134 protein-coding genes, 1 rRNA gene and 1 pseudogene (1 of these 136 cut by a window edge) are annotated in these 165,999 nt (G+C 64.6%); 65 read left to right on the top strand and 71 right to left on the bottom strand.

Annotation, left to right across the window (positions count from 1 at the left end):
* The 3 genes from rrf to AC1DMY_RS18305 form a co-directional block, all read left to right on the top strand.
* Window positions 1-100 (top strand): 5S ribosomal RNA (gene rrf / locus AC1DMY_RS18315); the annotation flags it as partial.
* Window positions 101-299: 199 nt separating this feature from the next.
* Window positions 300-983 (top strand): rhomboid family intramembrane serine protease, encoded by a 684-nt coding sequence (locus AC1DMY_RS18310; protein ID WP_477166299.1) that lies wholly within the window; start codon window positions 300-302, stop codon window positions 981-983.
* An 8-nt stretch (window positions 984-991) separates the two neighbouring features.
* Window positions 992-1,315 carry a DUF1820 family protein gene (locus AC1DMY_RS18305; protein WP_046970761.1) on the top strand — a complete coding sequence of 108 codons (324 nt, stop codon included), beginning with the start codon at window positions 992-994 and terminating at the stop codon, window positions 1,313-1,315.
* Window positions 1,316-1,323: 8 nt separating this feature from the next.
* Here AC1DMY_RS18305 and AC1DMY_RS18300 read toward each other — a convergent pair whose 3' ends face one another.
* The 3 genes from AC1DMY_RS18300 to tfpB form a co-directional block, all read right to left on the bottom strand.
* Window positions 1,324-2,445 carry a hypothetical protein gene (locus AC1DMY_RS18300; protein WP_477166298.1) on the bottom strand — a complete coding sequence of 374 codons (1,122 nt, stop codon included), beginning with the start codon at window positions 2,443-2,445 and terminating at the stop codon, window positions 1,324-1,326.
* Between the two features lie 79 nt (window positions 2,446-2,524).
* A complete protein-coding gene (locus AC1DMY_RS18295; RefSeq protein WP_477166297.1) occupies window positions 2,525-3,247 on the bottom strand; it encodes a glutamine amidotransferase in 723 nt (240 codons plus the stop codon).
* Window positions 3,248-3,285: 38 nt separating this feature from the next.
* Window positions 3,286-5,097 (bottom strand): type IV pilus assembly ATPase TfpB, encoded by a 1,812-nt coding sequence (gene tfpB, locus AC1DMY_RS18290; RefSeq protein ID WP_477166296.1) that lies wholly within the window; start codon window positions 5,095-5,097, stop codon window positions 3,286-3,288.
* Between the two features lie 95 nt (window positions 5,098-5,192).
* On the opposite strand from tfpB, the gene glyQ reads away from it, so the two are divergent.
* Window positions 5,193-6,104 carry a glycine--tRNA ligase subunit alpha gene (gene glyQ / locus AC1DMY_RS18285; protein ID WP_477166295.1) on the top strand — a complete coding sequence of 304 codons (912 nt, stop codon included), beginning with the start codon at window positions 5,193-5,195 and terminating at the stop codon, window positions 6,102-6,104.
* Window positions 6,101-8,251, top strand: coding sequence for a glycine--tRNA ligase subunit beta (glyS, locus tag AC1DMY_RS18280; protein ID WP_477166294.1), 2,151 nt, complete (start codon window positions 6,101-6,103; stop codon window positions 8,249-8,251). The genes glyQ and glyS overlap by 4 nt, the downstream gene beginning before the upstream one ends.
* A 75-nt stretch (window positions 8,252-8,326) precedes the next feature.
* On the opposite strand, the gene AC1DMY_RS18275 is transcribed toward glyS, so the two are convergent.
* On the bottom strand, window positions 8,327-8,896 hold the full coding sequence (locus AC1DMY_RS18275) for a helix-turn-helix domain-containing protein (protein ID WP_477166293.1): 570 nt from the start codon (window positions 8,894-8,896) through the stop codon (window positions 8,327-8,329).
* Between the two features lie 325 nt (window positions 8,897-9,221).
* Here AC1DMY_RS18275 and AC1DMY_RS18270 point away from each other — a divergent pair, with 325 nt between their 5' ends.
* Both AC1DMY_RS18270 and AC1DMY_RS18265 read left to right on the top strand, forming a co-directional pair.
* Window positions 9,222-12,131, top strand: coding sequence for a TonB-dependent receptor plug domain-containing protein (locus AC1DMY_RS18270; RefSeq protein ID WP_477166292.1), 2,910 nt, complete (start codon window positions 9,222-9,224; stop codon window positions 12,129-12,131).
* Window positions 12,132-12,359: 228 nt separating this feature from the next.
* Window positions 12,360-13,220: a DUF1481 domain-containing protein gene (locus tag AC1DMY_RS18265; protein WP_477166291.1), complete on the top strand. Its 861-nt coding sequence runs from the start codon at window positions 12,360-12,362 to the stop codon at window positions 13,218-13,220.
* Window positions 13,221-13,459: 239 nt separating this feature from the next.
* Here AC1DMY_RS18265 and AC1DMY_RS18260 read toward each other — a convergent pair whose 3' ends face one another.
* From AC1DMY_RS18260 to mnmG, 5 genes are all read right to left on the bottom strand, one after another.
* Window positions 13,460-15,484, bottom strand: coding sequence for an autotransporter outer membrane beta-barrel domain-containing protein (locus AC1DMY_RS18260; RefSeq protein WP_477166290.1), 2,025 nt, complete (start codon window positions 15,482-15,484; stop codon window positions 13,460-13,462).
* A 208-nt stretch (window positions 15,485-15,692) separates the two neighbouring features.
* A complete protein-coding gene (locus AC1DMY_RS18255) occupies window positions 15,693-18,044 on the bottom strand; it encodes a Tex family protein (protein WP_477166289.1) in 2,352 nt (783 codons plus the stop codon).
* An 88-nt stretch (window positions 18,045-18,132) separates the two neighbouring features.
* Window positions 18,133-18,897 (bottom strand): winged helix-turn-helix domain-containing protein, encoded by a 765-nt coding sequence (locus tag AC1DMY_RS18250; RefSeq protein ID WP_477166288.1) that lies wholly within the window; start codon window positions 18,895-18,897, stop codon window positions 18,133-18,135.
* A gap of 298 nt (window positions 18,898-19,195) precedes the next feature.
* Window positions 19,196-19,993 (bottom strand): RDD family protein, encoded by a 798-nt coding sequence (locus tag AC1DMY_RS18245; RefSeq protein ID WP_477166287.1) that lies wholly within the window; start codon window positions 19,991-19,993, stop codon window positions 19,196-19,198.
* Between the two features lie 77 nt (window positions 19,994-20,070).
* Window positions 20,071-21,948 (bottom strand): tRNA uridine-5-carboxymethylaminomethyl(34) synthesis enzyme MnmG, encoded by a 1,878-nt coding sequence (mnmG, locus tag AC1DMY_RS18240; RefSeq protein ID WP_477166286.1) that lies wholly within the window; start codon window positions 21,946-21,948, stop codon window positions 20,071-20,073.
* Window positions 21,949-22,517: 569 nt separating this feature from the next.
* On the opposite strand from mnmG, the gene AC1DMY_RS18235 reads away from it, so the two are divergent.
* A complete protein-coding gene (locus tag AC1DMY_RS18235; RefSeq protein ID WP_477166285.1) occupies window positions 22,518-22,703 on the top strand; it encodes a hypothetical protein in 186 nt (61 codons plus the stop codon).
* Between the two features lie 149 nt (window positions 22,704-22,852).
* Here AC1DMY_RS18235 and pepN read toward each other — a convergent pair whose 3' ends face one another.
* Complete coding sequence (gene pepN, locus AC1DMY_RS18230) at window positions 22,853-25,510, bottom strand: aminopeptidase N (protein ID WP_477166284.1); 2,658 nt, start codon at window positions 25,508-25,510, stop codon at window positions 22,853-22,855.
* 72 nt (window positions 25,511-25,582) lie between these two features.
* On the opposite strand from pepN, the gene AC1DMY_RS18225 reads away from it, so the two are divergent.
* Entirely contained in the window at window positions 25,583-26,587 is a 1,005-nt protein-coding gene (locus AC1DMY_RS18225) for an aldose epimerase family protein (RefSeq protein WP_477166283.1), read from the top strand.
* Window positions 26,584-27,549 carry a pyridoxal-phosphate dependent enzyme gene (locus AC1DMY_RS18220; RefSeq protein WP_477166282.1) on the top strand — a complete coding sequence of 322 codons (966 nt, stop codon included), beginning with the start codon at window positions 26,584-26,586 and terminating at the stop codon, window positions 27,547-27,549. Before AC1DMY_RS18225 ends, AC1DMY_RS18220 begins: the two co-directional genes overlap by 4 nt.
* A 694-nt stretch (window positions 27,550-28,243) precedes the next feature.
* Here the strand turns inward: AC1DMY_RS18220 and AC1DMY_RS18215 are convergent.
* Window positions 28,244-28,456, bottom strand: a complete 213-nt coding sequence (locus AC1DMY_RS18215; RefSeq protein WP_477166281.1) for an alkylphosphonate utilization protein — start codon at window positions 28,454-28,456, stop codon at window positions 28,244-28,246.
* Between the two features lie 33 nt (window positions 28,457-28,489).
* Window positions 28,490-29,386: a DMT family transporter gene (locus AC1DMY_RS18210; RefSeq protein ID WP_477166280.1), complete on the bottom strand. Its 897-nt coding sequence runs from the start codon at window positions 29,384-29,386 to the stop codon at window positions 28,490-28,492.
* Between the two features lie 100 nt (window positions 29,387-29,486).
* Here AC1DMY_RS18210 and AC1DMY_RS18205 point away from each other — a divergent pair, with 100 nt between their 5' ends.
* Together AC1DMY_RS18205 and AC1DMY_RS18200 are read left to right on the top strand one after the other, a co-directional pair.
* Complete coding sequence (locus tag AC1DMY_RS18205; protein WP_477166279.1) at window positions 29,487-29,843, top strand: hypothetical protein; 357 nt, start codon at window positions 29,487-29,489, stop codon at window positions 29,841-29,843.
* Window positions 29,844-29,846: 3 nt separating this feature from the next.
* The gene (locus tag AC1DMY_RS18200) at window positions 29,847-30,416 is read left to right on the top strand and encodes a DNA-3-methyladenine glycosylase I (protein ID WP_477166278.1); all 570 of its coding nucleotides are present in this window, start codon (window positions 29,847-29,849) and stop codon (window positions 30,414-30,416) included.
* A gap of 139 nt (window positions 30,417-30,555) precedes the next feature.
* Here AC1DMY_RS18200 and bioC read toward each other — a convergent pair whose 3' ends face one another.
* The 5 genes from bioC to bioB form a co-directional block, all read right to left on the bottom strand.
* Window positions 30,556-31,437 (bottom strand): malonyl-ACP O-methyltransferase BioC, encoded by an 882-nt coding sequence (gene bioC, locus AC1DMY_RS18195; protein ID WP_477166277.1) that lies wholly within the window; start codon window positions 31,435-31,437, stop codon window positions 30,556-30,558.
* Complete coding sequence (gene bioH / locus AC1DMY_RS18190; RefSeq protein ID WP_477166276.1) at window positions 31,434-32,204, bottom strand: pimeloyl-ACP methyl ester esterase BioH; 771 nt, start codon at window positions 32,202-32,204, stop codon at window positions 31,434-31,436. The genes bioC and bioH overlap by 4 nt, the downstream gene beginning before the upstream one ends.
* Window positions 32,201-32,959, bottom strand: a complete 759-nt coding sequence (locus AC1DMY_RS18185) for a sulfurtransferase (protein WP_477166275.1) — start codon at window positions 32,957-32,959, stop codon at window positions 32,201-32,203. Before AC1DMY_RS18185 ends, bioH begins: the two co-directional genes overlap by 4 nt.
* A gap of 29 nt (window positions 32,960-32,988) precedes the next feature.
* The gene (gene bioF, locus AC1DMY_RS18180; RefSeq protein ID WP_477166274.1) at window positions 32,989-34,167 is read right to left on the bottom strand and encodes an 8-amino-7-oxononanoate synthase; all 1,179 of its coding nucleotides are present in this window, start codon (window positions 34,165-34,167) and stop codon (window positions 32,989-32,991) included.
* A 143-nt stretch (window positions 34,168-34,310) separates the two neighbouring features.
* Complete coding sequence (gene bioB, locus AC1DMY_RS18175; RefSeq protein WP_477166273.1) at window positions 34,311-35,315, bottom strand: biotin synthase BioB; 1,005 nt, start codon at window positions 35,313-35,315, stop codon at window positions 34,311-34,313.
* 145 nt (window positions 35,316-35,460) lie between these two features.
* On the opposite strand from bioB, the gene AC1DMY_RS18170 reads away from it, so the two are divergent.
* Entirely contained in the window at window positions 35,461-35,667 is a 207-nt protein-coding gene (locus tag AC1DMY_RS18170) for a hypothetical protein (RefSeq protein ID WP_477166272.1), read from the top strand.
* Between the two features lie 13 nt (window positions 35,668-35,680).
* Window positions 35,681-36,403 carry a ComF family protein gene (locus AC1DMY_RS18165; RefSeq protein ID WP_477166271.1) on the top strand — a complete coding sequence of 241 codons (723 nt, stop codon included), beginning with the start codon at window positions 35,681-35,683 and terminating at the stop codon, window positions 36,401-36,403.
* Here the strand turns inward: AC1DMY_RS18165 and AC1DMY_RS18160 are convergent.
* Complete coding sequence (locus AC1DMY_RS18160) at window positions 36,400-36,912, bottom strand: DUF5615 family PIN-like protein (protein ID WP_477166270.1); 513 nt, start codon at window positions 36,910-36,912, stop codon at window positions 36,400-36,402. The two genes, AC1DMY_RS18165 and AC1DMY_RS18160, sit on opposite strands and share 4 nt — an antisense overlap.
* A 238-nt stretch (window positions 36,913-37,150) precedes the next feature.
* The gene (locus tag AC1DMY_RS18155) at window positions 37,151-37,768 is read right to left on the bottom strand and encodes a PAS domain-containing protein (RefSeq protein WP_477166269.1); all 618 of its coding nucleotides are present in this window, start codon (window positions 37,766-37,768) and stop codon (window positions 37,151-37,153) included.
* 217 nt (window positions 37,769-37,985) lie between these two features.
* Here AC1DMY_RS18155 and AC1DMY_RS18150 point away from each other — a divergent pair, with 217 nt between their 5' ends.
* On the top strand, window positions 37,986-38,330 hold the full coding sequence (locus tag AC1DMY_RS18150; RefSeq protein WP_477166268.1) for a carboxymuconolactone decarboxylase family protein: 345 nt from the start codon (window positions 37,986-37,988) through the stop codon (window positions 38,328-38,330).
* On the opposite strand, the gene AC1DMY_RS18145 is transcribed toward AC1DMY_RS18150, so the two are convergent.
* The gene (locus tag AC1DMY_RS18145; protein ID WP_477166267.1) at window positions 38,315-39,166 is read right to left on the bottom strand and encodes a DoxX family membrane protein; all 852 of its coding nucleotides are present in this window, start codon (window positions 39,164-39,166) and stop codon (window positions 38,315-38,317) included. The two genes, AC1DMY_RS18150 and AC1DMY_RS18145, sit on opposite strands and share 16 nt — an antisense overlap.
* 191 nt (window positions 39,167-39,357) lie before the next feature.
* Here AC1DMY_RS18145 and AC1DMY_RS18140 point away from each other — a divergent pair, with 191 nt between their 5' ends.
* Window positions 39,358-39,774 carry a hypothetical protein gene (locus AC1DMY_RS18140; RefSeq protein WP_477166266.1) on the top strand — a complete coding sequence of 139 codons (417 nt, stop codon included), beginning with the start codon at window positions 39,358-39,360 and terminating at the stop codon, window positions 39,772-39,774.
* 2 nt (window positions 39,775-39,776) lie between these two features.
* Window positions 39,777-39,914 (top strand): hypothetical protein, encoded by a 138-nt coding sequence (locus AC1DMY_RS18135; protein ID WP_477166265.1) that lies wholly within the window; start codon window positions 39,777-39,779, stop codon window positions 39,912-39,914.
* A gap of 6 nt (window positions 39,915-39,920) precedes the next feature.
* Here the strand turns inward: AC1DMY_RS18135 and AC1DMY_RS18130 are convergent, their stop codons facing one another.
* The 4 genes from AC1DMY_RS18130 to ubiA all read right to left on the bottom strand — a co-directional run bounded on the left by AC1DMY_RS18130 (window position 39,921) and on the right by ubiA (window position 43,339).
* Window positions 39,921-41,186, bottom strand: a complete 1,266-nt coding sequence (locus tag AC1DMY_RS18130) for an RNA polymerase sigma factor (protein WP_477166264.1) — start codon at window positions 41,184-41,186, stop codon at window positions 39,921-39,923.
* Between the two features lie 65 nt (window positions 41,187-41,251).
* Entirely contained in the window at window positions 41,252-41,674 is a 423-nt protein-coding gene (locus tag AC1DMY_RS18125) for a VOC family protein (RefSeq protein WP_477166263.1), read from the bottom strand.
* A 20-nt stretch (window positions 41,675-41,694) separates the two neighbouring features.
* On the bottom strand, window positions 41,695-42,123 hold the full coding sequence (locus tag AC1DMY_RS18120; protein ID WP_477166262.1) for a YciI family protein: 429 nt from the start codon (window positions 42,121-42,123) through the stop codon (window positions 41,695-41,697).
* 190 nt (window positions 42,124-42,313) lie between these two features.
* A complete protein-coding gene (ubiA, locus tag AC1DMY_RS18115; RefSeq protein ID WP_477166261.1) occupies window positions 42,314-43,339 on the bottom strand; it encodes a 4-hydroxybenzoate octaprenyltransferase in 1,026 nt (341 codons plus the stop codon).
* A 127-nt stretch (window positions 43,340-43,466) separates the two neighbouring features.
* On the opposite strand from ubiA, the gene AC1DMY_RS18110 reads away from it, so the two are divergent.
* Entirely contained in the window at window positions 43,467-43,823 is a 357-nt protein-coding gene (locus AC1DMY_RS18110) for a VOC family protein (RefSeq protein ID WP_477166260.1), read from the top strand.
* Window positions 43,824-43,917: 94 nt separating this feature from the next.
* On the opposite strand, the gene ilvA is transcribed toward AC1DMY_RS18110, so the two are convergent.
* From ilvA to AC1DMY_RS18055, 11 genes are all read right to left on the bottom strand, one after another.
* Window positions 43,918-45,480, bottom strand: a complete 1,563-nt coding sequence (ilvA, locus tag AC1DMY_RS18105) for a threonine ammonia-lyase, biosynthetic (protein ID WP_477166259.1) — start codon at window positions 45,478-45,480, stop codon at window positions 43,918-43,920.
* The gene (gene ilvN / locus AC1DMY_RS18100; RefSeq protein WP_477166258.1) at window positions 45,477-45,719 is read right to left on the bottom strand and encodes an acetolactate synthase small subunit; all 243 of its coding nucleotides are present in this window, start codon (window positions 45,717-45,719) and stop codon (window positions 45,477-45,479) included. Before ilvN ends, ilvA begins: the two co-directional genes overlap by 4 nt.
* A gap of 134 nt (window positions 45,720-45,853) precedes the next feature.
* Window positions 45,854-47,695, bottom strand: a complete 1,842-nt coding sequence (gene ilvB / locus AC1DMY_RS18095) for a biosynthetic-type acetolactate synthase large subunit (protein WP_477166257.1) — start codon at window positions 47,693-47,695, stop codon at window positions 45,854-45,856.
* Window positions 47,696-48,003: 308 nt separating this feature from the next.
* Window positions 48,004-49,017: a ketol-acid reductoisomerase gene (ilvC, locus tag AC1DMY_RS18090; protein WP_477166256.1), complete on the bottom strand. Its 1,014-nt coding sequence runs from the start codon at window positions 49,015-49,017 to the stop codon at window positions 48,004-48,006.
* Entirely contained in the window at window positions 49,014-50,732 is a 1,719-nt protein-coding gene (gene ilvD / locus AC1DMY_RS18085) for a dihydroxy-acid dehydratase (protein WP_477166255.1), read from the bottom strand. Before ilvD ends, ilvC begins: the two co-directional genes overlap by 4 nt.
* Window positions 50,733-50,897: 165 nt before the next feature.
* The gene (gene leuB / locus AC1DMY_RS18080) at window positions 50,898-51,995 is read right to left on the bottom strand and encodes a 3-isopropylmalate dehydrogenase (protein WP_477166254.1); all 1,098 of its coding nucleotides are present in this window, start codon (window positions 51,993-51,995) and stop codon (window positions 50,898-50,900) included.
* On the bottom strand, window positions 51,992-52,576 hold the full coding sequence (gene leuD / locus AC1DMY_RS18075) for a 3-isopropylmalate dehydratase small subunit (RefSeq protein WP_477166253.1): 585 nt from the start codon (window positions 52,574-52,576) through the stop codon (window positions 51,992-51,994). The genes leuB and leuD overlap by 4 nt, the downstream gene beginning before the upstream one ends.
* A gap of 184 nt (window positions 52,577-52,760) precedes the next feature.
* Window positions 52,761-54,170, bottom strand: a complete 1,410-nt coding sequence (gene leuC / locus AC1DMY_RS18070) for a 3-isopropylmalate dehydratase large subunit (protein WP_477166252.1) — start codon at window positions 54,168-54,170, stop codon at window positions 52,761-52,763.
* Entirely contained in the window at window positions 54,170-55,108 is a 939-nt protein-coding gene (locus tag AC1DMY_RS18065; RefSeq protein ID WP_477166251.1) for a branched-chain amino acid transaminase, read from the bottom strand. Before AC1DMY_RS18065 ends, leuC begins: the two co-directional genes overlap by 1 nt.
* A gap of 16 nt (window positions 55,109-55,124) precedes the next feature.
* The gene (locus AC1DMY_RS18060; RefSeq protein WP_477166250.1) at window positions 55,125-56,729 is read right to left on the bottom strand and encodes a 2-isopropylmalate synthase; all 1,605 of its coding nucleotides are present in this window, start codon (window positions 56,727-56,729) and stop codon (window positions 55,125-55,127) included.
* A 399-nt stretch (window positions 56,730-57,128) separates the two neighbouring features.
* Window positions 57,129-57,683 carry a TetR/AcrR family transcriptional regulator gene (locus AC1DMY_RS18055; RefSeq protein WP_477166249.1) on the bottom strand — a complete coding sequence of 185 codons (555 nt, stop codon included), beginning with the start codon at window positions 57,681-57,683 and terminating at the stop codon, window positions 57,129-57,131.
* A gap of 202 nt (window positions 57,684-57,885) precedes the next feature.
* Between AC1DMY_RS18055 and AC1DMY_RS18050 the strand changes: the two genes are divergently transcribed.
* From AC1DMY_RS18050 to AC1DMY_RS18015, 8 genes are all read left to right on the top strand, one after another.
* Complete coding sequence (locus AC1DMY_RS18050; RefSeq protein WP_477166248.1) at window positions 57,886-58,455, top strand: hydrolase; 570 nt, start codon at window positions 57,886-57,888, stop codon at window positions 58,453-58,455.
* 52 nt (window positions 58,456-58,507) lie between these two features.
* Window positions 58,508-59,299 carry a carboxylesterase family protein gene (locus tag AC1DMY_RS18045; protein ID WP_477166247.1) on the top strand — a complete coding sequence of 264 codons (792 nt, stop codon included), beginning with the start codon at window positions 58,508-58,510 and terminating at the stop codon, window positions 59,297-59,299.
* A 245-nt stretch (window positions 59,300-59,544) separates the two neighbouring features.
* On the top strand, window positions 59,545-60,591 hold the full coding sequence (locus AC1DMY_RS18040; protein WP_477166246.1) for a LacI family DNA-binding transcriptional regulator: 1,047 nt from the start codon (window positions 59,545-59,547) through the stop codon (window positions 60,589-60,591).
* Between the two features lie 32 nt (window positions 60,592-60,623).
* Entirely contained in the window at window positions 60,624-63,653 is a 3,030-nt protein-coding gene (locus tag AC1DMY_RS18035) for a TonB-dependent receptor (protein WP_477166245.1), read from the top strand.
* Window positions 63,654-63,733: 80 nt separating this feature from the next.
* Window positions 63,734-65,191: a glucoamylase family protein gene (locus AC1DMY_RS18030; RefSeq protein WP_477166244.1), complete on the top strand. Its 1,458-nt coding sequence runs from the start codon at window positions 63,734-63,736 to the stop codon at window positions 65,189-65,191.
* 3 nt (window positions 65,192-65,194) lie between these two features.
* Window positions 65,195-66,505, top strand: a complete 1,311-nt coding sequence (locus tag AC1DMY_RS18025) for a sugar ABC transporter substrate-binding protein (RefSeq protein ID WP_477166243.1) — start codon at window positions 65,195-65,197, stop codon at window positions 66,503-66,505.
* On the top strand, window positions 66,502-67,380 hold the full coding sequence (locus tag AC1DMY_RS18020) for a carbohydrate ABC transporter permease (RefSeq protein ID WP_477166242.1): 879 nt from the start codon (window positions 66,502-66,504) through the stop codon (window positions 67,378-67,380). The genes AC1DMY_RS18025 and AC1DMY_RS18020 overlap by 4 nt, the downstream gene beginning before the upstream one ends.
* An 8-nt stretch (window positions 67,381-67,388) precedes the next feature.
* Window positions 67,389-68,198 (top strand): carbohydrate ABC transporter permease, encoded by an 810-nt coding sequence (locus tag AC1DMY_RS18015; protein WP_477166301.1) that lies wholly within the window; start codon window positions 67,389-67,391, stop codon window positions 68,196-68,198.
* Between the two features lie 8 nt (window positions 68,199-68,206).
* Here the strand turns inward: AC1DMY_RS18015 and AC1DMY_RS18010 are convergent, their stop codons facing one another.
* On the bottom strand, window positions 68,207-69,298 hold the full coding sequence (locus AC1DMY_RS18010) for an ABC transporter ATP-binding protein (RefSeq protein ID WP_477166241.1): 1,092 nt from the start codon (window positions 69,296-69,298) through the stop codon (window positions 68,207-68,209).
* 149 nt (window positions 69,299-69,447) lie between these two features.
* Here AC1DMY_RS18010 and AC1DMY_RS18005 point away from each other — a divergent pair, with 149 nt between their 5' ends.
* The gene (locus AC1DMY_RS18005; RefSeq protein ID WP_477166240.1) at window positions 69,448-70,800 is read left to right on the top strand and encodes a GH1 family beta-glucosidase; all 1,353 of its coding nucleotides are present in this window, start codon (window positions 69,448-69,450) and stop codon (window positions 70,798-70,800) included.
* Window positions 70,801-71,033: 233 nt separating this feature from the next.
* On the opposite strand, the gene thrC is transcribed toward AC1DMY_RS18005, so the two are convergent.
* The 4 genes from thrC to AC1DMY_RS17985 form a co-directional block, all read right to left on the bottom strand.
* Window positions 71,034-72,365 carry a threonine synthase gene (thrC, locus tag AC1DMY_RS18000; protein WP_477166239.1) on the bottom strand — a complete coding sequence of 444 codons (1,332 nt, stop codon included), beginning with the start codon at window positions 72,363-72,365 and terminating at the stop codon, window positions 71,034-71,036.
* Window positions 72,362-73,339 carry a homoserine kinase gene (locus AC1DMY_RS17995; protein WP_477166238.1) on the bottom strand — a complete coding sequence of 326 codons (978 nt, stop codon included), beginning with the start codon at window positions 73,337-73,339 and terminating at the stop codon, window positions 72,362-72,364. The genes thrC and AC1DMY_RS17995 overlap by 4 nt, the downstream gene beginning before the upstream one ends.
* The gene (locus AC1DMY_RS17990) at window positions 73,339-74,433 is read right to left on the bottom strand and encodes a homoserine dehydrogenase family protein (RefSeq protein WP_477166300.1); all 1,095 of its coding nucleotides are present in this window, start codon (window positions 74,431-74,433) and stop codon (window positions 73,339-73,341) included. Before AC1DMY_RS17990 ends, AC1DMY_RS17995 begins: the two co-directional genes overlap by 1 nt.
* Before the next feature lie 636 nt (window positions 74,434-75,069).
* A complete protein-coding gene (locus AC1DMY_RS17985; RefSeq protein WP_477166237.1) occupies window positions 75,070-77,061 on the bottom strand; it encodes a bifunctional 2',3'-cyclic-nucleotide 2'-phosphodiesterase/3'-nucleotidase in 1,992 nt (663 codons plus the stop codon).
* Between the two features lie 273 nt (window positions 77,062-77,334).
* Between AC1DMY_RS17985 and AC1DMY_RS17980 the strand changes: the two genes are divergently transcribed.
* Window positions 77,335-78,978, top strand: a complete 1,644-nt coding sequence (locus AC1DMY_RS17980; protein WP_477166236.1) for an LTA synthase family protein — start codon at window positions 77,335-77,337, stop codon at window positions 78,976-78,978.
* Between the two features lie 225 nt (window positions 78,979-79,203).
* On the opposite strand, the gene nagA is transcribed toward AC1DMY_RS17980, so the two are convergent.
* The 4 genes from nagA to AC1DMY_RS17960 form a co-directional block, all read right to left on the bottom strand.
* Complete coding sequence (gene nagA / locus AC1DMY_RS17975; RefSeq protein ID WP_477166235.1) at window positions 79,204-80,358, bottom strand: N-acetylglucosamine-6-phosphate deacetylase; 1,155 nt, start codon at window positions 80,356-80,358, stop codon at window positions 79,204-79,206.
* Window positions 80,358-81,392: an SIS domain-containing protein gene (locus AC1DMY_RS17970; RefSeq protein ID WP_477166234.1), complete on the bottom strand. Its 1,035-nt coding sequence runs from the start codon at window positions 81,390-81,392 to the stop codon at window positions 80,358-80,360. The genes nagA and AC1DMY_RS17970 overlap by 1 nt, the downstream gene beginning before the upstream one ends.
* A gap of 62 nt (window positions 81,393-81,454) precedes the next feature.
* Complete coding sequence (locus AC1DMY_RS17965) at window positions 81,455-82,507, bottom strand: LacI family DNA-binding transcriptional regulator (protein WP_046970766.1); 1,053 nt, start codon at window positions 82,505-82,507, stop codon at window positions 81,455-81,457.
* Window positions 82,508-82,593: 86 nt separating this feature from the next.
* Window positions 82,594-83,880, bottom strand: coding sequence for a sugar MFS transporter (locus AC1DMY_RS17960; protein ID WP_477166233.1), 1,287 nt, complete (start codon window positions 83,878-83,880; stop codon window positions 82,594-82,596).
* Window positions 83,881-84,309: 429 nt separating this feature from the next.
* On the opposite strand from AC1DMY_RS17960, the gene glk (AC1DMY_RS17955) reads away from it, so the two are divergent.
* Together glk (AC1DMY_RS17955) and AC1DMY_RS17950 are read left to right on the top strand one after the other, a co-directional pair.
* Window positions 84,310-85,428 carry a glucokinase gene (glk, locus tag AC1DMY_RS17955; RefSeq protein ID WP_477166232.1) on the top strand — a complete coding sequence of 373 codons (1,119 nt, stop codon included), beginning with the start codon at window positions 84,310-84,312 and terminating at the stop codon, window positions 85,426-85,428.
* A 78-nt stretch (window positions 85,429-85,506) separates the two neighbouring features.
* Window positions 85,507-88,308 (top strand): TonB-dependent receptor, encoded by a 2,802-nt coding sequence (locus AC1DMY_RS17950; protein WP_477166231.1) that lies wholly within the window; start codon window positions 85,507-85,509, stop codon window positions 88,306-88,308.
* Window positions 88,309-88,381: 73 nt separating this feature from the next.
* Here AC1DMY_RS17950 and pcp read toward each other — a convergent pair whose 3' ends face one another.
* Genes pcp through pxpB form a run of 6 tightly spaced genes read right to left on the bottom strand, consistent with a single transcriptional unit; the run spans window position 88,382 to window position 93,189 of the window.
* Window positions 88,382-89,032 carry a pyroglutamyl-peptidase I gene (gene pcp / locus AC1DMY_RS17945; protein WP_477166230.1) on the bottom strand — a complete coding sequence of 217 codons (651 nt, stop codon included), beginning with the start codon at window positions 89,030-89,032 and terminating at the stop codon, window positions 88,382-88,384.
* A gap of 24 nt (window positions 89,033-89,056) precedes the next feature.
* Window positions 89,057-90,025, bottom strand: coding sequence for a 5-oxoproline transporter, DUF979 family subunit (locus tag AC1DMY_RS17940; RefSeq protein WP_477166229.1), 969 nt, complete (start codon window positions 90,023-90,025; stop codon window positions 89,057-89,059).
* A 2-nt stretch (window positions 90,026-90,027) separates the two neighbouring features.
* A complete protein-coding gene (locus AC1DMY_RS17935; RefSeq protein ID WP_477166228.1) occupies window positions 90,028-90,723 on the bottom strand; it encodes a DUF969 domain-containing protein in 696 nt (231 codons plus the stop codon).
* The gene (locus AC1DMY_RS17930) at window positions 90,720-91,511 is read right to left on the bottom strand and encodes a LamB/YcsF family protein (RefSeq protein WP_477166227.1); all 792 of its coding nucleotides are present in this window, start codon (window positions 91,509-91,511) and stop codon (window positions 90,720-90,722) included. Before AC1DMY_RS17930 ends, AC1DMY_RS17935 begins: the two co-directional genes overlap by 4 nt.
* Window positions 91,508-92,479, bottom strand: a complete 972-nt coding sequence (locus tag AC1DMY_RS17925; protein WP_477166226.1) for a 5-oxoprolinase subunit C family protein — start codon at window positions 92,477-92,479, stop codon at window positions 91,508-91,510. Before AC1DMY_RS17925 ends, AC1DMY_RS17930 begins: the two co-directional genes overlap by 4 nt.
* Window positions 92,476-93,189, bottom strand: coding sequence for a 5-oxoprolinase subunit PxpB (gene pxpB / locus AC1DMY_RS17920; RefSeq protein WP_477166225.1), 714 nt, complete (start codon window positions 93,187-93,189; stop codon window positions 92,476-92,478). The genes AC1DMY_RS17925 and pxpB overlap by 4 nt, the downstream gene beginning before the upstream one ends.
* Before the next feature lie 613 nt (window positions 93,190-93,802).
* Between pxpB and glk (AC1DMY_RS17915) the strand changes: the two genes are divergently transcribed.
* The 5 genes and pseudogenes from glk (AC1DMY_RS17915) to AC1DMY_RS17895 all read left to right on the top strand — a co-directional run bounded on the left by glk (AC1DMY_RS17915) (window position 93,803) and on the right by AC1DMY_RS17895 (window position 103,151).
* Window positions 93,803-94,876, top strand: a complete 1,074-nt coding sequence (gene glk / locus AC1DMY_RS17915) for a glucokinase (protein WP_477166224.1) — start codon at window positions 93,803-93,805, stop codon at window positions 94,874-94,876.
* 130 nt (window positions 94,877-95,006) lie between these two features.
* Window positions 95,007-97,826, top strand: coding sequence for a TonB-dependent receptor (locus tag AC1DMY_RS17910; RefSeq protein ID WP_477166223.1), 2,820 nt, complete (start codon window positions 95,007-95,009; stop codon window positions 97,824-97,826).
* A gap of 101 nt (window positions 97,827-97,927) precedes the next feature.
* On the top strand, window positions 97,928-99,760 hold the full coding sequence (locus tag AC1DMY_RS17905) for a glycoside hydrolase family 9 protein (RefSeq protein ID WP_477166222.1): 1,833 nt from the start codon (window positions 97,928-97,930) through the stop codon (window positions 99,758-99,760).
* 21 nt (window positions 99,761-99,781) lie between these two features.
* Window positions 99,782-102,082 (top strand): family 20 glycosylhydrolase, encoded by a 2,301-nt coding sequence (locus tag AC1DMY_RS17900; protein ID WP_477166221.1) that lies wholly within the window; start codon window positions 99,782-99,784, stop codon window positions 102,080-102,082.
* Window positions 102,079-103,151: pseudogene (locus AC1DMY_RS17895) on the top strand (acyltransferase family protein). The gene AC1DMY_RS17900 and the pseudogene AC1DMY_RS17895 overlap by 4 nt, the downstream one beginning before the upstream one ends.
* A gap of 104 nt (window positions 103,152-103,255) precedes the next feature.
* Here the strand turns inward: AC1DMY_RS17895 and AC1DMY_RS17890 are convergent.
* Together AC1DMY_RS17890 and AC1DMY_RS17885 are read right to left on the bottom strand one after the other, a co-directional pair.
* The gene (locus AC1DMY_RS17890) at window positions 103,256-104,644 is read right to left on the bottom strand and encodes a sensor domain-containing protein (RefSeq protein ID WP_477166220.1); all 1,389 of its coding nucleotides are present in this window, start codon (window positions 104,642-104,644) and stop codon (window positions 103,256-103,258) included.
* Window positions 104,645-104,766: 122 nt separating this feature from the next.
* A complete protein-coding gene (locus tag AC1DMY_RS17885; RefSeq protein ID WP_477166219.1) occupies window positions 104,767-105,276 on the bottom strand; it encodes an Lrp/AsnC family transcriptional regulator in 510 nt (169 codons plus the stop codon).
* A gap of 107 nt (window positions 105,277-105,383) precedes the next feature.
* On the opposite strand from AC1DMY_RS17885, the gene AC1DMY_RS17880 reads away from it, so the two are divergent.
* The 3 genes from AC1DMY_RS17880 to AC1DMY_RS17870 are packed head-to-tail and all read left to right on the top strand — an operon-like array spanning window position 105,384 to window position 107,310.
* Window positions 105,384-106,304, top strand: coding sequence for a DMT family transporter (locus tag AC1DMY_RS17880; protein ID WP_477166218.1), 921 nt, complete (start codon window positions 105,384-105,386; stop codon window positions 106,302-106,304).
* On the top strand, window positions 106,304-106,606 hold the full coding sequence (locus tag AC1DMY_RS17875) for a cupin domain-containing protein (RefSeq protein ID WP_477166217.1): 303 nt from the start codon (window positions 106,304-106,306) through the stop codon (window positions 106,604-106,606). Before AC1DMY_RS17880 ends, AC1DMY_RS17875 begins: the two co-directional genes overlap by 1 nt.
* Before the next feature lie 20 nt (window positions 106,607-106,626).
* Window positions 106,627-107,310: a glutathione S-transferase family protein gene (locus tag AC1DMY_RS17870; protein WP_477166216.1), complete on the top strand. Its 684-nt coding sequence runs from the start codon at window positions 106,627-106,629 to the stop codon at window positions 107,308-107,310.
* On the opposite strand, the gene AC1DMY_RS17865 is transcribed toward AC1DMY_RS17870, so the two are convergent.
* The 4 genes from AC1DMY_RS17865 to AC1DMY_RS17850 form a co-directional block, all read right to left on the bottom strand.
* The gene (locus tag AC1DMY_RS17865) at window positions 107,311-107,994 is read right to left on the bottom strand and encodes a Pr6Pr family membrane protein (RefSeq protein ID WP_477166215.1); all 684 of its coding nucleotides are present in this window, start codon (window positions 107,992-107,994) and stop codon (window positions 107,311-107,313) included.
* Window positions 107,995-108,005: 11 nt separating this feature from the next.
* On the bottom strand, window positions 108,006-108,521 hold the full coding sequence (locus AC1DMY_RS17860) for a hypothetical protein (RefSeq protein ID WP_477166214.1): 516 nt from the start codon (window positions 108,519-108,521) through the stop codon (window positions 108,006-108,008).
* Window positions 108,521-109,276: a bifunctional demethylmenaquinone methyltransferase/2-methoxy-6-polyprenyl-1,4-benzoquinol methylase UbiE gene (gene ubiE, locus AC1DMY_RS17855; RefSeq protein WP_477166213.1), complete on the bottom strand. Its 756-nt coding sequence runs from the start codon at window positions 109,274-109,276 to the stop codon at window positions 108,521-108,523. Before ubiE ends, AC1DMY_RS17860 begins: the two co-directional genes overlap by 1 nt.
* Window positions 109,277-110,104: 828 nt before the next feature.
* Window positions 110,105-110,626 (bottom strand): c-type cytochrome, encoded by a 522-nt coding sequence (locus AC1DMY_RS17850; RefSeq protein WP_477166212.1) that lies wholly within the window; start codon window positions 110,624-110,626, stop codon window positions 110,105-110,107.
* Between the two features lie 355 nt (window positions 110,627-110,981).
* Here AC1DMY_RS17850 and AC1DMY_RS17845 point away from each other — a divergent pair, with 355 nt between their 5' ends.
* The 5 genes from AC1DMY_RS17845 to AC1DMY_RS17825 all read left to right on the top strand — a co-directional run bounded on the left by AC1DMY_RS17845 (window position 110,982) and on the right by AC1DMY_RS17825 (window position 122,293).
* Window positions 110,982-112,256 (top strand): efflux RND transporter periplasmic adaptor subunit, encoded by a 1,275-nt coding sequence (locus AC1DMY_RS17845; protein WP_477166211.1) that lies wholly within the window; start codon window positions 110,982-110,984, stop codon window positions 112,254-112,256.
* Between the two features lie 173 nt (window positions 112,257-112,429).
* The gene (locus AC1DMY_RS17840; protein WP_477166210.1) at window positions 112,430-115,666 is read left to right on the top strand and encodes an efflux RND transporter permease subunit; all 3,237 of its coding nucleotides are present in this window, start codon (window positions 112,430-112,432) and stop codon (window positions 115,664-115,666) included.
* Between the two features lie 115 nt (window positions 115,667-115,781).
* Window positions 115,782-116,297, top strand: coding sequence for an SLOG cluster 4 domain-containing protein (locus tag AC1DMY_RS17835; RefSeq protein WP_477166209.1), 516 nt, complete (start codon window positions 115,782-115,784; stop codon window positions 116,295-116,297).
* 331 nt (window positions 116,298-116,628) lie between these two features.
* Window positions 116,629-119,757 (top strand): efflux RND transporter permease subunit, encoded by a 3,129-nt coding sequence (locus AC1DMY_RS17830; RefSeq protein WP_477166208.1) that lies wholly within the window; start codon window positions 116,629-116,631, stop codon window positions 119,755-119,757.
* A gap of 304 nt (window positions 119,758-120,061) precedes the next feature.
* Window positions 120,062-122,293, top strand: coding sequence for an NADP-dependent isocitrate dehydrogenase (locus AC1DMY_RS17825; RefSeq protein WP_477166207.1), 2,232 nt, complete (start codon window positions 120,062-120,064; stop codon window positions 122,291-122,293).
* Window positions 122,294-122,372: 79 nt separating this feature from the next.
* On the opposite strand, the gene AC1DMY_RS17820 is transcribed toward AC1DMY_RS17825, so the two are convergent.
* Window positions 122,373-124,439 carry a reprolysin-like metallopeptidase gene (locus AC1DMY_RS17820; protein ID WP_477166206.1) on the bottom strand — a complete coding sequence of 689 codons (2,067 nt, stop codon included), beginning with the start codon at window positions 124,437-124,439 and terminating at the stop codon, window positions 122,373-122,375.
* A gap of 97 nt (window positions 124,440-124,536) precedes the next feature.
* On the opposite strand from AC1DMY_RS17820, the gene AC1DMY_RS17815 reads away from it, so the two are divergent.
* Together AC1DMY_RS17815 and AC1DMY_RS17810 are read left to right on the top strand one after the other, a co-directional pair.
* The gene (locus AC1DMY_RS17815) at window positions 124,537-125,355 is read left to right on the top strand and encodes a nitroreductase family protein (protein ID WP_477166205.1); all 819 of its coding nucleotides are present in this window, start codon (window positions 124,537-124,539) and stop codon (window positions 125,353-125,355) included.
* Window positions 125,356-125,545: 190 nt separating this feature from the next.
* Window positions 125,546-126,616, top strand: a complete 1,071-nt coding sequence (locus AC1DMY_RS17810) for a TraB/GumN family protein (protein WP_477166204.1) — start codon at window positions 125,546-125,548, stop codon at window positions 126,614-126,616.
* A 57-nt stretch (window positions 126,617-126,673) separates the two neighbouring features.
* On the opposite strand, the gene AC1DMY_RS17805 is transcribed toward AC1DMY_RS17810, so the two are convergent.
* Complete coding sequence (locus tag AC1DMY_RS17805) at window positions 126,674-127,618, bottom strand: aldo/keto reductase (RefSeq protein WP_477166203.1); 945 nt, start codon at window positions 127,616-127,618, stop codon at window positions 126,674-126,676.
* 131 nt (window positions 127,619-127,749) lie between these two features.
* On the opposite strand from AC1DMY_RS17805, the gene AC1DMY_RS17800 reads away from it, so the two are divergent.
* Window positions 127,750-129,966 carry a beta-glucosidase gene (locus AC1DMY_RS17800; protein ID WP_477166202.1) on the top strand — a complete coding sequence of 739 codons (2,217 nt, stop codon included), beginning with the start codon at window positions 127,750-127,752 and terminating at the stop codon, window positions 129,964-129,966.
* Between the two features lie 40 nt (window positions 129,967-130,006).
* Here AC1DMY_RS17800 and AC1DMY_RS17795 read toward each other — a convergent pair whose 3' ends face one another.
* Window positions 130,007-130,198, bottom strand: a complete 192-nt coding sequence (locus tag AC1DMY_RS17795) for a hypothetical protein (RefSeq protein ID WP_477166201.1) — start codon at window positions 130,196-130,198, stop codon at window positions 130,007-130,009.
* Between the two features lie 98 nt (window positions 130,199-130,296).
* Here AC1DMY_RS17795 and AC1DMY_RS17790 point away from each other — a divergent pair, with 98 nt between their 5' ends.
* The 4 genes from AC1DMY_RS17790 to AC1DMY_RS17775 all read left to right on the top strand — a co-directional run bounded on the left by AC1DMY_RS17790 (window position 130,297) and on the right by AC1DMY_RS17775 (window position 134,252).
* Window positions 130,297-131,208, top strand: coding sequence for a LysR substrate-binding domain-containing protein (locus AC1DMY_RS17790; RefSeq protein WP_477166200.1), 912 nt, complete (start codon window positions 130,297-130,299; stop codon window positions 131,206-131,208).
* A 212-nt stretch (window positions 131,209-131,420) separates the two neighbouring features.
* Window positions 131,421-132,533 carry an S-(hydroxymethyl)glutathione dehydrogenase/class III alcohol dehydrogenase gene (locus AC1DMY_RS17785; protein ID WP_477166199.1) on the top strand — a complete coding sequence of 371 codons (1,113 nt, stop codon included), beginning with the start codon at window positions 131,421-131,423 and terminating at the stop codon, window positions 132,531-132,533.
* A gap of 248 nt (window positions 132,534-132,781) precedes the next feature.
* A complete protein-coding gene (locus AC1DMY_RS17780; RefSeq protein ID WP_477166198.1) occupies window positions 132,782-133,675 on the top strand; it encodes a class I SAM-dependent methyltransferase in 894 nt (297 codons plus the stop codon).
* A 43-nt stretch (window positions 133,676-133,718) separates the two neighbouring features.
* Window positions 133,719-134,252 carry a pseudouridine synthase gene (locus AC1DMY_RS17775; protein WP_477166197.1) on the top strand — a complete coding sequence of 178 codons (534 nt, stop codon included), beginning with the start codon at window positions 133,719-133,721 and terminating at the stop codon, window positions 134,250-134,252.
* 53 nt (window positions 134,253-134,305) lie between these two features.
* Here AC1DMY_RS17775 and AC1DMY_RS17770 read toward each other — a convergent pair whose 3' ends face one another.
* Window positions 134,306-135,100 (bottom strand): TatD family hydrolase, encoded by a 795-nt coding sequence (locus AC1DMY_RS17770; protein ID WP_477166196.1) that lies wholly within the window; start codon window positions 135,098-135,100, stop codon window positions 134,306-134,308.
* A 232-nt stretch (window positions 135,101-135,332) separates the two neighbouring features.
* Here AC1DMY_RS17770 and AC1DMY_RS17765 point away from each other — a divergent pair, with 232 nt between their 5' ends.
* The 12 genes from AC1DMY_RS17765 to gspD all read left to right on the top strand — a co-directional run bounded on the left by AC1DMY_RS17765 (window position 135,333) and on the right by gspD (window position 146,886).
* Window positions 135,333-135,548 carry a YadA-like family protein gene (locus tag AC1DMY_RS17765; protein WP_477166195.1) on the top strand — a complete coding sequence of 72 codons (216 nt, stop codon included), beginning with the start codon at window positions 135,333-135,335 and terminating at the stop codon, window positions 135,546-135,548.
* A 332-nt stretch (window positions 135,549-135,880) separates the two neighbouring features.
* A complete protein-coding gene (gene gspE, locus AC1DMY_RS17760; protein WP_477166194.1) occupies window positions 135,881-137,614 on the top strand; it encodes a type II secretion system ATPase GspE in 1,734 nt (577 codons plus the stop codon).
* Window positions 137,615-137,848: 234 nt separating this feature from the next.
* Window positions 137,849-139,066 (top strand): type II secretion system inner membrane protein GspF, encoded by a 1,218-nt coding sequence (gene gspF / locus AC1DMY_RS17755; RefSeq protein ID WP_477166193.1) that lies wholly within the window; start codon window positions 137,849-137,851, stop codon window positions 139,064-139,066.
* Window positions 139,067-139,107: 41 nt separating this feature from the next.
* The gene (gene gspG, locus AC1DMY_RS17750) at window positions 139,108-139,533 is read left to right on the top strand and encodes a type II secretion system major pseudopilin GspG (protein WP_477166192.1); all 426 of its coding nucleotides are present in this window, start codon (window positions 139,108-139,110) and stop codon (window positions 139,531-139,533) included.
* Between the two features lie 2 nt (window positions 139,534-139,535).
* Complete coding sequence (locus AC1DMY_RS17745) at window positions 139,536-140,027, top strand: GspH/FimT family pseudopilin (RefSeq protein WP_477166191.1); 492 nt, start codon at window positions 139,536-139,538, stop codon at window positions 140,025-140,027.
* Entirely contained in the window at window positions 140,024-140,419 is a 396-nt protein-coding gene (locus AC1DMY_RS17740; protein ID WP_477166190.1) for a type IV pilus modification PilV family protein, read from the top strand. Before AC1DMY_RS17745 ends, AC1DMY_RS17740 begins: the two co-directional genes overlap by 4 nt.
* Window positions 140,416-141,099 (top strand): prepilin-type N-terminal cleavage/methylation domain-containing protein, encoded by a 684-nt coding sequence (locus AC1DMY_RS17735; protein ID WP_477166189.1) that lies wholly within the window; start codon window positions 140,416-140,418, stop codon window positions 141,097-141,099. The genes AC1DMY_RS17740 and AC1DMY_RS17735 overlap by 4 nt, the downstream gene beginning before the upstream one ends.
* The gene (locus AC1DMY_RS17730; RefSeq protein ID WP_477166188.1) at window positions 141,096-141,956 is read left to right on the top strand and encodes a type II secretion system minor pseudopilin; all 861 of its coding nucleotides are present in this window, start codon (window positions 141,096-141,098) and stop codon (window positions 141,954-141,956) included. Before AC1DMY_RS17735 ends, AC1DMY_RS17730 begins: the two co-directional genes overlap by 4 nt.
* Window positions 141,953-143,113, top strand: a complete 1,161-nt coding sequence (locus tag AC1DMY_RS17725) for a PilN domain-containing protein (protein ID WP_477166187.1) — start codon at window positions 141,953-141,955, stop codon at window positions 143,111-143,113. Before AC1DMY_RS17730 ends, AC1DMY_RS17725 begins: the two co-directional genes overlap by 4 nt.
* A complete protein-coding gene (gene gspM / locus AC1DMY_RS17720; RefSeq protein WP_477166186.1) occupies window positions 143,110-143,742 on the top strand; it encodes a type II secretion system protein GspM in 633 nt (210 codons plus the stop codon). The genes AC1DMY_RS17725 and gspM overlap by 4 nt, the downstream gene beginning before the upstream one ends.
* Window positions 143,739-144,464: a hypothetical protein gene (locus tag AC1DMY_RS17715; protein ID WP_477166185.1), complete on the top strand. Its 726-nt coding sequence runs from the start codon at window positions 143,739-143,741 to the stop codon at window positions 144,462-144,464. The genes gspM and AC1DMY_RS17715 overlap by 4 nt, the downstream gene beginning before the upstream one ends.
* 4 nt (window positions 144,465-144,468) lie before the next feature.
* On the top strand, window positions 144,469-146,886 hold the full coding sequence (gspD, locus tag AC1DMY_RS17710; RefSeq protein WP_477166184.1) for a type II secretion system secretin GspD: 2,418 nt from the start codon (window positions 144,469-144,471) through the stop codon (window positions 146,884-146,886).
* A 351-nt stretch (window positions 146,887-147,237) separates the two neighbouring features.
* Here the strand turns inward: gspD and AC1DMY_RS17705 are convergent, their stop codons facing one another.
* The 4 genes from AC1DMY_RS17705 to AC1DMY_RS17690 form a co-directional block, all read right to left on the bottom strand.
* Window positions 147,238-147,552: an EF-hand domain-containing protein gene (locus AC1DMY_RS17705; RefSeq protein WP_477166183.1), complete on the bottom strand. Its 315-nt coding sequence runs from the start codon at window positions 147,550-147,552 to the stop codon at window positions 147,238-147,240.
* Between the two features lie 180 nt (window positions 147,553-147,732).
* Window positions 147,733-149,430, bottom strand: coding sequence for an acid phosphatase (gene acpA, locus AC1DMY_RS17700; RefSeq protein ID WP_477166182.1), 1,698 nt, complete (start codon window positions 149,428-149,430; stop codon window positions 147,733-147,735).
* Entirely contained in the window at window positions 149,427-150,992 is a 1,566-nt protein-coding gene (locus AC1DMY_RS17695) for a S10 family peptidase (RefSeq protein ID WP_477166181.1), read from the bottom strand. Before AC1DMY_RS17695 ends, acpA begins: the two co-directional genes overlap by 4 nt.
* Before the next feature lie 141 nt (window positions 150,993-151,133).
* Window positions 151,134-152,678: a S10 family peptidase gene (locus AC1DMY_RS17690; protein WP_477166180.1), complete on the bottom strand. Its 1,545-nt coding sequence runs from the start codon at window positions 152,676-152,678 to the stop codon at window positions 151,134-151,136.
* Between the two features lie 147 nt (window positions 152,679-152,825).
* Between AC1DMY_RS17690 and AC1DMY_RS17685 the strand changes: the two genes are divergently transcribed.
* Window positions 152,826-153,542 (top strand): DUF6624 domain-containing protein, encoded by a 717-nt coding sequence (locus tag AC1DMY_RS17685; protein ID WP_477166179.1) that lies wholly within the window; start codon window positions 152,826-152,828, stop codon window positions 153,540-153,542.
* Between the two features lie 140 nt (window positions 153,543-153,682).
* Here the strand turns inward: AC1DMY_RS17685 and AC1DMY_RS17680 are convergent, their stop codons facing one another.
* Complete coding sequence (locus AC1DMY_RS17680) at window positions 153,683-154,978, bottom strand: amidohydrolase (protein WP_477166178.1); 1,296 nt, start codon at window positions 154,976-154,978, stop codon at window positions 153,683-153,685.
* Window positions 154,979-155,185: 207 nt separating this feature from the next.
* Between AC1DMY_RS17680 and AC1DMY_RS17675 the strand changes: the two genes are divergently transcribed.
* Entirely contained in the window at window positions 155,186-156,865 is a 1,680-nt protein-coding gene (locus AC1DMY_RS17675; RefSeq protein ID WP_477166177.1) for an AMP-binding protein, read from the top strand.
* Between the two features lie 98 nt (window positions 156,866-156,963).
* On the opposite strand, the gene AC1DMY_RS17670 is transcribed toward AC1DMY_RS17675, so the two are convergent.
* The 4 genes from AC1DMY_RS17670 to AC1DMY_RS17655 form a co-directional block, all read right to left on the bottom strand.
* Complete coding sequence (locus tag AC1DMY_RS17670) at window positions 156,964-158,742, bottom strand: putative bifunctional diguanylate cyclase/phosphodiesterase (protein ID WP_477166176.1); 1,779 nt, start codon at window positions 158,740-158,742, stop codon at window positions 156,964-156,966.
* A gap of 200 nt (window positions 158,743-158,942) precedes the next feature.
* Window positions 158,943-159,320 (bottom strand): peptidase C13, encoded by a 378-nt coding sequence (locus AC1DMY_RS17665; RefSeq protein ID WP_477166175.1) that lies wholly within the window; start codon window positions 159,318-159,320, stop codon window positions 158,943-158,945.
* A gap of 140 nt (window positions 159,321-159,460) precedes the next feature.
* Window positions 159,461-160,582, bottom strand: coding sequence for a cell division protein ZapE (zapE, locus tag AC1DMY_RS17660; RefSeq protein WP_477166174.1), 1,122 nt, complete (start codon window positions 160,580-160,582; stop codon window positions 159,461-159,463).
* A gap of 69 nt (window positions 160,583-160,651) precedes the next feature.
* On the bottom strand, window positions 160,652-161,341 hold the full coding sequence (locus AC1DMY_RS17655; RefSeq protein WP_477166173.1) for an alpha/beta hydrolase: 690 nt from the start codon (window positions 161,339-161,341) through the stop codon (window positions 160,652-160,654).
* 48 nt (window positions 161,342-161,389) lie between these two features.
* Between AC1DMY_RS17655 and AC1DMY_RS17650 the strand changes: the two genes are divergently transcribed.
* Window positions 161,390-161,986 carry an acyl carrier protein phosphodiesterase gene (locus AC1DMY_RS17650; RefSeq protein ID WP_477166172.1) on the top strand — a complete coding sequence of 199 codons (597 nt, stop codon included), beginning with the start codon at window positions 161,390-161,392 and terminating at the stop codon, window positions 161,984-161,986.
* Window positions 161,987-162,380: 394 nt separating this feature from the next.
* On the opposite strand, the gene AC1DMY_RS17645 is transcribed toward AC1DMY_RS17650, so the two are convergent.
* A complete protein-coding gene (locus tag AC1DMY_RS17645) occupies window positions 162,381-163,739 on the bottom strand; it encodes a metal-dependent hydrolase family protein (protein ID WP_477166171.1) in 1,359 nt (452 codons plus the stop codon).
* A gap of 226 nt (window positions 163,740-163,965) precedes the next feature.
* A protein-coding gene (plsB, locus tag AC1DMY_RS17640; protein WP_477166170.1) for a glycerol-3-phosphate 1-O-acyltransferase PlsB crosses the window boundary here: on the bottom strand, window positions 163,966-165,999 show its 3' portion. It continues 612 nt past the right edge of the window; 2,034 of the gene's 2,646 nt are visible here — the last part of the coding sequence; its start codon lies off the right edge, out of view; the stop codon is at window positions 163,966-163,968.

Genomic DNA, 165,999 nt, shown 5'->3' with positions numbered 1-165,999 from the left:
GCGCTGTGGCCCCACCCGATCCCATCCCGAACTCGGAAGTGAAACGCAGCTGCGCCGATGGTAGTGTGAATTCTCATGCAAGAGTAGGTCACCGCCAGGGGCTTTATCCCTCAAACGCCTTCCCATCCGGGAAGGCGTTTGTCTTTGTGGTGTTTGGAAAATTTCGTTGCGTCGATGCATGGCGCAACGCCTCGGGCGTCGTCTGAAATCGCTGAAGTCTTGCGATGCGCGCTGTGCAGCAAAAACTTATCGCCTATGATGCAAAGCTCATCTGAGCTGCAGGCCGCGGAGCGTTTCCAGTGTTTGTCCATGTCGAAACCCGCCGTCGTCGGCATGTGCAATGGGCCACCGTGCTCGTGGTGGTCGTGTGCGTGATCAGTTTCGTCGGCCTGGCCCTGATGCCGGGGCCGCAGCGCATGTCGATGTGGCTGGAATGGGGCACCGTGCCGGCGAACATCTTCGACCCGAATGCACCGCTGCTGCCTCAATTGCACGACCCATCGCTGCTTCGACTGTTCACCGCACTCTTCATCCACCTGGCCTGGCTCCACCTGCTGGGTAATCTGCTGTTCCTCGTGATCTTCGGTTTGCCGGCGGAACGAGCGCTGGGTTCGCTGCGTTTCCTGCTGCTGTTTGTGCTGGGCGGCATGGTGGCGAACCTGGTGGGCGCGCTCTCGTTGACCGGCGTGCGTTCGCCGATCATCGGCTGCAGCGGCGCTGTGTCGGCGGTTCTTGGCACTTATATCGCACTGTTTCCGCGCGCCCGTTTGGGCTTGGTCCTGCCGCTGGGCCTGTATCTGGAATTCGTGCGTGTCCCCGCCTTCCTTCTGATCGGTATCTGGGTGCTGCTGCAGTTGCTCTTCAGCTATGCAGGTCCGAGCTATGGCGCCGTGGTGTGGTGGACGCACATCGCCGGCTTCCTGTTTGGGGTGGCGTTCGCGCTGTTTTCGCGGGATGCGATCGCACGGCGTTTGCGCGGATAATTAGCCCCATGCGCAACAAGAAACTCTACAAAGTCACCTTCCTGCACCTGGGCAAATGCTACGAGCTCTATGCCCGCCATGTGGCGTCCAGCAGCCTGTGGGGTTTCACCGAAGTCGGCGAACTGGTGTTCGAACCCGTGGGTGAAGGGCTGCTGGTAGATCCCACCGAAGAAAAGCTGCGTGACGAGTTCAAGGACACGCGCGTGCTGCACCTGCCGATGCAGTCGGTGGTGCGGGTCGAGGAAGTGGAGAGCAAGGGCGCGCTGGTGATCCGCGATGCCAGCGATGGCCAGAAGATCACGCCGTTTCCGATGCCGCCCCGCGGGCGCTGACTCATCGGCTAGACGTGGCGGATTACTGCAATCACGATCTCCACGGCAATCAGCACGATGATGGCGAGCTCCATCAGCTCGCCTCGTTTGCTCGATGCTTCTTCATATAACGCCGCGTAGCTGTCGCGGATGATGGCCAGCTTGCGATCGACTGCTTTGCTGACGTGCGGTACGCGAAACAGTTCGAGTGCTGCCGCATAGACGCGCGCGAGATAGACGTCCTCAGTGGCTTGCAGTGCGTTGTCCACCTTCTCGGTGATCTCGGTGACTTCCGCCACCAGCGTGTAGAGATGCCGTGCCAGATCCGCGTAGCGCCGAGCCGCGAAAGGGTTGGCGACGTTGTGCGTCGCTTCGACCAGGTCGTACATGCGTGGCAGCTCGGCATCGAGCAATTCATCGTAGTAGCGCAGCTCCAATAGCTGGGCGTTCGCCACTTCCAGAATATCGACCACGTCCGACTCGCCGCGCGGTTCGTAGATGAAGGCGCGGTCCCAGGTGACCACGGCCAGATCATCGGTGTAATACGAAAAGCGTTGCCGCAGCAGCTCCTGTCGCGCGGATTCGGAGAGCGCTCGCGATTCACCGGCAAGCATGGGCACGAGGTCCAGCTCATCGTGCAGCGTCGCCGTACTCACGACACCCTCGAGTGCATGCACCAGGCCGAGTAGATAATCCTCATGCAGGACGGCCACACTCGGCCGCACCAGCGCGGGCCCCACGATATCTGTAATTTGCTCGAGCAACCGGGTCCATGCGTCCGAATCCGAGGCCAGACCAAACGCGGCATCCACCGCGTTGACGCGCGCGCTGAATTCCACCCAGGATAGATCGTCGGCAGGCACACTGATGGACAACGCGGCGACGCCGAACTCATAGAGTCTCGCCAGCGCCGTGGCTTGAAGGACGCGGCCACCGACATCGACTTCGATGGAACCGAGCGTCAGCTCGACCGGTGGTACGCCGAACGTCAGTGCCTTCGTCGGCGCGGTTACCAAACGACTGCGGGCCGCGGCCGTACGAGCCCGCTGTGCCCAGAGCGACTCGGCTCTCGTCAGATCGATGGTGTCGGCGATGTCGACCAGCCGCATCGCGATGACCGATGCGCGGTGTACATGCGGTTGTCGACCCATGGTGTTCGTCCATGTGGCGGCGCCCGGTGGAAGCTTCGCGCCGATGGGTCGATTCTAGACCGTGTGCGTGACAGTCACGTCAGCCGGCGGCCAGGCCATGATGGCGCGAGAACTGCCGGAACAGGCGGCGCGCCAGCGGCGTCGGGGCAACCTGCTTGAACGTGTGGTGTGGATCGAAGCCTTCGCGCTTCATGTCGTGGTGCTTGCGATCGATATAGGCGCGCATCACATCCGCATTGAATTCAGGATGGAACTGCGCGCTCATCGCGTTCTTGCCGTACCGGACGAGATGATGCGGGTCACGCGAGGAGCTGGCCAGGACGGTCGTGTCTTTCGGCAGCTCAAGCACGCTTTGTTCATGCGTGGCATGCGCGCGAAATGCCGACGGGAAACTGCTTGCCAGCGGATCGTTCTTGGCAGCATCGAGCATGTTGAGTGTGACGGTACCGATCTCGCGACCGCCCGGCAGATAGTCGACGCGCCCGCCGAGGGCATGCGACATCAGCTGGTGGCCGTAGCACACGCCGAACATCGGCAGCTCCAGGTCCATGGCGTCGCGGATCCAGCCTGCCGTGCGTTCACTCCATGCAGCACGCTCAGTGACCATCGCGGCGGAACCAGTGATCAATGCCCCGGCCACTTCGTTGGGTGGTGGAAGCTGTTCGCCGGCTTCCACGTCGATTACGCGGATGCGCTCGGGCAAGAGCTGTGCGCCAAGGCGGAACCAGTGCGGGAAATCGCCGTGACGCGCGCGGATGGGAGCGGGGGCGCGACCGGTGCGGATAATCAGGACAGGCTTCATGCGATACGACGAATGCGTTGAGTGAGCAAGCGGCGTCGTCAGACGACGCCATGTTCAATGGGAGGAATCACGGTCAGCACCTCCTTGACCGTGGTGACGCCGCGCGCCACCTGCGCCGCTGCGGAAATACGCAAAGGACGCATGCCTTCGGCGAGCGCGGCATGTCCGAAGTGACCCAGATCCAGCTGCGATGAAATCAATCCACGCAGGCGCGAGGACAGCGGGAGCATCTCGTAGATGCCGGTGCGCCCCATGAAGCCTGTATTGCGGCATTCCAGGCAGCCCACCGGTTTATAGACCTTGTCGGGCAGCGGCACGTTCCAGCCGTGCGTGAGCGCCGTCCATTCGTGCGGCTCCTGCTCGGTGGCTTGCTTGCAGTGAGCGCACAGTGTTCGCACGAGACGCTGCGCTACCACACCGGTCAGAGTCGACTGGATCAGATAATGCGGCACGCCCAGATCAAGCAGACGGGTGATCGCGCTCGGCGCGTCGTTGGTATGTAGCGTGGACAGCACGAGGTGACCGGTGAGCGAGGCCTGCACGGCCATCTGCGCCGTTTCCAGGTCGCGGATTTCGCCGACCATGATGATGTCCGGATCCTGTCGCAGCAGCGTGCGCACGCCCGTGGCAAAGTCCAGGTCGATCGCCGGCTGCACCTGCATCTGGTTGAACTCGGGGCTCACCATTTCGATCGGGTCTTCGACCGTGCAGACGTTCAACTCCGGCGTCGCCAGATGCTTGAGCGTGGAATAGAGCGTGGTAGTCTTGCCCGAACCGGTAGGGCCGGTCACCAGCACGATGCCGTGCGGGCGTTCCACCATCGTTCGCCATGCCTCGCCCTCTTCGGGCGAAAAGCCCAGCTGCGAGAAATCCTTGGCCACGATGTCCGGATCGAAGATACGCATCACCACCTTTTCGCCAAACGCCGTCGGCATGGTGGAGATACGCAGTTCCACTTCGCGTCCTGAGGCGGAACGCGTCTTGATGCGACCGTCCTGCGGGCGGCGCTTTTCAGCCACGTCCATGCGCGAGAGGATTTTGATGCGCGCGGTGACCGCGGTCATCACCGGTGGTGGCAACTCGAACACCTTGTGCATCACGCCGTCGATGCGAAAACGCATCAGGCCGGCTTCGCGGCGCGGCTCGAGATGGATATCGGACGCGCGTTGTTCGAACGCGTATTGCAGCAGCCAGTCCACGATGTGCACGACGTGGCGGTCGTCCGCACCGACTTCGCCGCCCTTGCCCAGTTCCAGCAACTGCTCGAAGTTGAGGATGGCGGAGGAGTCGTAGCCGGTGGTCTTGGCGTCCTGCGCGAGCTGGATCGAGCGCTGTACGCCGTAGAACTCCAGCAGGTAGCGGTTGATGTCGATCGGATTGGACACTACGCGCTTCACATCACGCCGCAGCATCTGCGAAAGATCGGCCGCCCAGGCGTTGTCGAACGGTTCGCAGGTGGCAAAGGTCGCTTCACCCGGCGCTACGGCCACGGGCAGGATGCGATGGCGCTCGGCGTAGGCGCGGCTGACCACCTGGGTCACCGCGGCCACGTTGATCTTCATCGGATCGATTTTCAGGTACGGCAGCTGGGCGTGGCCGGCCAGCCACTCGGTCAGCGCCTCCAGGCTCAGCGGTCGACCGGGATCGCGCTGGTTGGGCAGCTTGGCGTTGGCCACCAGCACCAGCGGATGCAATTCCACCGTGGCGCGGCCGCTGCGCGTGCCCATGCGCACCTGCTTGGCGTCTTCGGCGAGCAGATACCCGTCGACCACCAGTGTGGCGAGCATTTCGTCCAGCGCCAGCCGACTGCGGCGGCCGAGCAGGGACACGGTTTGCGGCGAAGCGGCCATGCGGCGATCTCTCCGATAGGCTTTATGCGCTGGATTCCAGCGGAGAAAGCGGTCCCGGCTATACTAACCCGCTTTATTGAAGCCCACGGAAAGCCATGTCCGCGCGCACCTTCCAAGATGTGATCCAGAGCCTTAACCGCTATTGGGCGGCGCAGGGTTGTGTCCTGCTGCAGCCCCTCGACACCGAGGTCGGCGCGGGCACGTTCCACCCGGCCACCTTTTTGCGTTCGCTCGGTCCCGAGCCCTGGGCGGCGGCGTACGTGCAGCCCTCGCGCCGTCCCACCGACGGCCGCTACGGCGAAAACCCGAACCGCCTGCAGCATTACTACCAGTACCAGGTAGTGATGAAGCCGAACCCGGACAACATCCTGGACCTGTACATCGGTTCGCTGAAGGAGTTGGGCCTGGATCCGCTGGTGCACGACCTGCGCTTCGTCGAAGACAACTGGGAATCGCCGACGCTCGGCGCCTGGGGTCTGGGTTGGGAAGTCTGGCTCAACGGCATGGAAGTGACCCAGTTCACCTACTTCCAGCAGGCCGGCGGCCTGGAATGCCGTCCCGTGACCGGTGAGATCACCTACGGTCTGGAGCGCCTGGCCATGTACCTGCAGAACGTGGACAACGTCTACGACCTGGTCTGGACCGATGGCCCGCGCGGCACCGTCACCTATGGCGACGTGTTCCACCAGAACGAAGTGGAACAGAGCACCTACAACTTCGAACACGCGAACGTGCCCGAATTGCTGCGCTGGTTCGACGTGTGCGAAGGCGAGGCCAACAAGCTGATCGCCGCCAACCTGCCGTTGCCTGCCTACGAGCAGGTGATGAAGGCCAGCCACACCTTCAACCTGCTCGATGCACGCCGCGCCATCAGCGTCACCGAGCGCCAGCGTTACATCCTGCGCGTGCGCACGCTGGCTCGCGCGGTGGCGGAGACCTATGTCGCGCAACGTGAAAAGCTCGGTTTTCCGGGCCTGAAGAAGAACGAGAAGGAGCAGGCTGCATGAGCGCCGCCACCAAGCCGCTGTTGATCGAACTGGGCACGGAAGAACTGCCGCCCAAGGCGCTGGACGACCTCTCCGCTGCGTTCCTGCGCGGCATCTGCGATGGACTGGCCAAGCGCGGCGTGGACGCCGGCCTGGACGAAGCGAAGCTGTACGCCTCGCCGCGTCGTTTGGCCGTCTATATCCCCGGCGTGGCGATCAACCAGCCGGAACAGAACGTTGAACGTCGCGGCCCGGCCGTCAATGCGGCACTCGATGCCGAAGGCCAGCCGAGCAAGGCGTTGCAGGGCTTTGCCCAGTCCTGCGGAGTGACGGTCGAGCAGTTGGAAAAGCTCGAAACCGACAAGGGTGCGTGGTTCGTGTTCCGCGCGGTCAAGCCCGGCCAGCCGGTGGCGGCCTTGCTGCCCGAGATTGTCGACGAGGCGCTCAAAGGGCTGCCTATTCCCAAGCCGATGCGCTGGGGCGATCACGACTACACGTTCGTGCGTCCCGTGCACTGGCTGGTGATGTTGCACGGTGCGGACATCGTCGACGGCAGCGTGCTGGGCCTGACCAGCGGCCGCAAGTCGCGCGGCCACCGATTCATGCATGGTCAACCGGTGCACGTGTCCGATGCCGACATCTGGCTGGATTCGATGCGCGCGGCCAAAGTGTTGGCCGACCCGGCCGAGCGTCGCCAGAAAGTGCGCGACGAAGTCGCCCGCGCGGCCAAGGAAACCGGTGGCGTGCCGCAGCTTGACGAAGCGCTGCTCAGCGAAATCGCCAATCTCACCGAATGGCCCGTGGCGATTGCCTGCACCTTCGATCGCGAATTTCTTGCGGTGCCGCCCGAGGCGCTGGTCACCACCATGGAGACCAACCAGAAGTTCGTGCCAGTGTTCGATGCCAACGGCAAGCTCACCGAGCATTTCATCGGTGTCGCCAACATCGAGAGCAAGCAGCCGTCGGAGATCCGAAAGGGCTATGAGCGCGTGATCCGCCCGCGCTTCGCCGACGCCAAGTTCTTCTGGGATGAAGACCTCAAGATGCCGCTGTCCGGCTACCAGGACCAGCTCAAGCAGGTCACCTACCAGCAGGCGCTGGGCAGCCTGTGGGACAAGAGTGTGCGCGTGGCCGAGCTCGCCCGCATCATCGCCGCCCGCGTGGGCGTGGATGCCGGCGCCGCCACGCGCGCCGCCGCACTCAGCAAGTGCGACCTGCTGACCCGCATGGTCGGCGAGTTTCCCGAGCTGCAGGGCGTGATGGGTCGGTACTACGCGGCCCATCACGGTGAAGCAGCGGACGTGGCTGAGGCGCTGGACAGCTATTACCAGCCGCGCTTCGCTGGCGACGCCATTGCAGCGGGCAAGGTGGGCCAGGTGCTCGCCGTGGCCGATCGCTTCGATACGCTGGCCGGCATATTCGCCGTCGGCATGAAGCCCAGCGGCAACAAGGACCCATTCGCCTTGCGCCGTGCCGCGCTTGGCCTGGCGCGTACGTTGGTCGAGGGTGGTCTGGAGCTGGATCTGCGCGGCAGCTTCGTCGAAGCGCTGGAACTGTTGCCGGAAGCGGCGCTGGCCGCTGGTCTAAAGCCGGGCAAGGATGGCAAGGCGCCAACCCTCGACGCTGGCAAGCGCCGTGCCGCGCTGGCTGACGAACTGGTCGAGTTTGTGCTCGATCGCCTGCGCGGCTATTACGCCGAGCAGGGCTTTACGAGCGAGCAATTCGAGGCCGTGGCGGCGGTGTCGCCGTCCAGCCTGGTGGATTTCGACCGTCGCCTGCGTGCGGTCGGCGAATTCGGTCGCCGTCCGGAAGCCTTGAGTCTGGCCGCTGCGAACAAGCGCGTTGCCAACATCTTGCGCAAGCAGGCCGAGGAGGCAGGCGCCGCACCGGTGGGCACTACCGTCGACCCCGCGCATTTCGAGGCGGATGCCGAGCGCTCGCTGCATGCCGCGCTTGACGCCGCCCGCGCCGACACGCACGCGCCGCTGGAAGCGGGCGATTACGCCGCGGTGCTCACGCGCCTGGCGCAGTTGCAGGCTCCCGTGGACGCGTTCTTCGACAGCGTGCTGGTGAACGCGGAAAACCCGGCAGTGCGCGCCAATCGCCTGGCCCTGCTGGGTCAGCTGAAGGCGCAATTTGGCGCGATCGCCGACATCGCCCGCCTCTAAAGGCCGGCGTTCGCACCAAGCAAAAACGGCAGCCTTCGGGCTGCCGTTTTTTTATGCCGAGCGCAAACGGAGCACTTACGCGGCGACCTGACGGCCGCGCTTCACGCGCTCATGCAGTCGCTGGTTGAACGAGACCATCGCCGTGGCGTCCACTTCCGTGCCGCCCGGGCCGAGGATTTCGTAAAGGTCGGCCAGCATGTCGGCGTTGTCGGCCAGGGTCAGACGGCTCTCCGCCAGGTCGAGCTCCGACTGCAGGATGCGCAGCGCCGTGTTGAGGCGGTTCGGATCCATCGCCAGGCCGCTGGCATGCAGCGTGTCCGCCGCGGTGCGCAGCTTGGAACGATGGCGGTTGGCCATCGTTTCCGCATTGGTCTGGTCTTCGCCCGAGGACATCGCATCGGTCGTCTGGATCGTCCCTTCACCGGCCACCAGCCACACCAGGGAAATGCCCAGGGTCTTGGCCAGGGTCACGCAGCGTGCGCGCGACGGATCGGTATTGCCATCGCGCCAACTACGCACGACGCCTTCAGAAAAACCGCACATCCGCGCGATCTCGGTGACGCTGCCCACGCGCTGGATCAGCACTTTGATGCGATCGGCAAAGGTGGACGAAGACTCGTTGGTCGAAATTTTTTGCATGTTCATCGCATTTTCCTGGCGGATGGCGACTTGTAAGGGGAGCGTGGCCCGAAATTTAGAAACGTCAGCGTGAAGCAAGCGTTACGAAATCGTTGACACTCGTAAGAATCTTCCCATAAGGTCGTAAGTTCTTGGTAGTCGAAACCCCTGGGGAGCAACTTCTACCGAGACCAAGAACGCAACGGTTGCGAATTGGTAATCAAGAATGCGCCGGGTTGTTCAGCTGGCAGACAGCAAGTTTTGAGGGTGCAACGCCTTTGGAGCCTGCCACTTGCGAGCAAGTCGGCATTTTGGCGTCGGTTGGGGCCGGCGTCTTTACTGGGGAGTAAATATGCAGTTCCGCAAGAAAGTTGACAATAAACTTACGGTCGCCGTCCGCCTGGCACTTGCCGTAGGTACCTTCGCAGCCATGGCTCCGGCCCTGGCGCAGGACAACAACGGCCCCGCAGCAAGCGAGACCGAGGCCAAGAAGCTCGAAACCGTCACCGTCACCGGTACACGCATTCCGCGCGTGGACGTGGAAACCGCTCAGCCGGTGGTGACCATCGACCGCAAGCAGATCCAGAACCAGGGTTTCACCTCGGTTGCTGACATCCTGCAGAACCTCACCGAAGTCGGTTCGCCGCCGATCAGCCGCGCCAACGCGCTGTCGTCGGGCGAAGACGTGGGCGGCTACTACGTCGACCTGCGCAACCTCGGTCCCAACCGCACGCTGATCCTGATCAACGGCAAGCGCCTGGGTGCCAACACCTCCGGCCTGCAGGATCTTGGTCAGATCCCGGTGTCCGTGATCGACCGCATCGAAGTGCTGAAGGACGGTGGTTCGTCCATCTACGGTTCGGACGCGATCGCCGGCGTGGTCAACGTGATCACGCGCAGCAACTTCACCGGCGCCGAGGCCAATGCCTACGTCGGCCAGTACGACCAGAACGACGGCAAGGGCCAGAGCTACGACTTCACGCTCGGTACCGCCAACGAGCGCGGCTCCATCATGGCCAGCGCGCAGTACCAGAAGGATGATCCGGTCTGGGCGAAGGACCGCGAGTTCAGCGCCTATCCGGCAGGTCCCTTCCACCAGTTCCCGAACGCGAAGGACGGCGTCAACGGCTGGAGCGGCATCACGCAGTACGGCTCGTTCAGCGGCCCCTGCGGCCCGGGCGGCGCCAAGGCGACTTGTACGCTCACGCCGGGCACCGACCCGCGCAATATCGCCAACTACCAGCCGCTGACCACCTCGCGCTACGCCAACTCCAACCAGGAGATGTCGCTGGCTACCGGCCAGGAGCGCACCTCGCTGTTCGTGGCGGGCAAGTACAACCTGCTCGACAACCTCACGTTCAAGAGCGACTTCCTCTACAACAAGCGCGAGACCCTGCAGCAGATCGCGGGTTATCCGTACCAGTCGGCTGCATTCGGCACGCCGATGGCGGCCACCAGCTACTTCAACCCGCTGGGCACCACGCTCAACTTCGCCCGCCGCGGCTGGGAAATGCCCCGTACCACCAACAGCGCACTGGAAACCTATCGCTGGACGGCTGGCTTCGAGGGTTACTTCGAGCTGGGCGGCCGCACCTGGAACTGGGACGTTGGCGCGATGACCAATCGCAACAACATGCTCAAGACCGGTCACGGCGACTTCAACCTGATCAATACCGAGGCCGCTGTCGGTCCGTCCTTCATGGGCTCCGATGGCAAGGTGCATTGCGGTACCGCCGCCAAGCCGACCGCCGGCTGCGTGGCGTGGAACCCGCTGTTGCCGTATGGCCAGGCTGGTGCCGGTTCGTTGGCTGATCCGGAACTGCAGGCTTTCCTGTTCCCGGAATTCCACGACACCGGCAAGACCACCACGACGGATTACACCGCCAATATCGCTGGCACCTTCCAGGGTCTGCCGGCGGGTGACGTCGGTATAGCCGCCGGTCTCGAGCATCGCCAGGAAGACGGCCGCTTCGTGCCGGACGCCTTCAACCAGGCGGGCCTGAGCTCGGGTCTGGCTGCCACCACGACCGAAGGCAAGTACTCGGTCAACGAGGCTTACCTGGAATTCGACGTGCCGCTCTTGCGTGACGTCGTGATGGCGCGTGAATTGTCGATCGACGTGGCCAGCCGCTACTCCGACTACGACAACTTCGGCACCACCACCAACAGCAAGGCCAGCGTGAAGTGGAAGCCGATCGACGACCTGCTCGTCCGCGGCAGCTGGGCGCAGGGCTTCCGCGCGCCGACCATCTCCGACCTGTACGGCGGCATCGGTAGCAGCTTCGAGTCGTACACCGACCCGTGCGATACCAAGGCCGGTTCGGCCAAGGGCAACCCGGCCGTGGCCGCGCGTTGTACCGGTGGCTTCGGTGGTCAGCCGGCCGTGGCAGCGAACTATGTGCAGCTGGGCCAGGCGCTGGCTCCTTGCAGCACCTATCCGTGCCAGACCAACTACCAGTTCACGACCGGCTCCAACTCGAAGCTGACCCCGGAAACGGCCACCACCCGTACGTTCGGCGTGATCTACAGCCCGCACTACGTCGAAGGCCTCGACGTGTCGCTGGACTGGTACAAGATCGACATCAAGAACGTGATCAGCCAGGACGAAGTGCAGAACATCCTGGACGACTGCTACGTGGCAGGCATCAGCTCGCGTTGCTCGGGCTTCACGCGTGATCCGGCCAACGGCGTCATCACCAACATGTTCTACGGCCTGACCAACAAGGGCTGGCAGAAGACGGCGGGCTACGACTTCGGTGTGAACTACCGCTTCACGATCGACGCCGTCGGTCAGTTCGCGGCGCACTGGAACACCACCTACGTCGACTACCTGAACATCAAGGCTGACGACAATCCGGGCACCACCGTGCAGCCGGAGACCGGCTACGGCGGCAACTTCCGCACGCGTTCGAACCTGTCGCTCGACTTCACCCGCGGCATCTTCGGCATGACCTGGACAGCCCGTTACTACTCGGGCATGACCGAGCGTTGCTCCTACGTCAATCCGGCCGAGTGCAACGACATCGACCATGTCGATCCGTTCAACGGCGCGCAGGCACAGCGTCACACCGGCTCCACCACCTTCAACGACGTCCAGTTCCGCTGGACCATGCCGTGGAAGGGCACCATCTCGGTGGGTGCGAACAACGTGTTCGACAAGCAGGGCCCCATCATGTACTCGAAGCCGAACAGCGCCTTCGTGTACTACGGTGGCTTTGATATCGGCCGCTTCTATTACCTGAAGTACTCGCAGCGCTTCTGATCCGCGCTGTTGCAAAAAACAGGAGGCGGCCCGGCGACGGGCCGCCTTTTTTGTTCACCGGTCGTTTAGGCGGCTATCCATGGCATTGCATACGCAAGCGCATGGAGCCAACTTTTACAAGCCCTTACGTTTGGGCTATGCTCAAGGGCTCCCCCGTGTAGAGTCGAGGCGTGTTGGGCGCCTGTTGGTTCTCGCGCTAATGCCCTGACTATCGATAGAGGTTTTCACATGCGCCGTCTTGTTTGGTCGCTGATGTCGGTCGCTGCTCTGGCTCTCGCCGGTTGTGGCAATTCTTCCCAGTCGTCCGAGGGCGGCGCGCAGGGCGGTGACGCCGCTCAGACGCCGGCTCAGGCCAACCAGATCACCGGTCAGGTGGCCATGCGCGATGCGGCCACCACGGTGTCGCCGGCCGCGAAGCTCGAGCTGACCCTGATCGACGTGTCCACGCCGGACGCCACCCCGCTCGCCACCAAGACGATCGAGTCGGCCAATACGCTGCCGATCTCGTTCCAGCTGCCGTTCAACCCGGCTGACGTGAACCCGGCCGGCCTGTATGTGCTGAAGGCCTCGCTGGTCGATGGCGAGCGCCATTACAACCCGCCGCTGCAGACCCAGGTGCTGACCAAGGGCATGCCGACCCAGGTGAATATCCAGCTGGTGGGCGAGCAGACCCAGGGTGAAAAGGAACTGGCTTCCTTCACCTCGGTGCAGAAGCAGATCGGCGGCATGAAGATCAGCAACGGCACCAAGCTCGAAGACAAGGTTTCGCGCGGCTGGCAGGTGTTCCGTGAAGCGGGCGAAGTGAAGTTCATCCGCGAAGAAGTCGACTACGGCGACAAGGGCTTCACCAGCACCGACTACGCCTACAAGGACGGCAAGCCGTGGGTGGTCGTGCAGCAGAAGAAGTCCAGCAAGGATTCCAAGCCCAGCTCGACCGAGCGCGCGGCATGGGGCCAGGACGGTACGCTGGTGCTCAAGACCAACGACCAGGGCGGCAAGAGCTCGCCGCTGTCGGACGACGAAGCGGCCAGCCTGCAGAAGCAGAGCCAGTCGATCCTGAATCTGGCGACGGGCGGCAAGGGCAAGTAAGTCCTCGCAGGTTCGATCACGCGAAAAGCCGTCCGCGAAAGCAGGCGGCTTTTTTGTTGCGTGAAGCTTGGACGTATGGACGTCCAGACGGCGCGTCGTATGTCTTGTGGTGTCGTATCCCACAACGTCATTCCCGCGAAAGCGGGAATGACGGAGAGGGTGGGTTCGCGCTTGTGCACAAGGCAACAAAAAAGCCGCCTGCTTTCGCGGACGGCTTTTTTGCGGGATACACGTAAACCTTAGAAGGCGTACTTCATGCCCAGGTTCACGCTGTTGTACTTCTGGCTGTTGTCGCCGAAGCGGCCGCTATAACCGACCCAGCCGCTCAAGGCCTGGCTGAACTGCGCGCTCAGGCCGATATCGCCGGTGCCCCAGGTCTTGTCCGGCGTGAAGCCGACCAGTTCAAACGAGCCCGGCATGCCGTTGAGACCGGCGGTGACGGCGCGCGGATCGGCCTTGCTGTCGTAGTTGTAGGCCAGTTCGGCGTACGGCGACAGCATGGTGTTGCCGGCCTGCCAGTGGCCTTCCAGGCGCCAGCCCAGGGTGGAGATCTGCGAATCGCGCTGCTGGCTGCCGAACCACATGGCAGTGCTGTCGCTGCCGCTCTCGTTGTAGCTGTCGACCTTGACGGTCTGCCACTCGAAGTTGGCGAACGGACCGGTGCGCAGCGTGCCGATATCGAACCAGTAGCCGCCGTTGATGCCGCCACCGACGTGGTTGCCATCGGCCTTGGCCGTTTCGCTGCGCAGCATGTTGCCCAGCTGGATCTTGCGCTCGATGTCCGAGAAGTTGTCCTGGCCGAAGTCCACATAGCCGCCGACGTAGGCGCCTTCCTGGTGCCACATCATGTAACCCAGGCCCGACACGTCCTGCAGCTTGTAACCGCCGCCGCCGGCGTAGTCGGCATTGTGCTGGCCGATGTTCAGGGCGATGCCGCCGGACCAGTTGTCGTTGAAGCGCACGTCGACGCCGGTGGTCAGGTTGACGTTGTCGCTGGAGGTGCGCGGCGAGCCGCTGCTGGCGTCGAAGCGCTGGTCGCCGTAGTCGACATTGGCGAACACGCGGGTGTCGCTGCCCTGGCCGTCGGCCAGCATCTGGTTGCGGATGGCGCGGTTCTGGGCCTGGATCGAGGCCAGCGGCGCTTCGGCCAGCAGCGAGGCATAGCCCGGCGCGCTGAGGATGGAGATCACGTACTGGCCCAGCATCACGTCAGCCGCGGTGGTCGGGTGCACGCCGTCGGCGAACAGATAGGTCTGGTTGGCGCCGGCCGCATAGGTATAGGGCAGGCCCGAACCGGCCGGGCCGCAGGCGACCGAGCTGGAACCCACGCCGCAGGCTTCGTTGGTGACATTGGTGAAGCCGTAGGCGCCCGGGTTGGCGATCACTTCGTTGAGCAGGCTAAAGGCGTCGACCGGAACGATGCCCTTGCCCATCTGGGCGAGGCCGGCGCTGAGCGTGCCGTTGAAGATCAGGCTGAGGCCAGTCAGCGACGAGGCGGCGCTGGCGCCCTGCTCGAGCGCGGACGGCGTCAGGCCGATATTGGGAAGGTTGAACACCAGGATGTTCTTGGCGCCGGCCTGCTGCATCTGGCTGATCAGCTTCACTTCCTGCTGCGCGGCGGCAGCCACGGAGGCCTGCGCCTGTGCGGCCGTCTGGAAGCCCGACACGCCCGCGGCGGCCAGCACCTGCTGGGTCACGGCGGCGGTCACCGCCTGGGTGATCTGCGGGGTCAGCGCGGCGATCTGCGCCGGCGGCACGCCGGCAGCCTGCAGCTGGGCAATCTGCAGCTGCACGTTCTGCTGGATCAGCTGCTGCGCGGTGGCACCAGCGCCGGCCGCGGTAGCGGCGTAGAAGATGTCGTTGGCGCCGCCCCAGACCGAGTACAGCGCCTTGCTGTCGAACTTGCCGGCAGCGAGGTAGGCATTGACCTGGGTGGTGATGGTCGGCACCGCTGCGGGTGTGCCCGGCGAGTTGGACAGCACGCCAGCGCCGCCCCAGGCGTAATCGCTGCCACCCGCCAGCGAGGCGGTGAGCTTGTAGCCGTAATGGCCGGCCACGTTCTGCACCGTCACGGCACCCGGGTTGGTGGTGAATTCCAGCGGCGGCTGGATTGCCGGATTGGTGGCCAGCGAGATATTGCCGGCGTCGCTCAGGCTGTCGCCGAACACCACCACGCTATCGAACTGGGATTTGGCGGCGAACGCCGGGGAACTGATCAGCAACGCGGCGGCAATGGCGCCTGCAATCGTGCGAGTACGGGGCATGTCGGTAACACTCCTTGAACCGGGCGGCTTTGTTATGACTGCGTTACGGTAATGCATGCCCATACGTAAGCGCATGCTGCGCCGCACCGAGAAAGATTGGGGCTAGTCCAGGCCTCAATGTTGTAGGAGCGCACCCTGTGCGCGACCGGGGCGATGGTTGGACATCGCTTCGCGGTTCGCGCACAGGGTGCGCTCCTACAGAGGGGGCTTAGCGCTTCTGGGCCTTGGAGAAGGCGTCGGCGAAGGCGCTGTTGGATGGCGCCGGCGCCGGCTTGGGTGCACCGCCGCCGCCGCCCGGACGCGGGCCGCGGTTGTCGCGCGGACCGCCACGCGAGGCATCGTTGCCGCCGGCCGGGCGAGCGCCGCGGACCTGCTGGCCCGGTTCGTCGTCCAGGCGCATGGACAGGCCGATGCGCTGGCGGGGCAGGTCGACCTCCATCACCTTCACCTTGACGATGTCGCCGGCCTTCACCGCATCACGCGGGTCTTTGACGAAGGTGTGCGACAGCGCCGAGACGTGCACCAGGCCGTCCTGGTGGACGCCGATGTCCACGAACGCGCCGAACGCCGCCACGTTGGTCACGCGGCCTTCCAGCACCATGCCGGGACGCAGGTCTTTCACGTCTTCCACGCCGTCGGCGAAGCTGGGCGCCACGAATTCGGGGCGCGGGTCGCGGCCGGGCTTCTCCAGTTCCTTGAGGATGTCGCGCACGGTCGGCAGGCCGAACGTCTCATCAGTGAACTGTTCTGCCTTGAGGCCGCGCAGGAAGCTGGTGTCGCCCATGATGGAGCGCACTTCGCGGCCGCACTGGGCAATGATGCGCTCGACCACCGGATAGGCTTCCGGATGCACCGCGCTGGTATCGAGCGGATTGTCGCCGTTGGGCACGCGCAGGAAGCCCGCGCACTGCTCGTATGCCTTGTCGCCAAGACGCGGCACCTTGAGCAGTGCCTTGCGGTTGGAGAACGGGCCATTGGCATCGCGATGCTTCACCACGTTCTCGGCCACGCTGGCGCTCAGGCCGGCGACGCGCGACAGCAGAGCCGCCGACGCGGTGTTTACATCCACGCCCACCGCGTTCACGCAGTCTTCGACGCGCGCATCGAGTGCACGCGCGAGCTTCACCTGGTTCACATCGTGCTGGTACTGGCCCACGCCGATGGCCTTGGGTTCGATCTTCACCAGCTCGGCCAGCGGGTCCTGCAAGCGCCGCGCGATGGACACCGCGCCGCGCAGGCTCACGTCCACATCCGGGAACTCCTTGGAGGCGACTTCCGAGGCGGAGTAAACCGACGCGCCCGCTTCGCTCACCACCACCTTCGAAAGCTTGTGTTCCGGATGCGACTTGGCCAGGCCCTTGATCAGTTCGCCAGCCAGCTTGTCGGTTTCGCGCGAGGCGGTGCCGTTGCCGATGGCGATGAGATCCACACCGTGCTTCTGGCATAGCCGCGCCAGGGCAGCCAACGATTCGTTCCACTGGCGGCGCGGCTCGTGCGGATAAATCGTATCGGTGGCCAGCAGCTTGCCGGTGGCGTCGACCACGGCCACCTTCACGCCGGTGCGGATGCCCGGGTCCAGTCCCATCACGCTCTTGGCGCCGGCCGGCGCGGCGAGCATGAGGTCCTTGAGGTTGTCGCCGAACACGCGGATCGCTTCGTCTTCCGCGCCTTCGCGCACGCGGCCGAACAGGTCGAGCGTGAGATGCAGATGCAGCTTCACGCGCCAGGTCATGCGCACGGTTTCGCGCAGCCACGCATCGGCCGCACGACCGCGATCGAGAATGCCGGCATGCGCCGCCACGCGACCTTCGCCTTCGACGTGGCCCTGTTCCAGGTCCAGCGCCGGCGAGAGTTCCAGCTCGATCACGCCTTCGTTGCGCGCACGCATCAGGGCGAGCAGGCGATGCGAGGGGATCTTGCCGATCGGTTCGATGTGATCGAAGTAGTCGCGGAATTTCGCGCCTTCGTTTTCCTTGCCTGCGACCACTTTGGCGCGAATCTGGCCTTTATCCCATAGCCACTGGCGCAGCTCGCCGACCAGGCTGGCGTCTTCGGCAATGGCTTCCATGAGAATGGCGCGCGCGCCATCCAGCGCAGCGCGCACGTCGGCCACGCCTTTCTCGGCGTCGACGTAGGATTCGGCCGCCGCTTCCGGCGACTGCGTGGGATCCTCGCGCAGACCCAGGGCCAGCGGCTCCAGGCCCGCTTCGCGCGCGATCTGAGCCTTGGTGCGGCGCTTGGGCTTGTACGGCAGGTACAAGTCTTCCAGGCGGGCCTTGGTGTCGGCCGAGAGGATGTCGTTCTTCAATGCATCGCTGAGCTTGCCCTGTTCCTCGACACTGGCCAGGATCGCGCTGCGCCGCTCTTCGAGTTCGCGCAGATAGCGCAGCCGCTCTTCCAGCAGGCGCAGCTGTGTGTCGTCGAGGCCGCCGGTGGCTTCCTTTCGATAGCGCGCGATAAACGGCACGGTGGCGCCGCCGTCGAGCAAATCCACCGCGGCATGAACCTGATCCGGCTTGGCGGCGATGTCCTGGGCAATACGTTGTTCGATGCTGAGCATGGGGCTAAGACGATTCCTGAGCGTTCGACAAAACAACGGATCGCCACGCGATCCGCCGGACCGTCGATCATAGCAAGTCGATGCCTGCTTACAGGTTGGCCGCCGGCCCTTGCTCCGGACGCAGCATCAGAAAGCCTGCTGCGCCAAGCTCGGCGGGCACAGCGTCGCGATCGCCGGGATATTGGGTGGCCACGCGGAGATAGTGCGGCCAGCGGCGCACGCGCATCGGCCGCACTTCCTCCTGCTCGCGTGCCACCGGCATCACCGCGAGAGCCGGTGGCGGCGTCATATGCGGCGCGCGCCCCGCATCCGCGGGGGGATGCCACAGGCTAACCGCCGCCAGCACGGCGACGATGAGCACCAGCGTGATCGCTGCGGCAAGCCAGCGGCCGGAGCTCGCCCCGGTTTGCGTTGGCGGTGGAGATGGCGGCAATACGGGCGCCTTCGCCGTGAGGGTCGAATCATCGTTGCTTGCGACATCGGGCAGCGGCTCGTCTGCCGGCATCGCGCTGGAGGGGATGCGATGCACTTCGCCGATGAAGCGATAGCCCAGGCTGTGCACGGTGGCGATGTAACGCGGCTGTGACGCGCAATCGCCCAATGCGTGCCGCAAGTGCGAGATCACGCGAGTGAGTACGCCAGGAGTGACGTGCCGATGTCCCCAAGCGGCATCGAGCAAGGTGTCCTTGCCGACGACTTCGCCGGCTTGTTGCAGCAGGACTACCAGCACCGCGTAAGCCTTGGGCTCGACGGAAATCGGGCTGCCAGCCCGTTCGAGACGGTGTGCGCGCGGGTCGACGACGAGGTCGTCGCATTGGTAAATCCAGCCGCAATCAGGATGTGACTGGGCCATGAGCTTGCCTGATCCACGGCCCCCTGTATGACAAGCATGCGCTACTTACGCAAATACGCGCATCCGCCATAGGTCATAACGCGCACGTACATCCAGAGAATGCGCATCGCAGCGATCGGACGTCCATTTGCCAATGGGCCATGTCGGCATCGAAGGCATGGCCCATTGGCCGAGCAGATGCAATGCGTGTGTGAACGTGATGTGCCCGCAATGTCAGTTCCGCCGTGTTGCCACGGCGGAACGTCTCATCGCGAGAAAGCCCCTACGACCAAAGCCTCTACCACCAAGGTTTGGTGGGTCAGGCGCTGAACGAGCTGTCGCTGTTGCCGGGGTCGGTGCGGTGCGTCGTCGCCGCGACGTCCTTGGCACGGCCATTGAGCACGAGCGTCTTGGCGAGCATGTCATGCAAGCCTTGTTTGCGCTGGGTCCAGGCAATCATCAGGAAGCCGAAGCAAAAGATCATGGCGCTGAGGATCTTGCCGAAATAACGGCCGGTGGCACGCATGAAGTTGATGCGATTGCCATCCATGTCGGTGACACGAATGCCCAGGGCCAGCTTGCCTACGGTGCCCTGCCATGCCGAGCTCTCGCACAGGCCGAAATACAGCCACGCCAGAAGGGTCTGCGCGATCAGCGCGGGCCACAGCGCGTTCATGTAGGTATCGAGCGCCTGCAGCACCAGGTGCGGATCGTCGCCGGCAGCGAGCTTGGCCTGCACATACGCTTCGGCCGCCTTGCTGGCGCCCAGCATGTTGCTGAGTATCGTGTTGGGGATCCACAGCACCAGCGCGTCCACGATGTAGGCCGCCAGGCGCTTCCAGAAACCTGCGTAGTCTTCCAGCGCTGCCACGGCGCTGCCGCCGTACGACGTCGCTGGAGCCGCGGTATAGGGCGGCGCCGGCGGCGCAGGCGAAAATGCGGGCGGTTCGGCGCGCGATTCTTCGGGAAACAGCGACGACAACGGCGCCCAGTCCGTCATGCCTTCATACCAGCCCAGATCGTCAGGGCTGATCTGTCCGCTGCGCAGCCACTGGCGGATATCCACTTCCTTGTAGGGGCCGTGCCGCTCGCCGTCCCGTCCGATCCAAACTTCCATGGTGCGCTCCGAGATGCATCGTCAGGCCCGCATGATGCCATGCGGGCACGCCGTCTTGGTGCAGCAAAGATCCTGAATCAGGCCGCGTCGCGGCGCTTGAGGTGCACCAGCAGCAGCGAAATGGCGGCAGGCGTGACGCCGCTGATGCGCGCGGCCTGGCCAATCGTTTCCGGTTGCACGCGCTTGAGCTTCAGCAGCACTTCGGCGGATAGGCCGCGCACCTTGTCGTAGTCGAAGCTGCCGGGAATCGCGGTCTGCTCGTGGCGGCGCTGGCGCTCGATCTCTTCGCGCTGGCGCTCGAGATAACCGGCGTATTTGGTCTGCACTTCCACCTGCTCGGCCACGCTGGCATCGGCAACGGCGGGACCGATGCCGTCGACTGTCGTGAGCGTGGCGTAATCGAGCTCCGGGCGACGCAGCAAGTCCAGCACGTTGGTTTCGCGACTCAGGGTGATGCCAAGCTGCTGCGCCACAGTGGCACCAAGTGCGTTCGCGGGTGCGGCCCAGATGGCGCCGAGCCGCTGCGTTTCGCGTTCCACCGCCTCGCGCTTGGCGCGCAGGACATCGTAGCGAGCCTGCGGCACCACGCCGAGGCGATGGCCGGTTTCGGTGAGGCGCAAATCAGCGTTGTCTTCACGCAGGTGCAGTCGATATTCCGCGCGCGAGGTGAACATGCGATACGGCTCGATCGTGCCATTGCTGGTGAGATCGTCGATCAGCACGCCGATATAGGCCTCGTCGCGGCGTGGATGCCACGGCGCCTCGCCCTTCACGGCCAGCGCGGCGTTGAGGCCGGCAATCAAGCCCTGCGCGGCGGCTTCCTCGTAGCCCGTGGTGCCATTGATCTGGCCCGCGAAATACAGGCCCGGGATGGTCTTGGTCTCCAGCGAGGGATGCAGGCCGCGCGGATCGAAATAGTCGTATTCGATGGCGTAGCCCGGACGCGTGATGTGCGCCTTCTCAAAGCCCTTGATCGACTGCACCAGCGCCAGCTGCACGTCATACGGCAGCGAGGTGGAGATACCGTTGGGATACACCTCGAAGGTGTCCAGGCCTTCGGGCTCGATGAAGATCTGGTGCGAGCTCTTCTCGGCGAAGCGCACCACCTTGTCCTCGATCGACGGGCAGTAGCGCGGACCGACGCCTTCGATCTGGCCGCTGTACAGCGGCGAGCGGTCGAGCGAGCCGCGGATCAGCTCGTGGGTGTGTTCGCTGGTATGCGTGATCCAGCAGCTGACCTGGCGCGGATGGTCATCGCGCGAGCCCAGGTACGAGAACACCGGCGCCGGGTTGTCGCCGGGCTGCTCTTCCAGGCCGGTGAAGTCGATGCTGCGCAGATCGATGCGCGGCGGCGTGCCGGTCTTCAGGCGATCGGCGGCCACCGGCAATTCGCGCAGCTTTTGCGCCAGAGTGCTGGCGGGCGGGTCGCCGGCGCGGCCGCCGGCGTACTGCGCGGGACCGATATGGATCTTGCCCGCGAGAAAGGTGCCGGCCGTGAGCACCACGGCGCGGGCGTGGAACGACAGGCCCATCTGGGTCACCACGCCGGTGACGCGGCCGCCCTCGAGGATCAGATCGTCCACGGCCTGCTGGAACAGCTCCAGGTTCGGCTGGGTCTCCACCATCCGGCGGATCGCCGCCTTGTACAGCGAGCGATCGGCCTGGCAGCGCGTGGCGCGCACGGCCGGCCCCTTGGAGGCGTTGAGCGTGCGCCACTGGATGCCGGCGCGATCGGCCGCCTGCGCCATGGCGCCGCCGAGGGCGTCGATCTCCTTGACCAGATGGCCCTTGCCGATGCCGCCGATGGCTGGGTTGCAGCTCATCTGGCCGATCGTTTCGATGTTGTGGCTGAGCAGCAGCGTGCGCGCGCCGGACCGTGCCGCGGCAAGCGCAGCCTCGGTGCCGGCATGGCCGCCACCGACCACAATGACGTCGTAGGAAACTGGGTGAAACATAGAAAACTGCCCCGGAAGCGCAGGTTTGGACCAAGTTGGACGCTTATGGTAACCCCGTGACGGCACGTTGGCCGTTGGCACGCTTCCTGCTTCTCAATCCATGCACTTTCCACGGGCAGAAGCTGCGCTTTATGCGCGCCGAGATCGAACGACAGGGGTTCGATCGCGTGCCGGGGAGAGGAAGCAAGACGGCGCCCCTCGGGGCGCCGTCGCCTTTTCTAAGCCTTGTAGGGTCGCAATGAGCCTGCAAGCGCTCTGGATAAGATCTGGCGCCCGGCGGTCTCAGGAACAGGGGGAATCCAGGATGACCGTGTTGCCGGGCGCCAGAAACCGAAAATTAGTCACTGGCAGCAGCAAGTTGCTGCGCGTCTTGAGGGCGATATTTACCCCTTACGCGTGAACGTGGAGTGACTAAAACGCCCGTTTGTGCCGAGTCGTGGCACCTCGTGACGCACAGCGTCATTCCGTGATCCAGCGCCAAAATGAATGTGATGGCGATCACGTTGCTGGCACGCGCATTGCTTCTACTCCCATGCCGGACAAGGCTATGGTTTGGGGGAATAAACGTCATGGAATTCAGCGTCGAATTGCAACCGGTTTATCCGCACCACGATCTGTTGATCGAACTTGGCCGCGTTGAAATGGCCATGGACTATCTGGAAGAACGCAGCGAGAACGAACGCCAGGCCCTGCGCCCGCGTCTGCTTTCGCGAATGACCCGCTTGCGCGACGAACTGGCGCAACTGGCGATCTGAGCGCCGCGTCCGCGACGACCGTTGATCACGGGCGCCAGCGCGTCAGCAACACCGCTTCATCAGGTTTCATCCTCTCGCTTTACCCCATTACGCCCGGGTGCCCCGTCCAAGGACGGGACGCACTCGGGTGTCTTCTTTTGCGAAGTCGACTAGCCGTGCTGCATGCTGCGCACGATCTCGCCGAGGTTGCGCGAGAGATGGGGCTGCGCCGCCAGTGATTCGATCGCCGCACGCGCCGCCGCATGGCGCGTGGGTTCCAGCCGCTGCCAGCCGTTGAACGCCGTGGCCAGCCGCGCGGCCACCTGCGGATTGAGTGCATCCAGCTGATGCAGGCGCTCGGCGAGCAGTTGATAACCGCTGCCGTCCGGACGATGGAAACCGTCGGGATTGCCGCGCGCCCACGCACCAAACAACGAAGTGACGCGATTGGGATTCTTCATGGTGAAGGCGGCATCGCGTTCCAGCGCGTGCACGCGCTCGATCACCGCATCGCCCGGCAGCTGCGTCTGCACCGAGAACCACTTGTCCATCGCCAGCGGATTGTCGGCGTAGCGTTCGCGGAAATGCAGCAGGGCGGCATGCGCCTGCGTGGCATTGCCGCGCACCAGCACCGACAGCGCAGCCAGTCGATCGGTCATGCTCGGCGCGTTGTCGTATTGCAGCGTGGCCAGCGTTTGCGCGCTCCACGGATCGATGGTGGCGATCAGGTCCAGCACGCGCCGCTTCAGGCGACGCTGCGCCTGGCTGGCAGCGTCGAGCTGCACATTGGTGTGGGCGGCCAGGGCGTCGTAGCGCCGCTGTAACACCTCGCGGCCAATGCGCAGAGCCAAGTGCTCCTGCAGCTTCAGGCGCAGCGCGTGCACATGGGAGGGATCCACCACGCGCTCGCGCTCGGCCAGTTCGATCTCGCTGGGCGGCGTCAGCAGGTCGGCAAGCAGGGCATCGTCGATGGCGCTTTCGCCGAACAAGGCAGCCAGCGCATCGCACCATGCATCCAGTGCCTGGGTGGCATCGCCGTCGCGCAGATTGTCGAATGCGCGTGCGGCCAGTTGCTGGCCCGCTTCCCAACGGTTGAAGCCATCCACGTCGTGGCGCAGCAACAGCGCCAGCTCCGCGGGAGAGTAGTCGCACTCCAGGATCACCGGCGCCGAGAAGCCGCGCAGCAGCGAGGGCACGGGCGCGGAAGCCACCTGTTGGAACACGAACGATTGCTCGCCGCGATCGAGCACGATCACACGCTCGGTGACGCCCGACGCTTCGGCGTCCTCGTTTGCCAGGTGCAGGGGCATCATGTGTCCATCGCGATCGAACAGCGCCAACTTCACCGGTATCGGCAACGGCTGCTTGGTCGGCTGATTGGGCGTGGCCGGCGTGTGCTGCGACAGGGTCAGCGTATAGCTGCGATGCGCGGCGTCGTAGTGGCCACGCGCCGTTACGCGTGGCGTGCCGGCTTGCGCGTACCACGCCAGGTACGGCGTCAGATCGATGCCGTTGGCTTCGCCAAGCGCACCGAGGAAATCTTCCAGCGTGGCGGCGCGACCGTCGTTGCGGGAGAAGTACAAATCCATGCCGCGGCGGAAACCCTCACGGCCCAGCCGGCCGGCCACCATGCGTACGAGCTCGGAGCCTTTCTCGTAGACGGTCGCCGTGTAGAAATTGTTGATCTCGCTGTACTGCGCGGGGCGCACCGGGTGGGCGAGCGGGCCGGCATCTTCGGGAAACTGCGCGCGGCGCAGCAACGCGACATCTTCGATGCGCTTGAGCGGCGCCGAATTCATGTCCGCCGAGAACTGCTGTTCGCGAAATACCGTGAGGCCTTCCTTCAGCGACAGCTGGAACCAGTCGCGGCAGGTGACGCGGTTGCCGCTCCAGTTGTGGAAGTACTCATGCGCAACCACGGCTTCCACCGCGCGGTATTCGTCGTCGGTGCTGCTATCGGGATCGGCCAGCAGATACTTCGCATTGAAGATGTTGAGACCCTTGTTCTCCATCGCGCCCATGTTGAAATCGTGGGTGGCGACGACATGGAACACGTCGAGATCGTACTCGCGCCCATAGGTCTCTTCGTCCCAGCGCATGGAGCGCTCGAGCGCATCCATGGCATAGCCGCACTGGCCGATGGCATCGGGCTCGGCCCAGATCACCAGCTGCACGTGGCGACCGCTGTGGGTAACGTAGTCGCGCGTGATCTTCTGCAGGCGTCCGGCCACCAGCGCAAAGAGATAGCTGGGCTTGGGGTGCGGGTCGACGAAGCGCGCCCAATGACGGCCGCCTTCCAGCTCGCCATGGCCATCGGGGTTGCCGCCGGCCAGCAGCACTGGAAAGCGCTCGCGATCGGCGCGCAGGGTGACGGTGTAGCTGCTCAGCACGTCCGGGCGATCGGGAAAGTAGGTGATGTGGCGGAAGCCTTCGGCCTCGCACTGGGTCAGCAGGAAGCCGGCCTCACGCGATCCGGACAGGTACAAGCCTTCCAGGGCCGTGTTCGCGGCGGGTTGCACGCGCACGCGCGTCTCCAGCACGCTGCCGTCGTCTGCGCCGTCCACTTCAAGCACGTTCTCTGCGACACGCCAGGCGTCTTCAGGCAGGGCTCGGCCATCCAGCGAGATCGACAGCAGTTCCAGGCCTTCGCCATCCAGTCGCAGCGGTTCGTTCTGAGCGCTGTCGCGTTGCAGATGCAAGCGCGAGGTAACCTCAGCGCTGTCGATGCCCAGGTCAAAGTCCAGCTCGATCTTCTCCACGCGCCAGGCCGGGGCGCGGTAATCGCTGAGCCGGATCACGGGGGAGGCGATGTCGTTGCGAATGCTCATGAGGGGGCCGAAACTGGGGAAGCAGGGGATGAGTCAGGCTAACATGCGGGCCTTTCCCGGCAGGACAAGACAATGGCGGAGTTTCTTGCGGAACGCGGAAAACTGGGCGAGCACGAGATCGCCGTGCTGACCGACCCGGCACGGGGCCGTAGCGTGCGCATCGCGCGACGCGGTGCGACCCTGCTGAGCTTCGACGTGCCCTCGTCGCATGGCACCCGGAACATCGCCGACGGCTATCGCGACGCCGGCGAACTCGACACCCGGCCCAGCTCCCGTTTTGCCGTCATGGTGCCGTTCGCCAATCGCATCGACGACGCACGCTATGTGTTCGACGGTGAGCCCTACGACTTGCAGCCGGGCGTCGAAGGCGCTGCGCGCGCGGCCCGGCATGGTTTTGTGCGCGGCGTCGACTTCGACATCACCCGGCTCGCTGCCGACGAGCAGGGCGCGCATGTCACCTTCACGACCCAGGCGATCCGTCCGGGTGTCCATCCGGGTTATCCCTTTGCCATCGACCTGGCGGTGAGCTTCACGCTCGACGCGAGTGGTCTGACCCTTGAAGCCGCAATGCGCAACGTGGGCAAGCGCGCGGCGCCGTGCTTCTTCGGTTGGCATCCGTATTTCCGCCTGTCCGATGCGCCCATCGACGGCTGGGAGCTGCAGATACCGGCGGCCAGCGTTGTCCGGACCGACGAGGCGTTCATTCCGATCGCTGGTGAAAGTGCACGCGCACCGTTGGAGCATGCGCCGGAACTGGATTTCCGCACGATGCAGGCGATTGGTCCGCGCGAGCTTAACCACGCGTTTGCCGACCTGCGCTGCGATACGGACGGCCGAGCGCGCACGCGCCTGCGTGATCCGAGCAGCGGCATCGGCATCGCCGTATGGCAGCCGTCCGGCGTGATGCTGGCTTTCACCGCCGACACGGTGACGCGCGACGTGCGTCGCTCGGTGGCGCTGGAGCCCATGGAAAGCTGGTCCGACGCGTTCAATCGCCTCGATTGCGCCGATGCAATCCGTCTTGAACCCGGCGCCGAGCGCCGTTTCACTTGTGGTGTGGAGATCGAGAGTCCATGAGCGTTACCGTCCATCGAGCCGCCCTGCCCACGTTTGCGCAGGTGCAGGAAGCTGCCGCGCGCATTGCCCCGTATGCTGTGCTGACACCTGTGCTGCGCAACGCCGCGTTGAACGCACTGACCGGCGCGGATCTCTACTTCAAATGCGAAAACCTGCAACGTGGCGGCGCTTTCAAGTTTCGCGGCGCCTGCAACGCGGTGTGGTCGATGGATGATGAGCAGGCCGCGCGCGGCGTGGTGACGCATTCATCCGGCAATCACGGCAATGCGCTGGCCCTGGCCGCCGCGACGCGCGGCATTCCGGCCCACGTCGTGGTGCCTGACGGTGCGGTGCGTACCAAGCTGGAAGCGATCGAGCGGGCAGGCGCGATTCTTCATCGTTGCGAAGCCACCCAGGCGGCACGCGAAGCCAAGGCAGCCGAGGTGCAGCGCGCGACGGGCGCCGAGCTGGTGCACCCGTTCGAAGACACACGCGTGATGGCGGGGCAAGGCACGGCCGTGCTGGAGCTGCTCGAACAAAGCGGCGGCCTGGACGTGGTCGTGACGCCTATCGGCGGCGGCGGTTTGATCGCGGGTACGTCCATCGCAGCGCACGGCATCGCGCCGCAGCTTCTCATCCATGGCGCCGAGCCGACGGGCGCCGATGACGCGGCGCGTTCGCTGGCGGCGGGTGCGCGCGTGGGGCCGTTTGTGCCCGATACGATCTGCGATGGGTTGCGCACGCTGATCGGCGCGACGAATTTCGACGCGCTGCAGATGCATCGCGTGGAAGTGACGACGGTGAGCGATGCCGAGGTGATCGCGGCAATGAAGCTGCTGTGGAACGAGTTAAAGCTGGTGGTGGAGACGTCGAGTGCGACGGTGTTGGCGGCGGTGTTGAAGCGGCCGGAGTTGTTTCGGGGGAAGAGGGTGGGGTTGGTGCTGAGTGGGGGGAATGTGGATATTGAGGCGTTGCCTTGGTGACTTGCTCTTTCTCCCTCTCCCCTGCGGGGAGAGGGTTGGGGTGAGGGGCGGGTGCTCGCGGGAGCGTTTCCAGCTCGTCATCCCGGCGCAGGCCGGAGGCGCTTCTCAACAGCCGAATGGTTGGTCATCCAGTAGCGGCGCGCTGCGATCGTCGCGGCTCCGCCAGGGTGCCGCCTACGCGGCGGGCGTTTCGAACGGCTGCCGCCGCTCGAGTCACTTTTCTCTTGCTGGCCCAAGAGATCCCACGGGACTAGCTTCGCGTCGAAAGTAACCCAAAGAGAATGGCCTAAAAGAGCAAAGGCTCGTAGCGCTCTGTTGAACACGAGCGTTTGTGGCTCGAGGGGCTCGGAAGCGTGGCGATCGTCCGACACGCGTTTCGGCTACACCGCAACGCGCCACGGCGAAGAGGACTTAAAGCGCAGCCTCGCTGCGCATCGGCTTTAGACCTCGCGCCATCCCCAGCCGCTCGGGCTTGTCTGTGGGAGCGCACCCTGTGCGCGACAGCCACGCTGGGGTGTACCGCTCCGTAGGTTTGTCGCGCACAGGGTGCGCTCCCACAAAGAGCCGACTGGCAGCGTTGATCCCCTTGTAAGAGCGCACTTGTGCGCGACCGCAGCGCTGGGATGTATCGCTTCGCCGGGTGGTCGCGCACAAGGTGCGCTCCTGTAGACGCGTTATGGCGAGGTACCGCCCCTCAAACCTTCTTGATAAAACACGTCTTCAACACCAGCGTCGAACGCCCATCGCGGCACTCGACTTCTTCCGGGTTGTCTTCGTCAACTCGGATGGACTTGAAAATCGAGCCGCGCTTGAGCGTCTGCGACGAACCTTTGACCTTGAGGTCCTTGATCACTTGGACCGAGTCGCCGTCGGCAAGCACGGCGCCGTTGCTGTCTTTGACGATCATGGGTGGTCTCCTGGTCGACGCAAACCGGGCATTTTAACCGCCTGCAGGTTGGGTGCGGCGTAGGCGCATGCCGCTCACGGCGAGCAGGCCGAGCAGGATGAAGAGGATGCCGAGGATTTCCATGCCGCTGGGTTGCTCGTGCAGGATCGCCCACGCCAGCAACACGCTGACGATGGGCACGCCCAGGCTGGCGACGCTGGCGAGTGCCGTTGGCAGGCGTTGCAGCACGATCAGCCACAGCCCCCAGGCCACGCTGGACGCCAGGATTACGCTATAGGCCAGGCCGGCGATCAGGTCCCAGGTCCATTCGAAGGGACGCTGAGGGACACATAGCGCCACCACGATCAAGGCCAGCGCGCCAAACAGCATCTGCCATGCGGTGAGGTTGAGCGGCGTGGGCTTGTGGTGAATGAAGACGCGTTTGCTGAGCACCGTGCCCATCGCCCACGCCAGGCCGGCGGCGATGGCGAGCAGCGTACTTTCCCGGCTGCCCAGGCCGTGCCAGGGTTCGATGATGCAGGTCAGGCCGATCGCAGCCAGCCCCAGGCCCCACCAGTGGCGGCGGGTCAGACGGTCGTCGAGGATCACCCATGCCAGCAACACCGACCAGAACGGCATCGTGTACGCGAGCAGCGCCACGCGACCCGCGCCGCCGCTTTCCAAGGCCAACTGGCCCAGTCCCTGGAAGGCCGTGGTCTGGCACAGACCGATGGCGATGGTGGGCAGCAACGGTGGTGGCCGAAGCGATTGACGGGTCGCCGCCAGGGCGCCGAACAACACCAGCGCACCGAGCGAGTAGCGCAGCGCGGAGAAGTTGAACGGGCCCGCATGCTGCAACACCTGCTTCATCACGATCCAGCTGTAGGCCCAGATCAGGATGGTGGCGAGCAGGGCTAGCAAGGCGCCGCGTGAAGCTGTGGTTGATGTCATGGCGTTCTGCACGTGGCATCGCGCACGGCAAGTTGCTCTTGTCCGGCGCGCAGGGGTGGGATAGCGTCGTGGCTTTCCCGGCAGCTTACAGGGGATGGCCGTGACTGGAACCCGTGCAAGAAACGTCCTCGTTGCCTGCATTGGACTGCTGGCCTTCGTCGGGATGTTGCCTGAGTTTCCTGACTTGCTGCAGAGCGTGCATGCGGGCGTCGCGTGGCCGAAGGCCGTGCCGACGGCGCTCGGTGCGTTGCTGTTGTTGATCGCCAGCGTCAGCTTGCTGTTGCGCCGTCCGGAGCACGGTTGGGTTTATGCCGTCGCGGCGATCAGCTTGCTGCTGGGCTTATTCTGGTTGCCGTCGTTGCGGCAATTTCTCTGGCCATGGCTCGCGGTCTTGGCCGCGTGTGCCGGCGCCATCATCGGTTTCCGCACGGGGCGCGGCGGCCAAGCCGCGGATTGAATCATGGCGACATCCATCAAAAAGCGCTGCCCCTGGGGCAATAGCGAAGACATGCACGCGTACCACGACACCGAGTGGGGCACGCCGCTGCATGATGACCAGGCGCTGTTCGAATTCCTTTGTCTGGAAGGCGCCCAGGCAGGTCTGTCATGGCGGACCATCCTGCTGAAGCGCGACAACTATCGCCGCGTCTTCCACGACTTCGACATCAAGCGCGTCGCTTCGATGAAGGAGCGTGAGCTGGAGAAGGCCTTGCTCGATGCCGGCATCGTGCGCAATCGCCTCAAGGTTTATTCCACGCGCGACAACGCCATGGCGGCGCTGAAGGTGATCGACGAATTCGGCAGCCTGGACGCCTATCTGTGGTCGTTTGTCGACGGCAAGCCCATCCGCAACAAGTGGACCGGCCAGGGTGACGTGCCCGCCAGCACCCCGCTATCCGATCGCATGAGCAAGGATCTGAAGAAGCGCGGTTTCCGCTTCGTCGGCACCACGATTTGCTATGCCTTCATGCAGGCAACCGGCATGGTCAATGACCATGTGGTGGGTTGTTTTCGCTACAAGCAGGTCTAGGGCACCGTCTCGATCATGTGGGAGCGCACCCTGTGCGCGACTGCGACCAGCGTCGCGCTGGAAGGTTCGATATCTTTGGGGCCGTCGCGCACAGGGTGCGCTCCCACAAATCATGTGCACCCACAGGTAACGGTTTTTTTCAGCGACGCCGCGAACCGCGCAGGCTGTCGATGGAGAAGCTGGCCATTTCACCGCCGCCCGCCAGGCGCCGCGATTGTCCCGGCGGCGGGCCCCAGGCGTGCGCGGTGACGACCTCCCAGGTGGCGGGAATGCGGCCATCCACACGCATGGTTTCGTAGGCCGCCAGCATGCGCTGGTAATGCCGCTTGCCCAGCAGGTGTCGTTCGCGTTCGCGGTCGGCGTTGGTGGCGCCCAGCCCTTGAAGTTCCTTGAGCAGCTGGCGCGGTTCGCTGTAAGTGAGCGTGTAACGATCCACGTCGAGTACGGGATCGCGCAGGCCGGCGCTGATCATGGCGTCACCCAGATCGTGCATGTCGAGGAAGCGGCTCACGTGCGGCTGCTGGTCGGCGTCGGCCCAGGCGGCGCGCAACTCCTTCAAGGTATCGGGACCGAAGGTGGAGAACACCAGCAGACCGCCGGGCTTGAGCACACGCACGCATTCGCCGAACAGCGCTGGCAGATCATCGATCCACTGGAAGCACAGGTTGGAATGGAGCACGTCCACGCTGTGGTCGGGCAGCGGCAGCGAGGTCGCTTCGGCGCACACGCGCTGGAACGGCTTGAGCCAGCTGATGTTCTTCTTGGCGGCGCGCAGCATGGGCAGCGCCAGATCCATCGCAATCAGCTGCGCCTTCGGATAGCGCTTGCGCAGCAACGCCGTGCCGCGGCCCGGACCGGCGCCCACGTCGATGACGCGTTCCGGTGTTTCCAGGTAGAAGCCCAGGCGATCGAGTAGCAGTGTCTGCACTTCGCGCTGCAGCGCGTCGTGCTGTTCGTAGGTGGTGGCCGCGCGGCTGAAATTGCGGCGTACCTGCCGGCGGTCGAAATGCGAGTCGGTCATCGAAAACTGTCCAGCAGCGGCGCCAGGGCGTTGGCGACCTCGCTTGCATAACCAAAGAACGGCGCATGGCCCGCGTGTGCGATTTCCACATAGCTGCCATGCGCCTGTTCGGCCGACCATGCCATGGCGGGCGGCGGCACGATGCGATCGCGACGGCCGACGATCCAGGCATTGGGCACGCTCAGCGTGGCCAGATCGGCGCGGCGGTCGGCGGTTTCCAGGATGCGGATGCCTTCCTGCAGCACGCGCAGGTTCGGCTCGCCGCGCTGGAAGATCAGGCTGCGCAGGTGGCGTACTTCGGCGATCGGATCGCGGCTGCCCATCGCTTCGAGCGCAATAAAGCGCTCCAGCGTGCCGTGATAGTCGGTTTCCAGATCGTCGGCCAGCTGGCGCACCAGCTTGGGATCGCTGCCATGGGGCCAGCTGTCGTCGCGCGAGAATTTCGGCGTGCCGTCGATCACCCCCAGTGCACGCGCATGCTGCGGATGTTCCAGCGCAGCGGTCATCGCGACCAGTCCGCCAAGCGACCAGCCGACCCAGATCGCCGGCGGCGTCATGCGTGCAATCGCTTCGGCGACGAGCGACGGCTCCAGTGGCAGCGTGCTGTCGCGCGAGTAACCGTGACCGGGAAGATCGACCACGTGCAGGGTGCAGCGATCGGCGAGTGCTTCGCACAGCGGTTCCATCATGCCGCCATGCATGGCCCAGCCGTGCAGGATCACGACGGGGATTTCGCCGTGGCCGTGGGTTTCGATATGCAGGCTCACCCAAGACTCTCGTTGTTGGCGGGCAGGAGCGCAGGCGCCAGGCTCTTGTCCACCGCGCCGCGCTCATCGAATACGAAGCACTCGCCGCGCCAGTGCGTGCCGTCGGTTTCTTCGAAGTACTTCAGGATGCCGCCTTCGAGCTGGTAAACGTTGTCCATGCCGATGTCCTGCATATGCAGCACCGCTTTCTCGCAACGGATGCCGCCGGTGCAGTAGGAGACCACCGTCTTGTTCTCGAAGCGCGTGCGGTCGGCTGCGATGGCATCGGGAAACGCGGTGAAGCTGCCGATGCGATAGTCCACCGCGTTTTCGAACAGGCCGACGTCGGTTTCGTAGTCGTTGCGCGTGTCGATCAACACGACCTCGCGACCGTCGTCGTCATGGCCTTGTGCCAGCCAGCGCTCCAGCGTCGCAGGCGCCACCGACGGCGCACGACCGCCTTCGGGGCGGATGGTCGGCATGCGCATGGTGATGATCTCCTTCTTCAGGCGCACGCGCATGCGGCCGAACGGTACGTCCTCGGAGATCGATTCCTTGGGCTCCAGCCCGGCGAAGCGCGGATCGGTGCGCAACCAGGCCATGAAGGCATCGACGGGTTCGCGCGGACCCGCCAGAAACAGGTTGATGCCTTCGGGCGCGAGCAGGATCGTGCCCTTGAGCGCCAGCGCTTCGCAGCGCTCAAGGATGCGCTCGCGCAGCGCAGGGAGATCGTCCAGGCCGACGAAGCGATAGGCGGAAAGATTGATGATGGACATGACAGGGGAGGGGTACGGCAAGACCGCCATTATACGGGGCCGGCCAGCGGGAGCCGGGAAAGCGCCTCCAGCAGGCGGTCCACCTCGCCTTCCTGGTGGGCCGCCGACAAGGTGATGCGCAGGCGGGCCTTGCCCTGCGGCACGGTGGGCGGGCGGATGGCGGTGACCAGGAAACCCGCCCGTTCGAGCGCCTCGGAGGCCGCCAGTGCGGCTTGCGCATCGCCCAGCAGCAGGGGCTGGATGGCCGTGGGCGAGGGCATCAGCGGCAGGCCGAGTTGCGCCGCACCCGCACGGAAGCGGGCGATCAGGGTGTGGAGTTTCTCGCGTCGCCAGCCTTCCGTTTGCACGAGCCTTACCGCGGCAAGCGTCGCAGCGGCCAGCGCGGGCGGCATGGCGGTGGTGTAGATGTAAGTGCGCGCGGACTGCACCAGTCCGTCGATGAAGGCGGCGGGGCCGGCCACAAACGCGCCGCTGCAACCCAGGGCTTTGCCCAGCGTGGCCATCAGTACGGGGACGTCGTCCTGTGTGAGGCCGGCGGCCGATACGCTGCCTTCGCCGTGCTCGCCCAATACGCCCAGGCCGTGCGCGTCGTCGACCATCAAGGTCGCGCCTTCGCGCCGGCACAGCGCGGCCAGTCCGGCTAGCGGCGCGATATCGCCATCCATGCTGAACACGCCATCGGTGGCGAGCAGCGCAGCGGCCTCGGGTCGTGCGCGCAGCTGGCGCCCGGCGCCTTCCACGTCGGCATGCGGATAGCGCTTCAGCTCGCAGCCGGCGAGCTGCGCGCCATCGAGCAGGCAGGCGTGGTTGAGCTTGTCCTGTACACACACGTCGTCGCGCGTGAGCAGTGCCTGCATCACGCCGAGATTGGCCATGTAGCCGGTGGAGAATAGAAGTGCGCGTTCGCGGCCGGTCCACTCGGCGAGCGCTTCTTCGAGCGCGGCATGTGTGTTGCGATGTCCGCAGATCAGATGCGCTGAACCGCTGCCGACGCCATCGCCGTCGGCAGCGCGTTTGAGTGCGTCGATCAACGAGGGATGCTGCGCCAGGCCGAGATAGTCGTTGCTGCAGAACGACAGCAGGCGGCGGCCGTTGCGTTCCAGCCACATGCCGTCGGCGTGGGTCACCGTGTGCAGGCGGCGGCGCAGGCCGGCCTGTTCACGCTGTTGCGTCTGTGCGGCGAGGCGGGTGAGCAGGTCAGTGCGCATCGTGAGGCGCCTCCCTGTGGGAGCGCACCCTGTGCGCGACCGCGGCGCGGTGGTGTACCTCTGTCATCGATGGTCGCGTCATGCAGCGTGCGCTCCGGGCCCGTCGCGCACAGGGTGCGCTCCCACAGGAGTTAGGGGACCTATCAGGCCGCGCAGTGCTCCACGATATCCGCGTGCACGGTGCCCGAGGTCTCCACCACTTCCAGCGCATGCAGATTCAAGCGCTCGAACAACCGGCGGTCGTGTTCCACGTCCGGGTTGCCGGTGGTGAGCAGCTTTTCGCCGTAGAAAATCGAGTTGGCGCCGGCGAAGAAGCACAGCGCCTGCACGGCGTCGTCCATCTGCTGGCGGCCGGCGGAGAGGCGGACCATCGAGGCGGGCATCAGGATGCGGGCCACGGCAATGGTGCGCACGAAGTCGAACGGGTCGATCGCGTCGGTGCCGCTGAGCGGGGTGCCTTCCACCTGCACCAGCTGGTTGATCGGCACGGACTCGGGATGTTCCGGCAGGTTGGCCAGGGTCTGCAGCAGGCCGGCGCGCTGGTCGCGCGTTTCGCCCATGCCCACGATGCCGCCGCAGCAGGTTTTCAGGCCGGCTTCGCGTACGTGTTCGAGCGTGTCCAGGCGATCCTGGTACTGGCGAGTGTGGATGATCTCGCCGTAGAACTCCGGCGCGGTGTCCAGGTTGTGGTTGTAGAAGTCCAGGCCGGCGCCCTTGAGCGTCTTGGCCTGCTCGCCATTGAGCATGCCCAGCGTGGCGCAGGTTTCCAGGCCCAGGCCCTTCACGGCGCGCACGATCTCGGCGACCTTCTGCACGTCGCGGTCCTTCGGGCTGCGCCAGGCGGCGCCCATGCAGAAGCGGCTGGCGCCGGCGCTCTTGGCGGCCTTGGCGCGTTCGAGCACGGCTTCCACGCTCATCAGCTTCTGTGCCTGCACGCCGGTGTCGTAGCGCGCGGCCTGCGGGCAATACGCGCAGTCTTCCGGGCAGCCGCCGGTCTTGATCGAGAGCAGGGTGGATACCTGTACCGCGTTCGGATCGTGGTGTTCGCGATGCACGCTGTGGGCGCGATACAGCAGTTCGTTGAACGGCAGCGCGAACAGCGCGGCCACTTCGGCGCGCGTCCAGTCGTGACGGATGGGGTGGGCCATGGCGACAGCTCTGGGAGTTGGGGACTGCGACAAGTGTGGCAGCGCGTCTTTTCTTGTCAACTTTAGGTGATAGTCACGGGTTGACGATGCGCGGACGTATGGCTGCCGCTACCATCGAGCCATTCACCAAGCGGGAGTGGCTGGCATGAGTGCGGGACAAGGCAGCTCGGGCAACGTGCTCGCAGCCATCTGCAGTTTCTTCATCCCAGGACTGGGCCAGCTGGTGCAGGGGCGTTTCTGGATCGCGCTGGTGATGTTCGTGCTGGCCGCCATCCTGTGGATCGTCTGGCTGGGCTGGATCATCCATCTGTGGTCGATCCTAGACGCCGCGCTGTTCAAGCCCAAAGCCTGAGCGACCGCTGCGCATGGACGCGCCCGCACTCTGGCGACCCCTGCTCGGGGCACTGCAACGCTTTGTTCTCCCTTATCGGTGCCTGCTGTGTGGCGCCAAGGGCGACGACGGTTTGGATCTGTGCCGCCACTGTGCCGCCGAGCTTCCGCGCAACCAGGCGTGTTGCGCACGCTGCGCGCTGCCCCTGGCGCAAGCGGCCGCGCTATGCGGCCAATGCCAGCGCCGTCCGCCGCCCTGGGATGCAGCTTGGGTGCCATTCCGTTATGCATGGCCACTGGACCGGCTGGAATCGCGTTTCAAGTTTGGCGCCGACCTGGCCGCGGGCCGCGTGCTCTCGTCGCTGTGGTTGCGGGAAGCGCCACCATCGACGATGCCCGCGTGGCTGCTGCCGGTGCCGCTGCATGTCGGCCGGCTGCGCGAGCGTGGCTACAACCAAGCGATCGAACTGGCGAAGCCCCTGGCGAAGCGTCTCGGTCCCGCGTCCCAACGCGATGCCTTGATGCGCTCGCGCGCCACTCCGGCGCAAACCGAGCTGGGCGCCCTGGCCCGTCGCCGCAACGTGCGCGGCGTCTTCACCGCACGACCGCACACGACCTGGCCGGCGCACGTGGCGCTGTTTGACGACGTGATGACCACCGGCGCAACGCTGAGCGAATGCGCGCGTGTGTTGAAGCGGGCAGGCGTGCAACGCGTCGATGTCTGGGCGCTGGCACGTGCGCCAGCGGCGAAAACCTAGGCGGTCTCGCAGGATTCGCCCATCCACTCCTGCAGCTTGCCGTGCCAGAGGCGGTACTTGCGGCGCTGGCGGGTGCCGTTGCCGGGACAGTGGTAGCGGGCCCAGCCGGTGCTGCTCGCCTCGACCGTGCAGCCTGCGCTGAAACAGCTGCTGCCGAGAACCGGCGCGAGACAGCGCAGCGCACGGCGCAGGTCATTCACCGAGCCGCTGCCGAATTGAAACACGAAGATGGCCGATCCATGTTGCAGCGGAAAACGTTGCAGATCGAGAAAGTCGGGATTGCAGGTGAGCAACACCAGTTCGCGCTCTCGCGCATAGGCGGCATGGGCAGCGTCGGTTTGATCGACCAGGCCGCAGTCGGCGGGCGTCCAAACCTGGGCGCCTGCCGAACGCAGCAATTCAACGCCACGCGTTGGAAAGGACGCATCGACGAGAAACCGCGCGCGGCTTTCCACCTTGCCTTCGTCAGGCGCATTGCGATCCCTGGAACCTTCGAGTTCCCGCCACATGACGCTGCACGTCCCCGCTTGCTGCGTTCCAAAGCACGGCCGACCACCAGTGTGTAGCGTGCATGCAACGGCGACGCTGGCGCGGCGATCGGTGGGAATGTCGTGCGCTGTCATCCCGCGTGGCAAGCCACTCGCAGCACGAATGCGCGGAATCGCGATTCCCCCGTGCTTTTCTAACGCTCGCATCGGTACCCCAGCAATACGACCTTTAGGCCAGGGTCGGCAAACGACAACGTTGTCAGTGCGGACTGCGTGCCTCGATCGCAATACGGATGGCATCGGCGCTGGTGGTCGCTCCCAGTCGCTTGAGCAGGCTGGCGCGGTGCATCTTCACAGTCTTCTCTTCGATGCCCAGCAGATCGCCGATCTGCTTGTTGCGCATGCCGCGCGACATGTGTTCCAGCACCTGCTTTTGCCGTGGCGTGAGCGCGCCAACCAGGGCCGAGGCATGGGCGATGCGCTGGTTGTGCGCGCGATCGGGCGTGCCGGAGACGTCCATCTGCGAGCCGATGAAGTACTCGACGTTGCCGTCGGCGCCGATCAGCGGCGCCACCATCACGGCATTGCGGAACGCGGTGCCGTCTTTGCGGTAATTGGTGAGCACGGTCAGCGAGGGTCGCCCGTTGGCGATGGCGTCGCGCAGCAAGGCGCGTTGATCAGGCTCGCTGCCGGCGCCCTGCAGGAAACGGCAATTTCGTCCCAGGATTTCGTCCTCCCGGTAGCCGGTGAGCTCGCAGAACGCGGCATTGACGCAAACGATCGGGTTATCCGGCAGGCGCGGGTTGGTCACCAGTGTCGCAAGGGGAGACAGGCCAATGGATGCGAACAAGGCGCCTTCAAACCCAGCTTGATGCATGTGCGATTTCCTCAGTCACCCGGTGCGCGTGTGACTCCGATTCGAACAGAACGGGTCGCCAATACCAAGCCCCGCGCGCGTACTCGTCGAGGTTTTTCAGACGACCTGCAAGACGCGGGCCGTCCGGCACCAAACCATCGTGGTATCCATGCTGGCTTATTCACGCCGCTCGTCGATCGGGCGCAGCATGAGGGTGTTGTACCCCCAGGAGAGCGTCATGCTGAATTGGCCTGAATACCGCAAACAGCTGCTCGGCCGTATTGGCGAGATCGCCAAGCTGAGTCCCGATACGGTGGCCGGCTACCAGACCCTGTCCGCGGCCGGCAGCAAGACCGGGCACCTGGACGCCAAGACGCGCGAACTGATTTCGCTGGCGGTGGCTGTCACCACCCGCTGCGACGGCTGCATCACCGTGCATACGGCTGAGGCGCTGAAACAGGGCGCCAGCCAGGATGAAATTGCCGAAGCCCTGGGCGTGGCGGTGGCCATGAATGCCGGCGCGGCGCTGGTGTATTCAGCGCGCGTGCTCGATGCGGTCCACAGCTTTCAGGCGGAACGATAGGGGACTGCCCGGTACGAATCGGAGACTACCCAGGCCCCGCATGCGATGGCGGCGGAGATCGCCAGCGCCGTCCAGCCGGTGCGGTCGTGGGGCGCGGCGATCACCGTAGGCACCCAGACCAGCAGGGTGATGATCCATAGCATCGCCGCTTCGAGCCGTGCCGCCAGCTGCGGCAGCACGCCAAGCAACACCGCCAGGCAGGTGGCGATGCTGCAGGCGCCGGTGAAGTACGCCCAGCCGAGCGGATACGGCAGCCAGCTCGGGATCAGCGCTGCCGTCTGCTCGCTGTAAACAAAGTGAGACAGCCCGATCATCGGCAGCGCTAGCGCAAACACCACGCGCGCCGCACGCACCCCGCGTCGTCCGGTGAGGTGACGCAACCACCCGCTGCGTTCCCCCATGTGACAGGCAAACAGCACCCAGGCGCCCGCGAAGATCACTGCAATCTCGCCGAAGCCCAGCCAGGTGGCTTCCATGGATGGCACCACGATCACGGCGGGCAATTTGAGCAGCACCGTCCACACCAGCATGAAGACCACCAGCAAGACCGATGCGGGCTTTGCCCAGTTGCGCAGCAGCAGGCCGATGCCGGCCACCAGTTCGATCAGCGCAAACAGATAGGCGATGGGCCGAGCCCCTGGCATGTGCTCGATAGGCAGGTGTTGCCACACCATGGCGACGTCGCCATAGATGAAACCCAGCGCGCCCAGCGACATCATGCAGAGCGCCAGCCACTGCTGGGAGAGGCGTGCCTGCGCCAGGGGTTCGGCGCCGCTGGGGCTCCACGCGTCGCCGCCTGCCAGCACGGTGGTTGATGCCCGATACGAACGTTCCATGCCTTGCTCCTTCACGATGAACGATCAGAGGGGGAACTGCGCTTCGATGCGAGGACGGCCGACCAGCGGCCGCGGGCTCCCGCGGGAACTCGCCGCGCCATTTAATCGGCAGATACGCCCAGGCGCAATGGAGTGCGATGATGCGCTGGCGAGCCCCGTTCTTTCGATCGCCCAGAGAGGAAGCCAAGGCCATGTATCGCCCCCGTCCCATCGTGAGCCTGCCTGCCGACACGGACGCCGACGGCATCAAGATCTACACGATTGCCGTCGGCCACGACGCCGTGGATATCTCGCGGTATTTGCCGCGCATGGCGGCCATGAAGCGCGCGCGCCCCATCGCATGGTCGGAAACGCCGGCATTCGCTGTCTGCCACGAAGCGGCACAGGCGCGCTATCTGGTACTCGGCTGGTGGGGCAACGACAACGAGATGTTCATCGCGGTGGCGGCGGAAGATGCCACCGGCTGGGTCGAGGATCTCTCGCGCTATTCGTTTTGCCTGTGGGACATGGAAGTGATGTGGCACGAGCGCAATGCGTTCGTCGAAACCATGTATGGCGTGGTGCCCAGTCTTGACGCTTATCGGGCCAATCGGCTGTGCAAGGCGTAGGCGTGAACAAGCTTGGCTGGGCTGCCAAAGGTGTACTGCGGCTGGTGTTCGTGGTGCTGCTCAGCCTGTTGCTGGCGGCGCTTGGTTACGCTGCGATCATTGGATTGGTCCTGCGCTTTCCGCCGCACGCCATCCAGTGATCACGCTCAGGCCGCGCTACTGGCGGCCGCACGCTGCAACAGCAACTCCCGCTCGCGCTCGTTGCGTGTGAGCGAAGCGGCGCGTTCGAATTCCCCGCGCGCTTCGGCGTGCCGACCCAGCTTGCCGAGCAGGTCGCCGCGCACGCTGGGCAACAGGTGATAGTGGCGCAGCAGGGGTTCGTCGCGCAGTGCATCCACCAGGCTCAGTCCGATCTCGGGGCCGAATGCCTGCGCGTGCGCCACCGCGCGATTGAGTGCCACCACCGGCGAGGGCAGGCGGCGTGCGAGCGTGTCGTAGAGCGCGGCGATGCGCGACCAGTCGGTAGCTTCCACGGTGCGCGCTCGCGCATGGCACGCAGCGATCGCGGCCTGCAGTGTGTATGGACGCTCGGCGCCGCCCAGGGCCTCGGCGCGTTGCAGCGCAGCCAGGCCACGTTGGATGAGCAGTTGGTCCCAGCGTCCGCGGTTCTGCTCGCCGAGCAGGATGGGCTCGCCGTGCGGCCCTTGTCGTGCGGCCGTGCGCGACGCCTGGATTTCCATCAGTGCCACCAGCCCGTGCACCTCGGCTTCGGCCGGCGCCAGGCCGGCGAGCACGCGGCCCAGGCGCATGGCTTCCTCGCACAGCGCAGGCCGCATCCAGTCGCTGCCCGAGGTGGCCGCATAGCCTTCGTTGAAGATCAGATAGACCACTTCCAGCACCGAGGCGAGGCGCTGCGCGAGTTCTTCGCCGCGCGGCACTTCGAACGGTACCTGCGCTTCGCTGAGCGTGCGTTTGGCGCGCACGATGCGCTGCGCGACGGTGGGTTCGGGCACCAGGAAGGCGCGCGCGATCTCGCTGGTGGTCAGGCCGCCGAGCAGGCGCAGCGTCAGCGCCACGCGCGCCTCGGTGGACAGCACCGGATGGCATGCCGTGAATATCAGGCTGAGCAGATCATCACCGACCGGATTGTCGAGCATGGCATCCGGGTCTCCCACGGATTGTTCGAGCTGGTCTTCGATCTCGCGCGTCAGTTCCCCTTCCTTGCGACGATGCAGCGCGTGGCGCCGCATCTGGTCGATCGCGCGGTGCTTGGCGGTGGTCATCAGCCAGGCGCCGGGATTGCGCGGCACGCCGGTCTGCGGCCACTGCTCCAGCGCCGTGACCAGCGCGTCCTGCGCCATTTCCTCGGCCACGCCCACGTCGCGGACGATGCGGGCGAGACCGGCGATCAGTCGCGGCGATTCCATGCGCCAGACCGCTTCGATAGTGCGATGGATGTCGGTGGCCGTCATGGCCGCCGATCACAACACCATGCCGCTGACGGCGCAAGTTCGCGCGCACCATGCCGCCGTCCGAATCAGGGCGGCGACATCACCATCCAGTGCACACCAAAGCGATCGCGCAGCATGCCGAAGCTCGAGGCAAAGAACGTCTTGGACAGCGGCATGGCCACCTCGCCGCCGCCTTCCAGCAGGGCCTCGAACGAGCGCTTGGCCTCGCTATCGTCCTTGGCGTTGATCACCAGCGAGAAGCCGCGAAAATCCGGCGCGCCGCCGCATTCGCCGTCCGATGCATTGACCAGCGACTCGCCAATCCGCATCGAGGCGTGCATGATTTTCTCGCCATGCGGCGGGCGTGGGCCGGCGGCCTGGTCGCCCGGCTGTTCGGGGCTGTCCTTGAATCGCATCAGCGTTTGCACCTGCGCGCCCACGGCCTTGCCGTAGAAAGCGAGGGCTTCCTCGCAGCGGCCGTCGAAGAACAGGTATGGCTGGATCAGCATGGCTACGTCTCCTGGCGGTTTCAGTGTGGATCGCCCATGCGGGCGCGCTGCTGGGCTTCGAGTTCGCGTGCCTCGGGCGTGAATGCGTCGCCGAAATCCTCCGCTTCGAACACGCGGCGGATCTCGATCTCCGAGGCGCCGTCCTCGAACGGATTGGGTGCGCGCTTCATCCACTCGATGGCTTCTTCCAGCGAGCTCAGCTGCAGCACCCAGAAACCGGCGATCAACTCCTTGGTTTCCGTAAACGGGCCGTCGATGACGGTGCGCTTATCGCCCTCGTAGCGCACGCGCGCACCGCTCCTGCTGGGGTGCAGGCCCTCGCCGGCCAGCATCACCCCGGCCTTGACCAGCTCCTCGTTGAAGCGGGTCATTTCGGTCAGCAGTTTCTCGCTCGGCATCTCGCCGGCTTCGGAGGCCCGGGTGGCCCTGACCATGGCTACGAATCGCATGTGCTTGCTCCTGTCGTGGTGTGGCTCTTATGCACACGACGAACGATCCCGCGTGGAATCGACAGGGTAGGCGGGGGAAGTTGCAAGCCATGTGGATATCCCCTGTGGGAGCGCACCCTGTGCGCGACGCAACCTCGCCCGCCGCCGCGGCGGCGGGCTGTCGCGCACAGGGGAAGAGGGGTGAGGCGGCTTAGCGGAACGCCAGCGCCAGCACGATGCCGATCCACACCGCCATACCCAGCCAGTTGTTGTTGCGGAAGGCCCACAGGCAGGCGGCACGGTCGTGGCTGCGGATGCGCCACATCTGCCAGCCGAACAGGCCGGCGGCCACCAGCAGGCCCAGCCAGTAGGGCCACCCCAGCGTGGCGCGTTGGCCCACCAGCAGCATGGCCAGCAGGAAGGTGGCCATCAGGATGCCCAGGATGGGCAGGTCCGCGTCGCCAAACAGGATGGCGGTGGACTTGGCGCCGGCCTTGATGTCCTCGTCACGGTCCACCATGGCGTATTGGGTGTCGTACACCACCGACCAGATGATGTTGGCGATGAACAGCAGCCAGCCCACCGGCGGCACGGTATTCATCACGGCCGCGAACGCCATCGGGATGGCCCAGCCAAACGCCGCGCCCAGCACGACCTGCGGCAGGTGCGTGTAGCGCTTGGTGAACGGATAGATCGCCGCCAGCCCGGCGCCTGCGAAGGACAGCCAGATGGTGAGCTTGTTGGTGAACAGCACCAGCACGAACGAGAACACCAGCAGGCTGGCGAACAAGATCAAGGCCTCGCGCGGCGTCACGCGCCCCGCGGCGATGGGCCGCCCCGCGGTCCGTTCCACCTGGGGATCGAGCTTGCGGTCGGCGAAATCGTTGATGGCGCAACCGGCCGCGCGCATCGAGAACACGCCCAGTGTGAAGATGACCAGCAGCTTCAGCGGCGGGAAATCCGAGGCCGCCAGCCACAGCGCCCACCAGGTCGGCCACAGCAGGAGCAGCGCGCCGATCGGGCGATCCATGCGGGTCAGCACCAGATAGTCGCGCGCCTTGCTGCGATAGGGCGCCGGCAAGCGTTGCAGCAACCAGTCGAGCACGCGCGTCGCGCGGGAGGAACTATCCGCCGGCTGTGCGGTGCGCGTCGGCTTGGGGCCCACGGCGGGGCGCGGACGCGGTGTATTCGTGGTCGGCAGGTTGCGCCGCTGGCGCTTGCGGGAAGTAGGAGCCATCCATCAAGTGTAGCGTGGCCCACCGTCATGGGTAGCGTGACGCAGCGCCGGTTTGCAGGGCGCGTGTTGTCGCAACACGGTCACAAAGCGGCCTAAACTTTCAACTTTCCCGACCGGAGCTGAGCCCGTGCCCAAAGCCCTGAGCCACGTCGCCCTGATCGTTGCCCACCCCACGCGCACCGCCCACCTTTTGACCGGCGTGTTCGAGGATGCGCGCATCCTGCGCGAAGAGGACCCGGCCGATAACCATGCCGAGGTCATCGTGGCGCTGGCGGGGCTGGAGTTTGCCCTGATCCGCGGTCAAGGCCCCGCATCACGCAACGGCGACCACATCGCGTTCGCCGTGACCAAGCAGGAGCAGCTCGATTGCGCGCGGCGCATGGACGAGCTGGCGCTGGATTATCAGATGGCCCGCGAGGATACGGCGCTGTATTTCAGCGATTACGACAACCATGTGTTTGAGCTGGAGGTGGTTGAGCCGTGACGGAGAGCGTCGCGCACAGGGTGCGCTCCCACAGGAGGATCCAGCTCCCTGAGGGCTCCCTGTGGGAGCGCACCCTGCGCGCGACTGGCCTGCCTCATTCCCTCAACAACAACCGATACGCCGGGTTTTCGCTTTCATCGCGAAATGGGTAACCGAGCGTGTCCAGAAACGCTTGAAACAGGAGGCGTTCATCCGGCGGCACCTGAATACCGACCAGGATGCGCCCGTAATCCGCGCCCTGGTTGCGGTAATGGAACAGGCTGATATTCCAGTCCGGATGCATATGACCCAGAAAGCGCGTCAGCGCGCCCGGGCGTTCGGGGAACTCGAAGCGGAACAGCTGCTCGTCGCTGGCCAGTGGTGAGCTGCCACCTATCATGTGGCGCAGATGCAGCTTGGCGAGCTCGTCGTCGGTGAGATCCAGAACGCCGAAACCGTGCGCACGGAATGCATCGATCAGCGTTTCGCGCTCATCGCCATGCGCGGTCTGCACGCCGACGAAGATATGCGCCTCGCTGGCATTGCCGATGCGGTAGTTGAATTCCGTGATGCTGCGCTGATCCAGCGCCTCGCAGAAACGGCGGAAGCTGCCGCGTTCCTCGGGGATGGTCACCGCGAATACCGCTTCCCGCTGCTCGCCCACTTCCGCGCGCTCGGCCACAAAGCGCAGCCGGTCGAAGTTGAGGTTGGCGCCCGAGACGACGGCAACCATCGGGTGTTCCGAGACGCCGTGCGTGGCGACGTATTGCTTGAGCCCTGCCAGCGCGAGCGCGCCGGCGGGTTCGGGCACGCTGCGGGTGTCCTGGAAGACATCGCGGATGGCCGCGCAGATCGCGTCCGTGTCTACTCGCAGCATCGCGTCCACATGGCGCTGGCACAGCGCAAAGGTGAGATCGCCTACGCGCTTCACCGCCGTGCCATCGGCGAACAGCCCGACTTCCGGCAGCGACACCGGCGCGCCCGCCTGCAGCGATTGCAGCATCGCGTCCGAATCACAGGTCTGCACGCCGATCACTTTCACGTCCGGTCGCAACGCTTTTACATAAGCCGCCACGCCTGCGAGCAGGCCGCCACCGCCGACCGGCACGAAGATCGCGTGCAGCGGTCCCGGATGCTGGCGCAGGATTTCCATGCCCACGGTGGCCTGCCCGGCGATCACGGCGGGATCGTCGAAGGGATGGACGAAGGTGTAGCCGTGTTCGTGCTGCAGTCGTGCCGCCGCGGCTTGCGCATCGCTATAGGAGTCGCCGGTCAGCACGACATCTACGTGTTCGCCACCAAAGCGGCGTACGGCGTCCACCTTGACCTGGGGCGCCGTGACCGGCATCACGATGACCGCGTGGACGCCGAGCCGCGCCGCTGCCAGCGCCACCCCTTGGGCATGGTTGCCCGCGGAGGCGGCGATCACGCCACGTGCGCGTTGCGTCGTATCCAGCTGACACATGCGGTTATAGGCACCGCGCAGTTTGAACGAAAAAACCGGCTGCTGGTCCTCGCGCTTGAGCAAGACTTGCTGGCCCAGTCGCGTGGACAGCAGCGTTGCCGGTTCCAACGCGGTTTCGCGCGCTACGTCGTAGACGCGCGCACCCACCGTCTGGCGCAACAGTTCGTGCTCGCTCAGCGGGTCGATCTCGAGCGTGGCAGCAAGCGCATTCATGGCGCGGCGAGCGGGTGACTTACCTCGATCACATCCACCAGTTTGCGCGTCTGCTTGATGATCTGCTCGACGGTGGCGTCCGCTCCGTGCAGCACCAGGGTGAGTTGCGATACGGCCGGATCTTCGGTGGCGGCGACGGTGAGCGTGTCGATATTGCAATGGCGCGCGGCGAACAGGCCGGCCACGCGCATCAGGGCGCCGGATTCGTTTTGAAGCAGGATGGATAGTGTGTGTTTCATTGATGTTCCCCGTATCACCGCCCATCCGTCATTCCAGCGAAAGCTGGAGACGGTTTATCAACAGCCGATGGCTGGTCATCCAGCGCCTTGTAAGGCTGAAAGGCGCCAGGTTCCAGCTTTCGCTGGAACGACGATCAAAACATGTCCGATGCGGCGTCGCCGTCCGTCGCCGGCGCCACTCGTGACGGAATGAAATCGCCGGTGATCATCTGCGCATACGTCGCACCGGGCCCGACCATCGGATACACACCGGCATCCGGATCGATCATCACTTCAAGAAACGCCGGACCATCGAAGGCAAGAAAGTCCGCGATCGTCTCCGCCAGTTCCGCCCTGTCCTCCAAGCGCTTCGCCCATTCGAAACCATCAGCCTGCGCAGCCTTGATGAAGTCCTTCTTGTGCAGGCTCTTGTCGGACGAGGCGAAGCGGCCGCGGAAGAACAGCTTCTGCCACTGGCGCACCATGCCGTCGCCGATGTTGTTGAGCACCACGACCTTCACCGGCAGCCCATAGGTGGTGACGGTTTCCAGCTCGCCCAGGTTCATGCGGATGCTGGCGTCCCCGTCGATGTCGATCACCACGGTGTCTCGCCGCGCGAACTGCGCGCCAATGGCGGCGGGCAAGCCAAAACCCATGGTGCCCATGGAGCCCGAGGTGAGCCAATGACGCGGCTCGCGGAAATCGAAATATTGCGCAGCCCACATCTGGTGCTGGCCCACGCCCGTGCTGATCACGGCGCGGCCCTGCGTATGTTCGTTGATGGCCTGGATCACCGCCTGCGGCTGGATCAACGCGCTGTCGCGGTCATAGTTCAGCGCATGGGTGTGCTTGAGCGCGGCGATGTGGGCGTGCCAGTCCGCATAACGCCCGTCGTTCGCGAAGTGCAGGCCGTGACGGATGCCGTACTGCTGCAGGCGCGACAGCGTGGCGTCGAGGTCGCCATGATGGTGCCAGTCCACCAACTTCACCTTGCCGATCTCGGCTGGGTCGATGTCGATCTGTGCGATGAAACGCGCATGCGGCGCGAAGCGCTCAGGCACGCTGGCCACGCGATCGTCGAAGCGGGCGCCCAGCGCCAGCAGGAAATCGCAGTCGTCCACGGCGTAGTTGGCATAGGCAGTGCCGTGCATGCCGAGCATATGCAGCGCGAGCGGATCGGTGGTGTCGATCGCGCCGATGCCCATCAGGGTAGTCGTCACGGGGAGGCCGAACTGTTTGACGAAGGCACGCAGTGTGGCCGACGACTCGCTGGCGATGATGCCGCCGCCGGCGTAGATCAGCGGCCGCTTCGCCTTGGCCAGCGCCTCGAAAAAGGCCGCGCATTGGGCATCTTCCACCCGGGCATTTTGAATGGCGTGCTGGCGGGCGCGGTAGCCGGGGATGGGCAAGCTGCCTTCGCCGGCGAAGGTGAGCGAACTGTTCTGCACATCCTTGGGAATGTCCACGACCACTGGGCCGGGACGACCACTGCGCGCGATCTCAAACGCCGTGCGCAAAGTGATTTCGAGCCGCGAGGGATCGGTGAGCAGAAACACGTGCTTGGCGCAGGGGCTCATGATGTTGCTGACCGGCGCTTCCTGGAAGGCATCGCTGCCGAGCGCCCCGGTCGGAACCTGGCCGCAGATCACCACCATCGGCACGGAGTCGGACATCGCATCGCGCACCGGCGTAACCATATTGGTGGCGCCTGGCCCGGAGGTGACGATGGCCACGCCCACCTTGCCGGAAGCGCGCGCATAGCCGGCCGCCATGAAGCCCGCACCCTGCTCGTTGGCGGGCACGATCAACGGCATCGGCTCGCCGCCCATCGGCGACAAGTGCGTGGCATTGAATCGGAATACTGCGTCGTACACCGGCAAAATGGCACCACCCGAATAGCCGAACAGCACGTCGACGCCTTCATCGGCCAACACCTGTACGACGACTTCTGCACCGCTCATGGTCTGGCCGGCGAGCGCATGCGTCGATGCGGGCATGTCGCGACTTTCAAGAGCACGTTGCAGTGGCAAGTTCACGATGGTCGGGTTCCCCTGGATTCGCCGATGGATCGGCGGGTCGAGTTGGTTGGAAAAGTGCCCTCCCCCCAAACATCGGGGGAGGGCCAGGAAGGGTCTTGCATGCTTGCGGGATAAGCACCCCTCTTAAGTCGAACAACAACCTTTGACGCTGCCGAAAACTCTTTAGCTCGTCATCCCTGCGAAAGCAGGGATCCAGTGCTTTTGGCTCACTTCCTCGCGTCAAAAGACGCTGGATTCCTGCTTTCGCAGGAATGACGGGCAGGGCATCAACCCACTTTCTTCAGCGGCTCAGCCGACGCCTTGGGCGCGTTCGCCTGCAGCCACGGCATGCGCGCACGCAGCTTGGCGCCGACCTGCTCCACCGGATGTTCCAGGTCCGCCTGCTTGAACTTCTTGTAGTTCGGCAAGCCGGCCTGGTACTCGGCGATCCAGTTGCGCGCGAAGGTGCCGTCCTGGATATCGGTGAGCACGTCCTTCATGCGCGCCTTGGTGCCGGCATCGATCACGCGCGGGCCGCTCACGTAGTCGCCGTACTGCGCCGTTTCGGAGACGAACTCCAGCATGCGCGCAATGCCGCCTTCGTAGAACAGATCCACGATCAGCTTCAATTCGTGCAGCACTTCGTAATAGGCGATCTCAGGCTGGTAACCGGCCTCTACGAGAGTTTCGAAGCCGGCTTGCACCAGCGAGCTAGCGCCGCCGCACAGCACGGCCTGTTCGCCGAACAGATCGGTCTCGGTCTCTTCCTTGAAGTCGGTCTTGATCAGCAGCGCGCGACCGCCGCCGATGCCATCGGCATAAGCCTTGGCCCGGGCTTCCGCGTGGCCGCTGACATCCTGGTGCACGGCCCAGATGCTGGGCACGCCGCGACCGATCTCATATTCGCGGCGCACCAGCGCACCCGGGCCCTTCGGCGCCACCAGGATCACGTCGATGTCGGCGCGCGGATCGATCTGCTTGAAGTGCACGTTGAAGCCGTGCGCGAACAGCAGGGCGGCGCCCGGCTTGATGTTCGGTTCGATGTGCTCGCGATACAGCTGCGGCTGCACCATGTCCGGCGTGAGCACAGCGACCAGGTCGGCGTCCTTCACCGCCTCGCCCGGCTCGGCCACGGTGAAACCCTCGGCGCGCGCCTTCTCCCACGAGGGGCCACCCTTGCGCAGGCCAACCACCACGTCCAGACCGGAGTCGCGCAGGTTGAGTGCGTGGGCACGGCCCTGGCTGCCAAAGCCAAGGACGGCGATGCGGGCCTTGGCCAGCGTGTCGTTGTTGTTGCTCATGCGGTAACTCCTGCGTTCGTGTCTTCGTTGACGTGTCGGGAAACAGAGGCGGATGGACTGCGTGATGCGATGGGTTGCGTGGTGGCTCCTTCAGAAGCGGAGCCCACCAGTGCGACGTACTTGGCCATGGCGCCGCGCGTGACCTTGGGTGCAGGCGGTTGCCAGCTGGCGCGACGAGAGGCGAGGTCGGCGGTGGTGCTTATCTGGCGCGATTCGGCGTCGATGCGGATGCGATCGCCCTCATGCAGCAGCGCGATCGGGCCGCCGCGCGCCGCTTCCGGTGCGATATGGCCGACCATGTAGCCGTGGGTGGCGCCGGAGAAACGGCCATCGGTGATCAACGCCACGTCGTCGCCCAGGCCGCGGCCGATCAGCGCGGCAGTCACGCCCAGCATCTCGCGCATGCCGGGGCCGCCCGCCGGGCCTTCGTTGCGGATCACGATGACGTCGCCCTTCTCGATGTTGCCGCCCTGCACGGCGGCAAAGGCCTGCTCCTCGCTTTCGAACACGCGGGCGCGTCCTTCGAAGTGGTTGGCACCCTTGCCGGCGAGTTTGAGAATGCAACCTTCCGGCGCGAGATTGCCGTAGAGGATGGAATAGCCGCCGCGCGGCTTCAGTGGCTTTGACACCGGATGCACCACGTCCTGCGTTTCAGCTCGCGGTGCCGCGGCGACTTCGTCAAACAGGCTGCGGCCGGTGACTGTGGGTGCATCGATCAGCATGCCCGCGGCGATCAGTTCTTCCGCCACGCGCGCGCTGCCGCCGGCGCCGAACATTTCCACAGCGGTGTAACGACCGCCGGGCAAGAGGTCGGCAATCACCGGCGTGTGTTTGGATGCAGGCTCGAAATCCTCCAGCGTCCACGGCGTGCCCGCTTCACGCGCAATGGCGAGCAGGTGCAGCACGGCGTTGGTGGAGCCGGCGGTGGCGGCGACCATGCGCGCGGCATTGCGGAACGCGGTTTCGGTGAGCAGTTCGCGTGGCGTGCGGTTTGCTTTCAGGCACTCCATCACCAGCTCGCCGCAACGGCGTGCGGCCACCGCTTTCGCTGGATGCGTGGCGGGAATGTCGTTGAAGCCCAGCGGCGACAGGCCTAGCGTGGACAGCACCATCGCCATGGTGTTGGCGGTGAACTGGCCGCCGCAGGCGCCCGCGCCGGGACAGGCATCGCGTTCGACCGAGGTGAGTTCCTCATCGCTGATCTTGCCCGCGCCATGCGCACCCACCGCCTCGAACACTTGCTGGATGGTGATGGGATGATTGTCATGCGTGCCGTGCGCGATAGTGCCGCCGTACATCGCGACTGCCGGGATGTTGAGTCGCGCCATCGCCATCGCAGCGGCAGGAATGGTCTTGTCGCAGCCACACAGCACCACCATCGCATCGAGGCAATGGCCATCGACGGCCAGCTCGATCGAATCGGTGATTACCTCGCGGCTGATCAGCGAGGCGCGCATGCCGGGCGTGCCCATGGCGATGCCGTCGGTCACCGCGATGGTGTTGAACTCCACCGGCGTGCCGCCCGCGGCGCGGATGCCGTCGGCGACATGTTCGGCCAGCTCTCGCAGATTGAGGTTGCACGGGCTGACGTTGGACCAGGTGTGCACCACGGCTACCAGCGGCTTGGCGATCGCTTCGTCGTCCAGCCCGGTAGCGCGCAGCATGGCGCGCGCGGGGGCACGGTCGGGGCCGGTCTTGATCAGGTCACTGCGCATGGATGCATTCCGGTGAAAAGAACTCTGTAGGCACTGCGAGCGCCAACAAAACAGCCGTCATTCCAGCGGAAGCTGGAATCCAGCGCCTTTTTGCCAGGCAGAAGTCACTGGATCCCAGCGTTCGCTGGGATGACGGTGAGGGGGAGGGCGATGACTTGGCGAGGCTTAACCGCATGCTCGCCCCCAGCGAAGAAAGGCTGCCGCGTTGCAGGCGTGTTCGTCGATGGCGGCCAATACCGCCTCCAGTACCTGTTGGGTGCCGGCGTCGCCGCCGATGTCGCGGGTATGCGGCCCGCGCTCCAGCACTTCGGCCACGGCCGCTTCCACCGTGCTTGCTTCTTCTTCCAGCCCCAGCGAATGGCGCAGCAGCATCGCGGTGGAAAGAATCGCGCCGATGGGATTGGCCACGCCCTGGCCGGCGATATCCGGCGCGGAACCGTGGATGGGCTCATACAGTCCACCCTTGCCTTCGCCCAGCGAGGCCGAAGGCAGCAAGCCCAGCGAGCCGGCCAGCGCGGCGGCTTCGTCGGTGAGGATGTCGCCGAACAGGTTCTCGGTGACCACCACGTCGTACTTGCCCGGCTGGGTGAGCAACAGCATGGCCATCGAATCGACCAGCTGGTGTTCCAGCTTCACGTCAGGGAACTCGTTGGCGATGCGCTGCACGGTGGTGCGCCACAGTCGCGAGGTTTCGAGCACGTTGGCCTTGTCCACCGAAGTGACGTGCTTGCGGCGCTCGCGCGCCAGCTGAAACGCGCGACGCGTCACGCGCTCGACTTCCGCCACGGTGTATTTGCATTCGTCGATGGCGGTATCGATGGTGCGCGTCTTCGCACCGAAGTACGCGCCGCCGGTGAGTTCGCGCACGAACAGCACGTCGACGTTCTTCAGCTTTTCGTTTTTCAGCGGCGACAAGGCTGCCAGCGCAGGGTGCACCTGCAGCGGACGAAGATTCGCATACACGCCCAGTGCTGCACGCAACGCCAGCAATCCCTGTTCAGGACGCACCGGCGCATTGGGATCGGACCACTTGGGCCCACCCACCGCACCGAGCAACACGGCGTCGGCGGACTTGCAAGCTTCCAGCGACGCGGTGGGCAGCGGTTCGCCGGTCGCGTCGATGGCGCAGCCGCCGATCAGGTGTTCTTCGAAATGGAAGTGATGGTCATAGTGCGCCGCGACGGCATCGAGTACGGCCACGGCCGCTGCGGTGACTTCGGGGCCGACGCCGTCGCCGGGCAGGGTGACGATGTGCGCTCTCATGCGGCTTTCTCCGTGCGTTGTTCGTAGGCAGTGATGGCGTCGGCGTGGTGTTGCAGATAACCCAGCTGGTCGACGCCGTTGAGCAGGCAGTGACGTGCGAATGCTTCGAGCTGAAAGCGGATGTGGCCGCCGTCGGGCAAGGCGATCACTTGTTCCTTCACGTCGATGGACAGCTCGATGCCTGGGTGTTCCAGCAGCCAGCGGTGCTCGGCTTCATCCAGCACGATGGCGAGCAGGCCATTCTTCAGCGCGTTGTTGCGGAAGATGTCCGCGATCTCACTGCAAAGCACGGCGTGAATCCCGTAGTCCAGCAACGCCCACGGCGCGTGTTCGCGTGACGAACCGCAGCCGAAATTGCGACCGGCGACGAGGATGGAGCAGCCACGCGCTTGCGGCTGGTTAAGCGGGAAGGCCGGGTTGTCGCTGCCGTCGGCTTGGTAGCGCCAATCGTTGAAGCACAGCTTGCCCAGGCCGGCGCGCTCGGTGGTGGTGAGGAAGCGCGCTGGAATGATGCGGTCGGTGTCGATGTTCTCGTCCGGCAGCACGGCAGTACGGGAGTGGAGGCGGGTGATCGGGCGCATTAAAAAACCTCCGAAGGACAAAGTCCCTTCTCCCCTCGGGGGAGAAGGTGCCCCGAAGGGGCGGATGAGGGGCGGGTGCTCGCGGCAGCGCACATCGAAGCGCGCTCTGATGTGGGACCGAAGCAAGACTGGCCCCTCACCTCGGTCCTCTCCCCGCAGGGGAGAGGAAGACAAGCTCGCCCCTTCATGCCGCCACCTCCGTCGCGTACTCGCGCGGATCAGCAATACGCCCTGCGACGGCTGATGCCGCCGCGGTGGCCGGACTCGCCAACACCGTGCGCGCACCCTTGCCCTGGCGCCCTTCGAAATTGCGGTTGGAGGTGCTGACGACCAACTGCCCCGGCTGCGCGAAGTCACCATTCATGGCGATGCACATCGAACAGCCCGGCTCGCGCCACTCGGCGCCCGCAGCGGTGAACACGTGATGCAGGCCTTCGCTTTCCGCATCGCGGCGCACCGCTTCGGAACCCGGCACCACCAGCATGCGCACACCATCGGCGACGCGGCGACCGCGCAACACATGCGCGGCTTCGCGCAAATCGGACAGGCGCGAGTTGGTGCAACTGCCGACGAACACCACGTCGACCGGCGTGCCCTGCATCGGCTTGCCCGCCTCAGCATTCATGTAATCCAGCGCACGCTTTTCCTGCGCGTTGCGCGCCGCCGGCACCGGCTTGTCCATCGCGATGGCCATGCCCGGATGCGTGCCGTAGGTGACGGTGGGACGCACCTTGCTTGCATCGATGCGCACCTCACGGTCGAACTCGGCGCCGTCATCGGTGCGCAGCGACTTCCAGCGTGCGACGGCCTCGTCCCAGGCAGCACCCTGCGGCGCACGGGGACGGCCCTTCAGCCAGGCGAACGTCGTTTCGTCCGGCGCGATCAGGCCGGCACGTGCGCCGGCTTCGATCGACATATTGCACACCGTCATGCGCTCTTCCATCGAGAGCTGCTCGATGGCGGCGCCGCGGTATTCGATGACGTAACCGGTGCCGCCATCCACGCCGATTTCGCCGATGATGTGCAGGATCAGGTCTTTCGCGCCCACGCCGGCGGACAGATGACCGTCCACATGGATGGCCAGCGTCTTTGCCTTGCGCTGGAGCAGGCACTGCGTGGCCATCACATGGCCGACTTCGGTAGTGCCGATGCCGAACGCCAGCGCGCCGAACGCGCCATGCGTGGAGGTGTGGCTGTCGCCGCAGACGATGGTCATGCCCGGCTGGGTCGCACCCAGCTCCGGGCCAAACACATGCACGATGCCGCGGTCGCTGCTGTTCCAACCGTGCAGCTCCACGCCGAATTCGCGGCAATTGGTTTCCAGTTGCGACACCTGCGCCTTGGCTTCGGCGTTGGCGTAGGGACGCTCGCCATCGGCGCCCGCGGGCAGGGTCGGAGTGGAGTGATCCAGCGTGGCCAGCATGCGATCGGGACGGCGCAGCTTCAGGCCGCGCTCGCGCAGTTCGCTGAAAGCCTGGGGCGAGGTGACTTCGTGCACCAGGTGCAGGTCGACGTAGAGGATCGCGGGTGTGTCAGCGCTTTCGGCAGCGACGACATGGGCATCCCACACTTTTTCGAACAATGTCTTTGCCATTACGCAGCCTCCTGCGCTGCTTCGACCTGCACGGGGGTCAGCCAGCCCCATTGGTCAGCGGTGGTGCCATCGAACAATCCGAAGAAAGCCTTTTGCAGTGCGCGCGTGACATCGCCAGGGCGGCCAGCGCCGACGGGTTTGCGATCCACGGAACGCACCGGCGTGATCTCGGCCGCGGTGCCGGTCATGAAGATCTCGTCGGCGGTGTACAGCGCCTCACGCGGGAGGTCGCGTTCTTCCACCACGATGCCCAGTTCGCCGGCCAGGGTGATCACCGATTCGCGCGTGATGCCGGCGAGGATGCCGGCGCTGGTGGGCGGCGTGAGCAGCTTGTTGTTCTTCACCAGGAACAGATTTTCGCCTGCGCCTTCGCTCAGCAAGCCGTTGTGCCCCAGCGCGATACCTTCGGCGTAGCCGCCGCGACGCGCTTCGAGCGCGATCAGCTGGCTGCTGAGGTAGTTGCCGCCGGCCTTGGCCCAGCTCGGAAAGGTGTTCGGCGCCGGGCGCTGCCAGGAGGACACGCACACGTCCGCGCCGTGCTCGAGCGCATCGCCGAGATACGCACCCCATTCCAGCGCCATGATCGCCACATCCACCGGCGAATCCGCCTTCGGCAACACGCCCAGGCCGCCCGCGCCGCGGAACACGATGGGACGCACATACGCCGACTTCATGCGATTGGCGCGGATCACTTCGTGGCAGGCCGCGTTGATTTCCTCTTCGCTGTAGCCGATCTCGATCTCGTAGATGCGCGCCGATTCGAACAGGCGACGCGTGTGATCGGCGAGGCGGAAATAGGCGGGGCCCTGTGGCGTGGCGTATACGCGCTCGCCTTCGAACACCGAAGAGCCATAGTGCAGCGCGTGGGTGCTGACGTGGACCGTAGCCTCGGTCCAGGGTTTGATCTGGCCGTTGTGCCAGAGGAAGGGCGTCGTCATTTGTAGCTCCTCGGTTTCACAGGCTCGCGACCGCAGCCCGGGGCGACACGGGTTGTTGTCGTTCGATGCGGTTGACGATGGCGAGCGCGGCATGTGCGGTCGCTTCGATGATGTCGGTGCTTACGCCCGATCCACGCCAGTCGCGCTCGGCATGGCGCGCGGTCAGCTGGGCCTGGCCTTGCGCGTCGCCACCTTCGCTCACGGCGCGTACCTGGAACTGGGTGACGTCGAGTGAGGTACCGGTGGCGCGTTCGATGGCGCGCAGCACGGCGTCGACCGGGCCGTCGCCAATCGCCGCTTCGCCCACTTCATGGCCGTTGTCGTGGGTCAGCTTCACCGAGGCCGACGCGCTGCCGCCCAGGTGCGAGTTGGTGTTGAGCTGCACGATGCGCCAGGGGCCGGTCGCTTCCGGATCCATGCCCAGCGCGATGGCTTCCAGGTCCTGGTCGTGCACTTCGCGCTTCTTGTCGGCAAGGGCTTTGAAGCGCGCGAAGATGCTGTCCAGCGCGACTTCGTCCACCTCGTGGCCCAGGCTCTGCAGACGCTGGCGCAGCGCGTGCCGGCCCGAGTGCTTGCCCAGCACCAGTCGCGTTTCGCCCATGCCCACATCTTGTGGACGCATGATTTCGTACGTCCCGCGATGCTTGAGCATGCCGTGCTGATGGATGCCCGATTCGTGCGCGAATGCGTTGTCGCCAACGACGGCCTTGTTGCGCGCCACCGCTTGGCCGGTCAGCTGGGTCAGCAGGCGCGAGGTGGGGTAGAGCTTGCGCGCATCGATGCCGGTATCCACGCCGAAGTAGGCGGCGCGCACACGCAACGCCATCACCACTTCTTCCATTGAGGCATTGCCGGCGCGCTCGCCGATGCCGTTGATGGTGCATTCCACCTGGCGCGCGCCAGCGGCGACGCCGGCGAGGCTGTTGGCGACCGCCATGCCCAGATCGTCGTGGCAGTGGGTGGAGAAGATCACTTTGTCCGCGCCGCGGACGTGCTGGCGCAGGTAGGTGATGCGCTCGGCCATTTCGATGGGCGTGGTGTAGCCGACGGTATCGGGCACGTTCACCGTGGTGGCGCCGGCCGCGATGGCCGCGCTGAACACTTCGACGAGGTACTCCGGCTCGGTGCGCATGGCGTCTTCGGCGGAGAACTCCACTTCATGGCACAGCTTCTTCGCGCGCTCGATGGCGGCGCAGGCGGTGTCGATCACCTGCTGCTTGCTCATGTTGAGCTTGTGCTCGCGGTGCAGCGGGCTGGTGGAGAGGAACAGGTGGATGCGTCCGTGGCGCGCCACTTCCAGCGCGCGACCGCAGGCGTCGATGTCGTTGTCGTGGCAGCGTGCCAGTCCGCACACGGTGGGGCCGCGCAGCACGCGGGCGATTTCCGACACCGAGGCGAAATCATCGGGCGAGGCGCTGGGGAAGCCGGCCTCGATGATGTCCACGCCAAGCGCTTCGAGCGCATGCGCCATGCGGAGCTTGGCCCGGCGATCCATCGAAAAGCCGGGTGCCTGCTCGCCATCGCGCAGGGTCGTATCGAAAATGCGCACGCGTTCGGCTACGTCGCCCACGTCGCTGTTCTCGCTGTTGCCGCTCTCAGGCGGTGTGTTATCGGGGTTCATCGCTTTGCTCCATGGGCACACGCCTTGGGCAACAAAAAACCCCGCATCCGTTACCGGGTGCGGGGTTCTGTTGGTCGTATTCAGGTGGTCTTTCTAGTTACCTGGACACACGCCCTCAGCCCGCACCTCCGTTGGTAATAAGGAGTACGAGTACAAGGGCAAGAAGGAGGTTGGTGCGAAGTCGCAGCAGGCCGGCGACCGTCGGGGGACGGATCGGTTCGGCAATGCGATCGTGGCTGTTGCGCTGCGACATGCAGACGAACCTAATGGCCCGTCCGACGGGTTGTCAACAGTTTCTTTTGAAAATGTTTAAATCGCGTGTCGAGGTAGGCATTCGGACGTCCAGATGGCTGGACGTCCTACGCATGCGTTGCACATGCGTAACAGTGTTTGCTGAAATCAGCGCGAAGCGAGCTCGCGAAGATAGAGCGAAAGCGCTTGCTGCAGCTGGTTTTGCGCGGCCTTGCGCAGGCTCGCGGGTTGCTCGCTCTCGAGCGCCACAGCGGCCTTCATGAATTGCTGCACCACCATCGCGGCCGGACGTAGCTCGCCTGCGGCAATCCCTGGCGCGTGTATGGCGACAATCTGACTCAAATAATCGCGCATGCGCTGGCGAATGGTGCGGCCCAGCATCGTGGGCAGCGAACCGGCGGCCTCGACCAGGGTGGCGAACGCGGGATGCTGCTTGCGGTAATCGGCGAACGTGCGGATGAGCCGGGCCGCAAGTTCCTCCGTTGACCAGCTGGGCGTCTGCGCGACCAGTTGCTCCATGCGCTCGTTGAGTCCGTTGGCGTGCTGGGTGATCAATGCCTCGGCGACCGCTTCCTTCGTAGGGAAAAACTGATAGAGCGAGCCAATGGAGGCCTGAGCGCGGGCGGCGATCTCGGTCATGGTGGTGGCGTCGAAACCTTTTTCGACGAAGCAGTCCGAGGCCGCAGAAAGCAGCGCCGCCACGCGTTCGTGGCCCCGGCGACGGCTGGGCGCACGCGCCCCCTGGCTTGTGTTTTGCGAGGACATCCTCATAAACTCCAATGTGAGGCTGTCCTCACATAATAGTCTTGAAAGCCGGCATGTGGGCGCGGCCCGAACAGGGTCGATTGTACGTTGATGCCGGCGCAATCCCTGCCTGTTCCCTGCACATCGCTGGAGTTCTCCCATGGAAAAGCTAGATCCCCGCACTACCGCGCTCGTCCTGATCGACCTGCAGAAGGGCATCGCCCCGTTTGGCGCGGGCCCGCATTCGAGCGCTGAAGTCTTTCAGCGTGCTGGTCGCCTGGCGGCGCGTTTTCGCGAGTTGAAGGCGCCCGTGGCGCTGGTCCGGGTGGGCTGGTCGGCCGACGCTGGCGACATGCTGCGTCCGCTGACCGACGAGCCCGCACGCAACTTCACCCTGCCGGACAACTGGTGGGACTACGCCGATGAACTGGCCGTGGCCGATGGCGACCTGCACATCACCAAGCGCCAGTGGGGCGCGTTCTACGGCACCGAACTGGAGCTGCAGCTGCGCCGCCGCGGCATCACGCAGATCGTGCTGGCCGGCATTTCCACCAATATCGGCGTGGAATCCACCGGACGCCAGGCCTTCGAGCTCGGCTTCAACCAGGTGTTGGTGGAAGACGCCATGAGCTCGGGTGACGCCGCCCATCATCGCTTCGCGGTGGAGAACATCTTCCCGCGCCTGGGCCGCGTGCGCTCCACCGAGCAGGTTCTTGCCGCTCTGGCTTGATGAGGCCCAAGCTCTGTACTCTCCGGCGGATCGACTGACGGAGAGTGCGGACATGCTGATGAAGCGCGTGGGATGGATGGCAGCGTCGCTGCTGCTTGGCCTGGCAGGATCGGCGCACTCCGCTGACGCGCATTTCGTCGCCAGTGAGGTGACCGTCGATGGTCACCGCTATCCCTTCCAGGTCTTCGTGCCCACTGGCTGGAGCGCGGATCGCGCGTGGCCGGTGGTGCTCTTTCTGCACGGCAGTGGCGAGCGCGGCAGCGACAACCAGGCCCAGCTTAAGCAAGGCCTGCCGCCGTGGTTGGAAAAACACGGTGATGAGTTTCCTGCCGTAGTGGTGGCGCCGCAGGCCCCCGATGACACGGTATGGAGCGGTGACGTAGAACGCGCCGCCGTGGCGGCATTGGAACAGAGCATCGCCACCTATCACGGCGACCGCTCGCGCCTATACCTCACCGGCCTCTCGATGGGCGGTTACGGCGTATGGCAACTGGCAGTCGATCATCCGGGCATGTTCGCGGCTGCCGCGCCTGTGTGCGGCGGCATCCTCGGGCTCGACGACATGCCGGAACTGAAGGTCTACGGCGTGCCCAGCGGCGCCGACCCCTACGCCTGGGTGGCGAGCCGGGTGAAGCCGACGCCGATGTGGATTTTCCATGGCGCGATCGACGACCAGGTCCCGCCGGCCGATTCGCGGGCCATGAACAAGGCGCTGACCCGCGCCGGCGATGAAGTGCGCTACACCGAATTCCCCGGCGTGAACCATGGTTCCTGGGTACCCACCTACGACTCGCCGGCGCTGTGGCCGTGGATGTTTGCCCATCGCAAAGCTACGGCAGGCTGACGGTTCGTTCACAACCGTGTCTGGTTCCCTACCGAAATTTTAGCGTTCGATGTTGCGACGCCGTATGGCTGCCGGCCTAGGCGGCAGCGTTGCTGTGTCGCCGGGTCGCAAGTTTTTCTGCTTGAAAGTATTGCAGCGCAGCGAAAAAAGCCCGAAATGATGGCTTTACAAGTTTCGATGAAAACGTTTACGTTCCGCCGCAAAGCCGTCGGGGGAACACCCGCCGCCGTGTCCCAGGAGCCGATGTGACCACCAAGAAGGCCACCATCAAGGATGTGGCGCGGGAGGCGAAAGTCTCGATCGCGTCGGTGTCCCGTGTGCTCAATGGCCTGGGCGGGGTCACCACCGAAACCCAGAACGCCGTGCGCAAGGCTGCAGCCCATCTGCACTACGTCCCCGATTCGGCCGCACGCAGCCTGATCACCGGTCGCACCCACACCATTGGTGCGGTGCTGCCGGACTTGTACGGCGAGTTCTTCTCCGAACTGATCCGCGGCATCGATCTGGCGGCGCGCGCCAAGGGCCTGCATCTGCTCGTGTCCAGCTCGCACGACGGCGTTGAAGACGCCGCGGCGGCGGTGCGCACGATGCGTGGTCGCGTGGACGGCATGATCATTCTTTCCGAATTCGTCGACGGCCCGTTCCTTGACCGGAACTTGCCGTCGGACCTGCCGGCCGTGCTGCTGGACAGCCCGGTCGACCATGCGCTCTATCCGTCGATCAACATCGACAACATCGCCGGCGCCCAGGCGATGGTGAAGCACCTGCTCGATGCGGGTCACGAGTCGGTGGCCTTCATCACCGGGCCCGCCGGCAACTACGACGCGCAAGAGCGCGAGAAGGGCTATCGCGCGGCGATGGCCAAGCACGCGCCCAAGGCCAGGCTCAACATCATCGCCGGCGACTTCACCGAGGAATCGGGTTATCGCGCCGGCCAGGAAATACTGGCGCAGGCCGTGCGGCCGCGTGCGGTGTTCGCCGCCAACGATATGACGGCGGTGGGTTGCCTGATGGCATTCAAAGAGGCTGGCGTGAGCGTCCCCGAGGACATCGCGCTGGCCGGTTTCGATGACATTCTCATCGCACGGTACGTGTCGCCTTCGCTCAGTACCGTGAGCGTCAGCATTGCAGATTTGGGCAAGAGCGCGCTGCTCCTGCTCACCGAGCTCATGGAAGGCAAGGGGCGCACCAGCTCCAACAGCCGCACTTTGCGTTGCGACGTCGTCGTGCGCGAGTCGTGCGGAGCTCATCAGACCAACGTAGCAACGAAACAGCCTCCGGCGCTCGTCTGAGCGGCGGCCTTTTGTGGGAGGGGAGACACCTTATGAATATTCAACGCCAAAAAAGTAAACGTTTACTAGCTACCGCCATTGCCCTCGCGATGGCCTCTTCCGTGCCGGCGATCTCGTGGGCGCAAAGCTCTGACGCGACCATTCGCGGCCAGGCTCCCGCCGACGTCGACGTGGTGGCCAAGAACACCGCGACGGGCGCCAGCCGCCGCACGCATTCGGACAAGGACGGCAGCTTCGCGCTGGTCGGTCTGCCGCCGGGCACCTATCAAGTAGATGCCGGTCCGGGCACCGCGCGCACCGTGACCGTGACGGTCGCTTCCACCTTCACCTTGAATCTGACGGCGCAACAGGCCGCGGCGGCGACGCCGGCCGAAGCGAACGCGCAGAACCTCGGCGGCGTGACCGTTTCGGCCACCACGCTGGAAGAAGTGAAGACGTCCGAAGTGGGCCAGCTGGTGTCCCTGCGCCAGATCGAAACCACGCCGGCCGCGTCGCGCAACTTCCTCGAGTTCGCCGACACCGTGCCGGGCATGGTGTTCACGCGCGACGCCAACGGCAACACCAGCCTTCGTTCGGGCGCGCAGGCCAGCTCCAACATCAACGTCTATATCGACGGCGTGGGCCAGAAGAACTACGTGCTGCCCGGCGGCGTCACCGGCCAGAACAACAGCCAGGGCAATCCGTTCCCGCAGCTGGCCGTGGCCGAATACAAGGTCATCACGTCCAACTACAAGGCCGAGTACGACCAGCTGTCCAGCGCCGCGGTGACCGCCGAAACCAAGTCGGGTACCAATGAGTTCCACGGCGACGTGTTCGGCAGCTTCACCAACACCGCCATGCGCGCAGAGACACCGGCTGAGCAGGCGAAGGACAAGAAGGTCGATTCCAAAGAGAAGGATTACGGCTTCGACATCGGCGGCCCGATCCTCAAGGATCAGGCGCATTTCTACCTTGCCTATGAAGGCAAGGAATTCAACAGCCCCATCACCGTGGTACCCACGGGCAACTCCGCCCTGTGGGCAAATCTGCCGGCAAGCGCGCAGGCGGCCATCGGCCCGGCCAACCTGCCGTTCAAGGAGAACAACTGGTTCGGCAAAGTGGATTGGGAGCCGACCGACCGCGACCGAGTCGAAGTGAGCGCCAAGTACCGTGACGAAACCGCCATCAGCGGCATCGGCGGCAACAGCACGGCCAACGCCTCGCTCAATACGCGCAACACCGACAAGCGCTTCGACCTGCGTTGGGATCACAGCACCGACAGCTGGTTCAACCGCCTGCAGGCCACGTACGAAGACGCGCAGTACAACCCCACGCCCATCACCACGGGCTACGGCGCGTCGTACACCGATGCCAGCGACCAGAACTCCACGCTGCTCGTGGACGGCTCCTCGCCGCTGTCGTATCAGAACAAGGGCCAGAAGGGTCCGGCCATCTCCGACGACTTCACTCTCAACGACATCCAGTGGCATGGCGACCACGTGATCAAGATGGGCGTGAAGTTCAAGTCGGTGAAGCTGACCGCGCAGGACGCGGGCGACACCAACGCGCTGTACACCTATGCGGTGGGTCCCAATGGCACCGAGTCCATTCCGTACAAGGTGCAGTTCGGCAATCCGACGCCGGGCCAGAGCCCGGTGGCGACCAGTCGTGACCAGCAGTTCGGCACCTACATCCAGGATGACTGGCAGGTCGACGACCACTGGACGTTCAACCTGGGCGTGCGTTGGGATTACGAGAAGACGCCGTCGTACCTCGACTTCCAGACGCCGGCCGGCGTGGTGTCCGCGCTCAATTCGCAGGACCCGAACGGACCGGCGGGCCAGACCTATGCGCAGTCGCTCGCCCTGGGCGGCGTGAACATCAACGACTACATCAGCAACGGCAACAACCGCAAGGCGAAGAAGAACGAAATCCAGCCGCGCCTGGGCTTCTCCAACGATCTGTTCGGCGACGAAGAGCATGTGATCTTCGGCGGCTGGGGCCGCTCGTACGACCGCAACCTGTACGAATCGCTGCAGGTCGAAGAAACCAAGTCGGTGCTGTCGCAGCCCACGCTGTTCTTCAACACGCCTTCGCAGCCGTGCACGCCAAGCGCCACCTGCCTGGCCTGGAACCCGGCCTTCCTGAGCATTCCTGCCCTGCAAGCACTCGTTGCCAACAGCAACGCGGGCAAGGAAGTTGACATGATCAACAACAACCTCAAGGCGCCGTATTCCGATCAGCTGAGCATCGGCATGCGCAACAAGATCGGCGAGTGGAACACCAGCGTCACCTTCGTGAACATCAAGAGCCACGACGGCATCGTCTACACGCTGGGCAACCGTCGTCCGGACGGCACGTTCTGGGGCGGCGGCAGCCAGCCGTGGAGCTTCGGCATCCCGGGCTACGGCACGCTGATCATCGGCAACAACGGCCTGCAGACCAAGACCAACCAGTTGCTGATCTCTGCCGAAAAGCCCTATACGGTGGATTCGCACTGGAGCGCCACGTTCGCGTACACCTACACGAACGCCGTGCAGAACAACGACAACAACGACCCGACCGACCAGTACGCGTTCGACTACGAGAAGATCGGCAACTATCCGTACTCGGCTGCCCCGGGCGTCGCCAAGCATCGCTTGGTGGCCACCGGCTCGCTCGACGGCCCGTGGGGCTTCGTGTTCGGCAGCAAGCTGACGCTGGCCACCCCGGTACCCGATCTGGGCCTGTCCTGCTACGGCGCACCCGCGCCGGGCTACGACAGCGGCTTCACCAACGGCGGCGGCTGCCTGAACTTCGCGATCCGTCCGCCGGGCGAGGGCAAGTTCCTGGTCGGTGGCAAGGTGTTCGGTTACCGCGACATCGACTTCCAGGCGACCAAGAACTTCAAGATCTACGGCAACCTCAACGCCTATGTACGCATCGACCTGCTCAATGCGTTCAACTGGAACAACTACGTTGGCTTCATCGAGACCATCGGCGACAACGGTGTGCTCAACAAGCGTCAGGTGATCTACAACCCCACGGGCGATATCACGGGTTATCCGCGTACGCTCAAGGTCACCGCAGGTATCAACTTCTAAGTGGCACCCCCCCTGGCCGTCATGAAGACGGCACTTCGAGGCCCGCATATTGCGGGCCTCTCTTTAAAGAGCAGCGGATCATGATCAAGCCTCTCCTTCGCGCCGTCCTGGTCGGCGCTCTCACGCTCGCCATCGGCACTGCCTGGGCGGCGCCTGCGCCGGATGCCGCCGCCGGCCTCAAGTACAACGCGCTTCCCAAGGAACAGCGGGCCGCCATCGACGAGCTGGAACAGCGCACCTTCCAGTGGTTCTGGGACAGCGCCGATCCGAAGACGGGATTGATTCCCGATCATTGGCCGGGCGACTCGTTCGCCAGCATCGCCTCGGTGGGTTTCGGGCTGACTGCCTATGGCGTGGGCGCGGAGCGTGGCTATGTGACGCGCGAGCAAGCGGCGGATCGCACGCTCGCCACGTTGCGCTTCTTCAACGACGCGACGCAGAACGACAGCGAAGACGACGCCACCGGCAATCACGGCTTCTTCTATCACTTCCTCGACATGAAGACCGGCAAGCGCTATGGGCGCGGGGTCGAGCTGTCGAGCGTGGACACGACGCTGCTGCTCGGCGGCGTGCTGTTCGCGCAAACGTATTTCGATCGCCACTCCGCCAAGGAAAAGCAGATACGCGAGCTGGCGGACGCGATCTACAAGCGCGTCGAGTGGACCTGGATGCAGCCCAAGGCGCCGCTGATCAGCATGGGCTGGACACCGGGCGGCAAGTTCATCCCGGCCAACTGGAAGGGCTACGACGAAGGCATGATGGTGTACGTGCTGGCGATGGGTTCGCCCACGCATCCGGTGAGCGACGACGCGTGGCAGGCCTGGGCCAAGAGCTATCCCAAGCAGTGGGGCGAATTCCAGGGCCGCACCTTCCTCAACTTCGCGCCGCTGTTCGGCCATCAGTACAGCCACAGCTGGATCGACTTCCGTGGCATCCAGGATGCCTGGAGTCGAGATCACCACACCGACTACTTCCAGAACAGCCGCGAGGCGACTTACGCGCAGCGCTCCTATGCGATCGCCAATCCCAATCATTGGGAAGACTATGGCGAGAACATTTGGGGCCTCACCGCCTGCAACGGCCCGGGCGATGCGGTAGTGAAGCGCGACGACGGCAGCACGCGCGCGTTCTACGGCTATACGGCACGCGGCGCAGGGCTCGACTACATTTCCGATGACGGCACCATCGCGCCAACCGCCGCCGGCGGCTCCATCGCGTTCGCACCGGAAATCGTGGTGCCCGCGCTGCTGGAAATGAAGAAGCGCTATGGTGACGCGGTGTATGGCAAGTACGGTTTCGTCGATGCCTTCAACCCCAGTTACGATACGGGCGCCAAGCCGAGCGAAGGCCGCGTCGTGCCCAATATGGGCTGGGCGGACGACAAGCAGATCGGCATCGACCAGGGTCCCATCGTGTTGATGATAGAAAACTGGCGCAGCGGTTTCGTCTGGAACGTGATGCGCAAGAACCCGTATATCCGCAAGGGTCTGGAGCGCGCCGGCTTTACCGGCGGCTGGCTGGAGTCCAAGCAGCGATGAGCGATGCCTGAGCTGTCCCGCCGCATCAACGCAGCGACGAACCGGGTGGCGTGCCGCCTGCTGTCCGTCGCTGTGCTGCTGCTGGCGGGCTGCTCGTCGTCGCAGGACGCGCACACGCTGAACTTCTGGACCATCGGCCGCGAAGGCGAGGCGGTGGTGAAATTGCTGCCCGAGTTCGAGCGCGAACATCCGGGCATCCACGTGAAGGTGCAGCAGCTGCCGCTCAGCGCGGCGCATCAGAAGCTGCTCACCGCGTTTGCTGGCGGCTCCACGCCGGATCTCAGCCAGCTCGGCAATACCTGGCTGCCGGAGTTCGTCGCGTTGCGTGCCCTGGCACCGTTGCAGCGACGGGTGGCGGCATCGGCGGTGGTGAAGCCCGACGATTACTTCGACCACATCTGGTCGACCAACCTGATCGACGGCGAGCTCTACGGCGTGCCCTGGTATGTCGACACGCGCCTGCTGTTCTATCGCCGCGATCTGTTGAAGGCCGCCGGTTTCGATGCGCCGCCGCGCAACTGGGCCGAGTGGCGACGCATGCTCGCCGCGCTTAGCCAGCCGGGCCGGGGCACCTATGGCATCCTGCTGCCTACCAACGAATACGAGCAGCTGATGTCGCTGGCGCTGGAACAGCCTGAGTCCATGCTGCGCGACGGCGGACGCTACGGCAATTTCCGCAGCGACGGCTTCAAGCGCGCGCTGGCGTTCTATGTGGATACGTTTCGTCTGAAGCAGGCGCCTGCGATCACCGCGGTGGAAGCGGGCAACCCCTGGGAAGAATTCAGCCGCGGCGTCTACGCGTTCTATTTCTCCGGTCCGTGGAATATCGGCGAGTTCCGCCAGCGCTTGCCGGCCGAACGCGAGAACGAATGGGCTACCGCGCCGTTGCCCGGGCCCGACGGTCCTGGCACCGGTGCAGCTGGTGGCTCCAGCCTGGTGATATTCCGCCGATCGGCGCATCAGGACGAGGCCTGGGCCTTGATTGAGTATCTATCACGGCCCGACGTGCAGCAGCGCTTCTACGATCTGCTCGGCGACATGCCGGCGCGGCGCAGCGCCTGGGACGGCGGCAGCCTGCGTACCGATCCCAAGGTGCAGGCATTCCGCGAACAGCTCGAGCACGTGAAGGCGACGCCGCCCGTGCCGGAATGGGAGCAGATCGCCAACGAGATGCAGCTGGTGGCCGCGCAGGCGGTGGCCGGTGAACTGAGCATCGACCAGGCGGCTGCCGAGATCGACCGGCGTGCCGATCGCATCCTTGAAAAACGACGCTGGATACTCGACCACGCCCGCGTTGCCGGGGCATCGCCATGAACGGTCAGCGCGCCGCCTGGTGGTTTCTCGCGCCGGCATTGCTGGTGCTCGGCGTGTTCTTCCTGCTGCCGGTGGTGGCGGCGTTGGGACTGAGCCTCACCGACTACGATCTTTATGCGTTGGCGGATATCCGTCACCTGCGCTTTGTGGCGCTCAACAATTACTGGGATCTTCTGCACCAGCCGAAATTCTGGTCGGCGCTGGGACATACCTTGTACTTCGTGATCGTCGGCGTGCCGCTGTCGATCATGGTCTCGCTTGGCGCGGCGTTGTTACTCAACTCGCCATTGGTGCGGTACAAGACTTTGTTCCGCACGGCGCTGTTCGCGCCGGTCGTTACCACCGTCGTGGCGGTGGCGGTGGTGTGGCGCTATATCTTCAACACCAAGTACGGCTTGTTGAACTACGCGCTGGGTCTGGCAGGGATACATCCGGTGGACTGGCTGGGCGATCCGCATTGGGCGATGCCGTCGATCATCGTGTTCGCCGTGTGGAAGAACTTCGGCTACAACATGATCATCTTCCTCGCTGGTTTGCAGGCGATCCCGCGGGATCTCTACGAGGCCGCACGCATCGACGGCGCGTCGGCGCTTCAGCAGTTCCGCCATATCACCTTGCCCATGCTCGGGCCCACGCTGCTGATGGTGGGCATCCTCACCGTGTCGGGCTACTTCCAGCTGTTCGCCGAGCCTTACGTGATGACCGAAGGCGGCCCGCTGCAGAGCACCACCAGCGTGCTGTATCTGATGTACAACGAAGGCTTCAAGTGGTGGAACTTCGGCACCGCTTCCGCCGTGGCCTTCCTGCTGTTCGTGATCATGTTCGTCGTTACCGCGCTGATGTTGCGCGTGGGTCGGCGCGGAGAGCCCGCGTGAGTCCGCGCATGGCCAGGGCCATCATCTACGGCTTACTGATCGGCGGCACGCTGGTGGCGGTGTTTCCGCTGTTGTGGATGTTCTCGGTGTCGTTCATGCACCCGGGCGAGGCCAGCAACCTGCCGCCGCCGCTGTGGCCTGCACACGCCAGCTGGCACAACTACGAAGTGCTGTTCCTGCGTGCGGGCGTGGGTCGCTACCTGTTCAACAGCCTGGCGATTTCGGCGGCCATCACTGTGTTGTCGCTCGCCTTCAACGTGATGGCGGGCTACGCCTTTGCCAAACTGCGCTTCGCCGGGCGCGAGCGCCTGTTCCAGGTGCTGCTGGGCATGCTGGTGATCCCGGCCCAGGTGGCGATGCTGCCCTTGTTCCTGATGCTCAAATACATGGGTATGGTGAACAGCTACGGCGCGGTGATCGTGCCGGCGATGGCCACCGCGTTCGGCATATTCCTGGTGCGGCAGTACGCACGCGGCATTCCCGATGAATTATTGGAAGCGGCACGCATCGACGGCGCGGGCGAGTGGCGCATCTTCGGCCAGATCGTACTGCCGCTGCTCAAGCCCATCATGGTGACGCTGGCCATCTTCACCTTTCTCACCGCATGGAACGATTTCATGTGGCCGCTGATCGCGCTGACCGGACAGGAGCACTACACGCTGCCGTTGGGCCTGGCCTCGCTCTCGCGCGAGCACGCGCAGGACAGCGAGCTGATGATGGCCGGCTCGGTGGTGACGGTGATTCCGGTACTCGCCTTGTTCCTTGCGATGCAGCGCTACTACATCGAAGGCCTGTTGCTGGGCAGCGTGAAGGGCTGATGGTCCACTCAGGCGATACGTGCGCCGGCGAGGGGGTCGAACATATGCAGACGATCAAGCGCCAGTTCGAAATGCATCACGCTGCCAACCTCCGGCAGCGCGCCGGGCGCTATGCGCGAAACCAGCGACTGCTCGCCGCGACGCAGGTTGAGGAAGATCTCGTTGCCCACCGGCTCCGTCACTTCCAGCACGGCGCTCAGCGTCGCGCTCGCTTCGCCGGTGGGGCGCAGGTCTTCGGGGCGTACACCGACCACCACCTCGCGATCGATCCACGGCAGCAGCTCGGGCGTCTGCGCGTCGAGCGCTCCCAGTCGCACCAAACCCTGCGGCGTTTCGAGCTGCCAGCCGTCGCCGTGGCGCAGCGGACCGCGCAGCAGGTTCATCGCCGGCGAGCCGAGAAAGCCCGCCACGAACAGGTTCGCGGGCTTTTCGTAGAGCCGCATGGGCGTGTCGATCTGCTGGATCTGTCCGCCGTTGAGCACCACGATGCGCTGCCCCAGCGTCATCGCCTCGACCTGGTCGTGGGTGACATAAATCATGGTGGCGCCGAGCTGGCGATGCAGGCGCGCAATTTCCACGCGCATCGACAGGCGCAGTTTGGCGTCCAGGTTGGACAGCGGTTCGTCCAGCAGAAACACCTTCGGTTCGCGCACCAGGGCACGACCCAGTGCCACGCGCTGGCGCTGGCCGCCGGACAACGCCGCTGGCAGCGACGTCAGTCGATGCTCGATTTCCAGCTGTTTGGCGGCCTGCGTCACGCGCTCGTCGATCTCCGCCTTGGTCTTGCCGCGCAGGCGCAGGCCAAAGGCGAGGTTCTCCGCCACCGTCATGTGCGGGTACAGCGCGTAGTTCTGGAACACCATGGCGATGTCGCGATCTTTCGGCGACACGTCGTTCACCACGCGCCCGCCAATGCTCAGCATGCCGGAGGAAATCGACTCCAGGCCCGCGATCATGCGCAGCAGCGTGGTCTTGCCGCAGCCCGATGGGCCCACCAGTACGAGCAGCTCGCCATCGGCGATATCGAAGCTTGCTTCGGCCACACCGATATGGCCGTTGGAGTAGATCTTGCTGACGCGATCCAGATTCACCGTTGCCATCGACGCCTGACGCTCCTTCTTTCCGGCGGCTGCATGGCTCACCGTATACGAATGTGGATGCAACCGGTGCACATCTCGGCCGCGCTCCGCTATTCTCAGTATGTAATCGTTTACATCAAGCCGCACTGCGGCATAGGGGATTTTTTCCAATGACCCAGAGTTATCGCTTTCCCCCAGGCTTCCATTGGGGCGCCGCGACCTCGGCCTATCAGATCGAAGGCTCACCCCTGGCCGACGGCGCGGGTCCGAGCATCTGGGAACGTTTCGCGCATACGCCCGGCATGATGGCCAATGGCGACACCGGCGACATCGCCTGCGATCACTACAACCGCTACAAGGACGACGTGCAGCTGATGCGCGCGCTCGGCCTGCAGGGTTACCGTTTCAGCATCGCCTGGGCGCGCGTGTTGCCGGAAGGCACCGGTCGCATCAACCAGAAGGGTTTGGACTTCTATTCGCGGCTGGTCGACGAGTTGCTAGAGAACGGCATCGAGCCCAATGCCACGTTGTTCCACTGGGATTTGCCCGCGGCGCTGGATGATCGCGGCGGCTGGCTCAATCGCGATATCGCCCACTGGTTCGCCGAATACGCCAGCGTGATGTACAAGGCGCTGGACGGCCGCGTGAAGCGCTGGACCACGCTCAACGAGCCCTGGGTCGTCACCGATGGCGGTTACCTGCATGGCGCGCTGGCGCCGGGACATCGCAGCAAGTACGAGGCGCCGATTGCCGCGCACAACCTGATGCGCGCCAGCGGCGCCGGTATCCAGGCGTACCGTGCGGAAGGCAAGCACGAGATCGGCGTGGTGTTCAATATCGAGCCGAAATATCCCGCCTCGAACAGCCCCGAAGATATCGCTGCCACGCGCCGTGCGCATGCCTACATGAACGAGCAGTTCGCCGATCCAGCTTTGCTCGGCAGCTATCCGCCGGAACTGAAGGAAATCTTTGGGCCCGCATGGCCGGATTTCCCCGAGGACGATTTCAAACTCACCAGGCAGAAGGTCGATTTTGTCGGCCTCAACTACTACACGCGCGCGGTCGTGAAAAACGATCCCAACGCCTATCCGCTGAAAGCCGTGCCGGTGAAACAGCCCAACACCACGTACACGGAAACGGGTTGGGAAGTGTACGAGCAGGGCTTCACGGACATGTTCACGTGGTTCAAGGATCGCTACGGCGATATCCCCATCTACGTCACCGAGAACGGCTCGGCCTTCTACGACGCGCCGGTTGCCGAGGGCGACATCGTGCAAGACCCGCTGCGCAGCAGCTATCTGCGCAAACACCTCAAGGCGATGCACCATGCCATCCAGCAAGGTGTGAACGTCAAGGGTTACTACGCGTGGTCGTTGCTGGATAACCTGGAATGGTCGCTGGGCTTTGCCAAGCGCTTTGGTCTTTACCATGTGGATTTCGCGACGCAGAAGCGCACGCCCAAGGCTACGGCGAAGCTTTATGCGAGCGTGATCGAGACCCATGGGGCGGTGCTCGATACCTGACAGCAGGATCGCCACGCCGCTCTTTCTGTGGGAGCGCACCCTGTGCGCGACAGCCTGACGGAGCGGTGGCGATGTGGCGCCGCGGTCGCCCACGATTGGGCTCCTACAACAGGCAGCTTGCGCAGATCATGTGTAGGAGCGCACTTGTGCGCGACCACCTGACGGAGCGGGGACGGCGTGACTCCGCAGTCGCGCACAGGGTGCGCTCCCACAGGTATAGGCATAGCCCTTATTTAGCCTGCCGCGGCCCGAGCGCTTTCCACCCGCCGATCCAGCCACGCCTTCAACGCATCGTCGCTGGCCTCCATCGCTTCCGCATATGCCGGGCGTTGCAGCATCGCCGCCAATGCCGGTGGCACTTCGAGCTGGCGACCAATCAACGGCTCGACGACACTGTCGAACTTGGCCGGATGCGCCGTCGCCACCCCCGCCCACGGCAGGCCCGTCGAGCCCATGCCATCGAGCACATGCATCGCCGTGGCGGTATGCGGACAGAACACCTCGCCGTGCTCGCGCGCGTGCCGCACGATGGTGTCGCGGATGGCGTTGTCATCGACGCTGCTCGCATGCAGCTGCAGGCGCAATTCGTGGTCGTGCGGATAGGTCCAGCGCAGTCGCTCGAAATTGCTGGGGGCGCCCACGTCCATCGCGTTGGCCAGCGTGGCGATGGCCGGCCGGGGCGAGTAGGGCGAGCCGTCGAAGTAATCGCTGAGCGTGGCGTTGGCGTTGCAGGCGAGATGGATTTCGCCCACGGGTAGGCCCATGTCGCGTACCCATACGCAGGCCAGGGCGTTGCCGAGGTTGCCGGTGGGCACGATGAAGTTGAGCGGGGCACGGTGCCGGTGCCACCAGCTCAAGGAGGCCTGGGCGTAGTAACTCATCTGCGGCAGCAGGCGGCCGAGGCTGATGCTGTTGGCCGAGGACATCGGCACGCGCTGCTGCAGCGAGCCGTCGTTGAGCGCGGCTTTCACCATGCGCTGGCAATCATCGAACGTGCCGTCCACGCGCAGCGCCTGCACGTTGTCGCCGAAACAGCCGAGCTGGTGCGCCTGACGTGGCGATACGCGGCCATCCGGATAGAGGATCACCACGCGCACGCCGGGTTGGCGATGGAAGGCGGCGGCCACGGCGGCGCCAGTGTCGCCTGATGTTGCCACCAGGATGGTCAGCGGCGACTGCGCGTCACCTCGCAGACGTCGAAAGCAGGCGGCCAGAAAGCGCGCGCCGACATCTTTGAACGCGGCGCTCGGGCCGTGGAAGAGCTCCAGCACCGAGGCGTCGTCGCGATAAGCCAGCGGTCGCAGCGGTGTGTCGAAGTCGAGTGCTTCCCGGCAGATCGCCGGAAGCTCGTCGGCGAGCGAGGAGCCGCGAAAGAACGGATCGAGCAGCGTGGCCGCGGTCTGGGCCAGCGACTGGCTGGCGTCGAAATCGCTCGCATCCCGTTGCGGCAAGGCCTCCGGCACATACAGCCCGCCATCGGGGGCCAGGCCGGCGGCGATGACTTCCTCGATGCGTGCAGCATGTTTCGCGCTGCGCGTACTGCGGTAATGCAACGGCTCGCTCATGCCGCCTTGTCCTCGTCGACCAGCGTTGCGGCCGGTCCATTGATGGGTGACACCAGCACGTCGCTGGCGAGGCCTTCGTCGGCAAATGCCGCCGACATGGCCAGCGCTGCTCGCTCGGCGTCGTCGCGTCGCTCATACCAGCCAAATACGCTGGGACCGGCGCCGGAAATACTTGCGCCCAGCGCGCGGTGATCCAGGGCAGCCTGTTTCACGCGCGCGAACCCTGGGACCAGCGGCGCGCGCCTTGGTTCCACCAAAACATCCTTGAGTCCCTCGCGCACCAGCTCCGCGTCGCCGCGATGGAGACCGGTGAGCACCAGGGCGAGGTTGGCTTGTTGCGCCACCACGTCGTGCAGCGAGAAACCATCGGCAAGCACCGCGCGCGCCTTGCGCGTTTCCAGCACGGCGTGCGGATGGACCAGCGCGCAATACCAGCTCTCGGGCACGGGCAGGCGCAGCAGGCGATCGCGCGTGGCCAGCACCAGGCCGCCGAGCAGCATCGGTCCCAGGTTGTCGCCGTGGCGGCTGCCGCTGGCCACGGCTTCGCCGTCGAGTGCGAAGCCATACAGCGCTTCGCGCGGCAGCGGGCGTTCGAGCAAGGCGTTGGCGGCCACCAGCGCGGCCACGCACGAGGCGGCCGAGCCACCCATGCCCGAACCGAGCGCGATGCCTTTGTGCAGCTCTACTTCAAAACCATGGCGCAGGCCGAGCGCGCGGCGCAGCGACAGCAGCGCCGCGCCCGCCGTATTGCTGCCCGCCTCGAGCGGCAGATCGGTCACGCGCCCATGGATGGCGGCGATACGCACGGTGGGCTCGTCGATGCGACGCACGATGGCGCGGTCGCCGGCGCCGGCCACGCTATGACCAAGGATGTCGAAGCCGACCGCGACGTTGCCGACGCTGGCATAGGCCATGGCTTGTGCGCTGAGTGCGCGCTGGGGAGTGGGCATGGGATCGATCAGTTGTGCATTCATCACCGCGCCTCCAGCGTTTCGGCAATACGCAGGAGATCGGCGAATACGCCTGCCGCCGTCACTTCCGGCCCGGCGCCAGGACCCTGCACCAGCATCGGGTTGTCGCGATAGCGGTGCGTGGTGAACTGTACGATGTTGTCGGTGAGCCGCGTATGGGCGAACGGATGCGAGGCGGGCAACAGCGCCAGCCGCACGCTGGCGTGGCCCTTGGCGTCGAGGCTGGCGACATGCCGCAGCACGCAGCCTTGCGCCTGGGCATGGGCCACCTGGCGCGCCATCGGCGCGTCGAGCAGATGCAGCTGGTCCATCACCTCATCGGCCGCCACCTCGGCCAGCTCCGGCGGCACCAGGCTCTGCACATCCACATCTTCCAGCGAGAGCGACCAACCCGCCTCGCGCGCAAGAATCACCAGTTTGCGCGCCACGTCCAGCCCGGAAAGATCGTCGCGCGGATCGGGCTCGGTGTAGCCCAGGGTATGGGCCTCGCGCACCAGCTCCGAGAACGGGCGGCTGCCGTCATAGCGATGGCATAGCCACGCGAGCGTGCCGGAGAACATGCCTTCCACCGCGAGCAATTCGTCGCCAGTGTCGAGCAGGTCGCGCAGCGTCTGCACCACCGGCAGGCCGGCGCACACCGTGGCTTCGTAGCGGAAGCGCGCACCGCTGAAGGAGGCAGCGCGGATCGCCTGCAGGCGCGCCAGCGGGCCGCTGCTGGCCAGCTTGTTTGGCGTCACCACATGCAAGCCGGCGGCGAGCCACTCGGCGTAGTGCGATGCCACCGCTTCGCTGGCGCTGCAGTCGATCACCAGCGCGTGGCGGCCATCGGTGCCGCGCAGATGCGCGGCAAATTCGTCGAGATTGCTGGGACGCCAGGTTTGCGCGCTGCCATGGCGGCCGTTGAGCTCGGGATCGTCCGCGTCCAGCCACATGCGGCGGCTGGCGGCCACAGCGCACAAACGCAGCTCCAGTCCGGTGCGCGCGAGCCGCGGTTGGGCGGTTCGCAGCTGCTCGAGCAAGGCGCTGCCGACGCGGCCGGGACCGACCAGGCCCACGGCGAGGACGCGCTGGCGCGCGGTGGTCGTCGGCAGCGCCATGGCATGTGGCGGTAACGACGGTTGTTCGAGCGAGGGTGATGCGACAGCGTTCACGATGGCCTCTCCATGTGGATGGCCCGTGCTCGCTTAAGGGGAGTCGGAGTGCGCGCCGGCCCGCCTCATCGAGGGCGGGGCCGTTTGCGTCAGAAACTTATTCGCGCACGCAGCTCCACCCCGACCTGGTGGTAATAGTGGTCGTGGTGGTGGACGTGGTGGCGGGGGTCATGGCGCCGGCGGACAGCGACGCGTACCCGGTGCGGACCGGGTGCTGGAACATGCGTGCTGGCGCAATAGACGGCGACATGACCTGACCTTAGGCCCGATGCTGCAGTGCAGTCAACAGATACGTTTGAAACTTTTGGGGTGGTTTGGGCGAGGTCGGCGAGGCGACGATACAAGGTGTTACAGCGTTGAAGCAGTTCGACGCCGCCGTTGTGCGAGCCGCTCTTGCAGGAGCGCACCCTGTGCGCGACCCACCTACGAAGCGGCGACGCTGCCGCGTCGCGGTCGCCCACAGGGTGGGCTCCTGCACATACGGACGCTCAGCCCCGATCAGCCCAGCACTTGGTCGGCCTACCAACTTTTCCCGTCACCGCCATTTCCGCTTCCCTGGGAATGACGGTGACGTGGGCTGGCTCAGTGCGACAAATCGATGGCGTACACCGCCGTGCCGTCGCCGTTGTCCTTGAGCTGGCGGATATTCTTCAGCCCCGCTTCGTGCGCCACGTCCTGCTTGTTGGAGGCGGCCTTGAAGACCACTTCACCGCGCGTCTTCACCGGCACGAAATGCCACGACGTGGTCGGCAAGTCCTTGGCGGTCAGCGTCTGCTTGCGTTGCAGCCACTTGGCCAGGATTTCGCGGGCGCCGTCCGGCGCGGCCAGCACGATGTTGTTGCCGTCCAGGCCCGGGAAGTTGCCGCCACCGCTGGCGCGGTAGTTGTTGGTGGCCACCACGAACAGCTGGTCCGGCTTCACCGGCTTGCCCTTGTAGCTGAGCTTGACGATGCGCTCGCCGGCCGGCTTGGTCACGTCGATCTGGTAGCTCAGCTCGCCCTGGATCTGGTCGAAGTTGTAGCCGGGCAGGCGGTCGCTGATGAGTTCCTGATCGCCGTCCTTGCTGGGGTCGATGCGGTTGAAGCGTTCGGCCGCCTTTTCCAGCCATGCCTTGAGGCCGGCGCCGTCCACCTTCACCGCCGAGAGTGTGTTCGGATAGAAGTACAGATCCGCGGCGCTGCGCAGGGTGAGCGGTCCGATGGCGATATCGGTGTAGTCATCCGGGCCGCCGAAACCCGTGCGGAACGCCGCAGCGGCGGAGAGCACCGGCAGCTTGGCCAGTTCCGGTTGCGTCTTGGCCAATTCGCTTTGCACGTAATCGCGCATCGCCGCGTTGATCGGCGCGAGCGCCGTCATATTGCCTTCGTCGGCGAAGTAGCTGCTCAGGTGCACGCGCGTCTCGCCGATGGGCGTGTTGACGTATTGCACGGCCGCCTCGTGCGCCTGCTTCACCAGCGGCGCGATGGCCGGATCGGCCGGCACGCAATCGTTCTTCTTGGCGCAGATCGGGCGCACTTCGCTGTGCGTCTGGCTGTCGTCGACCACCCAGTGGCCATCCTTGCGCTGCAAGGCCAGGTCGATCACGCCCAGGTCCTTGCCGAAGAAGCCGCCCATCACGGCCGGCTTGCCGCGCACGAAGCCGCGCTCGGCGTCCACGTCCTTCATGCCCTTGTAGTGCGCGCCCGGGAATTCGGTGTGCGAATGGCCCATCAGCAGCACGTCGATGCCGGGCACGCCGGCGAGGTACCAGCCGCCGTTCTCCATGTCAGGCGTATAAGGCGCGGTGTTGAGGCCGCCGTGCAACACGGCGACGACGATGTCCGGGTGCTGGGCTTCCAGTTCCGGCAGATATTTCTGGGCCGCTTCGACCACGCCGGTGACCGTCACCTTGCCGGCCAGGTTCTGCTTGTCCCAGTCCAGGATCGGCGGCGGCGTGAAGCCGATGATGCCCACCTTGAGCGGCAGCTTGCGGGTGCTGCCGTCCGGCGCGGTGACGGTGATGTCCTTCTGCACCACCGTCCAGGGCTTGAAGATCGGCGCGCCGTCGCGGCTGCTGAACACGTTGGACAGCACCAGCGGGAAATGCGGGCCGGCGCAGCGATTGGCGTGGCCGCCTTCCACGTTCATCGGCGTGCCGGTGACCTGGGAAAGAAAGCCCAGGCCGTAGTTGAATTCGTGGTTGCCGGCCGTGCCGCCGTCATAGCCCATGGCGTCCATGGCGCGGTAGATGCCCAGTTCCTCGTCGCAGCCCACCGGCTTCACCAGCGACTGGTAGTCGGCCAGCACGCTGCCCTGGATGGTGTCGCCGCTGTCGAACAGGAAGCTGTAGGGGTACTGCGCGCGGGCCCGGCGGATCAGGGTGGCCACCCGCTCGTAGCCCACCGTGTCGTCCTCGCGCTGCTTGTAATAGTCGTAGCTGAGCACGTTGGAGTGGACGTCGGTGGTTTCCAGGATCGCCACCTGGGCGCGGCTGCCGTCGGGCAGGGCGGAAGCGGAGTGGCTGGTCGTCTGGCTGGCGCAGCCCGCCAGCACGGCGGCGGCGAGGGCGGCGAGGGGAAGAAGGCGGTGGTTCATCGGCCTGTCCATGGGTGGGCAACGGGGAAAACGGGAAACCTAGCAGATCGGCATGTCCGCTTGCCGGCGCAACGGCTGCTGAACCGCATGGGGGCGCCGTTTGGCCGTTGCCGGCCATTGTGCATGTGACAGTTACAAGTCCGTAGAATTGCGCTCGAATGACACCCGGGCCAAACAGGGGGCCTTTTCCACATGCCGCAACGAACACTAGGCTTTCTGAAAAGAACCGGACCATGGCTGGTCGCGGCAGGTTTTTTCCTGTTCTGCATCAGCATGACCGCGTTGCGTGAGCCTGCGTTGTTGCAGCAGGCCTTCGTGATCGCGCTGATGGTGTGCGCGTTCGGCGTGTTGCTGTCGGCGTTCGCGCGTCCTGCCACGGCCTTGGTCGTAAGCGGCGGCTTATTCCTCGGGCTGAACTTCCTGTCCGTGATGAAGCTGCGCTATCTCGATTCGCCGCTGATGCCCGCGGACTTCGTCTATTACGCGCGCAGCAGCCTGCTCGAAACGCTGGGCCATTACCCGCATTTGTGGATGTTGTCCGTGGTGGTGTGCGTGGTGACGCCGCTGGTGCTGTGGGCGGTGTGGCATTTCGATCGCCGACTGGTGGCGCATCTCAGCCGCCGTCGTGCATGGAGCGTGCGCCTGGGCGGCATGGCGCTGTGGGGCTTGGCGTTCTGGGTGTGCCTGCTGCCGAACGGCCCGTTCGCCGAAGTGCATGCAAGGAACGTGTGGGAGAAGCTCTCCGACGATGCGCAGATCACCAACTTCTTCGTCAACTTCAGCGACTCGGACGTGCGCATGCCGGAAATGGGCGACGACGCCCAGGCCGAGCAGGAGTGGGGTGCTACCGCCTCAGGCGAGCCGGCGGCGATCCCGCGTTCGCCCGAGTCGTACCCGGACATCGTGCAGGTGCTGGAAGAAAGCACCTTCAATCCGTCCAACTTCACCCAGTGCAATATTCCCGAATGCCGAGTGGCGATGTTCAAGCCGGATGTGCGCACGCGCTCGACCGGCCCCATGCGCGTGCACACCTTCGGCGGTGGCACCTGGGTGAGCGAGTTCGCCACGCTCACCGGCATGCCGCAGGACATCTTCGGCCCAGGCGGCATGTACGCCCCGTATGTGCTTGCACCGCATGTGCAGGACAGCCTGCCGCGTCAGCTGCAGCGCCTGGGGTATCTCACGGTGGCGATCTATCCCACCAACGGCGCCTTCCTCAACGGACGCAACGCCTATCGTGCGTATGGCTTCGATCAGTTCTACGACGCCGGCCAGCTGGGCCTGGAAGAGTGGGAGGAGACCGACAAGCAGATGTTCGACGCGGCCAAGCGCGTCTACGACAAGGTCAAGAAACCGGGCCAGCCGGTGTTCGTGATGATCCTGACGCTGGCCCAGCACGGCCCGCACGATACCGATCCGTTGTCCTCGCTGCCGGTGCCGTTCAACAAGGGCGTGCTCAAGGGCCTGCCGACGCGCGAGTCGCTCAACTTCAACACGTATCTGTCGAACCTGCACAACTCCGACGCGGCGATGCACGGCCTGGAACATGATTTCCTCGATCGCGCGCAGCCTACTGTCATCGTGCACTTCGGCGATCACCAGCCCTCGTTCAGCGGCTTGATCCGCGAGATGCCGCGTACGTGGCCGGATGAGTTGTCCTCGGTCAAGGACTACCTCACCTATTACATGATCAAGAGCAACTTCCAGGGTGCGAACCTGCCGCATTACCCGATGCTCGATATCGCACTGCTGCCGAGCATGGTGCTGCAGGCGGCGGACCTGCCGACCGATCCGTATTTCTCGGCCGCTATTGCGCTGCGGACGCGATGCAATGGTTTGTATACCGATTGTGAGCAGCCGGGCTTGGTGAAGTCGTATCACGCATGGATCTTTAATCGGCTGCACGTGTACGAGTAACCAGCGTCACGCGACCTTCTTTTTTTTGTAGGAGCGCACTTGTGCGCGACAAGCCAACGGAGCGGTGACGCCATGCGCTGCGGTCGCCCACAAGTGGGCTCTAGAAGGGCGCGCCAAAATTCGATGTTTCTGTGGGAGCGCACCCTGTGCGCGACGGCCCGAGGGAGGCGTGACGTTGCGTCACACCAGGCGCCCACAGGGCGGCCTCCCACAAAGAGCCATGCATCAGGCCTCGTAACGCACGCCTGAAATCCAGGTCTCTGTCACCACCAGCCCATCGTCCATCACCGCGAAATCCGCCTGCTGCCCCGCGACAAGGCGGCCATGCGTGCGATCCAGTCCCAGCCACGCTGCGGGATAGGCACTGGCCATGCGCGAAGCTTCGGCCAGCGGCAAGCCGACCATATTCACCAGGTTGCGCACACCCGTCGCCATATCCAGCGCCGAACCAGCCAGCACGCCATCGTCGCTCTGGCAGATGCCGTCGCGGGCGATGATGGTCTGGCCATTGAGCACGTACTCGGGGCTATCTGCGCCCACCGGTGGCATCGCGTCGGTCACCAGCACGCTCTTGCCCTTGGTCTTGGCGGCAATCGCCACGCGCAGCGCGACCGGATGCACGTGATGTCCGTCGACGATAAGGCCGCACCAGCTGTGCGGATCATCCAGCGCCGCACCGACCACGCCGGGCTCGCGGCTGCCCAGCGGCGTCATCGCGTTGTACAGATGGGTGAAGCCGCAGACGCCGGCATCGAGCGCGGCACGCGTGGCGTGATAAGTCGCGGCGGTGTGGCCGGCGACAACCAGCACGCCGGCTTCGCTGAGCTGGCGAATGGTGTCGCGCGGCACTTCTTCCACCGCCAGCGTGAGCATCACCACGCCGCGCCGATTGCGCGTGATCGCAGCGATGTCCTCGGCGTCGGGCAAACGGAACAGCGAGGCATCGTGGATGCCCTTGCGCGTGGTGGCAAGGAACGGGCCTTCGAGATGAATGCCCAGCACGCCTGGCACACCTTGTTCGATGGCAGCGTCCACCGCATCGAGTGCTTTGCGCATCACCTCCGCGGTATCGGTGATCAGGGTGGGCAGAAAACCCGTCGTGCCGAACTTGCGGTGCGCGGCACCGATGGTCGCCAACGCGTCCACCGTGGGTTCGGCATTGAACAGCACGCCGCCACCGCCGTTGACCTGCACGTCGATGAAGCCGGGCAGCAGCAGCTGGCGCTTGAGGTCGTGCTTGGTGGCGTCCGCTATGCGCTTATCGTCCTCGCGCACAATCGCTTCGATGCGCTCGCCGCGCACCAGCACAGCCAGTCCTTCGCGCGGACCGTGATCGGTCAGCAGGCGAGCATTGATGAGTGCGGTGAGTGGCGTGCTCATTACATGGTCTCCGTGACCTTGCGCAGATGCGGCGGTACGTCCGGATCAAAGCCGCGTGCAAGCGACAGTGCGCTGGCGGCGCGATAGAAACTCTGCACCGCAAGCAGCGGCGTCACGATCGGCGCGATGTTGTCGGGCAGCGGCAGCTTGTCGGGATCGTGATTGCCCGGTGCAGCGATGAAGACGCGCGCGCCGCGTGCACGGAACTCGTTGGCCACGGCGATGGTGTTGTCCTGGGTGCCGTCGTCCTGCGCGAAGAACAGCACGGGAAAGCCTGCGCCCACGATGGCCATCGGGCCGTGCTTCACTTCGGCGGCGCTGAACGCTTCGGCATGGAGTCCGCAGGTTTCCTTGAGCTTGAGCGCCGCTTCCAGGGCCGCGCCAAAGCCAAAGCCGCGACCGACCACGAACAGGCTGCTCGCACCGCTGAGGCCCTTCACCATCGCGCTCCAGTCGCAATCCCAGCCACGACGCAGATCGGCCGGCAGGCGGTCGACCACCTCGTGCAGCGTGGCGTCATTGCTCCAGTGCGCGGTGAGCTGCAGCACGGCAGCCAGCGTGGCGAGGTAGCTCTTGGTCGCGGCCACGCTCAATTCCGGGCCAGCGCGCAGCGGCACGAAGGTGTCGGCCATCTGCGCCAGCGGGGAATCCTCCACGTTGACCAGGGCAACCACATGGGCGCCGGCGTCTTTGGCGGCCTGCGCGCTGCGCAGCAGGTCGGGGCTCTTGCCCGACTGCGAGATGGCGACAAACAAGGCGCCATCCATATGCAGGTCGGCGTCGTAGATGGACGAGATGGACGGCGAAGCCGACGCAGTGATCAAGCCCAGGCGGGTCTCGAACACGTACTTGGCATAGGCGGCGGCGTGATCGGAGCTGCCGCGCGCACAGGTGACGATGAAGCGGGGCGGTTTGGCCCGCAGCTGCTCGCCGAGCTTCTTCAGGATCGGCGCATTCTCGCGCAGCTGGCGCTCGACCACGGCGGCCGCCTCGTGGGCCTCGCGGTACATCAGGGTCTCGCTTGCTTCTTTCATCGTCCTATCTCGGTGACATGCACGAGGCGCATGCCGCGAGGCCAAGGTGCGCGAGCGCGACCTCAGCCCTTGCGGGGCGCCGGGGTTTGCGGTGGCGCGGTGGAACCACGCACGACCAATTCGGGTACAAAACATTCGCTGTGCGGCAGTTCAACCGCCGCGCCAGATTTGCGCTGCAATTCCGCCATCAGCTGCAGCGCCGCATGACGGCCGATGTCGCTGGTGGACTGACGGGCGGTGGTGAGTGCGGGCCACGCCTGCTTGGAGAACGGGCTGTCCTCGAAGCCGGCGATGGATAGCCCCCACGGCACATCCACGTTGCTCGAACGGGCCGCGGCGAGCACGCCCGCGGCGATCTCGTCGTTGCTGCCGAAGATCGCGGTTGGCGGATCCTTCAGCGCAAGCAGCTTGCGCGCGCCGCGGAAACCGTCGTCGAACGCATAACGGCCGGGCAGCACCAGCTTCTTGTCGAGCGGCAAGCCATAGTCGCGCAGCGCGTCGGCATAGCCCTGGTAACGCTCCGGGCTGGACCGATGGTGAGGTTCGCCCCACAGGAAGCCGATGCGCTTGTGGCCCATCTGGATCAGGTGTTCGGTGATTGCATACGCGGCGCTGCGGTCGTCGATATAGACGCACGGCGCGCCGTCATGAGGATCGTCGCGCGAGGAAATGATGCGCACGAAGCTGATGTCGTTGGCGATCAGCGTATTGACCAGCTCCGCCTGCTCGGACATCGGCGGCGCCAGCACCAGGCCGGCCAGGCGATTGCGTTCGACCAGCGCGCACAGCTCCGCCGCCAGATCGGGCGACGTCGAATCGCACGGATGGATCAGCAGGCCGAAGCCACGCTCGCGGCAGGCCGACAGCACGCCGTCCTGCATGCTGATCACGTAGTGCGCGTTCGGGTTGTCGTAAACCAGTCCGATCGCATAGGCATGCGTGCTGCGCAGGCCACGCGCGGAAGGGTTGGGCTGATAGCCCAGGGCCTCGATCGCGCGCTCGACCTTTTCGCGCGTATCGGCGCGAACCGAGGCCTCGTGGTTGATGACGCGCGAGACGGTCTTGAGCGAAACGCCGGAACGCTTGGCGACGTCCTTGATGGTGGGGTTGCGCAACACAAGAAACTCCGGCAATCGGTAAGTAGCGGCATCGTAGCCCAGCGAAGCCTTACCTGGCGGCGCAGCAGGCGCCGACCCAGGCTTCAGCGCGCGTGCTGGCCGACGCGGTGCCCCTTAACGCCGTAGTAAAGGATGTACAGGTAGCAGGGCACCATCAGCGCCATGAATACCAGCTGGAAGTTGAAGTGCTGTTTCAGGTGCACGAACAGCTGCGGCACGAGTGCACCGCCGGCGATCGCCATGATCAGCAGCGCCGAACCGCGCTCGGTAAGGCGGCCCAGCCCATGGATCGCCAGCGGGAAGATCGCCGGCCACATCATGGCGTTGGCGAAACCCAGGGCGGCCACAAAACCCACCGAGGTATGGCCGGTAGTGATGTACGCGCCCAGCGTGAACAGCACGCCGAGCACCGCCGACACCGCCAGGTAGCTCTGCTGCGAGATGAAGCGGGGAATCAGCACCAGGCCCGCCAGGTAACCGGCGAGCATGGCGATCAACGTGTATGAGGTGAAGTGCTTGGTCTCGTCCAGCGGCAGGCCGAAACCCTGGCCGTAGGTGCCGATGGCATCGCCCGCCATCACTTCCACGCCCACATAGAGGAACAGGCACAGCACGCCCAGCCACAGGTGCGGGAAGCTGAAGATGCCCCCCTTGGCATGGCCGATGTCCGCCTCGGCATTCGCGCCCGACGGTTTGATTTCCGGCAGCGGCGAACGCACCACCCAGATCGCCAGTACCACCAGCAGGCCAGCCATAATCATGTAGGGCATGTGGATCTTGGCGGCGAACGCGTTGAGCAGGGCTTCCTTCGCCTCGGGCGAGGCTGCGGCCTTCACCTGCTGGTCGAAGGTATCGATACCCGACAGCACCAGTGCGCCGAACACGAATGGCGCCAGCGCGCCGGCCACCTTGTTGCAGATGCCCATGAAGGCGATGCGCTGCGCGGCGCTGTCGATCGGGCCGAGGATGCTGATGTACGGATTGGAGGCGGTCTGCAGCAGCGCGAGGCCCGCGCCGATCACGAACAGACCGGCCAGCGCCGGATAGAAGATGCGCATGCTGACGAACTGGCCGAACAACACCGCGCCGATCGCCATCACGAACAACCCCAGGCCCATGCCCTTCTTCATGCCCGTGCGGCGAAGCACGCTGGACGCAGGAATGGCCAGGAAGAAATACGAAAAATAGAACACCAGCGGTACGAAGAAAGCGGACACGTCATCGACGTTGAAGGCGAGCTTCACGAAGGTGATCAGCGGACCGTTGAGCCAGGTCACGAAGCCGAAGATGAAGAACAACACGCCGATGATCAGCATCGGCACCACGCTGGAAGAGCGTGGCTCGCCAGCGGCAAGCGTAGTGGCAGACATGGATGGACTTACTCCCCGCGGATGGCCGCTGAACGATGGACCAGCACAGGTCCGATTCCCCTCAAAGCCCTTCCCTCGCCGCGAAGCAGAGGGAGAGATGAGCGTTTATCGACGCTATGCGTAACGTTGTCAAATTCTGACACGAGTGAGCCATCCAAAGGTGCACAAAGCGGTGGCTGCAGGGCTCCCGCAAAAACCTCTCTTGCTGCGCCGCAATAGCCCCGTTTTGGCAGCAGGGCGGCTTTCTTGATTAGTTAAAAATCCCTTTGTTTACATGGTGTTGCACTGCATCATGATCTTGCGGCAAGGGCGTCATTTGCTGCGATTGCTGGGCCGCGCCAAACCCTTGTTTCGCATGAAAAAACGGTCTGTTGACAACGTTGTCATACGTGACGAGACTCGGGTCAAAATCGGGTCGCAGGTCGTGCAATGCGACACAGCAATGACGAGGGGATGACGGTGGCGCAAAGCGGCAACCACAGTCTGGAGGCATGTCCACTGGGGCTCCCTGCGGGGGCGTTCCTGGCGGCCGACGTCGGCGGAACGCATGCCCGTATCGGCCTGGTCATCCGCGAGCCGGACGGCACGCGGCCGGTGACGGTGCTGCAGTACCACCGCTATGCCTGCGCCGACTGGCCTAGCCTTACCGCCGTGCTGCAGGACTTCGTCGGCCAGCTCGATCGCTCCGTGCACATCGATCGCTGTGCGGTGGCCAGTGCGGGTTACGTGCTGGGCGATGCCATCGTCAACGACAACCTGCCGTGGCCGGTCTCCATCCGCGATATCCGTAACAGCCTCGGTATCGAGCAGCTCGCCGTCATCAATGATTTCGAAGCGGTGGCCTATGCCACCCAGTTTCTCAGCCAGGCCGACACCACCGCGGTGATCGAAAGCGAGGCCGTGCCCGCCGAAGGTCCGATGCTGGTGATGGGGCCCGGTACCGGACTGGGCTCGGCCGTGCTGTTGCCCGGCCAGCCGCATGCCACGGTGCTGGCCACCGAGGCGGGTCAGATTGCGCTGGCGCCGGGCAACGAACGCGAAATCGAGATTCTTCGCGCGCTGTCGCGCGACCGCTCGTATGTCTCGTTCGAACATGCACTGTCGGGCCCCGGCTTGCTCAACCTGTACCGCGTGCTGTGCACGCTTCGCGGGCAGACGCCGGTACTCGCTTTGCCAAGCCAGGTAACGCAGTCGGCGCTGGAGCGCAGCGACGACGCAGCCGTCGAAGCCTTGGAGGTGTTCTGCGGGTTGCTAGGCAGCTTCGCCGGCGATCTGTGCCTGCTGTATGGCGCACGCGGGGGTGTGTTCCTGGCCGGCGGGATTCTTCCGCAGATCCGCGAAGTGCTGCTCGCCAGCAGTTTCCGCCAGCGCTTTTTCAACAAAGGCGTGATGCGCGCCTTTCTGCAACAGGTTCCCGTACGACTGATGGAGCACGGCCAGCACGGTGTGATCGGCGCCGCCGGGCTGTTCCTTGACTTGCAAGAACGAGAGGGCGTTTCCGCGGGCCCTCGCGCCGGGGAGAACGAAGTACTCAGATCGTCCAACTGAACCGGGCCCATGCCCAACAGCCACGCCGCAGCCAATGTCCACACATTGGCTGTCGATTGCCTTCGAGGGGAGGACACCATGTCACAACGCAAATCATTGCTAGCCGCCAGCATCGTCGCTGGACTCTGTTTGTCCGGTTCGCTTCGCGCCGCCGACACTGCGCCTGCCGCGCAACCGGTCCCGCAACCCGCAGCCCAACCCGCACCCGCAGCTGCGACGCAGGACAACAGCAGCCCGCAGACCACGGCCGATCAAGCGCAGGCCAAACAGCTGGAAACGGTGACCGTCACCGGCATCCGCGCCAGCCTGCAGCAGTCGCTGGAAACCAAGCGCAACGCCGACGCCATCGTCGATGCCATCACGGCCGAAGACATCGGCAAGTTCCCCGCCACCAACGTAGCCGAAGCGCTGGCGCAGATTCCCGGCGTTACGCTGGACCGCGCCTTCGGCGCTACGCAGCGCGTGAGCATCAACGGCATCGATCCGAGCCTGAACCTTTCGTTCCTTGACGGCCATCCGGTGGCGCAGGCCATGTGGTTGTACGGCGACAGCCCCAACCGCGGCTTCAACTACTCGCTGCTGCCGCCGGAAATCCTCGGCTCGCTGGAGATCTACAAGAGCCCGGAAGCGCGCTTGCCCGAGGGCAGCCTCGGCGGCACGGTGATCATGCACACCATCCAGCCGCTTGACGTGCCGGCGAACACGCTCAGCGGCTCGTTCGGCGTGAACTACAACGACATGGTCGAGCAGAGCCGTCCGAACGCCTCGCTGTTCTACAGCTGGCACAACGCCGACAAGACCTTCGGTGCGGATGTCTCGCTCTCGCACTACGAGCAGAAGACCGACCGCCAGGGCCAGGAAATCTTTGGCTATACGCCGGTATCGGCCATCGCCGCCGCCAACCCGGCGATTGCGGGACAGATTGCCGCCGGCACGCTCAAGGCGTCCGACCAGATGCCCACGGAACTCAACGCGGCCGACTTCCAGCAGACCGAGAAACGCAGCAGCATCCTGGTCAACCTGCAGTACAAGCCGAACGACCATTTCGACAGCACGCTCAGCCTGCTGTACATGACCGATCGCCTCGACAACCTCAACGTGTCGATGTACCCGATCGCCGGCTTCAACTACGCCGGCATCTCGCATCTGACCGAAGGCCCGAACGGCATCGTGGTGGCGGGTACCCAGGTCGGCACGCCCTGCTTCAACACCACCTCGTGCACCAGCACGGCCGAAACCTTCATGGATAACGACGCTCGCAAGTCGTTCATCCGTACCAAGGGCGCCGACTGGCGCGGCACCTACAAGGGCGACGGCTGGCGCATCAACGGGCAGTTGGGCGTGAGCACCTCCGACAACACCATCACGCAGGCCTTCAAGGAACTGTTCTACGGCGGCGGCTTCGACTGGAACGTCAACAAGGGCTTCAACTACACCGACCTTGCCACGGCGAACAACCCGGCCTACTGGGCGGACAACAACTTCGGCGGCAACATCGGCTACAAGCCGTACAAGGCGCGCGACGAGTATGCCCAGGCCGACTTCACCAAGGACTTCGACGGCTTCTTCAACAGCCTGCAGATCGGTGCCCGCTGGGCATCGCACTGGGAAAGCCAGTCGCTGTTGATCGACAACGTGGGCGTACCCAACCAGACGCTCAACCAGATCGGCTACGGCGGCATCAGCGATCTGAGCGGTGCGTCGAGCATCGGCCTGTCCGGCAGCACCGTGCATCACGTGCAGACGCTGGGCTTCCAGTCGATCTACAACGCGGTGCTCGACGGCAACCAGCTGAGCTCCAACGACCCGGTCGACTACTGGGACAACACCTTCAACGTGCAGCAGCAGAACAGCGCCGGCTTCGCCCAGCTGAACTTCGGCAACGACAATGTGCACGGCAACCTTGGCGTGCGCTTCGTGCACACCAAGATCGACTCCTTCGGCTACAACGTCCCCAGCACTTGCAGCACCTGGGATTGCGCATTTCCGCCGGGCTTTGGCTACGTCGGCACCACCAGCACGTCGAACGACTGGTTGCCGGCGTTCAACATCGCATGGAACGTGGCGCCTGACATCATCCTGCGTGGCGCGGGTTCCGAGACGATTGCATACGCGCCGTACAACCAGCTTGCGCCGTATTTCGAAGCCAACGACACCGTGCTCACCGCCACCGCAGGCAACCCGAACCTCAAGCCGTATCGGTCGGTGAACTTCGACCTGTCTGGCGAGTGGTACTTCAACAACGAGTCGGTGATCGCCGTCTCGGGTTTCTACAAGAACGTGCTGAACTACGTGGTCAATGCCGCCACCGTGCAGGGTCGCCAGAACGGTTCGTGGGCGGAGCTGATCCAGGGCTCCACCGGCCAGATGCTGGTGAACAACGGCATGTGTACGTTGGCCGGCTTCTGCCAGTACAGCGTGTCCGCACCGATCAACGGCGGTCGCGCCAAGGTCAAGGGCGCCGCGATCAGCTATCAGCAGGCCTTTGGTGACAGCGGCTTCGGTCTGCGTGCCAACTTCACGTATTCCGATTCGAGCACGGCGGCGGGCGGCCCGCTGCCGTACAACTCCAAGGACTCGTACAACCTCTCGCCGTACTTCGAGAAGGGTCCGTACAGCGCAAGCATCGCGTACAACTATCGCAGCAAGTACCTGGCAGGCGGCTACGTGGCCGGTGCGCCCGATTCGTATACCGACAGCTACAAGGAACTCGATGCCTCGCTGGGCTACAAGTTCAACGATCACATGTCGGTCACATTCGACGCGCTGAACCTGCTCAACTCGACCTACAAGCAGTTCTACGGAGCCAGCATGACGGAACTGGCCAACGAATACGCCAGCGGTCGCGAGTACATCCTCGAAGCGCACTTCAAGCTCTGATTTACCCAAACCTCCCCGGTAAAGGGCCTGGCATCTTGCCAGGCCCTCTTTTTATGCGTCGCCGGTGCCTTGCTCAGTCGAGTGCGCCGGCGCCGAACTGTTCGTCGGTGTGCTGCGTGGCAGCCACTTCCAAGGCGATGGACAGGGCGCGCACCACGTCGTCCTTACTCATGCTGGGCGAATTCGGGAAGCGCGCCGCCTGCGAGGGCAGGTAAGGGATGTGGATGAAACCCGCACGCAGCCCGCGATGTTGCGCGGCCAGGTGCAACATCAGATACGCCACGTGATTGCACACGAAGGTACCCGCCGTATTGGACACCTCGGCCGGCAGCCCTTCGGCCAGCAAGGCCTTGAGCATGGCCTTGATCGGCAGTGTGCTGAAGTACGCCGCGGGACCATCCGCCACAATCGCCGCGTCGATGGGCTGGGCGCCGGCGTTGTCGGCGATGCGGGCGTCTTGCACATTGATTGCTACCCGCTCGATCGATAGCCGGCTGCGCCCGCCGGCCTGGCCTACGCCCAGCAGCATCGCCGGTTGCACCTCGTCGATCGCCAGCGCCAGTTCGCGCTGCGAATCGGCGAAGACAGTCGGCAGCAGGCGTGACACCACGCGGTGACCGCCGACGTGTTTGCCGTCAAGCGCGCGCACGGCTTCCCACGACGGGTTGATGTCTTCATTCCCGAACGGCGTGAAGCCGGTCAGCAGGATGCGCGGTTGGCTCATGATCGGATCTCAAGTCGTGCAGCGTCAGCGGAACACCAGCAGCCACATGATGACGAAGGTGGCGACGAAGATACTGGCGGCGCTCCATGCCTGCGCACGGATCACGCCGTAGGGATTGCGCAGCTCCAGCAGTGCCGCCGGCACCAGGTTGTAATCGGCGGCCATCGGCGTGAGCAAGGTGCCGCAATAGCCGCACAGCATGCCCATGGAACCGAGGATGGCCGGATGGGCGCCGTAGCGCTGCACCAGTAATGGCAGGCCGATGCCGGCCATCATCACCGGAAACGCGGCGAACGCGTTGCCCATGATCACGGTGAACAACACCATGCCCAGCGAGAACACCAGCAGGCATAGAAACGCATTGCCTTCGGGCAGGATCATCTGCGCCAGCGCCGAGATCGCCGCGCCTACGCCGCTCTGCGTAAACACTTCGCCCAGCGCCGCCAGCAGCAGCGGCAACAGCGCCGCCCAGCCGATGGCATCGAGCAGCCGCCGGCCTTCCGACAGGCCCTGGTGCAGCGGCGCCCGGGCCACGCGCGCCGCTGCGAACAGCGCGAGCGCGCAGGCGAGCGTAAGTCCGGTCAAGGTCATCTGGGGCTTGGCGAACAGGGCGTAACCGCCGATGGAAAGATGTTCGCCGAACAAAGCCACCAACAAGGTCACCAGTGGAATCAGCAGCGCCGGCACAAACAGCTTGTGGCCAAGGCGCAGGGCAGACGCCACGCGCTCCGACGCGCTGGCCGTTTCGGGATGCGCCCGGCGACGAAGCAGCGGTGCGAGCAGCGCGAGCGCGATCACCATGCCGCCAGCGATCTGCGCAGGCAGGGCGTTGCCGGCCTTCTGCTGCGCCAGCACCAGGTCGCCACCGGCAAACAGCAGGCCCAGCAGGGCCCAGAAGCTGGCGCGGGCGAACTGCCGCTCGCCTGCATTGCGCCACGCCGTGTAGAACAGGAAGGCCGCGATCAGCCAGTACGCGTATTCGATGCGCAGCATGCTCAGGCTTCCGCCTCAATGCGGGCAAGCGCGGCGCGCCGTTGCAGGCGACGCTGGAACAGCCACACGCGCACCGACTGGATCACGAAGGCAGCGATCGCGGTGGGCAGCGCCCACAATGCGATGGACAGCGGCGTGAGGTCGATGCCGTGCTGGGCGTAGAAGCCCTGGATCAACAGCACCGCACCCAGCGCGATAAACACATCCTCGCCGAAGAATCGGCCAATATTGTCCGTGGCGGCGGCGACCGCACGCACCTCGTCGCGCTCGGCGTCGCTCAGGTCGGGCTTGATCTTCTCGGCGGCAGCCTCGCCCATCGGCGCCAGCAGCGGGCGTACCGTTTGCGCGGCGCCGGCGACGCCGGTGAGCCCGAACATGGCGAGCACTTCGCGAATGAATAGGTAACCGATCAACAGCCGGGCCAGCGTGAAGCCGCGCAATCGGTTCATCCATTGCTGCGCGTGCTCGCGCAAGCCGGCGTGTTCGAGCAGACCGATGGCGGGCAGGGTGAGCACGAACATCAACAACATGCGCGAGGACACGAAGCTCTTGCCCAGCAGGGCCAGCAGGTCGGCGGGATGCAAACCGGCAAGCAGGCCGCTGACCAGGGCGGCGCACACCACCACGGGAACGGCATTGAAGCGCAGCGCAAAGCCGATGACGATGACCGCGACGCCAAGCAGCGGCCAGTAATTCATGCGTGTGCCTCGCTGGCGTACGGCGCGGCAATACCGATGTCGGCGGCTTCCAGCGCCGCACGCAATCGACGGGCGAAGGCCACCGCGTGCTCGCCATCGCCGTGCACGCACAAGGTGTCGGCCTGCAAGGCCACGATGCTGCCGTCGACGGCGCGGACCTGGCCCTCACGCGCCATCGCCATCGCCTGGGCAATCGCCTCGTCGCCTTCCTGGATCACCGCATCCGGTTCGCGCCGAGGTTGCAGCGAGCCATCGGAGCGATAGCGACGATCGGCAAAAGCCTCGGCCGCCACTGGTATGCCGGCAGCCAGCCCGGCATCGATGAGCGCCGAGTTGGCCAGGCCGAACAGGCACAGCGACGGATCGAAATCGTGCACGGCCCGCGCGATCGCAGCCGCGAGCTTGGCGTCGCGTGCCGCCATGTTGTAGAGCGCGCCATGGGGTTTGACATGGCGCAGGCGCGTGCCTGCGGCCTGCGCAAACGCCTGCAGTGCGCCGGTCTGATAAAGCGTCATCGCATAGGCTTCGTTTGGCGTGACCGCCATCTCGCGCCGGCCGAAACCCTGCAGGTCGGGCAGCGAGACGTGGGCGCCGATCGCCACGTCATGTTGTACCGCCATGGCGACGGTGCCGCGCATGATGTCCGGATCGCCACCGTGGAAACCGCAGGCGATGTTGGCCGAGCTCACGATGGCCAGCAGTGCGGCATCGTCGCCCATGCGCCAGGCGCCGAAGGATTCGCCCAGGTCGCTATTGATGTCGATGGTCTTGGCGGTGGCACTTTTCATGCGGATTCCAGGCGTTGTTCGACGCGTTGCAGCAGGTGTTGCAGCGAGGCCTCGCGCTCGGCGAGGCGTTGCAGTGCCTCGTCCAGAGTGGTCTCGCGGAAGGATACGGTATCGCCTGGCCGCCGCTGCGCGAGACGCGGCAAATCCACCGCCGCCAGCTGGCCGATGCGCGGATAGCCGCCGGTCACCGGCGCTTCGGCCAGCAACACGATGGGCTGGCCCGAGGGCGGCAACTGCAGGGTGCCAGGCAGGGTCGCTTCGGAAATCAGTTCCAGCGGTCGGCGCAGGTGCAGGGGCGCACCTTCCAGCCGATCGCCGGTGCGGTTGCTGTCCTTGCTGACCATGAAGCGCTGGGTAAACAGCGCGAATTGCGAGGCATCGTCCAGCGCGTCCCAGTGGTGACCGCGCAGCAAGGCCAGTGGCGCGCGTGCGTAGTCGAGCCAGGGTTGCGGATCGAGCCCCCAGCGCAGCGCCTGCATCGCGCGCCCAGGATGGAACCAGGACGCCGATGCGCGTTCACCGATGGCGATGACATCGCCGCTCCGCACGGCCCTGCCCACGCCTGCATGCAGATCGCTACTGCGGCTGCCAAGGACCGGCGCGACTTCGAAGCCGCCGCGCACGGCCAGATAGCTGCGGCAACCATGGCGCATGCCGCCGAGGCGAAGCACGCTGCCGGCGGGCAGGAAGCAACTGGTCCATGCGGGCAACGGCTGGCCATCCACGCGCGCTTCGATCAGGCCGCCAGTGAGCGCCACCACGGCGCCGTGCTGAAAACGCAGCGTGGGACCGGCCAGCGTGATTTCCAGCGCTGCTTCGTCACCGGCGTTGCCGACGAGGGCGTTGGCCAATCGCCGGGCGGGCTCGTCCACAGCGCCGGCGCGGCCCAGCCCCAGAGGCGCATACCCGCGGCGCCCTGCATCCTGCAGGCTGGTCAGCAGTCCAGGCTTGATCACCTCGACGCTCATGGGCGTGTCCCCAGGTCGGCCGCAAGGCGGTCGTACTCGCCTTGGTCGATGGCGCGAAAGCGCACATGGTCGCCCGGCGCCAGCAGGGAAGGCGATGCGGCAGCGAGGTCGAACAGGCGCATCGGCGTGCGCCCGATCAGCTGCCAACCGCCCGGCAGACTTTGCGGATAGATGCCCGTCTGCCGCCCGCCGATAGCGACGCTGCCGGCCGGCACGCTGGTGCGAGGATTGCTCCGGCGCGGCATCGCCAGAGTGGGATCCAGGCCGAGCAGATAGGGAAATCCGGGTGCGAAGCCCAGCATGGCGACGCGATAGAGCGCGGCCGTATGGCGCGTGATCACTTCCTCTGTCGACATGCGTGCATGCGCGGCCACTTCCGGCAAATCGATGCCGTCGTAGCAGACCGGAATGCTCACTTCGCGCGGCGCCTTTTCCGCTGGCGAGCGCTCGTTCCATGCGGCGCCGATGGCGGTACGCAGGCGTTCGGCATCGAAGCGCCCCTGGTCGTCCAGCCACTTCGCCACCTCAAAACGCAGCAACAGGCTGGCATAAGCCGGCACGCATTCCACGTTGCCGAGGCTCGCCTGCAGCCTGGCAGCCGCGGCGTGCACGCGGTCGTTCAATGCGGCGTCGACCGTATCGCCGAAACGCAGCAGCCAGGCGTCCTCCGCCAGCGCTTCGATCTCTATGTCCGCCAGCGGGGATGTCACGCGCACACCTTCCCGGCGTCGTCTCTTTCAGCACGTGTGCTGAGTTGCTCTGTGCGTGTGGACATGCAGGCGATTCGTGGGCGGGGACGGGTCAGGTGGAGTGTTGCAGAAGAGGCTGGGTTTGCCGACTTGCACTGCGGCAGGCCTGCGCCTGGGCAAAACCCTGCGCTGCAATCGCAGCTCGTGACGAAAATCCGCTGCTTTACGCAGGTATTTGCGATGTTTTCGGCGCAGGTTCACGCCGGCGGTGAGTGCAGGAGGCGTGAAGTTACGTCGTGATCTCCTGCGCTCAGTCGACTTCGCAACGTTGTCAAACGAGCCCACTTTCAGCTGTCGCGACAGGCGATCTGAGGCCGGAAATCCCCCCTTGTCGAAGGCGAAATGGCTGATCTAGGTCAAGCGTCAAAAGCCGTTCCATGGCGCGATGCGAGAACGCTTTCAAACGGTTCGAAAAATCCACCAAAACCATATTAAACAAAGATTTGATGGCAGCTTTCGAAGGTGGTTAAGCCGGTCAATCGAAGGCATATGTTGCCCTGCCGCACAGGCGGATTCGGTATGTGCCGGATGGATTGTTGACAACGTTGTCAACCATTACCCAGACTCCGGCCAAATGAGGGTGCGTTCACAGGAACGTGACATCAGGATGACGAGGGGATCGCAAGTGGTCGAAGGGGTCAGCCACAACGCACGTGAGTTCTTGGCGCAAGAAGCCATGTTTCTCGCTGCGGACGTCGGAGGAACGCACGCTCGCATCGGACTGGTGAGCCGCGAGCCGGACGGCACGCGTCCGGTGACCGTGTTGCAGTACCACCGCTATGCCTGCGCCGACTGGCCGAGCCTCACCGCCGTACTGCAGGACTTCGTCGGCCAGCTCGATCACAGCGTGCATGTGAACCGCTGTGCCGTGGCCAGTGCGGGCTACGTGCTGGGCGATGCCATCGTCAACGACAACCTGCCGTGGCCGGTCTCCATCCGCGATATCCGCGACAGCCTGGGCATCGAGCAACTCGCCGTCGTCAACGACTTCGAAGCCGTGGCCTATGCCACGCAGTTCCTGCATCAAGCCGATACCACCCCGGTGATTGCCACCGACGCCGCGCCGGCCGAAGGCCCGGTGCTGGTGATGGGTCCGGGCACGGGTCTGGGCTCGGCGGTGCTGTTGCCGGGCAAGCCGCACGCCACCGTGCTGGCCACCGAAGCAGGCCAGATTGCGCTGGCGCCGGGCAACGAACGCGAGATCGAAATTCTTCGCTACCTGGCCCGCGATCGCGAGTACGTGTCCTTCGAACACGCCTTGTCGGGACCCGGTCTGCTCAACCTGTATCGCGCGCTGTGCTCGCTGCGCGAGCAGGCCCCGCTGCTCAGCCTGCCCAGCCAGGTGACGCAAGCCGCGCTGGAGCGCAGCGACGAGGCAGCGGTCGAAGCCCTGGATGTGTTCTGCGGATTGCTCGGCAGTTTCGTCGGCGATCTATGCCTGCTGTATGGCGCACGCGGGGGCGTGTTCCTGGCCGGCGGGATTCTTCCGCAGATCCGCGAAGTGCTGCTCGCCAGCAGCTTCCGCCAGCGCTTTTTCAACAAGGGCGTGATGCGCGCCTTCCTGCAACAGGTTCCCGTACGACTGATGGAGCACGGCCAGCACGGTGTGATCGGTGCGGCCGGCTTGTACCTGGACGGACGCACGTAAGACCGCGGGAAAACGAAGTACCGACTGAGCTACACCGTTGCACTGAACCGGGCACATGCCCAGACAGCCACGCCGCAGCCGGACGACCCACAACATCCGCTGCAGAAAACGCCTTCGAGGGGAGGACACCATGTCACACCGCAAGACTCTGCTAGCCGCCAGCATCATCGCCGGACTCTGTCTGTCCGGTTCGCTTTATGCCGCCGACAACACGCCTGCGCCGCAGTCAGGCCCCGCCGCGACGGGCCAGGACAATGCACAGACCGCCGCCGAAAAGGCCAAGGCCAAAGAGCTTGGCACGGTCACCGTGGTCGGTATCCGCGATTCGGAAGCCGAATCGCTGAACCTGAAGAAGGCCGCTGATTCGCATATCGAAGTGATCACCGCCGAAGACATCGGCAAGCTGCCGGCCAAGAACGTGGCCGACACGCTGCAGCGCCTGCCCGGTATCAACATCAGCTCGTCCAGCGCCAGCGAAGGCGGCTTCGACGAAAACGATCGCGTCAGCCTGCGCGGTACCAACCCGAGCATGACCCAGACGCTCGTCAACGGCCACACCGTGGGCACCGGCGACTGGTTCGTGCTGAGCCAGGTGCAGACCGTGGGCCGCAGCGTGAGCTACACCCTGCTGCCGGCGGAAATCGTCAGCGAAGTCACCGTGCACAAGACCTCCGAAGCCAAGCTGCAGGAAGGCGGCAGTGCCGGCACCGTGGACATCACCACGCGCAAGCCGCTTCAGTTCGCGCAGTCGTTCACCGCGCAGGCCGCCGTGGGCGGCGTGTACGCCGACCTGCCGGGCGACACCAAGCCGCAGTTCAACGGCCTGGTCAACTGGAAGAACAACGACAACACCTTCGGTGTGATGGCGCAGGGCTTCTATGAAAAGCGCAGCCTGCAGCGCGACGGCCAGGAAATCGTGGGCGGTTACGGTCAGATCGGCGCGAGCGATCCGATTGCCGTGGCGCATCCGGAGCTGGCCGGCAAGTACTATCCGAACCTGGTCGGCCAGACCCTGTTCACGCAGACGCGCACCCGCAAGGGCGGCACCATCGACATCGAATGGAAGCCGCTCGACAACCTGACGCTGAACCTGGACAGCTTCTACTCGAAGCTGGAAGCGGACAACTTCAACCGCAACTACATGCTGTGGACGAGCAAGTTCGTCGCCAGTGGCGCACAGCTGCAGCCGGGTTATCAGGTGAAGGGCAACGTCCTCACCAATGCGAACTTCGGCAAGCCGTCGGCGACTGACGTCTGCACGCCCGCCACCCCCACCTCGCCGGCCATCCTCTGCAAAGACACGCCCTACGGCGTGTACGACCAGATCTCGCGTCCGGGCGCTTCGTCGTCTTCCGCGTTCACCACGCTTGATGCCGAATGGCGCGCCACCGATCATCTGACCTTCACCGGCCAGGTCGGCACCACCCAGGGCAAGGGCAACAGCGACGAGCAGAACGTCAGCGAGCTGGGCTTCGGCCTGGGCGCAGGCGCGGGCTGGGGCATGCGCGGCACCGGCAATCCGACCAACTGGTCGATCGGCGGCGACAACACCACGCCGTCGGGCATCGTCCCGTCCGCGGGCTGGATCTTCGGCGACCAGAACATCCACGTGAAGGACAAGGAAAACTTCTTCCAGGCCGACGGCGAATACGCCTTCGACAGCTCGCCGATCTCGCTGAGCACGCTCGACTTCGGCGTTCGCTATTCCGATCACACCCGCGAGAACAAGACCGACATCGGTCAGGGTCCGACCGGCGACTGGCAGAATCCCGCCAATTATCCGACCAGCTGGAAGAACTATCCGGGCAGCTTCAACAGCGATCTGGGCGTGAATGGCCCCGGTCCGGCCTGGTATTACAGCCCGGGTGACCTGGCCGCGTTCAATGCGAAGTTCGCCAACCGTGATCCGGTGACGCGCTTCAACTGGCAGAACATCTACAAGGTCAACGAGAAGGACACGGCTGCCTACCTGCAGGCGAACTTCTCCGGCGAACGCTGGAGCGCCAACGCGGGCTTCCGTTACGTCTATACCAAGGAAGACATCAACTACAACTCCAGCTCGGTGTCCGACTTCACCACCGCCGGCCCGATCACCGGTTCGGCCTTCGGCAACTACTACACCAACACCTACAAGCACAGCTACGACAAGCTGCTGCCGAGCTTCAATTTCAAGTTCAACCTGACCGACGACCTGCTGGCACGCTTCGCCGCCTCGCAGACCATGACCCGTCCGGACTACTCGGCACTGGCCGGTTCGTACTCGCTGGATGACCTGACGCACACCGGCACCGGCGGCAACCCGCAGCTGAAGCCGCTCATCTCGACCAACTTCGACGCGGCGCTGGAGTGGTATTTCGCTCCGCGTGGCCTGGTGTCGGCCGGCGTGTATGACATGCAGCTGAGCGACTACATCAACTTCGGCAACCAGAACATCCAGTTCAAGGACCAGCAGGCCAGCAACACGGCCGGCCGCGATGTGTTCGCGACGTACCAGGTCAGCGTGCCGACCAACGTCGACGGTCACGTCAAGGGCGTGGAGTTGAACTACATCCAGCCGATCGGCGACAACTTCGGCGTGCAGACCAACTACACCTACGCCAGCGGTTCGGCGGAGAACGGCCAGCCGTTGCAGGGCACCTCGAAGAACACGTTCAACGTCTCCGGTTACTTCGAAAACCAGATGTTCAACGCCCGCATCAGCTACACCTACCGTTCGTCGTTCTACGCCGGCGTGAGCCGTACCGATACGTTCTACCAGGACGGCATCGGCAACCTGGCGGCCTCGTTCGGCTACAACATCAACTCGTGGATGTCGCTCAACCTGGACGCCATGAACCTCAACAACCCCAAGCTGAAGTACTACACGCTCAGCGACAAGTACGGCAAGCAGCCCTACGCGTTCTACGTGAATGGCCGCCAGTACTACGTAAACCTTCGCTTCAAGATCTAATTTAAGGCTTCCTCCCCGCCAACGGGCCCGGCACACTTGCCGGGCCCGATTTTTCTTCGGGGCTTCGAGATTCGTTCCAAGAACCTGCGGGAGCCGACGGCATGAAGCAACGTCTTGCGATGGTCTTCACGATGCTGGTTGCACAGGGTGCGCTGGCGTCGGAAGGAAAGGTACTGGTCGACCAGGTCGGTTACGACACCGGCGCGGTCAAGCAGGCCATCGTGATGGATGCCTCCGGCGCTTCGCCGCAGACGTTCCACGTCGTGGACGCCGACTCCGGCAAGGTGGTCACCGAGGGCACGCTTTCCACGCCGACAGATGTGGCGCGCTGGAGCGGCAGCTATGCGGTCGCCGATTTCAGCAGCGTGCGCACGCCGGGACGCTATTACCTGGACGTCGCGCAGAACGGGCACGAGACACGCTCGTCGACTTTCGCCATCCAGGACAACGTGCTCGAGCGGAACACGCTCTCCAACGTGGTCTATTACTTCAAGGGCCAACGCTCCAGCGGCTTGCTGGACAAGGCCGATACGCATCTGCCGCATCCGGACGGCAGTGCCGGCACCATCGATATTCACGGCGGCTGGTACGACGCCACCGGCGACTACGGCATTCACCTGTCGCACCAGAATCCGACCAGCTACTTCAATACCCAGCAGTTGCCGCTCGCCGCCTGGAGCCTGTTGCGCACCTGGCAGCAGCTGGAAGCACGCAACGACAAGAATTTCCGCGAGTACGACCGTCGCCTGCTAGACGAAGGCCTGTTCGGCGCCGATTTCCTCGTGCGCGACAAGCGTCCCGACGGTTCGTTCTACCAATCCATCGATGCTCCCGGTCCAGGCAAGCTGCCGCAGGATCGCCGCGTCGGCGATCCGAATTGGCGTACCCAGATCAAGCTGAAGCCGGGCGATCACACCGAACGTGTCGATCAGCCGGCCCATGGCCCGCATGCGTACGAGGCGAGCTTCCGCGCCGGTGGCGGCATGGCCATTGCCACTCTCGCGCTGGCTGCGCGCACCGGCGTAGATGGCGATTTCACCGCGAAGGATTATCTCAAGGCTGCCGAAGATGCCTACCGTTTCCTCGATGCTCACAATCGCGAGCTGACCAACGACGGCAAGGACAACATCACCGACGACTACTGCGCCTTGGTCGCCGCCGTGGAGCTGTATCGCACGACGCATGACGAGACATGGCGCAAGGCCGCGGATGCACGGGCGGATCGTTTGCTGGCGCGTTTGATCACGCACGGCGGCCATCGCGACTACTGGCGCGCCGACGACGGCTCGCGCCCGTTCTTCCATCCCTCGGACGCCGGCCTGCCCGTCGTGGCCTTGGTGGAATACGCCGGCATCGCCGATGCGAAGGGACAGGCCAAGGTGCGCGACGTGGTGAAGCGTTCGCTCGAGGCCGAGCTGGCTGTCACGGCCGAGGTCAGCAATCCGTTCGGTTATGCGCGACAGCTGGTGCGTGGCGGCGATGGCCGCGTGCGCACGGCGTTCTTCTTCCCGCACGACACCGAAGCCGCGCCGTGGTGGCAGGGTGAGAATGCGCGCATCGCTTCGCTGGCAGCGGCAGCGCGCATGGCGGCACCGCTATACACCAATGCAGGCGACAAAGCCTTCCGAGAGAAGTTGCAAACCTACGCCTGGAACCAGCTGCACTGGATCCTCGGCCGCAACCCGTACGACAGCAGCATGCTGATGGGCAGCGGGCACAACAACGCGCCGTACATGTTCTTCGATTCGTACGCCTACACCAATGCGCCGGGTGCGATCATCAACGGCATCACCTCTGGCCTGACCGACGACGAGGGCATCGCATTCGACCTCGGCTATGCCCAGACCGGCAAGGACGAAGACTGGCGCTGGACCGAACAGTGGATTCCGCACGATGCGTGGTATCTGTTCGCCATCAGCCTTCCCCATGATTGACGTCACATGACGAGACGAACCATGAAGAAAACATCCTACGTGCTGGCCCTCGCCCTGGGCGGACTCACGGCCCTCGCCCATGCCGCCGCGCCGGTGAACCTGATCCCGATGCCGGCGCAGCTGAGCGTGAGTGGTCAAGGTTTCACCGTGACGCCGCAGACATCCATCGTCGTCGACAGCGCTGATGCGGACGCTCGCCGCACGGCCGAGTATCTCGCCTCGCTCACGGCCCACACGCGCCACTTGCAGCTCGCCGTGAAAGCAGGTGCGCCCGGCGACGGCGCCATTGTGCTCAAGCGTGATCCGCAGGCGCCGGTCGCCAACGCGGAAGGCTATACACTGGACGTGACGCCGCAAGGCATCCGCATCACTGCGCGCGACGAAGCCGGCCTGTTCTACGGCGCCATCACCGCATGGCAGCTGATGACGCCATCGCAGGGCACCGGCGACGTGCGCGTGGAGCCTGTGCATATTCGCGACGAACCGCGCTTCGCATGGCGCGGCATGATGCTGGACTCCGCGCGTCATTTCTGGACGCCGGCCGAAGTGCGCACCGTCATCGACCAGATGGCGCAGCACAAGCTCAATACGCTGCACTGGCATCTCACGGATGACCAGGGTTGGCGCATCGAGATCAAGCGTTACCCCGAACTCACCCGCATCGGCGCCTGGCGCACGCCGCCCACGCTCGGCAAGCAGGCCCAGCCGCCACGCTACGGCGGCTTCTATACGCAGGACGACATCAAGGCCATCGTGGCCTATGCCGCCGAGCGGCATATCACGGTGGTGCCCGAGCTCGACATGCCAGGCCACGCGCAGGCAGCGGTCGCCTCGTATCCGGAACTTGGCGTCACCGGCACGCGACCGCCGGTGTCGGTGGACTGGGGCGTGAATCCCTACCTCTACAACGTCGACGATCACACCTTGCAGTTCCTGCAGAACGTGCTCGACGAAGTGATGGCCTTGTTCCCGTCCACCTATATCCATGTGGGCGGCGACGAAGCGGTGAAAGACCAGTGGAAGGCGTCTGCCGCCGTGCAGGCGCGCATGAAGGCGCTGGGCATCAAGAGCGAAGACGCGATGCAGAGCTGGTTCATTGATCAGATGGGCAAGTACCTCACCGCTCATGATCGCCGCCTGATCGGCTGGGACGAAATCCTCGAAGGCGGCGTGCCCGCAAGCGCCACGGTGATGTCATGGCGCGGCACGCAGGGCGCCATCGATGCGGCGAAGCTTGGCCACGATGTGGTGTTGTCGCCGGCGCCGCAGCTGTATCTCGACCAGATGCAGAGCGATCTTCCGGACGAGACCACCGGCCGCCTGCCGTCGATGTCGCTGCAGAGCTATTACGATTTCGAGGCGGTGCCCAAGGCGCTGAGCGCCGCGCAGGCGAAACATGTGCTCGGCATGCAGGCCAATCTATGGACCGAGCACATGCCGACGATGCGGCATGTTCAGCACAATGTCTTCCCGCGCATCGCCGCGTTGTCCGAGGCGGCGTGGACGCCGGCGAAGGAACACGACTGGCACGGCTTCCTCGAGCGCATGCCGTCCCAGTTGGCGCGCTATCGCATGCAGGACGTCGCGTACGCGGACAGCGCGTTCGCGGCGTCCATCGACACCGATCGCAATGCCGCCATCAGCAGCGGCCAGGCCAGCGTGAAGTTGTCGAACCAGGCCAAGTACGGCAGCGTGCACTACACCATCGATGGCCGTGAGCCGGATGCGTCCTCGCCGCTGTATGTGCGTCCCTTCACGGTGAAGCTGCCCACCACCATCAAGGCCGTGGCGCTGGCCGCTGATGGCACGCCGCTGGCTGACGCACGCACGCGCGTGCTTGATCTGCCCTCGCTGCGCACGCGCAGCACCGGCGAGCTGGAGAACTGTCCGGGCAGCGACTTCCGCCTGCGCGTGCAGCCCACGCCCGATGCCACCAGCATGGCGCCCACGTATCTGATCAATGTGTTCGACAACTGCCGCATGTATCGCGCGGCCAAGCTCGACGATATTGCCGCCATCCGCGTGGAGACCGCCAGCTTGCCGCGCAACTATGCGTTGGCGCATGAGGCCAAGCTGGTCAAGGCGTACCCGTCGGCCACGCCGCAGGGCGAACTGGTGGTGCACATGGACAGCTGCAAGGGCAAGCCGCTTGCCTCGCTGCCGTTGCCCACCGATCAGCCGGCCACGTTTACCCTGAAGGGCGCCCTGGTCAAGCAGGCAGGCACGCACGACCTGTGCCTAGTGTTCACCTCGCCGATCACGGGGCCGATTTACGGCGTGGGCGCGGTTACCCTGGTGCCGGCAGACCAATCGGCGCCATGAGGGATACGCTTCGTCGTTTAGCTTCGGTCGATGCGTTGCGCGGATGTACGGTCGCGCTGATGTTGTTGGTGAACGATCCGGGTGATTGGGATCACGTGTACTGGCCGCTGGAGCACGCGCAGTGGCACGGTTGCACGCCGACCGACCTGGTGTTTCCGTTCTTCCTGTTCGTGGTCGGCGTCTCCATTGCGCTCGCCATCGGTCCACGGGTGGAGCAGGGCGCCGACAAGGGTCGGCTGATGCGCGCGGCGCTGATGCGCGGCCTTCGCATCCTGCTGCTCGGCGTGGCCATCAACCTGCTGGCATGGTGGATCATGCCGCAGGCGCATCTGCGCTTTCCTGGCGTCTTGCAGCGCATTGGCGTGTGTTTCGCGGGGGCGGCAGCGTTCGCGATTTATCTCAAGCCGCGCCTGCAATGGATCACCATCGCCGTGCTTCTGCTGGGCTATTGGGCGTTGCTGCTGGCGGGAGGTTCGCTGGAACCCTTCGTCAACATCGTCAGCCGCACCGACTTCGCCCTCTTCGGCCACACCGTCTATCTGATCGACCCTGTCAGTGGTCGAGGCCATGATCCGGAAGGCCTGCTGGGCTCCCTTCCTTCGCTCGCCACCAGCCTGCTCGGCCTGCGTGCCGGCCAGTGTTGCGCGAGAAAAACATCAAGGCGCTGACGTTGGCCGGCATCGCGTGGTGCGTGCTCGGCTTCGCCTGGTCGCTGGTGTTTCCGCTCAACAAGAATCTGTGGAGCTCGTCGTTCGTTTTATGGACGGCGGGTTGGGCCACGCTCGCGCTGGTGCTGTTCCATGTATTGATCGACCAGCGCGGTTGGCCGGCCATCGGGCGACGCTTTGGCGTGAATGCCGTGACGGCCTATGGCGGTTCGGAGCTGATGCAGATCCTGCTGCTGGGCCTTGGCATCCAGGGTCCGCTTTACCAGCGGGCGTTCGCCGGCTGGATCAGCCCGCTGGCCGGGCCGAACGTGGCTTCGTTGGCTTTTGCCATCGTGTTCGTCGCGGTGTGGTGGGTGATCGTCTACGCGATGGATCGCAAGAAGATCTACCTCAAGCTTTGAATACTGTGGGAGCGCACCCTGTGCGCGACAGGCGCCTCGTCGTCCTCGCTCCGTCAGGTTGTCGCGCACAGGGTGCGCTCCCACAAACGTATGGCCGTAACATCTCAACGCGGTGAGCCGGCGCTGGTGAGCTCGCCGTCTTCAGGCAGATCGTTTGGCAACGCCACGCGCACGCGGTTGCCGCCCTCTTTCTTTACCTGATACATCGCCGCGTCGGCCGCGCGGGTGAGGTCGCGTGAGGTGTGCCCGTGCCGCGGATAAGTCGCCACGCCCACGCTGGTCGATGCGTGCAGCGTGCGATCCGCCAGCTGGAATGGCAGGTTGATCGCGGCCCGCAGTTTTTCCGCCACCTGGATGCTGTCGGCCACCGACTGCAGGCGGCACAGCAGCACCACGAATTCGTCGCCACCCATGCGACCCACCACATCGCCTTCGCGCAAGTGGCCACGGATGCGCTGTGCCACTTCGCACAGCAGCAGGTCGCCGGTGTGGTGTCCGTAGCGGTCGTTCACTTGCTTGAACTTGTCCAGGTCGATGTAGAGCAGGGCGAGATTGCCGCCGAAGCGCGACACGTTCTCCAGCGCCGCCTCGAACTGCTGGTGGAACAGGTCGCGGTTGGCCAGGTCGGTCAGCGGATCGTGTCGCGCAATGTGATGCAGCCGCTGCTCCGCCTGCTTGCGTTCGATCGCCGCCGCGACCTGGGTGGAAACAAATTGCAGCAGTTCCTTGTCGGTTTCCGTATAGCGCGTCGCGTCGGAATAACTCTGCACCACCAGCGCGCCCACTGCCGCGCCCTGCGAGCACAGCGGCACGCCCAGCCAGTGCAAGGCATCGGTGCCGATCACCGGCAGCGATGGGTCGGTCGGCGCGCCAGGCGTGACCAGCAAGGCCTGCCCGGTGCGGATCAGTTGCGCGGTCAGCGTGCCCGAATCGATGCTTTGCGCCGGCGGCGCCTCGTCGCGCTCGTCGACGAAATACGGAAAGCTCAGTTCGGCGTGCAAGGGGTCGTACAGCGCCACGAAGAAATTGTTGGCGCGCAGCAGCGCACCGACGATGCGGTGAATTTCTTCATACAGCGCCGGCAGGTTGTCCGCCGTGTGCGCCGCTTCGGAAATGGCGTGCAGCGCGGCGGTCATCGATTCGGCGCGCTTGAGCGCAGTGATGTCGCGCGCCACGGCAATGCGCACCTGGTCGGCCTCGGACCAGCGTGCCGACCACATGATGTGCACCACCGAGCCGTCCTTACGGATATAGCGGTTCTGGAAGTGCGACTGCGGCTGGCCGGACATGATGGCGGCGGCTACCTCGATGGTGGCCTGGCGGTCGTCCGGATGCACCAGCTCGATCATGCGCTTGCCGAGCACTTCCTCCGGCTTGTAACCAAAGATGCGCTCGTAGGACGCACTGACGAAGACGTAGCGCCCCTCCATGTCCACGACACAGATGGCATCCCACAGGAGATCCATGATCTTGTTGAGGAAGTCGGGTTCCATGGGACGCGTTCGGCAGGCTAGGGCTGGCTCGGAGCTGGCGGTATGCCACTCTCAGGCAAGATGCGTGCCGCTGCGGTGATCATGGCGCCAACGTCCTCCTCCGTGCGCGCCGGTGCCGGACCCTAGTCGTCCAGCAGCGCGCGGCCAGCATTCCACATCGTGCGGGTCAACGGCCGGTTTTCGTGCGGGGTCTGCAGTACCACCAGTGTCGTGGTGCTGATGCTGGCGTGGATCTTCAGCAGCCGGTCCAGCACGGTTTCCAGGTGCTGGATGGACATGGCCACCACGTGGAGCAGGGCCGAGTCCTCGCCAGCCAGTCGCCGGCAATCGAGCACCTCGGGGATATCCGCCACCAGCACGCCTACACGGGCGCAGATGCCGCCATCGCAGCGCAGACGGATCATGGCGTCGATCTCATAGCCCAGCTTGCGGGGATTGAGCACGGCGCGGTAACCGGAAATCACGCCGGCCTCTTCCAGCCGTTTCACCCGCTCAGCCACGGCCGGTGGGGAGAGTTTCACCTTGCGTCCCAGCTCGGCGTAGCCCAGGCGGGCATCCTGCTGCAGGGCCTCCAGCAGCAACCAATCCGTGGCATCCCAGATTGGTTTCGATTCAAAGGTGACTGCGTTCATAGACATTTCGTTCGTTGGCGAAACATCACCATCCTACGCTGATTCATCATTCAAGCGCAGCACGACAAAACTTACGATGCGCAGTATTCCCCACCCGGATCAAGCCCATGCACACCCCGGAACGCCTCGATGGGCGCGCGCTGGTTTTTATCGGCATCGCGCTGCTTACCTGGTCGTCGGCCTATGCCGCGATCGCCTATGCGCTGGCTTCGTTCACCCCGGGCGAGGTGGCCTTGGCACGCCTTGCCATCGGCGCGATCTGTTTCGCCGCGCTGCTGGTGGTGAAAAAGGTGCCGATGCCGGCCCGACGCGACTGGCCGCAACTGACGCTGCTCGGCGTGATCGGCCTCACCGTGTACCACTTGTGCCTCAATACGGCCGAAACCCGCGTAGCCAGCGGTACCGCCGCCATCTTGATCTCACTTGTGCCCGCGACAACGGCGGCCTTGTCGGCGATCTGGCTGGGCGAACGCCTGTCGCCACGCACGCTGACCGGACTGGGCATCGCGCTGGTGGGCGTGGTGGTGGTCGTGCTGACCAGCGGCAAGGACGTGAAGATCGAACCCATGGCGGCCCTGGTGTTGGTCAGCGTGGTGGCGTGCTCGATCTTCTTCGTGTGGCAAAAGCCGCTGTTCGCGCGCAACACCATGCTGGGCGTCACCGGTTTCACCTTCTTCGTCGGTGCTCTCGCCTCGCTGCCGTTCGGCCTGCACCTGCCGCAGGCACTGATGCATGCGCCGGCATCGCATATCGGCGCGCTGCTGTGGTTGGGCATTGCGCCCACTTTCATCGGCTATATCGCGTGGAACGCCGCCCTGCAGCGCGCCCCGGCATCGCAGGTGAGCAGCTTCATCTATTTCTCGCCGCCGATCGCCGTGCTGATCGGTTGGGTCTGGCTGGGCGAGCGGCCGACGCTGTTGACCCTGGTGGGCGGCGTGATCACCGTGGGTGGTGTGGTGCTGGCCAATGCGCGCCGCCGCGCACCGGTACGTGCGCCGGTGGCTGCCACGCCGGCCAAGCAGCACTGATGGAGGCGGCGCCGATCCGCCTGGTCGACGTCGCCGCCCGGCTGCCGCAAGCCTGGTCCTCAAGCGTGCTCGCCAGCTTTGGCAACGCCCGCCTGAAGCTATTGCGCATGGACGAAGCGGCCTATCCCGAAGAAAGCCACGATTACGACGAAGGCTTGCTCGTGCTCGACGGCGTGATGGTGCTGCGCATCCGCGGCGAGCTGCTGCGGGTGGAAGCGGGCGAGTTGTACGTGGTTCCTGCGGGCGTGCCGCACAGTGTGGAGGGCGGCAGTCGCGGTACGCTGCTGATCATCGACACCTGATCAGTGCTGCCGGAGCCGCCGTGACCACGCTCTATATCGCCAACAAGAATTACTCGTCGTGGTCGTTGCGTCCCTGGCTCTTGATGAGCCAGCTCGGTATCCCGTTCGAGGAGAAGCTTCGCGTGTTTGGCGACGGCTCCAACTGGGACGCCTTTCGCCAATTCTCACCGAACGGACGCGTGCCCTGCCTGCATGACGGCGATACCGTCGTATGGGATTCGCTGGCCATCATGGAATATCTCGCCGAGCGCCACGCGGGCGTCTGGCCGTCCAACGGCGACGCGCGCACCTGGGCGCGTTGCGCCTCGGCGGAAATGCACGCGGGTTTCAGCACGCTGCGCAATGCCTGCGGCATGAGTTGCGGTGTTCGCGTGCGCCTGCATGCGGTCGATGCCGCGCTGAAGGCCGACATCGCGCGCATCAATGAATTGTGGAACGAAGGCCTGGCGCGCTTCGGCGGTCCTTTCCTCGCGGGGGAAGCGTTCACCGCTGTCGATGCCTTCTATGCGCCAGTAGTGTTTCGCATTCAGAGCTATGGCATCGCAACGGAGGGTGCGGCGACAGCATATGTGCAGCGCATGCTCGCGCTGCACGGGATGCGCCAGTGGTACACCGCCGCGCTCGCAGAGCCGTGGCGCGACCACGCACATGAGGCAGAAACGCGTTTGTACGGCGACGTGGTCGACGACTTTCGAACGGGCTGATCAGGCCACTTCGGCGGCGGCATGCCGCTGCCGGCGCGCCTGCCAACGACCCGCGGCCACCAGCAGCAAGGCGACCACGATGAAGGCCGCCAACACGCCGATCGCATCGAGCAGCACCTGCACATAACCCAGCGCACGCACGTCGAGGAACGGATAGGGATACCAGCCATTCGCCGCGCCGCGCAGCAGCACGTAGAAGAAATACCCGGCGGGATAGCTCTGCCACACAAGCACTTGCGACCAGCGCAATCCGCCCTTGGGCACCGCCAGCCACCAGTAGCCGACATACAGCAGGGGCATGGCGTCGTGCACGATCACATCCGCCACCAGCAACCAGCCCGACGGGCTCCACAACTGGCGCAGCATCAGGTTGTAGATGGCGCTGACGATCACGATGCTCATCGCCGCCGCCGTCTGCACGCCGGGCCGCGACAGGAACACGCCGAGTCGGCTGCGCGAACCCCACGCCGCCGCCGTCAATACGCTGGTCGCCAGTAGGTTGGAGAGAATGGTGTAGAAACCAAGGAACAGCCACACGCCTTCCAGCACCGTGCCGCCGTTGCCCTGCGTCATTCGGATCGAGAACCAAAGCTGTAGCGCCAGGCCGAACCAGCCGAGCAGGGCAGCGCACAGGGCGAGCGGGCGATAGGGCTGCGTCACGGTATCGGTCTCAGGGCGACGCATGGGCCGTGGCACTAGGCGAGGCCGTTGGTCTTCAGCTGTGAGAACGTCTTGGTTTCCGGGTCATAAAGCACGCCCCAGAAATGACTTCCGCCATCACAGACGATGATGGGCTTCGGCTCTGCTTGAAAAGGAGTGGCAATGCTTTGGCTCGCAATGTGAGCGGCCTTGGCCGGCTTCTCTTTCGATAGTGCGGCGTTGACGTAAATGAAGCGATGGCCGTCCACGATCACGCCAAGATACTGCCGAAAAGAAGCGTTCGGATCGCCTATTTCTTGGGAAATGCCCTGCTGCGCTGCGAGCGTGGCCAATTGAGGAAGCTGAGATTCCAGTTCGAGCAACTGGGCGGTCGTCGGCGTCCAGGCTCCAGTCGCATTTGGGGTAGAACGCGAGCACTGCTGCATGGTCGCGTTGAGCGCAGAGACCGGAAGCAGCTCGAATCGCTGCTCCTCGGTTGCCCAAAGCTTGGGCACTGCCAACAGCAATGGGAGCGCGGCGGCCAGGAGCACCTTGCGCGCCGCCGCCAACATCAGAACTTGTAACCGCGGTGAATGGCGACGATGCCGTTGCTGAGGTTGCGCACATCCACGCGACCGAAGCCGGCGCGTTCCATCATGCCCTTCAGCGTCTGCTGATCCGGATGCTTGCGGATCGATTCGGCCAGGTACTGGTAGCTGTTGGCGTCGCCGGCAAACAGCTGGCCGAGCTTGGGCAGGACCTTGAAAGAGTGGAAGTCGTAGAGCTTGCTGAAGAGTTCGCTCTGCACACGCGAGAATTCCAGCACCAGCGCGCGGCCGCCGGGCTTGAGCACACGGCAGATGTCCGCCAGTGCCTTGTCCTTGTCGGTGACGTTGCGCAGGCCGAAGGCCATGGTCACCGCATCGAAGCTGTTGTCCGGAAACGGCAGGGCTTCGGCGTTGAGCTGCGTCCAGCGCAGGCCGGAGACCAGGCCGCGATCGGTCATGCGATCGCGCCCCACGCCCAGCATGGCCGCGTTGATATCACCCACGATGATCTCACCGTCAGCGCCCACCACCGGCTTGAGCAGGGCGGCGATATCGCCGGTACCGCCAGCCAGATCGAGCACGCGATCGCCCCGACGCACGCCGCTGATGGCGACGAAATGGCGCTTCCACAGGCGATGGATGCCGAACGACATCAGGTCGTTCATCAGGTCATAGCTGCTCGCGACCGAGGTGAACACCTGGCCGACGAGCTTCTGCTTGTCGGCGACAGGGACGTCGCGGAAACCGAAATGGGTGGTGTTGGGGGACTGGTCGTTCATAGGGTAATGGTAGCGGATTGGGGCTGGGCTTCGTTGTGTGCGCGGTAGCGCGACGCTTTGCTCCCTCTCCCCTCCGGGGAGAGGGTTGGGGTGAGGGGCCAACCTTGCCTCGTCGCTTGGAAGTGCCTCAGTCTTCTTCTGCTCGTCATCCCGGCCTAGGCCGGGATCCAGTGACTGTGCACTTGGATGTCGCGTTACCGCGACCTGGCTCGCCTGCCGCGGGCTTCCGTCCTCCTGCCGGCGACGCGAAGCTAGTCCCCTCTTTGGGAAGGCCGGGTTACTTTCTCTTGCTTGCCCAAGAGAAAGTAACCAACGGAGAAGGGCCCCCCGGATGACGCGCCTTCCGGGCCTACGGCCCTCCAGGTGCGCGGTCGGGCTCCGGGGTTTTTCGACAGGACATCCCTGTCCCGTCGAAAAACTGGCCGCATCCATGCGGCCACCCTTCCGGCTTTCCTCCACCCGCCCGCCGCGCATACGGGGAACCCCCAGGGCAAAGCCACAAGAGCCCAGGGCAGGGTGTCGTTGCGATGTGGGCGGAGCGGCCATTTGTGGGAGCGCACCCTGTGCGCGACAGCCACGCTTGGGTGTACCGCTCCGTAGTTTCGTCGCGCACAGGGTGCGCTCCCACAGGAAAGCGAGCACGGCATTGGCTGGCAGGCTAGAGCTGATGCGCACGGGGCTCTGCTTCAAGGTCGCTGCGATTGGGCGATCAGCAGCGAGAGGATCCGCTCCATCACAGCCAAGTGCCCAACACACAAAAGAAAAACGCCGCACATGGCGGCGTTTTCCCCACTTCCAAATTTCAGCAACCAGCGAACAGCGAAGCGCTTACTTCGCCTGATCCACAATCCAATGGACCGCCGCCTTCACCTGCTCATCGGTCAGCGCCGGATTGCCGCCCTTGGCCGGCATCATGTTGCCGTCCGGGCCCTTGTAGCCGTCGATGGCGTGCTTGACCAGGGTGTCGATGCCCTCGGCCACGCGCGGACCCCAGTTGGCCTTGTCGCCCAGTTTCGGCGCACCGGCGACGCCGGCGGTGTGGCAGGCGTGGCAGAGGTTGTCGTAGATGGTCTTGCCGTCGGTGCTACCGCCGTAGGCCACTTGCGAGGCGGCGGCCTTGGTGGCGGCTTCCTGCGCGGCCTGCATGGCGGCGCGGCCGGTGTCGCCGGCGTACACCGCACCGGCCGGCGCGATGCGGGCCTGGGTTTGTGCGGTGGTCTGGGGATTTATTTCCTTCGGCTCGTGGTCGTAGATCCACCAGGCGCCGCCGATCAGCAACAGGGTCAATACACTCAGGCCCGCGATCAGCATGGAAAAGCTGCGCATGAAGCTCTGGTCGGACTTCGTCATGGAACCGCTCACGCAATGACTCCAATTCAATGGACAGATCAATGGACAGCCGAAGAGGCCGGATTAGCTATGGTTCAGGCAACAATTAGCCGAGTATAGACGAAGGCCGCGGCAGTTTTCAGTCGGGTCGGGCGGACAACGTGTCGCGCCCGAATAAGCCCTGATTTCATGCAAGTTTCGTCATTTGGACGCGATACGCTTAGAAAACCCTGCCATCGGTCATGGGGCACCCCTGTCAACTGGCATTGTCTATTTTCGTTGATCTGACCCTATCCTTTCACTCGACACATAGGTCAGGCGCGCGGAGCGCACCGGTGGGGTCGGGTGGCCTGTCTTTCATTCTGGGAGTTTTTTCATGTCGCGTTTTTGGAAGATCGCGCTGATCGTTGTGGCCGTGATCGTGGTGGGAGCCGTGGGCTTCCGTCTGCTGCATAAGCCCGCTGCCGAGGAAGGCGCACAGGGTCAGCACCGCGGTCAGCACAAGGGACAGGGGCAGGCCGACGGCGATGCCTCGGACAAGGACAAGGATAAGGACGCCGCGCCGGTGCCGGTGACGGTGGAGCCGGTGCTCAAGCAGGATGTGCCGGTCTATTTGACCGCGCTGGGCACCGTGCAGGCGCTCAACACCGTCACCATCAATCCGCAGATCAGCGGCCAGATGCTGAGCATCAATTTCAAGGAAGGCCAGGAAGTGAAGAAGGGCGACCTGCTGGCGCAGATCGACCCGCGTCCGTTCCAGGCCGCCTATGACCAGTCCACCGCCAAGCAGCAGCAGGACGAGGCCCAGCTTTCCACCGCGCAGAGCACGCTCAAGCGCAACGACGCGCTGGTGGCCCAGGGCTATGTGGCGCAGCTGGACATGGACACCTTCCGCAACAACGTGGCCAATCTTGCGGCGATGGTTTCGGCCGACAAGGCCGCCGTGCGCGCCGCCAAGGTCAACCTCGACTACACCCATATCGTCTCGCCGATCGATGGCGTGGCCGGTATCCGCAACGTGGACCCGGGCAACGTGGTGACCACCACCACCGCCGTGGTGACGCTCACCCAGATCCATCCGATCTATGTGATGTTCACCCTGCCGGAGCAGAACCTGGAGATGGTGCGCGCCGCCGCCGCCTCGGGCGATCCGCTGGAAGTGCTGGCGCTGGACCGCTCCGACGCGCACACCATTGCCGACGACGGCACGCTCAACGTGGTCGACAACCAGATCGATACCACCACCGGTACGTTCAAGCTTCGCTCGGTGTTCCAGAATGCCAAGGGCGAGCTGTGGCCGGGCCAGTTCGTGAATACGCGCCTGAAGGTGCGCACCGTGAAGGGCGGCCTGGTGATCCCGGCGCAGGCGGTGCAGCGCGGTCCGGATGGCGACTACGTGTACCTGGTGCAGCAGGACCAGACGGTCAAGATGAATCCGGTCAAGGTGGCCGGTGAAGTGGGCGACAGCCACGTGATGATCGGTTCGGGCCTGGCGCTCAACGATCTGGTGGTGACCGAAGGCCAGTTCCGCCTCAAGCCGGGCAGCAAGGTCAAGGCGCTCAAGCCGGGTGAAGTGCCGGCAGCGCCGACCGCGGCCGAGATGGACAAGGCCAAGAAGAACGCCAAGGGCGGCGGTCGCCGCGGCGGCTGATGGCAGAGGGGCGAGGGATGAGCGGCGAGGGCGCGAAAGCCCAGCCGTTGTCCACGCATCAAGTTGGCAGAGCGGCATCAGCTTGCGCCCTCGCCACTCGCCCCTAAACCCTGAGGCAACAACACGGGGCGCCGCAGGACAGGCACCCGCCACACACATCGACGGCTGACCCCATGGGCTTCTCCACACTCTTCATTCGCCGACCGATCGCCACCTCGCTGTTGATGGTGGCGGTGCTGTTGCTCGGCATCCTCGGCTACCGCGAGCTGCCGGTATCGGCGCTGCCCGAGATCGACGCGCCCAGCCTGGTGGTGACCACGCAATATCCGGGCGCCAGCGCATCGACCATGGCATCCCTGGTCACCACGCCGCTGGAACGCAATTTCGGCCAGATTTCCGGCCTTTCGATGATGACCTCCGACTCGTCGGCGGGCCTGTCGACCATCGTGCTGCAGTTTGCGATGGACCGAGACATCGACATCGCGGCGCAGGACGTGCAGGCGGCCATCAACCAGGCGCGCGGCACGCTGCCGAGCACGCTGCCCTATCCGCCGGTGTACAACCGTGTGAATCCGGCCGACGCGCCGATCATCACGCTCAAGCTCACCTCCGACAGCCTGCCGCTGCGCGAAGTGAACAACTACGCCGACTCCATCCTCGCGCAGAAGCTCTCGCAGGTGCAGGGCGTGGGCCTGGTGTCGATCGCGGGCAACGTGCGCCCGGCCGTGCGCGTGCAGGTGAACCCGTCGCAGCTGGCCAACCTCGGCCTCACCATGGAGGACGTGCGCAGCTCGCTCACCGAGGCCAACGTGAACGCGCCCAAGGGCACGCTCAACGGCGCCACGCAGTCCTACAGCATCGGCACCAACGACCAGTTGGCCAATGCGGCCGAATACAAAGACACCATCATCGCGTACAAGAACAACGCGCCGGTGCGGTTGTCCGACGTGGCCAACGTGATCGACGGCGTGGAGAACGATCAGCTTGCCGCCTGGGCGAATGGCAAGCCTGCCGTGCTGCTCGACATCCGTCGCCAGCCGGGCGCCAACATCGTGCAGACGGTGGAGCAGATCCGCAACATCCTGCCGCAGCTTCGCGCCGTATTGCCGGCGGACGTCCATCTGGATGTTTTCGCCGACCGTACCATCACCATCCGCGCCTCGGTCGAGGACGTGCAGTTCACCCTGATCCTCACCATCTTCCTGGTGGTGGCGGTGATCTTCGTGTTCCTGCGCCGCTTGTGGGCCACGATCATTCCATCGGTGGCGGTGCCGCTGTCGCTGATGGGTACGTTCGGCGTGATGGCCTTCACCGGCATGTCGCTGGACAACCTCTCGCTGATGGCGCTCACCGTCGCCACCGGCTTCGTGGTGGACGATGCGATCGTGATGATCGAAAACATCGTGCGCTACATCGAGCAGGGCAAGGACGGCAAGGAAGCGGCCGAGATCGGCGCGAAGGAAATCGGCTTCACCGTGCTGTCGCTGACCGTGTCGCTGATCGCGGTGTTCCTGCCGCTGCTGCTGATGCCGGGCGTCACCGGTCGCCTGTTCCACGAATTCGCCTGGGTGCTCACCATCGCGGTGGCCATCTCGATGCTGGTGTCGTTGACGCTGACGCCGATGATGTGCGCCTACCTGCTCAAGCCCGATGCGCTGCCCGAAGGCGACGATGCGCACGAGCGCCACGCGGCCGCCGGCAAGAAAACTTGGTGGACGCGAACGGTCAATGTGTACGAGAGCTCGCTGGACTGGGTGCTCGGCCACCAGCGCTTCACCCTGTTGGTGGCAGCGGCGGCGGTCGTGCTCACCGTGTTCCTCTACGTGGTGATTCCGAAGGGCCTGTTGCCCGAGCAGGACACGGGCCTGGTCACCGGCGTGGTCCAGGCCGACCAGAACGTGGCGTTCCCGCAGATGGAAGTTCGCACCAAGGCCGTGGCCGATGCATTGCGTCGCGACAAGGCCGTGACGGGCGTGGCTGCGTTCATCGGCGCCGGTTCGATCAACCCGACGCTCAACCAGGGCCAGCTCAGCATCGTGCTGAAGGATCGCGGCGACCGCGATGGCCTCGACGAAGTGCTGGCGCGGCTGCAAAAAGAAGCGGCCGGCATTCCGGGCGTGGAGCTGTACTTGAAGCCCGTGCAGGACGTGACGCTGGATAGTCGCGTCTCGGCCACCGAGTACCAGTACTCGATGTCCGACGTGAACGCGACCGAGCTCTCCGGCTACGCCAACCAGATGACGCAGGCGCTGCGCGAGCTGCCCGAACTGGCCGACGTGGACAACAACCTCGCCGACCAGGGCACCTCGCTCAAGCTCACCATCGATCGCGAAAAGGCCAGCCGCCTCGGCGTGCCGGTGCAGACGATCGACGACACGCTGTACGACTCGTTCGGCCAGCGCCAGATCTCGACCATCTTCACCCAGCTCAACCAGTACCGCGTGGTGCTTGAAGTGGCGCCGCAATTCCGCACCAGCACCGCGCTGCTCAACCAGCTCACGGTGAAGAGCAATGGCAGCGGCGCGCTGACCGGCAGCAATGCCACCGCGTTCGGTCAGGTGGCCTCGAGCAACTCGTCCACCAGCACGGGTCTGGGCGTGGCCAATACCGGCGTGATCATCGGTGGCGGCGGCACCATTCCGCTGGCCTCGCTGGCGACGGCCGAAGTGACCACGGCCCCGCTGGTGGTCAGCCATCAGCAGCAGCTGCCGGCGGTGACGGTGTCGTTCAACCTCGCGCCGGGTTACTCGCTGTCCGAGGCGGTGGATGCGATTCGCGGCGTCGAGCAGAAGCTCAACTTCCCGCCCCAGGTGCGTGGCCAGTTCATCGGCAAGGCGGCGGAGTTCTCCACCTCGCTCACCAATGAAGTGCTGCTGCTGGTCGCTTCCATCGTGGTGATCTACATCGTGCTGGGCGTGCTGTATGAGAGCTACATCCACCCGCTGACCATCATCTCGACCCTGCCGCCGGCCGGCGTGGGTGCGTTGCTGGCGCTCATCCTGTGCGATATGAGCCTGTCGGTGGACGGCATCGTGGGTATCGTGCTCTTGATCGGTATCGTGAAGAAAAACGCGATCATGATGATCGACTTCGCGATCGAGGCGCAGCGCGACGGCATGAATCCGCGCGAGGCGATCCGCCGCGCGTGTCTGCTGCGCTTCCGCCCGATCATGATGACGACCGCGGCAGCCATGCTCGGCGCATTGCCGCTGGCACTGGGCAATGGCATCGGCGCGGAGCTGCGCCGTCCGCTGGGCGTGTCCATCGTCGGTGGTCTGCTGTTGTCGCAGTTGGTGACGCTGTACACCACGCCGGTGATCTATCTCTACATGGAGCGCTTCGCCGACTGGCTGAAGGAGCGTCGCGAACAGCGCGCGCTGGCGCGTGCGCAGACGCGGGGCGCCATGTAATGGCAACCACGCCGATCCGGCACTTGCCGGGTCGGCGGCAAAAGCACGAAAGGGGCGCGGCCGGGATGGCGCGCCCCTTTTCGTTGTGCGATTTCCCCAAGTCCGGAGTAACGACATGAGCAAGCCGAGAAAGCCGCAGGTCTGCGTACTGGGCAGCGCCGAACCGGGCTCGCAGGCCTACGAGCTGGCCGGTCAGGCAGGCGAGTTGCTGGCGAGATCAGGCATTACCGTGGTCAGCGGTTGCGGCAGTCCCGCCACACGGCACGCGGCGCAGCGTGCCATCGACGCGGGCGGAGTCGTCGAGAGCATCATTCCGGCCGATGCGATGCCAGAAGACGACTGGCCCGCCAGCGTAGTCATCCCCTGCGGCATGGGCGATGCACGCAACCTGTTGATGGCGTTGGCGGGAGACGCCTGTGTGGTGATCGGCGGACGCGCCGGCACGATCTCCGAAGTGTGCCTGGCCTGGCTGCATCATCGTCCGCTGCTGCCGTTGACCGGTTGCGGCGGCTGGTCGGATGGGTTGCTGCAGAACCCGCCGGACGAGCGCGGCAACTCGCCGATACTGCCGTGGGACTCCATCGCCACGCTTGAAGTGCAGTTGCACTCTTTGGGGCTGATACGGATTTAGACGTCTAATAGACGACCCGTGTCTAATAGACGACCCGTTCCTCCCTGCGTGTCCTATCCTCTGACGTCATTCCCGCGGAAGCGGGAATCCAGTGCCTTTGCTCTGGCAACGAAACGGGGAAAAGGCGCTGGATTCCTGCTTCCGCAGGAATGACGGTGAGGTGAGCGGGAAGGAGGAGGGACATCGCAAAAACCATCAACCAAACCGCCCGTCATGCGTTACGCAGGTAATGTGCGGTATATACGTACCTTCGTGCGCGCGCCTCCTCCGTGGTGTGCGGCTTCTTTGAATTCCTTCGCGCCCCGCGCGTCGTACCTGGTTTCCTGACGGCATGAACATTTCCGGTCCTTTCATTCGCCGCCCGATCGGTACCTCGCTGCTGGCCATGGGGGTCTTCGCGATAGGCCTGATCTGCTACGTGCTGCTGGGCGTGGCGGCGTTGCCGAACATGCAGTTCCCGGTGATCTTCGTGCAGGCCAGCCAGGCCGGCGCCAGCGCCAGCACCATGGCCTCCACCGTGGCCGCGCCGCTGGAGCGCCACCTCGGCCAGGTGCCGGGCATCGACACCATGCGCTCGTCCAGTTCGTTGGGCAGCACCCAGGTATTCCTGATGTTCGAGGCCGGCCGCAATCTCGATTCGGCCGCGCGCGACGTGCAGGCGGCGATCAATGCCGCGCAGTCGGACCTGCCGAGCGGGCTCAATGCCCCGCCGAGCTACCAGAAGGCCAACCCCAACGACGACCCGATCATTGCCTTCGCGCTGACCTCGGAAACGCAATCGGCGCGCGAGCTCTACGACATCGCCGATTCGCTGCTCGCGCAGCGCATTCGCCAGCTCGAAGGCGTCTCGGAAGTGGACATTCTCGGCGCCGCGACGCCAGCCATCCGTGTCGACGTAAACCTGCGCCAGCTCAACGCGCTCGGCCTCTCGCCCGACCAGCTGCGCAACGCACTTACCGCGGCCAACGTCACCTCGCCGCAGGGCTTCCTGTCCGACGGCAAGACCACCATGGCGGTGACTGCCAACGATTCGCTGCATAACGCAGCCGACTTTGCCAGCCTGGTGATCGCCTCCAACAACGGCACGCCGGTACGCTTGTCCGATGTGGCGAAGGTGTACGATGGCCTGCAGGATGCGTATCAGGCGGCGTGGTTCCAGGGCAAGCCGGCGATCCTGATGTATGTGTATCGCCAGTCCACCGCCAACATCATCGGCACGGTGGATCGCGTCAAAGATGCCGTGCCGCTGCTGCGCGATTATCTGCAGCCCGGCACTACGCTGACGCCGTACTTCGACGGCACGCCGACTATCCGCGCGTCGCTGCATGAAGTGCAGGCCACCCTGCTGATCAGTCTGCTGATGGTGATGCTGACCATGGCGCTGTTCCTGCGTCGCCTCGCGCCTACGTTGATTGCCACTGCCGCCGTGCCGCTGTCGTTGGCTGGCGCGGCGATGGTGATGTACGTGCTCGGCTTTACGCTCAACAACCTCACCTTGCTGGCGCTGGTGATTGCGATCGGCTTCGTGGTGGACGATGCGATCGTGGTGATCGAGAACATCGTGCGCCACATCGATCAAGGCATGACGCGCATGGACGCCGCGCTGGCCGGCGCCAAGGAGATCGGCTTCACCATCGTCTCCATCACTGCGTCGCTGGTCGCGGTGTTCCTGCCGCTGTTGTTCATGAGCGGCATCACCGGCCTGTTCTTCAAGGAATTCACCATCACGCTGGTGGCGGCGATCATCGTGTCGGCGCTGGTGTCGCTCACGCTCACCACCTCGCTGTGCGGACAGTTCCTCAGCGGGCACGAGCAGGACAAGCCGACCACGCGGGTCGGCGTGGCCTTGGAGAAATTCCAGGCCGGCATGCTCGGCGTGTATTCGCGCTGCCTGAAGTTCTCGATCAAGCACGCGCTGGCGTTCTCGCTGACGCCGCTGGTGCTGATCGCCATCACCATCCTGTTGTTCGGCCAGGTGAAGACCGGCCTGTTCCCGCCGCAGGACACGGGTCTTATCCGAGGCCGCGCCACTTCGGGCGCCACTGTGTCGTTCCAGGATGCGGTGGCCCGCCAGCAGCGTCTGATCGACATGCTGAAAAAGGACCACGACGTGGCGCGCGTGGGCTCGCGCCTGGGCACCAGCCGCCAGGGTTCCTCGGGCACGTTCGACATCGAATTGAAGACGCACGCGCAAGGCCGTAAGGACGACACCTTCGCGGTGCTCGCGCGCTTGAGCGCCAAGGCTGCGCGCTATCCCGACCTCAATGTGCGCCTGCGCCCCATCCAGGATCTGCCGAGTTTCGGCGGCGGCGGTGGCACCAGCCAGGGCGCGCAATACCAGGTGTCGCTGCAGGGCGACAATCCCGAAGAGCTCACCCTGTGGTTGCCCAAACTCGTCGCCGAGTTGAAAAAGAATCCCAAGCTCAAGGACGTCGGCAGCGACGTCGATGACGCTGGCCTGCAGCAGAATATCGTGATCGACCGCGACAAGGCCGCGCGCCTCGGCGTGGGCATCGGCACCATCGACGGCGCCCTCTACAACGCCTTCGGCCAGCGCCAGATCAGCACCATTTATTCCGACCTCAACCAGTACAAGGTGGTCGTCAACGCGCTGCCCAATCAGACCGCCACGCCGGCGGCCATCGATGCGGTCTACGTGGCCAGCACCAGCGGCAAGATGGTGCCGCTCACAGCGTTCGCGCGCCAGGAGCCGGGCCTCGCACCCACCCAGATCTCGCACGAAAACCAGTACACCGTGATGAGCATGAGCTTCAATCTCGCGCCCGGCGTGAGCATGGGCGAGGCCTTGCAGATCATCCAGCAGACTGGTTCACAGATGCGCCTGCCGGGCGACATCCGCATCAATATCGGCGGCGATTTCCGCCGCTTCCAGCAATCGCAGAGCGGCATGCTCTGGTTGCTGCTGGGCGCCGTGGTCACCGTCTACATCGTGCTCGGCATGCTGTATGAGAGCCTGATCCATCCGGTGACGATTCTCTCCACGCTGCCGGCCGCCGGTGTCGGCGCGTTGCTGGCGCTGTGGTACACGGATACCGAGCTGTCGGTGATCGCGCAGATTGCGCTGGTCTTGCTGATCGGCATCGTCAAGAAGAATGCGATCATGATGATCGACTTCGCCCTGGTATCGCGGCGCGAGCATGGCCTGAGCCCGGCGGAGGCCGCGTATGAGGCAAGCATGGTGCGCTTCCGCCCGATCATGATGACGACGATGGTGGCGATTCTCGCCGCCGTGCCGATCGCGGTGGGCCTGGGCGAAGGTTCGGATCTGCGCCGCCCGCTGGGTATTGCCTTGATCGGCGGCCTGCTGATCTCGCAGACCCTGACCTTGCTGAGCACGCCGGCGCTGTATGTGATTTTCTCCTGCCTGGCGGATCGCTACTCCGCGTGGCGTGCGCGGCGTCGTACCCCCAAGCGTTTGCCGGCAGCCGAGGGCGTCTGATCAAACGCATCCTTGTGGGCGCGCACCCTGTGCGCGACTGCGGCGGCGCAGAATCCTCGCTCTGTCGCGGGTCGCCCACAGGGTGGCCTCCCACAAAAAAACCTCGCCCCACCATACGTTTGCGCATTGTCACACCCCCGCGCTTTCACCCATTCCGCGAAATCGTGACAATGAGGGGCTTCCGTCCGACCGTTTCGACCCCATGTCGAACGCTTCGGGCGACGTGTGCGTCCGCGCACGGCGCTGCCTTCGGGCGCGCACCCTAAATTTGAATACGCCGTAGCCAGCGAGGTCATAGCAGACAATGTCGAACACGCCCAAGATCATCTACACGCTCACCGACGAAGCGCCGTACCTCGCCACGCATTCGCTGCTGCCGATCATCAAGGCCTTCACCGCCACCGCCGGCATCCAGGTGGAAACGCGCGATATCTCGCTGGCCGGCCGCATCATCGCCCAGTTCCCGGACATCCTCCCGGACAACCAGAAGATCGCCGACGATCTGACCGAGCTCGGCCAGCTGGCAACCACGCCGGATGCCAACATCATCAAGCTCCCCAACATCAGCGCCTCGATGCCGCAGCTGAAAGCCGCGATCAAGGAACTGCAGTCCCAGGGCTACGCGCTGCCGGACTACCCGGAAGATCCCAAAGACGTCAGCGAGTGGAACGTCAAGGCGCGCTACGACAAGGTCAAGGGCAGCGCCGTGAACCCCGTGCTGCGCGAAGGCAACTCCGATCGCCGCGCACCGCTCTCGGTGAAGAATTACGCGCGCAAGCACCCGCACAAGATGGGTGCATGGAGCAAGGATTCGAAGACCCACGTATCGCATATGGACGGCGGCGACTTCTACGGCAGCGAGAAATCGACGGTCGTTGAGAAAGCCACTAACGTAAAGATCGAGTGGTTTGGCAAGGACGGCTCCAGCACGGTGCTGAAGGAAAAGACCGCGCTGAAGGACGGCGAGATCATCGACGTCGCCGTGATGAGCAAGAAGGCGCTGACCGCTTTCATCGACGCGCAGATCGACGATGCGAAAAAGCAGGGCGTGCTGTTCTCGCTGCACCTGAAGGCCACCATGATGAAGGTCTCCGACCCCATCATGTTCGGCTTCGCTGTCAACGAGTTCTACAAGGACGTGCTGGCCAAGCACGCCGACGCGCTCAAGAGCGTCGGCTTCGAGCCGAACAACGGCATCGGCGATTTGTACGCGCGCCTGGGCCAGTTGCCGCAGGCCAAGCAGGACGAGATCCTCGCCGACATCAAGGCCGAATACGCCAACCGTCCGGCGCTGGCCATGGTCAATTCGGACAAGGGCATCACCAACCTGCACGTGCCCAGCGACGTCATCATCGATGCCTCGATGCCGGCGATGATTCGTGATTCCGGCAAGATGTGGAACACCGAAGGCAAGCTGCAGGACACCAAGGCGGTGATTCCGGATCGCAGCTACGCCGGTGTCTACGCCGTCGTCATCGACGACTGCAAGGCGAACGGCGCATTCGATCCGGCCACCATGGGCAGCGTGCCCAACGTCGGCCTGATGGCGCAGGCCGCCGAGGAATACGGTTCGCACGACAAAACCTTCAAGATCGCCGGCGCCGGCGTGGTGAAGGTGATCGACGAGGCCGGAAAGGTGCTGCTGGAGCAGCCGGTGGAAACCGGCGACATCTGGCGCATGTGCCAGACCAAGGACGCACCGATCCAGGACTGGGTGAAGCTCGCCGTCTCGCGAGCACGCCTGTCCAACACGCCGGCCGTGTTCTGGCTTGACGCGAACCGCGCGCATGATGCGCAGGTGATCAAGAAGGTCGAGCGCTACCTGAGGGATCACGATCTCTCGGGCCTCGACATCCGCGTGCTGTCGCCGGTCGACGCCACCAAGTTCTCGCTCGAGCGCATCCGCAAGGGCCAGGACACCATCTCGGTGACCGGCAATGTGTTGCGCGACTACCTCACGGATCTCTTCCCGATCATGGAGCTGGGCACCAGCGCCAAGATGCTTTCGGTGGTGCCGTTGATGGCCGGCGGCGGCCTGTTCGAAACGGGTGCCGGCGGTTCAGCGCCCAAGCACGTGCAGCAGTTCGTGGAAGAGGACTACCTGCGCTGGGATTCGCTGGGCGAATTCCTCGCCATCGCCGCCTCGCTGGAGCATCTGGCCAACCGCTACGACAACGCCGACGCCCGCGTGCTGGCCAAGACGCTGGACGAAGCGAACGGCAAGATCCTCGACAACAACAAGTCGCCCGCCCGCAAGGTCGGTGAGCTCGACAACCGTGGCAGCCACTTCTACCTGGCCATGTACTGGGCACAGGCACTCGCCGCGCAGAACGACGACGCCAAGATCAAGGCTAAGTTCGAGCCGATCGCCAAGGCGCTCACCGAGAACGAAGCGAAGATCATCGGCGAACTCAACGGCGCCCAGGGCAAGCCGGTCGATATCAAGGGCTACTACCACGCGAACGTCGAGCTAATCACCAAGGCCATGCGTCCGAGCAAGACCTTCAACGACGCGTTGGCGCCATTGCAGGGCTAAGCCAGTCGTCGCTTGAGCCGCTTCAACAGAAGGGCGCCTTGGGCGCCCTTCTGCTTTTACAGGGGAATGTCGGCGTTGGTCAGCGGGAAATAGTGAGGTTGACCGGCGACACGGCGAAGAACACGTTGTTGCTGCAGTTCACCCTTACACGCGCTTTGGTGCTCGCCGTATTGGCCGGCAGCTTGATCTTCGCCTTTCCGGTATTGGGTATGGCACGTGCCAATGCCACGCTACCGTAGGTATACCCTCCATCGAGCGACAGCCCCACGTCCACCTTGGGACAGGAGATGGGCGCCTTGTCGGTCTTGGCGACATTCCAGGTCACGGTCTGTTCGGAGCCGCTCTTCCAGGTGACAGCGGCCTTTGGCGAGGTAACGGCAAAGGCGCTGCCGGTGTCGAGCACATTGAGATACAAGTTCCCGGTCGCCGTGTTGGGGCCCGTGCTCGCCATGCCAGAGCGCAAGGCATTGTCTCGAACGGCGAGGCGGAAGCTGAGCTGGCGCGTGGTCGCCGGATAAACCTGGCCATAGCCCAATGGTTCATTGCCAAGCACGGCCGCCAGGCTCGGGAAGGTCTGCTCAATATCGGCGTGCGGCTTGAACGAGCGAAAGATCGGACCGCGCCCGTCGTCCTTCAGTTTGGCCATTTGCTCAGGCCCAAAGTCGAACTGTTCCCACGTGTAGGTCAGCTTGCTCGTGTTGGTGGATCTCACGGCAGCCTTCAGTGCGAAAGGAGTGCGCGCGGGTATGGTGTAACGCTGGCGGTTATTTAGAAATTTGAACGCCTCGGGCGGTAGCAACGATTCCGGGTCGATCCACGGCGCGGCACTGAGGTTTGCCCGCCGCCCCGCGCATGCGCCGCCGGGCCCGCCTATCCACTCCTGGATCGAATCGATACTGCTGCTGTTGAAGTACGCATCGCTATGCGGCTGATAGGAGAAGACGCCGCCGATGACACCAGCGTACCCCATGACCGACGAACCCTCGCCCGGCTCCACCGCTTTGTCGGGTAGCGTGCTCTGTTTTCCATTATGCGTGTGATACGAGCCAAACGAATGGCCAAGCTCGTGTGCGACAAAGTCGACCGCGAAAGCATCGCCCACCGGATTGGCTCGCCCCGTGCTTCCATAGGCCTTCAGTTCGTCATCGCAGGTGCTGCCAATCCAGGCCATGCCGCCGCCACCGTCGCCGGCCACGACGTGGCCGACATCGAAGTTCGCGTTGCCGATCACCTGGGCGAGGTTCGCCACATTCTCTTCGTTGATGCCTTCGTCACCGGGCTCAAGGTCCCGATAAGGATCGTTGCCGGGCGTGGTGTAGATGATCCTGTCGGCATCGGCGATCAGCGTGAAGTGGACGCCAAGATCATTTTCATAGATCTCGTTGACGCGATTGACCATCGTGGCGACTGCCGCCAAACCGCCCTCCACCGTGCCGCCGAAGCCCTTCGTATAGGTGCTGGTGGCGGCCATGGCCAAACGATAGTCGTACATCACCGAACCTCCGGCGCGCGAACGAGGCGCGCCGAACGTTGCTGCGCCCGGACGCATGAGTGAGGCCTTGCCGCCGAGCACGTCCTTCGGAAAAGCGTTTTCGTTGAATGGCGCCGAGGCGGGCAGGGCTGCTCGACGGAAACTCCAGTAGATGTCGCCCCTATCGTTGGCTCGGATCGCATTGCCGGAAAGTTGCTGCGCGGGCTGCACGATCCAGATGCCGCCGTCGTCGCCATAAACCATGGCTTGGAGTCCATAAGGTGTGATGTCCAGGCGTACATGACGCCCCTGCTGGTCGACGCCCTTGTAGCTCTTCAGCTGCGGATAGCGGCTGGCCAGCGCGGCGGGCAACACATCCGATTCGCTCAAGGTGAAATAAGTGACGCCGCCCTCCGGCAAGGGCAGCGCGAGATTGTTGCTGCGGCCCTGCCGGATCGAACTGGCGGCTGCGCCAAGTTCGGTCTTGAGCCCGGCGAGGTCCAGGGTCACTGCGCGATAGGCGGCAGGCGCGCCGGCAGTGGCGGCTTTTGCCGCCGTGTTGTCTTTCCAGAAAGCCGCGGTATCGGCAGCCTGTGCATGCTCGATCGCAAGAGTGCCCAGGCTAGCGGCAATGACCAGCGTCAGAATTCGCCCGTGCTTTGGGTAACGATTCATAACCATCCTCTGAAGTGAAGCTCCTTGAGGTCTCGCAACGAACGGAGCGAATCGATGCATCGCCCCTGCGTGTCACGCCTCGCGGCAAATCTCCGGCGTGACTCCACTTGGTGTCGTTAATTTTTGCGAAGATCTGGTGGGGCCTTCAGAAATTAAGACGGCTCCTACAGCTTTCTTGGCGTATACCGTGCGTGCCTCGCATTTGGATTCCGCGATCTTCGACTTCGCGCCACCCGATCATCTGGAACCGCTTGCTCACCCCGGGAGTACAACTGTCTTGCCGATCTCATCAATCATCCCAAGCCACCGCACATCCATGCCGAGTGTTCGCCGCCTTTGGCGTTTGTTGCCATGGCTGGCCTTGTGTCCATCACTCGCGCTCGGCGCAAGGCCCCACGGCGCAGCCAATCTCTGGCTGTTCGAACAACCGGAGCAGGCGGCGCCGCTGTATCGCGCACGCATCGCCGGTAGCGCGACCTATCAGCACTACACGGCCAATGCGACGCTGGCATTCGCCTGCCGTACGGATGGCGGGCGCGTGTCGATGGAACTGGTGATCGACTCCAAGGCGCTAGGCTTTGACACGGATCCTTACGAGGGCCCCGACGCGACGGCGCATGGTCCCATCGTCGTGACGGGGTCGCCGGCGACGCCCGTCAGGCTGACGGTTGGCGGCTGGTATGGCGATGGCGGCGCGTTCAATGTCGGCACGCCGTTCGTGTTCGGCGTGTCCACGGGCGATGTCGGTGCAGTAGCGAAACAGGGGTTTGCAGGCACCGGAACCTTGACGGTCGAGGTACCGGCTGCAAAGGGCGGCGAGATGCTGAAGGCGGCATTTCGCTGGCCGGACGACAGCGCCGTGTTGAAGCGCGTGGTCGCTCCTTGCCTGAGAGCGCCAGCGGCTCGCGATGCATAGTGAACGCCGCGTTGATGCGAAACCAAACGGCAGCTGGATAAGAATCCGCTAGCGGTCGCCGTTCCACGCGAGCAGCCGTTCTAGAATGACGCGCAAGCAGCGGCTTCGGCTCGCCAAACGCACGCCCACCATCAAGGAACCCGGCTGCTGCACGTGTGTCTCAATGCAGCCCTTCAAGGAAATTGAATCGATGACATCTGCCCGCCTGGCTCGTTCGTTATCCATGCTCCTGCTTACAGGTCCGCTCGCGATGGCCGGCACGGCGACTGCGCAGAACGCACCTGCGCCGGCGAGCAGCGCAGCGGGCCAGGTGCAGAACCTCGAGGCGGTGACGGTGAGCGGCATTCAGCCGGGTCCCGGCCTGTGGAAGGTGAGCAAGGGCGATCACGTGATGTGGGTGCTCGGTACGCTGTCGCCACTGCCCGACAAGATTCAATGGAAAACCGACGAGGTCGAGCAGACTATCGCCGAATCGCAGGAAGTGCTGGGTCCGCCGTCGGTATCGCTCAAGCCCAAGACCAACTTCTTCGGCAAACTCTTCCTGCTGCCGTCGCTGGTGGGCGCGCGCAAGAACCCCGATGGACAAAAGCTGCAGCAGATGGTGCCGGCCCCCGACTACGGACGCTGGCTGGTGCTGAAGAAGCAATACATCGGCAACGACAGCGGCATCGAAAACTGGCGTCCCATCTTTGCCGCGGTCGAGCTGTACGACAAGGCGATCAAGCACTACGGGCTCACCTCCTCCGGCGGCGTGAAGGATTCCGTCCGCGACATCGCCAAGAAGCACAATGTCAACTTCGTTACGGCGCGTTATACGGTGATGATCGAGGAGCCGCGCAACGCAGTGAAGACCTTCAAGACCTCACCGATGGACGACCGCGAATGCTTCGGTCGCACGCTCGACACGGTGGAGCGCGATATGGGTCGCATCACCGAACGCGCAAACGCCTGGTCCACCGGCGATATCGACACACTGCGCAAGCTGCCGATGAACGACCAGCGCGAAGCCTGCATCTCGGCCGTGACCGAGGCGGGCTTTGCCAAGCAGCTGGGCTTCAACGACGTGAAGCAGAAGGCCGATGCGCTGTGGATAGGCGCGGCGGAGCAAGCGCTTTCCACGCATACGCAGACTTTCGCCATGCTTCCGATGGAAGAAGTGCTGTCGCCGAAAGGCCTGATCGCCCGTCTCAAGGCCCAGGGCTACCAAGTAGAAGCGCCCGATGGCAGCGATGCGGAAGGCGTGGCGACCCCATCGCCGTAACCGTGGCCGCCCCCTTGTAGGAGCGCACCTTGTGCGCGACCGCTCTTCGCGAAACCCTCAACCGCTCGCCTGATCCAACGCCAAAATCTCATCCTTGCTCAACTGCAAGCTCACGCCACCCATCAATTCCCTCAACTGCGGCACACTGGTCGCGCTCGCGATCGGTGCCGTCACACTTGGCCGCGCAATCAACCACGCCAGGGCCACCTGTGCAGGCGTCGCGCCATGCGCCTTGGCCACCTTGTCAAGCGCGTCGAGCACACGCAGACCGTGCGGATTAAGGAATTTCTGCACGGCACCGCTGCGCGCAGCGCTCTTTGAGAGATCCGCCGCGCTCCGGTACTTGCCGCTCAAGAAACCGCTCGCCAGCGCGTAGTAGTTGATCACGCCGATATTTTCCGAGACCACCAGCGGCTCCAGTTCCTTCTCATAACCGGCACGGCTGACCAGGTTGTATTCCGGCTGCAGCGTTTCGTATCTCGGCAGGCCGTGTTCCGCGGATACTTTCAAGGCCTCGGCAAAACGGTCCGCGACATAATTGGACGCACCGATCACGCGTACCTTGCCTTGCTCGATCAGCTTGCCGAAGGTCTCCAGCGTCTCATGCAGCGGCACCGAGGCATCGTCTTCGTGTGCCTGGTAGAGATCGATGTAGTCGGTCTGCAAGCGCTTGAGCGAACCCTCGACCGCCTGGTTGATATTCATCGGCGACAGGCCAGGATGCTCCGCCCACTTCGCCACCTTGGTCGCGATCACCACCTTCTCGCGCTTGCCGCTGCGCTTGAGCCACTTGCCGATGATGGTTTCCGATTCGCCGCCGTAGTTGCCGGGCACCCATGCCGAGTAGACGTCCGCCGTGTCGACCAGATTGAAGCCCGCGTCGACGAACGCATCGAGCAGATCGAACGAGCGCTGTTCATCCGCGCTCCAGCCAAAGACGTTGCCACCGAAAGCCAGCGGCGCGACGGAAACGGAGGATCGGCCCAGGGGACGCAGTTGCATGGATGTGCTCCGTGTTCGATGTGGGGAAGAAAATCTTGGGGCATACTCGGGTGCCAAGGCCCGCGAGTATACGCGCCGCCTGTGTGATGCCCAGGCGAGCACGATGGCCTAGCGACAGCGAAGGAGGACGGATGAATAGCAAGATGACCGCACTGCGGTGCGCAGTTTTGACGGGTGCAGTTGTGATGGGTTTGTGCACGTGGGCCGGCGCGGCAACGTCGCAAACCGTGACCCGGCCATGGAACGACACCACGCTTTCGCCCGATGCGCGCGCCCAGCTGCTGCTTGCGCAACTCACGCAGGATGAAAAATTCCAGCTGATCCGCAGCTACTACGCCGGGCCCGATCGTCCCGCCACGGCGCCGTTCCCGAAGGGCGCGATTGCATCAGCCGGCTACGTTCCACCCATCGAACGCCTTGGTATCCCCGCACTGGAAGAAAGCGATGCGGGCCTGGGCGTGGCCAGCTCCGATCGCATGCGACCCGGCGATCACGCCACGCCGCTGCCGGCCGGCCCGGTCACGGCGGCGAGCTGGGATCCGCAGGTTGCGTATCGAGGCGGCGCCATGATCGGCAGTGAGGCGCACAACAAGGGCTTCAATGTATTGCTGGCCGGTGGCGTCAATCTGACGCGCGAGCCGCGCAACGGTCGTAATTTCGAGTACGCCGGCGAAGACCCGCTGCTGGCCGGCAGCCTCGTTGCCGAGGCGATCAAGGGCATCCAGGGACAGCACGTCATCTCCACCATCAAGCATTACGCCTTGAATGACCAGGAGACGGCGCGCAACACCATCAATGTGCAGCTTGGCGAGCAGGCCATGCGCGAATCGGACCTGCTGGCGTTCGAGATCGCCATCGAGCGCGGCAAGCCAGCGTCGGTGATGTGTTCGTATAACAAGATCAATGGCGACTGGGCGTGCGAGAACGATTACCTGATGAACCAGGTGCTCAAGCGCGACTGGAAATACCCCGGCTTCGTCATGTCCGACTGGGGTGGCGTGCACAGCGCGGCCAAGTCGGTCAATGCGGGCCTGGATCAGGAATCCGCCGGCGAAGTGTTCGACAAGGAAGTGTATTTCGACGCACCGCTGCGCACGGCGCTGGCCAAGGGCGAAGTAAAACAGTCGCGCATTGACGACATGGTGCAACGCATCTTGCGCAGCATGTTTGCCGTGGGCGTGTTCCAGTATCCGGCTGGCAAGGCGCCCATCGATGCGCAAGCGAACCTGAAGGTGGCGCGCGAGACGCTGGAAGCTGGCGCCGTGCTGTTGCGTAATGAAAACAACCTGCTGCCCCTGGATATCGCCAAGCTGCAGTCCGTCGCGGTGATCGGCGCGCACGCCGACAAGGGCGTGCTGGCCGGCGGTGGGTCCTCGTTGGTCACGGCCATGGGCGGCAATGCCGTACCGGGACTGCCGCCCACGACTTGGCCGGGCCCCGTGATGTATCACCCGTATGCCCCGTTGAAGGCGCTGCGCGATGCAGCCCCCAAGGCCAACGTACAGTTTGCGGAAGGCAACGATGTCGCCGCCGCGGCAGCACTCGCGGCGAAGTCGCAGGTGGCGGTGGTGTTCGTGCAGAAGTGGCAGGCCGAGTCGGTCGATACGCCGGATCTGACGCTGCCGGACAACCAGGACGCCCTGGTCGATGCGGTAGCCAAGGCCAACCCGCGCACTATCGTGGTGCTGGAAAACAGCGGTCCCGTGGCGATGCCCTGGCTCGATCAGGTCGGCGCCGTGCTGGAGACCTGGTATCCCGGCGGCGATGGCGGCAAGGCGATTGCCAATCTGCTGTCGGGCAAGGTCAATCCGTCGGGCCGCTTGCCGGTGAGCTGGCCGCGCGATCTCTCGCAGCTGCCGCGCAAGGAGATCCCTGGCGTCTCGGGCGGCACGCAGCCGGAATCCGTCGACTACGCCATCGAAGGCGCCAACGTCGGCTATCGCTGGTACCAGGCGCGTGGCATCAAGCCGCTGTTCCCATTTGGCTATGGCCTCTCCTACACCAGCTTCCAGCACGGCCCGCTGAAGGTTGATGCGAAGGGCACCCAGCTTGAAGCGACCGTGGACGTCACCAATACGGGCTCGCGCGCCGGCGCCGAGGTAGCGCAGGTCTATGTGCGCGTACCCGGGGCCAAGTCGGCGCGCCTCGCCGGCTACGCTAAGACGTTCCTGAAACCCGGCGAGCACCGCACCCTAAGCATCCCGCTGGAACCGCGGCTGTTGGCCGACTTCGATACCGCCAGGCACGCCTGGGTGATCCGCGGCGGGCAATACGGCGTCGTCGAAGGGCGCTCGTCGGAAGACCTGGGCGCGCCCGTCAACGTGCAGCTGCCCGCGGGCAAGCTCTGAGAGGCTCAGGCACCGGCCTCACGGGGCCGGTGTCGCCAGCTCAACCGCAGCCGCCATGGGCGAGTTTCGAAGGCGCCACGCTCTTGCGGATGGCCGCTATCATGCTTGAAGCAGGCTGGCGCTTGCCCTTGGAGCGCGGTGGGCTCGGCGGCGCTTCGGCCAGGCGACGCGCCAGCTCCAGGTTGGTGATATGGCCATGCATGAACAGCAAATTTGTATAAATCGAGCTCATGACACCCTCCCGTCCGTTTGAGTGAGGCTTGAAGTTAGAACTGCTGCGTGCGACCAAAAAGCGATATATTCGCAAACCAGCCTTGAAGGAATTTCAAGATGGGACGCGTGTCGCTGGATCTGCTCCAACAGTTCGTCCAGGTCGCCCGGCTGGGCAATCTTTCGCGCGCCGCCGAGCAAGCCAACCTCACCGTGAGCGCGCTCAGCCACCAGGTGCGGCAACTGGAGCAACGCCTGGAACGCAAGTTGTTCGAGCGCGGTCCGCGCGGCGTGCAGCTCACGGCAGAAGGCCGCCGCCTGATGGAATCGGTGAGCCATCATTTCGAAGGCATCGACCGCGCCATGGCCGGCTTCCGCTGCCGCCGCGACGACGTGCTCACGCTCAGCGCCATTCCCGGTGTCATGTCCAGCTGGCTGGTGCCACGCCTGGCGCGACTGGTGGCGGCGCATCCCGAACTTCAGCTCAATCTGCAATCGAGCGTGGAGCTCGTCAATTTCGAACGCGATCCCGTAGATGCTGCCGTGCGCTACGGCCGCGGGCCGTGGCCGGGCCTGATCACCGAGCGCCTGTTCGGCGAATGGATTGCGCCGGTGGTGTCGCCCGCACTGATCGAACGCATGGGCGATCTCGATCCCAACGATCTGAGCCAATGGCCGCTGCTTGGCGACCCGGGCGATCGCTGGCGCGACTGGTTTGCCGATGGCGAGAGCGCTTTACCGCGTCGCTACGTGGCCCACTTCGACAATACCGACGCGCTGCAACGCGGTGCGATGGAAGGCATGGGCGTCGCCCTGGGGCGCATGGTGATGGCGCGTCCGCTGATCGAGGCCGGCTTGCTCACCGTGCTGGGCGATCGCTATCAGCAGATTCCCGAGGCGTATTTCCTCGTGTATCCGGAACATGCGAAGGATCACGCGGGGCTGCGTACGTTTCGCGAGTGGTTGCTGTGTGAGGCAGGGAAGTATGCGGAGACGATGTCGTATGCCACGGCCGGAAACGGTTCAACGTGACCCGGAATCTGTGGGAGCGCACCCTGTGCGCGACGACCGTTCGTCAAGGTATCGACGATGCGCCCGTCGCGCACAGGGTGCGCTCCCACAGATGTCCGCCGCGTCGCACGTAGACAGGGCGTACACCAAAGTCGCCCCCTCCCACAGTTCCACATCCGCCCCCAACCCTTCATCATTCACATTCCCCACCACAGCCCTCAAGGATTCAAGCCATGAAATCGCGCGCCGCCGTCGCCTGGGAAGCAGGTAAGCCCCTGTCCATCGAGCAGATCGACGTGGCCGGACCCAAGGCCGGCGAGGTGCTGGTGCGCATCGTGGCTACCGGCGTGTGCCACACCGATGCGTTCACGCTGTCGGGCGCCGATCCGGAAGGCCAGTTCCCGGTGATCCTCGGCCACGAAGGCGGCGGTATCGTGGAAGAAGTGGGCGAGGGCGTCACCTCGCTCAAAGTGGGCGATCACGTGATTCCGCTCTACACGCCCGAATGCGGCGAGTGCAAATTCTGCCTCAGCGGCAAGACCAACCTCTGCCAGAAGATCCGCGTCACCCAGGGCCGCGGTGTGATGCCCGACGGTACGTCGCGTTTCTCGCTCAACGGCAAGCCGCTGCTGCACTACATGGGCACCAGCACCTTCAGCGAATACACCGTGCTGCCGGAAATCTCGCTGGCCAAGATCAACAAGGCCGCGCCGCTGGAAAAGGTCTGCCTGCTCGGCTGCGGCATCACCACCGGTATCGGTGCCGTGCTCAACACGGCCAAGGTGGAGCCGGGTGCCAGCGTGGCGGTATTTGGCCTCGGCGGCATTGGCCTGTCGGTGGTGCAGGGTGCGGTGATGGCGAAAGCCGGTCGCATCGTGGTCGTGGATACCAACCCGGACAAGTTCGAGATGGCACGCGCGTTGGGCGCCACGGATTTCGTCAATCCGAAAGACTATACGGACACCTCGATCCAGCAGGTCATCGTCGACCTCACCGAGGGCGGCGTGGACTATTCGTTCGAGTGCATCGGCAACGTCAACGTGATGCGCTCGGCGCTGGAGTGCTGCCACAAGGGTTGGGGCGAGTCGATCATCATCGGCGTGGCCGGCGCGGGCCAGGAGATCAGCACGCGCCCGTTCCAGCTGGTGACCGGCCGCGTATGGCGCGGTTCGGCCTTCGGTGGCGTGAAGGGCCGCTCGCAGCTGCCGGGTTACGTCGACCGCTACATGGCCGGCGAAATCAAGATCGACGAGATGATCACCAAGGTGTTGCCGCTGGAAGGCATCAATGAAGCCTTCGACCTGATGCATGAGGGCAAGGTGATCCGCTCGGTGATTCATTACTGAGCGACCAGCCTGCGCAGCGGTAACGATGTGACGCTCCAACGTAGCCTCGACGATGAAACACCACCAACGCCGACAGGCCGCGTCCACCCAAAGCAACTCCAGCGAAAGACCGCCTCAAGCTTCCCGTGTTTAGCTAGTTTCACCCAGGGGTGGAGAACCTCCGCTTTTCCACCCTTTGTATACATCATGGCCGGCAAGCTCACGCGCGGTGCTGCGTGCGCCTTTCAGACGTTCAATAGGGGTTTTCAATGAATAGCCGTGTGTTCCTTGGGCTGGCCGCCGTGCTGCTGGCGGCCTGCAGTGGCAATTCCACGCCGGCCAACGCGCAGGCGCAGGACCAGCCAGCCGGCGCCCTGGTGCCGCCCACCAGCGCCACTGACTTCACTGCTTCCCAGCTCGATCAGGTGATCGCGGGCGATTGGCGTACGCAAGACCACAAGGCGCGCGACGTCTATCGCCACCCCAAGGGCACCTTGCAGTTCTTCGGCATCCGCCCGGATCTCACCGTGATCGAAATCACCCCTGGCGGCGGCTGGTATACCGAAATCCTAGCGCCGCTGTTGCGCAGCAACGGCCATTACATCGCCGCCACCTCCAAGCCCGCGGTCGATGGCGAGGCCAGCCGCGACTTGACCGCCCTGAAGGCGAAGTTTGCCGCCGACCCCGCGCACTACGGCAAGGCGCAGCTGGTGGAATTCGACCCCAAGGCGCCCTCGTTCGGCCCGGCCGGTTCGGCCGACATGGTGCTGACCTTCCGCAACGTGCATAACTGGGTGGAAGCCGATACGGCGCCGGCCATGTTCAAGGCGTTCTTTGCCGTGCTTCGTCCCGGCGGCGTGCTGGGCGTGGAAGATCACCGCGCGGCCGACAACGCGAGCCTGGATGCCGTGAAGAACAGCGGCTATCTGCCCACCAACGTGGTGGTCAAGCTCGCCACCGACGCTGGTTTCCGTTTGCAGGAATCGAGCGAGATCAATGCGAACCCGAAGGACACCAAGGACTATCCGAAGGGTGTCTGGACGCTGCCGCCGACGCTGACCCTGGGCGAGCAAGATCGCGCGAAGTATCAGGCCATCGGCGAATCGGACCGCATGACGCTGCGCTTCGTGAAGCCGGACGCAGCGACGCCGACGTCGCACTGAGAGAGCAGCGATCCGTCGTTCGGCGGATCGCTGCGTTTGCTGCATGCTGATTGCGCTCAATAAACCCTATGGCGTGCTCTGCCAGTTCAGTGATGCTGACGGGCGACCGACGCTGGCGGGTTTCGTCAAGCAAAAAGACGTCTATCCGGCCGGACGGCTCGATCACGACAGCGAAGGTCTGCTGCTGCTGACCGACGACGGCCGGCTGGCGCACACGCTGACCGACCCGCGGCACAAGGAACCCAAGACCTACCTCGTCCAGGTCGACGGACAGATTACCGACGAAGCGATCGATGCACTCCGTCGTGGCGTCGTGCTCAACGATGGGCCCACGCTGCCCGCACCCGCGGAACATGCGAATGAGCCTGAGTGGCTATGGCCGCGTGATCCACCGGTGCGCTTTCGCAAGCTGATCCCCACCAGCTGGCTGCGCATCACCTTGCGCGAAGGGCGCAACCGGCAGGTGCGGCGCATGACGGCGGCCGTGGGTTTTCCCACGCTTCGACTCATACGCGAACGCATTGGGCCATATGCGCTGGATGGACTCGCGCCGGGAAGCACGCGCGTTATCGGTTGACGCCGCCCCTGGTGCGCCAGACCCGGGCCCCGCCATGGCGGGGCCTTTGTGCATCAAAGGGACGGCAATCCAAAGAAGGCGCGTGCCGCCGCCGTGCTGTGAGCGGCGGTCTGTTCGGGCGACTCGCCGCGATCCCGCGCAATCTCATCGCAGATATGCCGCAGAAACATCGGTTCATTGCGCCGATGCGATGGCTGCGGCCTGACCGTGCGCGGCAACAGATAGGGCGCATCCGTTTCGATCAGCAGGCGATTGGCCGGAATCTCTTTCACCAGCTCACGCAGATGCGTGCCGCGTCGCTCGTCGCAAATCCAACCGGTGATGCCGATATGGCAATCGAGCGCGAGATAATCACGCAGTGCCTCGCCCGTATCGGTGAAGCAATGTACGACGACCGCCGGAACCTTGTCGCGATAGCGGCGCACCAGCGCGACGAAATCATGGTGCGCATCGCGCTGGTGCAGGAACAGCGGCTTGCCCGCATCGACGGCAATCTGCAGCTGACGCTCGAACACCGCCAGCTGGACATCGCGCGGCGAATAGTTGCGGTTGTAGTCCAGCCCGGTTTCGCCCACCGCACGCACTTCAGGGTGCGTCGCCAGCTCGCGCAGCAGCGCATCGGCGGCGTCGTCATAGTCAATCGCGTGGTGCGGATGCACGCCCGCCGTGGCATAGAGCACGCCAGGGTGAGCCTGGGCCAGCGCCAACGCATGCGTACTGCCGTCGCGTGATGCGCCCGTCACCACCAGCTGGACGACGCCATGGTGCTTTGCACGATCAAGCACGGCGTCAAAGTCATGCCGAAAGGATTCATGGGTGAGGTTGGCGCCGATGTCGACGAGTTGCATGGCCTGGCCACTTCAAGAGAGACGACTATTTTCTCAGAGTTCTTGCGCTTGGAATACGTGGGACGGCGGCGCCGTTGGCAACTGCCGGTGGCTCGACGGCGCATCAGCTAGCTGTCTGGCCGCAATGCATCAGTGCGCGCCAGTATCGGACGATTCCTACTCCTCATGAGACCAATCGCTGTGAGTCGAGCGTGCGGATATCGACAACACACGGCTTGATCGTGTGGGTGCGATGGGCAGCGCCATGGCCGGCATGGCGGGCGCCATTGCCGCTTCACCGAACACCCAGAACCGCGTCAGTGCGGCGGTGGGCGGCTACGGCGGTCAGGGCGCACTGGCCGTGGGTTACTCGTATCGCCTGCCCGGTAACGGCGCCGTGCTGGTCGGCGGTTCCATCGCGGGCGGTGGGGAATCCAGCGGCACGGTGGGCATGAGCTTCGGCTGGTAGTGAGCAGAATGGAGGCAGCCGGCGTTCGAATGACGCCGGCTGCCTGCCTGCGGCTTGAAACGCGGCCAACTGCACCGCGGCGGTTTCGAGCCCGCCGCGACGGCGAGTTCTTGCGAATCGACCTATGAAGCAGGCGCTCCGAAGCGGCGTTCGTCCGCGAGGCCCTTCCTTTCCACGAAACGCGGAACACTGGCCGCGCCGTGCGGTCCCAACCAATGAGCCGAGGTGAGAAACCGTGCTCGCGCGTGTATGGGCGGGTGTGTTAACAATGCGCCTCCGGTGCCGTTGGGGGCGGCAAACGGGTTGGAACCAGTCTTGAAACGGGGTGATGCATGTCGGCAGTCGCAAAGCCGGCGGCCAACGCGGAGGGTGCGGCGACGGAAGGCCGCGAGGTGGCGGTCTGTTCGCTGCTGGTCTCCCGTGGGCGGCTGAAGGAGTCGGATCTCGTACGCGCCCGCCGTCTCCACGAAGAATCGCCCGACGGCACGCTGACGGGCCTGATGGCTCGCCTGGGCCTGGTCTCCGAGCGCGACTTGGCCGAGGCCTGGTCCGAATTGCTCGCCATCCCCCTGCTGGCGGCCCGCGACGCGCCCGATATGCCCCCGGCGGAGCTGGACGTGTCCCCCCGCTTCCTTAAGCAACAGCATGTGGTGCCGGTACGAGTGGACGAGGATGGGCTAGGCCTGGTCGTCTCCGACCCCGCTGATCCGTATCCGTTGCAGGCGATCCAGCTGGCGGCCGGTCGGCCGGTGGCGATGCGCATTGGCTTGCGCTCGGAGATCGACGACCTGATCGAGCGCTATTACGGCACCGGTCGTTCGGCGATGGGCACCATCGTGGAAAACCTGGACGGCAGCGCCGCCGTGGAAGACGACGTGGAGCACCTGCGCGACCTCGCCTCCGAGGCGCCGGTGATCCGCCTGGTCAACCTGATTCTTCAGCGCGCGGTGGAGCAGCGCGCCTCGGACGTGCATATCGAGCCGTTCGAAAATCGCCTGAAGGTGCGCTACCGCATCGACGGTGTGCTGCATGAAGTCGAAGCGCCGCCGTCCAGTTCCACCGCGGCGGTGATTTCGCGCGTGAAGATCATGGCCAAGCTCAACATCGCCGAGCGCCGCCTGCCGCAGGATGGCCGCATCCAGTTGCGCGTGCAGGGCAAGGAGCTGGATCTGCGCGTGTCCACGGTGCCGACCAGTTTTGGCGAGTCGGTGGTGATGCGTATCCTTGATCGCGAATCGGTGGTGTTCGATTTCGCCTCGCTGGGCTTTACCGATAATTTCCAGCAGCGCTTCGTCGATGTGCTGGAGCGGCCGCACGGCATTTTGCTGGTGACCGGTCCCACGGGCTCGGGTAAAACCACCACGCTGTATACCGCGCTGTCGCAGATCAATACGCCGGACGTGAAGATCATCACGGTCGAAGATCCGGTGGAATACCAGATCGAAGGCATCAACCAGATCCAGGTGAAGCCGCAGATCGGGCTGGATTTCGCCGGTGCGCTGCGATCGATCGTGCGCCAGGATCCGGACGTGATCATGATTGGCGAAATGCGCGATCTGGAGACGTGCCGCATTGCGATCCAGTCGGCGCTCACCGGCCATTTGGTGTTGTCGACATTGCACACCAACAGTGCCGCCGGTGGTATCACGCGTCTGCTGGACATGGGTGTAGAGGATTACCTGCTTGGTTCCACCGTCAACGGCATTCTTGCGCAGCGACTGGTGCGCCGCCTCGATCCGGAAACGGCGATTCCCTATGAAGCCCTGCCCGAGGTGATCGAGCAGTTCGAGCTGCACAAGTACACGAATGAACGGCCGATTCGGTTGTGGAAGCCCGGGACAAGCACGAACAATCCCACGGGTTATCGCGGCCGTCGCGCCATCATGGAATTCCTTGTGATGACCGATCCGCTGCGCCGCATGGTGATGCAACGTGCCGATGCGGGCGAGATCGAGAAGCTCGCGCGCAGCGAGGGTATGCGCACCATGTACGAGGATGGCATCGCCAAAGCGGTAGCGGGCGTCACCACCCTTGAGGAGGTGTTGCGTGTTACGCAGGAGGGTTGAGACGTCCAGGCGAGAGCGTGGGGACACCCGTGCGCTCTCTACCCCTCACCGTCATTCCGGCGTAGGCCGGAGGCGCTTGTTCAACAGCGAAGCTGGTCATCCAGTGACTGTGCGTTCGGCTGCTGCGGGGAGGTGGTCGCTCCTGGATTCCGGCCTGCGCCGGAATGACGAATCTGAAGTGTCCTCGCGCGGACGCGTGCGACGTTTTTGTCCTGGCGTCCATCGGGTGGCGCCATGACCCAATTCCGCTACCGCGCCGTCAGCGCCGCCGGCGAAATGCTGCAGGGCCAGATGGAGGCCGCGAGCCTCGACGAGGTGGTGAGCCGCCTGCAGGACCAGGGCCACACACCACTCGATGCGCGCGCCGCCGACAGCGGCGCCGCCAGCGGCGGCATGGCCGGCTGGTTCAAGCGCGGCGCCTTCACCGGCGATCAGCTGGCGCAGTTCACCCACCAATTGGCGACCTTGCTCGGCGCCGGCCAGCCGCTCGATCGCGCGCTCGGCATCCTGATGGATCTGCCCGAAGGCGCCAGCGCCAAGCAACTGATCGAGCGCGTGCGCGACCGCGTGCGTGGCGGCACGCCACTCTCGCAAGCGCTGGACGACGAGCACAGTGTGTTCCCCAAGCTCTACATCAGCCTGGTGCGCGCGGGTGAGGCGGGCGGTTCGCTGGAAGACACGCTGCGTCGCCTCGCCGACTACCTCGAACGCTCGCAGCAGCTGCGCGGCAGCATCATCAACGCGCTGATCTATCCCGCCTTCCTGATGGTTGGCGTGCTCGGCTCGCTGCTGTTGCTGCTCGCGTATGTGGTGCCGCAGTTCGTGCCAATCTTCGACGACATGCAGGTGCCGATTCCGCTGATCACCCAGGTCGTTCTCGCGATCGGCAATACCTTGCAGAGCTGGTGGTGGGCGCTGCTGATCCTGCTCATTCTCGGCGTGCTGATCGCGCGCTCGCGTTTGCGCGATCCGGCGGCAAAGCTGGCCTGGCACACGCGCCTGCTCACCATGAAACTGGTCGGTCCGCTGCTGCTCAAAGTGGAAACGGCACGCATCGCCCGCACCCTCGGCACCTTGCTCAAGAACGGCGTGCCACTGCTGACCTCGCTCGGCATCGCCCGCCAGGTCACCGGCAACAAGGCACTCGATCTGGCGCTGGCGCAGGCCTCCGAGCAGGTGAAGGAAGGCGCCGGTTTGTCGTTTGCGCTCGCCCAATCCCAGCGCTTCCCGCGTCTCGCTTTGCAAATGGTGCAGGTGGGCGAAGAAGCCGGCCAGCTCGACACTATGCTGCTCAAGGTGGCCGACACCTTCGAGCTGGAAAGCCGCCGCGCCATCGACCGCCTGCTGGCGGCGCTGGTGCCCGCGCTCACGATCGTGATGACGGTGATGGTGGCTTTCATCATGGCGGCCATCCTCCTGCCCATGCTCGATCTCACCAGCCATATCCAGTAGTCCCTTTTTAGAGCTGATTTCGAACCACGATGAGGTACCCCATGCGACAAAGGACACTCGGCCGTCATACGGCGGCGCGCGGTTTCACCCTGCTGGAAATGCTGGCGGTGATCGTGCTGATCGGCATCATCGGCGCGGTGGTGGTGACCCAGGTCGGCAAGAATGTCGACAAGGGCAAGTACGGTGCGGGCAAGGCCCAGCTCACCACGCTGAGCCAGAAGATCGAGAACTACGCGCTGGACAACGGCGCGCCGCCGCAGCAGCTGCAGGACCTGATGGTGAAGCCCGCCAACGCGCGCAACTGGCAGGGGCCGTATGCGAAGGAATCGGAGCTGCACGATCCGTGGGGCCATGAGTTTGGCTACAAGGCGCCCGGCGATCACGGTGCGTTCGACCTGATCTTCTACGGCCAGGACGGCAAGCCCGGCGGCGATGGTTACAGCGCTGACGTGGGCAACTGGCAGTAGGCATGCGAGGGATATCGCCACGCACGTCAACCCACCGCATCTCGCATGCGGCGCGTGGCTTTACCCTGCTCGAAATGCTGGCCGTGATTCTGCTGATCGGCATCGCGGCGGCCGCCGTCGCGGTGTCGGTGACGCAGGGCTTGGCCAGTGCGCGTGTCAATGCCGCCAGCGGTGAACTCGCGGCTGCGCTGCGCGGTGTACGCACGCAAGCCATCGTGCACGGCAACGAACACACCTTCGATGTCGATACGCGCGACAACACCTATCGCGCGGACAACGGCCCCAGCGTGCGGCTGCCCTCGGGCATGAAGCTGGGCATCACCAGTGCGAAGGAAGACCAGGTCAACAGCTACACCGGTCGCATCCGCTTCTTCCCCGATGGCAGCTCCACCGGCGCCCACATCACGCTGCAGCGCGAACGGCGCCAATGGCGCGTCAATGTGTCGTGGCTCACCGGCGCCGTCAGCGTGGCCGATGTGAGTGCGAAGCGATGAAGCGGCACGCGCGCGGCTTCAGTCTGCTCGAAGTCGTGGCGGCGACCTTGCTGTTGGCGATCGCGTTCACGGCCTTGCTCAAGGTGGCGGGAGGTTCGATCCAACTCACCCGCAACGCCGACGATCACAGCCAGGCTGCGATGTGGGCGCGCTCACTGCTCGATACCGTGGACATCACCACGCCCCTGCAGGCGGGCAGCACCGAAGGGCGCTTCGACGCGAACTATCGCTGGCGTCTGGTGGTGACGCCGTGGAGCCCGGCACCCATCGGACAGAACATCCCCGTGCGCGTGATGAAGCTCGACCTCGATGTGATCTGGGGTCCGTCGCTGCGCCCGCGTTCGGCGCATTTCAGCACGTTGCGTGTGCTCGGTCCGACGAGGACGTCATGAAGCATCACGCTGTCGATCGTGCGCGCGGTTTCACTTTGCTGGAGGTGCTCGGCGCATTGGCGCTGTTCGCCATCCTGCTGCTGGGCGTCTATTCCGGCGTGCGCACGGCCACGCATACCGTGCGCTCCGGCGAGGCCTCGATCGAGCGCATGGACGAAGTGCGTTCGGCACAACAGTTCCTTCGGCGCGAACTGGCGCAGGCGCGCGCCGTACCGCTGGCGCACACCGACAAGGGCGATCCGCTCTATTTCAAAGGCGACGCGCGCGAGCTCAAATTCGTTGCGCCGCTGCCGGGCTATCTCGGCAAGCTCGGACCGCAGTTGCAACAGCTGAAGCTGGTGGATAACAGCGACGGCACCTCGCGGCTGGAAGCAAGTTTTGCGGTAATGCCGCCGGATGGCAGCGCGCCCAAGCCGGTGGGCGATCCCGAGGTGCTGGTGGATCACATCCGCGGCGGCAAATTCAGTTATCGCTCGGCCGATGCACAGGATCGCGCCGGACAGTGGAGCGACGAGTGGGACGACACGCGCGCCATGCCGCGCATCGTGCGCGTCGCCCTGCAACTGGATGGCACCACCGCGTGGCCCTTGCTCGATGCGCCGATCCGTGTCGACGTCACGGCCGTGCAAGGGCAGGCGGTGGATCTGCTGCAAGGCCTGCAGCGGCGGACGACGCAATGAGCGCATCTATCAAGTGCCAGCGCGGTGTGGCTTTGCTCGTGGTGCTATGGGCGTGCACGCTGCTGGCCATCCTGGTGGGTGGCTATGCGATGTTGGCGCGCACCGAAGGCCTGCAGGCGCGTTATCAGTTCGCGCAGACACAGGCGCATTACGCAGCGGAAGCAGGTGTGATGCGTGCCATCTATGCCTTGCAGGATCCGCAGCAGGACCAGCGTTGGGTGCCGGACGGCCGCAATTGTCCGTTTGCGTTTGACGGCGCCAAGGTCAGCGTCAGCATCGTCAGTGAAACAGGCAAGGTCGATCTCAACGCGGCCACGCCGGATGTCTTGCAGAACTTCTTCCGTGCCGCTGGCATGTCCGACATGGACGCGCAATCGCTTGCGCGCAATATCGTGGACTGGCGCAGCTTTTCGTATTCACCGGTGGGCACGGTACCCAATGCCGCCTATGCCAATGCCGGGCTGGACTATGGTCCCCGGCACGGGCCGTTCGGCACCGTCGAGGAGTTGCAGATGGTGCTGGGCATGACTCCCAAGACGTATCGCGCGGTGGCCTCGCAGGTCACGCTGTGGTCGGGCCGCCCTTCGCCCGATCCGCAGACCGCGCCCGCGCTGGCCCTGGCCGCCGTGCCCGGGATGACGCCGCAGCAGGCCCAGGCCATTGCCGGGTCCCGCGGTGCGGGCCCGCAACAGCAGGGCCTAGCCGCTATACAGGGAGTAACGCATAGTATTCGTGCGGAGGCCACGCTGGCTGACGGTACGCGCGCGATCCTGCGCGCCACGGTGCGATTACAGGGCATCCGCCCGGGCGCATTGCCGTATACCGTGCTGCGTTGGCAGGAGGGAGAGGGCGAGTGAATACGACAACGCAGCCGCTGCAGTTGCAGTTCGATCGCGCACGCCGTGCGTGGCGTGGCTCGCCCATGCCGCGTTTTTTTGCGTGGTGGGCCAGTGAGCTGCAGGGTTTGTTGCCGGCGTCTTGGCGCAGCCGCTTTGGCGGCGGCCTGGCCTGGCATGTGTTGCAGTTGGAAGGCGACGAATGGGCGGTGCGCAAGGCCGGAAGCAGCCACGTCCTGGCACGCTGGAGCAGCCAGCTCGATCCGGCCAGCCAGCAAGTAGCGCTGGCCGATGCACTGCGCGGCGTCGATGCCGAAGATCTGCGCATGGCGCTGTGCCTGGATCCCACCCACGTGCTTCGCCCGCGCCTGAACCTGCCGCTGGCTGCCCGCGACAACCTTCCGCAGATCGGCGCATTCGAGATGGATCGGCAAACGCCGTTCCGCGTCGAACAAGTGCGCTACGACGTGCGCGAAGTGCGCGCCCCTGCACCGCCGGGGCGTTTCGCCGCCGAACTGGTGGTGGTACCGCGACAGACGCTGGATCCGGTGCTGGCGAAACTCGCCGCGTCGGGCCTGCAAGTGGACGCGGTGGATGTGTCGTTCGGCGCCGACCGTCTTGGCGCCAACCTGCTGCCGGCGGAACTCGCCTTGCGCCGCAAACATCCGCGGCAACGACTGAATCTCGCGTTGGGCGCTGCAGCCATCGTGCTGTTGCTGCTGTCCTTGCTGCAGTTTGTGCATAACCGCGCCAGCGCACTGGATCAAATGCGCAGCGAAGTGGAAGCGATGCGCGCGGATGCGCAGCAGGTGGCCGGGCTGCGCCAGCAATTGCAGGACAACGCCGGCGCCGCCGGTTTTCTTGCCGAACGCAAGAAACGCACGGTTTCGGCGCTCGGCGTCCTGCAGGACATCAGCCAGCGACTGCCCACCACGGCATGGCTGGAGCGCCTGAGCATCGACAACAGCGGCCAGGTCGGTTTCCAAGGCCAGAGCCCGCAGGCGGCGCGCCTGGTGGATGCACTGAAGGGATCGCCCGTCATCACCGATGCGAACTTCCAGGGCACCATCCAGGTCGATCCTTCGACAGGCAAGGAGCGCTTCTACATGGTGGCGCAACTGCGCAAGCCCAACGACGCCAAGCCCAAGGCGCCTGCCGCTGCCGGGAGCGCGCCATGAAGCTGACCGCACTCAAGCCGCGCGAGAGTCGCATCGCTGCATTGCTCTTGCTGCTGGTCGTACTGGTTATCGCATACTTCGCGCTGCTGCACTGGTGGTTCGTCGCGCCGTTGCAATCGATCCATGCCGAGATGGACGACCTGCGCGACACGCATGCGCGCTATGCCGCCGCCATCGCGGAGAAGCCACAGCTGCAACAACGCATCGCCGCGATGGGTGCAGGGCAGGCCGCCAGTCACGCGTTTCTGCCGGAAGATGATTCGAACGCCGCTGCTGCCGGCCTGATGCAGCGCGTGGTCGATGCGGTGGCCTCGCACCCACAAGGCGGCTCGTGCGACGTCACCGCAAAAATGCCGGTGACCAATCCACCTGCCGCGCCCGACGAGCCGTATCGCAAAGTGGCGGTGAGCATCACCCTGCGCTGCGATGTGCAGCCGCTGGCCGAAACGCTGCACGATCTCGAGCAGGGCACACCGTACCTGTTCGTCGATGACCTGAGCATCTATCGCAATCCGGTGGCCGCGATGCAGCAGGCCGCCGCGCCGCTCGAGGTGCAGTTCACCTTGTCCGGCTATGTGCGCCAGCCGCGCGCCGCCGCCACGGGCGACACGCAGGGAGCGGCGCCATGAACGCCGCCGCCCAACGTCGCCTGACGCCCGTGCTCGGCACCGTGGCCGTGCTGTTCGGCGCGCTGCTGCTGGTCTTGCTGGCCGGTGTGGGACGCGGCGTGTCATGGGGCGCGGAGCGCCCCGCAGCGCCGCTGCCGCCGACACACGACCAGGGCCTGCCGCCGCCCGTGCCGCTCGCGCAGTTTTCCGCCGTGTGGACGCAGCCGCTCTTCAGCAACGACCGCAAGCCGACGATGCATGCCGCCGCCGGTGGCGCGAGCCTGGGCGACATGCAGCTCACCGGCATCATCCTCACCCCGCCGCTGCACATGGCACTGCTGCGCGACAAGAGCGGCGAGCACGAAGTACGCGTGCGCCAGGGCGAGGCACTGCCCGATGGCAGCTGGCGGCTGGTCGAGCTCAAGCCGCGCTCGGCCGTGTTCGAATCGGGCACCGGCCGCACTGAGCTGCAATTGCCCGCCGGTGCGCCGATCGACATGCCCAAGGCCGACGGCAATGCGCCGCCGGCCCCGCCACCGCAAGCCGGCATGGCCGTCGGCCCGGTGCCGGCGCCGCAAAGCGGACCGATGTTCAATACCGCCAACCCGGCGAATACGCCCAATCCTGCCTTGCAGTCGCCCAACGGGGTGGACTCGCAGGCCGACCGCATTCGTCTGTTGAAAGAAGCCATCCAGAAGCGCCGCGCCCAACAGCAGGCGGCGACCCCCGAGGGAGCCCATTAACGCCATGTCCATCCAGCGCACGTCGCGGTTGACCCGCATCAGTACGCTCACCCTGGCCCTGTGGCTGGCCGGTTGTCAGACCCTGCCGCAGGCGCAGGACGACGGTGCCTTGCAGCGCGAGGCGATGGCGGGCACCGAAAAACCGGTGCCGGCGCCGCTGCCGTTGAACACCCACAACGGCGCCGTGGACCAGAGCGTCACGCCCAAGCCGCAACTGAGCGAAGGCAGCGGCCAGTTCGTGCGCGCCACCGGGCTGGCGCAACCGCGCAAGGCCGCCAGTGGTGACGGCGCGGTGACGTTCAACTTCGAAAACCAGCCGGTGCAAGCGGTGGTGAAGGCCATCCTCGGCGACCTGCTCAAACAGAACTACACCATCGTGCCGGGCGTGCAGGGCAATGTGTCCTTCTCCACCTCCGAGCCGGTGGACAGCAGCCAGGCGATTCCGATCCTGGAAACGCTGTTGTCGTGGACCAACAACGCGCTGGTGATGCGCGATGGTCAGTACGTAGTGATGCCGGCGAAAGACGCCGCAGGCGGCAATCTCGTACCCAGCCTCAACGCGGTGGCGCCGCAAGGTGGCCTGCAGGCGCGCTTGTTTCCCTTGCGCTTTATCTCGGCGACCGAGATGCAGAAGCTGATCAAGCCGTTCGCGCGCACCGACGCGGTGCTGCTGGCCGATCCCTCGCGCAACGTCATCGTGATCTCCGGCACCACGGCGGAACTCGACAACTACCAGCGCACCATCCACACCTTCGACGTCGACTGGCTGCGCGGCATGTCGGTGGGCGTGTTCAGTCTGCAGCACGCCAATGTGAGCGAGCTGGGCGGGCAGCTCGATCAGATGTTCGGCCCCAAGGGCGACACGCCGCTGGCCGGCATGGTGCGCTTCCTGCCGATCGAACGCACGAATGCCATCGTGGTGATCAGCAGCCAGCCGCAGTATCTGCAGGAAGTGGGTGACTGGATCACCAAGATCGACCGCGGCGGCGGCAATGAGCCGGAGCTGTTTGTGTACGACGTGCGCAATCTGAAGGCGTCGGACCTGGCGCAGTACCTTGGGCAGATCTACACCAATGGCGGCGGCGCGGGCGGCAATGCCGGCAAGGTCGGACCCGGTCTCACGGGTTCCACGCTGGGCACCGACAACGGCAACGCCAGCGGCATGGGCAGCACCGCGGGCAGCTTCGGCAGCAGCACGCCGTCGGTCAACGGCGTGGGCGGCGGGTTCGGTAACGCCGGTGGCTTGGGCAGTACGGGAACGACCGGCACTCCCGGCACCACCGGCGGCTTCGGCACGACGGGAACCGGTACGAGCGGCGGTTTCGGGAGCACCGGCGGCAGTGCGGCGGGCGGCCTGTCGTCGTTCGGTGCCAGCAACAACCCCGGCGGCAGCAACAGCGCCGGCCAGCAGTACGTGTCCGAAGACGGCAGCATCCGCATCAGCTCGGTCGATTCGAACAACCAGCTGATCGTGCGCGCCCGTCCTTCGCAGTGGAAGGAGATCGAACAGGCCATCAAGCGTCTGGACAATGTGCCGCTGCAGGTGCAGATCGAGATGCGCATCCTCGAGGTCGATCTGACGGGTGATTTGCAGTTCGGTGTGCAGTGGTATCTGCAGGGCCTGGCCAATAGCACGCCCATCGCGGGCGGCGGCGGCGCGGTGACGCCGGGTTATCCTGGCGCGCATCGCCAGATTGCACTTGGCAACGGCGGCAACCAATACAACACCGCCGACTCGCTGTTTTATTCGTTCCTGAGCAGCAACGGCAAATTCCAGGTCGCGATCCAGGCGCTGGAAACCAGCAGCAACAGCAAGACGCTGTCGGCACCGTCGATGGTGGTGCTTAACAATCAGGTGGCGCATATCCAGGTGGGCGATCAGATTCCGATCAACCAGACGTCCATCGTCACGGGTCTGAACACCACCGGTTCCACCGCCACCAGCGTGAGCTACATACCCACGGGCGTGATCTTGGATGTGCAGCCGCGCGTCAATCCGGGTGGGTTGGTCTATCTCAACGTGCAGCAGCAAGTGAGCAGCATCGTGCCCAATTCGACCAACTCGCAGGGCAACTCGACGATCCAGCAGCGCGCCGTGGGTACGCAGATTGCGGTGCAGAGTGGACAGACCGTGTTGCTTGGCGGGTTGATCCAGCAGAACGAGAGCGTTACCGACAACGGCATCCCCGGTCTCAACCGCATCCCGTGGGTTGGCCGTCTGTTTGGTACCACCGACCACAGCCGCAACCGAACCGAGCTCATCGTGCTGATCACGCCGCGCGTGATCACCAGCAGTGAAGAGGCCAAGCAGGTGACGGACGAATACCAGCGGAAGTTTGAGTCGTTGGCGCCGTTGCGGGCGACGGGTGGGGCGGCGGCGGGTTCTGGAACGGGGGCAACGAGTACGACGGCGCATCCGTAAACGGGCGGTGTCGCCGAGAGTCTTTTTTGTAGGAGCGCACTTGTGCGCGACCAACCTACGAAGCAGTACATCCCAGCATTACGGTCGCGCACAAGTGCGCTCCTACAGAGGTTTGCGCGCGCCAGGGGGGCGCCGATGCAGGTCGCGGATCGCAAATCGTAGGGGCGCACCCTGTGCGCGACAAACCTACGGAGCGGTACACCCCGGCGTGGCGGTCGCGTACAGCGTGTGTTCCCGCAGACAAGCAGGTGCAACGGAAGTGACGTCTCTAAGTCGCTTTCGTCGTGACGCGTTGAGCAAACACCGGCTCTTCTCCCGAAGGAGAGGAACAGGGACAGCACCGCGAGCCCATCAGTGCGTCGACGCAGCCGGCGCCGGTGCGCGATGACCTTGCTGCATCGACTTCACGTAGTCGACCACGTCCTGCTTGGACACCACGCCGCGATGCTCTTTGTCGATCGCATCGAAATGCGCGCGGATAAACGGCACGGGGCCTTTCTCGGCCTCTTCCTTGGTCAACAGGCCGTCCTTGTTCTTGTCCGCGATGTCGAAGTTCTTCAGCCGGTTTTGGGCGTCGTTGGCGATATTGCCCAGGCCCGATTGCGCTTGGGCGGCCGTGGCGGCGAAGGCGGCAAGGGCGGCGATGATCAGAACGGTCTGGCGCATGGCGTAACTCTCTCCCTGAATGACGGGCGGAGTATGTCACCGGGAATGTGAGTGGTTCGTTCGGGCGACCGCCCGATGTGGCGTCGTCGCAGCAGCTCTTGTGGGAGGGCACCCTGTGCGCGACGCGCCCCGCGGCTGGCAAGGATCGTCGCGCACAGGGTGCCCTCCCACAGGGGAGATCTAGGCGCTGAAATCGAGGGTGTTGGTGAGATCGCCGGGCGGAGGGCCGCCGGCGGCTACCATCGCTTGCTCGCGCATGCCCAGGCCGGGCAGTTTTTCCAGGCCGAAGCGGCGGGTGAGGAAGCGCGCGATGGAGCCGGTGTCGTAAATCGTGTGGTCGACGTGGCCCTTCTTGGCGTACGGCGACACTACGATGGCGGGGACGCGTGAACCCGGTCCCCAGCGATCGCCCTTGGGCGGTGCGACGTGATCCCACCAGCCGCCGTTTTCGTCGACGGTGATCACCACCATGGTGTGCTTCCACGCGGGCGATTTCTGCAGCGCGTCGACGATGGCCATGACGTGGCGATCGCCGGTATCCACATCCGAGTAACCGGCGTGCATGTTCAAATCGCCCTGCGGCTTGTAGAAGCTCACGGCGGGCAGGCGATTGGCTTCGATGTCCGCCAGGAAGCGATTGGTCTTGGAGGTTTCGCCCACGCCGCCATCGCGTAAATGCTTGGTGCGTGCTTCAGTGCCGGGCGCGAAGCTCTTGAAGTAGTTCAGCGGCTGATGGTGGATCTGGAAATTCGGGCGTTGCGGGAACAGGTGTTCGTCGCCATCGCCCTTGCCGTCGAGTGCCAGCTGCCACGCGCCTGCATACCACGCCCACTCGACGCCGGCGGCGGAAAGCACGTCGCCGATGTTCTTGTGCGCTTGCGGCGGCAGCGTGTTCGGGCTGTCTTCGGAGGCCAGCAACGGATTCGTGCCGGACTGCGTGCTGGTCGGCTGATACGGCGGCATCATGGTGTTCACGGCCCAGAAGTCGGGTGTGAGCTGGCTGCGCGAAGCGTACTTCGGCTTGCCGTCCATCGCGCTGCGCGGCGAATCTTCGGCAAGCTTCAAGCGCGTATCGTCCGGCTTGCCGCTTTCGGTCACCGCAATGTTGAACTGTGCGGGGCTCTTGTCCGCTTTCGGATAGAACGGCGGCTGTGCTGCCACCAGGTACTGGTGATTGAGGAAAGAGCCGCCAAACGTTCCCATGAACCAGTTGTCGCACAGCGTGTACTGTCGCGCGAGCTGCCACAGGCGCAGGTTCGAGGCGCTGTCGTCGTAGTGGCCCATTACCATCGCGCCGGTGTCACCCCAGGCGACGAAGCCGTCGTTCTTGCCCCCGTTGATCTGTCGCTGGTTGTCGTAGAACGCATGCACCAGGTCGCGCGTCACCACGCCATGCGGCAACGGTTCGCCATCGCCCGTGCGCAATGCCCAAGGGGCGTTCGGCAGGCCGGTGAGGTGTTCCTGCATCACCTGGTATTCGCGGTGATTCACGGTCTGCTTGTGCGGCGCCAGACCGTGCCAGATCGGAGGCAACTGCTTCAGCACGGCGCCGTCGCGATCGCGTTGCAGGTATTGCTCGGGCTTCAGTGCACTGAGCGGCTGTTCGACACCAGGAAAATCCGCGAACAGATTGTTGAAGCTGCGGTTCTCCAGATAGATCACCACGACCTGCTGGATTTCCTTGCGCAGCACGGCGTCGATGGCAGCGGGCGCCACAGGCGACGCAGACGGCTTGGCGGCAGCAGCCAGCCCCTCAGTACCGCCAAGCGCGAGCGCGGCGCCACCTAGCGCGATGCCACCCAGCAGGCGGCGTCGCGAGGGGTCTTGCGGTGTTTCGTCAGTGGATTCCGGGGAAGGCGGGGAAGGCTGTTTGGTCACGGTGCGGCATCGTCGTAGAAGCGGGTCAGATCGGCCTTGGTTTGCTGCAAGGACGTCTGGTCAAGATAAATCATGTGACCCGAAGGATAGAAACCGAACGTGACGTTTTTGCGTTCGGCTGCCTCCAGTCCCAGGTGCGTGAGGTCGAACTCCGTTGCGTAGAACGGCGTGGCCAGATCGTAATAGCCGTTCGCCGAGAACACTTTCAGGTGCGGATTGCGACGCATCGCATCGCCCAGGTCGTCGCCCACATAGGTGGCCTGCAGCCAGCCGCCGTTCTTCTTGCGCTTCCAGTCCCAGTTCTTGCCGATTGCGCCGTAGTTGTTGGGCAGGTAGGCACGGTCTTCGGTGAACTTCAATTCCGTAGCAGCGTACTGGTTGAACACGGCCACGTAAGCGCCGGTGATCGCATCGCTGGCGGTGTCGCCGTCAGGCGTTTCGCCGGCGGCGTCCGGATCGATACCCTGGAAACGGCCATCCAGACGTCCCACCGTGAGGCGCTCGTTGCGCAACAGCTCCTTGCGGAAGCGGCTGGGACTCACGCGCAGGTTCGCTTCCTTGATGTACTGCGGCGACAGGCCGAGATAGCGGCTCATCTGGCTGGCCACGCGATCGGCCTCCGCCGGATCGATGGCGTCGCCCTTGGCCAATGCCAGGGTGTAATCGCCCGAAGCGAAGCGGCGGACCTCGGCGAGGAAGGTGGCGATATCGGCCGGCTTGTTCGGCACCTTGTTGTGGTACCAGGCGATCGCTGCTTCAGTCGGCAGGTTCACGATGTAGCCGTGATCGATGCCCGGCGCCGCCACGGAGAAATCGAGAATCGACGACATCAGCACGACGCCGTTGAATTCCATGCCCGCCTCCTGCAGCGACTTCACCAGCACGGCGGAACGCGTGGTGCCATAGCTCTCGCCGAACAGGAATTTCGGAGAATTCCAGCGGTTGTTGACGCTGACATAGCGCGTGATGAACTTGGTGAATGCCTCGGCATCCTGGTCCACGCCCCACACGTCCTTACCCTCGGTCTTGCCGGCAAGCTGCGAGTAACCCGTGCCCGGCGCATCGATGAAGACCAGGTCAGTCTTGTCGAGCAGGCTCTGCTCGTTCGGCACCCAGCGGTACGGCGCGGGCGGAATCGGCTTGTCGCCATCGTTCGCCACGCGCACCGGTCCGAACGAGCCCATGTGCAGCCACATGGACGACGAACCCGGGCCGCCGTTGTAGAAGAACGTGACCGGGCGCTTGCTGTTCTTGCCGCCGTCGGCCGTGTAAGCGACATAGAAGAAACTCACCGTCGGCTTGCCCTTGTCGTCGCGGATGGTGAGGCGACCGGCGGTGGCGGTGTAGCTGATGGTGCGGTTGCCCACGCGCACGCTGTGCTTGGTCACCACGCTGCGCTCGGGCGGCGTGGGCTGCGCGTTTTCGTCGGCGTTCTTGTCTTTGTCCTTGTCGCCGTGTTCGGACTTGGGCGTGTCCTTGGGCGCGTCGGCCGCGTGCAGTGGCAGGGTGCCCAAGGCGAGAGTGATGGCGAAGGCGAGCGAAGCGAGAGAGTGCGAGCGCATGCTGATCATTTCCTTAAAGGACTTTCCTCACCGTCATCCCTGCAATAGCAGGGATCCAGTGACTTTGGGTTAGGCAAGAAAGGCCCTGGATCCCTGCTTTCGCAGGGATGACGGGAGTGAAGGGTTGAAGGACAGCCCGCATCACGAATGCGTGGTGGCGTCGTAATAGCGCGCCAGGTCGCCCTTGAGCTGCTGCAGCGCTTCGGTGTTGAGGTAAATCATGTGGCCCGACGGGTAGTACAGAAAATGCACATTGCCACGCAGCGACGGCTCCAGGTTCATGTGCGAAATGTCGTACTCGGTGTTGAAGAACGGCGTAGCGAAGTCGTAGTAGCCGTTCACCGATAGCAGCTGCAGATGCGGGTTGGTGCGCATCGCGTGAGCCAGGTCACCAGCGACGTAGGCCATCAGCAGCGGACGCTTGATGCCGGCCGCCTGGTGCTTCCAGTCCCACGACTTGTTGATGTCGCCGAAGGTCGGGCGGTAGTCCAGGTCGCTGTGGTAGTTGAGCTGGTTGACGATGTAATCGTTGAACGCAGTGACGAAGGCACCGCTGATGCCGGTGTCCGACGCGTCGTAGTCGGGCACTTCGCCGGCAGCGTCTTCATCCACGCCTTCGAAGCGTGCATCGTAGCGGCCGATGGTGCGGCGTTCGTTGCGCAGCAGTTCCTTGCGGAAGCGCGACGGGTCCACGCGCAGGTTGGATTCCTTGATGTACTCCACCGACAGGCCGGTATACGCCGCCAGCTGGCGCGCCACGGCGTCGGCTTCGGTAGGCGAAATGTCCTGGCCCTTGGCGAGTGCGCTTGCGTACGGCCCGCTGGCGAAGGCGCGCGCCTGATCGATGTAGGTCTTCAGATCGGCGGGCTTATTGGCCAGCTTGTTGTGGTACCACGCGGCCGCCGCATAGCTCGGCACGTAGCCGATATACATCTCGTCATAGCCCGGCATGCGCATGCCGTAGTTGAGGATCGAGGACATGATGATCACGCCGTTGAACGACATGCCCTTGTCCTGCAGCGCATCCACCAGCGCGCCGGAGCGCGTGGTGCCGTAGCTCTCGCCGTAGAGGAACTTGGGCGAATTCCAGCGGTTGTTGATGGTCACGTAGCGCTGGATGGCGCGCGAGAACGCAGACACATCCTGGTCCACGCCCCAGAAATCCTTGCCTTCGGCCTTGCCGAGGGGGCGCGAATAGCCGGTGCCCACGGCGTCGATAAACACCAGGTCGGTCTTGTCGAGCAGGCTGTCGCTATTGGAAACCAGCTTGTACGGCGCCGGCGCGGTGGCAGCGGGGCTGTCGGTGGCGATGCGTACCGGGCCGAACGAGCCCATGTGCAGCCACATCGAAGACGAACCCGGGCCGCCGTTGTAGAGGAAGGTGACCGGCCGCTTCTCAGCCTTGCCGTCCACCGTATAAGCCACGTAGAACACGCTGGCCTGCGGCTCGCCCTTGTCGTCGCGGATGATCACCGTACCGGCGGTGGCGGTGTAGGACACCGAGTGGCCGTTGATGCTCACGCTGTGCTTGGTGCGCACCGCGGTCTCGGTGCTGGGCGCCTGGACTTCGTCGTCCTTGCTGGCGGCCTTTTTGTCTTTGTCGGGCGGCGCGTCCTTGGCCAGCGTCATGGAACAAGGCAGCAGCACAAGGCTGCCGGCCAACAGCAAGGTCAAAAGGCGGCGCATGCAATTCCCCGGGGATTGGATCGATGTAAGCCCCGAGTATGCGTATCGCGGTCAGGCGGCGACCGTGACAAAAGTACTGGTCGGCTTACTTTTCGCTGACGGGCTGCAGGTAGGATTTGCGCAGGATCATGCGCAAGGAGGGGCACGATGAATCTAAGGCCGGTATCGCTCTTGTCGTTGGCGATGGGCTTTTTCGCCATCGCACCGAGCCACGCACTCGACAGCGACCTGGAGAGAGTCGCCGTGTCCTGTCCTGCTGCAGCGGCATGGATTAGTGCGCATCGGTCGCCACACCCTGGACAGCGTGATCCAGATCACACTTTCTCCAACCCTGCTTTGCGAGCGGCACTGCGTCAGCGCGCCGATAGCGATCAGCGGGCAAGAGACGTCTGGATGGCTTCGGGCCTGCGCACGGATAGCAAGGAGGCCGAAGCGACCCGGCAGCTCGATGCCTCGAACACCGCCTGGCTGAAGCACGAGATCGCACGCTCAGGCTTTCCCGTGCCCGCACAGGTGGGCGCGCAAGGAGTCAGCGATGCGTGGTTACTCGTGCAGCATGCCGACGGGGACCCCGACTTTCAGGCGAAGGTGCTTGGCATGCTGGAACCACGCGTCTTGGAGGGCAGCATCCCCGCGTCGGACTACGCCATGCTGGTGGATCGTGTGCGCCTCAACCGGGGCAAACCGCAGCGCTATGGCACGCAGTTCGGGAGTGATCCGGAGCGAGCCGGCGAAATCCGGCTCGCTCCGGTGGAAGACGAAGCGCATCTCGACCAACGACGCGCCCACATGGGTCTGATGCCACTACGCGACTACGAATGTGCCTTGCGAGCCACCTATGTCTCAGGGTCGACGCAAAAATAGGAGCTGACGTTGAAGACGATCAGCCTCCGCCTGGCGGCGCATCATGACTTTGGTCGCCAGCTGCGCGGCGTACGGAGAATGGGTACGTCGCCAGGTTTCCAGGCTCGTCCGGAGAGCCTGGGAACCGGGCCATGTGTTGATCAGGACGCAGGCGTGTTGAGGTAGTCCAGCGTCGCTTGCAGCATCGATTCCATGCCGACCTTCAAGGCGCCTTCGTCCATGAAGAATTTCGGCGAATGGTTGGCGGGTGCTTTGAGTGCATCCTGTCCCACCGGCGTGGAGCCCACCCAGAAATACACGCTGGGCACCGTGTTGGCGAAGTAGGCAAAGTCTTCCGACGCCATCCAAGGCTTGGCTTCGATCACGTGATCGTCGCCTATCGCCTTGCCGATGCTTTCGCGCACGCGTGCGGTGAGGGGCGGATTGTTGATCAGCACCGGGTTGCTGTCGCCCACCGGGATCTGCGTCTCCACCGTCGCGCCGTTCGCCGCGGCGATGTGTTGGGCGATATCCTTGAGATTGTCGATGGCCTGCTGGCGCATGCCGCCGTCGAAGGTGCGCAGCGTGCCCTGCAATTCCACCTGATCGGGCACGATGTTGTAGCGCGCGCCCCCTTCGATGATGCCGAAGCTGAGCACAGCCGGGTAGTCGCCGATATTGAGTTTGCGGCTGACGATGGTCTGTGCCGCGCCGATGATCTCCGACGAGGTGACGATGGGATCGACGCCGTTCCACGGCATCGCGCCATGCGTCTGCTTGCCATGCACGACCATCTTGAACCAGTCCGAGCCGGCCATCGCCGGGCCGGGTCGCACGCCGACCGTGCCGACATTGACCGAGCTGACCACGTGCATGCCGAACATGGCGTCGGGCTTGAAGTCGCGGAACACGCCGTCCTTCAGCATCAGCGATGCGCCACCTTGTTCGCCCGCAGGCGCGCCTTCTTCCGCCGGCTGGAACACGAACATCACTTCGCCAGGCAGGTCTTTCTTCATGCCGGCGAGCACAGTGGCAAGGCCAAGCAGCATCGCCGTATGCGCGTCATGTCCACACGCATGCATGACGCCGACCTGCTTGCCGCGATACTCGCCCTTGGCCTTGGAGGCAAACGGAACATCGACGTCTTCAGTGACCGGCAAGGCATCCATATCGGCACGGATGGCGAGTTTCGGCCCGGGCTTGCCGCCCTTGAGGATGGCGACCACGCCGGTATGCGCGATACCGGTGTGCACTTCCAGTCCCAGCTTCTTTAGCTGCGCCGCGACGAGTGCCGACGTGCGCGCCTCACGATTGCCCAATTCCGGATGCTGGTGGATATCGCGACGCCACGCGGTGACCTGCGGCAGCTCGCCTTGTACGAGTTGCGTGGTGTCGGCGGCATGGGCGGTGCCAACAAGGACAGTAGCGAGAGCCAGGGCGAGCGAGGTCAGGCGCATAGGGTGTCTCCACGAAAGGTGTGTCGATCCTAGCGCCTGAGGCTCCTCGTTGTTGTTGTGGGAGCGCACCCTGTGCGCGACTGGCCGAGCGATAGGTTTCGACTGAGTGCGTCGCGCACAGGGTGCGCTCCCACAAGGGAGGGGCGGGTGCCGTGGGCGCCACAAACCCAGTGCTATGCTCATTCCCCGACCATCGAGGCCGATGAGATGCCCGCTGCGAGCTACGTCCATGGTGTCAGTTCCCAGCCGCTGCTCGGCGATACCGTCGGCACGCTGCTCGATCGGATTGCGGCCAGTCATCCGGAGCGTCCGGCGTTAGTCGCGCGGTCCCAGGGCATCCGGCTCGACTATCGGCAGTTTCATGCCGAGGTGGAGCGCGTGGCTGCCGGGCTGATGTCGCTGGGACTGCAGCGCGGCGATCGCGTCGGCATCTGGGCGCCCAACCGCTACGAGTGGGTGGTGCTGCAGTTTGCGGCGCCCAAGCTCGGGCTGATCCTGGTCAACATCAATCCCGCCTACCGCCTGCACGAGCTGGAGTATGCGCTCAACAAGGTGCGCTGCCGGGCGCTGGTCTTGCCGCGCCGTTTCAAGTCTTCGCATTACCTCGACATGTTGCTGGAGCTGGCACCCGAACTGAGCCACGCCCGGGCAGGGCTGCTGCAGTCCGAACGCCTGCCGTCGCTGCGCGAGGTGATCCTGCTCGATGATCAGGCGGCGCCGGGTACGCGTCGTTGGAGCGAGCTGGCCACCTGTGCCGACGAGGCAGCGATGGCGCAGATGCGCGAGGTCGAAAGCCAGCTCAGTTTCGATGACCCGGTGAATATCCAGTTCACTTCCGGCACCACCGGCGCCCCCAAGGGCGCGACGCTTACTCATCACAACATCGTCAACAACGGCTATTTCATCGGCGAGGCGATGCGGCTGACGGAGCTCGATCGCCTGTGCATTCCCGTGCCGTTCTACCACTGCTTCGGCATGGTGCTGGGCAACCTCGCCTGTGTGACGCACGGCGCCTGCATGGTGATACCCGGCGAAGGCTTCGATGTGCTCGCGACGCTGGAAGCCGTGCAGGAGGAGCGCTGCACCGGCCTGCATGGCGTGCCCACGATGTTCATCGCCGAGCTCGAGCATCCGCAGTTCTCACGCTTTGATCTCAGCTCGCTGCGCACCGGCATCATGGCCGGCTCGCCGTGCCCGATCGAAGTGATGCGTCGCGTGGTAAGCGACATGCACATGAGCGAAATCACCATCGCCTACGGCATGACCGAGACCAGCCCGGTGAGTTTCCAGTCCACCACGCAGGACCCGCTGGAGCGCCGCGTGGACAGCGTGGGCCGCATCCATCCGCACGTGGAAGTGAAGTTGCTGGACGAGCGCGGACGCGTCGTGCCCCGTGGCACGGCGGGCGAGCTGTGCACGCGGGGCTACTCGGTGATGCTCGGCTACTGGGAAGACGAAGAACTCACGCGCGAGGCGATCGACGAGGCGCGCTGGATGCACACCGGCGATCTCGCCGTCATCGACGACGAGGGCTACTGCAGCATCGTGGGCCGGCTCAAGGACATGATCATCCGCGGCGGTGAAAATGTTTACCCGCGCGAGATCGAGGAATTCCTCTACACCCATCCCAAGGTGCAGGACGTGCAGGTGTTCGGCGTGCCGGACGAGAAGTTCGGCGAGCAGGTGTGCGCGTGGGTGCGCCTGCGCGATGGATGTGCGTCCAGCGAGGCGGAGATCCAGAGTTATTGCCGCCATCATCTGGCGTATTTCAAGGTGCCGCATTACGTGCGCTTCGTCGACGAGTTTCCGATGACGGTGACGGGTAAGGTGCAGAAGTATTTGATGCGCGAGGCGATGGCTGGAGAATTGGGCCTGCCAATGACGTGAACCCCTGTGGCAGCGCACCCTGTGCGCGACTTCGGCTACAGAGGAACATCGAATCTCCGCGGTCGCGCACAGGGTGGGCTCCCACAGGGTAAGGCAGGCTATTGGCCCCAGCGCACCGCGCGCCGCGACGGCATGCCTTGATGCGCGGTCAACCACGTCGGCACATCATGGGACGGCATGGGATGCGCAATATGAAACCCTTGCGCCTCATCGCAGGCCATGCCCAGCACGCTTTCGTAGATGTGCGAGGTTTCCACCCCTTCCACTACCACGCGAAATCCCATGTTGCGCGCCAGCTCCGCCACCGAGCGAACGATCGCTTCATCATGCTGGCTGGTTCCCATGCCGCGCACGAAGGACTGGTCGATCTTCAGGCTGGTGGCCGGCATCTGCCGCAGTGCCGCCAGATTGCTGTAGCCGGTGCCGAAGTCGTCGATGGCGATGCCGGCGCCGAGTTCGCGGATCGCGGTGAGATGACGGCGGGTGACGGCGCTGTGTTCCATCAACGTGCTTTCGGTGAATTCGAGCTCCAGTGCATCGAGGCCGATCTTGTGCCGCTCGGCGACGCCGCGCAGACGGCCGACCAGGTCGGCGTCCAGGTCGCTGCTGGAAACATTGAGCGACAACTTGATGTCGTGCCCGTCGCGACGCCAGGCGGCGAGCTGCGCGAGGCTATGCTCCATGACCCATTGCGTCAGCGAGTGCATCAGGCCCGCGCGTTCGGCAAGCGCCACGAAGTGCGCGGGAGGAATCGAGCCAAGCGTGGGATGGTGCCAGCGCGCCAGCGCTTCCACCGCCACGCAACGGCCGGTGTCCAGGTCCACGCGGGGTTGGTAATGCAGATCGAGTTCGGCCCGCTCGTTAAGCGCGGCCGCCAATTCGGTGACCAGCAGGAATTCCTGTCGCTGCTGTTCGTCCTGCATGCGGTTGTACACCGCCCAGCCGCGCGGACTCTGCTGCGCGGCATGCGAGGCATTCATCACCAGGCGCAATGGATCGCCGCCGCGCAGCTCGTTCGCATGGATCTTGAGCAGCCCGACACCCGGCTGGATCGTCAGCGGTATGCCCAGGCAATCAAAGGGGCGACGCAGACGCGCCACCAGATCGTCGAGGCGTGTGCTGTCGTCCAGCAGATGGTGATCGGGAAGCACAGCAGCAAATCGCGTCGCGCCCACCTGATAGAGCCGCGTCTGGGGCGGCATCCATTCGATCGTGCGCGCAGCGACGGCGCGCATCAGCTCATCGGCGTAAGCGTGGCCCATGGCACGGATGAAGGCGTTGAAACGCTGCACCGGCGCCACATCGATCGCGATCACCCATGCATGCGGCACGCCCTCGTGCAGGTGGTTTCGCAGATCGTCGAAGAATGCGTAACGATGTGGCAGCTGGGTGATCGGATCGGTACGTCCGAGATAGCTGCGCAACACCACGCCGGCGCCGATCAGCGAGGCGGCGTCGAGCAAGCTGGCCTGCTCGCTCTCGTTGAGCTCGGTGCGCGGCTGCGAGTCCATCACGCACAGTGCACCGATGTGCTGGCCGGTGAGCGTGAAGACTGGTTCGCTGGCAAAGAAGCGGATCGGTCCGAGACCCGTGGTCAACGGTAGCGCGTCGTCGTGCAGGCGTTCATCGGCAAGCGCATCGAGCACCACCTGCGATGCGAGGCTGCGTGCCGCCTGCAGCAACAACGGATGCAAGGCGCGCGGCCCGCCGGACGGCAAGGCGTTGCCATCGGCAAACCAGTAAGCCGCACCGCTGTTGAGCACCAGCGCCACCTGTGGAACGCCGAGCGTGCGCGTCAGCAGGCGCACCACGGCATCGAAACCGGGCACAGCCAGATTCTCCGCCGAATCGGCGGCTTGCTCTGGGGACGTTTCCACGGCAGGCGGTGTCAGCTGATGCCCAGCCGCGATCTGCCCCGGACCCCATCCCGCGGTCGTGCGCATCGCAGATTGCCCCCTAAGGACTGGTGTCCCGATATGCCGGCGAGGCTACTCCAGCCGCTCCGCGAATCGCAATCCGTCAAATAGTGGTACGGCTGTTTGGAGTGCTGGTGCACTTCATGGGCACGACGCCGTGCTTATGGCTTGATGCTGAAATCCACTTCGACCGGATACGGTGCGGGCCTGGCAGGCGGTGGCGGCAGGGTCCAGCTGGCGAAGTGACTTGCCATGCATTGCGCCACCAGTGTCTCGGGCTGCACTGCGATGCGTGAGAGGCGACCGTCGGCCGCGACATCGGCGACCAGGGTGAAGGGCGACTTGTCCGGCGGCTGGGTGGCGGCGAGGCAGCTCTTGTACGCGTCGGTGGTGGCGTTGCCGATGCGGTCCCACATCTGCTTCTGGTAGGCCGGCCCGGTGGCCGCGCCCTCGGCCAGCTTGGCCTGGGTGACGCGTGCGTGGAAATCCGCGCCAGCGTTGGGACTCAGTTGCAGGGCGAGGGCGAGCAGGATCGACATGGCAGTTCCGGCCGATGAGGAGTGGCCACGTTAGCAGCGATCACCTTGTAGGAGCGCACCCTGTGCGCGAACGCGGCCGGCAGGCCGCCCTGCGGTCGGCGTTCGCGCACAGGGTGCGCTCCTACACAAGGTGCCGGCGATCAGGGCAGGTGCTCGCTCGCCAGATATTCCTCGCTCTGCATTTCAATCAACCGTGATTCCGTACGGCCGAATTCCGCACGCAAGCGCTCACCGTCGTACAGCTCGGTAATCGCAGCAGCAGCGGACAGAATGAGTTTCACATGGCGGTCGTAGAACTCATCGACCAATTGCACGAAACGTCGTGCGGCATCGTCGGTATAGATGGTGAACTGCGGCACATTGGAAATGATCACCGCCGGACTGGTCTTGGCCAGCTCGATGTAGTCGGCCACGGCGCGCGGGCCTTCGCACAGCGCGGCGAAATCGAACCACACGATATTGCGGGCGCGTTTGCGCACCGGGATGGCGCGATCGTTGATGATCAGCTCGCCGCCGTCCTGCACCGCGCCTTCGGCCTGGGTGGTGAAGATGCGCGACAGCGCGCGCTCCGCTTCCGCGCTCGGCGGCGTCTGGTATACCGGGGCCTGGGTGAGTGCGCGCAAACGCCAGTCGTGCGAGGAAATCATCTGCACCACGCGGCAATGCTTTTCGATCAGCGCGATGGCCGGCAGAAAACGCGCACGCTGCAGGCCCTCCTTGTACAGGTTTTCCGGCGCCGTGTTCGAGGTGGTGACCAGGGCCACGCCGCGCTCGAACAAGGACTGCAGCAGCGTGCCCAGGATCATGGCGTCGCCGATGTCGTTGACCAGGAATTCGTCCAGGCACAGCACGCGGCAACGCGAGGCGATGTTGGCGGCGACCTCGATCAACGGGTCTTGCCGCTCGCCCAGCTCGCGCAACTGCTCATGCACCTCGCCCATGAAGCGATGGTAGTGACGGCGCAAGGCCATGCCCGGCGACAGGCTGGACACGAACATATCCATCAGGAAGGTCTTGCCACGCCCCACACTGCCCCACAGGTACAAGCCCTGCACGCCTTCGCGGGTGTCGTTGCCCAGCAGCGACTTCAGACGTCCAAACAGACCGTTGCCGTTGCCGTTCGCCTCGGCGGCGAGCAGGGCGGCATGCATGCGGTCGAACTCGGGCAGCAAAGCCTGCTGGGCAGGATCGGCCTCCCAGCGGTGCGCGCTGACGCCTTCGTGATAACGCGCACTGGGCGCGAGCAGGTCGGGATTACTCATGGGTACGGCGGACTCTACCGATGCCAGGTGGGGACGCCGGGCATCGCATCGGGGGGAGGTCGGGCAGCATCAATCCTGACGCGGCGGCGGCAGCCAGGGCTGCACGGCGTGCTTGATGGCGCCGCGCAAATCCATCAGGCGGCGGTGGAAGAAGTGGCTGGTTTCGGGCATGCGCACCAGTTCGGGCTTGTGCTTCATGCCGTCGATCCAGTTGAACACGGTCTGCGGGTCGACCACTTCGTCTTCCTCGCCCTGCACCACCAGCCAGGGGCAGGTCGGCAGCTGGATGTCCTCGAACGGCCAGCGACCGGCCGGGGGCGCGATGCTGATCAGTGCGTCGGCGCGCAGGCGCACCGCGTTGCGGATCGAGACATAGCTGCCGAACGAGAAGCCGGCTAGCCACAGGGCGTCGTCCGGCCGGGCGCGGCGCACCCAGGCGGCCACCGCGGCCAGGTCGTCGCCTTCGCCGTTGCCATGGTCATACGTGCCTTCGGATTCGCCCGTGCCACGGAAATTGAAGCGCACCGTATCCAGCCCGGACTCGCGCAGCGCGCGCTCCACCATGGTCACCACCTTGTTGTGCATGGTGCCGCCCTGGAGCGGGTGCGGATGGCAGATGATGGCGGTGCCGCGGCGCGCCTCTTCGGGCACGGCCACGTCGCTCACAGCTTCGAGCTTGCCGGCGGGCCCTTCCAGCGCGAAGCTGGACGCCTGCTCCGGAAAACGGTCGGGTTGGGTGGGGATGATCACGGGGTTCATAAGCAAGATGATAACCGCCAGCTGGCCCCGGCGTTCGGGCCGGCCGCGATGAATCATCTTGCGCACACGTTGCTGGCCGGTGACGACGAGCTGCTGCAACTGGGCGGCTTCCTGGGCGATTTCGTCCACGGACAGCCCGATCCGGCCCTGCCGCAGGGGGTGATCACGGGGATCCGCCTGCATCGGGCCATCGATGTGTTTACCGATAGCCATCCTGCGGTGGCAGAGGCGCGGGCGCTGCTCCCGGCGCCCTTCCGCCGTTACGGCGGCATCTTGCTGGACATGTGGTTCGACCACCTGCTTGCGCGCGATTTCCCGCGCTGGAGCCATCACTCGCTGGAGCCCTATTCGGCCCATCTGCGCGAGCTGCTGCACCGCTATGAACCCCTATTGCCGCCCGGCCTCCTGCGCTTTCGCAATTACATGGAGGCGCATGCGCTGCCGGCCGGGTATGCGCGGCCTGAAGAAATGGGCGCTGCGTTCGATGGCATTTCGCATCGCTTGAGTCGGAGCAATCCGGTCGGGGAGGCATTGCCGGTGCTGATGGGGCTGGATCGGCAGCTGCAGGCGACGTTTGAGGTGTTTTATCCGGAGTTGAGGGGGTTTGCGGGGGAGTGGGTGGGGGAGCATGGGGCGGGTGGGTAGCTGGGGTGCATTTGCTCGTCATCCCTGCGGAGGCAGGGATCCAGTGGCTTTGCGCTCGGTTGTCTCGTTCTTTCGGCCTGGCTCGCCTGCCGCGGGCTTCCAGCCTCCTGCCGGAGGCCGGGTTACTTTTCATTGCTTGCCCAAAGAAAAGTAACCAAAAGAAAGGACCCCCCGGGGCTGGACCGACATCAAGTGCCGAACAACGCCGGGCATTGCCGGGCGGCTGCTTGTTGTAGGAGCGCACTTGTGTTGGGTTGCGGGCAGTTTTTCTTTTGTGGGAGCGCACCCTGTGCGCGACAAACCTACGGAGCGATACACCCACGCGTGGCAGTCGCGCACAGGGTGCGCTCCCACAGACAAGCAGGCCGTTAGAGGGGGCAGCCTCCTGGCAAGCTCAGTTCACTGCTTCCTTGCCACCTTCTTTGTAAACCACGCCACCCTTCATCACGAAGTCCACCTTCTGCATCACGGTGATGTCCTCGATCGGGTTGCCGGGTACGGCGATGATGTCGGCCATGCGGCCCACGGCGATCTGGCCCAGTTCGTTTTGTTTGTGCAGCAGTTCGGCGGCATGCGTGGTGGCGGCTTGCAGCACGAACATCGGCGGCATGCCGGCTTGCACCATGTATTCGAACTCCTTGGCGTTCTGGCCGTGCGGATAGACGGCCGCATCGGTGCCGAAGGCGATCTTGACGCCGGCCTTGTATGCCTTGCCGGCGGTGGACTGGATGATCGGCCCCACCTGCAGCGCCTTGGCCGCGACCTGGGGCGGGTAATAGCCGGGCTTGGCGGCCATTTCCTGCACATACTTGCCGGCGATGATGGTGGGCACGTACCAGGTGCCGTGTTCCTTCATCAGCTTCATGTCTTCGTCGTTCATGAAGGTGCCGTGCTCGATCGAATCGACGCCGGCCAGCACCGCGCGGCGGATGGCTTCGGCGCCGTGCGCGTGCGCGGCCACGGTGAAGCCGTAGTCGTGCGCGGCGGTGACCACGGCCTTGATCTCGTCGATGGTCATCTGCGCGTTGTCGGCGCTGCTGCTTTCGTCGAGCACGCCGCCCGAGGGCATGATCTTGATGACGTCGACACCATCCTTGTAGTGCTGGCGCACTGCCTTATAGGCGTCGTCGGCGCTGTTGATGATGCCGTCCTTGGGACCGGGATTGCCGGCCAGGTCCATGCGATAGCCGTCGGTGGGATCGGCATGGCCGCCGGTGCTGCCGATCGGGCGGCCGGCGGTGAAGATGCGCGGGCCCGGCACGATGCCGGCGTTGATGGCGTTGCGCAGCGAGATGGATTCATTGCCCGCATCGCCGAGATTGCGCACGGCAGTAAAGCCGGCCATCAGGGTGCGCCGCGCGTAAACCGTCGATCGGATCGCGTAGTCGGAAATATTCCAGCGGAACTGATCGGTGTAGCCCGAGGGACTGGTTTCGCTGGTGAGATGCGTATGTGCGTCGATCAGGCCCGGCAGGCAAGTGCCGTTGATGAACTTCTCGTAGCGAAAGGCCGCGCCCGAGGTCTTGGCGGCGTTGGCGTAAGAGCTGTAGTCGACGAAGCCGGACTTGATCTCCTTGACCTGCTTGCCTTCGATCACCAGCGTGGTTTCGCCCAGCAGCTTGCCAGCGGCGGTGTCGACCAGGTGCGCACACTGCAGCACGGTGACGTCCGGCGGGGACTGCGCGGGTTCGGCCGCGATGGCGGTGGGCAGCGCAAGGGCTGCAGCGATGGCGAAGGCAACGCGTGTGGTCATGGTGAGCTCCCCGGGGTAAGAGCTCATCTTAGGGTGAGACCGGGGCGGCCGACCCATGACGAACTACCTATATGGGGGGCGCGCGTGAGTCAGTTCGTCTTATTGAATCTTGCGACCTGGCCGCAAATAAAGGAGCCGTCATCCCGGCTTGCGCCGGGATGACGATAGGAAAAGTGGTCGCTACGGTCTTATCGGGCGAGGGTTGCGGAGGGGGCGCAGCGCTGCCTCAGTCCTTCGTCCGCGTCTCGCCGTTTGCACTCTCTTCCACGGCCACCGTCTCCACTACCGTCGCCTCGACCGGCGCATGTTCATGCTGCTCAGCCGCCACATGACGCTCATGCAGCGCCTCGCTCGTGGCATCGGCAGGCAGCGGTTTTTCGGCCGCCGCGTCCTTCTCGCCATCGCCGCCCGGGGTGATCTTGAGGATGGAGTGGCGCACTTCGCGGGCCAGGATCACGCGTGCATCGCGCACCATGTCCTCCAAGCCCGTGTCGTAGTCGAGCTTGCCGGCCTCGTCGGTCCACACGATGCGGTTCTCGCGCAGCTTCTGGATGAAGCCGCGGAACAGCGCCTTGTCGAAGAACTCCGGCGCCGACAATTCGTTGAGCATGCTCAGGCGCTGCGCGGTGAGCGTGCAGGCGTTTTCCAACTCGGCCGAGGACAGCGTGTGAGGACCGTTCTTCACCAGCGCGGCGATGGTGATGTAGTAGCGCTCGAACGCCTGGATCAGGCTGCGCGCAATGATCTTGAGCTGGAAGGCCGCATCGTCCTGGCCCGGTCCGCGTTCCAGCACGCGGCCATCGCCGGTCGCTTCGAGCAGGCCGCGGCGCACGAAGAAATCGATGGTGGCCTGCAGCTGCGCGCAGAAACCGTCGGCATCCCACGGCAGGAACAGCTCGCCCTGGATGAACGGATAAATGATGCGGCCCAGGCGCAGCACCGATGCGCGCGACATGCGGCGATTGTTGAGGAAGCACGAGGCCACCCACGCCGCCGTCGCGGTGAGGTGCAACACGTTGTTGCGGAAATAGCTCAGCAACACCGCCTGCTCGTCTTCGGTGACCAGCACGTCGCCCAGCGGATGGCGCACGCGGCGGATCCAGCCCATCTGCTCGCCGTAGGCGATGATGCCGGGCGGATCCATCGAGGTGAGCGTCATGCGGTCCGAATAAGGCAGCTCTTCCAGCAGCGCCTTCATCAGTTCCAGCTGCGCGAGCAGGTCGTTTTCCGCCATCGCGTGCTTGGGCGTGGCCAGCAGGGCCAGCGCCAGCAGGTTGATGGGGTTCATGTCAGCGGCGCGGTTGATGTTGATCTGGATCTTGTCGGCCAGATCGTCCACCACGCGACCCAGCCACTCGGGCTTGGCGTCGGGATCGTCGGTGCGCCAGTCGGGACTGGCGGCGTCGAGCATGGGATTGAGCTCGATCGGCTCACCGAAATTCAGAGCGACGTGACCATAGCGCTGACGCAGCACTTTCAGGCCGCGCAGCAGGCCGATCAGTGATTCCTTTTCCTTGGGCTTGCCGGAGAGTTCGCCGATGTAGCTCTTGCCTTCCATCAGCTTCTCGTAGCCGATGTACACGGGCTGGAACAGCACCGGTCGGCGCGGCGCGCGCAGGAAGGCGCGCACCGTCATCGCCAGCATGCCGGCGCGAGGCGCCAGCAGACGTCCCGTGCGCGAGCGACCGCCTTCGATGAAGTATTCCATCGGCACGCCACGATCGATCAGCTGCGCCACGTATTCGTTGAACACCACCGAATACAGCGCGTTGCCCTTGAAGCTGCGGCGCAGGAAGAACGCGCCGCCACGGCGCAGGATCGGCCCGATCACCGGCAGGTTGAGGTTCACGCCCGCCGCGATATGCGGCACCACCACGCCAGACATGTGCAACTGGTACGACATCAGCAGATAGTCGGCATGGCTGCGATGGCAGGGCACATAGACCACTTCGTGGCCGGGCGCGGCGGCGCGGGCCTTTTCGAAGTGGTGCATGGCGATGCCGTCGTACAGCTTGTTCCAGAAGTTGGAGAGCAGGAACGAAGCCGAACGCACCACCGGGTGCGAATAGTCGGCGGCAATCTCCATCACCAGGTCGTGCGCACGACGCCACGCCTTGGCCTGGCTGATGTTCTCCTTCGCGGCCGTGGCGGCGATGGCGGCGCGGACGGGCTCGGCGTTCAACACCGAATCGACCACGGTGCGGCGATGCGACAGGTCGGGACCGATCACCGCCGCGCGGATGCGGCGGAAGTGCGTGCG

The sequence above is a fragment of the Dyella sp. 01L423 genome, from assembly GCF_056399945.1.
This window is presented reverse-complemented; position numbering and strand designations above follow the sequence as displayed.

Excerpts from the sequence above, each read along its gene's own strand:
- glyS (WP_477166294.1), top strand. The coding sequence starts at position 6,101 with ATGAGCGCCGCCACCAAGCCGCTGTTGATCGAACTGGGCACGGAAGAA.
- pcp (WP_477166230.1), bottom strand. The coding sequence starts at position 89,032 with ATGAGCCAACCGCGCATCCTGCTGACCGGCTTCACGCCGTTCGGGAAT.
- AC1DMY_RS18305 (WP_046970761.1), top strand. The coding sequence starts at position 992 with ATGCGCAACAAGAAACTCTACAAAGTCACCTTCCTGCACCTGGGCAAA.
- AC1DMY_RS18145 (WP_477166267.1), bottom strand. The coding sequence starts at position 39,166 with ATGGAACGTTCGTATCGGGCATCAACCACCGTGCTGGCAGGCGGCGAC.
- gspE (WP_477166194.1), top strand. The coding sequence starts at position 135,881 with ATGTCGGCAGTCGCAAAGCCGGCGGCCAACGCGGAGGGTGCGGCGACG.
- glyQ (WP_477166295.1), top strand. The coding sequence starts at position 5,193 with ATGTCCGCGCGCACCTTCCAAGATGTGATCCAGAGCCTTAACCGCTAT.
- AC1DMY_RS17790 (WP_477166200.1), top strand. The coding sequence starts at position 130,297 with ATGGGACGCGTGTCGCTGGATCTGCTCCAACAGTTCGTCCAGGTCGCC.
- AC1DMY_RS17785 (WP_477166199.1), top strand. The coding sequence starts at position 131,421 with ATGAAATCGCGCGCCGCCGTCGCCTGGGAAGCAGGTAAGCCCCTGTCC.
- AC1DMY_RS18050 (WP_477166248.1), top strand. The coding sequence starts at position 57,886 with ATGGAAAAGCTAGATCCCCGCACTACCGCGCTCGTCCTGATCGACCTG.
- AC1DMY_RS18255 (WP_477166289.1), bottom strand. The coding sequence starts at position 18,044 with ATGCTCAGCATCGAACAACGTATTGCCCAGGACATCGCCGCCAAGCCG.
- AC1DMY_RS18270 (WP_477166292.1), top strand. The coding sequence starts at position 9,222 with ATGCAGTTCCGCAAGAAAGTTGACAATAAACTTACGGTCGCCGTCCGC.
- AC1DMY_RS17900 (WP_477166221.1), top strand. The coding sequence starts at position 99,782 with ATGAAGAAAACATCCTACGTGCTGGCCCTCGCCCTGGGCGGACTCACG.
- AC1DMY_RS17695 (WP_477166181.1), bottom strand. The coding sequence starts at position 150,992 with ATGCGCTCGCACTCTCTCGCTTCGCTCGCCTTCGCCATCACTCTCGCC.
- AC1DMY_RS18170 (WP_477166272.1), top strand. The coding sequence starts at position 35,461 with ATGAGTGCGGGACAAGGCAGCTCGGGCAACGTGCTCGCAGCCATCTGC.
- AC1DMY_RS17775 (WP_477166197.1), top strand. The coding sequence starts at position 133,719 with ATGCTGATTGCGCTCAATAAACCCTATGGCGTGCTCTGCCAGTTCAGT.
- AC1DMY_RS18185 (WP_477166275.1), bottom strand. The coding sequence starts at position 32,959 with ATGTCCATCATCAATCTTTCCGCCTATCGCTTCGTCGGCCTGGACGAT.
- gspF (WP_477166193.1), top strand. The coding sequence starts at position 137,849 with ATGACCCAATTCCGCTACCGCGCCGTCAGCGCCGCCGGCGAAATGCTG.
- AC1DMY_RS17715 (WP_477166185.1), top strand. The coding sequence starts at position 143,739 with ATGAACGCCGCCGCCCAACGTCGCCTGACGCCCGTGCTCGGCACCGTG.
- AC1DMY_RS18020 (WP_477166242.1), top strand. The coding sequence starts at position 66,502 with ATGAACGGTCAGCGCGCCGCCTGGTGGTTTCTCGCGCCGGCATTGCTG.
- ilvA (WP_477166259.1), bottom strand. The coding sequence starts at position 45,480 with ATGAATGCGCTTGCTGCCACGCTCGAGATCGACCCGCTGAGCGAGCAC.
- AC1DMY_RS18005 (WP_477166240.1), top strand. The coding sequence starts at position 69,448 with ATGACCCAGAGTTATCGCTTTCCCCCAGGCTTCCATTGGGGCGCCGCG.
- AC1DMY_RS18225 (WP_477166283.1), top strand. The coding sequence starts at position 25,583 with ATGGCGGAGTTTCTTGCGGAACGCGGAAAACTGGGCGAGCACGAGATC.
- AC1DMY_RS17880 (WP_477166218.1), top strand. The coding sequence starts at position 105,384 with ATGCACACCCCGGAACGCCTCGATGGGCGCGCGCTGGTTTTTATCGGC.
- AC1DMY_RS17960 (WP_477166233.1), bottom strand. The coding sequence starts at position 83,880 with ATGTCTGCCACTACGCTTGCCGCTGGCGAGCCACGCTCTTCCAGCGTG.
- AC1DMY_RS18030 (WP_477166244.1), top strand. The coding sequence starts at position 63,734 with ATGATCAAGCCTCTCCTTCGCGCCGTCCTGGTCGGCGCTCTCACGCTC.
- nagA (WP_477166235.1), bottom strand. The coding sequence starts at position 80,358 with ATGAGCACGCCACTCACCGCACTCATCAATGCTCGCCTGCTGACCGAT.
- tfpB (WP_477166296.1), bottom strand. The coding sequence starts at position 5,097 with ATGGCCGCTTCGCCGCAAACCGTGTCCCTGCTCGGCCGCCGCAGTCGG.
- AC1DMY_RS18060 (WP_477166250.1), bottom strand. The coding sequence starts at position 56,729 with ATGAACCCCGATAACACACCGCCTGAGAGCGGCAACAGCGAGAACAGC.
- leuD (WP_477166253.1), bottom strand. The coding sequence starts at position 52,576 with ATGCGCCCGATCACCCGCCTCCACTCCCGTACTGCCGTGCTGCCGGAC.
- bioF (WP_477166274.1), bottom strand. The coding sequence starts at position 34,167 with ATGCGCACTGACCTGCTCACCCGCCTCGCCGCACAGACGCAACAGCGT.
- AC1DMY_RS18210 (WP_477166280.1), bottom strand. The coding sequence starts at position 29,386 with ATGACATCAACCACAGCTTCACGCGGCGCCTTGCTAGCCCTGCTCGCC.
- AC1DMY_RS17995 (WP_477166238.1), bottom strand. The coding sequence starts at position 73,339 with ATGAATGCACAACTGATCGATCCCATGCCCACTCCCCAGCGCGCACTC.
- AC1DMY_RS17940 (WP_477166229.1), bottom strand. The coding sequence starts at position 90,025 with ATGCTGCGCATCGAATACGCGTACTGGCTGATCGCGGCCTTCCTGTTC.
- gspG (WP_477166192.1), top strand. The coding sequence starts at position 139,108 with ATGCGACAAAGGACACTCGGCCGTCATACGGCGGCGCGCGGTTTCACC.
- AC1DMY_RS17705 (WP_477166183.1), bottom strand. The coding sequence starts at position 147,552 with ATGCGCCAGACCGTTCTGATCATCGCCGCCCTTGCCGCCTTCGCCGCC.
- AC1DMY_RS18265 (WP_477166291.1), top strand. The coding sequence starts at position 12,360 with ATGCGCCGTCTTGTTTGGTCGCTGATGTCGGTCGCTGCTCTGGCTCTC.
- thrC (WP_477166239.1), bottom strand. The coding sequence starts at position 72,365 with ATGAGCGAGCCGTTGCATTACCGCAGTACGCGCAGCGCGAAACATGCT.
- AC1DMY_RS17930 (WP_477166227.1), bottom strand. The coding sequence starts at position 91,511 with ATGAAAAGTGCCACCGCCAAGACCATCGACATCAATAGCGACCTGGGC.
- AC1DMY_RS17865 (WP_477166215.1), bottom strand. The coding sequence starts at position 107,994 with ATGCGTCGCCCTGAGACCGATACCGTGACGCAGCCCTATCGCCCGCTC.
- ilvN (WP_477166258.1), bottom strand. The coding sequence starts at position 45,719 with ATGAAACACACACTATCCATCCTGCTTCAAAACGAATCCGGCGCCCTG.
- AC1DMY_RS17885 (WP_477166219.1), bottom strand. The coding sequence starts at position 105,276 with ATGAACGCAGTCACCTTTGAATCGAAACCAATCTGGGATGCCACGGAT.
- AC1DMY_RS17910 (WP_477166223.1), top strand. The coding sequence starts at position 95,007 with ATGTCACACCGCAAGACTCTGCTAGCCGCCAGCATCATCGCCGGACTC.
- AC1DMY_RS17950 (WP_477166231.1), top strand. The coding sequence starts at position 85,507 with ATGTCACAACGCAAATCATTGCTAGCCGCCAGCATCGTCGCTGGACTC.
- AC1DMY_RS18150 (WP_477166268.1), top strand. The coding sequence starts at position 37,986 with ATGCTGAATTGGCCTGAATACCGCAAACAGCTGCTCGGCCGTATTGGC.
- AC1DMY_RS18130 (WP_477166264.1), bottom strand. The coding sequence starts at position 41,186 with ATGACGGCCACCGACATCCATCGCACTATCGAAGCGGTCTGGCGCATG.
- AC1DMY_RS18275 (WP_477166293.1), bottom strand. The coding sequence starts at position 8,896 with ATGAACATGCAAAAAATTTCGACCAACGAGTCTTCGTCCACCTTTGCC.
- AC1DMY_RS18025 (WP_477166243.1), top strand. The coding sequence starts at position 65,195 with ATGCCTGAGCTGTCCCGCCGCATCAACGCAGCGACGAACCGGGTGGCG.
- glk (WP_477166224.1), top strand. The coding sequence starts at position 93,803 with ATGAGGGTGCGTTCACAGGAACGTGACATCAGGATGACGAGGGGATCG.
- AC1DMY_RS17740 (WP_477166190.1), top strand. The coding sequence starts at position 140,024 with ATGAAGCGGCACGCGCGCGGCTTCAGTCTGCTCGAAGTCGTGGCGGCG.
- AC1DMY_RS17650 (WP_477166172.1), top strand. The coding sequence starts at position 161,390 with ATGAATCATCTTGCGCACACGTTGCTGGCCGGTGACGACGAGCTGCTG.
- gspM (WP_477166186.1), top strand. The coding sequence starts at position 143,110 with ATGAAGCTGACCGCACTCAAGCCGCGCGAGAGTCGCATCGCTGCATTG.
- AC1DMY_RS18300 (WP_477166298.1), bottom strand. The coding sequence starts at position 2,445 with ATGGGTCGACAACCGCATGTACACCGCGCATCGGTCATCGCGATGCGG.
- AC1DMY_RS17860 (WP_477166214.1), bottom strand. The coding sequence starts at position 108,521 with ATGTTGGCGGCGGCGCGCAAGGTGCTCCTGGCCGCCGCGCTCCCATTG.
- AC1DMY_RS17990 (WP_477166300.1), bottom strand. The coding sequence starts at position 74,433 with ATGGCGCTGCCGACGACCACCGCGCGCCAGCGCGTCCTCGCCGTGGGC.
- AC1DMY_RS17685 (WP_477166179.1), top strand. The coding sequence starts at position 152,826 with ATGAATCTAAGGCCGGTATCGCTCTTGTCGTTGGCGATGGGCTTTTTC.
- AC1DMY_RS17985 (WP_477166237.1), bottom strand. The coding sequence starts at position 77,061 with ATGAACCACCGCCTTCTTCCCCTCGCCGCCCTCGCCGCCGCCGTGCTG.
- ubiA (WP_477166261.1), bottom strand. The coding sequence starts at position 43,339 with ATGGCTCCTACTTCCCGCAAGCGCCAGCGGCGCAACCTGCCGACCACG.
- AC1DMY_RS18160 (WP_477166270.1), bottom strand. The coding sequence starts at position 36,912 with ATGTGGCGGGAACTCGAAGGTTCCAGGGATCGCAATGCGCCTGACGAA.
- AC1DMY_RS17765 (WP_477166195.1), top strand. The coding sequence starts at position 135,333 with ATGGGCAGCGCCATGGCCGGCATGGCGGGCGCCATTGCCGCTTCACCG.
- AC1DMY_RS18235 (WP_477166285.1), top strand. The coding sequence starts at position 22,518 with ATGGAATTCAGCGTCGAATTGCAACCGGTTTATCCGCACCACGATCTG.
- ilvD (WP_477166255.1), bottom strand. The coding sequence starts at position 50,732 with ATGCGCAGTGACCTGATCAAGACCGGCCCCGACCGTGCCCCCGCGCGC.
- AC1DMY_RS17690 (WP_477166180.1), bottom strand. The coding sequence starts at position 152,678 with ATGCGCCGCCTTTTGACCTTGCTGTTGGCCGGCAGCCTTGTGCTGCTG.
- AC1DMY_RS17735 (WP_477166189.1), top strand. The coding sequence starts at position 140,416 with ATGAAGCATCACGCTGTCGATCGTGCGCGCGGTTTCACTTTGCTGGAG.
- AC1DMY_RS17925 (WP_477166226.1), bottom strand. The coding sequence starts at position 92,479 with ATGAGCGTCGAGGTGATCAAGCCTGGACTGCTGACCAGCCTGCAGGAT.
- ubiE (WP_477166213.1), bottom strand. The coding sequence starts at position 109,276 with ATGAACGACCAGTCCCCCAACACCACCCATTTCGGTTTCCGCGACGTC.
- AC1DMY_RS17935 (WP_477166228.1), bottom strand. The coding sequence starts at position 90,723 with ATGAATTACTGGCCGCTGCTTGGCGTCGCGGTCATCGTCATCGGCTTT.
- bioC (WP_477166277.1), bottom strand. The coding sequence starts at position 31,437 with ATGACCGACTCGCATTTCGACCGCCGGCAGGTACGCCGCAATTTCAGC.
- AC1DMY_RS17770 (WP_477166196.1), bottom strand. The coding sequence starts at position 135,100 with ATGCAACTCGTCGACATCGGCGCCAACCTCACCCATGAATCCTTTCGG.
- AC1DMY_RS18045 (WP_477166247.1), top strand. The coding sequence starts at position 58,508 with ATGCTGATGAAGCGCGTGGGATGGATGGCAGCGTCGCTGCTGCTTGGC.
- AC1DMY_RS17645 (WP_477166171.1), bottom strand. The coding sequence starts at position 163,739 with ATGACCACACGCGTTGCCTTCGCCATCGCTGCAGCCCTTGCGCTGCCC.
- AC1DMY_RS17905 (WP_477166222.1), top strand. The coding sequence starts at position 97,928 with ATGAAGCAACGTCTTGCGATGGTCTTCACGATGCTGGTTGCACAGGGT.
- bioB (WP_477166273.1), bottom strand. The coding sequence starts at position 35,315 with ATGGCCCACCCCATCCGTCACGACTGGACGCGCGCCGAAGTGGCCGCG.
- AC1DMY_RS17655 (WP_477166173.1), bottom strand. The coding sequence starts at position 161,341 with ATGAACCCCGTGATCATCCCCACCCAACCCGACCGTTTTCCGGAGCAG.
- AC1DMY_RS17780 (WP_477166198.1), top strand. The coding sequence starts at position 132,782 with ATGAATAGCCGTGTGTTCCTTGGGCTGGCCGCCGTGCTGCTGGCGGCC.
- AC1DMY_RS18165 (WP_477166271.1), top strand. The coding sequence starts at position 35,681 with ATGGACGCGCCCGCACTCTGGCGACCCCTGCTCGGGGCACTGCAACGC.
- ilvC (WP_477166256.1), bottom strand. The coding sequence starts at position 49,017 with ATGAGCAACAACAACGACACGCTGGCCAAGGCCCGCATCGCCGTCCTT.
- AC1DMY_RS17820 (WP_477166206.1), bottom strand. The coding sequence starts at position 124,439 with ATGAATCGTTACCCAAAGCACGGGCGAATTCTGACGCTGGTCATTGCC.
- AC1DMY_RS17835 (WP_477166209.1), top strand. The coding sequence starts at position 115,782 with ATGAGCAAGCCGAGAAAGCCGCAGGTCTGCGTACTGGGCAGCGCCGAA.
- AC1DMY_RS17840 (WP_477166210.1), top strand. The coding sequence starts at position 112,430 with ATGGGCTTCTCCACACTCTTCATTCGCCGACCGATCGCCACCTCGCTG.
- AC1DMY_RS18035 (WP_477166245.1), top strand. The coding sequence starts at position 60,624 with ATGAATATTCAACGCCAAAAAAGTAAACGTTTACTAGCTACCGCCATT.
- AC1DMY_RS18125 (WP_477166263.1), bottom strand. The coding sequence starts at position 41,674 with ATGCTGATCCAGCCATACCTGTTCTTCGACGGCCGCTGCGAGGAAGCC.
- AC1DMY_RS18155 (WP_477166269.1), bottom strand. The coding sequence starts at position 37,768 with ATGCATCAAGCTGGGTTTGAAGGCGCCTTGTTCGCATCCATTGGCCTG.
- zapE (WP_477166174.1), bottom strand. The coding sequence starts at position 160,582 with ATGAGTAATCCCGACCTGCTCGCGCCCAGTGCGCGTTATCACGAAGGC.
- AC1DMY_RS17675 (WP_477166177.1), top strand. The coding sequence starts at position 155,186 with ATGCCCGCTGCGAGCTACGTCCATGGTGTCAGTTCCCAGCCGCTGCTC.
- gspD (WP_477166184.1), top strand. The coding sequence starts at position 144,469 with ATGTCCATCCAGCGCACGTCGCGGTTGACCCGCATCAGTACGCTCACC.
- AC1DMY_RS18215 (WP_477166281.1), bottom strand. The coding sequence starts at position 28,456 with ATGATCGTCAAAGACAGCAACGGCGCCGTGCTTGCCGACGGCGACTCG.
- glk (WP_477166232.1), top strand. The coding sequence starts at position 84,310 with ATGCGACACAGCAATGACGAGGGGATGACGGTGGCGCAAAGCGGCAAC.
- AC1DMY_RS17845 (WP_477166211.1), top strand. The coding sequence starts at position 110,982 with ATGTCGCGTTTTTGGAAGATCGCGCTGATCGTTGTGGCCGTGATCGTG.
- AC1DMY_RS17665 (WP_477166175.1), bottom strand. The coding sequence starts at position 159,320 with ATGTCGATCCTGCTCGCCCTCGCCCTGCAACTGAGTCCCAACGCTGGC.
- pepN (WP_477166284.1), bottom strand. The coding sequence starts at position 25,510 with ATGAGCATTCGCAACGACATCGCCTCCCCCGTGATCCGGCTCAGCGAT.
- ilvB (WP_477166257.1), bottom strand. The coding sequence starts at position 47,695 with ATGCCCGCATCGACGCATGCGCTCGCCGGCCAGACCATGAGCGGTGCA.
- AC1DMY_RS17810 (WP_477166204.1), top strand. The coding sequence starts at position 125,546 with ATGACATCTGCCCGCCTGGCTCGTTCGTTATCCATGCTCCTGCTTACA.
- AC1DMY_RS18245 (WP_477166287.1), bottom strand. The coding sequence starts at position 19,993 with ATGGAAGTTTGGATCGGACGGGACGGCGAGCGGCACGGCCCCTACAAG.
- AC1DMY_RS17850 (WP_477166212.1), bottom strand. The coding sequence starts at position 110,626 with ATGACGAAGTCCGACCAGAGCTTCATGCGCAGCTTTTCCATGCTGATC.
- leuC (WP_477166252.1), bottom strand. The coding sequence starts at position 54,170 with ATGGCAAAGACATTGTTCGAAAAAGTGTGGGATGCCCATGTCGTCGCT.
- mnmG (WP_477166286.1), bottom strand. The coding sequence starts at position 21,948 with ATGTTTCACCCAGTTTCCTACGACGTCATTGTGGTCGGTGGCGGCCAT.
- AC1DMY_RS18015 (WP_477166301.1), top strand. The coding sequence starts at position 67,389 with ATGGCCAGGGCCATCATCTACGGCTTACTGATCGGCGGCACGCTGGTG.
- AC1DMY_RS18260 (WP_477166290.1), bottom strand. The coding sequence starts at position 15,484 with ATGCCCCGTACTCGCACGATTGCAGGCGCCATTGCCGCCGCGTTGCTG.
- AC1DMY_RS17825 (WP_477166207.1), top strand. The coding sequence starts at position 120,062 with ATGTCGAACACGCCCAAGATCATCTACACGCTCACCGACGAAGCGCCG.
- AC1DMY_RS17875 (WP_477166217.1), top strand. The coding sequence starts at position 106,304 with ATGGAGGCGGCGCCGATCCGCCTGGTCGACGTCGCCGCCCGGCTGCCG.
- AC1DMY_RS17980 (WP_477166236.1), top strand. The coding sequence starts at position 77,335 with ATGACCGCGTTGCGTGAGCCTGCGTTGTTGCAGCAGGCCTTCGTGATC.
- leuB (WP_477166254.1), bottom strand. The coding sequence starts at position 51,995 with ATGAGAGCGCACATCGTCACCCTGCCCGGCGACGGCGTCGGCCCCGAA.
- AC1DMY_RS18065 (WP_477166251.1), bottom strand. The coding sequence starts at position 55,108 with ATGACGACGCCCTTCCTCTGGCACAACGGCCAGATCAAACCCTGGACC.
- AC1DMY_RS18220 (WP_477166282.1), top strand. The coding sequence starts at position 26,584 with ATGAGCGTTACCGTCCATCGAGCCGCCCTGCCCACGTTTGCGCAGGTG.
- AC1DMY_RS18010 (WP_477166241.1), bottom strand. The coding sequence starts at position 69,298 with ATGGCAACGGTGAATCTGGATCGCGTCAGCAAGATCTACTCCAACGGC.
- AC1DMY_RS17680 (WP_477166178.1), bottom strand. The coding sequence starts at position 154,978 with ATGCGCCTGACCTCGCTCGCCCTGGCTCTCGCTACTGTCCTTGTTGGC.
- AC1DMY_RS17795 (WP_477166201.1), bottom strand. The coding sequence starts at position 130,198 with ATGAGCTCGATTTATACAAATTTGCTGTTCATGCATGGCCATATCACC.
- AC1DMY_RS18250 (WP_477166288.1), bottom strand. The coding sequence starts at position 18,897 with ATGGCCCAGTCACATCCTGATTGCGGCTGGATTTACCAATGCGACGAC.
- AC1DMY_RS18120 (WP_477166262.1), bottom strand. The coding sequence starts at position 42,123 with ATGCGATTCGTAGCCATGGTCAGGGCCACCCGGGCCTCCGAAGCCGGC.
- AC1DMY_RS18140 (WP_477166266.1), top strand. The coding sequence starts at position 39,358 with ATGTATCGCCCCCGTCCCATCGTGAGCCTGCCTGCCGACACGGACGCC.
- AC1DMY_RS17830 (WP_477166208.1), top strand. The coding sequence starts at position 116,629 with ATGAACATTTCCGGTCCTTTCATTCGCCGCCCGATCGGTACCTCGCTG.
- AC1DMY_RS17890 (WP_477166220.1), bottom strand. The coding sequence starts at position 104,644 with ATGGAACCCGACTTCCTCAACAAGATCATGGATCTCCTGTGGGATGCC.
- AC1DMY_RS17805 (WP_477166203.1), bottom strand. The coding sequence starts at position 127,618 with ATGCAACTGCGTCCCCTGGGCCGATCCTCCGTTTCCGTCGCGCCGCTG.
- AC1DMY_RS17730 (WP_477166188.1), top strand. The coding sequence starts at position 141,096 with ATGAGCGCATCTATCAAGTGCCAGCGCGGTGTGGCTTTGCTCGTGGTG.
- AC1DMY_RS18295 (WP_477166297.1), bottom strand. The coding sequence starts at position 3,247 with ATGAAGCCTGTCCTGATTATCCGCACCGGTCGCGCCCCCGCTCCCATC.
- AC1DMY_RS17800 (WP_477166202.1), top strand. The coding sequence starts at position 127,750 with ATGAATAGCAAGATGACCGCACTGCGGTGCGCAGTTTTGACGGGTGCA.
- AC1DMY_RS17970 (WP_477166234.1), bottom strand. The coding sequence starts at position 81,392 with ATGAAAGAAGCAAGCGAGACCCTGATGTACCGCGAGGCCCACGAGGCG.
- AC1DMY_RS17745 (WP_477166191.1), top strand. The coding sequence starts at position 139,536 with ATGCGAGGGATATCGCCACGCACGTCAACCCACCGCATCTCGCATGCG.
- AC1DMY_RS18200 (WP_477166278.1), top strand. The coding sequence starts at position 29,847 with ATGGCGACATCCATCAAAAAGCGCTGCCCCTGGGGCAATAGCGAAGAC.